Source organism: Alteromonas sp. G5_S2_22_S1 (assembly GCF_054968525.1).
Map to the genome: position 1 here is coordinate 173,015 of NZ_JBQKUJ010000003.1, position 193,706 is coordinate 366,720.

At 45.0% G+C, this 193,706-nt stretch carries 175 protein-coding genes, 4 tRNA genes, 1 other RNA gene and 1 riboswitch (1 of these 181 cut by a window edge); of the genes, 51 read left to right on the top strand and 129 right to left on the bottom strand.

The window, feature by feature from the left end; genetic code table 11:
* A protein-coding gene (locus ACTRWF_RS05090) for an endonuclease III domain-containing protein (protein ID WP_012517810.1) crosses the window boundary here: on the top strand, window positions 1-27 show its 3' end. It extends 687 nt beyond the left edge of the window; only the last 27 of its 714 coding nucleotides appear in the window; its start codon lies beyond the left edge, outside the window; it ends in the stop codon at window positions 25-27.
* 33 nt (window positions 28-60) lie between these two features.
* The gene (locus ACTRWF_RS05095) at window positions 61-1,476 is read left to right on the top strand and encodes a M20/M25/M40 family metallo-hydrolase (protein ID WP_462835203.1); all 1,416 of its coding nucleotides are present in this window, start codon (window positions 61-63) and stop codon (window positions 1,474-1,476) included.
* Window positions 1,477-1,759: 283 nt separating this feature from the next.
* On the opposite strand, the gene ACTRWF_RS05100 is transcribed toward ACTRWF_RS05095, so the two are convergent.
* A complete protein-coding gene (locus tag ACTRWF_RS05100; protein WP_041703099.1) occupies window positions 1,760-1,939 on the bottom strand; it encodes a hypothetical protein in 180 nt (59 codons plus the stop codon).
* A gap of 138 nt (window positions 1,940-2,077) precedes the next feature.
* Entirely contained in the window at window positions 2,078-2,290 is a 213-nt protein-coding gene (cspE, locus tag ACTRWF_RS05105; RefSeq protein WP_012517807.1) for a transcription antiterminator/RNA stability regulator CspE, read from the bottom strand.
* 472 nt (window positions 2,291-2,762) lie between these two features.
* On the opposite strand from cspE, the gene gloA reads away from it, so the two are divergent.
* Together gloA and glpQ are read left to right on the top strand one after the other, a co-directional pair.
* The gene (gene gloA, locus ACTRWF_RS05110) at window positions 2,763-3,170 is read left to right on the top strand and encodes a lactoylglutathione lyase (protein ID WP_012517806.1); all 408 of its coding nucleotides are present in this window, start codon (window positions 2,763-2,765) and stop codon (window positions 3,168-3,170) included.
* A gap of 128 nt (window positions 3,171-3,298) precedes the next feature.
* Window positions 3,299-4,459, top strand: a complete 1,161-nt coding sequence (gene glpQ, locus ACTRWF_RS05115; RefSeq protein ID WP_015066619.1) for a glycerophosphodiester phosphodiesterase — start codon at window positions 3,299-3,301, stop codon at window positions 4,457-4,459.
* 93 nt (window positions 4,460-4,552) lie between these two features.
* On the opposite strand, the gene ACTRWF_RS05120 is transcribed toward glpQ, so the two are convergent.
* Complete coding sequence (locus ACTRWF_RS05120; RefSeq protein ID WP_012517804.1) at window positions 4,553-5,425, bottom strand: flagellar protein MotY; 873 nt, start codon at window positions 5,423-5,425, stop codon at window positions 4,553-4,555.
* A gap of 389 nt (window positions 5,426-5,814) precedes the next feature.
* Here ACTRWF_RS05120 and rnt point away from each other — a divergent pair, with 389 nt between their 5' ends.
* The gene (gene rnt, locus ACTRWF_RS05125) at window positions 5,815-6,447 is read left to right on the top strand and encodes a ribonuclease T (protein WP_071951067.1); all 633 of its coding nucleotides are present in this window, start codon (window positions 5,815-5,817) and stop codon (window positions 6,445-6,447) included.
* Between the two features lie 121 nt (window positions 6,448-6,568).
* On the opposite strand, the gene ACTRWF_RS05130 is transcribed toward rnt, so the two are convergent.
* Complete coding sequence (locus ACTRWF_RS05130) at window positions 6,569-7,174, bottom strand: peroxiredoxin (protein WP_012517802.1); 606 nt, start codon at window positions 7,172-7,174, stop codon at window positions 6,569-6,571.
* 275 nt (window positions 7,175-7,449) lie between these two features.
* On the opposite strand from ACTRWF_RS05130, the gene ACTRWF_RS05135 reads away from it, so the two are divergent.
* Window positions 7,450-7,644, top strand: a complete 195-nt coding sequence (locus ACTRWF_RS05135; protein WP_012517801.1) for a bacterioferritin-associated ferredoxin — start codon at window positions 7,450-7,452, stop codon at window positions 7,642-7,644.
* Window positions 7,645-7,761: 117 nt separating this feature from the next.
* Here ACTRWF_RS05135 and ACTRWF_RS05140 read toward each other — a convergent pair whose 3' ends face one another.
* The 5 genes from ACTRWF_RS05140 to ACTRWF_RS05160 all read right to left on the bottom strand — a co-directional run bounded on the left by ACTRWF_RS05140 (window position 7,762) and on the right by ACTRWF_RS05160 (window position 15,972).
* Window positions 7,762-10,809: a TonB-dependent receptor domain-containing protein gene (locus ACTRWF_RS05140; protein WP_462835204.1), complete on the bottom strand. Its 3,048-nt coding sequence runs from the start codon at window positions 10,807-10,809 to the stop codon at window positions 7,762-7,764.
* Between the two features lie 99 nt (window positions 10,810-10,908).
* A complete protein-coding gene (locus ACTRWF_RS05145; RefSeq protein ID WP_020743144.1) occupies window positions 10,909-11,964 on the bottom strand; it encodes a FecR family protein in 1,056 nt (351 codons plus the stop codon).
* A gap of 1 nt (window position 11,965) precedes the next feature.
* Window positions 11,966-12,526 carry an RNA polymerase sigma factor gene (locus ACTRWF_RS05150; RefSeq protein ID WP_415858915.1) on the bottom strand — a complete coding sequence of 187 codons (561 nt, stop codon included), beginning with the start codon at window positions 12,524-12,526 and terminating at the stop codon, window positions 11,966-11,968.
* Between the two features lie 166 nt (window positions 12,527-12,692).
* Window positions 12,693-15,263, bottom strand: a complete 2,571-nt coding sequence (locus ACTRWF_RS05155) for a TonB-dependent receptor domain-containing protein (RefSeq protein ID WP_462835205.1) — start codon at window positions 15,261-15,263, stop codon at window positions 12,693-12,695.
* Window positions 15,264-15,621: 358 nt separating this feature from the next.
* Window positions 15,622-15,972, bottom strand: coding sequence for a Grx4 family monothiol glutaredoxin (locus tag ACTRWF_RS05160; protein WP_012517796.1), 351 nt, complete (start codon window positions 15,970-15,972; stop codon window positions 15,622-15,624).
* Window positions 15,973-16,320: 348 nt separating this feature from the next.
* Here ACTRWF_RS05160 and sodB point away from each other — a divergent pair, with 348 nt between their 5' ends.
* From sodB to ACTRWF_RS05180, 4 genes are all read left to right on the top strand, one after another.
* On the top strand, window positions 16,321-16,902 hold the full coding sequence (gene sodB, locus ACTRWF_RS05165) for a superoxide dismutase [Fe] (RefSeq protein WP_012517795.1): 582 nt from the start codon (window positions 16,321-16,323) through the stop codon (window positions 16,900-16,902).
* 240 nt (window positions 16,903-17,142) lie between these two features.
* On the top strand, window positions 17,143-19,065 hold the full coding sequence (locus ACTRWF_RS05170) for a PrkA family serine protein kinase (RefSeq protein WP_012517794.1): 1,923 nt from the start codon (window positions 17,143-17,145) through the stop codon (window positions 19,063-19,065).
* A gap of 84 nt (window positions 19,066-19,149) precedes the next feature.
* Entirely contained in the window at window positions 19,150-20,436 is a 1,287-nt protein-coding gene (locus tag ACTRWF_RS05175) for a DUF444 family protein (protein ID WP_462835206.1), read from the top strand.
* 1 nt (window position 20,437) lies between these two features.
* Entirely contained in the window at window positions 20,438-21,985 is a 1,548-nt protein-coding gene (locus ACTRWF_RS05180; RefSeq protein WP_462835207.1) for a SpoVR family protein, read from the top strand.
* A gap of 29 nt (window positions 21,986-22,014) precedes the next feature.
* Here the strand turns inward: ACTRWF_RS05180 and ACTRWF_RS05185 are convergent, their stop codons facing one another.
* The 3 genes from ACTRWF_RS05185 to prmB all read right to left on the bottom strand — a co-directional run bounded on the left by ACTRWF_RS05185 (window position 22,015) and on the right by prmB (window position 25,421).
* A complete protein-coding gene (locus ACTRWF_RS05185) occupies window positions 22,015-23,232 on the bottom strand; it encodes an MFS transporter (RefSeq protein ID WP_462835208.1) in 1,218 nt (405 codons plus the stop codon).
* 146 nt (window positions 23,233-23,378) lie between these two features.
* Entirely contained in the window at window positions 23,379-24,476 is a 1,098-nt protein-coding gene (aroC, locus tag ACTRWF_RS05190) for a chorismate synthase (protein WP_012517790.1), read from the bottom strand.
* 9 nt (window positions 24,477-24,485) lie between these two features.
* Window positions 24,486-25,421, bottom strand: a complete 936-nt coding sequence (prmB, locus tag ACTRWF_RS05195; RefSeq protein WP_043960596.1) for a 50S ribosomal protein L3 N(5)-glutamine methyltransferase — start codon at window positions 25,419-25,421, stop codon at window positions 24,486-24,488.
* Window positions 25,422-25,573: 152 nt separating this feature from the next.
* Between prmB and smrB the strand changes: the two genes are divergently transcribed.
* The gene (gene smrB / locus ACTRWF_RS05200) at window positions 25,574-26,224 is read left to right on the top strand and encodes an endonuclease SmrB (RefSeq protein WP_462835209.1); all 651 of its coding nucleotides are present in this window, start codon (window positions 25,574-25,576) and stop codon (window positions 26,222-26,224) included.
* A gap of 27 nt (window positions 26,225-26,251) precedes the next feature.
* Here the strand turns inward: smrB and ACTRWF_RS05205 are convergent, their stop codons facing one another.
* The 6 genes from ACTRWF_RS05205 to ACTRWF_RS05230 all read right to left on the bottom strand — a co-directional run bounded on the left by ACTRWF_RS05205 (window position 26,252) and on the right by ACTRWF_RS05230 (window position 33,183).
* Window positions 26,252-26,377, bottom strand: coding sequence for a hypothetical protein (locus ACTRWF_RS05205; RefSeq protein WP_268891112.1), 126 nt, complete (start codon window positions 26,375-26,377; stop codon window positions 26,252-26,254).
* Between the two features lie 181 nt (window positions 26,378-26,558).
* Window positions 26,559-26,978 carry a hypothetical protein gene (locus ACTRWF_RS05210; protein WP_020743136.1) on the bottom strand — a complete coding sequence of 140 codons (420 nt, stop codon included), beginning with the start codon at window positions 26,976-26,978 and terminating at the stop codon, window positions 26,559-26,561.
* A gap of 95 nt (window positions 26,979-27,073) precedes the next feature.
* On the bottom strand, window positions 27,074-27,532 hold the full coding sequence (locus ACTRWF_RS05215; protein ID WP_462835210.1) for a hypothetical protein: 459 nt from the start codon (window positions 27,530-27,532) through the stop codon (window positions 27,074-27,076).
* A gap of 402 nt (window positions 27,533-27,934) precedes the next feature.
* On the bottom strand, window positions 27,935-28,573 hold the full coding sequence (locus tag ACTRWF_RS05220; protein ID WP_278385822.1) for a transglycosylase SLT domain-containing protein: 639 nt from the start codon (window positions 28,571-28,573) through the stop codon (window positions 27,935-27,937).
* A gap of 67 nt (window positions 28,574-28,640) precedes the next feature.
* On the bottom strand, window positions 28,641-30,239 hold the full coding sequence (gshA, locus tag ACTRWF_RS05225) for a glutamate--cysteine ligase (RefSeq protein WP_462835211.1): 1,599 nt from the start codon (window positions 30,237-30,239) through the stop codon (window positions 28,641-28,643).
* 73 nt (window positions 30,240-30,312) lie between these two features.
* Entirely contained in the window at window positions 30,313-33,183 is a 2,871-nt protein-coding gene (locus ACTRWF_RS05230) for an insulinase family protein (RefSeq protein ID WP_462835212.1), read from the bottom strand.
* A 302-nt stretch (window positions 33,184-33,485) separates the two neighbouring features.
* On the opposite strand from ACTRWF_RS05230, the gene ACTRWF_RS05235 reads away from it, so the two are divergent.
* From ACTRWF_RS05235 to ACTRWF_RS05245, 3 genes are read left to right on the top strand one after another with little or no spacing between them, the layout of a single operon-like run.
* Complete coding sequence (locus tag ACTRWF_RS05235) at window positions 33,486-34,046, top strand: Hpt domain-containing protein (RefSeq protein ID WP_020743132.1); 561 nt, start codon at window positions 33,486-33,488, stop codon at window positions 34,044-34,046.
* The gene (locus ACTRWF_RS05240; protein ID WP_020743131.1) at window positions 34,046-34,885 is read left to right on the top strand and encodes a pseudouridine synthase; all 840 of its coding nucleotides are present in this window, start codon (window positions 34,046-34,048) and stop codon (window positions 34,883-34,885) included. Before ACTRWF_RS05235 ends, ACTRWF_RS05240 begins: the two co-directional genes overlap by 1 nt.
* A 2-nt stretch (window positions 34,886-34,887) precedes the next feature.
* A complete protein-coding gene (locus ACTRWF_RS05245) occupies window positions 34,888-35,829 on the top strand; it encodes a ketopantoate reductase family protein (protein ID WP_020743130.1) in 942 nt (313 codons plus the stop codon).
* 100 nt (window positions 35,830-35,929) lie between these two features.
* Here the strand turns inward: ACTRWF_RS05245 and lysS are convergent, their stop codons facing one another.
* Together lysS and prfB are read right to left on the bottom strand one after the other, a co-directional pair.
* The gene (gene lysS, locus ACTRWF_RS05250; RefSeq protein WP_012517778.1) at window positions 35,930-37,498 is read right to left on the bottom strand and encodes a lysine--tRNA ligase; all 1,569 of its coding nucleotides are present in this window, start codon (window positions 37,496-37,498) and stop codon (window positions 35,930-35,932) included.
* Window positions 37,499-37,521: 23 nt separating this feature from the next.
* Window positions 37,522-38,620, bottom strand: a protein-coding gene (prfB, locus tag ACTRWF_RS05255) for a peptide chain release factor 2 (protein WP_141153572.1) whose coding sequence is annotated in 2 segments (ribosomal slippage) — window positions 37,522-38,544 and window positions 38,546-38,620 — 1,098 coding nt in all. Because the reading frame shifts where the segments join, the coding sequence is not laid out codon by codon here.
* A gap of 335 nt (window positions 38,621-38,955) precedes the next feature.
* Here prfB and ACTRWF_RS05260 point away from each other — a divergent pair.
* From ACTRWF_RS05260 to ACTRWF_RS05270, 3 genes are all read left to right on the top strand, one after another.
* Window positions 38,956-39,174, top strand: a complete 219-nt coding sequence (locus ACTRWF_RS05260) for a hypothetical protein (RefSeq protein WP_012517776.1) — start codon at window positions 38,956-38,958, stop codon at window positions 39,172-39,174.
* A 406-nt stretch (window positions 39,175-39,580) separates the two neighbouring features.
* Window positions 39,581-40,639, top strand: coding sequence for an FAD-binding oxidoreductase (locus ACTRWF_RS05265; protein WP_462835213.1), 1,059 nt, complete (start codon window positions 39,581-39,583; stop codon window positions 40,637-40,639).
* Window positions 40,636-41,790 carry a fatty acid desaturase gene (locus ACTRWF_RS05270; RefSeq protein WP_462835214.1) on the top strand — a complete coding sequence of 385 codons (1,155 nt, stop codon included), beginning with the start codon at window positions 40,636-40,638 and terminating at the stop codon, window positions 41,788-41,790. Before ACTRWF_RS05265 ends, ACTRWF_RS05270 begins: the two co-directional genes overlap by 4 nt.
* On the opposite strand, the gene ACTRWF_RS05275 is transcribed toward ACTRWF_RS05270, so the two are convergent.
* Window positions 41,768-42,205 (bottom strand): DUF2177 family protein, encoded by a 438-nt coding sequence (locus tag ACTRWF_RS05275; RefSeq protein ID WP_462835215.1) that lies wholly within the window; start codon window positions 42,203-42,205, stop codon window positions 41,768-41,770. The two genes, ACTRWF_RS05270 and ACTRWF_RS05275, sit on opposite strands and share 23 nt — an antisense overlap.
* A 203-nt stretch (window positions 42,206-42,408) precedes the next feature.
* On the opposite strand from ACTRWF_RS05275, the gene ACTRWF_RS05280 reads away from it, so the two are divergent.
* On the top strand, window positions 42,409-42,855 hold the full coding sequence (locus tag ACTRWF_RS05280) for a hypothetical protein (RefSeq protein ID WP_462835216.1): 447 nt from the start codon (window positions 42,409-42,411) through the stop codon (window positions 42,853-42,855).
* A 70-nt stretch (window positions 42,856-42,925) separates the two neighbouring features.
* On the opposite strand, the gene ACTRWF_RS05285 is transcribed toward ACTRWF_RS05280, so the two are convergent.
* The gene (locus ACTRWF_RS05285) at window positions 42,926-43,384 is read right to left on the bottom strand and encodes a hypothetical protein (RefSeq protein ID WP_462835217.1); all 459 of its coding nucleotides are present in this window, start codon (window positions 43,382-43,384) and stop codon (window positions 42,926-42,928) included.
* A 247-nt stretch (window positions 43,385-43,631) separates the two neighbouring features.
* Here ACTRWF_RS05285 and ACTRWF_RS05290 point away from each other — a divergent pair, with 247 nt between their 5' ends.
* A complete protein-coding gene (locus ACTRWF_RS05290; protein WP_015066608.1) occupies window positions 43,632-44,510 on the top strand; it encodes a DUF417 family protein in 879 nt (292 codons plus the stop codon).
* Window positions 44,511-44,571: 61 nt separating this feature from the next.
* Here ACTRWF_RS05290 and ACTRWF_RS05295 read toward each other — a convergent pair whose 3' ends face one another.
* Together ACTRWF_RS05295 and ACTRWF_RS05300 are read right to left on the bottom strand one after the other, a co-directional pair.
* The gene (locus ACTRWF_RS05295; RefSeq protein ID WP_015066607.1) at window positions 44,572-47,430 is read right to left on the bottom strand and encodes a ligand-binding sensor domain-containing diguanylate cyclase; all 2,859 of its coding nucleotides are present in this window, start codon (window positions 47,428-47,430) and stop codon (window positions 44,572-44,574) included.
* A 102-nt stretch (window positions 47,431-47,532) separates the two neighbouring features.
* The gene (locus ACTRWF_RS05300) at window positions 47,533-48,747 is read right to left on the bottom strand and encodes an endonuclease/exonuclease/phosphatase family protein (protein WP_020745573.1); all 1,215 of its coding nucleotides are present in this window, start codon (window positions 48,745-48,747) and stop codon (window positions 47,533-47,535) included.
* 410 nt (window positions 48,748-49,157) lie between these two features.
* On the opposite strand from ACTRWF_RS05300, the gene ACTRWF_RS05305 reads away from it, so the two are divergent.
* Together ACTRWF_RS05305 and ACTRWF_RS05310 are read left to right on the top strand one after the other, a co-directional pair.
* Window positions 49,158-50,201 (top strand): pyridoxal-phosphate dependent enzyme, encoded by a 1,044-nt coding sequence (locus ACTRWF_RS05305; RefSeq protein WP_462835218.1) that lies wholly within the window; start codon window positions 49,158-49,160, stop codon window positions 50,199-50,201.
* 155 nt (window positions 50,202-50,356) lie between these two features.
* On the top strand, window positions 50,357-51,517 hold the full coding sequence (locus ACTRWF_RS05310) for a DUF2891 domain-containing protein (RefSeq protein ID WP_020745003.1): 1,161 nt from the start codon (window positions 50,357-50,359) through the stop codon (window positions 51,515-51,517).
* A gap of 107 nt (window positions 51,518-51,624) precedes the next feature.
* Here the strand turns inward: ACTRWF_RS05310 and ACTRWF_RS05315 are convergent, their stop codons facing one another.
* From ACTRWF_RS05315 to prfC, 4 genes are all read right to left on the bottom strand, one after another.
* Window positions 51,625-51,828, bottom strand: coding sequence for a hypothetical protein (locus tag ACTRWF_RS05315; RefSeq protein WP_012517765.1), 204 nt, complete (start codon window positions 51,826-51,828; stop codon window positions 51,625-51,627).
* Between the two features lie 212 nt (window positions 51,829-52,040).
* Window positions 52,041-52,607 (bottom strand): NADPH-dependent FMN reductase, encoded by a 567-nt coding sequence (locus ACTRWF_RS05320; protein WP_012517764.1) that lies wholly within the window; start codon window positions 52,605-52,607, stop codon window positions 52,041-52,043.
* Between the two features lie 192 nt (window positions 52,608-52,799).
* Window positions 52,800-54,530 (bottom strand): arginine--tRNA ligase, encoded by a 1,731-nt coding sequence (argS, locus tag ACTRWF_RS05325; RefSeq protein WP_012517761.1) that lies wholly within the window; start codon window positions 54,528-54,530, stop codon window positions 52,800-52,802.
* A 13-nt stretch (window positions 54,531-54,543) separates the two neighbouring features.
* Window positions 54,544-56,133 carry a peptide chain release factor 3 gene (gene prfC, locus ACTRWF_RS05330; RefSeq protein ID WP_012517760.1) on the bottom strand — a complete coding sequence of 530 codons (1,590 nt, stop codon included), beginning with the start codon at window positions 56,131-56,133 and terminating at the stop codon, window positions 54,544-54,546.
* 379 nt (window positions 56,134-56,512) lie between these two features.
* Between prfC and ACTRWF_RS05335 the strand changes: the two genes are divergently transcribed.
* The 3 genes from ACTRWF_RS05335 to ACTRWF_RS05345 are packed head-to-tail and all read left to right on the top strand — an operon-like array spanning window position 56,513 to window position 59,078.
* Window positions 56,513-56,968 carry a MarR family winged helix-turn-helix transcriptional regulator gene (locus tag ACTRWF_RS05335; RefSeq protein ID WP_023559559.1) on the top strand — a complete coding sequence of 152 codons (456 nt, stop codon included), beginning with the start codon at window positions 56,513-56,515 and terminating at the stop codon, window positions 56,966-56,968.
* A complete protein-coding gene (locus ACTRWF_RS05340) occupies window positions 56,965-58,038 on the top strand; it encodes an HlyD family secretion protein (RefSeq protein WP_020744891.1) in 1,074 nt (357 codons plus the stop codon). Before ACTRWF_RS05335 ends, ACTRWF_RS05340 begins: the two co-directional genes overlap by 4 nt.
* 8 nt (window positions 58,039-58,046) lie before the next feature.
* On the top strand, window positions 58,047-59,078 hold the full coding sequence (locus ACTRWF_RS05345) for a DUF2955 domain-containing protein (protein ID WP_012517757.1): 1,032 nt from the start codon (window positions 58,047-58,049) through the stop codon (window positions 59,076-59,078).
* A gap of 128 nt (window positions 59,079-59,206) precedes the next feature.
* On the opposite strand, the gene ACTRWF_RS05350 is transcribed toward ACTRWF_RS05345, so the two are convergent.
* Genes ACTRWF_RS05350 through ACTRWF_RS05365 form a run of 4 tightly spaced genes read right to left on the bottom strand, consistent with a single transcriptional unit; the run spans window position 59,207 to window position 63,149 of the window.
* Window positions 59,207-60,142, bottom strand: coding sequence for an alcohol dehydrogenase catalytic domain-containing protein (locus ACTRWF_RS05350; protein ID WP_015066530.1), 936 nt, complete (start codon window positions 60,140-60,142; stop codon window positions 59,207-59,209).
* A gap of 30 nt (window positions 60,143-60,172) precedes the next feature.
* Complete coding sequence (gene dkgB, locus ACTRWF_RS05355; RefSeq protein WP_012517755.1) at window positions 60,173-61,009, bottom strand: 2,5-didehydrogluconate reductase DkgB; 837 nt, start codon at window positions 61,007-61,009, stop codon at window positions 60,173-60,175.
* A 21-nt stretch (window positions 61,010-61,030) separates the two neighbouring features.
* Window positions 61,031-61,939 carry a TIGR03571 family LLM class oxidoreductase gene (locus ACTRWF_RS05360; RefSeq protein ID WP_012517754.1) on the bottom strand — a complete coding sequence of 303 codons (909 nt, stop codon included), beginning with the start codon at window positions 61,937-61,939 and terminating at the stop codon, window positions 61,031-61,033.
* A gap of 10 nt (window positions 61,940-61,949) precedes the next feature.
* Window positions 61,950-63,149, bottom strand: coding sequence for an MFS transporter (locus ACTRWF_RS05365; protein WP_462835219.1), 1,200 nt, complete (start codon window positions 63,147-63,149; stop codon window positions 61,950-61,952).
* 194 nt (window positions 63,150-63,343) lie between these two features.
* On the opposite strand from ACTRWF_RS05365, the gene ACTRWF_RS05370 reads away from it, so the two are divergent.
* A complete protein-coding gene (locus ACTRWF_RS05370) occupies window positions 63,344-64,240 on the top strand; it encodes a LysR substrate-binding domain-containing protein (RefSeq protein WP_015066527.1) in 897 nt (298 codons plus the stop codon).
* 7 nt (window positions 64,241-64,247) lie between these two features.
* Here the strand turns inward: ACTRWF_RS05370 and ACTRWF_RS05375 are convergent, their stop codons facing one another.
* From ACTRWF_RS05375 to ACTRWF_RS05420, 10 genes are all read right to left on the bottom strand, one after another.
* Complete coding sequence (locus tag ACTRWF_RS05375; RefSeq protein ID WP_462835220.1) at window positions 64,248-65,177, bottom strand: EamA family transporter; 930 nt, start codon at window positions 65,175-65,177, stop codon at window positions 64,248-64,250.
* Between the two features lie 342 nt (window positions 65,178-65,519).
* Window positions 65,520-65,816: a hypothetical protein gene (locus tag ACTRWF_RS05380; protein WP_012517749.1), complete on the bottom strand. Its 297-nt coding sequence runs from the start codon at window positions 65,814-65,816 to the stop codon at window positions 65,520-65,522.
* A gap of 262 nt (window positions 65,817-66,078) precedes the next feature.
* Entirely contained in the window at window positions 66,079-66,567 is a 489-nt protein-coding gene (gene rimI, locus ACTRWF_RS05385) for a ribosomal protein S18-alanine N-acetyltransferase (protein ID WP_012517748.1), read from the bottom strand.
* Window positions 66,567-67,187 carry a hypothetical protein gene (locus ACTRWF_RS05390; protein ID WP_015066525.1) on the bottom strand — a complete coding sequence of 207 codons (621 nt, stop codon included), beginning with the start codon at window positions 67,185-67,187 and terminating at the stop codon, window positions 66,567-66,569. The genes rimI and ACTRWF_RS05390 overlap by 1 nt, the downstream gene beginning before the upstream one ends.
* A 331-nt stretch (window positions 67,188-67,518) precedes the next feature.
* Window positions 67,519-67,595: transfer RNA gene (locus ACTRWF_RS05395), tRNA-Trp, on the bottom strand.
* Between the two features lie 112 nt (window positions 67,596-67,707).
* The gene (locus tag ACTRWF_RS05400) at window positions 67,708-68,622 is read right to left on the bottom strand and encodes a phosphotransferase (protein WP_462835221.1); all 915 of its coding nucleotides are present in this window, start codon (window positions 68,620-68,622) and stop codon (window positions 67,708-67,710) included.
* Complete coding sequence (gene pnuC, locus ACTRWF_RS05405; RefSeq protein ID WP_012517745.1) at window positions 68,588-69,232, bottom strand: nicotinamide riboside transporter PnuC; 645 nt, start codon at window positions 69,230-69,232, stop codon at window positions 68,588-68,590. Before pnuC ends, ACTRWF_RS05400 begins: the two co-directional genes overlap by 35 nt.
* The gene (locus ACTRWF_RS05410) at window positions 69,232-69,495 is read right to left on the bottom strand and encodes a hypothetical protein (protein ID WP_012517744.1); all 264 of its coding nucleotides are present in this window, start codon (window positions 69,493-69,495) and stop codon (window positions 69,232-69,234) included. Before ACTRWF_RS05410 ends, pnuC begins: the two co-directional genes overlap by 1 nt.
* A gap of 17 nt (window positions 69,496-69,512) precedes the next feature.
* Window positions 69,513-71,603 (bottom strand): TonB-dependent receptor domain-containing protein, encoded by a 2,091-nt coding sequence (locus ACTRWF_RS05415; protein ID WP_462835222.1) that lies wholly within the window; start codon window positions 71,601-71,603, stop codon window positions 69,513-69,515.
* A 55-nt stretch (window positions 71,604-71,658) separates the two neighbouring features.
* Window positions 71,659-71,762: riboswitch (TPP riboswitch) on the bottom strand.
* 129 nt (window positions 71,763-71,891) lie between these two features.
* Window positions 71,892-72,317 (bottom strand): acyl-CoA thioesterase, encoded by a 426-nt coding sequence (locus ACTRWF_RS05420; RefSeq protein WP_012517742.1) that lies wholly within the window; start codon window positions 72,315-72,317, stop codon window positions 71,892-71,894.
* A 59-nt stretch (window positions 72,318-72,376) separates the two neighbouring features.
* Here ACTRWF_RS05420 and ACTRWF_RS05425 point away from each other — a divergent pair, with 59 nt between their 5' ends.
* Window positions 72,377-74,662, top strand: a complete 2,286-nt coding sequence (locus tag ACTRWF_RS05425; RefSeq protein WP_462835223.1) for a GNAT family N-acetyltransferase — start codon at window positions 72,377-72,379, stop codon at window positions 74,660-74,662.
* A gap of 197 nt (window positions 74,663-74,859) precedes the next feature.
* Here ACTRWF_RS05425 and ACTRWF_RS05430 read toward each other — a convergent pair whose 3' ends face one another.
* The 6 genes from ACTRWF_RS05430 to ACTRWF_RS05455 are packed head-to-tail and all read right to left on the bottom strand — an operon-like array spanning window position 74,860 to window position 79,803.
* The gene (locus ACTRWF_RS05430; protein ID WP_015066520.1) at window positions 74,860-76,125 is read right to left on the bottom strand and encodes a tetratricopeptide repeat protein; all 1,266 of its coding nucleotides are present in this window, start codon (window positions 76,123-76,125) and stop codon (window positions 74,860-74,862) included.
* Window positions 76,126-76,127: 2 nt separating this feature from the next.
* Complete coding sequence (locus ACTRWF_RS05435; protein WP_012517738.1) at window positions 76,128-76,739, bottom strand: energy transducer TonB; 612 nt, start codon at window positions 76,737-76,739, stop codon at window positions 76,128-76,130.
* A gap of 1 nt (window position 76,740) precedes the next feature.
* Window positions 76,741-77,139, bottom strand: a complete 399-nt coding sequence (locus ACTRWF_RS05440; RefSeq protein WP_012517737.1) for an ExbD/TolR family protein — start codon at window positions 77,137-77,139, stop codon at window positions 76,741-76,743.
* An 11-nt stretch (window positions 77,140-77,150) separates the two neighbouring features.
* On the bottom strand, window positions 77,151-77,675 hold the full coding sequence (locus ACTRWF_RS05445; protein ID WP_012517736.1) for a MotA/TolQ/ExbB proton channel family protein: 525 nt from the start codon (window positions 77,673-77,675) through the stop codon (window positions 77,151-77,153).
* A 1-nt stretch (window position 77,676) separates the two neighbouring features.
* Window positions 77,677-79,035 (bottom strand): MotA/TolQ/ExbB proton channel family protein, encoded by a 1,359-nt coding sequence (locus tag ACTRWF_RS05450; protein WP_015066519.1) that lies wholly within the window; start codon window positions 79,033-79,035, stop codon window positions 77,677-77,679.
* Window positions 79,036-79,041: 6 nt separating this feature from the next.
* The gene (locus tag ACTRWF_RS05455) at window positions 79,042-79,803 is read right to left on the bottom strand and encodes a DUF3450 domain-containing protein (RefSeq protein WP_015066518.1); all 762 of its coding nucleotides are present in this window, start codon (window positions 79,801-79,803) and stop codon (window positions 79,042-79,044) included.
* A gap of 550 nt (window positions 79,804-80,353) precedes the next feature.
* On the opposite strand from ACTRWF_RS05455, the gene ACTRWF_RS05460 reads away from it, so the two are divergent.
* The gene (locus ACTRWF_RS05460; RefSeq protein WP_015066517.1) at window positions 80,354-80,908 is read left to right on the top strand and encodes a 2OG-Fe(II) oxygenase; all 555 of its coding nucleotides are present in this window, start codon (window positions 80,354-80,356) and stop codon (window positions 80,906-80,908) included.
* Here ACTRWF_RS05460 and ACTRWF_RS05465 read toward each other — a convergent pair.
* The 7 genes from ACTRWF_RS05465 to ACTRWF_RS05495 form a co-directional block, all read right to left on the bottom strand.
* The gene (locus tag ACTRWF_RS05465; RefSeq protein WP_015066516.1) at window positions 80,905-82,719 is read right to left on the bottom strand and encodes a tetratricopeptide repeat protein; all 1,815 of its coding nucleotides are present in this window, start codon (window positions 82,717-82,719) and stop codon (window positions 80,905-80,907) included. The genes ACTRWF_RS05460 and ACTRWF_RS05465 overlap by 4 nt on opposite strands.
* Window positions 82,719-83,711 (bottom strand): aspartyl/asparaginyl beta-hydroxylase domain-containing protein, encoded by a 993-nt coding sequence (locus ACTRWF_RS05470; protein WP_015066515.1) that lies wholly within the window; start codon window positions 83,709-83,711, stop codon window positions 82,719-82,721. The genes ACTRWF_RS05465 and ACTRWF_RS05470 overlap by 1 nt, the downstream gene beginning before the upstream one ends.
* 51 nt (window positions 83,712-83,762) lie before the next feature.
* Entirely contained in the window at window positions 83,763-84,035 is a 273-nt protein-coding gene (locus ACTRWF_RS05475; protein ID WP_015066514.1) for a hypothetical protein, read from the bottom strand.
* A gap of 5 nt (window positions 84,036-84,040) precedes the next feature.
* Complete coding sequence (locus tag ACTRWF_RS05480; RefSeq protein WP_462835224.1) at window positions 84,041-85,171, bottom strand: 2OG-Fe(II) oxygenase; 1,131 nt, start codon at window positions 85,169-85,171, stop codon at window positions 84,041-84,043.
* Window positions 85,172-85,236: 65 nt separating this feature from the next.
* Entirely contained in the window at window positions 85,237-88,044 is a 2,808-nt protein-coding gene (locus tag ACTRWF_RS05485) for a TonB-dependent receptor (protein WP_012517728.1), read from the bottom strand.
* A 325-nt stretch (window positions 88,045-88,369) separates the two neighbouring features.
* A complete protein-coding gene (locus ACTRWF_RS05490; protein WP_012517727.1) occupies window positions 88,370-89,827 on the bottom strand; it encodes a TonB-dependent receptor domain-containing protein in 1,458 nt (485 codons plus the stop codon).
* A 226-nt stretch (window positions 89,828-90,053) separates the two neighbouring features.
* Window positions 90,054-91,142, bottom strand: coding sequence for a tryptophan 2,3-dioxygenase family protein (locus tag ACTRWF_RS05495; RefSeq protein ID WP_015066512.1), 1,089 nt, complete (start codon window positions 91,140-91,142; stop codon window positions 90,054-90,056).
* A gap of 322 nt (window positions 91,143-91,464) precedes the next feature.
* On the opposite strand from ACTRWF_RS05495, the gene ACTRWF_RS05500 reads away from it, so the two are divergent.
* Window positions 91,465-91,746: a late competence development ComFB family protein gene (locus ACTRWF_RS05500; RefSeq protein ID WP_012517725.1), complete on the top strand. Its 282-nt coding sequence runs from the start codon at window positions 91,465-91,467 to the stop codon at window positions 91,744-91,746.
* A gap of 16 nt (window positions 91,747-91,762) precedes the next feature.
* Here ACTRWF_RS05500 and ffs read toward each other — a convergent pair.
* Window positions 91,763-91,859: signal recognition particle sRNA small type (gene ffs / locus ACTRWF_RS05505), an RNA gene on the bottom strand.
* Between the two features lie 85 nt (window positions 91,860-91,944).
* The gene (locus ACTRWF_RS05510; protein WP_012517724.1) at window positions 91,945-93,003 is read right to left on the bottom strand and encodes a Glu/Leu/Phe/Val dehydrogenase dimerization domain-containing protein; all 1,059 of its coding nucleotides are present in this window, start codon (window positions 93,001-93,003) and stop codon (window positions 91,945-91,947) included.
* A gap of 308 nt (window positions 93,004-93,311) precedes the next feature.
* On the opposite strand from ACTRWF_RS05510, the gene ACTRWF_RS05515 reads away from it, so the two are divergent.
* Window positions 93,312-93,779 carry an Lrp/AsnC family transcriptional regulator gene (locus ACTRWF_RS05515; protein WP_012517723.1) on the top strand — a complete coding sequence of 156 codons (468 nt, stop codon included), beginning with the start codon at window positions 93,312-93,314 and terminating at the stop codon, window positions 93,777-93,779.
* A gap of 41 nt (window positions 93,780-93,820) precedes the next feature.
* Here ACTRWF_RS05515 and maiA read toward each other — a convergent pair whose 3' ends face one another.
* From maiA to pspA, 7 genes are all read right to left on the bottom strand, one after another.
* The gene (gene maiA / locus ACTRWF_RS05520) at window positions 93,821-94,474 is read right to left on the bottom strand and encodes a maleylacetoacetate isomerase (protein WP_462835225.1); all 654 of its coding nucleotides are present in this window, start codon (window positions 94,472-94,474) and stop codon (window positions 93,821-93,823) included.
* Between the two features lie 133 nt (window positions 94,475-94,607).
* Window positions 94,608-95,618 (bottom strand): fumarylacetoacetate hydrolase family protein, encoded by a 1,011-nt coding sequence (locus ACTRWF_RS05525; RefSeq protein ID WP_462835226.1) that lies wholly within the window; start codon window positions 95,616-95,618, stop codon window positions 94,608-94,610.
* A 472-nt stretch (window positions 95,619-96,090) separates the two neighbouring features.
* Complete coding sequence (gene tyrR, locus ACTRWF_RS05530) at window positions 96,091-97,647, bottom strand: transcriptional regulator TyrR (protein ID WP_020745542.1); 1,557 nt, start codon at window positions 97,645-97,647, stop codon at window positions 96,091-96,093.
* Between the two features lie 202 nt (window positions 97,648-97,849).
* Entirely contained in the window at window positions 97,850-98,650 is an 801-nt protein-coding gene (phhA, locus tag ACTRWF_RS05535; protein ID WP_012517719.1) for a phenylalanine 4-monooxygenase, read from the bottom strand.
* Window positions 98,651-98,852: 202 nt separating this feature from the next.
* A complete protein-coding gene (gene pspC / locus ACTRWF_RS05540) occupies window positions 98,853-99,299 on the bottom strand; it encodes an envelope stress response membrane protein PspC (protein ID WP_012517718.1) in 447 nt (148 codons plus the stop codon).
* On the bottom strand, window positions 99,296-99,535 hold the full coding sequence (gene pspB / locus ACTRWF_RS05545) for an envelope stress response membrane protein PspB (protein ID WP_012517717.1): 240 nt from the start codon (window positions 99,533-99,535) through the stop codon (window positions 99,296-99,298). The genes pspC and pspB overlap by 4 nt, the downstream gene beginning before the upstream one ends.
* A gap of 74 nt (window positions 99,536-99,609) precedes the next feature.
* Window positions 99,610-100,293, bottom strand: a complete 684-nt coding sequence (pspA, locus tag ACTRWF_RS05550; RefSeq protein ID WP_012517716.1) for a phage shock protein PspA — start codon at window positions 100,291-100,293, stop codon at window positions 99,610-99,612.
* 221 nt (window positions 100,294-100,514) lie between these two features.
* Between pspA and pspF the strand changes: the two genes are divergently transcribed.
* The 6 genes from pspF to ACTRWF_RS05580 are packed head-to-tail and all read left to right on the top strand — an operon-like array spanning window position 100,515 to window position 107,084.
* Complete coding sequence (pspF, locus tag ACTRWF_RS05555) at window positions 100,515-101,636, top strand: phage shock protein operon transcriptional activator (RefSeq protein ID WP_012517715.1); 1,122 nt, start codon at window positions 100,515-100,517, stop codon at window positions 101,634-101,636.
* Between the two features lie 3 nt (window positions 101,637-101,639).
* Window positions 101,640-103,376 (top strand): ABC transporter substrate-binding protein, encoded by a 1,737-nt coding sequence (locus ACTRWF_RS05560; protein ID WP_462835227.1) that lies wholly within the window; start codon window positions 101,640-101,642, stop codon window positions 103,374-103,376.
* Window positions 103,373-104,404 carry an ABC transporter permease gene (locus ACTRWF_RS05565; RefSeq protein ID WP_020743084.1) on the top strand — a complete coding sequence of 344 codons (1,032 nt, stop codon included), beginning with the start codon at window positions 103,373-103,375 and terminating at the stop codon, window positions 104,402-104,404. The genes ACTRWF_RS05560 and ACTRWF_RS05565 overlap by 4 nt, the downstream gene beginning before the upstream one ends.
* Entirely contained in the window at window positions 104,391-105,284 is an 894-nt protein-coding gene (locus tag ACTRWF_RS05570) for an ABC transporter permease subunit (protein WP_012517712.1), read from the top strand. Before ACTRWF_RS05565 ends, ACTRWF_RS05570 begins: the two co-directional genes overlap by 14 nt.
* Window position 105,285: 1 nt before the next feature.
* Entirely contained in the window at window positions 105,286-106,281 is a 996-nt protein-coding gene (locus ACTRWF_RS05575; RefSeq protein ID WP_020743083.1) for a peptide ABC transporter ATP-binding protein, read from the top strand.
* Window positions 106,281-107,084, top strand: a complete 804-nt coding sequence (locus ACTRWF_RS05580; RefSeq protein ID WP_012517710.1) for an ATP-binding cassette domain-containing protein — start codon at window positions 106,281-106,283, stop codon at window positions 107,082-107,084. The genes ACTRWF_RS05575 and ACTRWF_RS05580 overlap by 1 nt, the downstream gene beginning before the upstream one ends.
* Window positions 107,085-107,201: 117 nt before the next feature.
* Here ACTRWF_RS05580 and ACTRWF_RS05585 read toward each other — a convergent pair whose 3' ends face one another.
* From ACTRWF_RS05585 to ACTRWF_RS05625, 9 genes are all read right to left on the bottom strand, one after another.
* Window positions 107,202-108,332: a sodium ion-translocating decarboxylase subunit beta gene (locus tag ACTRWF_RS05585; protein WP_015066505.1), complete on the bottom strand. Its 1,131-nt coding sequence runs from the start codon at window positions 108,330-108,332 to the stop codon at window positions 107,202-107,204.
* A gap of 3 nt (window positions 108,333-108,335) precedes the next feature.
* The gene (oadA, locus tag ACTRWF_RS05590; RefSeq protein WP_024015899.1) at window positions 108,336-110,150 is read right to left on the bottom strand and encodes a sodium-extruding oxaloacetate decarboxylase subunit alpha; all 1,815 of its coding nucleotides are present in this window, start codon (window positions 110,148-110,150) and stop codon (window positions 108,336-108,338) included.
* A gap of 18 nt (window positions 110,151-110,168) precedes the next feature.
* On the bottom strand, window positions 110,169-110,435 hold the full coding sequence (locus ACTRWF_RS05595) for an OadG family protein (protein ID WP_024015898.1): 267 nt from the start codon (window positions 110,433-110,435) through the stop codon (window positions 110,169-110,171).
* A gap of 270 nt (window positions 110,436-110,705) precedes the next feature.
* Window positions 110,706-110,782, bottom strand: a tRNA-Arg gene (locus ACTRWF_RS05600).
* 53 nt (window positions 110,783-110,835) lie between these two features.
* Window positions 110,836-110,912, bottom strand: a tRNA-Arg gene (locus tag ACTRWF_RS05605).
* Between the two features lie 42 nt (window positions 110,913-110,954).
* Window positions 110,955-111,045 (bottom strand) — tRNA-Ser (locus ACTRWF_RS05610).
* A gap of 565 nt (window positions 111,046-111,610) precedes the next feature.
* A complete protein-coding gene (gene csrA, locus ACTRWF_RS05615; RefSeq protein WP_012517705.1) occupies window positions 111,611-111,802 on the bottom strand; it encodes a carbon storage regulator CsrA in 192 nt (63 codons plus the stop codon).
* 134 nt (window positions 111,803-111,936) lie between these two features.
* A complete protein-coding gene (alaS, locus tag ACTRWF_RS05620; RefSeq protein ID WP_012517704.1) occupies window positions 111,937-114,534 on the bottom strand; it encodes an alanine--tRNA ligase in 2,598 nt (865 codons plus the stop codon).
* Window positions 114,535-114,829: 295 nt separating this feature from the next.
* Window positions 114,830-115,291: a regulatory protein RecX gene (locus ACTRWF_RS05625; protein WP_012517703.1), complete on the bottom strand. Its 462-nt coding sequence runs from the start codon at window positions 115,289-115,291 to the stop codon at window positions 114,830-114,832.
* Between the two features lie 119 nt (window positions 115,292-115,410).
* Between ACTRWF_RS05625 and ACTRWF_RS05630 the strand changes: the two genes are divergently transcribed.
* Both ACTRWF_RS05630 and ACTRWF_RS05635 read left to right on the top strand, forming a co-directional pair.
* Entirely contained in the window at window positions 115,411-116,748 is a 1,338-nt protein-coding gene (locus tag ACTRWF_RS05630; RefSeq protein WP_462835228.1) for a GNAT family N-acetyltransferase, read from the top strand.
* The gene (locus ACTRWF_RS05635; RefSeq protein ID WP_024015895.1) at window positions 116,738-118,825 is read left to right on the top strand and encodes a M13 family metallopeptidase; all 2,088 of its coding nucleotides are present in this window, start codon (window positions 116,738-116,740) and stop codon (window positions 118,823-118,825) included. Before ACTRWF_RS05630 ends, ACTRWF_RS05635 begins: the two co-directional genes overlap by 11 nt.
* A gap of 163 nt (window positions 118,826-118,988) precedes the next feature.
* On the opposite strand, the gene betI is transcribed toward ACTRWF_RS05635, so the two are convergent.
* The 4 genes from betI to ACTRWF_RS05655 form a co-directional block, all read right to left on the bottom strand.
* Complete coding sequence (betI, locus tag ACTRWF_RS05640; RefSeq protein WP_024015894.1) at window positions 118,989-119,564, bottom strand: transcriptional regulator BetI; 576 nt, start codon at window positions 119,562-119,564, stop codon at window positions 118,989-118,991.
* Window positions 119,565-119,637: 73 nt separating this feature from the next.
* Window positions 119,638-122,064 (bottom strand): TonB-dependent receptor domain-containing protein, encoded by a 2,427-nt coding sequence (locus ACTRWF_RS05645; protein WP_278385207.1) that lies wholly within the window; start codon window positions 122,062-122,064, stop codon window positions 119,638-119,640.
* A gap of 218 nt (window positions 122,065-122,282) precedes the next feature.
* Window positions 122,283-123,920 (bottom strand): SulP family inorganic anion transporter, encoded by a 1,638-nt coding sequence (locus tag ACTRWF_RS05650; protein ID WP_024015892.1) that lies wholly within the window; start codon window positions 123,918-123,920, stop codon window positions 122,283-122,285.
* Window positions 123,921-123,931: 11 nt separating this feature from the next.
* Window positions 123,932-124,585 (bottom strand): carbonic anhydrase, encoded by a 654-nt coding sequence (locus ACTRWF_RS05655; RefSeq protein WP_012517697.1) that lies wholly within the window; start codon window positions 124,583-124,585, stop codon window positions 123,932-123,934.
* A gap of 158 nt (window positions 124,586-124,743) precedes the next feature.
* On the opposite strand from ACTRWF_RS05655, the gene ACTRWF_RS05660 reads away from it, so the two are divergent.
* A complete protein-coding gene (locus tag ACTRWF_RS05660) occupies window positions 124,744-125,712 on the top strand; it encodes a hydrogen peroxide-inducible genes activator (protein WP_015066497.1) in 969 nt (322 codons plus the stop codon).
* Window positions 125,713-125,729: 17 nt separating this feature from the next.
* Entirely contained in the window at window positions 125,730-126,617 is an 888-nt protein-coding gene (locus ACTRWF_RS05665; protein WP_462835229.1) for a LysR substrate-binding domain-containing protein, read from the top strand.
* A gap of 62 nt (window positions 126,618-126,679) precedes the next feature.
* Here the strand turns inward: ACTRWF_RS05665 and ppnP are convergent, their stop codons facing one another.
* From ppnP to ACTRWF_RS05845, 36 genes are all read right to left on the bottom strand, one after another.
* Window positions 126,680-126,964: a pyrimidine/purine nucleoside phosphorylase gene (gene ppnP / locus ACTRWF_RS05670; RefSeq protein ID WP_015066495.1), complete on the bottom strand. Its 285-nt coding sequence runs from the start codon at window positions 126,962-126,964 to the stop codon at window positions 126,680-126,682.
* Window positions 126,965-126,988: 24 nt separating this feature from the next.
* On the bottom strand, window positions 126,989-127,579 hold the full coding sequence (locus ACTRWF_RS05675) for a DUF938 domain-containing protein (protein ID WP_071953176.1): 591 nt from the start codon (window positions 127,577-127,579) through the stop codon (window positions 126,989-126,991).
* A 38-nt stretch (window positions 127,580-127,617) separates the two neighbouring features.
* Window positions 127,618-130,242 carry a methionine synthase gene (metH, locus tag ACTRWF_RS05680; RefSeq protein WP_462835230.1) on the bottom strand — a complete coding sequence of 875 codons (2,625 nt, stop codon included), beginning with the start codon at window positions 130,240-130,242 and terminating at the stop codon, window positions 127,618-127,620.
* A 9-nt stretch (window positions 130,243-130,251) separates the two neighbouring features.
* Window positions 130,252-131,319, bottom strand: a complete 1,068-nt coding sequence (locus ACTRWF_RS05685) for a homocysteine S-methyltransferase family protein (RefSeq protein WP_012517691.1) — start codon at window positions 131,317-131,319, stop codon at window positions 130,252-130,254.
* 3 nt (window positions 131,320-131,322) lie between these two features.
* A complete protein-coding gene (gene metA / locus ACTRWF_RS05690) occupies window positions 131,323-132,261 on the bottom strand; it encodes a homoserine O-acetyltransferase MetA (protein ID WP_015066493.1) in 939 nt (312 codons plus the stop codon).
* 167 nt (window positions 132,262-132,428) lie between these two features.
* Complete coding sequence (locus ACTRWF_RS05695; RefSeq protein WP_012517689.1) at window positions 132,429-132,863, bottom strand: DUF2802 domain-containing protein; 435 nt, start codon at window positions 132,861-132,863, stop codon at window positions 132,429-132,431.
* Between the two features lie 59 nt (window positions 132,864-132,922).
* Window positions 132,923-133,414 (bottom strand): chemotaxis protein CheW, encoded by a 492-nt coding sequence (locus ACTRWF_RS05700; RefSeq protein WP_012517688.1) that lies wholly within the window; start codon window positions 133,412-133,414, stop codon window positions 132,923-132,925.
* A gap of 17 nt (window positions 133,415-133,431) precedes the next feature.
* Window positions 133,432-134,247, bottom strand: a complete 816-nt coding sequence (locus ACTRWF_RS05705; RefSeq protein WP_012517687.1) for a chemotaxis protein CheW — start codon at window positions 134,245-134,247, stop codon at window positions 133,432-133,434.
* Window positions 134,248-134,254: 7 nt separating this feature from the next.
* Entirely contained in the window at window positions 134,255-135,019 is a 765-nt protein-coding gene (locus tag ACTRWF_RS05710; RefSeq protein ID WP_015066491.1) for a ParA family protein, read from the bottom strand.
* Window positions 135,020-135,047: 28 nt separating this feature from the next.
* Window positions 135,048-136,178, bottom strand: a complete 1,131-nt coding sequence (locus ACTRWF_RS05715; protein WP_348681049.1) for a protein-glutamate methylesterase/protein-glutamine glutaminase — start codon at window positions 136,176-136,178, stop codon at window positions 135,048-135,050.
* A 28-nt stretch (window positions 136,179-136,206) separates the two neighbouring features.
* The gene (locus tag ACTRWF_RS05720; RefSeq protein WP_015066489.1) at window positions 136,207-138,462 is read right to left on the bottom strand and encodes a chemotaxis protein CheA; all 2,256 of its coding nucleotides are present in this window, start codon (window positions 138,460-138,462) and stop codon (window positions 136,207-136,209) included.
* Window positions 138,463-138,474: 12 nt separating this feature from the next.
* Window positions 138,475-139,230 carry a protein phosphatase CheZ gene (locus ACTRWF_RS05725; RefSeq protein ID WP_015066488.1) on the bottom strand — a complete coding sequence of 252 codons (756 nt, stop codon included), beginning with the start codon at window positions 139,228-139,230 and terminating at the stop codon, window positions 138,475-138,477.
* A 34-nt stretch (window positions 139,231-139,264) separates the two neighbouring features.
* Window positions 139,265-139,648, bottom strand: a complete 384-nt coding sequence (cheY, locus tag ACTRWF_RS05730) for a chemotaxis response regulator CheY (protein WP_012517682.1) — start codon at window positions 139,646-139,648, stop codon at window positions 139,265-139,267.
* Between the two features lie 36 nt (window positions 139,649-139,684).
* Entirely contained in the window at window positions 139,685-140,416 is a 732-nt protein-coding gene (locus ACTRWF_RS05735; protein WP_015066487.1) for an RNA polymerase sigma factor FliA, read from the bottom strand.
* Entirely contained in the window at window positions 140,413-141,279 is an 867-nt protein-coding gene (locus ACTRWF_RS05740) for a MinD/ParA family protein (protein WP_012517680.1), read from the bottom strand. The genes ACTRWF_RS05735 and ACTRWF_RS05740 overlap by 4 nt, the downstream gene beginning before the upstream one ends.
* Before the next feature lie 5 nt (window positions 141,280-141,284).
* Window positions 141,285-142,718 (bottom strand): flagellar biosynthesis protein FlhF, encoded by a 1,434-nt coding sequence (gene flhF, locus ACTRWF_RS05745; protein ID WP_015066485.1) that lies wholly within the window; start codon window positions 142,716-142,718, stop codon window positions 141,285-141,287.
* 29 nt (window positions 142,719-142,747) lie between these two features.
* The gene (gene flhA / locus ACTRWF_RS05750; RefSeq protein WP_015066484.1) at window positions 142,748-144,847 is read right to left on the bottom strand and encodes a flagellar biosynthesis protein FlhA; all 2,100 of its coding nucleotides are present in this window, start codon (window positions 144,845-144,847) and stop codon (window positions 142,748-142,750) included.
* Between the two features lie 189 nt (window positions 144,848-145,036).
* The gene (flhB, locus tag ACTRWF_RS05755) at window positions 145,037-146,161 is read right to left on the bottom strand and encodes a flagellar biosynthesis protein FlhB (protein ID WP_015066483.1); all 1,125 of its coding nucleotides are present in this window, start codon (window positions 146,159-146,161) and stop codon (window positions 145,037-145,039) included.
* Between the two features lie 88 nt (window positions 146,162-146,249).
* Entirely contained in the window at window positions 146,250-147,029 is a 780-nt protein-coding gene (gene fliR, locus ACTRWF_RS05760; protein WP_012517676.1) for a flagellar biosynthetic protein FliR, read from the bottom strand.
* A gap of 12 nt (window positions 147,030-147,041) precedes the next feature.
* Window positions 147,042-147,311: a flagellar biosynthesis protein FliQ gene (gene fliQ, locus ACTRWF_RS05765; protein WP_012517675.1), complete on the bottom strand. Its 270-nt coding sequence runs from the start codon at window positions 147,309-147,311 to the stop codon at window positions 147,042-147,044.
* A gap of 8 nt (window positions 147,312-147,319) precedes the next feature.
* A complete protein-coding gene (gene fliP, locus ACTRWF_RS05770; RefSeq protein ID WP_012517674.1) occupies window positions 147,320-148,075 on the bottom strand; it encodes a flagellar type III secretion system pore protein FliP in 756 nt (251 codons plus the stop codon).
* The gene (fliO, locus tag ACTRWF_RS05775) at window positions 148,068-148,520 is read right to left on the bottom strand and encodes a flagellar biosynthetic protein FliO (protein WP_012517673.1); all 453 of its coding nucleotides are present in this window, start codon (window positions 148,518-148,520) and stop codon (window positions 148,068-148,070) included. Before fliO ends, fliP begins: the two co-directional genes overlap by 8 nt.
* 28 nt (window positions 148,521-148,548) lie before the next feature.
* Window positions 148,549-148,956, bottom strand: a complete 408-nt coding sequence (fliN, locus tag ACTRWF_RS05780; RefSeq protein WP_012517672.1) for a flagellar motor switch protein FliN — start codon at window positions 148,954-148,956, stop codon at window positions 148,549-148,551.
* Window positions 148,957-148,973: 17 nt separating this feature from the next.
* Window positions 148,974-150,032 (bottom strand): flagellar motor switch protein FliM, encoded by a 1,059-nt coding sequence (gene fliM, locus ACTRWF_RS05785; protein ID WP_012517671.1) that lies wholly within the window; start codon window positions 150,030-150,032, stop codon window positions 148,974-148,976.
* 27 nt (window positions 150,033-150,059) lie between these two features.
* Complete coding sequence (gene fliL, locus ACTRWF_RS05790) at window positions 150,060-150,599, bottom strand: flagellar basal body-associated protein FliL (RefSeq protein ID WP_012517670.1); 540 nt, start codon at window positions 150,597-150,599, stop codon at window positions 150,060-150,062.
* 221 nt (window positions 150,600-150,820) lie between these two features.
* On the bottom strand, window positions 150,821-153,127 hold the full coding sequence (locus ACTRWF_RS05795; protein ID WP_462835231.1) for a flagellar hook-length control protein FliK: 2,307 nt from the start codon (window positions 153,125-153,127) through the stop codon (window positions 150,821-150,823).
* 347 nt (window positions 153,128-153,474) lie between these two features.
* A complete protein-coding gene (gene fliJ, locus ACTRWF_RS05800) occupies window positions 153,475-153,921 on the bottom strand; it encodes a flagellar export protein FliJ (protein ID WP_462835232.1) in 447 nt (148 codons plus the stop codon).
* Window positions 153,922-153,993: 72 nt separating this feature from the next.
* Complete coding sequence (gene fliI, locus ACTRWF_RS05805; protein ID WP_462835233.1) at window positions 153,994-155,328, bottom strand: flagellar protein export ATPase FliI; 1,335 nt, start codon at window positions 155,326-155,328, stop codon at window positions 153,994-153,996.
* Window positions 155,321-156,103, bottom strand: a complete 783-nt coding sequence (gene fliH, locus ACTRWF_RS05810) for a flagellar assembly protein FliH (protein WP_015066481.1) — start codon at window positions 156,101-156,103, stop codon at window positions 155,321-155,323. The genes fliI and fliH overlap by 8 nt, the downstream gene beginning before the upstream one ends.
* A gap of 54 nt (window positions 156,104-156,157) precedes the next feature.
* On the bottom strand, window positions 156,158-157,198 hold the full coding sequence (fliG, locus tag ACTRWF_RS05815) for a flagellar motor switch protein FliG (RefSeq protein ID WP_015066480.1): 1,041 nt from the start codon (window positions 157,196-157,198) through the stop codon (window positions 156,158-156,160).
* 12 nt (window positions 157,199-157,210) lie between these two features.
* Window positions 157,211-158,905: a flagellar basal-body MS-ring/collar protein FliF gene (gene fliF, locus ACTRWF_RS05820; protein ID WP_462835234.1), complete on the bottom strand. Its 1,695-nt coding sequence runs from the start codon at window positions 158,903-158,905 to the stop codon at window positions 157,211-157,213.
* A gap of 12 nt (window positions 158,906-158,917) precedes the next feature.
* Complete coding sequence (fliE, locus tag ACTRWF_RS05825) at window positions 158,918-159,253, bottom strand: flagellar hook-basal body complex protein FliE (protein WP_015066478.1); 336 nt, start codon at window positions 159,251-159,253, stop codon at window positions 158,918-158,920.
* Between the two features lie 245 nt (window positions 159,254-159,498).
* Window positions 159,499-160,836 carry a sigma-54-dependent transcriptional regulator gene (locus ACTRWF_RS05830; RefSeq protein ID WP_015066477.1) on the bottom strand — a complete coding sequence of 446 codons (1,338 nt, stop codon included), beginning with the start codon at window positions 160,834-160,836 and terminating at the stop codon, window positions 159,499-159,501.
* A gap of 16 nt (window positions 160,837-160,852) precedes the next feature.
* Complete coding sequence (locus ACTRWF_RS05835; RefSeq protein WP_015066476.1) at window positions 160,853-161,995, bottom strand: sensor histidine kinase; 1,143 nt, start codon at window positions 161,993-161,995, stop codon at window positions 160,853-160,855.
* 135 nt (window positions 161,996-162,130) lie between these two features.
* Complete coding sequence (locus ACTRWF_RS05840) at window positions 162,131-163,591, bottom strand: sigma-54 dependent transcriptional regulator (RefSeq protein ID WP_015066475.1); 1,461 nt, start codon at window positions 163,589-163,591, stop codon at window positions 162,131-162,133.
* A 164-nt stretch (window positions 163,592-163,755) separates the two neighbouring features.
* Window positions 163,756-164,553 carry a flagellin N-terminal helical domain-containing protein gene (locus ACTRWF_RS05845; protein WP_015066474.1) on the bottom strand — a complete coding sequence of 266 codons (798 nt, stop codon included), beginning with the start codon at window positions 164,551-164,553 and terminating at the stop codon, window positions 163,756-163,758.
* A 325-nt stretch (window positions 164,554-164,878) separates the two neighbouring features.
* On the opposite strand from ACTRWF_RS05845, the gene pseF reads away from it, so the two are divergent.
* The 11 genes from pseF to ACTRWF_RS05900 all read left to right on the top strand — a co-directional run bounded on the left by pseF (window position 164,879) and on the right by ACTRWF_RS05900 (window position 174,935).
* Window positions 164,879-165,583, top strand: coding sequence for a pseudaminic acid cytidylyltransferase (gene pseF / locus ACTRWF_RS05850; protein ID WP_041702600.1), 705 nt, complete (start codon window positions 164,879-164,881; stop codon window positions 165,581-165,583).
* A 143-nt stretch (window positions 165,584-165,726) separates the two neighbouring features.
* Complete coding sequence (locus tag ACTRWF_RS05855; RefSeq protein WP_015066472.1) at window positions 165,727-166,668, top strand: glycosyltransferase family 2 protein; 942 nt, start codon at window positions 165,727-165,729, stop codon at window positions 166,666-166,668.
* Between the two features lie 18 nt (window positions 166,669-166,686).
* Window positions 166,687-167,850 (top strand): UDP-galactopyranose mutase, encoded by a 1,164-nt coding sequence (gene glf / locus ACTRWF_RS05860; RefSeq protein WP_015066471.1) that lies wholly within the window; start codon window positions 166,687-166,689, stop codon window positions 167,848-167,850.
* Between the two features lies 1 nt (window position 167,851).
* The gene (locus ACTRWF_RS05865) at window positions 167,852-168,727 is read left to right on the top strand and encodes a glycosyltransferase family 2 protein (RefSeq protein WP_015066470.1); all 876 of its coding nucleotides are present in this window, start codon (window positions 167,852-167,854) and stop codon (window positions 168,725-168,727) included.
* 10 nt (window positions 168,728-168,737) lie between these two features.
* Window positions 168,738-169,115 carry a RapZ C-terminal domain-containing protein gene (locus ACTRWF_RS05870; RefSeq protein WP_080597385.1) on the top strand — a complete coding sequence of 126 codons (378 nt, stop codon included), beginning with the start codon at window positions 168,738-168,740 and terminating at the stop codon, window positions 169,113-169,115.
* Complete coding sequence (locus ACTRWF_RS05875) at window positions 169,112-169,906, top strand: glycosyltransferase family 2 protein (RefSeq protein ID WP_015066468.1); 795 nt, start codon at window positions 169,112-169,114, stop codon at window positions 169,904-169,906. The genes ACTRWF_RS05870 and ACTRWF_RS05875 overlap by 4 nt, the downstream gene beginning before the upstream one ends.
* Entirely contained in the window at window positions 169,906-171,171 is a 1,266-nt protein-coding gene (locus ACTRWF_RS05880) for a glycosyltransferase family 2 protein (RefSeq protein ID WP_015066467.1), read from the top strand. Before ACTRWF_RS05875 ends, ACTRWF_RS05880 begins: the two co-directional genes overlap by 1 nt.
* Window positions 171,168-172,268: a sulfotransferase family protein gene (locus tag ACTRWF_RS05885; protein ID WP_015066466.1), complete on the top strand. Its 1,101-nt coding sequence runs from the start codon at window positions 171,168-171,170 to the stop codon at window positions 172,266-172,268. Before ACTRWF_RS05880 ends, ACTRWF_RS05885 begins: the two co-directional genes overlap by 4 nt.
* Window positions 172,268-173,206: a class I SAM-dependent methyltransferase gene (locus ACTRWF_RS05890; protein ID WP_015066465.1), complete on the top strand. Its 939-nt coding sequence runs from the start codon at window positions 172,268-172,270 to the stop codon at window positions 173,204-173,206. Before ACTRWF_RS05885 ends, ACTRWF_RS05890 begins: the two co-directional genes overlap by 1 nt.
* Window positions 173,182-174,144, top strand: coding sequence for a radical SAM/SPASM domain-containing protein (locus tag ACTRWF_RS05895; protein ID WP_015066464.1), 963 nt, complete (start codon window positions 173,182-173,184; stop codon window positions 174,142-174,144). The genes ACTRWF_RS05890 and ACTRWF_RS05895 overlap by 25 nt, the downstream gene beginning before the upstream one ends.
* Entirely contained in the window at window positions 174,144-174,935 is a 792-nt protein-coding gene (locus ACTRWF_RS05900; protein ID WP_015066463.1) for a sulfotransferase domain-containing protein, read from the top strand. The genes ACTRWF_RS05895 and ACTRWF_RS05900 overlap by 1 nt, the downstream gene beginning before the upstream one ends.
* Window positions 174,936-175,331: 396 nt before the next feature.
* Here the strand turns inward: ACTRWF_RS05900 and ACTRWF_RS05905 are convergent, their stop codons facing one another.
* Genes ACTRWF_RS05905 through pseI form a run of 7 tightly spaced genes read right to left on the bottom strand, consistent with a single transcriptional unit; the run spans window position 175,332 to window position 181,621 of the window.
* Window positions 175,332-176,522, bottom strand: coding sequence for an acyl-CoA reductase (locus tag ACTRWF_RS05905; protein WP_015066462.1), 1,191 nt, complete (start codon window positions 176,520-176,522; stop codon window positions 175,332-175,334).
* 2 nt (window positions 176,523-176,524) lie between these two features.
* Window positions 176,525-177,601, bottom strand: a complete 1,077-nt coding sequence (locus ACTRWF_RS05910) for a LuxE/PaaK family acyltransferase (RefSeq protein ID WP_015066461.1) — start codon at window positions 177,599-177,601, stop codon at window positions 176,525-176,527.
* The gene (locus ACTRWF_RS05915) at window positions 177,595-179,004 is read right to left on the bottom strand and encodes an AMP-binding protein (protein ID WP_015066460.1); all 1,410 of its coding nucleotides are present in this window, start codon (window positions 179,002-179,004) and stop codon (window positions 177,595-177,597) included. The genes ACTRWF_RS05910 and ACTRWF_RS05915 overlap by 7 nt, the downstream gene beginning before the upstream one ends.
* Window positions 179,001-179,747 carry an SDR family NAD(P)-dependent oxidoreductase gene (locus tag ACTRWF_RS05920; RefSeq protein WP_015066459.1) on the bottom strand — a complete coding sequence of 249 codons (747 nt, stop codon included), beginning with the start codon at window positions 179,745-179,747 and terminating at the stop codon, window positions 179,001-179,003. The genes ACTRWF_RS05915 and ACTRWF_RS05920 overlap by 4 nt, the downstream gene beginning before the upstream one ends.
* Window positions 179,744-179,998 carry a hypothetical protein gene (locus ACTRWF_RS05925; RefSeq protein WP_015066458.1) on the bottom strand — a complete coding sequence of 85 codons (255 nt, stop codon included), beginning with the start codon at window positions 179,996-179,998 and terminating at the stop codon, window positions 179,744-179,746. Before ACTRWF_RS05925 ends, ACTRWF_RS05920 begins: the two co-directional genes overlap by 4 nt.
* Window position 179,999: 1 nt before the next feature.
* Window positions 180,000-180,572 carry a GNAT family N-acetyltransferase gene (locus ACTRWF_RS05930; RefSeq protein WP_015066457.1) on the bottom strand — a complete coding sequence of 191 codons (573 nt, stop codon included), beginning with the start codon at window positions 180,570-180,572 and terminating at the stop codon, window positions 180,000-180,002.
* Entirely contained in the window at window positions 180,572-181,621 is a 1,050-nt protein-coding gene (gene pseI, locus ACTRWF_RS05935; RefSeq protein WP_015066456.1) for a pseudaminic acid synthase, read from the bottom strand. The genes ACTRWF_RS05930 and pseI overlap by 1 nt, the downstream gene beginning before the upstream one ends.
* Window positions 181,622-182,004: 383 nt before the next feature.
* On the opposite strand from pseI, the gene pseG reads away from it, so the two are divergent.
* Complete coding sequence (pseG, locus tag ACTRWF_RS05940) at window positions 182,005-183,069, top strand: UDP-2,4-diacetamido-2,4,6-trideoxy-beta-L-altropyranose hydrolase (protein ID WP_462835235.1); 1,065 nt, start codon at window positions 182,005-182,007, stop codon at window positions 183,067-183,069.
* A gap of 42 nt (window positions 183,070-183,111) precedes the next feature.
* On the opposite strand, the gene pseC is transcribed toward pseG, so the two are convergent.
* From pseC to ACTRWF_RS05985, 9 genes are all read right to left on the bottom strand, one after another.
* Complete coding sequence (gene pseC / locus ACTRWF_RS05945; protein ID WP_015066454.1) at window positions 183,112-184,281, bottom strand: UDP-4-amino-4,6-dideoxy-N-acetyl-beta-L-altrosamine transaminase; 1,170 nt, start codon at window positions 184,279-184,281, stop codon at window positions 183,112-183,114.
* Window positions 184,282-185,280 (bottom strand): UDP-N-acetylglucosamine 4,6-dehydratase (inverting), encoded by a 999-nt coding sequence (gene pseB / locus ACTRWF_RS05950; protein WP_015066453.1) that lies wholly within the window; start codon window positions 185,278-185,280, stop codon window positions 184,282-184,284.
* Between the two features lie 118 nt (window positions 185,281-185,398).
* Window positions 185,399-188,731, bottom strand: coding sequence for a motility associated factor glycosyltransferase family protein (locus ACTRWF_RS05955; RefSeq protein WP_015066452.1), 3,333 nt, complete (start codon window positions 188,729-188,731; stop codon window positions 185,399-185,401).
* A 2-nt stretch (window positions 188,732-188,733) separates the two neighbouring features.
* Complete coding sequence (locus ACTRWF_RS05960) at window positions 188,734-189,045, bottom strand: hypothetical protein (RefSeq protein ID WP_015066451.1); 312 nt, start codon at window positions 189,043-189,045, stop codon at window positions 188,734-188,736.
* Window positions 189,046-189,474 (bottom strand): flagellar export chaperone FliS, encoded by a 429-nt coding sequence (gene fliS / locus ACTRWF_RS05965; protein ID WP_015066450.1) that lies wholly within the window; start codon window positions 189,472-189,474, stop codon window positions 189,046-189,048.
* Window positions 189,475-189,496: 22 nt separating this feature from the next.
* Complete coding sequence (fliD, locus tag ACTRWF_RS05970) at window positions 189,497-190,927, bottom strand: flagellar filament capping protein FliD (RefSeq protein ID WP_015066449.1); 1,431 nt, start codon at window positions 190,925-190,927, stop codon at window positions 189,497-189,499.
* Window positions 190,928-190,938: 11 nt separating this feature from the next.
* Entirely contained in the window at window positions 190,939-191,373 is a 435-nt protein-coding gene (locus ACTRWF_RS05975) for a flagellar protein FlaG (protein WP_015066448.1), read from the bottom strand.
* 124 nt (window positions 191,374-191,497) lie between these two features.
* The gene (locus ACTRWF_RS05980; RefSeq protein ID WP_015066447.1) at window positions 191,498-192,322 is read right to left on the bottom strand and encodes a flagellin N-terminal helical domain-containing protein; all 825 of its coding nucleotides are present in this window, start codon (window positions 192,320-192,322) and stop codon (window positions 191,498-191,500) included.
* Window positions 192,323-193,561: 1,239 nt separating this feature from the next.
* A partial coding sequence (locus ACTRWF_RS05985; protein ID WP_462835240.1) for a flagellin occupies window positions 193,562-193,706 on the bottom strand: 145 nt, incomplete at its 5' end.

Consider the following 193,706-nt stretch of genomic DNA (forward strand, 5'->3'; position numbering starts at 1 on the left):
ATAGCGCTTAAGAAAAAGCGAAAATAATTTAGAAATATAAAAATAAACCACGGAGAACACATGTCTCGATTAAATACTATCGCTAAACGTTTAGCGGTTGGTGCCTTAGTAACTGCATGCAGTTTAGGCGTATTTGCTGAAACCTCGCCAATTACGCCGCAGCAAAAGAAAAATGCTGAAACACTTATACAAAAGGCACTTAATAGTGACTTAGGCTATAGCATTGTAGAGTCGCTAACTACTGAGATTGGCCCTCGTTTAGGTGGCTCTGAAGCGGAAAAACGCGCTAGAGAGTTGGGTGTAGAAGTTGGTAAACGTTTAGGTTTTGATAAAGTCAGTATAGAAGAATTCACTATGCCCTTTTGGGATAGAGGTCATTTACACATTGCGCTTACCGCCCCCTATGCACAACCCCTTTATGGCACAGCATTAGGTGGTGCTGCGCCATCTGAAAGTGAAATTAATGCTGATATTGTTTACTTTAGAGACATTCATGCGTTAACTGCGGTTAAAGACGGCGCACTTAACGGTAAGATCGCGTTTATAGATGGCGATGCCATGGTGAAAAGTCAAACTGGCGCGGGCTACGGACAAGCAAATCAGCGTCGACGCATCGGCTGGCAGCATGCCCAGCGCGGTGGTGCTGAGGCGTTAGTGGTACGTTCGGTAGGTTCAGATTCACACCGTTTTCCTCATTCAGGCATGATGAGTTCAGACGGTGATAGCTGGGCCGATATTCCAGTGGTAGCAATTTCAAACCCAGATGCTGATCACCTGCGCCGCCTACACAACTTAGGTAAACCATTGTCTCTGTCACTACATTCTGAATCAAAGTGGAAAGGCGAAGTAAGCAGCGGCAACGTAATTTTAGATCTAGTGGGCAGTGAAAAGCCTGAAGAGATCGTACTTATAGGCGGCCACTTAGACAGCTGGGACTTAGGTACAGGTGCGGTTGATGACGGTGCAGGCATAGCCATAACTACCGCGGCGGCAGCGTTAATCGCTTCTTTACCTGAGCGCCCAAAGCGCACTATTCGCGTGGTTATGTTTGGCGCAGAGGAAGTCGGTTTATTAGGTGCTTTTGCTTATGCAAAGCAGCATGAGAAAAATCTAAGCAATCACGTTTTGGCGACTGAATCTGATTTTGGCGCGCAAACTATTTGGCAACTTGTGTCTAATGTTAACCCTGAAGCTACGGTGTTGGTCGATGAAATCGCCAAAATCTTATCGCCACTGCGCATAATTCGCGGTGGTTCAGACGTCGCTGGTGGCGGCCCTGATATCATTCCACTGGCAGCTAAAGGCGTACCCACTATTAGACTAAATCAAAACGGTAGAGATTACTTCGATTTGCACCACACGCCAGATGATACCCTCGACAAAATTAACCCGGATGAACTTGCACAGAATATTGCGGCTTATGCAGCTAGTATCTATTTACTTGCAGATTCAGACGTAAAGTTAAAAACCAAATAGTGGTTCGTCGCTATACGTTGTTTTAACAAGAGACGCTATTTTTTGGTCAGCATGCTAATCGGTGTGCTGACCTAAGCGTTTTAACCCACTACTTTTTCTTATTTATGTTTGTTGCTTGAACGCACTAAGCTTTTTCCAATGGGCTTTAAAAACGTATTTTTACCGCCACTGCCAACAGCATTAAGCATAATCTGACAATGCGACTAGGAGCGAAGATTATTGCTCTTATATAAGCGCGTGATAATTGATAATTTTTCCACTCAAATACAAGGCTGACGGACGTTTAAGATGCTTGAACTAACTGGTCAACAAATCGCCTAACTTCTTCACGCGATGACAAGACTACGTGTCGATAAGTATTTGCTTGTTTAAAGGCTACGGTGGTTTTATTTGTGGAGATATTTGAAATTAACGCAGGAGGTATTGCGTCAATGGTGGTAGAAATAGAATTTTGAAATTGCATATTAAGTACTTCTTTATTGATATTGTTTGTTTTGAATTCCTCGCAGGTTGTGTTAAGAAATTTTAAAACGAAAATTAGGCCCTTTAACATCGCTTAGCGATAAAAAGAGCCCATCTTTATTAGATAAGCTTTATGGTCTTATCGAACAACTACGTTAGCAGCTTGTGGACCTTTTTGGCCTTGTTCAACTTCAAAGCTAACTTCTTGGCCTTCAGCAAGAGTTTTGAAACCGTCAGAAGCAATTGAACGGAAGTGTACGAATACATCTTTGCCGCCAGCTTCAGGTGTTAGGAAACCAAAACCTTTTTCTTCGTTGAACCATTTAACTGTGCCGTTTACTGAATTAGACATAATAAAAACCTTTTTTAAAAAAATTGATGTTGTGGTGAAAGTCACCGAATAGCAATAGACATAACCAAGCTAGTAAAGCAGTTGTATATCTAAATAGAACTTCAATTTGAAGGAATAAAGAAAGGTACAGCGCAGTATTAGGTAAAGCATAAAACATATCTAGAGCGGGATTGAAGGTACAGGTAAACCAACGCGATGTCCAACCTTTTCTCGATTATTTTTAGTCACGGCGCTTGTTAACGTATTTTATTCATCGATACACGTACTTTTTAACAGGCTAGGAAAAATTGTAATGCTGTCTTAAAGCGTTAACATTCATCTCTTAATATAAGCACGTGGTGTCTTTAGCTAACTCGGTGATTATACTAAAAAGCTGTTTCTAATACGGTTTCTTGACGTAAGCAACATTCAACACGCGCTAATATTGTATTATGTCCTTAGCTTTTACTTTCGTCACAAATAGGAGTTTGTTATGCGAATGCTTCACACCATGCTTCGAGTTGAAAACTTGGAAGCGTCTTTACACTTTTATACCTCACTTATGGGGATGCGCCTATTGCGCCAGTCTGAGAACAAAGAGTACGAATACACGCTGGCGTTTGTAGGCTACGGTGATGAGTCTGATAGCACAGTGTTAGAGCTTACCTACAACTGGGGCGACAATACTTACGAAAAAGGCGACGCTTATGGCCATATCGCCATTGAAGTTGATGATATCTATCGCTTCTGTGAGAACCTCGAAGCAAACGGCGCCGATGTTTATCGAAAACCAGGGCCGGTAAAAGGCGGTTCCACTGTTATAGCCTTTGTGCGCGACCCCGATGGTTACGCCATAGAGCTTATTCAAAACAAATCAATCTCGCTAGAACAGTCGCACTAATTATTCGTGCCTGTGGCTTGCATTGAAAGCATTTTTTCAGGCACGAATTATGGCTTCGGATTTATGGGCACAATGTAAGTTCATAGGTTACACGGCAGAGATAAATGACAACATGGAGCGATATTGTCATGCTACACAAACGCTTAGGCTTTTTTAAGAGCACGACGGCAATTGCCACGTCACACGTAAATTCAACACAGCAAACACATGGTGATTGGCTTGGGCGCTGTATTTATTGTGTTAGCGCTAAAGCGCGTAACATAATGCCCGCAATTGCACTGGCTGTTTCAAGCTACATAGCAGCTCCAACTTTGCATGCCGACACTCACGAACTGACTAGTGCTCAACGCTTCTCAGTCATCGCTCACCGCGGTGCTTCTGGCTACCTACCTGAGCATACTCTTGAAGCCGCTACCCTCGCCTTTTCTTTGAAACCTGACTTTATTGAGCAAGATGTAGTTATTAGCAAAGATAATGTTCCCGTGGTACTTCACGATATTCATTTAGAAACCGTGACGAACGTTGAAGCTGTCTACCCTAAGCGCCACAGAGCCGATGGCAGGTATTACGCGCGAGACTTTACCTTAGAAGAGTTACGAAACCTACGGGTTCACGAGCGAGCAAACAGCGATGGGAAACAAGTATTTGAAAATCGTTATCGCGGCCAACAGGCTCAGTTTACCCTTGCTACATTAGCAGAGCACTTTGAATTAATCAGCGAACTAAATCGCCAATTTGGTACTTCAGTAGGCGTTTACCCCGAAGTCAAATCGCCTGCTTTTCATAGTAACGAAGGGGTCGATGCTAGCAAAATTGTTATCGATATGCTGAATACCTATGGCTTTGGTGGAGAAAGTGGCAACAGCTATCTTCAGTGTTTCGACTTCAAAGAGGTGAAACGCATTCGCGAAACACTAGGCTATAAAGGCAAAGTGGTTATGCTTATTGGCGAAAATGATTGGGGCGAAAGCGACACCGACTATGACTGGCTTCGTACTAAAGAGGGTATGGGCGAGGTAGCTTCTTATGCTGATGGCATTGGCCCATGGCTAGGCCACTTACTGAACAAGAAAGCAATGGCAGAAGGAAAATTAGAAGCGGCAAAATGGCTTGAATACGCCCATGATAATTCGCTGACCATTCATCCTTACACCTATCGCGAAGACGCTTTGCCTGCAGGCATGACAGGGACACAGCTGTTAGAAGCGTTAGAGAATGTAGCTAACGTCGACGGCGTGTTCACCGACCATGTTGTACCGGTTACCAGGTGGCGTGCACAAAAGGACTAAGTATTAAAGGTATGGGCGCTTTATATTCAAATGCAGTGTGTATGCGCATATTGAGTTAAAGCGTCTGGCGGTTAGGCACTGTAACTTAAAAAGCTACGACTTAGAAAGCCTAACCACTACGCGACGGTTTTGGGCACGGCTTTCACGTGTATCGTTAGGCGCGATGTGACGTTTTTCGCCATGTCCGGTCAACTGAATTCTGTCTTCTGGCACACCTAGCGTGGTCAAGTAGCTCTTCACTTCGTTAGCCCGACGTATAGAAAGCTGCTCATTGTTCCATCGGCCACCATAGCTATCGGTATAGCCGTCTAATAGTACAAGTTCTAGCTCACTGTCTTCTTTCAAATACTCACCTATCATGGTTAAGCGTTTTTGCGAGTATTTGGTCAGTTCTGTACTGTTGTTTTGATATGACAGTACGGTATAAGCAATGTCGTCGAAATTGAATGGCAGTAAGTTAGACACACACTTTACAAATTCTTGGTATACCCCAGAAAAGTTACTCGCATTTAATGCAACACTCACCTGATCGTACTTGTTGTACCAATCTTGGTAATAAATAGTGGGCCAGAAACCTTTTTCAAGTTCAGACAGCATTGTCCAAGCGGCGTCCTGCGGTAAGTCACCGTTGTACTGCTTGCGGATAGACATATCGGCTATAGGTTTTGGCGCTACGCCCGGCATCCACTTTGGTGGAACGGAATAAACAGCAGCCATATCGAATTTACTCGGTAGTAAATGCATGTCTAGCTCAAATTCCATATTCAATTGCTTTGACGCCGTGCTGGTAAACATAGCCTCGCCATAACCTGGTAATTCGTGGTTCAGTGTACACTGAAGACGTGTGTCGGAATCGATGCGCCAGTTGGAGCTTTCAATGGTCGCAGAATATTGTCGCATAGCAGCGTGGGAAGATAGCGACCCCACAATCCCCATCAAAGCGATATATTTTAATTTAGACACCATACTTCGACACCATAACGAAAATCAGACTAACACGGGTATGGGTTACGTTAACCGTCAACCACGTTTTCAACAACTTGCGAGAGCGCACACAAGCAAGTGAGCATTCGTCGGCATATCTATTTCAAGACAGGTACTAAAAGAACAAGAAATAGCGACGCACGTTAAGACGCTCTACATAACTATCGTCCAAAGTGTAGAAAAGTTTAGCGTTTAATACCATTCGCGTTTCAGGTTTTTGCTACTATCCTGATTTATAAACAATAGCGTTTCAATTGAAACTGGCAACTCGGTGGCATCCTTGCGATAATTCAGCTATTACATACATTTCGCATGTTGGTGCGCATTAACGCCACCAGCCAGTTTTCTCAATCTAGTCTACAAGAGTGTTTATGTCTGCCAACCCGCCCCTTCTTTCCCAGCGCTTTAGAGGTTATTTCCCCGTAGTTATTGATGTTGAAACTGCGGGCTTTAATGCGGGAACCGACGCCTTGCTGGAGCTCGCGGCAGTTACGGTAAAAATGGATGACGACGGCATTCTCCATCCCGATGAAACCTTTCACTACCATATAGATCCGTTTGAGGGCGCTAATCTAGAACCGGCAGCGTTGGAATTTAATGGCATCGATCCGAATTGCGCCTTGCGCGGGGCAATTGAAGAAAGTGAAGCCATGAAGGACTTATGCAAAGGTATCCGAAAGGCGCAAAAAAACGCTGATTGTCAGCGCTCGGTGATTGTTGCCCACAACGCCACTTTCGACCAGAGCTTTGTAAATGCGGCAATAGAGCGTTGTAACATCAAACGCACGCCGTTTCACCCGTTCGTCTCGTTTGATACCACCAGCCTTGCCGGCCTTGCGTTAGGGCAAACGGTGTTGGTTAAAGCCTGCCGCGCAGCGGGAATCGCTTTTGATCAAAGTGAAGCGCACAGCGCACTATACGATGCCCAAAAAACAACCGAACTATTTTGCTTTATGGTTAACCGGTACAAAGCATTAGGCGGATGGCCGGTAGAAAATGATTAAATGAACAAGGTATTTAAGATACTGGTATTCATACTGGGCTCACTCAACACGTTTTAATTTATAAGCTCAAACAAAAACAGCGCCTAAAAGCGCTGTTTTTTCTACTCTTCAAGTAGCTAGCTTACAGCTTGTCTGCTTCTTCAGATAGGTACTTAGCTACACCTTCAGGCGAGGCGTCCATACCAGATTTACCTTCAGTCCAGCCTGCAGGGCAAACTTCACCGTGCTCTTCGTGGAACGCCAGTGCATCAACCATACGAAGCATTTCATCAACGTTACGGCCAAGAGGAAGATCGTTAACCACTTGGTGACGCACCATACCTGCCTCGTCGATTAAAAATGAACCGCGGAATGCAACACCATCTTCCGGATGCTCAACATCGTAAGCTTGACAGATATCGTGTTTAACATCAGCCACGAGAGTGTACTTAACTGGGCCAATACCACCTTGATTTACTGGGGTATTTCTCCAGGCATTGTGTGAGAATTGAGAGTCGATAGAAACACCGATCACTTCAACACCACGTTTTTTGAACTCGTCAAAACGCTTGTCAAAAGCGATCAGTTCAGAAGGGCAAACGAAAGTGAAGTCTAGCGGATAGAAGAACACAACCGCTTTTTTACCTTTGATTGCTTCGCTTAACGTAAAAGAATCAACAATTTCACCGCTACCTAGTACCGCTGCAGCTGTAAAATCAGGTGCCGGACGGCCAACTAATACACTCATGAGTCTCTCCATTTATATGTGGATTGTAATAATAGAAGTGATTGCGTTGCGCGACCACTTAAAATAGATATTGCTAGCTTGGGAGATAGGTACGATTACTAAAATAACAATATTAAACAATGCGTTTTTTCACTGATCCTACCAATAGGGGTTCATTCGCTAAACTTTAAGCACAGATTTTCATCATTCACCCTTTATTAAATTTGCCAATATCTACTTGCCAAACTAATGAATAGCAATTATTATCATTTACAGATTCATTTGGAGTACGTTTAATGTTTGTTTGCATGTGCTATGGGGTAACAGATAAAAGCATTCGCGCGGCGGTTGAAGAAAACGGCGTGGGAAATATGCGTGAGTTACGTCAACATTTAGAGCTTGGCTCGCAGTGCGGTAAGTGCATTACTATGGCACAACAAATTATTGACCAAACCATCATTGATGAATCATTATTTAAAGACGTAGGTTAAAGTAAGCAACCTAATACTTAACCTTTCCGGTCCCTTCTCCCTCTTGTAACGCGTTTCTTTGCTACGACACATTCAGCATATATATTGACACCAAAAGCAGCGGCCATTACCGCAGTGTTAATTAAAGGTGTATTCGATGCCTGCGTAATAAAAAGCGCCGTTAATGCCGCCTGGAGATGTAGGTGGATAAAGCGCGCCAACCTCGCCTTGAAACGGGTTTTCGTCAGGCAGTGCATCGAACAAGTTTTGCGCGCCTAGCGTAAGCTGAATGTGTGGTTGTACTTTCCAAGCGAGTTGCGCGTCAAACGTCGTTAATGCACTGCCGTATATATCCATTCCCGCCGATGCATCGAGGTGGTCTTCGTAAAACTCACCATAGTAGTTTAATCGCCATGTTAGCGCCCAGTTACCTTTGAGCTGCTCAAGGGTAACGCTTCCCCTGTGAGCCGGGAGGTTATCTTCTAGCATACGAATGCGCGACGGCGTTAAGTTAGGCAAAAGCTGCATTTCATCGTTAACTAGAGCAGGATAAAGCGTAAGGCGTTCCACCTGCGTATCTGTCCAGTTGTAAGCGAGTAATAACGCGTTAGCCCAGTCATTGTATGAAAAACTGTAGTTTACAACTAAATCTACGCCCTGGGTCTTAGTATCAAAATCATTAGTAAAGTATTTTGCTGCATTGTACTTAACTGCATCTGGCCTTCCCTGTGCAACCAGCGCGCTAATATCTTGTTCAGTCAACGGAATCGCTGAGGTGGTACTGATGCGATCTGAGAGGCGAATATTGAAATAGTCGAGCGTTGCGAAAAAGTTGTCGCTTGCCTGCATGACCATGCCCAGACTGAAATTGACCGATTCTTCTGGTGTAAGTGGTGTCGCGCCGAGCTGTAATGAAATGAGGTCCGTTGGCGGCAAGGTGGCTTGGTCTTCAAGCCCATTAACGCCATAAGCAGTTGTTACATTAATCACGTTGCTCTGGCCCACTGTCGGCGCTTTGAAGCCTGTATTAACTGACCCTCGCAATGCAAAGGTGTCGTTAAGTTTATAACGCATGCTCAATTTGCCGTCAAAGGTAGAGCCAAAGTCACTAAAATGCTCAACTCTAGCAGCCAGTCCAACCTGCATCGCTTCAGTTAGGAACAGCTCTACGTCGGCGTACAATGCCCAGTTATTGCGGCTCCAATGCCCAGCTGACTGAGGCTGATACCCTGGAAAACCGTTCGACCCAATCGAAAACCCTTCGCTTAACCCCAACGGAGGCTCAAGGGCAAAAGGCCCAGCAATGTAGGACGCTTCATCACCGGCTTTCTGGAAATAGGTTTCTTTGCGCCATTCAGCACCGAGGCCTATGCTAATTGGGTCTTCAAAAATGGATTGAATAAGCTTGCTAAAATCGAGGTTAAGGGTTCGCTCTATTTGTGATACACCGCCTGGAGAAAAGGAAGTGGGTGTCCGGGGCCCTAACGACGGGTTTACCGTATTCGATATGGTGTACTCGATATCACTGTAACCTAAAGTGGCACTCGCATCCATCGCCCAGCCTTTGGGCAATTCATGTCTTATTCCCATGGCCAGCGAGGCATCGGTAATGGTGCCGCCAAATTTTGGCGTGAAACCGCCTGGAAACCACTCATTAAAAGCAAAACAATTTGCCCCAAGTTCGGTGGTGTTATCAGCTATTCGCTGATAATCAGGGTCTTGCAATACGTTGTTAGTAGAAAGCGTAATAGACGGGCACGCTATGCCGTTTTCCAATCCATCTAAATCCGCCACAATTAAACGGCTTTCCCCCGTGTTGGGGTCAGTTCGACTAAACACGCCTTCTCGAGTTTGCGGGTTTCGAAAATAGAAACCACCGGTTATTTTTCGTCTCGCTGCTGTAGCAAAACTATAAAATTCTGTTAATTGAGAAATAGCAGTGCCGGCATTTAAGGCTAGTTTGATATCTTCGTTAACGTCTAATGCGCCCCAAACTTGAGACGGCGTTTGGATAAATGTATTACCTTGTTCGATAAGCGCCTGTGCATCACTGCGCTGTACAGAACGAGAAGTGCCGTTTTGCTGCCTGTACTCAGCCGTTGCATTTAAAAAGCCTTTATCGCCTATGGCAAACCCATTGTTAAGCTGTATTTGGAAAAGTTCGCCATCACCTTCACTGTACCCACCTAACTTAAGGGCAACGCTCCCCCCTTCTCGTGCATCTTTTAGCACAAAGTTAATAACGCCTGCGATAGCATCGGAACCGTATTGTGCGGATGCACCATCTCGCAGCACCTCAACTTGCTTTAACGCATAAGCAGGTATAACTGATATATCAGGCCCTTGTGCACCGTCAGACAGGCCACCGCCGAGAAAGGTAATAACCGCAGATCGGTGTCTACGCTTCCCGTTAAGTAATAACAACGTGTGATCTGACGACATGCCTCTTAAATTCGCAGGTCTTACAAGGCTACTGGCATCGTTAATCGGCTGGTCATTAACATTTAATGACGGCACCATCACGCTAAGCATAGAAAGCACGTCACTATTCCCTTGCGAACGCAGCGCCTTCGAACCAATAACATCAAGGGGAACCGGAGAGTCTACTGCACTTCGCGGCGCATTTCTGGTGCCAACTACCGCAATTTTTTCCAAGCCATTATTGCCCTCTTCTGACGCTTTTTCTTCCTTGTTCGCCTGGTTAGCCTTCGCTAGTAACGACGAGCGGGAGCGAATACTCAGCATACCCGCTTCATCCACGACAACGGCAAGTTCCGTATCTTTTAAAAGTTGAGACAAGGCTTCGTTAAGCGTAAACGTGCCTTCAAGGGCATTCGTTTTCACTTTTTTAGCTAAATCAAACGGAAATAACAAAGTGGTATTGGCCTGTTTTGCAAGCTCCGTAAGGGCCTCGTTGGCATTTTGCGCAGGAATCGAAAAACTAAACTCGTTAATTGATGTTTGTGGTTGTGTGGCTGTAACTTGAGTGGTTTGTGCGTACACAAGAGGGGCATGTGTAAGAAGCAAAAATAAAGTAGGCGCAATGTGCAGAGGTGCTTTTACTAAGCGAAACACCACTATTTCGCCTCTTTTTTGCGAAAAGCACCAAGCCAGCCATGCAAAAGCATGCAGCTTTTCTATTGCTTTATTAGGTTGCCTGCTTGTTGCAATGTTGCTCTGTTGCACGATTTAAATTCGATGTGCTTATTATTCTGATTATATTGTCACATTAAATAATTTGATGCCAACTAGGAATAGGAGAAAGCCCCTAAGTTTCAGAAGTTTTTAACTCTCCGCTAGTTTAAGCTCAATACTCGTGTCGGTGACTTTCTCGTAGTTGATGTTAAAGCTACTTTTTAACGCCGATAGTAGGCCGTCAATGTCACCCACTTTAAAATAACCCGCTACGCGGCGTTTGCGTAAGCTCTCATCAGAAATATGAAAGCGTACCGGCGTATAGCGGCCTATTTCAGCGAGAACCGCGTCTAAAGGCTCTCCTTTAAATACGATCATGCCTTGTTGCCAAGCTAAATCATCATCGATGTCGTTTTGAGACAAACTTTCACGGGCTTCAACTTTGCCTTGTACCTTAGCCTTTTCACCCGCAAACATAAGTAAACCTTCATCGGCAACAGGGCGCTTTGTGAACAGCGATTCATTAGATGCTGAAGCTTTAAAACGATCTTTAACTAATACTTTTCCGTCGGTCACTACGAGTTCAAAAGCGTTATCATCTACATACTGCATATTAAACGCTGTACCCACCGCAGTAACGGTATTGTTGCCGGCGGTAACAGAAAAAGGCCGCGTTTTATCGTGGGCGACTTCAAAATGCGCCTCGCCCTTAAGCAGCACAATGTTTCTCACCGCTGACGAAAAGTCCACTGTAACCACTGAGTTAGTATTTAGGTGCATTTTTGAACCATCGGCAAGAGTGACATTTTTCTGTTCACCCACACCGGTTTGTACTTTTTGACTTACCGCTGCAAACTCAGGAGTAGCGTCTAACCATGTGCGTTGAACCACAACGCCTACGGCGATTGCCATTACTAAAAACGTCGCCGCTATCCCCCACATTGCGCTCTTAGAAACGCTGTGTTTTTTCGCTGATTGACGGGACGTCGGTTGAGGGAATAGACCACTTAGTTCATTCAGCACCGACATATCATCCCACAAGCTTGCGGCTTCAAGCAGCGCCTGCCGGTGTGCGTTACTTTCGGATAACCACGCGTCTAATTCTGTTTTTTCTTCACTTTTTAAGCCGCGATCGAGACGGCTTATCCAAAGGCAAGCTTGCTCTTGGATATCTTCTTTGCTTGAAAACTGGCGAATATTGTTCATGTTAACTACGGCTTATGTCCTGAGTCGCGGTAGCAGTGGCACGGGGGGATGCACTGTCCTTTGAAAGCTCAGCTAAATATCTAGAGCACATCATTAAACCTTTGGCGACATGCTTCTCTACGGTGCTTTCGCTTAGCCCCACAAGCTCTGCAATCTCTTTTTGTCGCATGCCATATACTTTTTTCAACAAAAATACGCGTTTTACATCAGCTGACAGCGTGTCTGTCGCTCGGCAAAAATGAATAAAGCGCTCTTTGCTTTCTACGTTTTTTTCTAAACTGTGCCCTATAAGCTCATAAGGCAAAATATCCATGTCATCAAGCTGCTGCTTGTTTTTATTTTCAGCTTTAGCAACATGGTTCAGCGCTAGGTTACGCGCTGTTTTAAGCATATATGTCCGTTCGTATTGTATTTCTTGTTTTAATTCTGCTTCGTAGCTTTTTATAAAAGCTTCTTGGACTATATCTTCAATGTCGTCGGCGCCAACAATAGAACCTACCGCGCGCATTAGCTTAGAGCGGTATTTTAAAAAGGTTTCAGCTACTGTCGACTTTCTTGTCATAATAATAAAAGTTGTGTGTTTCGATTTGCTTACATTGGCATCAATAATGCCTGTTTCTTTATCATTTTTCACGCAAATGATACTCGAATAAGAAAATAAAAGGGGAGCTAATGCTCCCCTTCACTTCGAAACATTTGTGAAAGTTGTTTTTCGCTAGTGCTAGCGATTAAAAAGTGTAAACACCTCTTAGATAATAGAAGCCACCGTTGATACCGATTGGTGAGGTTGTTGGATACAACGAACCTGCAATACCGGCGTACTGTGTATTCTCATCTGGGTATTCATCAAAGGCGTTTTTCGCACCTACGGTTACAGTGAGCTCTTCAGTGAAGTTGTAAGCCACTTCTAAGTCCACAGTAAATTCTGAACCTACTTTATCAATAGGAAGCGCAGAATCTAAGTGGTCTTCAAAGATGCTACCGTAATAGTTCAAGCGTGCAAGGAAGCGCCAATCACCATTTGTGTGGTTCGCCGTCGCACTGTAACGCACCGCTGGAAGGTTATCTTCTAGCATGCGAATACGGAAGTCAGAGATATTCTCCGACGCACGGTCTACTTCTGTCGACGTCCAGTTATAAGCAAGTGAGAACTTAGTTTCACCACCCATCATTTCCATCGCATAGTTCGCTACAACGTCAACACCTTCAGTAGTGGTGTCGAAATCGTTAGTAAAGAAGCTAATCTCAGAGAAGCTAGACGCATCGTTGATACCTTGCGCGAGAAGCGTCGCAATATCTTCTTCAGTTAGCGCAATACCCGATGCAGTACTGATACGGTCAGTAAGTTCAATGTTGTAGTAATCTGCAGTAATGAATAAACCATTTTCAAAGTCTGCTACCACACCAAACGTAATGCTTTCTGACTCTTCAGGCGTTAACTGCTCACCACCTTTAAGCTGTGATACTGGATCAGTGGGTGGTAGTGTTGCACGGTCGATTAGCTGTCCATCCGTACCAAACGCTGTGGTTACGTTACGTACGTTACTTTGACCCAGCGTCGGTGCTTTAAAGCCAGTTGAGAACGCACCGCGGAACGCGATGTTCTCAAGCGCTTGCCAACGGAAAGCAATTTTACCTTTCGTGGTATCGCCAAAATCAGAGAAGTCTTCGTAACGTAGCGCACCGGCTAGCATGAAGTTTTCTGTGATATAGGCTTCTACATCAATGTAAAGCGCGATGTTGTTGCGGGACACACGACCTTGGCTATTGGCCGCCAAGCCAGGGAAACCATTTGAGCCAATGCCAAAGCCTTGTGTCGCCAGCGGACCTATTTCATAAGAGGCAGTATCACCTGCAAAACTCTCATAACTTTCGTTGCGGTATTGGAAACCAGTCGCTACGAATAGCGGCTCATACAAACCAACATCGAAAGGTTTGGTAAAATCAATATCAAGGGTTTGCTCAGATTGTGTATAACGACCAGGGCTAAACTCGAACGGTGTTTCTGGGCCTAAAGACGGGTTGATTGTGTTGCTAATCGCGAAATCAACTTCGTTTTGACCAAGGTTTAGACTCACGTCATACGTGATATCGTTCTCTAATTCGCCTTTAGTACCAAAAACAAGAGACATATCGGTAACCGTACCGCCGAAACGAGGGGTGAAACCACCTGGAAGAATTTCGTTAAATGCAAAACAGTCTGGGTTATTTGCAACTTGGTTTATGTACGTAGGATTTTCTAAAACGTTGTCGCCTACTACGATATCGGTTGGACAATTACCTGACATATCGCCAGTTAAATCACCAACTAGAAGTAGCTGCTCTCCATCTTCATTCGTACCGCCGTCGTTTACACCACCACGATTGTGTGGGTTACGATAATAGAAGCCGCCTTCAACTTCACGCTCAGCGAAGTTACCGAAAATATAGGCTTCAGACGTATCAGATAGCTCGACACCCGCGTTAGCAAAAAGCTTAATGTCGTGTTTTATTTCAGGCGAACCCCAAATTTGTGCAGGGTCTGCAACAAAGGTGTTGCCCGCCGCTATAAGCGCAGCTGCATCGTCACGCTGAATGCTACGAGAGGTATCGTCGGCAGTACGGTATTCGGCTGATAGGTTAATAAACCCTTTTTCTGATAGTGGAAGACCCACGTTACCAGAAAGCTGAATCATGTCGCCGTCGCCTTCATAGTATGAGCCATAACGGGCTTCAAAGGAGCCGCCTTCTGACGCGTCATTAAGTACGAAGTTAATTACACCTGCAATGGCATCTGAACCGTACTGCGCTGCTGCGCCATCACGAAGAACTTCTACCTGCTTAAGTGCCGCTGCCGGAATAACAGAGATATCTGGGCCTTGTGCACCGTCAGAAAGACCACCACCTAGGAAAGTGATTACCGCAGAACGGTGACGACGCTTACCGTTAACCAACACTAGGGTGTGATCAGATGCCATACCGCGAAGGTTAGCTGGGCGTACAAGCGTTGATGCATCATTGATTGGCTGGTCGTTCACGTTAAAAGACGGCACAACAGTTTGCATCATAGATACCATATCGGTGGCACCCTGCTGCTTAAACTCTTCGTCCGAAATAATATCAATTGGAACCGCTGAGTCAGCTACAGAGCGAGGCGCTGCGCGTGAGCCAACGACGGCAATTTGTTCGTAATCTTCAGCTTTTGCACTTTCTTCTGCTTCTTGCGCATAAACAGGTGCTGTAGCCATTACTGAAAACGCAGCAGATGCAGCTAGAACGCCGCGCACGTTTTTAGTCAATAAAGACAAGGTTGTATTCATGGTGGTTTCCCGGAGTTTCTCTATGAGTACCTTTTGCGTGTTTCACGCATAAGCCTTTAGCGTGTTTCACAAACAAGAAAAGTACTCAGGGTAGTTGTTATTTTATACCTTCAACACTGACTTACTTGCGGTCAGATGAACCTTTTTATAGAACGCAAGATATTAAAAAACAAACCTTTTTCTACAAAATAAATATATTTTTTCAGGCCGTAGAGGATTTTGATTTCTGACCTGTCTATATAGTTTTACGGGAATGAATGTGGCGGGTTTTACGCGGTTTTCAATGAAAAAAACCGGCACAAGGCCGGCTTTCTAATCGTCATTTACAATCCCCAAAATCGGGCAAGGTCGAGAAGATTTACTCTTCTTCTTTGAACTTCTCAGCGGTCTCTTTAATAAGCGGCTGTAGCTCGTTTTGCTGAAACATTTCAATAATGATATCGCAACCACCAACAAGCTCACCTTCAACCCACAATTGTGGGAACGTTGGCCAATTCGCGTATTTAGGAAGTTCAGCGCGAATATCAGGGTTTTGAAGAATATCTACATACGCAAAGGGTTCGCCACACGACATCAACGCTTGTGATGCTTGTGAAGAAAAACCACAGCTAGGTAGTTTAGGAGAACCTTTCATGTACAACAAAATTGGGTTTTCTTCGATTTGCTGCTTGATTCTATCCAGCGTTGATTGATTTTCAGTATTATCCATTTGATTCCTCTGAGCACAAAAGTGTATTCCCAGTAGATGGGAATGCATGAATGATTTATCAAGGCGAAGGGTATCATAAATTTATATTTAATAACCGAACAGTGAATTGATCTTTTCATTCTCTGCAACGCTATCTACCAATACATTGGATGGCTATTTACCAAGACAAAATAGGTTTTGAAAAAAAATTCACATTTTTGTCATTGAGTTATATAACTTTATCCCCACATTTAAGATACGCTTTAGCGTCTAAAGCGGTATATTCAATCAAGGGTTGATATGCACTTATTGAACAGGCGAAGATAAGTGTGCTTTAGATTACAATACTAAACCAACATGGAGACCGTCATGGCTTTTGAACTACCAGCATTACCATACGAACAAAATGCACTAGAACCACATATTTCTGCTGAAACGCTTGAGTATCACTACGGCAAGCACCACGCTACTTATGTAACTAAGCTAAACGGCCTAGTTGAAGGTACTGACATGGAAAACAAAAGCCTAGAAGAAATCATTAAATCTTCTGAAGGCGGTGTTTTCAACAACGCAGCGCAGGTGTGGAACCACACGTTCTACTGGAATTGCCTAAGTCCGAATGGCGGCGGCGAACCTACGGGTGAACTCGCTGACGCAATTAACGCGAAATGGGGCTCATTTGCAGACTTCCAAGCTGCGTTTAACGACAAAGCAGTTAATAACTTTGGTTCAAGCTGGACATGGCTAGTTAAAACTGCTGACGGCAGCCTAGACATCGTTAATACCAGCAACGCTGAAACGCCTATTTCTGGCGATGACCTAACACCAGTACTTACTGTTGATCTATGGGAACACGCTTACTACATCGATTACCGTAACGCGCGTCCTAAGTACCTAGAAAACTTCTGGGCACTGGTTAATTGGGAATTCGCAAGCAAAAACTTTGCGTAAGCCTGACGCCTCAGTATAGAACTTAATAGGTTCTATAACGCGTTTAAAAATACGAATGAAAGCCCCGCATATCAGCGGGGCTTTTTTTGTTGTGTTCATTCTTTTAAGTGACACTAAATTCTTATTAAAGTTGCAATTTTCATTAGACGAAAAGATTAAAAACTATACACATTAATTACTATCGTTTTCCCAAATAGCGACTAAGCTGAAATTACGGGGTTCCGTATTTAAGGGGTATTCATGGGTATTTTTGAACACTATCAAAGTCGCTATGAAGAGCGAAAACAGGAAGAGTTCACCATTGGGGAGTTCCTTGAAATTTGTAAGGAAGATCAAAGCGCTTATGCCAACGCTGCAGAACGTTTGCTAAAGGCTATCGGTGAGCCAGAACTAGTAGACACTGCCAACGACCCGGCACTAAGCCGCATTTTCTCAAACCGCGTTATTTCTCGTTATCCAGCTTTCTCAGAATTCTATGGTATGGAAGAAGCCATAGAGCAAATCGTTTCTTATCTTAAGCACGCCGCACAGGGACTTGAAGAGAAGAAACAAATTCTTTATTTACTCGGCCCTGTGGGCGGCGGTAAGTCCTCGCTAGCCGAGAGACTAAAAGAACTGATGCAGCATGTACCTATTTACATGCTAAAAGGCTCGCCAGTAAACGACCATCCTTTCTGTTTATTTGATGTCAAAGAAGACGGCGACATTCTAGAAAAAGAATACGGCATTCCTAAGCGCTATTTAAAAACCATCATGTCACCGTGGGCGCGTAAGCGCCTGCATGAATTTAATGGCGATATTACTCAATTTAAAGTTGTTCGGGTTTATCCTTCAGTACTCGACCAAGTGGGCATAGCGAAAACCGAGCCTGGGGACGAGAACAATCAAGATATTTCGGCGCTAGTGGGTAAGGTGGACATTCGCCGCTTAGAGCAGTATGCACAAAATGACCCTGACGCCTATAGCTACTCTGGTTCTTTGTGTAAAGCCAATCAGGGGTTAATGGAATTTGTCGAAATGTTTAAAGCGCCGATTAAGGTGCTGCATCCACTATTAACCGCCACACAAGAAGGTAACTACAACCCAACGGAAGGCTTCTCTGCCCTTCCCTTCGATGGACTAATTCTTGCCCATTCAAATGAGTCGGAGTGGCAAGCGTTTAGGAATAATAAGAATAACGAGGCATTTCTAGACCGGGTTTACATTGTAAAAGTGCCATACTGCCTGCGGGTAAGTGAAGAAATTCATATTTACAAAAAGCTCCTTGATAGCAGTGAGCTTAATGGCGCGCCCTGCGCCCCTGACACGCTAGAGTGCTTAGCACAGTTTACCGTGTTATCTCGCTTGAAAGAGCCAGAGAACTCCAGTTTGTTCTCAAAAATGCGGGTATACGATGGCGAGAGCCTGAAAGACACCGACCCTAAAGCCAAGTCTTATCAAGAATACCGCGATTACGCCGGTGTTGATGAAGGCATGGAAGGGTTATCCACCCGCTTTGCCTTTAAAATTCTATCTCGCGTGTTTAACTTCGATCATCAAGAAGTAGCAGCGAATCCGGTTCACCTGTTCTATGTGTTGGAGCGTCAAATTGAGCGGGAACAGTTCCCTCAAGAAACCGCGGATAAGTATTTAGAGTTCTTGAAAGGCTACCTAATTCCCCGCTACGTGGAATTCATTGGCAAAGAAATTCAAACGGCTTATTTAGAGTCGTATTCTGAATATGGGCAAAATCTGTTTGACCGCTATGTGACGTATGCCGATTTCTGGATCCAGGACCAAGAGTATCGCGACCCGGAAACCGGGCAGCTGTTTGACAGAGCATCGCTAAATGCAGAGTTAGAGAAAACCGAGAAGCCCGCCGGTATTAGCAACCCCAAAGACTTCCGTAACGAAATAGTAAACTTTGTGCTTCGGGCACGTGCGAATAATGCAGGCAAAAACCCTGCGTGGACAAGTTATGAAAAACTGCGCACCGTCATTGAGAAAAAAATGTTCTCAAATACGGAAGACTTATTGCCGGTGATTTCGTTTAACACCAAAGGTTCTGCAGAAGAGCAGAAAAAGCATGACGACTTCGTAAACCGTATGACCGAAAAAGGCTATACGCAAAAGCAAGTTCGACTGCTTTGTGAATGGTACCTTCGCGTACGTAAAGCGTCTTAGCGCTAAACGTACGTGGTGCTGAAACGCGTGTAAACGCGCTTCAGCACTGGTATTTGTAGTTCACAACAAGACAAGCAGGTGTGTATGGCGCATTTTATTGACCGAAGGCTTAATAGCAAAGGCAAGAGCACGGTAAACCGCCAACGTTTTATTAAACGCTATAAACAGCAGATAAAACGCGCGGTATCTGATGCTGTGGGTAAACGTTCTGTAACCGATCTTGATTCTGGCGAAAAAATTAGCATTCCAGCCAGGGATATTTCTGAGCCTATTTTCCATACCGGCCGCGGTGGCAGCAGAGATATTGTACACCCTGGCAATGACCAGTTTATTGCTGGGGATAAAATTGACAGGCCGCCTGGTGGCAAAGGGCAAGGTGGTGGTGAAGGCGATGCCAGTAAGGAAGGAGAAGGTCAGGACGAGTTTGTTTTTTCCATTTCTAAAGATGAATATTTAGATCTTCTTTTTGAAGACTTAGCGCTACCTAATTTGAAGAAAAACCAATTTGATAAAGTCACGCAGTATGAAACCTACCGCGCGGGTTATCAAACTGATGGCGTGCCAAGTAATTTAGATATTGTACGCTCGCTCAAAGGTTCAGTGGCAAGACGCATTGCGCTTAGCGGCAGCGATAGAAGGAAGCTTAGAGAGCTTGAAGAAAAACTGGCGCAACTTATTGATGATAAGCACGACAATACGTTAGCGATAAAAGCGCTAGAAGAAGAAATTGATGTATTAAAAGCAAAAATTGCGCGGGTGCCCTTCATCGACACCTTTGATCTACGCTTCAAAAACTATGACAAACGCCCGCTTCCCTCTAGTAAAGCTGTGATGTTTTGTTTAATGGATGTCTCGGGCTCTATGGACCAAGCCACTAAAGATATGGCAAAGCGGTTCTACATTCTGCTGTATTTATTTTTAACCCGTACTTATGAAAACGTAGATGTGGTCTATATCCGCCACCACACGCAAGCGAAGGAGGTAGATGAACAAGAGTTTTTCTACTCGCAAGAAACCGGCGGCACCATTGTTTCAAGTGCGTTGAAACTGATGGACGAAGTGGTTCGTGAGCGCTACAGCGATGGAAATTGGAATATTTACGCAGCACAGGCGTCTGACGGTGATAACTGGGCTGACGACTCGCCCCAGTGTCGCGATTTACTTACCGCCAAACTATTACCTGCCACTCGCTATTACGCTTATATCGAAATAACCGAAAGGCAGCACCAAAGTTTGTGGCGTGAATACGAAAAAGTTGCCGCTACTCACGACAACTTTGTATGTAAGCACATACAATCGCAGGCTGACATCTACCCTGTGTTCAGAGAGCTATTCAAACGCTCGGAACAAGATGCGCTGCAAGGAGCCTAATATGACCTCAGATGCAATTGCAAAAGAAAATGGCAAACCTGAATCATCACAACGACATTTGTTAAGCGACGGCCCCGACTGGACATTTCCGCTTATCGAAGAGTATGAGCAACACATCGATCGCATCGCTAAAAAGTTCAAGCTTGATACCTACCCCAATCAAATTGAGGTCATTACCGCCGAGCAAATGATGGATGCCTACGCCAGCATAGGCATGCCGCTTAACTATACCCACTGGAGCTTTGGTAAAAAGTTTATTCAAACCGAGCAGCAATACCGTCGCGGGCAGATGGGGCTTGCATACGAAATAGTCATTAACTCTGACCCCTGCATTGCCTATTTAATGGAAGAGAACACCATTACCATGCAAGCCTTAGTCATGGCCCACGCATGCTATGGACACAATTCGTTTTTCAAAGGCAACTATCTATTTGAGACATGGACTGACGCCAGCTCTATTATCGATTACTTAGTATTTGCTAAAAACTATATTGCTAAATGCGAGCAAAAGTACGGCTATGAAGACGTAGAAAATATGCTCGACTCCTGCCATGCACTGATGAATTACGGCGTTGACCGCTACAAACGCCCGCAAAAGATTTCATTGCAAGAAGAGAAGAACAGGCAGGAAGAACGCGAAGCCTACCTTCAATCCCAGGTGAACGAACTATGGCGCACACTGCCTAATAGCCCGCACAGTCAACACAAAGAAAAAATTCGTTTTCCTCAAGAGCCCCAAGAAAACCTGCTTTATTTCATTGAAAAAAACGCGCCACTTCTAGAGCCTTGGCAGCGTGAAATTGTGCGTATTGTGCGCAAAGTTTCACAGTATTTTTATCCGCAGAAACAAACCCAGGTAATGAACGAAGGCTGGGCCTGTTTTTGGCACTATCATATTTTAAACCAGATGTATGATGAAGGTTTAGTAAGCGACCGCTTTATGATGGAGTTTTTACACAGCCATTCCAGTGTGGTTATGCAGCCTGAATACAATAGCCCTTATTATTCAGGCATCAACCCTTACGCCCTTGGTTTCTCGATGTTTATGGATATCAAGCGCGTATGTCAGTCACCCACGGAAGAAGATTATAAATATCTACCGAGTATTGCGGGTAAAGACTGGCTGGAAACCGTGCATTTCGCCATGGAAAACTTTAAAGACGAAAGTTTTATCAGCCAGTTTTTATCGCCAAAAGTGATTCGTGATTTCAAGCTTTTTTCACTGGAAGACGACACCTCCCAACCCTTTATCAGCGTAAGTGCTATTCACGATGAATTAGGCTATCAAACCATTAAAGAAAAACTTTCGGCACAATACAACCTGAGCAATTTAGAGCCAAATATACAGGTACACAATGTGGATGTTAGAGGCGACCGGTCGCTAACTCTTCGCTACATTCCACAGCGCGGTGTTCTGCTAGGCGACTCGAAAGATGAAGTAATGCGTCATTTACACAGGCTTTGGAAGTTCGATGTACGTCTTGAACAAGACAATGGTGATGACGGCGTTGACGTAATATCGGAGTGTAAACGCACACCGCAGGCTTGAGCCTGCGGTTTACTTTTTTTCAATAGCTGTTAAACCGCTTTGGACTCGTCCATGTCCTTTTTGGAACACAGCAACAGAGATAACGCGCCCACTATAGCGAAAACCGCTGCGGTGAAAAAGGTTTCATAGGCGTTTGTTCCTTGCTGCCATTGTTGCCCAGCCATGTAATTGCCAAACGCACCGCCCAGCCCGAACGCTACACTTATATACACGGCTTGCCCTCTGCTATGATACGCCTTCGGCAAGAACTGGTGAATAAAGTGCACCGATACCGCATGGGTTAAGCCAAAGCTTAAAGCGTGAATGAGCTGACTTAGCACAATCACCATAAAGGTATCTGCAAATGCCGCCATCACGTACCAGCGAAGCCCTGTGAGCGCAATGCTCACAAACAAGAGGTTCCATACGCCAAATTGACTAATCAATCTTCTGGCAATAAGAAATATTCCTACTTCGGCGAGTACCCCTAGCGCAATGAAGATACCGGTTTGCTGGCCGCTGTATTCAAGGTCGCGCATGTAAAGCGCAAAAAAGCCGTAGTACGCACCAAAGCTAATTTGCAAACACGCAGAAGCAAAAATAAAAATGGCGAAAGGCTTCTGCTTAGCGTATCTCCAAATGCTGCCCGCGGTAGAGACTTCAGCCGCAGCCTCTTTCGGTGCGCGTATAAACAAAGTACTTATAAATAAGAGTGCGAGTACACCAACACTGGCATGTACGGGGGTATCGGTAGAAAAAATATCGAGGGCCTTCCCTACCCCTACCGTCATACAAATAAAACCAACGCTTCCCCACAGCCTTATTTGGCCGTAGGTAGCCTTGGTTTTCGCCACCGTGTTCATGGTAATGACTTCAAGTTGAGGCAATACCGCGGTCCAAAACATCATCATTAAGCCAAAAGCCAGGGTAAGCCCCCAGAAACTGGTGAAGTAAAATACCGAACTGAAAGTGAGTACTGTAAGAAAGCAGCCTAAACGCATAACACCTATGGCATTGCCGGTTTTGTCGGCAACGCCTGCCCACAAGCCAGGACCTAAGATACGAGCAAGCGTGATAACGGCAAAAAGCTCACCAATTTCGGCAGAAGAAAAGCCCCGCCCATCAAGGAAGATCCCCAAGTAAGGCACTAATACGCCAAGTTGCCCGAAATAAAGCCAGTAGGTAATAGCAAGGATAAAGAGCGCAGTTTTACTGTTTGCTGCGCCTGTCTCAGCGCTTCTTGCTTCGTTTTGACCATTAGGTGACAATTCACATCTCCATATGCAAAAACGCCACTAGCGCAAAACGGGCAGTGGCGAATAGTAAGAATATTTAGCGCAACACGAAGGTAATGCTGCGCGTTTTACCAAATCGCGTAGATGATACGATTAAGCTTAGTGGTAATTAAAAAGCGCTATGCCTGACCCGCAATTGGCTTAGTTGTCGATAGCACACCTGTATTTTGTGCGCGGTGGCGTAACAAGTGGTCCATCAATACCAGCGCAAGCATGGCTTCTGCAATGGGTACAGCGCGAATACCCACACAAGGGTCGTGACGACCTTTGGTGACAATATCAATCTCTTCATTGTCTTTATTGATAGTTTTACCCGGTACCGAAATGCTCGAGGTCGGTTTAAGTGCCATGTGCACTTCAATATCCTGGCCGGTAGAAATGCCGCCTAATACGCCGCCTGCATGGTTTGACGAAAACCCTTCAGGGGTTAGCGTATCGCGGTGTTCACTGCCTTTTTGATTGATAACATCAAAACCATCGCCAATTTCAACGCCTTTCACCGCGTTAATCCCCATCATGGCGTGGGCAATTTCAGCATCTAACCTATCGAACACAGGCTCGCCAAGGCCAACTGGCACGTTCTTCGCCACAACTGAAACTTTTGCGCCAATACTGTCGCCAGACTTTTTCAGGTCGCGCATGTATTCGTCCAGCGCATCTAGCTTAGACTCATCTGGGCAGAAAAACGGGTTGGTATTGGTAACGCTGTGATCGACCTTATCTACCGTAACAGGGCCAAGCTGAGACAAATACCCCAACACCTCGATACCATGCACTTCTTTCAGGTACTTCTTCGCGATACCGCCTGCAGCTACGCGAATAGCTGTTTCGCGGGCTGACGAGCGACCACCACCGCGATAGTCACGGCTACCGTATTTTTGATCGTAGGTGTAATCAGCATGGCCTGGGCGAAAGCGGTCTTTAATATTGCCGTAGTCTTGGCTTCGCTGATCTTTATTTTTAATCAACAAGCCAATACTTGTACCCGTGGTTTTACCTTCAAATACGCCAGATAGAATTTGTACTTCGTCGTCTTCTCTTCGCGCCGTGGTATAGCGAGAAGTGCCTGGCTTGCGTCGGTCTAAATCAACCTGCAAGTCTTCTTCTGTAATTTCGAGTCCTGGAGGGCAACCATCTACCACGCCACCAATGGCGATGCCGTGGCTTTCGCCAAACGTGGTTACAGTGAAAAGTTTTCCGAAGCTGTTACCTGACATAATTAACTATCAATCCTTACTACTAAAATACTGTACGAGTGTGTCTTTGCGCACGGCGAAGATACCTGAACCGCCGTTTTCAAACTCAAGCCAAATGACTTCCAAACCCGAGAACCTTTCACTCATGTGAACTTCGCTGTTGCCTACCTCTACAAATAGCCAGCCGCCGTCGTTAAGATAGGTTGGCGCCTCTTTAAGCATTATATCAACGAGATCTAAACCGTCGTCGCCTGCGGCTAGGGCCAGCTCTGGCTCGTGATGATATTCTTCTGGCAAGTCAGCCATGTCTTCTGCATCTACATAAGGCGGGTTAGACACGATGAGGTCGTACTTTTGCCCAGCTAAGCTTGAAAACAAATCTGATTGAATGGGGTACACGCGGTGACTTAGCCCATGCTCCTGAATATTGATGTCGGCGACTTCTAACGCATCCGTGCTGATATCTACGGCATCCACCTGGGCCTCTGGATAAGCATGAGCAAGCGCGATAGCAATACACGCACCGCCCGTACACATATCTAGAATATTGGCGGGTGTTGATTCAACAAAGGGGGCAAATTCATTTTGAATAAGTTCAGCAAATGGCGAACGGGGTATAAGCACGCGCTCATCTACATAAAATGGCATACCGCAGAACCATGCTTCGTTAGTAATATAAGGTAATGGCATGCGGGTTTGAACACGCTTTAATACAAGCTCGGCAATTTTTTCCCGTTCACTTTTCGTTAAACGGGAGTTTAGAACATTTTCACCCGCCTGCTCAAAAATGGGATGAGGTAAATGCAACGCCTGCATAACGAGGCTCGTCGCTTCATCCCACGCATTGTCAGTACCATGACCAAAATACAAAGCGGCATCGTTAAAACGGCTGGTTGCCCATCGTGTCATATCTAACAGGGTATGCAGATCTTCAATGGCTTCTTCAAGGTAAAACTTATCGGTCATGGCGTTTGGGTACATCAAAAATTTCAAAGCTGGTATCATACCCAAACTTCATACCGATTCACATAATTAACTACGTAGCGAATCTTTCTATTCGTTATAATTTAAGCGTTTTGAATTATTAAACTCGAGTTTATTTACCCAAGCTATTGTTGATGAAAACCTTTAAAAAAGAACTCAAAGCATTAAAAAAGCAGCTTTCTGAACCTAAGCGCCAAACTGGACTAGCTAGGCAAGGGCACGCGAGTAATCGAAACGACTTTATAAGTGCCGAGGAAGAGACCTTCTCATTTGCCGATGCAATGCAGGGAGTCACGCCTTTATCGCAAGATAAAGTTGAGCCTGATAAGCAAGTTGAATTATTTAAGAAGTCGCAGCAAGTAAAAGGTAAACACCTAAAACACAGCAAGCAACTAGCGGCGAGCTTCGACTTTTCCGATATGTATCAAGCCGCACTGCCTCAAGAAGGGCCTATGCGCTTTTGCCAAGAGGGTGAATCGACTCACATCTTAAAACAACTGCGCCGCGGTGATTATTCACCGGAAATGACGTTAGACCTACATGGCCTAACTCGTGAGATGGCAAAAGCAGAGCTTGCAGCGCTTATCCACACTGCCAGAAAAGACTTGATAGATTGCGTTTGCGTCATGCACGGCTTCGGTCAGGGCGTGTTAAAAGCTGCCCTGCCCCATTACTTAGTCCAGCACCCTCACGTACGAGCGTTTCATCAAGCCCCACTGGAGTACGGCGGGCAAGCCGCACTGTTAGTGCTTATCGACATACCGCTTCAAAACAATAAACGTTAGGCCGCTGGCCAACGCACATTGTGCGATTTACTTGTTTTCGTCAGCACTGTTGTGCATAAAGAGATAAGTGTAATACATCATCATCGCGACGATAATACCAATACCTAACAGTGAGCCCCATACCACAGGGTCTTTCATCATAGTCCACAACATAATTTGTCTCCTCTTTAACTAAGTGAATAATAAAAGAGGCTTGGTATAGCGGTTGTGATCTAGATCAATAGTGAAAATTAGCTTATCGGCAACGTTTTGAATGCTTGATCTAGGTCAAATTGAGGTTTTCATTTAAGCTTCATGAAGGCAACCTAAGTGCTGGTATCTGAAATTATTGACGTTATCGCGACCCGAATCGGTTAAAAATATTCAGTTCGTTTTCGCTTCCTAACATCAACTCAGCAGACCTACAGAGTGTTTCCATCGATTCACTAACTTTCATATCAAAGTTGGAAGGCGTGGCTTTTAAACTGTGTTGAAAAATTTTGGCGTTGGTGTGTGTCGCTAGAAGCAAAAAGCCAAGGCAGCCATAAGATTTTAAAAAAGGTAATCGAGTGCAGAGTTGCTTTGCAGCAGTATGGGTGACTGTAAGGTTTTTGTCGGGGATGGAGAAAATGACCCAACGCTCCCGCTTTCTTCCCTCTTTCACAATCTCATCAAACCATTCGTCAACTGTTCTATCGTCATATACATTACTGGGTATATCAAATAGCACATTATTGACGTTGAAAAAACGGTACTGATGCTGACTTCCTACCATGGCTATCTCCTGTCATGCCTTTATAGAATTGATAAGAAGCGTTCTTATACTTAGATCATTTAAAAGGAAAGCAATGAAGTGGCATAAGGTAACTACTACCTAGTAATATTCCTGCTTTGATAGACGTTGTGCCTTTGCATACCACTAGCAATTTTCTCAACTAACCAGTCTGATGCCGCTGAACTATCGCTAAAGAATTGAAAAGGTAGCGTAGATGCGTCGTAAATTTTAGACCAAAACTTCTGCTGTAACGCGAGCCCTTCTGTCTCATGAAGTACTACCGCAGTGGCAACAAGTCCTGAATCAACGGCTTCATCCACAATCAATTGTGCATCTGCTGTAGCTTCCATAGGCGCTAAGGCTAAGCCGTGAACGTTAATTAAGCTGGCCCAACAAGGCACTTGGATCTTTTCTCTCTCAGCACCCACTACGCGTTGATATTTAAGAATAAACTCTAAATTAAAAGGCCCGCTTAGGCTGATGGAAAGAATCCGCTTCTCTTGAAGAAAGTGAGCATGGACATCACCATGCGCGCTAAACTTTTTATTCACCATAAATTCACTATCGCTACGCTTCCTAAATCTGATCAAACATCATCAACAGCAATGCTTAAAGTATAAAGCAGGAATTGAGATTGCGCCTGTTAGTTGTCGTAGAAAACCTTAAATACAATAAGCGGAAAGTAAGAAGGAAAATAAAAACAAAAAGATATTGCAAATCATTCTCATTTGCAATATCTTGTAAATGCCTGTTCGACGTGAGTTAAAAAAACGGTCTTGGCTTAGCGTCGCTGGGGGATAGACGCCCGTCTATCCCCCATTTTTTCTTATTCCTATCAGCGTATTACCTCTTACTTTTTCTTGTTCTAATGTTAATGCTTTTTATCAGTGGCACAAAAAACGCGACTTGGAAGTCGCGCTTTGTGTGCTCTTTATCTTTTCAGCAGCCGATCTGCGTTAACTAAACAGCTTCATAAACCACCCTTTCTGGAGGTCTTCTTCGCAGGTCTTAAGCTGAGTGGCGTATCGCAATGAACGTGCTTTTACTTTTGACGCCACTTTTTTGAGCCAAGGCTTTCTGTCGTAACTTCTTCGCTTATAGCCGCCCCACCCTTCGTGATAATTCAAGTATTGGGCATACGCGTCCCATTTTGAAATGCCGTTCACTTTTTGAGACTTGTAGATAAACCAGCCCATGAAGTCGATAGCGTCTTCGAAGTCATCTCTATCTGCGCCACTGTTATCCGTTTCTCTCATATAGTCTGCCCATGTAGGCGTTTTAGCTTGAGAATACCCATAGGCTGAACTGACTCGTCCCCACGGAATTAACCCAAAGAAAACATAATCACGTGGGGGAAGCGCATCGTGTCGAAACGAACTTTCCTGATACATCATGGCCATAGGAACATGGATAGGCACCCCCCATTTGTCTCTGGCATCAGCCGCTGCATCATACCAATCGTCCTTTTCATAGAAAATTTCGCACAAATTACTGATGTCTTTAGGAGGCGTAGTTGCACACCCAGCGATAAGCAGTGGAAAAAGAACGATGAGCGTTGATAAAAAAACAACCAGTTTTTTGAACTTTTGACTCATAGCTTGTCTTAATTAATGTTCTAGTAAAATGTGTGTTTCCCTGGAACCCTTCGATGCCTGACTTATGTCAGGCATTTTTTTTTGCAGGAGCTTCAGCGAAATAATCACGAATGAATGTATCAAAGTCTTTAGTGTCAGACGCTTCTATCTCTTTTTGCGCGGAGAATGATACTTCAGCTTGTGCGGCAAAACCCGCCGCATCGGTATCGGTATACTCAAAAGACTTCATTTCCGCCTGATATGCCTGCGCCAGTTCAAGACCAAGTATGCCGTTATCTTTGTCGTCTTCCAACAACATAGCAAGCAGTTTGCCTGACGGCGTTATGTCTGGATTTTTCACTTTTTCAAATTCAGCTTTCACCGCCTGCGAATAAGCCGTAGTGTCGTTAGCCAAATCCAATAGCTCGGCAGCTTGCTCAAATACGTGAAACAGCGATGCGCACCAGTGTGGCAGTGTGATATCCACACCATTGTTCTGTAGCACTAAGTCAGGATTTCTCCCTTCTAGCACCACTTTATTCATGTTTTCTTTAGCTTCTTTAAGCTGAGCTTCATCTAGCTCTGCACTTGGCATAAGTAAACACGCCACTAAGAACACATCTAAGAAGTCAAACTGCGTTTGCGAGATACCTATGGGTGAAAACGGGTTAACGTCTAGAGCGCGGACTTCAATGTAACTGATACCGCGACGAACCAAAGCGTCTGTTGGTTTTTCCATTGACTCGGTAGGCTGCTTAGGGCGTATAGGTGAATACAGTTCATTTTCAATTTGAATGATATTGCGACTTAACTGTTGATAATTTCCTTCTTCTCCTGCCGTGAATTCACTAAAGCGTGAAGAAGGCGTTGTCATAGCGTCGCGCAGCAGCTTAACGTAATTATCTAACCGGTTATAACAAATTTTAAGTGAAGATTGCTCTGCACTGGTATAGCCTAAATCACTCATTCGTAGACAGGTTGCATAAGGCATATATACAGTGCCTTTGCCTACCTTCTTAAATGGCAGTGCATGCTTTTTACCTTTTAAGAACGAGCCACACAGTGCCGGAGACGCGCCATAAAGATAAGGGATAAGCCAGCAAAGACGACGGTAATTACGAATTAATCCAAAATAGTCTGCAGAAACTTGTTCTTGCGAATATTCTTTTCCGTTCAGCTCTGCCCACAGCTTCCAAAAGCTTTCAGGTAGTGAGAAATTAAAGTGCACACCAGCAATGGCCTGCATCATGCTGCCGTAACGGTTTTTAAGCCCAATACGATAAACCCGTTTCATTTTCCCAACGTTCGACTCACCAAAATAGGCAATAGGAATGTCGGCTTCATCTTCAATGAAGCAAGGCATACTAAGTGGCCAAATTTGCTCTTCACCAATGTTATTAATGACAAACTTATGGATATCTTTTAACTGAGAAATTGTTTTTGCCGCGCTATTTTCTGGTGGCGTTATAAACTCTAACAGCGACTCTGAAAAGTCTGTAGTTATTGAGTCGTGAGTCAGCGCTGATCCCAGCGGCTTGGGGTGTGGCGTTTGTGCCAAGGTGCCATTTGGGTTTATACGAAGGGCTTCGCGCTCTACTCCACGCTTAATATCTTTTAGCGCAGCTAGGAACTCGGGTGACTTAAGCGCGGCTATGCGCGCTTCAAAACGGGATGAGTCTACAGTCAAAATGGTGGTCCGTTATGTCAATATTTCCCCTGTTATGGGGGGCAATAGTGTAAATTCAACAAAAATTAATCTGTCAGTTTAACGCTTCTCGCGTGTTACCCTCTACTGATAACTCGATAATTGGCATTGATAGCGCGTTCAACTGAGGCAAAATTTTCGCTTTATCGCCCACTACAATAATTTGCATCTTATCAATATTCAAATATTGCTTTGCAAGCGCGTCTATCGATTCTTTATCAATGTTATTGATAATATCTAGCTGCGCTTCTCGATAACCTTTTTCTAAACCGTAGCTCAACAACTGACGCAAGAAGCGCGCTTTGCTTGTAGGCGTCTCAAATTCAAGGGCATCGCTAAGCGTAAAAGCATTGCGCATAAAATCAATTTCCGCTTTTTCCACACCCTCAGACCTGTAACGCTCAATTTCACCTAAAATTTCTTTTATCCCTTCGCCGGTATTAGCGGCGGTAAGGTCGGTACTCACTTCAAACCAGCCCAGCGTTTTGCCGCCTACAAAGCCGCTATTTGCGCCGTAAGTAAAACCTTTATCCTCGCGTAAGTTTAGGTTGATACGGCTGTTAAATGCCCCGCCTAGCGGGAAGTTCATTAAACGTGATTTGAAATGATCGCCCGTCGCATCGAAAGGTAAACTTCTGTCCACAATATAGACAACCGACTGAACTGCTTCAGGGCTATCAATAAGGAAAATTTGATTTTGGTTGTACTGAGGAAAGTCACTATAGTCAGCAAATTCGTAGGCGTTACCTTGCCACTGGCCTATAAAATCTAGCGTTTCAACCATGTTCTTCTTCGATAAGTTTCCAACAGCAACAATGCTTGCTTTATCTGGCGAATAGTAATTTTTATAGAAGGTTTTCACATCGTCCAGCGTGATACTTTGCACAGTCTCAAGGGTGCCTTCGTCTGGCAAACTCACGCGATTGTCTTCGCCAAACAAAATAAGGTCTCGTGCCCGTCGGGCTAAGCTCGATGGTGTTTTCGCCTGCTGCTGCAGACCTTGAACCACCCGCTCCTTCATGCGCTCGAAATCTTCTTCTGTGAAAGCGGGGTTAAAAAGCTTTTCTTTTAAAAGCGCTAAGGTTTCATCTAGGTGCTTGGTTAACGTAGACACATAAACCTGTGAATATCTGCCTGCGGTACTGAAACGAATAGAACTTCCCAATTTGGCAAGTTCACTGGCCAATGCTTCATTGGAGTAATGCTTGGTCGTTTCGTTCATCAATAGTGCCGTAAGGTAGGCCGTTCCAGCTTTGCCTTCTGAATCTAGCAACATGCCGCCGTCCATACCTAACGTTAAGGTAACCGTTGGCGTTTCTGTACTGGTTACCCCCAGTATTTTAATGCCGTTGGCAAGTTCAGCTTCCCAGTAGTCAGGCACTTCCACGACAGGTGCATCACCGGCTTTAGGCATCACGCTTCTATCGAAACTTGAAGGTGCGCTAGTAAACGCTTCCTCACCGGCAACGTCAACGGTTTCAACGTGAATATTTCTTACCGGGCGTTCAAAGGTTTGCTCGGCGGCAGCTAACTGTACTTGCCCTTTTGGTACCACACTTAGTACAACGCTATTGGCATCTTTGATGTACTTGTTGTAAACCCGCATCACGTCGTCTGCCGTTACTGCGTTATAGCGTTCAATGTCTTCTGCTATCAAGTCTGGGGTTTGGTAAAACGTTTCGTTAGCGGCCAATGCTGATACTTTGCCAGATACACTTTGAAGCCCAAACACGGTACGCGCTTCAATTTGACCTTTTGTGCGTGCTAAATCGTCTGCCGTCACGCCGCGCGTTTCAAATTCTTTGAGTGTTTGGTTTAGCACCTCTTGCAAGGTTGATAACGATGTAATTTTTGCCGGGTTCGCTAGGGCAAGTAGCTGAAATTCACAGGCAAGCTCACGACAAGGGTGAGAAACGACTGCTTGAACCGCCATCCCTTCTTTAACCAAGTTTTTGTAGAAAAGTGAGGTTTTCCCTCCCCCTAAGATATCAGCCAGCACGTCAAGCGGGGCCTCATCTTCGTGGCGACCGTAAACGGTGGGATAGGTAATTTGCAGCAATGGCAAATGGACTTTGTCTTCCAATGTCATATAGCGTGTTTCAGTAAGCGTGACAGGTTGCGGCTCAGGCTCTTCTACAGCAGGCCCAGCCGGTATCTCGCCAAAATACTTTTTTATCCACGCTTTGGTTTTTGCTACGTCGATATCGCCACCAATAGTAAGTACGGCATTGTTGGGGCCATACCAACGTTTAAAAAAAGCTTTTAGGTCGTTAACGTTAACCCGGTCTAAGTCTTCTACATAGCCAATAGTCATCCACGAATAAGGGTGACCTTCTGGGTATAAGGCTTCGCCGTTAAGCTCATAACGCAAGCCATATGGTTGATTATCAACGCGCTGTGCACGCTCGTTTTTCACCGTCTCTCTTTGATTTTCAAACTTGGTTTGATCCACTGCTTCTAAAAGATAGCCCATGCGATCTGACTCTAACCACAGCACTTTTTCTAGCTGGTTGGCAGGTACCGTTTCAAAATAATTCGTGCGGTCGGTATTGGTTGTACCGTTTAAGTTACCGCCTGACTCGGTAATCACTTTGAAGTGCTGTTCGTCTGCTACGTGTTTTGAGCCCTGAAACATCATGTGCTCGAAGAAGTGAGCAAAACCGGATTTACCTACATCTTCTCTCGCCGAGCCTACATGGTAAGTAACGTCAACGTGAACAAGCGGGTCTGAATGATCTTCGTGCAGTATTACGGTAAGACCATTTTCTAACGTGTACTTCTCGTAGGGAATAGAGACGGTATTAGATGAATTTTTTGCAGCCTCAGCTTGGCTTTGAGCATGATCTATCGGTGCGTGTTGACACGCTGTTACAACAATGACCCCTAAGGCCATACACAGAGTTCGTAGAGCCAGTTTTCCTGACATGATGATTCCTTTTAAAATAACTACACCTTCATCCTTCGCTAAGTAACAAACTGCTCAAGCCCAATGTTAGGGTCACCGACCTTAATGAACTAGCGAATTTTGAAAGATTACCAGACTTTTTAACGCTTTACTTCTCTGGACTTTGCTATGATTGTATTAATTTATGTATTTCTGAAATACACTTGTACGCAAAAGCTCTTTGCAAATGCGTTTTTTCACCGCTTAATATTCGTAAGTGGTACGAATGAGCGAATAAATGGTTTCCATTTGGAATAGAAAATAGCGGTTAAAAGGAAAGTTGCATGGATCAGTCAACAACAGTACTTGAAATTGATTTTGGAATGTCACAACTCAGTGGAAATAAAAAGCTATTGTTCACGCTGCTGGGTAAGTTTACGGATGAATATCGTTCTCTTGATGCTGACATACAAGCGCATGTTGCAAAAGGTGACTTCAATGAAGCCTATTCACTTACTCACACCTTAAAGGGCGTGACGGGCAATTTGGGCATGTTTGCTCTGCACAATGCCAGTAAGCCAGTGGAGAGTGCCTTTAGAAACGATAAACGAATTGCCGATGAATACCCCGCTTTTGTTACTGTGCTTAATGAGACGATTGCTGCAGTAGACACGCTTATACAAGAACCTGCGCCTAGTGTCGTAGCGCCGGCTAACGGCGCAGTGGCTGAGCAAGCACGTAAACAATTAATGGCTGCACTGAAGGCCAGCGAATTTATTGCCGAAGAAAAGCTAGATGAGTGGTTAGATGCCCTTGCTCTGCCTGAGGACAAGCGAACTGCCATTGTAGATGCCGTTGACGAACTTGACTACGAAGAAGCCATTTCAGAGTTAGAAAATAGCTAGTGCAACCCATACCTATTCTTTTTGAAGACGCAAACTTACTTGTAGTAAATAAGCCTGTTGGCGTTGCGATGCACGACGCCCTAGACAGCAAGCTAGGTGCCCCGAAAGATAACGCGCTAGCTATCGTGCATGAAGACACCGACAAAAATGCTGCACAAAAAGAAAGCTCAGCTTGCAAAGGCGAAGATACGCTGCGTACTGATGGTATTGTCACCCAGCTTAAAAAGCAGCTTAGCCTTAGCGAACTGCATTTATGCCACCGGTTAGATACGGGAACATCGGGCTGCTTGTGTTTGGCGAAGAATGCAAAAACAGCGGCTGAAATTGGCGAGCTGTTTTCTTCACGACGCATCGGTAAATTTTATTTGGCCTTAAGTGAACACAAGCCTAAGAAGAAACAAGGTGCAATCATCGGCGATATGAAAAACCGTCGTGGCGGTCAGCGCATCTTGTTAAAGTCGCAGGAAAACCCCGCTATTACCCAGTTATTCAGCCATGCCGCTAAACCGGGCACACGAGGCTTTATTGTTAAACCCCATTCAGGCAAAACACACCAAATCCGCGTGGCATTAAAAAGTATTGGCGCCCCCATTTTAGGCGACAGTCTATACGGTGGTGCGCCCTCCGACAGACTTTACCTTCACGCATGGCACTTGCGCCTGCCTTTATCTGCCGGAGAGCTTACCATCACTGCGCCTTTCGATACCGGTCGCGTGGTCAATGAATCAGAAGTACAGGCTTGGTATAGCGCTCTTCAACAGCCAGATAGCTACCCTTGGCCATCGCTGCCAGCCCGGTTTTCAACTCCCCCTATTGATAAATTAAACGTGTTAGGTTAACCGTGAAAAAGCTTCATATTGTTGGCGGTGGCGCTATTGGAAGCTTGGTTGCCGCTGGGGCACAGAAAAACGGTATTGGTAATGCCTGCTACCCGCGAAATATAGTCGCGATGCCAACTGAGGCTTTATGGCAAGATGGCGGTAGTACTATGCTTCAGCCGCCTTTTAACACACCAACGGTGCTAGATAACAGCGACGTATTGGTATTTCCTCTTAAGGTATATCAACTGCAACAAGCCATTACGCAGTGGCTTCCCTATCTTGAAAACACTCCAACTATTGTATTGCTTCACAATGGCATGGGCGGGCTTGAAACTGCACGCTCATTATTGCCTGATGACTACCCCATTCTACTTGCCACCACCAGCCACGGTGCGTTAAAAGAAACGACGTCGTCTGGAAAAATACAGGTCAGGCATACGGGGCTTGGCGCTACCCAAATTGGGCTAGCCAAAGCAACACGCAGATTACCAGCCACATTGTCTGCGTTGACCCTGACTTATCCACTACAGGCCAACGCAATAGCCCTATTAGAACGTGCACTGCCGCCTGTGCATTATCAAGCAAATATCCTTACCTCACTTTGGACAAAATTATCGATTAACGCCGTCATCAACCCACTAACGGCGCTAAATAATATGCAAAACAAACGCATTGCCGAGGCGGCGTTTGCCGAGACTCGCCACGCAATTTGCCATGAGTTTACTTCAGTGGCGAACGCCTATGGGTATGATTTCAACGAAGATGATGTGCATGAGAAAGTATTAGCCGTTGCTAAAGCAACCGGCGAAAACTATTCAAGTATGCATCAAGACGTGCTTTACGGCAGGCCGACAGAAATAGACGCCATTAATGGGTATATTGTGGAAATGGCAAAGAAAAAGGGTATCCCCGTTCCCGAGAACACCCTTTTGGTAGAGCGTGTTAAGGCGCTTCGCTTGTAAAAGAGCTAGCGCTTAAAAGCATTTGAGCTTAGAACACTCGTCTTTAAACGAAGAGCTGGCCTACTTATATAAAAGCTGGCCACGCGGCTCCTTTTTTCTATTACGCTTGCTCACCGGCTTCTTGCGCGTCTTTCGGCGCTTGAGGCTTCATATGTGGGAACAAGATAACGTCTTTGATAGTTGAGCTATCGGTAAATAGCATAGCTAGGCGGTCGATACCAATACCCTCACCCGCTGTTGGCGGTAAGCCGTACTCAAGTGCACGAATATAGTCATCGTCAAAGTGCATGGCTTCATCATCGCCCGCGTCTTTTTCTTCAACTTGCTTTGCAAAACGTTCAGCTTGGTCTTCTGGGTCGTTAAGCTCGCTAAAGCCGTTGGCTAATTCACGTCCGCCTACGAAGAACTCGAAACGGTCGGTAATGAACGGGTTGTTGTCATTACGACGTGCTAGCGGCGATACTTCCCAAGGGTATTCAGTGATAAACGTAGGTTGTTCAAGCTTCTCTTCAGCTGTTGCTTCGAAGATTTCGCACAGGTATTTACCCGCGCCCCAAATACCGTCAACTTCAGGCTCTTTGATATGAAGCTGCTTTGCCATCGCTTTAAGCGAATCTAGGTTCGCTTCTGGGTCGCGAATAGCGGCTTCATCAGCTTCAGGCCAGTATTTAAGAATCGCCTCGCCCATGCTCAAACGGTCGAACGGCTTACCAAAGTCATACTCTACTTCAGACGTTACGTTACCTTCAGCGTCTTTCGTTGTGTTCTTGATAATGCTGGTACCAAGAATGTCTTCCGCTAACGTGCGCAGCATATCTTCGGTAAGGTTCATCAGGTCGTTGTAGTCTGCATACGCTTGGTAGAATTCAAGCATAGTAAACTCAGGGTTATGACGGGTTGATAAGCCTTCGTTACGGAAGTTTCGGTTAATTTCGAACACACGCTCAAAGCCACCAACAACCAAACGCTTAAGGTAAAGCTCTGGCGCAATACGCAGATACATGTCGATATCTAGCGCATTGTGGTGAGTGACAAACGGCTTCGCCGTCGCGCCACCTGGAATAACCTGTAGCATTGGCGTTTCTACTTCTAGGTAGTCACGCTCGGTCAGGTAATTGCGAATACCATTCACAATTTTACTGCGGATCATAAAGGTTTTGCGGGTTTGTTCGCTTGTGATCAAGTCAACATAGCGCTGGCGATACTTGGTTTCCTGGTCGCTCAAACCGTGGAATTTTTCTGGCAACGGACGAAGTGCTTTTGTTAGCAGCTCGTATTGCTCCATGTTTACGTAAAGGTCGCCTTTACCTGACTTGTGCAGGTCGCCCGCTACGCCAATGATGTCACCAATATCTAGCGCACCGTATTTTGCTTTAAGTGCTTTTTGCGTGTCTTTGTCTGCGTAAGCTTGAATACGGCCTGTCATGTCTTGAAGCAACATGAAAGGACCACGCTTTGCCATAATACGGCCAGCAATGCTTACCTTGTTGCCCTGCTCTTGCAAGGTTTCTTTGTCGAATTCACCGAACTTAGCTTGCAGCTCATCCGCATAGTTTTCACGACGGAAGCTGTTTGGGAAACCGTTGGCACGGCACTGCTCGCGAATAGCGCTCAATTTGGCACGGCGCTCTGCAATCAATTTGTTATCGTCTGTTTGTTGGTCAGTCATAACCTTTCACTTCGTTGTTCGGTTTACAGCCCAGATTTTAGGCTAGCTTCAATAAATTTGTCCAAGTCGCCATCTAGCACGGCTTGAGTGTTACGCGTTTCCACGCCGGTGCGCAAATCTTTAATGCGAGAGTCATCCAATACATACGAACGTATCTGACTTCCCCAGCCGATATCTGACTTGCTGTCTTCCATCGCTTGTTTTTCGGCGTTTTGTTTTTGCAGTTCAAACTCATAAAGTTTGGCTTTCAACTGCTTCATCGCCTGATCTTTATTTTTGTGCTGCGAGCGATCGTTCTGACACTGCACCACAATGCCCGTTGGCTCGTGGGTAATACGTACCGCAGAGTCCGTTCTGTTTACGTGCTGTCCACCCGCGCCAGATGCGCGATAGGTATCTATACGTAAGTCAGACGGGTTAATGTCAATATCAATATCATCGTCAATTTCTGGGTATACAAACGCCGATGAGAACGACGTATGACGGCGGTTACCCGAGTCAAACGGTGACTTACGAACCAAACGGTGCACGCCCGTTTCTGTGCGTAGCCAACCAAACGCGTACTCACCCTGAATACGCAGGGTCGCACTTTTTATACCGGCCACATCACCGTCTGATACTTCAATAAGTTCAGTTTTAAAACCGTGGGCTTCGCCCCAACGCAAATACATGCGAAGCAGCATATTGGCCCAATCTTGCGCCTCCGTGCCACCAGAGCCCGACTGAATATCAATATAGCAGTCGTTTTCATCATTCGGGCCAGAAAACATACGGCGAAACTCAAGCACCTCTAGTTGTTCAATTAAGCCTTCAAGTTCACTTTGGGCCTCAACGAATGTATCTTCGTCTTCAGCCTCTACCGCCAACTCCACAAGACCTTCAACGTCTTCTGTGCCTTGGTCGAGTTTATGGATCGTTTCAACGATTTGCTCTAGGGCTACTTTCTCTTTGCCAAGTGCCTGCGCTCTGTCTGGCTCGTTCCAAACGTCAGGGCTTTCTAATTCTCGGCTAACTTCTTCTAAACGCTCTGACTTTGCATCAAAGTCAAAGATACCCCCTAAGCGCGTCGGTGCGCTCGCGGATATCTTTTATCGCATTCGTAACGGGGTTTATTTCAAACATAGTCCGCTTATTTCGTTAAAAATTTAAGACCGCGGATAGTACCGAATTTGAAGGAATTTTGATAGGGGTTGGCGCAAATATTGCGACACTGTTTTACGTGAGCCTATGTGCATTTTTCGACCACTTCCGATGAGGTGAACAATTTTACCGTTCAGTGGCGCACAACACGCATTGGTTAAACGGTCAGAGCCCATAAGAATAAACTTATAAAGCATTTAACGCTTCGTTGCATCTTAACGTAGTGCACTGGTTTAGCACATTCTCGCTTTCCTCAAGGGTGCAGTGCAAACTTTACCGTCGTTATGAACGACAAGTGGAAAAATAATAGGAAAAGTATGTCGTTAAATAATTTGTCTTATGCTGTTATCGGAGTACTGCTTGGCCTCTTAGTATTGGCATTAGGCCAACTTGTTGACTGTCAGAATTTAGCCGGCGCAACCATGTCGTTACAATGCCCCAACGGCGCACCTATTTCAAAACTATGGCTGGTCACTTCAATGCTAATAGCGGGAAGTGGTATCGCCGCTTGGCTATTTCGAAACCGCAACTTCTAAGCGCGTTGTGATATTTCAAGCGCATTGCAATCTGCCGAACGTAATTTAACTAAATACACTTACGTTTTTTCAATTACAAACTGCAGCGCGTATAGGTAGGTTACAGAGCGCGTAAAGGAGGCGAGCCCCTTTATGCGCAGCAGTGTTCACCTTGTTACGTTTACGGCTATTTAGCAAACGTATAATCCGTATAGCCTTTCTCACCGCCCACAAATCACTTTTGCATTTTTCGCAAAAGTATTAGCCCATTTCGACGACGTTACACCAAAAATTCACTATCACCTCTTGACGCAGAAAATTTTAAGCTTACACTTGTGCGCTGAATTAGCGTACAACTGTACGCTTAAATATTTCATCCTTTTTTGTATTGAAAATATTCCGACGTTAAATAGGTGTGATTTCTACATTGAGACTATTACTAGATAAATTTACTGATCGCATATTCCACCACGGCTCTTGGAAGGGCTATTGGGAAGTACTGATTCAGCAAATTAAACCCGCATGGCGCGATGGGTATTTCAGAGCCAGAGTTATAACAGTAAGCAGCTTAAGCACGGATACGCTCGAGGTGGTACTTAAGCCAGATAGTTCGTGGCCCACTCATACCGCGGGGCAACATATCGCGTTGACCATAGAGATTAATGGCAGGCTCACCACCCGCGTATTTACCATAGCAAGTGGTGCTAATACCTACCAAAGAGACAAGCAGATCCGCTTGGTGACTAAGGTAAAAGCCCAGGGCGCGCTAACACCTTACCTTCGTGCTTGTGTGCCTAATCAATGGGTTAATATCTCGGCCCCCATGGGAGAGTTTGTATGGCCTAAGACAGAAAAACCTCTACTTATGATTGCGGGCGGTTCGGGCATTACCCCTTTCATTGCCATGCTTGACGATGCCATTAACAATGCACAGGTAAATCAAAAATCGGTGCATTTACTTTATTTTGCCAAGCCCAATGAACACGTACTGCTTAATGAGCTTTCTGCCTTCAGTAAACGCTGTGAACACTTCACCTATGATATTTTAACTAAGCAAAGAGATGGCGATGTAGAAGCCCATTTGTCTTACTTTGCCGATGCACACTGGTTAGTGTGTGGCCCACATGCCATGTTCGAGCAAGTTGAAAATTATGCAAAGACGATTAGCGCGCCTGTTTCAAGCGAGCATTTCGCTGCGCTTCCAGTGGTAAGCAGCACAAGCCTTACCGAAAGCGAAACTTTCTCGTTGGTTCACAATGGCCAGTCTTTGACTATCGATAATCAGCAAACCCTACTTTTGCAGCTTCAACAAGCAGAACAACCTGTGACCTATGGCTGCGGCATGGGAATTTGTCATCAGTGCCAATGTGTTAAGAAAAGGGGCGTAGTAAGGGATACCCGTACTGGCGAACTTTCAGATAGCGCAGAGCAACTTATTCAGTTGTGTGTATCACAAGCCGTTACCGATGTGGAGATTCAACTATGAACACTAACGTTGCAATAGACAATCAGCACCGTGAAGAAGCCATCGAACAAGCGCATTTTCCGATAAGTGAAACCAAAGCAATTCGGTCAACGAGCACTGAAGAGAAACCGAACTACGAGATACTTGCCGCACAGCTTGATGAAATAAAAGCTGACATTAAACGAAAAGTGGGTGCTGAAGATGCGGCCTATATCCGACGTATTATTCTTGTTCAGCGAATTTGCGAGTGGAGCGGACGGATACTTTTAATGTTGGGGTTCATTCAACCGCTGCTCTGGGTTGCCGGCGTATTGAGTTTAGCTACAGCAAAAATTCTCGATAACATGGAAATAGGCCACAACGTAATGCACGGCCAGTACGACTGGATGAACGACAAACACATTAATTCGAAAGGCTATGAGTGGGATATTGCCTGCGATGGTGCGAGCTGGAATCGCGTTCATAATTACGAGCATCACACCTATACCAATATTATTGGGAAAGACAGAGACTTTGGCTACGGCTTGCTTCGTTTATCTAACGATTTTAGATGGCGTGTAAAAAACCTATGGCAGTTTGCGACTTACATCGTACTTAGTGTTTTATTTCAGTGGGGTGTGTCGTATCACGAAATGGCCGCTGAGCGGGTCTTTTTTGGAAAAAAGAAGGACAACCGTAAGAACCAAGTTACCCATAATGAACTTAAGAAACGCTTTTTTAGTAAAGGCGCACGTCAGTTAGTAAAAGATTATGTACTATTTCCTTTGTTAGCCGGGCCGTTATTTTTATGGGTATTTACCGGTAACCTTATCGCCAATTTGTTACGCAATTTATGGACATCTACCATTATCTTTTGCGGCCATTTCACTGGTGATGTGGAAACGTTTAAAGAAGAAGATTGTATTAATGAAACCCGAGGGCAATGGTACTACCGACAAGCGCTGGGCTCGTCGAACATCAAGGGCGGTAACCTGTTTCACGTGCTTACTGGGCATTTAAGCTTTCAAATTGAGCACCACCTGTTTCCAGATATCCCAGCAAGACGCTACCGAGAGATGGCGCCCAAGGTAAAAGCCGTATTCGAAGAACACGGCATGCACTACAACACTGGCGGCTTTTTAAAACAATACGCCAGCGTGTTAAAACGCATTATTCGCTACTCTTTCCCTTAACCAGTTGAAACCCTAACCAGCCGGCCATGGCGCTTGCGCTGGTTAGGCACGTGCCCCACGCCCAATCAATCAACATGATAAACAAAGTAAAACCTTCAATAATGCTGTACGCCGTTAAATTGTAGGCGCCATAACTGGCCAACCCTAGAAGCGCGCCATCGATCCCAGCATAAAGTAACGACTTATCTCTGTTCGCCACTACAGCAAGTACAAACACCACACATCCATACATGAGGTAAAAAACCACCCAAGGCCACGTGATAAATTGACTTCTAAGCAGAGGAGCCATTTCACTTTGATACCAGCCATCCGCAATAACGCCAAGCCACAAGAAGTCGAGCACACCAAAACACACAAAGATTGCAATTAACGACACGGCGATGTTTTTCGCAAAGCGAATGATGTTGGAAAGCATGGAACCTATCCCTGTAAATAAGCAAATTTCGGATGCAAGTGATTTAAAATATGAATACGCAAGTGTTGCACCATAAGCGCACCGCGAGAATGCTAAACCTTAAAAAAACAAATCCACACTTTACTTAAAACTTACACTGGGTGCTGCAACTAAAGAGGCGTTTGAATCTCAAAGTGACGTGGTTCAAATAAGCATTAAATAAAATGAATAAAACACTATTAGCAATAACGACCTCTTTGATTGTCAGTGCGTGCGCTCATAGGCCACCACCTTTAGACATGGATGAAATATTTTTTGAAACGAAGATCAAGCAAGACGGTACCAAGCTCTTCGCCTTTAGCATTCCGTTAATGCAGCATCGTGACGGTGCCAAAGGTGGCGGTAAAGGCAGCCGTGGTCAGGGAGGCGAACGAAGTGGTCGTGGCGGCCGCCAAGGACAGGAAAGTCGCGAAGGCTCGTCACATAGCAGCGATAGAATGACTGAGCAACTTTATACATCTCTAGATGAGAAACTGGATGAGACCGGTTACTGCCAAACGGGCTTTCTAGAAATAGATACACACCAAACCGAAGATAGGCTTCACCTATTAGGTGAGTGCAATGAAACGGCGAGCGAACTGGACAAAATCGAGTTCCCCAACGTTAATTAACACCGCGTTGTTGTGAAGCGCATTGCCGGTGGCGTGCGCTTCATTCAACGTTCGTTTGCTAAACAACCTCTTAGTCAACACACAAGGTATGCTCCACAACGCCGTTAGACACATAGGCCCTACAGCCGAATAAGTCCGTACTTTCTAAACACACGCCGCGCGCCTTTTCTCCCGCTTCCATGTTATTGTTTTCCGTAACACAAGCCACTTCGCACTCGCTGCTGTCATTACACGCATTACCAGCATCGGTTGCTGGTAGCACACAAGCATGCGCCTGCTGTCGGCCTACTTTCTTCCAGTTACCACCGTGTTTATCGCACACTTTTTCAGACTCAATGGAATAGGCCTGCTGCACCAAAGGCAATGAGGTATCAACGACTTGCTCTAATCTTTCGACGTCTTCAACACTCGCGATTGGCTCATCAATAGGTTCTGGGGGCTGAGCGCCACAAGCAGACAAGGCTGCACACACGCCTGCTATCAACCAGATCCTAAAACGCTTCTGTGCTCTACTGCTTGCTTGTTTCATTTTTTCTCTCAATTTATTTTACTTTCTAAACCACTACTATTTAAGCCCTACACTACTTAAGACCTAATTTAATTAAGACCGCTGCTACTTATGACAACCGCTATTAGATAAGTTCTTATTTTGTCGATAAATCCTTATTTGCTTATTGCGCTATGCCTAATAAATTATCAAACCTATGAAATTTTAGTGCTACCTCGACGGGTCTCTACATACACTTCGCAAAACTAGCAGTATTTACGGACGCTTTATGACACTAAACCAAACCGAAAACATGGTCACCGCATTGCTCACTTTTAGCTTTGCAGTTCTTGGCCTAACATTTTTATTGGGTGCAAACCCCAATGCACTTATCGCTACATTTAATTTCTACTCGTTAGACTCTGTGTTGAGCGAGAGTGCCCTTGGTGCTTTTTCTGGTATCGCGTTGCTGTTGCTACCGTTAATGACCATTGCAGCACGTTTTAACCTTGTTTCAGCAAAAGCAGTAACACTATATGCCACTTTTGTAACGGCCATTCCATTGCTGACGTTATTATCACCAACGAGATGGATGGCCGATTTAGGGGGCTTCCCGATTATTGGCAGCGGTCAAGGCATCATTAAGTACTTCGCAGTATTACCGCTTTTCCTATTCTTGTTTTATCGCGAAAAATTTTCACACAAGCAACTGACATACCTTAACTTTGCTCCTGTAGCCATGGTCTTATTATGGATAGGTGGCATGAAGTTTTTCGAGTTTGAAGCTAATGCGATTGTGGGGCTAGTTGAAACATCACCGTTTATGTCGTGGCTATATGCTGTGTTTAGCGTTCAAGGGGCATCGAATGTAATTGGTGGGTTTGATGTCCTCTTTGCACTGCTATTGGGTGCGGGCATCTTTACTAAGAACAAGCTGATGATCATTGCGAGCGGACTGGCTTGTTTATCGGCTTTTCTAATGACACAAACGTTTTTGTTTACTGTACCGGATACCTTTAACAGCACGACTATCGTCAATCGCCTAGGTCAGTTCGTTATTAAAGACCTTTGGTTTGTCGCTAATCTTGCTGTGGTGGCTTACTTTACGCTGTTCGAGGCAGTTTCACGAGAACGCGAAGAAGCGCAGTTGGGTCAATCGCCACAGTAAAGCTTTACGGCAAAGTCAGGTTAAAGATGTTGTAGTAATTAACCACTACCTCACTTATCGTTTATTCGAAAATGGTCACTTGATTGCGGCCATTTTCTTTTGCAGTATAAAGTGCTTGGTCGGCATGGGTTAACATTCTGTCGTGATCTCTCGCGCCATTTGCACTTGCTACACCAATACTGATTGTGACTTTCAGCGTTTGCGCTATAAAACTGAAATCATGTGCTGCCACGATTTTTCGAACATGATCCATAGCTACCCTTGCATTTATCAAGTCATATTCGGGTAACAACACAGTAAACTCTTCGCCGCCCCACCTTGCACATTTAGCATAATGCGGAACTTCGCGATTTAATATACGGGCCACCTCAGTTATGACTTTATCTCCTACTAAGTGAGAGTACTGATCATTTACCTGTTTAAAATGGTCGATATCGATAACGGCAAGACATAGAGGAGTTTGTTTCGCTTTAGCCTCTTCAAAATATTGTACAAGCCAGCGGTCGAATGCTCGTCTATTTGCAATACCCGTTAGATCATCATGAGTTGCTTGGAACTCGAACCGCTTGGTTTGTAATTCTAGTGATCTGGTTTGTTCATCGACCCTTTGTTTTAAAATCATTTCTGATTTTTTCAAGTGATGAAAACGTACTTTATAAAGTGCATAGATAACAAAACAGAAGAAAAGAAAAACCGAGAATTTAAAAGCAAATGTCTGATAAATACTGGGTAGCACGCGAATAGAAAATGGTGACGTAATCTCTTGCCAGGGACCACCAATATAACGAGCACGTACTTTAAACTGATAACGACCAGGTGCTAAATTAGTGTATTCAGTCATTCTAAATTGATGACGGTTAACCCAATCTTGGTCATATCCTACTAACATAGCCTGATACTCTATACGCGAAGGCATAGCGAATCCCAACCCTGCATACTGAAACGCAACTCGCGTGGTTAACGGCGTTACGTCTACTTCCCTTTTATCCGTATCAAATTGCTGGTCAGCACCGTCCAGTAGTACCGCCTCTATACTTACCGGAATAGGGAATTCACTCAACATGGCAAGGTTTGCAGGCGTTACTGTGGCGAGCCCTTTCGCAGTAGGAAGCCAAACATTTCCGTCTACATCGACAAACTGAGATGGCTGTGACCCACCATTGATTTGAATACTCGCCAGGCCATTTTCTTCTTTAAAATGCTCAAATTCCAATAAAGCACTTGGATGTGTCAGACACTCCTTAAGACTTGATAGTGAAGTGAGAATGACCCCTTGGTTTGAACTTAGCCATACACCGCTGTTGTGATCTATACCGATTGAAAACAGTTTATCTACGGGAAGCCCCTGCGACTTTTCGATTACACTAAGTGCCTTTGTAGCATTGTCAAAATACGCAAGGCCTCGATCGGTTGTAATCCAAGTTCCCTTTTCAACGACGCTAAAACTGAACGCGTGCTGCGCATCTGAATGTTCAGGAAACGAAACTGCGTGCACAATACCCTGTTGGATATAGGCGAGCCCTATCCCTGTAGCAATCCAGATTCGTCCTTCACGATCTTCTGCCAAGCCCATCGAAAAATGGGCAGGTAGCCCATTTTGTTCATTGAAATGGCTTAGCTTTCCATCTGGCGTTTGTTGAACTACACCTTGCGCCGTGGCATACCAAACACTGTTATCACTCGCTAAAAGAATGGCCCTTACTTCATTACTCGGTAACCCTAAATGTCTATTGAGGTAAGGAGTAAGTTGGTCATTTTCATATCGCAGCACACCTTTTGTATAGGTGCCAACTAACGTTACCTCTTCAGTTACCGCTGCCAAACTGAGTACAGAAAAAGCTTCACCCGTAGTGAGCGATGCGCTGGAAAACGCATCATTGGAAAATATATCTAATCCAGCACTTCCACCTGCTAAAAGTTTGCCATCAGACGTTTGCAAAACAGTTCGCAAAAAGTCTCCACTCATTCCTTGGCTTTGCGAGAATGTGGTAAATAGCGCACGACGCAGCCTAAACAAACCACCATTAGTGCCAATCCAGATATTTTTTTCCAAATCTTCAAGCAGTGAAAAAACGCGGTTATTGGGAAGACCTGCTGTCGCATCCAGTTTTTCTAGGCCTAAGTCACTTAGACGATAAAGGCCATGATTGATGGTGCCTACCCAAATGCTATTTTGATGATCAAGCAAAATACTACTAATTGATTTGTCGGCAAGTGAGCTGTGAAGTAGCGCGAAGGTTCCGTTTCTTTGCTGCCAAACACCGTGTTCCGTGCCAACTAAAACACGTTTTTTGCTATCAAGAGCGAGAGTAAATGATGGACCAGACAGTATGTTGTGGTCGGGTACAGCTAGCTGAAATTTATCGTTTATGTATTTGAATAAGCCTTGATTTGTTGCAAACCAGATTACTCCAAATCCGTCTTCGATTATGCGGTAAGCACTCGAATTTACAATGTATTCTTTTTGCGTGCCATCAGGCGTTCTCATTGCAATCCCCGTGTCTTCCAGCGCAAACCACAACACGTTATTACTGTCTCTGAACGCATGATTAACCATTGCAGGCAGGGGCGCTTGAGCATGCCACTGCTCTGCGATAAGCGACGTTACACCGCCTCGGTTTCCTGCCACCAGTAGCTCGTCGCGGGGCTTGTTGTAATACAAGCTTCGAATGCCGGAGTCTGGTAATCCTGTTTGCGCGCCGCGGGTAAATACAGTGAACTGCTGACCATTAAACCGAGCTACACCTTCCCAAGTACCCGCCCATAGATACCCATTGGACGTTTGTGCTAATGCGTGAATACTATTGTGAGGAAGCCCGTCTTTCGTTCCCCACGATTGAGGGAAATACCGGTTGAGCGGCATGAGCTGAGAAGACTCTACCGAAAAGCCATCTATGGGTATCACCCACAGCAAACACATCACAAAAGTGAGAGACACAAACTTCAATGGCTTCTCGGTACATTATTAGATAGACGATGTAATAATACCTCTATCTATTAACTAACACAAAAATTGTGGTTTTTAGTTATCTTCGGTCAACGACAAGCTAATCCAGACTAACCTGTGATCTGAGCTGGCAGCACGGTCTCTAACTAATCGATACAGGTCACTGGTTTTTGCAGGCCAGAAAACGCCAGCATCGTTCACATCGAAGCCAAATCGAGATGGCAAAACATAGTCAGCTCTTGCTCCCCAGTAAGCAGTAAAGCGATTACTGAATTTAGCGCCAGATGCGCCCGCACCACCGGCACTTGTAGGAATGATGTCATTATTAACTAACGGGTGTTCGGTCAATTGTTCTATTACGCCCTCGCGGTGTTTGTTACCGATATCGGCAGCATTAAAATCGCCTAAAAGTACAAAGCGCGTATTGGTTTCTAAACTGACTTTCTCACCCCTGTCATCGTAGATATAGGCGCCTTTGTCAGGAGAAAGGTAATCCGCCATCAGCCTTATTTCATCGAAATTGCGCTTTCCGTTTCTGTCTTCGTTTCCATCAAAATTAGGTGGTGTTGGGTGCATGGCTAACACATGTACGGTCTTATCACCCACTTTAATTGGTACGTCCCAGTGAGACTTTGAGCTTAACCTCAATGCCGCCCATTCATTCACATCGTACCAAGGGGTGCCATTGTCCACACTGCCATTTTCATCAGGAATAATAGGTACTTGGGGATGGGGCATATGGTGCCATTTGAATTTCTGAAAGGTACGGATACTATCAACATCAATAGGGTATTTTGACAAAAGCGCCATGCCATATTGCCCGGGATAAAGCCCAAAGCCGTATGCATCGCCACCAAAACCTTCTGCTTTGCCATTATTGTCTAAGTCGAAGGTGGTGGGCTCGCCCGTGTTTACTGGCGCTACGTACGTGTAAGGGTAGTCAACCGGTTCAAGCCCTTGCTGAGAAACGTTCAGGTAGTTTTCCATAAAAGCCTCTATGCCTATACGTTTATCTGCAATGTAATCAAACTCATTCAGCAATAAAATATCAGGGTTAACACGCTGAATAATTTCAGCAATATTTTTAACTTGAGGGTACTCACCTGTAGACAGAACATGCTGAAGTACTTTGTCGCTCGGCTTCATGCCTAAGGCTTTGTAGTTAGTCGCCTCCATGCTTACATTAAATGTAGCAACTTTTAGCATTTGCTCTTCTTTCGAATAAGCCAACGTAGATACCCATAACGCGGGTATAAGAGGTGTGGCAAAGAAAAGCGCCCTAATTTTCATGTTGTTACCTTTTAATAAAGTCGTTTGCTAACGATACCAATATAGATGAGGATTCTGAACTTTTTTGTACTGAAGAATAGCTAGGGTCTGTTTAGCGTTAGGTGCAATGAACCTTACCTAAAGTTACCTTCCTTTCGGCTATTTTTTTGCCCTTGTCTTCACAACCTTGAGTTAGCTTTAATCTCTTAAACTCTCGCGCTAGCATAATTTTAAAAAATTATTTTACCATTAAAACTATTAATGCAATGAAATTGCACAAAAACAACCATACAGTGGATTAATAGATTAAATTGCTCGTATTGTACTGATATTCTTTTTCTAACGTTTAGAGAGTACAGATCCCCTGAACTTTAACTGCAGCGCGTATTTTTAAGGGGTGAGCAAGAATTTAATAGAAAGAGAGATGTGTTATGAACAGCTGGGTTTCAAAAGCGATTAATACCATCAATGCAGATTATCAGCGCTCTGCAGACACCCATTTGATAAAACTTGAGCAAATAGCATTTCAAGGCATCGACATCTATCTTAAAGATGAAAGCACCCACCCTACGGGCAGCTTAAAACACCGCTTGGCCCGCTCCCTTTTTCTGTACGCCCTGTGTAATGGAAAAATTGTAGAGGGAACGACTGTGGTAGAGGCATCTTCAGGCAGCACGGCCGTGTCTGAAGCTTACTTTGCTAAAATGATTGGCGTGCCGTTTGTTGCCGTCATGCCTAAGTCTACCGCCCAGAGTAAAATAGCGCTTATTGAACGCTACGGTGGTCAGTGTCATTTCGTCGACTGCCCTACACAAATGCACTGCGAAGCCACTAAGGTAGCGAAAGAACTTAACGGCTATTTTATGGATCAGTTCCTTTACGCAGAACGCGCTACAGACTGGCGCGGTAATAACAATATTGCTGAAAGTATTTTTGAGCAGATGAAAGCCGAGCCCCACCCGGTACCACACACTGTGGTTATGAGTGCAGGAACAGGCGGAACCTCAGCAACCATAGGCCGCTACATACGATACAAAGGCCTCTCTTCAAAACTCGTTGTAGTAGACCCAGAATTCAGTGTGTTTTTTGATAGCTTCAAAAATAAGGATCATACACTTACCGCTACCCGCGGAAGCCGCATAGAGGGGATTGGACGCCCTAAAGTGGAAGCTTCTTTTCAGCACGACGTTATAGACGACATGATTGCGGTTCCCGATGCGGCCAGTATTGCTACTATGCATTGGTTAAACAGTACCATGGGAATAAAAGCCGGCCCCTCTACCGGTACCAACTTATGGGGCGCGCTAAGTATTGCCGAACGAATGAAGCAACAGGGTGAAACGGGGTCAATAGTTACGCTTATGTGTGACAGCGGGGAAAGGTATGGCGACACTTATTACAATGCACAGTGGGTACTAAACAATATTGGTTGTACAAGTGTATTTACTGACAAACTAGAAAGTATCGAAAGCTGAATTAAAACTAACTCAGCTGGGTTTACACTATAAGCTGCTACTTAAAGTGCTGGCACGCTATATGTCGTGCAGCACTTTATTCAAATTATGTATCACTATACATTAGCGATAGACTTGTAATAGAAAAAGCTTACGAAGCCATGATGAAAATAAAGATGAAAATAAAGAACTTTATTCGCCGCAGTGTGGCGTTAACTGCACTATTGGCTACCCACAACGCCTTTGCTACTAATGCACCGAACGCTGAAGCCGTTAGCACCAGCAGTACTAATACAGTTGCAAGTTCCTTAACAGGCACTTCTAACAACAATTACGAAAGCGTTTTTGCCAATCTTGCACTTCACTGCATTCACCAAGAATTTCCGAATGTAGTAAAACACATGATGAATAGTGCCGACGACGTTAAAGCGCCTAATAAGCTGTACCCTGCATTTTACGGTTGTTTAGACTGGCATTCGTCGGTTCATGGCCATTGGCTTTTAGTAAGAATGTTAAACACAGCGAAAGACGCGGTGAATAGAGATGAGATCATTGAAAAGCTAAATATCAGCTTTACGACAGAAAACATTCGAGGTGAATTGGCAAGTCTTAACCGTGAAAATAATGCGTCGTTCGAGCGCCCCTATGGCCTCGCTTGGTTCCTACAATTAACCGCGGAACTTCGTCAATCATCAATTCCAGAAGCAAAGATCTGGTTGGACACGCTACTACCGCTTGAAGAAGAAATTGTGGCGAGAGTAAGTGCCTGGCTACCCAAACTGGCTTATCCAATCCGAACCGGTGAACACAGTCAAACCGCCTTTGCTTTTGGCCTAATGTTAGACTGGGCGAAAATATCAGGTAATAAAGAGTTTGAAGCACTGCTTACATCTAGAGTAAAAGAATATTACCAAGCTGATAAGCAATGCCCCCTAGCCTACGAGCCTTCAGGACAGGATTTTCTATCACCGTGTTTGGCCGAAGCCGACCTAATGCGCCGAGTAATGGCTAAACATGAATACAGCCAATGGCTTTCAGCATTCTTTCCTAGCCTCACAGCTAGCACATCAAATTGGCTAGCGCCTGCGACTGTGACGGACAAAACGGATGGTAAGCTCGCTCACCTAGACGGGCTGAATATCAGCCGTGCGTGGATGATTGAAGGCATTATAAGCGCTTTACCAGACGATGACGCACGCTTAACGGTACTGAAGAAAACGCTAAAAGCACACCGTGAAGCAGGATTAAACGCTGTGTTTGGCGATATGCACTACATGGGCAGCCACTGGCTTGGCAGCTTTGCCAGCTACCTAGAAACTCAACGTGGTATAAAATAATTCAGACGTAAAAGTGAGAAATCAAACCAAGCAAGCCGCACTCAATTAAGCGGCTTGCTGTCGGCACCGAACACTACATTAATACAGAGAGTTCGGAATATAACACGTTAATTGATGTCGCCTGCATCGGGTACTCTTACACTTGAGAGCTTCACAAGCTTTTGAAGAATTGCGAGTAAAAGTAGGTTCTGAAACTCAGGTTCTGTTAAGAGCGAGAACCCTTCTTTTGAAATGATACTCTCAAAGAGAGAAATAATATTTATTGCCGCAAGAAACCAAAATGCTACGTGGCTGTAATTTTTCTTATCCATGATTATTTGCCTTTGTCCATGCTTAAATAAAACTAAAGAAGCAGGCCTAAGCCTGCTTTAATTACACTAAGGAACTTGAGGTTTTGTGCACGTGCACTGAGCTAGACTATGACATCAAACCAAATTTAACCACTGACCATGGGACGTGTTTTGCGTAGTTTTTTCGAACTAAAGCTTCGACGGGTCGCTCTAGCCATTATACTCATCTGCCATTAGGCCAGTTTACCTGCCAACTCAGCGGTCTCTTTACCCAAATTCTTAAGTTGCTTTATCGTTTTTTCATCGGTAATTACGCCGTCTTCCACGAGCGTATTTACCTTTGCGATAGCTTTTTGATTTGGCAGCACCATAGTACCTAGGTTTTCAAGCAACATTCTAAGTACCACCAGCACGCGCATTCCGCCTAATCCACCGGCCGACGCGGCCATGATGCCCGCCACTTTACCGCGATAGGCTTGCAGGGGCTTTTCGCCTTCGCCCATGCGTGACGCCCAATCAATCGCATTTTTAAGCAGTGCCGGGTAGCTAGAGTTGTATTCTGGAGAAGCAATAAGAAAACCATCATGACTCATAAGTAGTTCTTTAAATGCTTGGGCCTTTTCAGGCATGCCAAACTCTGCTTCGTCGTCCTCATTAAAAATTGGCATCTGATAATCAGCCAAATCAATCACGGTTACTTCTGCGCCAGCGTCACGTGCGCCTTCAGCGGCTACGTTTACTATAGCGTGGTTGAATGAACCTTTACGGGTACTGCCTGCAAAGGCAAGGATCTTAGTCATACGGGTTTCCTGTCGTTTTTATTTGTCTAACTTATAAGAATCTATCGTCTTATCGGTTTTAATAAAAATGTAAGCATTAAAGTTTTCACCGGCAAGCTGTGTGTTTATACGTTCGTGTTAAGCATAAAAAAGGCTGACACTTCATCAATGTCAGCCTTTTTCAATATCAATAAGTACGTTGTACCGTGAGCACTACATTTTTTCTAGTGTTTCAATACCGAGTAAGGTTAATCCTTTCTCTAGCGTTTTGGCAACCAAAGCTGACAGCGCTAGACGGCTATCGCGTACTTGTGGCTCTATACCCTCTTTCAGCATTGGGCACGCTTCATAGAATGTCATGAATGCTGACGCTACATCGTAAAGGTACGTACACAACACGTGAGGCGTCGCTTCGCGCGATACCATACCAATCACTTCTTCAAACTGCATAAGCAATACGGCTAGTGCGTGCTCTTGTTTCTCAACAAGCTTGATATCTACCGGCATAGTAGCCATATCAACACCCGCTTTTCTAAACAAACTCTTCACACGGGTGTAGGCGTATTGAAGGTAAGGCGCGGTGTTACCTTCAAAGCTTAGCATGGAGTCCCAGTTAAACATGTAATCAGTCGTGCGGTTTTTAGAAAGGTCGGCGTATTTCACCGCGCCAATACCTACCTTGCGAGCGACTTCTTTAAGCTCTTCTTCGCTTAAATCGTTGTCGCGCTCAGCAATTAATTTACCTGCACGCTCAACGGCTTCATCAAGCAATTCAACCAGTTTAACCGTGCCGCCAGTACGCGTTTTAAATGGCTTACCGTCACTGCCTAGCATCATGCCAAATGGGCAGTGCTCGTAGGTTTGCTCTTCTTTCATGAAGCCTGCTTTACGGCCTACAATTTCCGTTTGCTTAAAGTGCAGCGCTTGACGCGCGTCAGTGAGAATAAGCGTACGGTCAGCGTTTAACTTGCCGCTGCGATAGCGCATTGCCGCAAGGTCCGTCGTTGCGTATAAATAGCCGCCGCCAGACTTTTGAACGATGTAAACCGCAGGATTACCTTCTTTATCAGCAAGCTCAGGTATAAACACCACCTGCGCACCTTGGTCTTCTACTGCAAGGCCTTTCGTTTTAAGGTCGCTGATTACGTTGGCCAAGTCGTCATTGTAAGCCGACTCACCCATAATATCTTTACGGGTAAGGCTTACGTTTAGCTTGTCGTACACTTCTTCAGAGTGAGTAATAGACACGTCAATGAACTTTTCCCACAGCGCCAGACATTGAGCATCGCCACCTTGTAGCTTAACTACGTATTCACGGGCGCGGTCGGCAAAACCTTCTTCTTCGTCAAAGCGTACTTTGGCTTCGCGGTAAAAGTCTTCAAGATCAGAGAGCGCTGTTTCAGCCACTTCTTCTTGCAACTTATCAGAAAGGTGCGCAAGCAACATGCCGAACTGTGTACCCCAGTCCCCCATGTGGTTTTGACGAATCACATTGTGACCCAAGAACTCGAGTACCTTAACTACTGCGTCGCCAATAATGGTGGTACGCAAGTGACCTACGTGCATTTCTTTCGCTAAGTTAGGCGATGAGTAATCTACTACAATGTTTTGCTCAGGCGACTTTGCGATGCCTAATCGAGGGTCGGTTAACGATAATTCGCACTGGTTAGCCAACCATGCGTCGTTTAAATGAACGTTGATAAAGCCAGGGCCCGCCACTTCTAGCTTGCTGGCAATATCGTCGAGCTTTACTGTCTCAACGATTTTTTCTGCGATATCACGAGGCTTTTGCTTAAGCTGCTTAGCCAGCGCCATGGCGCCATTAAACTGATATTCACCAAACTCTGGTCGAGCACTGCGCGAAACGGGTACTGGCGCATTTTCTACGCCCATCTCTTGTAGAGCTTCAGTGAAACGGTTAACTAATAGTGCATGTATATTCATAATGTATCTTTTCTTAATTTTCGCGCGTGTTCGTAAATTGAATATCTGGGTAGCGCTCTTGCGCTAGCTGTAAATTCACCATGGTAGGTGCGATATACGTTAGGTTGTCGCCACCATCTAGAGCTAGGTTCTGCTCCCCTTTACGGCGGAACTCATCAAGTTTTTTCTCATCACTAGAGTAAACCCAGCGGGCAGTAGCAACGTTAACATGCTCGTAAAGTGCATCTACGTTGTACTCTGCTTTTAAACGCGCCACAACCACATCAAACTGAAGGACACCTACGGCACCCACAATCAAATCGTTATTCGCAAGGGGGCGGAACACTTGAACCGCGCCTTCTTCGGATAGCTGAATAAGTCCCTTAAGCAACTGTTTTTGCTTAAGCGGATCTTTTAAGCGAATTCGCTTAAATAGCTCGGGCGCAAAGTTTGGAATACCGGTAAAGCGGTAGTTATCGCCTGATGTAAAAGTATCGCCAATACGGATAGTACCGTGGTTATGTAAACCAATAATGTCACCGGCATAGGCTTCTTCGAGCAAAGAACGGTCACCTGCTAAAAAGGTTAATGCATCAGAAATACGCACGTCTTTGCCTAAGCGGCTGTTGCGCATTTTCATGCCCTTTTCGTATTTGCCTGACACGATACGACAAAACGCGATGCGGTCACGGTGTTTCGGGTCCATGTTAGCCTGAATCTTAAACACGAAGCCGCTAAACTTACCGTCGGTGCTTTCAATTGTGCCTTCTTCAGTTTCGCGGCCAAGTGGTGCTGGCGCCCACTCAACTAACCCGTCAAGCATATGGTCAACACCAAAGTTGCCCAATGCTGTACCGAAAAATACCGGCGTTAGCTGACCTTCACGGAATAGCTCTTGATCAAACTCGTTAGACGCACCGCGCACCAACTCAAGCTCGTCGCGCAGGGTTTCGGCAAGGTCGCTACCCACTGCAGTATCAAGCTCTGGGTTGTCTAGCCCTTTAATAATGCGCACATCTTGAATGGTGTGACCATGGCCGCTTTGATACAGAATAGTTTCGTCCCTATGAAGGTGATAAACCCCTTTAAAGCTTTTACCACAGCCAATAGGCCAAGTGATTGGCGCACACAAGATATCAAGCTCGGTTTCTACTTCATCAAGCAGCTCCATTGGGTCGCGAATATCGCGGTCAAGCTTGTTCATGAAAGTCACAATTGGCGTATCGCGCAAACGGGTAACTTCCATAAGCTTACGGGTTCTGTCTTCTACCCCTTTCGCAGCATCGATAACCATTAGACACGAGTCAACGGCCGTTAGCGTACGATAAGTGTCTTCTGAAAAGTCTTCGTGCCCCGGGGTATCTAGCAGGTTCACCAAATGGTCGCTGTAGGGAAACTGCATAACCGAGGTGGTTACCGAGATACCACGCTCTTTTTCCATTTCCATCCAGTCTGACTTTGCATGCTGGCCTGACTTTTTACCTTTCACGGTACCGGCGGTCTGCAGCGCGCGTCCAAACAACAATACTTTTTCAGTAATGGTGGTTTTACCCGCATCCGGGTGCGATATGATTGCGAACGTACGTCGCTTTTTAATCTCTTCTAGAAGTTTCTTATCTGACATCAATACTTATCTTCGTTATCTGTTATCCCTGCAAAACAATAACTTACAGGCGCGTTTTATATCGGATAAGCAATGCTTGTCCGCGCAAATTGTATATTGCGGTGAAACGCTTGATACGGCTTGGTAATTAATTGCGCGGATTTTAGCATTTTACTGGGCGTAACAGTAGAGCGAAATTACGTAGCACCTGTCTCATGACGGGTTAAATGAATCGACGGTTTAATTTCAAAGATGTCTTCAAGTTTTTAACATTCAATTCAACGAAAACCTTCACGTAGACGCTCAACGAACTTATTCACCTATTCGCCCCATAACCATTTACTTAGCATGCTAACCAAATAAAATACTTAGCATGCTAAATAAATTTACAAGTATTACGATGATGTTTTCAGAACCTATGCCGCTTCACTTAATCGCACTGTTTGCACGTACTTCAAGAAGATGCAGAAAAACGGTCACCAAATTTGTAGCCCACCTTGACCTCACTGAATCGAGGTGGCGTGTGATGATTCATATGGCTTTGCTTGGCGAAGGATGTACCCAACAAACATTAGCGGAAAGTCTTGAAATAGAGATGCCAAGTCTTACTAGAACGATCAAGCAATTAGAAACCGCGGGCTTGATCAAGCGTATTGTTGATGACAAGGATAAACGAAGCCGTTTGCTTTACTTCACACCAATGGGCAAAGGCCGTATGAACGATATTGAAAGCACGTTGGCGGCGCTGCGGGATGAGGTGTATGCAGGTATACCCGACGAGGAGCTGAATACGGTGGCCCTATGTCTTAAAAAAATTGAGCAAAATGCCGTTAGGCTTCTGGAGGCATCTAAGTGAGTGAAAGAACACCCGACCAAGCTTTTGCAAGGTACGTGAAACTGGCTTTAGTAGCCTTTGCTGTCTGTTTTATATATTTTGTAGTTGCTGATATCCGCATGCCAATGACACCTCAGGCAAGGGTGTACCATCAGGTTACACAAATATCACCTCAGCTTAATGGCCCAATCATTAAGGTCTTAGTTAGCAACAATCAACACGTTGAAAAAGGGCAAGTATTGTTCGAAATTGACGATACTCCCTACAATATTGCACTTGAAAAAGCGCAGATTAAATTGGCGAATGTGGCACAAGAAAATGCCCAAATTGACGCCCAGGTGGACGCAATGAAGGCAAGAATAGCAGCCGCGACTGCCATACTCGTAGAACGCAAAAGTGAATATCAACGATTAAACACCTTAATAGAAAGCAACGTAGTTTCTCAACAAGACGTGGATAAAGCTAACGCCCAACTTCAAAGCGCAGAGGCAGATTTGAGCGCACTTAAAGCTGAGTTAAACCTCCAGATTGTAGCTAGGGGAGAAAGAGGAGAACGTAACCTCAAATATCGGGAAGCTCGCAACGCGCTAAATCGTGCAGAATTAAATCTGGCATACACCAGAATAAAGGCTCCGCACGAAGGCATTATGGCAAACATGCAGGTGACAAAAGGAACCTATGCCAAACAAAGCGTTCCCCTTGCATCTGTTGTAGATAACAAGCTTGACTTGGTTGCTGATTTTAGAGAAAAGTCGCTAACCAGTGTAGAAAAAGGCGTGCGTGCCAAAGTTGTTTTTGATGCGATACCTGGGAAGGTGTTTGCGGCGCAGGTGGAAGATTTCGAGGCTGGCGTTAGTGATGGCCAACTGTCAGCAAATGGCAAGCTGGCCGCTGTTGAAAAATCGAACCGATGGGTGCGTGACGCGCAACGCCAGCGCGTTCATATCAGCTTAGATGAAAGTGAAGCGCCATTAAATCGCCTGACCAGTGGTGCCCGGGCGACGGTTCAAATTGTTCCTAATAACCCCATTGAAAGTTTTGTCGCGAATGTTCAAATTCGCTTTATCAGTTTATTGCACTACGTCTACTAGAACAGGTTATGAAAACACAACTTAGCGATAATGATGTTCAACAGATGCTCAGAATTGCCAGCGGCGCGACTCTCGGGTTTACGATATCTAAAGCAATGGACTGGCCGAACCCGATATTTTTTACCCTTTATCCCATCTTATTGTTAGGGCTGGTAGCCGATTTAAATGGGCACATAATAAGACAGTTTCTTGCAGCGACCGTATTCCCAGCAATGGTTGTGCTAGTAGTGTATGGTTTGTTTGGCACCCACCCGCTGCTTATTACACCATTAATCGCAGCAACCTTTGCTTTTTTATTTTGGCAAATGAGTAAGGGCACATTATTTTTGTTTGGCGCATTTTCTCTGGTTGGGCTGTCGTTACAGCTGCACTTCGCAAGTTACAGTAACGATGGAATAGACATTTACCCGTTGGTGATTTCAAATATTGGCGCAATTTTACTTGCTTTAGGCATCGCTTTTGCGTTGCACCTAATATTCCCAGATAGAGCACCGCGAACACCACCGCCTAAGGTCTCTAAAGATCAAGCGAGCATCCGACACGAAGTCATCTTATGCACTACAGTGGCTACGTTATCTTTTGCTGTATTTCAAACCTTCGATTTAGTTGATTCCATTTCGGCGCAAGCGGCGAGCATACTCATTCTTTTCCCTCTTTGCTGGAAAGGCGCCACCATGAGTGGCTGGCAGCGAGCACTCGGCACACTAATAGGGTGTAACCTTGCCCTGCTCGCTCAGCTGGTTTTGCTGAATTACAGTGACACGTTGTTCTTCGCAAGTTTCAGCTTATGGATATTGGTATTTTTCATCAGCCGCCAACATGTGCTAGGCGGTGGTGTTGCCGGCACGGGCTTTGGCGTACTTACCACATTTGGCATTTTGTACGGCCAGTCACTCTCTCCGCAACAGGATATTATTTATAGTGCGCTGTATCGCTTTTCATCGGTAGTGGTAGCCATTGCGCTTAGCCTGTGTGTTATTTATGTAGTACACAGTCTACTTAACAAATTCCAGCCTACACGACACCACACGTTTACTTAGTAATCCTGTCGTTATAACGCTTACTGGTTACAATTCGTGGACTAATAGTTGATTTGCTATTTCTTCCGCGAGCTGATAAAGCCCTTTACGTTACCAAAGATAAAGGAAGAAACTTAATCGTTCCAGCTTTATGACACCGTAACCACCGCCTTTCGCTTCTCTTCTTTTGAAAATGTCAACGCCTTGTTCAGATTATCAAATTCGAAAAGCGTTGGAATTTCAACAACCAAAGAGTGCTCTGCAACTTGCTCAAGCAGAGCCTCACCGTCTTTCACCAAGCGCTGCCATTGCGGTAAATCGCCATAATCATGCAGCGCGCCTAGGGCTATCTCATGATAAGAAATAGTACGCGTGAAAGGCGCATCTACAGGCACTTCAATACGTCCTAGAATACTCACTACGTGACCATTAGCTTCAAGAAGCGGTACAAGTGACGCCGCATAGTCTGGACCATTCGCGTCGAAAAGCGCGTAAAAGGTTTGCCCTTCAGGTTTACCGCGATGGATGGCTTTTACTCCCATCTCATCGGCTTGCTCTTGCGAAAAGCTTCCTGAGATAACATGTACATTAAAACCAGCCTGAGAAAGTATTTGCGCCAGCAATTTGTTAACGGCGCCCATACCGCTGACTAACACGTCTGCCCCCTCTCTTACCGGCACTTTACTGAACGCTTGCCAAGCAGTAAGCATCGGGCATGGCAAGGCAGCAGCCAATGCAAAATCTACGCTTTCTGGCACTAGCATTACGCGACTTGCGTACACTTCACTATGGTCGGCAAAACTTCCGTTTTCACCTAGGCTATGATGGAAAGCCACACGCTTACCCAATAGACTGTTATCAACGCCCTCACCTACAGCGACAACAACACCCGCACCGTCCACACCGGGAATATGCCCTTTTTCCCAGTCGCGCGGGTTATCATCGATAAACTTCCAGTCTACTGGGTTGATGCCTATGGCGTAGTTGCGCACAACGATACGACCAGCTCCCGGTTCAGAAAACTCGTGAACGTTTTGTACCAGCGCAGCGCCGGCCTGTTCAAATTGCCAAACGTTAGCTTGCATAAAAGCTCCTTAACACAGTGATTTTTCCGATTAGTCCCACGCAGGTGAAAAATCTGGGTTAGCTTGACGGTCGCCACAATCTAGCGCGTCAATTTTTGCGATATCGTCTGCGTCTAAGGTAAGTTCAAGCGCTTTGAAATTGGTTTCCAGGTTTTTGCGCTTAGTCGACGATGGAATGGTCACTAAACCATGAGCCAGCTCCCAGGCTACGACTACCTCAGCTGTGCTTACACCATGCTTATCTGCAATTGCAGTGATAGTCTCGTCTTTTAGCACTTTACCAACAGCAAACGGCATATACCCTGTAACTGTGATGCCATGTTTTTCGCATGCGGCACGTACTTTTTCATTGGTCAGATAAGGGTGAACCTCTACCTGATTCGTGGCGATAACGCCCTCACCTAAGATACTCACCGCTTCTTCAACTTGCGCTACGGTAAAGTTAGAAATACCAATTTCTTTTGTTAGGCCCATTTCCTTAACGCGCACCAATTCACCTAGGTACTCTTCCATGCTTTCGCCATTTTCCGGTGACGGCCAATGAATAAGTAGCAGGTCAACGTACGACAGTTGAAGCTTTTCCAAACTCTCTTTTACGCTATCCACAAAGCTTGCTTTATTCAGTTTGTCATTCCACACCTTGGTGGTGACGTAAAGGTCTTCACGTGCAACAAGGTTGTTTGCAATAGCGTCGTTAATAGCGCGACCTACCGCTTCTTCATTGCCGTATATTTGCGCCGTATCAATATGACGGAAACCCACTTCAAGTGCTATTGTCACGCTGTTATAGGCTTCATCGTCTTTTAAGCGAAACGTGCCTACACCTAGCGAAGGAATTTTAGTTTGTGACTGATTTACATTCGGCATGATGCCTCCTTGTTGGTTCCGTTATTTATGAAAGTGAGGTAATACGTTGTCAGCAATGCGCTGCATCGCGTCTTCTACTGGTTGCGTATTACGTCTGAAGTGCAGGCCAATATGATCAACCCCCGCTTCTTTCATTGCATTGAGTTCTTTGATAAGCCCATTTACACCAGTTTCAACCCCGAATCGGTGGCGTTTTATGGGCGCTTCATCGCCTTCAACCAAATTAAGATGAATAAAGCTAACGTAAGGCTTCTTACCCGCTACATTTCGCCATAGCTTCACGCGCTTTTTATGATCGTTCGGTGTACCTGGATACGCCAGCCAACCGTCCATATTTTTTCCAACCCACTGAGGGCTTTGCTGAGCGAGCCCTGCAACGTACAATGGCGGCGTTGTTGAACGCGGTAACAGCGACATGCCAGGCTTAAGGGAATTCTCACCGTGCTTTACAATTTCCAGTGACTGCTTGAAGTGCTCGCCGCGACTGTCAAAATCGACATCGAACAACGGATACTCAACCGGTCTATCCCCACTGGCTACACCGAGTATAAGGCGGTCGTTACTTAGCTGCTGCACCGTTGCTGCCGCCTTTTTGACAAGCCATGGCTGCCTAAGAGGTAAAACAACGGCGGCTGTGCCTAATAGAATATTGTCTGTGATACCTGCTAAATAGCCCAAGTAAGTGAAGGTTTCGAAAACCTGAGCTGCGTCACCAAAGCTAGGGTCGTAAACTGGTACATCTCGTACCCACGCTGCTTTAAACCCTAGTTTATCGGCTAACTGTATACGGCTGTGATGCTGTGTCATATCAGGTACGCCAAACGGCGTACCTTTTGTGGCGTCGAAATGCGGCCAGTCGTTATCTAGCGGAAGCTCTACACCTACTGAGAACGTGTGTTGTGCAAGCTTATCAAAGGTATTTGTCGTCATTGTGACCTCCCTACGCGCTCGTTGTGTTATTCGCCGTATTCGCAGTACTGAGTGCGCGCTTGTCTAAGTAGCCGCTGTAACGTGTAACAAGTAACGCTGCAACAGAAATAATTGCGCCAATCCATGCGGTATCAGATAACTGCATGCCGCCTACAATTGCACCGCCCAGTATTGAACCCACTGCTATGCCAATGTTAAATGCCGCGATATTTAAACCTGACGCCACATCAACAGCATTAGGGGTAAACTTCTCTGCTAGTTGAACAACGTACACCTGAAGTCCTGGAACATTGCCAAAGGCAAAGGCGCCCCACACTAAAACGGTGATCACTGCGGCAACTTTACTGCCCATGGTAAACGTCAGCGCAAATAAGATGATGGCAAGGGCTGAAAAGATGATAGTTAACGCGCAGATTGGGCCTTTTTTGTCAGCAAGCTTGCCGCCATAAATATTGCCTACCGCGACAGATACACCGTAAACCAGCATAATTAAGCTGATGGCTGAGGGCGCAAACCCCGCCTCTTCCTGCAATATAGGAGCGAGATAGGTGAATGCCGTAAATGTGCCGCCATAGCCCAATATCGTCATTAGATACACTAATACCAGACGAGGCTGAACCAACACCTTCATTTGTTCACTCAAGGTGGCCGGTTTACTTTGTTTAAGATTGTTCGGTACCAGCAACGCACTGCCTATTAGCGCAAGTGTGCCAAGCGCGGAAACCACAAGGAAGGTTGCTCTCCAACCGAAGTTTTGACCAATCCAGGTACCCAAAGGTACGCCAGTAACCAAGGCTACAGTTAAGCCCGTAAACATAATGGCAATAGCACTGGCTTCTTTTTCTTTTGCCACTAGCCCTGTAGCAATAGTTGACCCTATGGAAAAGAACACACCGTGCGCTAGGCCGGTCAATATACGAGCTAAAATTAAGCTCTCGTAGCTAGGCGCTTGCCAGGCAAGCATGTTACCTGCCACAAATAACGCCATTAAGCTCAGCAGAACATGCTTTCTATTCCACTTACCGGTAAGGGCGGTAAGAACAGGTGCGCCAACGGCAACACCAACAGCGTATAAGCTTACCAGTAAGCCAGCACTTGGTAACGTAACGCCAAGATCAGTAGCAATGGTGGGGACAAGCCCCACTATCACGAACTCTGTTGTGCCAATAGCAAACGCACTTAACGTTAACGCAAATAATGCAATAGGCATTTCAATTATCCTCAAAAAGTAATTAACGTGATGGGGTGTCGTTGCCGACGCCACCTACTCCTTTCAAGCGGACAACTAAACCGTCTTTTGGGGAGTCATTTTTAAAGTGCGTACAGTTTGACGATGAATTTATTTGCAAAAAACAGCACTAATGACAAAATACTTTTGCGAAATTTGAAAAGGTAAGGTGTGTGATGCCAGTTTCATCAAAGACTGAAGATTTAGAAGCGTTTCTAACCGTTGTTGATACGGGTAGTTTTTCAAGTGCTGCTAACTTGCTTAATCAGCAAGTAGCGAAAGTGAGTCGAGCAGTAACGCGGCTTGAAGATACCTTAGATGTAACCCTATTGAATCGTACTACCAGACGGTTAGAGTTAACCGAAGAAGGCGAGCTTTTTCTGCAATATGCCAGAGATGGCTTAAACGTGTTGGAGAAAGGCGAAGAAGCGCTGCGGCTTTTAAAGCGCACACCTTCTGGAAAACTTCGGGTAGATGCGGCAAGCCCTTTCGTTTTACACCAACTTGCCCCGTTAGTAGGTGAGTTTCGAGAAGCCTTTCCTGATATCACTCTGGATATCACTAGTCACGATAGCATTATCGACCTATTAGAACACAAGACGGATATCGCAATACGCATTGGCGATTTGAGCGACTCGAATTTGCACGCGAGACGCTTAGGGAAAAGTAAGCTGCATATTGTGGCAAGCCCACAGTACCTTGAAAAATATCCCCTATCTGAAAACGAAGGTGGCATTAGCACGCTAAACAAACACAAACTGATTGGCTTTAGCGACTCGCCGAGTTTGAATAAATGGCCACTTAAACAAGATGTCAATTTGCAGTACAGTCTTCGCGCCTCAAGCGGGGAAACTATTCGCCAGCTATGCTTAGCAGGGCAAGGTATTGCGTTACTGTCTCACTTTATGGTGCACAGAGATCTTAGCGCGGGCGCGCTTGTCGATGTGTTTAGCGACGACATCGTCAGCCCGAACCGACGCGAATCGGTTCAAGCGGTGTACTACAAAAATAGCGCGGTATCTTCTCGTATTTCTGCGTTTTTAGACTTTATCCAGCCGCGACTCACGCTTTAAAGAACGGCTATTTAGCCTGCCCCTTGCCTAGCATTTTTTTAAGCGTACTTTGAGGAAGGCCATTCACAATAAGCGCTGCAATCATCAATATAGCGCCGGCCACCACCATAGGCAGCAGGGTTTCTTTAAGCAGTAGCACTGAGCTTACATACCCAACGATTGGCGTAAGCGTACTGATTAAAACGATTTTATCTGGCGGCAATTTTGGCCCCGCCGCTACCATAAGGCCGAAACCAAGCCCTGTTGCCACCGGCCCTATGTACGCTAGCAACAACCAGTCGCTTATATCGTAAGCGCCAAAATTCGGCGTTGGCTCTACCATAAGAGCAATAGCAAGCATGGCGAAACCTGCAATAGTAAACTGCCAGAACACCGCTTCAATGACGCTTCCTTTCCACTTGTGAAAAGACACTCTTCGAATAGCGACCGCCCACAATGCAGATGCCAGCAACATACCAAAGAGCGGTAGCCATGCGCCCGGTTGTCCCGAAGCAAATAAAATCATTGCACAGCCAATGGTAGATATACCGGTTAGAATTAATCGCTTAGAAGGCGGGCGTTGCCTATACCATAGGGTGTCGATAAGCAGCATCCACAGCGGTGTGGTGTAAATAAGAATACTGGCCGTGCCCGCGGGGATAAACTGCAGAGAGACAGTAATAAGCCCCATTGATAGGATAAACTGGAAAAACGCGACCACAAAGACCACAGACCGGTCTTTACGATTCAATACCGGCAAACGCTTCTTAGTGATAAGCACAAAAAGCGCAAGTACCGGAAGACTGAGTAGAAAACGCAGGCAAACCATCCACACCGGGCCAACAATCTCTAGGCCCAATTTCATGCCCGGCCAATTAAGCCCTAAACACAACACTGCAACTAAAAGCATTTTTATACCTTTAGATTGCGCTTTTTCCGTCACCGATAATGAAGACATGCGTTTTAAAAAATCCAATTACACGAACTGATTTGAGAGAAGCCATCACCGCCACAGGGGTTAAATTTGAGCGGGATATAATATGGGCGCAAATATAAGCCAATTCGCGAGGGAATAAAACCTCCCCATCCTGTTTACACGCCAATTTATCAACCAAATGGTCAAGTTTTTAGTTTACTGTGGAAACTTTGTTATACGGCGGGTTGTCCATTTGAGTTTGCGCCTTCGAATAAAGTTTGAAGCTCTCTTTTTGTTAAGAAAGTCATTTGATAATTCATGTCGATATTCGCTGATAAAAAGCTGAAATGAGGAGAGTTCAAAGACGAGTTACATACATATTCCCTAAATATACACAGCAATAGAAAGTAGCTTTCTTTGGCCTTTTCCTATTTTGCTTACACTGTGCATATATTTATCAGGGCGGAAAAAGTAAACACGATTAAAAAGATTAACAATGACTTTCTCAGCCCAGAATACGCCGCCTTGTTCGGGCTTTTTCAGTACAACGTTAAATTTAAAATAACGCCCGGCCCCCATTGGGTCATTATGCTCTAGCACGCGATGCCCTTCTTGATAAGTAACCACGTTAATGGCAAAACGCCTTGATGAAAAAATAGGATGGTTAAGGACTTTAGCCATGAGGGGTTTCCTTGTAGAGTTTCAATAAAGTCTGCAACACTCTTGCTTCAAACACGCGCTTCGTAAGCGCCTAAATAAGGCACTTATAGATGCAACATGTCGCGTTATTGGGTCGAGCTAGTTATGTTTGCCGTGCAGGAATATTGTCTCAATATAAGGTTGGGCACGCTACCGTTCTAGAATACTTGATGAGGCGGGTTTGTACTTTGTTATTCACTAGCGCTATATGTAAAAGCAGAACGTATCGCTGCTGATAATGAGCTTAATAAACGGCTTTTGACCATTTCATTATTTTGGCGTTTTCCTTCCCCGTCCTTGATGAGTTGGCCTCGTAACTTTTCGTGGTGTAGTAATTTTTGCGGGTTTCTATGTGTTCAAACCCCGAACTTTCATAAAGCTTAATGGCAGCGAGGTTACTTTCTCTCACTTCTAGCCACATTTCTATCATGCCGTTTTGCTCTGAGGCTGTTAGCACATAATCTACTAGGGCACGTCCTACGCCCTGCCCTCGGAAGGCATCATCCACCGCAATATCCATTAATGTTGCTTCATCTGCTACTTCTAAAACAATGGCATACCCAATGACCTGCTCGTTTTCATAAGCAAATACGCCATAATAAGGTTTGGTAAAGCAATCTTCGAAGGTGCTGAGTTTCCACGGTACAACTTGCGCCTGCTGATGGATTGTATGGGCATGCGCAATTTCGGCTTCTGTACCTTTTTCGGGTGTTAGCTTTAGTTTGACCGCCACTACTGCTGTTCGCTATTTGAATTATTTAAGGCAGCGCCAACAGACACTAACTGCGACCAAAGCTCTCGCTTTTGTTGAACGGTAAGCTTAAGAGGAGTCGCAGGTAATATAATGGCAGTATCGCTTATCGATAATGTGCGACCAATCATGATTGTGCTTGCCCAGTTCGAGGGTACCCCTAGCTGTATACAGGCGAGTTGCAAGTCTTTTAACCACTGTTGTGACTTAGCTTTTTGCTCTGCGCTTAACGGAATACCATCAGGAGAAACAGGCAACGGTGAAGACATTGACGCACTTTCCCTTTTATTCGGGGCTTTGGTTTCAGGCAAAGACGCCGTGCTTTTTTCTGTTTTCCCTTTCTCGTTATTATTATCACCCACAGAACCGCTCACACTAGCGCGAAGCTGAGCCAAACGAGATTGCTTTTCTTCCTTTGAAATCGGTGTTGAAGTTACAGGAACCTCGTTTGCACCCACAACCTGTGAAGATGGTGAACTATTCAATTGGTGATTGGTGCGTGCTGTGCCTTCTTTGACCTTCTCATTATAGGCTTCTTTTGTGATCCACGTTGGGATCCCAATTTCCTGGAGTACTGCTTGTTGATAAGAGGTTAAAGACACTTCACCATCCATTTAAATTAAGACGCAGCGTAAATTCACTAGCATTCCATCACAGTTTACTAAAAGTGCTTGTTCTATTGAATAGCCATTATTTATAACGTTGGACAATATCCTTCGCTATAGGCATAAAGCGGGCGTTTTTATTAGGTGCTCTTACAGGCCGCTACCTTACAAGCCGCTATAAAATGCGTTATTAACTATGTTTAAATCCCGCCCTGTTAAAACAAAAGCGCAGATAGAAAGCTAATAAATGAAAAAAGCTTTTAATAAAGGAGACACAAAGCTGAAAATAAAAACAAGGAAAAAAAGAAAAGTACTCAAGAAGAGAAAGTGGCAGGGGTGGAGGGACTCGAACCCCCAACCATCGGTTTTGGAGACCGCTGTTCTACCAATTCGAACTACACCCCTAGCGCGCTGTGCATTATACGGATGACATTAAAAAGGTAAAGCCTTTTTATCACAACTAAAGTTCGCATGCTCAATTAACACCCAATGCGCTGTTTTTTCAATCGAATGCGGGTTAAATCAATGCGTCGTTGGCTTTTAGCGCCGCAAACCAGAGGTCATTCGTTACCGAAACTATCTCTTTATGAAGGTTGAACTCCGCGAGTGCAATCTGTTGATTAATTCTCATTATATCTGCGTAGCGCTTTACGAGTTCGGTACTTGTCATGCTATCTAGCTTATTGATAAGTGCACAGCTAGCTAAGTCAAAATAACGGTTTCCCATCGCAGCATACTCCCAATCAATAACAGTGAGCGTGTTATCTCGCCTAATCAATATGTGATTTACTGCCAAGTCGTTATGACATAACACACTATCGTTTTCGGCCTGCTCGCTTTGCAAAACCTTAGGCCGCAATCGCCTAGCTTTTTGGTACAAAGTGCTATCCGTGTTTAGCTTAGCGATATCAATATAGTGCTGCCATCTTGCGGCAAGTTTTAGCGGGTGGGCCTTTATCGGCAGCTGATGAACGCTGGCAAGGGTTTGAGCTAAACGCTGAGGGGTTAAACTTGGGTTAGTTGTGTCGCTTTCCCATTGCTCTACCCAAATTGTTTCATCATCGCTTAACCAGATAGGTTGTGGTGCTAAACCTAAGCGACATAGTTTTTTCTGCAAAGCGAACTGATAAGTGCGGTCAATACCGCTAAAGCGATCGTCACCTAACCACTTAACAGCAAAATCACCGACACAGCACGATTGTTTTGGGTCTCGGCCTTGGTTTTGCTCTCCTTCAACCACTTGGCCTGTTTGGCGGTGCCTGAATGCTTTCTCAGAATCACTGTGAAACTGCAGTTTTCTTTCAGTGCCTTCATAGTGTAAAGCAACATTTTGAAGTCGATAAACATGGTTTACAGCCCCAGATGGATGCACCGAAAGCTGGGCACTGTCACTAAGTTTAAGCGCCTTTCGCAGCGTGGCGATGATATCCAACGTGCTCACCTTGTTTTTTATATTGCACTAACCACTGATAATAACCAAATACGGCAAAACCCACATAGCCTAGAAACAGACAAGCAGATAATGCATAACCCACTTGCAGATATAAATAGGCAGAAGCCAGATTAATGAAAAACCAGTAAACCCAGTTTTGCAGGATTTTATGGGCCACCATAAATGTGGTGACGACACTCAGTAAATTAATACTCGCATCTAATAGTAGGTACTCACTATTGAATTGCGAACCTGCCACCAAAGATAAGCCCCACGCCATTAAAAGCATACTAGGTACTATTAGTAAATGTATCCATAAAGGCCAATGACGAACGGGCTTAACCCTCCCCTCTTCAGTGCCTTTAGACCACTGATAGTAGCCATAACCTGCCATGATCATATAAAAGAAATTAAGCGCTGACTGAAAAGGTAAGGTAACTTGCCAAAATAACCAGGTATAAATAGCGGTGCTGACAAAAGCACACAGCCAGCACCAGCTATTCTGTTTAGCAGCCAATAGCACATAGGCTATAGCGAGCACTACCGCTACCCACTCCAATAAAGAGGTAGCGGCAATTTGTGAGGTAAACTCAGAAAGAAAATGAGTCATCAAGACGACTTTCTGGCTTGCATAGCATCAAAGTTGAGAAACTTAGCCACAAAAATAGCTTGCCCTACTTCTTCATGGGTTCTTTGCATTTCCTCGCCTAATATCTTCATAACGACCCCGTAGTCACCTGTTACCTGAGTGCTGGTTGAACTTGTCGACACCGAAATATCGCGGTAGTTATTTAGCCTATCGATAAAATCTTGGATGGGCGGAATGTATTCGTTTACCAGAGGGTACAACGAGAGTTCAACCATAACTTGCATAACTGCTTCCTTTTATTTTAAAACGTGTACTTTACGGTAACACCAAATTGACGACCGTTACCTAGCTGATAGTACGGCTCGTCAAACGCATACTCATCGCGAGGGTCGTTACTGAAGCCACCGAATCCTCGGGTGTAATACTCTCTATCAAAGGCATTTTGAACCCACAACGTCGTCTGCCAATTTTCGTGTAATACAACAATTTCAGAATTCACTAATGTGGTGCTTGGCGCAGTTACATCATGTCCGTCTGAGAAGCGGTATTCACTTTTGTAGTCTATGTCTACACGCCAAAGCACCGTTTTAGTAAGTACGTACTCACTATAAAGGTTTGCAGTCCATTTAGGAGACTGCGCTTGCCTTTGCTCTGTTACTTGCGTGCCGTCGGCAAGAGTATAACCTTCAAATGTCGCGCTCAAATACCCCACGCTTGCATCGACCTGCCATGCATCGGTAGCAAACCAGCTAAGCTCTATCTCAGCACCTTTATTTGTTCCTAAATCTGCATTATCGATAATATCAACGAACCCTGCCGTACCGTCATCGCGAGTAATAACGTCAAAATCACTTACCTGTGTGTCTTTCCTATCCATGTAGAAAAGCGCTGCTCTTGCGATAAGTTCTGGCGTCATCAAAGGGCCTTTAAACCCTATTTCATAGTTCCAGTTATATTCCTCATCGAAAAAGCGCTGTTCGTCATTCACACGGCTGTCGGGGTTAAAGCCAGCGCCTTTATAACCGCGAGAAATACTGCCGTAATAGAAGTGCTCGCCCTGTGTATACTGAAGCGCCACTTTCCCACCGACCATGGTAGTATCGAAAGCGCGTGTAAGCAGGTTATTGTCAGCGTAGTCAAAATCGTAGTTTTCTAGCCTTAGTCCCGCAACTAACACTAAATTATTGTTGATACGGCTTTCAGTATTAGCGTAAATTGCCGTCGTTGTTGGCGTGTATTCACTGGCGAAGTCGTTATCGAGGTAGGTGTATTGTCGAAGCAGTTGCTCTTCGGTGTTTTTGTAAAAAACACCTATAGTCCAGTCGGTTATGCCATCGAACAATGCGGCGCTCTCGTTAGACACAAAACGAATTTCTCCTGTTTGTGTATCTACATCGCGATAATACGCATCGAATGAGGTATAACCCCAAGGGTGAAAGCCAGTGAATGTCCAGTCTTCGTCGTAGCCATAAGCGATATTATGCGAGGCGTGAGTAGCAATGAGAATTAGATCGCCTGCCGCCGTTTCTGTTGTCGAACGCGCGCTTACCGCATGGGTTTGATGCTCATCAAAGCCAGGCTCGTCAGATAAGGTTCTATTATCATTATCTAGTGAAAAAGCATCATACCCATTGTCGATATCATACCATCGATAAGTCAGCGCAAGTGTTGTACGCTCATCAACATGCCCTTCTACAGCAAAACGCAATGCGGTTTCATCAATATTGTTGGTGTCACGTCGACCAAGAAATGTGTTTTCAACAAAACCATCACTGCTATTGTGAACCAGCGCCACGCGATAACCCCAGTCACCACCTATGTCGTTCCCTGTAGCGCCTTCAATTCGGTAGGTATCTTTATTGCCCACTCGCGCCTCGACATAATCAGGGGCGTCGCTACCAACGTCATTGCTTGAGAGCTTCACCGCACCGGCTAAAGCGCCTGTACCGTAAAGGGTAGCTTGCGGGCCGCGATACACTTCAAGTTGCTTAGTATCAAAAATTAAGCCTGCAGCAGCTAGACCAGAAAAATCGAACTCATCAACGATAAAGCTAACCGATGGGTTAATAGGCTCGGCAAACTGACTACGCTCGCCAATACCTCGAATTTGAACGAATCGCCCACGAGAAGCACCAGCAGCAAAGTTCACGTTAGGAATACTGTTTAGCACGCTATCAATATGAGTAGGCTGTCTGCTACTAAGTCGCTCCTGATTTAAAATAGTGGCACTCGCACTTAGCTGGTCTAGTGTAGTTTGACGAAAGTCCCCGGTTACCACAATGCGCTCGATATCAGTATTAGAGGCAGTTGTATCGGCATTAGCGCTTTGCTGCTGGCCATACGCGGCAACAGAAGTAGCAATGAGTGTAAGTGTGAAAAGTGTTTTATACATGGGATCTCTTATTCTTACTTAAGAAAAAAGATCCGGGTCTAACGGCAGGTTATTAGGCTATGTTGTGAACCATTCCTACGCCGGTATTATCCGGATCAGGTTTAAGGGTTCCCACTAAAGTGGATCTCAGACCGAAAACGGACACCCCTTGGTATAGCGTTGAGCCCTTATTAATAAAGCCTCAACTTCTGCGACGGAGTCTACCAGTTCGATAGACATCGTCAAGCAGATAACACGTTAAGCTAACTTCATATTTTTTATATGATATATAGCGAAGGACGCTGCGTTTTATTCAGCGTCTATGTTCATATTTAAACGACGAACTTCGTCATCAGTTTGCGCTTTTAAACCTTCCAGCGTTTTACCGTGTGCTGTTGGCTGACGTGTGTCTGGGTCAACTTTTACGAAAACGATATCGTCTGCAAAACAGATGGTTTTCTTTGTAGCTTTATTGCGTACTAAACAGCTAACAGTAATAGACGTGCGGCCCACCGCTTTGGTTTCTAAGCCAAACTCTACGATATCACCTTGCATGGCTGGTGACTCGAAGCTAATTTCGCCGATATGCTTGGTAACCAAACAATTAGTTTCCAACTGACAAATTGCCCAAATTGCGGCTTCTTCGTCAATCCATTCTAACGCGCGGCCACCGAACAGAGAATTGGCATAATTAAGGTCATTTGGCATCACTAAACGCCGAGAAAGAAAGCGCATTCGAATTCCTCATAATAAATCGCTACTATAGCGCTAGATTATACCGAAAAAACTGTTTCATGGCGCTATCTCAATTATGTGAGTGGGTTTTAGCCCCCTTCTTTACCGAACATCAAAACTCAACGTTGCGGTTGCATCGCAGGTTATTGGTGATTTCTGGCCGCGACGAATTTTGTCACAACGCACTAACCACAGTGACTAATGCTATCGATAAATCTAATACCGTTAAATACAACCTCTTTACCGGCGAAATGTTAAAGGGAAAGAAACGCAAGCAAGTATTAGGTAGTGAGTGGGATATCGCATTTTTAGACTGTAGAGACTTTTTCAGACCTGGCGATGTCATGGCTTTAGCAGGCACGGTAAAACAGCATGGGTGTTTAATTCTTATCTGCCCCCCGTTTACAACGTGGCCTGAAAACGCTGCCGTTTCGTTTATTTCTGAAGGCTATAGCCTGAAACGCAGCCTTTATCTTGCGCGCTTTATAGACCGCCTTCAAGGCAATCCATCCATTGCTTTTTACCGTGAAAGCGCGACGTCCTTGCCAGACATAGCCCGCTATGAAGTAAATAAACTTGATGCTGCAAATGTTTATCGTGGCACTTTGTTTAAGTCTTATGAGCAAGAGCACGCATTTAACAAGCTAAGCCAAGGGTTCTACCATAACCAACTTAATGCGCTTATCACCGCGCCAAGAGGTAGGGGAAAGTCGTCTCTTTTGGGGTTATTTATACAAAAGCTGATAAGAGAAGGCCATCGCGTACTGTTAACCAGTGAACGTCAGGAAAACGTCAAAAATGTTTTTGATATTCAAAATCCAAGCGAAGATACTAAAGATAACCACACTAAGGGCATAGAGCAGATACAACCCACTACATTACCATTTAAAGGAAAAGAAATAATAACCAATGGTACTGTAAAGTGGGTAGCGCCAGATAGCGACCTGCTGTGTAATACTGATAAGCAAGATTACGATGTAGTAATTGTAGATGAAGCTGCATCATTGCCACTGCCACTAGTGCATAAGATCATCAAACATAATAAGCAGTGGATATTAAGCACTACCCTTTTAGGTTATGAAGGTTCGGGCAGCGGCTTTATACACAAGCTTCTACCTAACTTGCCACCTTCGGCTATACACCTTACTTTGACAGCCCCTTTAAGATGGTATCAGCACGACCCACTTGAAACCTTTCTTAACGAAACATGTTTGTTCGAAAGCGATAGCTCAGCGCTGATAGACGACAAGCACATCGAAAAAAGCGCAACTGACATCATCGAGCATAGCGCATTTAATTTATCTACCTTTGAAAATGTTAGCGAACAGACGCTACAACAAATTATGTCTTTACTCGCGCTAGCCCATTATCAAACAACACCTGATGATTTCATGCGTTTAATGGATAGCCCAGATGTTCTAATAGCTTCGCTTTCGCTAGATAACATAATAATAGCTGCCTCTATTATCAATATCGAAGGAGGTAAGCGTCTTGAAGAAACCGCAGAGGCTATAGCTTCGGGAAAGCGCAGGCCGAAAGGTCACTTAGGCGCACAGCGACTTTGCTTATTATCTGCAAACGGTACTGCTGCTACCTTTACGTACTGGCGAATCAACCGCATAGCGGTGCACACTAGGCTGCAAGGTAAAGGAATTGGTAGCGAGCTTCTTAGAAAAATTACTAACGAGAGTTATAGGCATGGCATTGATGCGATATGCACATCCTATGGCACTACGGCTAAACTTGATGTTTTTTGGTGTAGAAACGGCTTTGAGGTTGTTGATTACGGCCGAAAGCCCAATAAAGCAAGTGGAGAAACCAGTGCTCTGGCCGTGCTCGCCCATACAAACAAGGTGAAAATGCTCATTAGTGAGCTTATAACGCTACAAAAAAGCTATCAGTCTACGCTTGGGCTTTTTTCATTACCGACTAGCATTATTAATACCTATCAACAAAAACTACACCACTTTATCGACGGCTCACGGACGCTAGATGATGTATGGCCCATACTATGTAAAATTGCGAAGTTTGATGGCGGCATTTTCAATGACAAGCCTGGTGATGCGAGTGGTTCTGATAATGCCAATAGTGCGGATAGTGCGGATAGTGCGGATAGTGCGGATAGTGCGGATAGTGCGGATAGTGCGGATAGTGCGGATAGTGCAAAGTATAGCGACTATAAGCCAATACAAAATATCGCTAAAATAATTAACGAAAATTCGCGGTTGATAGATGTATTTGTTACGTCAAATATCGAACTCAAACAGCTTTGTAGAGCGCTTGATGCAAAAGGCTTGAAAGAAGCGACCAAAAAATTAAGAGAAAAACTAAAGCCAGCATTTTAGCGAAGCGATGAGTGGCCGACGCTACATATGTTCAGAGAGAATTTAGTAAACGAGCGTCGTGTACCTACCAAAAACAGGAAGCTATTTCATACAAGAACTTATCCTGTAGATAACTTTCTATCTCTTCAACAATTCCCCAAAAACAATAAAGCATAAAAAAGCCTCCCGAAGGAGGCTTTTTTGGCTAAGACCGAATATTATATGTTAATACCACGGTTCTTCGCTTTTTCCTTAATATAAGGTTCCCACGCTGCTGCGTTGCGGCGTAGTGAGCGATCTTTCTTAGCTTCTTGCACGTGCTTGTAAGCAGACCTAAAGTTACCCGCATAGAAGTTCGCTTCCATAAGTGTGAAGTGAATTTTCTCTGGGTTTTCAGCACCGCGATCCAAGGCATTTTGTAGTGCTTTGATGGCGCCTTTATAGTCTTCAGCTACAAGTAGAAGCGTACCTTGCTTACGATAATGCTCAGGGTCTGAACTCTTAGCCGCCGCTTGTGCATACAAGTTAGCAGCCGTTTTAAAGTTCTTAGCTTGGTGATATGCATTAGCAACATTAGCAATCATATCAGCATCATTTTTCAACAAGCCTTCTTTCATGTGCTTTTCAAGCAATTTGGCCGCCTTGTAAGGCATACCATTGCTTTGATAAAGCTGCGCAAGCGTTTTAATTTCCGACTCTTTTTCTAGATAACCTTGCATATAAGCAAGTTCTAGCGTTGAAAGACCTTTTTTATAGTCTTCAACTAAGATGTAGAAAAATCCTAAACGCGACCACCACGTTTTCTCTTGCGGGAAAGTTCTAACAAGATCTTCCGCAACAGCAACCGTTTCTGGGTACATCTTACGCTCGTAGTAAGAAGTCAGCTTCAACACATACGGGTTCTTGTTTGGCTCTTCATACAAAGCAATTGCCTTGTCTGCCGGCTCTACCATCTTCGCTAACTGCTTAGATTCGAAATAAGCCTGTGCCAAACGCGTATACACGTCTGCGTCTTCTTTACACGTGAAGTCCATCCACTCGTTATACCATTTAATGGCATTGGTGTACTTCTCTTCCTGCATGCTCAAATCACCTAATAGCTTAAGTGTTTGAGAGTGTTCAAGGTCGTTAAGCACTTTTGGTTCAACAGATTCAACCAAATAGTTTAACGCTTTTCCACCTTGACCTTCTTGCGCAGCAAGCAAGTTACCAATAAAACGCTTAACGTAGGCTCTATCAAAATCGTCCGAAGGGTCGATTTCATAAAGCACGTTTAACGCTTCGTTGACTTGGTCTTCATTGTAGAATTCAAAAGCTTTTTGAACTTTCTTACCGGTACGCTCACCTACTAGCGTTGTTTTACCCTTTTCATAACCAGGACAAACAACAGGTGCAGACTGCGCTAGGGCAGCGGGTGCTGAAAGCACCGCACCTGCGCCTAGCACTAAAGCAACGGCTGACATTTTGAATGTACGTTTCATCATGATCATTGCTCCAGTTTAAAGTCTAGCTGTACGAACATGCCAGGTTGTTTAACCGGCTTGCCATCAACGATCTTAGGCTTGTATTTCCACTTACGTAGAGCACGACGTGCTTCACGGTCGAATACGCGCTTAGGTTCAGCTTCAATAACTTCGATATCTTCAACACCACCAACTTCGTTGATAGTAAAAGATAGTCTTACCCAACCTTCACGGCCATCACGGGCTGCATCAGGTGGATATTTCGGGTCGATACGAACGATAGGTGTTGCTTCACCGTCACGTTGCATAGCACCAACACCACCAATGTTTACACCAACACCACCTGTGTCGATAGCTGGAATAGCTAAACTAAAGCCATCTGCATCAGGTTCCGCTGTTTCCGGCTCAACTTGCTCCATTTTCGGAGGCTGTGGAGGCGGAGGCGGAGGCGGTGGTGGAACACGAGTACGCGTTTGCGTTTGGTCGTCTGGTTCCTGCATTACAATATCGATCACCGGTGCAGGCGGTACTTCGTCTGCTGGTCTAGATGAATTTTCAATCAACTTGGCCATTAGAACGAACAGGGCAAATGCGACCGCAGCACCTAATACAATAGATACAAGTATACGTAACATCTTATCCCCTTGCCGCTACCGAGACTCGGTTAACGCCAGCGGCTTTAACCTGATCCATAATTTCAACTACTAAACCATGCTTCGCTTTAACATCAGCTTGAATGATTACGTAGTCAGTAGGCTGCTCGGTAAGCAGTCTTTCTATATTCGCTCTTACGCTGTCCGGCGCAACTTCACGCTTGTCTAGCCAAACATTTCCGTCTTCCGTTACGGCGATGAAAATGTTTGCATTTTTGTGAAGAATCGCCTGGCTCGCATCTGGCTTGTTGACTTCGATCCCTGCTTCTTTAACGAAAACAGTGGTAACGATAAAGAAGATCAGCATGATAAACACGATATCCAACATGGGCGTCATGTCGATCTGTGCATCTTCTTCCTCGGTTCTGACTTTTCGAGCCATAATCTCTCTCTCTAATGATGTGGCAGGCTATCAACTAGCCCTTCTCTTGCCAGCTTCACCTTCGCTTCAAGACGTGAACTGATGAACAGCCCAGATAGCGCGGCTACCATTCCCGCCATTGTCGGGATAGTTGCCATAGAGATACCAGCGGCCATAAGACGAGCGTTGCTGGTGCCCTGTGTTGCCATTGTCTCGAAAACACTGATCATACCGGTTACTGTTCCAAGTAGACCGATTAGCGGACACATTGCAATAATGGTTCTGATAATCAGCATTCTAGCGTTTAGATCGTCTGACGCTTGAGAAATCCACGCGTCACGGATTCTATGCGCATACCATGATGTGGTATCTGCTCGGGCATCCCAATTCGCGATGATGTTTTTCTTCACCTTTGGGAAGACCGAGGTTAAATACCAGTAACGCTCAATCATTAAAACCCACATGAGAAAGAGCGCGGCAGCAACGAAGTAAAGTACGTCACCGCCGGTAGCGATAAAGTCCCTGACCGATTCGAATAATCCAATCAGGTAATTCATATTACGCTTTCTCCGACTCTGTGTGAGCAGCTACGATACCCGCAGTTTGCTCATCAAGAATGTGGATGATTGATTTGCTACGAGAAGCTACGATGCTGTGAGTAAGGATTAGAGGCAGAGCCGCGATAATACCTTGAGCCGTAGTTACAAGAGCCATTGAGATACTTCCTGCCATCATACGTGGGTCACCAGTACCGAATAGTGTGATGGTTTGGAACGTCTCGATCATACCAAGTACTGTACCTAGTAGACCTAGTAGAGGAGCAATCGCTGCGAAAATCTTGATTACGTTGATACCGCTTTCGATACGTGGAAGTTCACGTAGGATTGCTTCATCAAGTTTAAGCTCAAGGTTCTCTGCGTCAGCAGTCTTGTTCTCTTTATAAACCTTAAGGATACGACCTAGAGGGTTACCTTCAGAAGGATTGCTTACGTTCTTAAGCTGTGAACGCATTTTGCCGCCAACGATAGTTAGCGTGATCATTTTGTAGATACCAATCAATAGGCCAATAGCAAGCATTAGCGTGATTGTATAACCTACTGGACCACCAGCGTGGTAACGCTCAGACATAGTCGCTTTCTGCTTCAGTAGACCAAGGATTGCACCTTGAGAAGGGTCAGCATAGAAAGGAACGATGCCAGAAGTCGCGTCGATTAGATCGTCAGCTGACGCTACGAAGTGACCGTCTGGTTGACGACCTAGAGGCTGAACTACTTCAGCTTCTGAATCGTAAGCTAGATAACCAGCTTCACCAACAAGGTTAAATGTACCAACACGAACAACTTCTTGCTGTGAAGAACCGCCGTCTAGGTTAACAACTTCTGTAGTGAACTTAACAACTTCACCGCCTTCAGTCATTTCTTTTTGAAGTGCGAACCAAAGGTCTTCAAGTTCTTGAATGTTAGGAAGACCTTTAGAGTCTTCTGACATTTCAGCTAAGAACTGACCACGACCTGGGAATTGTGCACTAACGATTGAAGTAGCGATACGGCCGTAAGCTTCAGAAGACGCTTGACGTACCACACCGAACATTTCACCAAGCGTACCAGTCGCTTGGTCTAGCTCAGCAGCTTTTTCGTTAAGAGTAACTTCGTTGTCTGAGAATTGCTTCTGTAGACGGTCACCACGAGCCTGTTCAGCTTTTAGGTCTGATTGAGCTTTGCGAAGAAGCGCTTGCTTATCAGCACGTGCAGACTGGAACTCAGCTTCACGTTTTTTATCTAGACGAGCTTCAGAAACGCGGTTCTGTTGAACCTGATCTAGAAGGTCTTTAAGGCTCTTTGCTTCCTGAGCCTGCGCTCCGGTTGCCGCAACTGCAACTGTCGCAGCGGCTAAAAGAGATTTGAATACTGGTTTCATTAACAATTACTCCGCTGCGCTAATTGGTAGTTTAATCAGATCCGCAGGAATGACGTTGTTAGCCATTTTAACTGCGTCAACAACTGAAGACAGATATTCGTCACCCAGTTTTTCCCATGCGCGGCTTTCGTTGTTCCATACCCATGCGTGAGTTTGGTCCAGAGAAAGTGCAACTAGCGCTGCGCGACCTAGGTTAAAGAAGTCAACAGTAACTTCTGTACCTGCGTCGTCAATCGTACCTTGGTAAGAGTTGATTTTCGTACCGTATTCAACTTCTACTAGGTAGGCTTCTAGCACCTGACGGAACTGCTCAGAAACAGTAACGTTAGAGTTAGCCATTAGATCGCGAAGACGCTCAACGCGCTGTAGACGCTCTTCTAGGTGAATTGGACGATCTAGCTTGATGAACTGCTCTAGGCTGTCAATCATGCGGAACATAAGAGGAACGATGCCCTGCTTAGTTTGCTCGATGCTGTCGATTTGACGCTGTAGAGAGTCGATACCACGTTGCTGGTCTGCAACTAGGCTAGCGATGTAGTCGTTGTAGATTTTAAGGTTTTCTGTCTCATCTACTGTTTGACGATACTCAACAAGTAGTTCTTGAGACTGTTCAAACAACGTGTTGATTTTTTCTTGAGATTTCGCTGCAGCCGCGTGGATTTTCGCTTCTTCTTTATGAAGATCTTCAAGCGTATCTGCAGAGACTGCACTACCTGTTAGTGCGAATGCACCCATAACAGTAGAAGCAATAAGAGTTCTCTTGCTCATTTTGGACATAGTTCCCAACCAAATTTCTTATTTGAATCCTCGCCGATAGGAAAATATTCGGGCAAGGGGCGTATAAAACTTTCACAATTTTGTTTCAGGAATGTAGCGCTGACTTCAATAGCCAGTACTACGAACGTAGTATACTCACATGGAATGTTACGTTTAGTCAAGTAACACACTGTTTACACCTAACAGATTTTCAATTAACTGCTCGTTTAACGTTCAGTTAGATGTAATATGTGTTGTATTTTTTCTAGCATATTTCCGGCCATTTCTTAATCGTTTAATATTCATCCAGAAAATTTGCTTTTTGATAGGATAAATTGCGTATTGGAGCAAAAAGATACTTTCTAAGCTGCACTGTTTTAGGGCAACATTATTATCGTCACTTACTTGTGGTGCGTTGCTTCTCCTTTGCATGCTGCTCATTGCCGTATAAAGGCGCTTATTAATCCCACAGAATAAAAAAACCAGCACAAATTTACATTGGATTGTTACTTACAATTTGTTATTTATACCGCCATCTATGTACAAGCAAAACTAATAAAACATGAACTCACCTACCTACAGTTGCACAGTGAATAACAAACCGATTTGGGTTTTCGATGATTTATGCTCAGTCGAAGAAGCGACTGGGATATTTAAAGGGCTAGAACTTAGCGCGTTTAAACACACTGAAATTGCGCGACCCGATACAGCAAAGTATAAGCATTGGGCGGTCGCGTTAAGCGATACTCAAGTGCGTGGGCTAGCAGTATATCAACATGCCATAAAAACCATATTTGATACCACAGGAAAGCACTATCGCGCCTATCGTGGTTACGTAAATTATGCTTCCTATGGCGATATGTTGTTTACTCACACCGATTGCCTTCCAGAAGCTGACGAACTAACGGTGTTAGTTTATCTGTGTCCCGAATGGGATATTGAATGGGGCGGAGAAACGTTATTTTATAATGATAACGACGATTGCGTTTTTGCAAGCACGCCAAAACCCGGAAGAACGGTTATTTTTCACGGCGCCATCAAGCATGTTGGACGTCCGCCCAATAGAATTTGCTATACACCTAGGTATACCCTAGCTTTCAAATTAGAGCCAGCTTAACCTTGGCTCTCATTAGCAGGCACGATATCAAACGCTACCGTTAGTCGTTGTTCGTCCGTTAAAATAGGGTTTGTTCCATGCCACATATATGAAGGAAAGAGTACTAGGTTGCCTTTCTTTGGTTTAATAGCAAAGTCTTCTACCATGGTCACTCCGGTAATGTCGGGGCGGCCAAAAACCAGCCAACCATTACCGTTTTGTTCTACTTCACTAGGCACATCTACATACAATACACCGCTAAGCCAACCTTCCGAGTGATAATGTGATTTATGAAAACCTTTTTTACGTAGCCTTACAGACCAGCTACCAATAAAGTTAACATCTGGGTGTAGTCGAGATAAAAACGGGTGCTTTTTCTGAGACGACAGCGCAGATAAAAAAGATGTCGCCCTATCTTCTATTGCAATTTTAAGCGCTTTGATCAAATCGTGTTCGGCCTCTAATAGATTCTCGAAGGTTTGAGAGCCATTGCGCAAAGACTGGCCAATAGGATGCCGTTCATTATTATGTAGCGTATTAAGATGCGCTTCCAATGCTTCTATGAAGCTTAGATTACTGCCTTCACTTTCAAAAAGCGGTGTGACCTCAACAAACTTTTGGTAATTACATAACTCGCTATACTTTTGCTCATTTCCGCACGCCTTATACGCTGTAGATAAAAGCGTCCAATAACCTTGGTTGAATGGCGCGATGCGGCAAACAAGTTCAAGTGCCTTAACTGCTTCTTTATATCGCTTGAGGCTTAATAGAGCGTAACTTTTCTCAATAAGTAAAGGGAGCGTTTCAACTGTCGGTTTCGAGGCGTTAACGCTAACCGTAGCCAGCGCCCTATCAAAATCTCCAAGTTCTCTTAACGTATTCGATAAGCTCGCCGCCGCTGCAATTTGATAAGATGGAAGCTTAGCTTCGACCAGTTTTTCTAACCACACTTTCGCTTTGTCAAACTCTTCTACTCTTATCATTAGTTCGGTATAAGCAAGAATTAAATCAGGCTTGTCTAATGACAAGTTTTTTTCTAACAAAGCAAACGGCGCCTCGACGTTTTGTACCCACGCTAGATGTGCATATTCTTTGTGTAAACCGACACTATCAGGAAACGTAGTTAACCCCTCTTTATAGGTGGCGAAAGCCTCGTCCAACAAACCATTAAGTGCAAAGGCTGCCGCCAGGTTTTGAAACAATTCAGCGGTTGATTGACCCGTCGAGAGTGCCTTTTTATATAACAAAATTGCTTCGTTAAACTGATTATTTCTTCGCTTAATATTTCCTAAATTATTGAGCGCTTTAACATTTTTCGGTTCGGTTTCTAACAACTTTTTCAAATAGCGCTCAGCCTCAGCATCGCGTTTATTTTCAATTAAAATGGATGCGATCAGCAGTAGAACTGTGCTTTTAATAGGCTCTCTTTTTAACAAATCGTGACATTGCATTTCCGCATCTTTATAACGCTTGGAAACTAGAAAGGCTCTTGCCAAATTGTACTTGTAATCAAATGCGCCGGGCTTAACTTTTAAAGCTTTAGTAAACCATAAGATAGCTTTGTGAGTCTGCCCTTTATCGAGAAGCAGGTTTCCGTAGCTATTCATCAAGTCAGAAGATTGAGGAAAAAGCTTTAAACCTTTTTCAAAAATTTTTGCGGCATCATCAAGCCTACCAATTTTCCTCATCGCACTGCCGTACAACTGCGGAACAACTGCATCAGCACGTGCTATGGCGGCATTTTGCTTCACCGTGTTGATGACCAAGAGGAAATCACCTTTGTTAAAGGCATTAATAAGGTTTGGAATTATTATATGTGGTTGCAGCTGCATTATGCGTATAACCTCTTATCCAATGTTGCTAACGCTCCGTATTGCGAAGACCATTCGCTGTAGGCTGAAATGAACTGGGTAATGTCTGCTCGCTCGTCAAGCGTTAAATGTGGATTCCAAACATCCATAATTAATACCGCTCTAGCGGTGTCGGCGCCATTTTCCGCGCTATGTTGATAACTGTCATCAAATAAAATTGCCGTCTTCCCCTCACGCCAAAACACTTTTTCATTAGCAACATTTAAATAGGATTTATCATTGATAATCAGGGGGATGTGCAGCGTCCACTTAATATTGGAAATACCGAAGTGAGGAGGTATTTTTGTATTTGGCTGTAACACAGATATCACAACCTCAGGCGCATGAACTGGGCAGTGAGCTAAAATCGGAGAATCGAAGAGCGCTTTGATTTCCTCAGGTAGCTGCCTTCCATGCTTGGTTAACTCACCGCCTTTCATTAGGTGAAGTGAGTTCCACTTTAGCGCCAACTGCGCCCATTCTTTGGTGTTTGGCACGTCTCCAGTGTCGTGAATATATGGCTCGTTTGCTTGTGATAACCGAGATATAAATACACCCTTATATTCAGAAAGCGCAGCTACATAAGCATTTAGCCCTTTTACTGAATTTACATCGGAAAACGGCGCAGATGGGAGATTTGGAACATACAGAAAACTTGGCGATTGCAAAGCTTTATCAAATTGCTTTTGCTCAGCACCACAAAATATTGCGACGGCCCGTTTTATCCTATCACTCGAACCGATAGACTGTGTTTTAACAAATAAATCACGTCGCGCTAAATTCCCCACGTTATGAATATGTGTAGCTTGAGATTTAGTAAGTGGAACACTCGTTGCTGGAGATAAATACTCGGGCCACAGGGAGAAGACTTCACTATAAAGACGAAAAGCATCATTATAATGCCCCGCGTTTATAGCGGCAGTTATTCTAGCGAGTGTTTCTTCGAGGCTATGGTTATTGTTTTTATTAGTCATACAAAAATGGGAAGCGTTTTGCCTCCCATCTTAAACTAACATTCGGTGTATTTACAGGTCACCGCCGCCAGTTTCTGTACCGCGCTGCATACGCAACCAACCATCGCGACCCGCTTCACGCATTTGCTCTCTTTCTTCTACAGAGTAACAGACGCGTTGCATGCGGTTTGAACCTATTTTCTTTTCCATTTTGCAAACCATACCATCGTCTTCTGCATTGGTATCAGCTTTTGCATATTGAGAACTTTGATTGCTAGTTGAACCACATGCACCAAGTGCTAGAGCAAGGCTTGATGCAAGAATTATTTTTGTAACCTTTTTCATCCGTGTTATCCCTTAGTATAAGTACCGTAGATTAAGTTACCATACATTGTTGTACATTCTCTAATCCATTTTGTAACTAACCATTTATTTTCCGAAACTGTTGGCGCACCAGCATGATAGCTATTCAACAGTAGCTTTCCGTTTTCATCGCTGTTGGAAAAAACAACCATAGTTCCACTTTTTGGCGCTATACGAATATCAAGTTTTGGGAAAAGGGTTTCTCCCCCCTCATTGATGGTGTTTAAATAAACAAGTGCAGTTTTAATACGCTGCTTTCCGTCTTTAAACATTAGTGCATCGTTTATTTCATTTAGCCCATCGTAATGCGGCTTATACTGCTGACCAGGTGAATACGTCAGTAAATTTAGCGCTTCGCCATTTTGTCTCAAGGTATGCGTGATCTGCGAAATTATTTTATCGAGCTTACGGGTAATCCAGTCGCAGTGAGTAGGCTCTATAACCGCAACATAACTCGTTCGCACACTATCAATTTTTCCTCTCCCCGTCACAGGGTCTACCACCATTGAAGGTTTTAACAATGCGCTAAATTTAGCTATTAGATAGCGGCATTCATATTCGGATAAAATGCTTTCATATACTTCAATGGGTAACGATTTATCTAAGACCTTTGAAGGTTCATATACTCTAATGAGCGCACTGGATAATTCATCAATGGTTTGTTGGTGGGCGCTCAGAGCAGTAGAAACCGATACTTCTGAAGTTAATTTAAGCTGGCTACTAATATTTGGTGCTAAATGACAAACCTTACCTGCGATATAAGAAAACGCGCTGCTTTCTACCGATAAGTAAGAAAGCGTAACGAGGTAAGCTTCAATAACGCCTTCCTCACCAAGTGAAAGTAACGTCTGTGCGACAAATTTAGGGTTCCATGCTACATCACCAAAATAGCCAATCAGCAACTTATGGAACTGAACAACGGGATTATCGGCACACCCTGCTCCATCTAGAAACGCAACAGACTCGTTAGGGTTTTCACCCGATTTATAATAAGCATAATCCAGCGCCGCATTGATATCCCCTAACTCGCCCGCCTGCTTTAGCCATAGCATTGCCTCATCAGTATTACCTGAAGAATGAGCTTCGTTAGCACTGTTGATACACTGTTCTATATTCATAACCTGTTGTCCACATAACAAAAAAGCCTCCGAAGAGGCTTTTTAAATTCTATCTACAACTTCAATTAGAAGTTAAGGTTTACTCTTGAGTAGAAGAATTGTCCAGGAATTTCATACATAGACGGGTCGAAGCTGTTAGCAAACGTCGAGTAAGAAACTTCAGGGTCAGTGTCGAACAAGTTGTTCACACCAAGCGTGATGCGCAGGTTATCGTTAACTGCGTAACCTAGTGATACATCGTGGTATGCCATATCTTCAAGTTCGTTGAAGCTATCGCCACCAAGCTCGTCGCTTGGATCACTACATAGTTGTTGATCTAGCGTATCGCCATCGATTGAACACTCTTCAGTCGTGTGGCCGATGAAGCGAACTAACCAGTTAGCTGTCCAGTCATCGTACGCCCACGTTACTGCAAGGTTAGTACGTAGACGTGGAACAACGTCACGGTCGCCCGCAAGACCAGCATCGTTAAACTCAGTAGATGTGTTTGTTACTGGGTCAACAACAATCGTTGTGCGTTCATCAACATAAGTACCATCCCAGTTAACGCGGAAATCACCGTACTCAGTTTCAAAGTTATACGCTACGTTGTAGTCGAAACCAGACGTTGTTTGACCACCAAGGTTTACTTGACCGTTAAACAAGTCTACTACGTTACCGCCAGCACCACGTTCAATAAGCGAACATAGGTTTACACCAGTTTGGGCACAGGCATTAAGAATGGTTTGTGCACCAACAGATGACACTGCGTTATCAACTTCAATATCGAAGATATCAAACGTGATTGACAGGCCTTCAACTGCTTCAGGAGAGTATACGAAACCGTATGTGAAGCTTTCTGCTTCTTCTGCTTCTAGGTTTGCATTACCACCTACAGTAGTACGAATCTGCGTGTTAGGTTGCTCGTAGCTTGCTGGAATACCTGCACAACCTGGAAGCTCTGGGTTACCCGCAGCACCGCCATTACATGGGTCAGTTAGCGGCGCAAAGCTATCACTGTTACCTGAGAACAATTCATCAAGAGATGGAGCACGGAATGCTTCAGACCATGTACCACGTACAAGTAGGTCGTCATTAATACGCCACTTCAGACCAATCTTCGAGTTAGTAGTGTCACCAAAGTTGCTGTAGTCAGAGTAACGAGTAGCAAGTTCTAGGTCTAGCTGCTCTACACCAGGCATATCTGAAAGAAGCGGAACTGCAAGTTCTAAGTAAACTTCTTCTACACTAAAGGCACCAGAGGTAGGCTGACGCGCGTTACCTGAAGTAATACCCGCAGCGATGATTGCATCTGGCTGGTCGTAGCCTGACTGCCAGCGTTTCTCATAACCTGATGCGAATGCTAAGTAACCTGCTGGTAATTCTAACAACTCACCAGAGATGTTAGCAGAGTAGCTTTCTAATGAAGAGTTAAGCTCGTCTTGCGCAGTGAACGTAATGTAATCAAGCATTTCTTGCGTAATTGTGCCTTCACCGATTACGTTTGGCGCACCACCGAACAAGTTAAGCGGAGTACATTCGCCTGTACAGTTCGCAGGGTCACCGATAGCTTGCGCTACGCGGTCCATATTAAGAAGACCGTCGGTAGACGTGTTTTGCGTGATATCTGCGTACGTGTAGTTTGCATCCCAGAAGAATTCTCTGTCAGCAAATTCGATAACGCCTTCAAAACCACCGTTGAACTGGAACTGGTCAACATTCTGTTTAAAGCTACGGAAACCCGCTTCCATCATACGGCGACCAAACAAGAACATTTCACGTGCATTTGGATCTGCATCTAGTACGTCTTGGTCGGTCGTAACGTCGAAATCGTAAGGGCTAAATGGATTGTCAGCCGATAAAGTGAAGCCCGTGTCGCCAAACGCGGTACCGATGAATAGTGGAGTAGGCGCCAGAGCCTGCTCTGACTTACGGTTGCCGTAAAAGCCTGTTACGTTTACAGATAAATTGTCTGTAAGTTCATAACGTGCCTGAGTATAAATATTAGTACGTTCTTGTGGTGTAGATAGGTAGTTGAACGGCGCGAAGTTGAAGCGGCTATCTGGTTCAACCCATGGCTCTAAACCACCGTTGCCGTCACCTTGTTCGTTGAAGCCATTATCGGCTTGGTCAAAAGTCCAGAAACGCCCCTGAGGTGGAGCTGATGAACCACCGAAGCCTTCAGGCGTACCAAAAGTAGGTACTGCAGAGATTTCACGGTCGCCCGCTAGTGTTGGCTCTTCTTCTACGTAGCTGATGTTAAAGTAAACATTGCCTTTGTCGTTAGAAGTACCGAAGCCGATATCCCACTGCTCTTTGTTGCCGTCGCCTTCGTCATATTGGCCGATGTAACCAGATGCGTGAACGCCTTCAAAATCTTGACGAGTGATGATGTTTACAACACCAGCAACCGCGTCAGAACCATATACCGCAGATGCACCATCTTTAAGCACTTCAATACGCTCGATGATCGATGCTGGGATGTTGTTAAGGTCAACAGAGCCAGTAAGACCTGGCGCCCAACGCTTACCGTTAACAAGAACTAGCGTACGGTTTGAACCAATACCACGAATGTTAATAGTCGTTGTACCATTACCACCGTTGTTGTTATTGGTGTTAATAGCAGAACCTGCAGAAGGAATTGCTTGAAGAACGTCACCGATTGAAGTAATACCAAATTTTTCGATATCTACACGTGACATAACAGTAACTGGGTTTGCACCTTCAATGTCGGTACGACGGATACGAGAACCTGTTACTTCGATTTTTTCTACTGCGTCCGCTGCTTCTTCGGTTTCCTGTGCGTTAACTGCACCAGTGAAGCCGATAGTTGATGCCGCACCGAATGCGCACGCTAGCTTCACTGACTTAGCCAGCTTAGAGTTTGTAAACATGTATTGTCTCCCTGGACCACTAAAACTCTTAGTGTGTGTTTCTTAAATCGTTTATATAACGAATTATTATTAGTAAGGTCAAAGCCTCACTTTGATAATAACCACATCCTAAGCGAACGGTCAACTGGGATTAGACGGGTGTTCGGTAAAAGTTCAATTTTTTTTCGTCTTTTTACCTTCTTTTGTAAATATTAACTTACATTTAACATTTCAAGCTCATTAAATAACCACGCTGCTCACTTTGCGTACGCTTTGGTAAAAAGGGCGGAATATACACCTAAAGTATACCCACGCCCTAACCTTAAATCTCTGCTCTGCCCTTTAATTAGAACGAGTAATTTACGCTAAAACGAACGTATCTAGGTGTTTGCCACGCAGTCGGTAGACCGTAATTTGGGTTCACATCTGGGTTTGTTGGATCAGCTGAACTTTCATCATCATAAATCTCGTTAACTTCTGTTACGCGATCGTTGTTGAGAAGGTTGAAAATATCCGCGCGCACTACCAATGTTTGGTCTTCGCCAATATCGATATTATAAGATGCAGAAACGTCGATAGAGTAGTAGCTGCTTGTTCGGCCACGAGAACCTCGAGGCGCTGGCTCACCACCGGCAAAGAATGACTCTGAATCATACGCCTGAGCAAAAGTATCTGTCGGGTGATAACCAAACGCATTGATTGGGCGACCGGTCCAAAACTGAAGGTTTGCACCAAGGGTTAAATCTTCAGTCACTGCATAAGCACCGTAAAGTTTAACCTGATGACGTCTGTCGTTTGGCAAGTCACCATAGGCGTTATCAAGTAGTCCTGGTTGGTCAAATAACGTCGTTAAACCTGCATCATCCTGACCGTTATCTGAACGCACGTAACCTTCGTTGTTACCCCAGTTATGTGACCATGTATATGCGGCGTTAAGCATCCACACACCGTCCCATGCTCTCTGCCACATAAAATCAACAGCTGCATACTTACGAATTGAATCTGGGTAACCCAATTCTTCAGCAGACAAGTCCATATAAACTAACTCACCTTCAGCGCCCGGCAACTCAGTAGTACCGATGCGCATATCAGAATTAGGATTTGTTAGTACATATTGGTGGAAACCATCCCAGATGTCAGATACGTCACCGTAGCCATTCGCTGCAGCCCATTCGATAACAGCCGCATCGATTGCCATGTCTTCGATAGTGGTAGACAATTCACGGTATGTACCTTGAATTGACATACTCCACTCATCATTTAATTGGAACTGGTAACCAGCGATAAACTCATCTGAGTACATAGAATCAAGGTTTTGGTCTACGATCTCATCGGGTGATTTTGCCGTGCCGTCTGCAAACACATCATCAGGCTGTGTTTTAGCGCCCGTTAGATTAGGAATACCCAGCGCTTCATCAGCAAAGCCTTCAAACTCGTAATATTCTTGTGTGTACGTTTCCGCACCTGCTAAACGAATATTCGTATTTGCTGCGATAGGTAAATAGTATCTGCCGTAGCTCGCCCATGCTTTGGTCTCTCCATCACCAAATACGTCCCATACCGCACCTAAACGAAGTGCCCACTGGTTGTCGAGTTTGGCAAAAGACTCACCGTCAGCGTTAAAGTTTTCAAACGTATCGTTACGAAGACCTGCGTTGATAACCAAGTTGTCAGTAACTTGCCACTGATCTTGGACATAAAAAGCGAAGTTTTCAGAATCAAATTGACCACCAACGTTATAGTCACGGTGACGAACTTGGTAAATTTCTTCGTTCGCAGGGTCACTGTCGTTAACATAGTACAAATTATCCGAAAAGATAATTGACTAAGCAAAGCAAAGTAATCAACTCATTTATGCGCAGCTTGCGACGAAACAACCCTTTTGAGCGATGACCGGTTGAACCGGCCCTAATTTTCACTAAATATATAATTTAAATGCATTTTTTCGAATGTAGATTTATTGTAGATAAAAGCCCAACTGCTTTCTTACAGGCTCTGGCAAGTCAGGCAATGCATTCGAATATCACAACCTATTGCAAATAAAACCCTAACCGTCGACGAACGGATTCTGGTAAATCCGGTAATGCACTTTTTGGTAATAGAAAGGTCGCCATATTAAAGAAGTCTAAGTAAATACGGTTGGATTCTGTGGTCTTCTTAAGATAATGGTGGCCTGATGAGCCCCCTGTCCCTATTTTGGTCCCTAGCATGCGTTGAACCATCATAGCGTGACGATAACGCCAGATTGTCAACTGCTCGTCTATTTCGGTTAACGCAGTAATAAGTTGGAAAGGTAGATTAAAGATTGGTTCTTCTGAGTACTGCTTTATAAACAGTGCTGATAGTAAGGCCTTATGACTTAAACGAAACTTGCCCTCGCCTCTTAGCTTTTCGAACTGTGTTTCGTTAAACAACGCGTCGAAGTTTTCCATGGTCGCTTGCAAGTCTTTTATCTCTTGTCGCTTTTCTGTATCAGACAACATGTCGCTGGTTGAGACGGTGTGATGATCATCTTTCAACATTTCGTCAGCCGCATCTTTATAATACTGCCAAAAATCAAAATCCTCTGTTTTTAGCAATGGCATTCGAGACAGCCACTTATCAACCAATTCAAACAGGCTAGGTTTATTTTCGAGGTTTTCTAATAAGGCTCTGTCTTTATCAGTTAAACGGTTGTAGAAACTTTGCTTATCAAAATCAATGCGAAACTCTCGCTTTAAGCCAAGGGATATTTCTAACCGTTTAAACTGAATACTTTGGAAACCTGAAGCGGGAACCAGATAGTCCCTGAATGAAAGAAATTGCTGAGGCGTCATGGTCTCCATAATGGCAATCTGGTCATTCATTAACTTTTGAATTTGAATTATGCGCTGCAGTCTGTGTACCACCAGCGTGAGTTGCTGATCTTTTACCGCCTCTTGATTGAATGTATCAATTACCGCGTTAAGTTCGTGAAGGACTTGTTTAAACCACAACTCGTAAACCTGATGCACTATGATAAAGAGCATTTCTTCGTGAGCCCCATCACCGTATTTTTCACTTTGTAAGTCTTGGGCCCCTAATATTTTATCTAATTGCAGATAATCGCCGTAATAGCAGGGCTCTATGTTCTTTTTCATGTCGTTTTTGCCTTATCACTCTATTTATTGAGCGCTATACACTCGATAAACCGTTTTCATTCCTACATCAAGATGAAGAGAAACCAACGCGTGTTTATTGATAACTTTTTCAATGTGCGCGCAATTCTAGCACCGATGTCTCGACATCCACAGAATACAAGCTATACATTATAAGGATATATAGCTAAGGTCAGAGCCGAACATTTTACGTGTATAAAAATGTGTCCGTTCAATACACACACCTAACAATGATGTATATATTGCTCACTAAAAAGACGACAAATAAACATGTGTCGCAGAGAAAATAAGAAAGGTAGGGAACATGAAGCTAGATGACGACATTCATAATTATTACGAGCACTTGGTACTCGAGCGAATCAACAAACTAGGGTTAGATGGAAGTAAAAGTCCAGACTACTTGGCCGATTTATGCTGTTTGGCATTAAACCAAGTGCCGCCCCGCTATATTCGGTATGAAGTTGATATGGCGTTTTACTTACCACAGAGCGAGCGAAATCAAATGGAAATGAACGTTGAGCACGCTATCAGTAAAGCAATAAAGTATTTGGATGAAACAGAAAAAAACAAAGAGATTAGCGAATAAGGAAGTTTGGGTGGCGGGCCTCCAGCCACATCCCGGCACATGAGTCGTCTGCTGCGGCTGCTCCCTTCCGGGCCTGACCGAGTTCACAGAGTATCATTGCGGGAGGACCAAAAGCCCACCATAGAAACTGCATTCAAAGCAAAGTCATTCGCCCCTGCTTGAGTGCGGGGCGCATTATGACTATTTGGCTCTGAGTTTTCAACCCTTTAAATTAAATCTCTCTTCGGCAATAAGGTTTGCTACGCGGTTAGTCGCCGCCCCCTCTTGCTCTGCACGGGTATAAATTTCTTTCAGTGTATCGCCGATTTGCTCAATATGTGCGCGCAACGCTTCGTTTGAACTCGTTTCCATACGTTGGTGGAAGATATCAATAACACCACCTGCGTTAATCACATAGTCTGGCGCGTAAAGAATACCCCTTTGCTGCAATAACTCACCCATGTCCTCGCGAGCCAGCTGATTATTAGCCGCCCCTGCAATAACCTTAGCTTTTATTAAAGGCAAAGTTTGGTCGTTAATAGCTGCACCTAATGCACATGGAGCGAGAACATCTACATCTAAACTTAAGATTTCTTCTGGCGCTACTGCTGTTGCACCAAGTTCAGATACGGCTTTCTCTACCCCTTCAGGATAAATGTCGGCAACGTAGAGTTTTGCGCCATGCTCATGAAGATGCTTAGCAAGGCGATAACCAACGTGCCCCATACCTTGTATAGCCACACTTACGCCTTCTAAGCTGCGCTTAAGGCCGAACTCTACTGTGGCTTTTAAGCCAACAAACACACCGTACGCCGTTGAAGGTGCAGGGTTGCCATCGGGCACCTCACCCGCGTAGTGGTATTTTGCGTGTACCCCTGCGATGTAATCTGACTCAGTTGCCATGGTTTGTAAGTCGGTCACTGAGATACCAGAATCTTCAGCCGTAAAGTATTTACCCCCCAACGACTCTACAAACTTACCCATGGCTTTCATCATTTCTGGCGTTTTGGCTTTTCGAGGGTCGCCAATAATGACAGATTTGCCACCACCAAGTTCAAGGTTCGCCATGGCGGCTTTATAGGTCATGCCCTTTGAAAGTCTCAATACGTCAGTTAGCGCTTCACCACTATTTACGTAAGGCCACATACGACAGCCGCCAAGCGCTGGGCCCAGATTCGTATTGTGTACAGCAATAATGGCATTCAGGCCCGCTTCTTCATCGTGATAAAACGCAACATGTTCATGATTATCGAACTCTGGGTGATCAAAAACTGACATATTTTCCCTATTACAACTGTGGTGAATTAAAACTTTCCCAAGATGGCGCTGTCACGAAAAGTACACACCATCCACTTGGGGTGAAATGAGAGTCTGATGATGTTTTGCGTTACACTCGCGGGCTTCGCAAAGATCACCAACATTTTGCCAAGTGTATCTGATTGTCCTGAGGACAGGCGTTGCAAAGTTTGTTAATGACATTTACAAACTGAAACGCATAAGAATTGAATACAATTTTTCTAGGATAGCTATCCTAGAATTTTTTTTGATATATAATAAACATCATAAAAGCGACGGAAACAGTGTTAATGAAATTGGATAAATTTGACCGTGAGATTTTACGCGTTCTTCAACAAGACGCCACGGTGTCAATGGCCGACCTAAGCCAACGCGTAGGATTATCTCATACTCCTTGTTGGAGACGGGTAAAGCGGATGGAAGCCGATGGCATTATTCTCGGTAAAGTCACCTTGCTCAATAGTAAAAAGCTTAATTTAGGCGTATCGGTTTTTATTTACGTTACGTTGAAAAACCACGACGGTGACTCGCTCACTGATTTTGAAAGTGCGGTACAAAACATTGATGAAATTGTGGAGTGCCACACCACCAGTGGTGAAAAAGATTACTTGCTAAAAGTGATTGTAGAGAGCATTGAAGAATATGAGTTTTTGCTTAAGACTAAATTAACGCACCTGCCTCTCGTTGACCACCTAAGCTCAACCTTTGCATTGAAGCAGGTTAAAAATACCACCGAGCTTCCCATTAAACGTCAGTAGCTCAAGTTTGGGGGTCAGAGTACATATTCCGCCCCTTCCACTCAATTGGCGTCTACTTGATTTTCAGGCATTGCATTTTTGAATGCGTCAATCTCGTTACAGTTTTTTGCTATTTTGCTAATAAGCGGGTAGCGGCTCATGTCTACGTTAAACCGCTGAGCGTTGTAAACTTGCGGCACCAAACAGATATCTGCAAGCGTAACATTAAAGTCAAAGCAAAACTTACCCGCTTGGGTCTGCAGCCTTTTTTCGATACCGTCAAACCCAAGGGTTATCCAATGAGCTGCCCACTTAGCCACATCATCCTGTGATGCTTCAAAATTTCCTTTCAACGCATTTAACACGCGAAGGTTTCCAATAGGCTGTATATCGCAGGCAATATCTTGCGCCAACGCTCGCACCCTTGCCCGTTCTGTCCGATGCTCAGGGATAACACGATACTCACTCTCATATCGCTCATCAAGGTATTCAATGATCGCTAAGGACTGGTTGAGAATGATGTCCTCATCATCGTCGACCAGCGTTGGGACCAAGTGAGCAGGATTCAGCTGTGAATACTCACTACTATGCTGCTCCCCACCATTATTTACCAAGTGTACGGGCACATAGTCATATTCAACACCTTTTAAATTTAGTGCTATTCGCACACGATAAGAGGCGGTTGAACGCCAGTAGCCATAAAGTTTAATACTCATGGTATTACCTCGCCTGTTTTACATTGCGCTGGGTCATCGTAGTGTTTAACGCCTTAAATCAGGCTAATTGCCGCTGCTCGCAACATGCGCGCAATACGGCTCATTAGATCAGCGGCTGTTACCACTACTTATTTTAGCTAAGTGGTTTTACCTGTTGTTCTATAGTGCCAAATATTGAGCTCCCGTTTTCATCAAGCATTTCAATACGAATTCGGTCGCCAAATTGCATGAATGGCGTTGAAGGCTTACCGTCGCGAATGGTTTCAATCGTACGTACTTCGGCAATACACGAATAACCCACACCGCCTTCTGCTATCGCAGAACCATAGTCAGTTCCCTGTTTGTTCGACACAGTACCGGAACCAATGATAGCCCCTGCCCCCAAGTTTCTGCTTTTTGCTGCATGAGCAACAAGCTGCCCAAAATCAAAGGTCATATCTTGTCCGGCTTCAGGCTTACCAAACAGTTCACCGTTATAGGTTGAACGCAGCGGCAAATGCACTTTGTTGTCTTTCCACGCGTCTCCTAATTCATCTGGCGTTACCGCTACTGGTGAAAAGCTTGACGCAGGCTTTGATTGGAAGAAGCCGAACCCTTTCGCTAATTCCCCCGGGATAAGACCTCTAAGGGAAACATCGTTGACCAACATAATAAGGCGAATTCGCTCTGACGCTTTATCCGGTGTGCATGCCATCGGTACATCGTCGGTAACCACTGCAACTTCACCTTCAAAATCAATTCCCCAATCATCGTTAGGAAGGATAATGTCGTCTTTTGGGCCGATAAAATCATCAGACCCGCCTTGATACATCAGTGGGTCTGTCCAAAAGCTTTCAGGCATTTCTGCATTACGTGCTTTTCTTACCAGTTCCACATGATTTACGTACGCACTGCCATCTGCCCATTGGTATGCTCTTGGCAACGGCGATTCGCAGCGAGACTCATCAAAAGTCACGCTTTCGCAGCTTTGCTCATTAAGTGCCTGGTATTTCATCTGAAGCTGTGGCGCAACTTCCTTCCAATTGTCCAACGCATCCTGCATTGTTTTTGCAATGTCTTGTGCACTGCATGCTCGAGAAAGGTCCTTCGACACCACCATTAGGCAGCCATCTCGGGTTTCATCTTTATAGGTTGCTAACTTCATTCTTCTTTCCTCGAAAACGGTTGGCAGGCGTGGCTATTTTCATATTTTTTAACGCTCACTACATACTCAATAACGAGCGCACAAGCACGCCAACACTTTATACAAATGCGTAAGTACAGTTATGCCACTAGTTGGTATAGGTGAGAAGACTTACAGTGACGAAGTTTTATTGGCCTGTAAGAAAGGGTGTACGGCAGTAAGCGTTAATAAGATACGCGCCGCTTTATCCCACTAGCTTTGCGTTGATTGTAAATTTTTCGTAACACGCAAATTAAGGCGTGTAGAGAGGTTAACGTACAGCGAAAAGCCATGTGCCGGTTTTCCGAGCTATTTACCTATTCATTATTTTATTTGTAGCTAAATGGTCGGCAGTTACCGTTTGACGTTGAAATAAGTCGTGCGAGCTTGCGCCCGTAAACCCCGCGTTATTATAACGCAGCGCAATAAACGCTCGCTCGCCACGCCCTTGTCATTACAACTTCACGGTTGCTTTATTAATACCGTATTCACGAAGTTTGTTAGCAATCGCCGTGTGGCTTAAACCAAGCTTTTTCGCTAACTGACGGGTACTTGGATAAGAGGGGTATAAGCGTTTTAGCAAGTCTTTTTCAAACTTTTTAACTTCCTCATCTAAGGTACCTTCAAAGTTCTCGTCAATGTAGGTTACGCTAGGTGCACAGCTGGGAAGCTGAATATCTTCTTTAGTAATTTCTTTACCATCCAGCAGCGACAATGCGCGATAAAGGGCATTTTGTAGCTGTCTTACGTTACCAGGCCACGGATACTGCTGCAGAAAGTCGACACATGACTTACTAAGCTTCGCCGGTCGTCTTCCCAGTTTTGTGCTATGCTGCACAATAAACGATTCGGCAAGGGGCACGATATCTTGCCTGCGGTCTTTTAATGATGGCATGACCAAGCTAAGTACATTGAGGCGATAATAGAGCTCTTTTCTAAATCGCCCCTCCTCAACCAGCTGACCTAAGTCTCGGCAGGTAGTGCAAATAAAGCGTACGTCCACTTTAACCGGCTCAGCATCGCCTACGCGTCTAAATTCACCGTCTTCTAAAACCCGTAGCAATTTAGCCTGAAGCTGTGACGACATGTCAGCAATTTCATCGAGCAACAGGGTGCCGCCTTTCGCCTGCTCTAAAAGTCCAACTTTAGCATTCGGCTGATTAAACGCGCCTGCCGCATAACCAAAAAGCTCGGTCTCCGCCACGCTATCGGGTAATGACGCGCAGTTAAGTGCCAAAAATGCACCTTCACTTCGACGGCTCGATTGATGACACGCACGCGCAATCATTTCCTTTCCTGTTCCTGTTTCACCAAAAATAAGAATAGGGGCATCTAAATCGGCTATGCGTTTAGCTTCATGCACCACGCGTTTCATAAACGGTGACTGCGCAATAAAGCGGTCAAAACTATCCGTAGGCGACTGATGGAAAGCAGTAAATTGCTGGCCCAAACGCATTTCAGATTTCAATATGACCACTGCACCGGCCATAATCATATTTTTATCGCCGTCAGGTACGGTAATAGGCAACATATCGGCAAGATAATCTTGCTGAATAAACTTAACCTTTGACGACTGCGGGCCCGGCGATTTACCGTCCATCCACTTAGTAAAGTTAAACCCTTTTACGACTTCACTAATTTCTGTGCCTTCAATGTCGCTAGACGGCGTTTCTAAGCCCGCGCTTACCGCTTCGTTGCACAGCACGATGTTTCCCTTGGCATCAATGGAAAAAACAGGGTCAGGCAGCGTTCTTAAAATTGCTGAAAGCTGATTCTTTTCACGTTCACCAGGCATAAAAAGCGTGGTCTTCACGTCATCAATACCATCGATACGGCGAATTTGTGGCATGAGATGCTGGAAGTCGGCAAATTCTATATTGGGAAAATTAAGGAAAATTTTTCCCGCGGGATCGATTTCTATACCGCGTAAATCTATTTCTTTGGTTACGAGAATATCTAACACATCTTGAGTAATACCAAGACGATCCTGACAACTGATTTCTAGACGCATAGGGTATTATAGCTATTTTGTAAACATATATGTACAGAGTATCATACTTTTACAAAAAGATAACAAGATAAATGTTACAGAAGGTTAAAATTGGTAGTGGCAAGAACGAGGTAATGACAAGCGATAGGTAAAATCGGGCGTAAAAAAAATGCCACTACAACGAGCGGCATCCTATATAAAACACATTTAATTAACAATAGTGTTAGCTCGCTTTTTTCTCTTTAGGCGGGAAAAGTGGGGAAAATAACCCCAGAGATTTAGCCTCTTCAACCAATGCCATAATATCCATTTCGGCCAATTCAAATAAGTGGTCGAATTCAGGTAGGATATAATAAAGCGGCTGCATAATATCAATGCGATACGGCGTTCGCAGCGCATCAACTGCAGTAAGTGGGTTACGCAACGGTTCATCACTGTCTAACGCGTAAATAGTCTCTCCCGGCGAAGATAAGATACCGCCACCATATATTTTAAGCCCCCCTTTCGCTCTCACTAGGCCAAACTCGACAGTAAACCAATATAACCGCGCCAAATATACCCGGTCTTCTTTGCTCGCCGCCAGCCCTAGTTTTCCATAAGTATGTGTGAAGTGCGCGAACGCCGGGTTGGTTAACAGCGGGCAGTGTCCAAATACTTCGTGAAAAATGTCGGGCTCTTGCAGGTAGTCAAACTCTTCTCTGGAGCGAATAAAGGTGGCAACTGGAAACTGTTTGTTAGCCAGTAACCTAAAAAACTCGCCAAAGTTGATTAAGGCGGGCACTTCAGCCGTTTGCCAACCGGTCTTTTCCATTAGTACCTTGTTGATATCAGGCAGCTGTGGAATTTTCTTTTCGTTAAGCTTTAATAGGTCTAGCCCATCTAAGTACTCTTGGCATGCTCTTTCTTTTACCAGCGGAATTTGTCTTTCGTACAGTTCCGACCAAATTTGGTTCTCTTCATCTGACCAATGAATGACCCCATTTTCATCAGATTGTCGCGACTGGTATTGCGTTGATTTTGGCATAACTTCTGTAACCAATAAGGTTTAAAAAACTTACCTATCAGTCTAATGAAATTAGCCGCTTGTAAAAGACAAATGCGCAATGGGGGTAAAGATTCAACTGTAACAGAAATTTTACATTAACAACAAAAGCAGCTGATTTTATAAGAAAAAGCCGCTATTAAAAAGCGGCTTTCATTGCTTATAGCAGAGAATTTTGAAGGGGTTACAAGCGGCTAATTTCTTTATTAAGTTGATATTCGCGAGATGTGACGTAGGTCTCCATTTTGCGAAGTCTCTCTTCCGCTTTTTCGAAACGATTTCGAATATCGTGAAACGCTTGTTTAGGTGGCTCGCCGGCTTGCCAGACTTTGGTTTTCACCTCCACCTTTGGGCTTTTAACCTGACCGTTGTTTGGGTTAGTCCAGCCTTTTCCCCGTGAAAAAACTGGGGGCGTTGGCGCCTCGTTTAATCCCGCAGGTTTCTTATCTAGAATAAACCAAGCGGCAATGTAAGCGACAAAAATGAACGGCCCGGCTAATAAAAAGAACCCGGTAACGACTAAAATTCTTACTAGCCATGTTTCTAAACCGAAGTATTCTGCAACGCCTGAACACACACCTGCAATACGCGCATTCTCTGGGTTTCGGTAGAGCTGTTTACCATTTCTCATGCTCTATTCCTCCACTCAGGCGCCTCACTATCTAAAATGGCTTCTAGCGTTTCAATGCGCTCGCTCATTTTTTCGGCTTGCTCTGCTAAGTTTTTCAACGACGCATGCTCTTCAGCGCTAAGGCCCTGATTGACTTGCTTTTTGCTGCGATAATGTAGAATTAGCCAAATGGGAGCAACAAATATTGTGAAAACCACAAGGGGCATCACCAGCATTGCTATTATACCTTCATCCATCTCAATCTCTCCTCAAACCCTGATGTATTTACCCTTTGCTGCGTTTGGCATACAAAGGGTACACCCTATTTTTCTTATTCTGATTTTTCGGTGCTTTTATTGGCACCTTTTACTTTTGCTTTAAGTGCAGCCAGTTCGTCTTCAACTTTATCACTGGCTTCTAGCTCAGCAAACTCATCTTGTAAGGTTTTCTTGCCCAAGTCATAGGCTTCAACCTGCGACTCAAGATCATCAATTTTACGCTCGTATTGTTCGAAGCGTCCCATTGCATTATCTACTTTAGTGCTGTCCAACGTCTTTTTCACTTCAAGACGAGAACTAGCCGTTTTCTGGCGCATGATAATGGCTTTTTGACGACTCTTCGCGTCGGCCAGTTTATCTTGTAGCTGACCAATTTCATCTTGAAGCTTGCTGATTTGCTCTTCAACAATTGCAAGCTCTTTACTTAACGTCTCTGCGGCTTCTGCAGACTTTTTCTTTTCCTGCAGTGCTGCTCGCGCTAAATCTTCTCTATCTTTACTTAAAGCAAGTTCTGCTTTTGCTTCCCAATCACTTGCATCGCTTTCGTACTTCGCAATTTGATTGGCTATTTCTTTTTTATTGGCCAAGGTTTTCGCCGACGCTGAGCGCACCTCAACCAATGTGTCTTCCATTTCCTGAATGATTAATCTAACCATTTTTTCAGGATCTTCGGCTTTGTCTAAAATCGCATTAATATTCGAATTCACAATATCTGTAAAACGCGAGAAGATACCCATAATAATTACCTCTTGCTAAAAATGGTAAGTGTTAAAAAACACCACACTTGATAAATAGATTACTCTTGGTATTAATCGTATTCAATATGCTTGCCAACTCTACCTTTACGCTAAGTCTCTATTTTTCATACCGTTTTTATAAGTTCAAATAATGCTCGTTTCTCAATATTTTTTGTTCTACACTACTAATTGGTCGAAATGACTAACTTTTGAGGTTTTTAATGAGTAGGTATCGTCAGCAAGACAATTTGCTAGGTCAAGCGAACAGTTTTCTAGAAGTGCTAGAGCAAATTTCACAAATAGCACCGTTAGATAAACCGGTCCTTGTGATAGGAGAGCGAGGTACAGGTAAAGAACTGATTGCAGCGCGTCTTCACTTCTTATCTAAGCGCTGGGACCAAAACTATATCAAACTGAATTGCGCAGCCCTAAATGAAAGCCTTTTAGAAAGTGAGCTTTTCGGTTACGAAGCTGGGGCATTTACCGGTGCGTCGAAACGACGAGAAGGTCGTTTTGAAGTCGCCCATAACGGCACACTGTTTCTCGATGAACTTGCCAATACTTCGGGTCTAATTCAAGAAAAGCTCCTTCGCGTTGTCGAATATGGGGAGTTTGAACGCGTGGGCGGCAGTAAATCGGTGAAAACCGATGTAAGGCTTATTGCAGCGACAAATGAAGATCTCCCTGCCCTTGCCGATGCAGGCGAGTTTCGCGCCGACTTGCTAGATAGGCTAGCCTTCGATGTGATTACCATCCCCCCGCTTCGAGAGCGACGGGAAGATATCATGATGTTAGCGGAAAATTTTGCCATTAATATGGCCCGTGAGATGGAGATGGAGCTCTTTAGCGGCTTCACTGAAAAAGCCAAGCGTACTCTGCTTGATTACGATTGGCCCGGAAATATTCGAGAACTGAAAAATGTAGTTGAGCGCGCCGTTTACCGCACTAACAACCCTCACCTACCGGTTCACGAAATCATTCTTGACCCCTTTGAATCCGTTTATCGTCCACAGGGTAGAGTTAAGACTAAGGATAGAGTAAGCACTTCTGAGTCAGCAAGTCCTATCGTGTCCTCACAACCCGACCATACAAAAGATGTGATAGAAAGCGCTGACATTACGCCTTTAACGCCAAGCAATCAGCAAGAATCTGTCGAATATCCCATAGATTTGAAAGAACGCTCTCAACAATATGAGATAGATATGATAAAACAGGCACTTGCTGACAGTCAGTTTAATCAAAAGAAAACCGCTGAAAAATTGAGCCTGACATATCATCAGCTGCGTGGCTATCTCAAAAAATATAACTTACTAGATTCTTCCGCTGAAAGCGTCGAGGCGTAAAGCATGTCCCATAGTTTGGTAAAGCGTTTGTCATTATGTTTATGTACAGCGCTTCTTGTTGCATCCTGTGCAAAACAGAATAAACAAGCGTTTTACAATACGGGTATTATTTACTGCTCTGAAAGCAATCCAGTGACGTTTAACCCCCAACTTGATACGTCAAGCACAACGTCAGATGCTTCCTCTCACCAACTTTACGACAGGCTTCTCGATTTCGATCCTGAATCTGGCCGCATTGTGCCAAGCTTAGCCAGTAGCTGGCTTGTAAGTAATGACGGCTTAACCTATGCCTTTCAGCTTCGAAAAGACGTGTCGTTTCACTCTACTCGTTATTTTGAGCCGACAAGAAACTTTAACGCCGACGATGTAATATTTAGCATCGACAGGTGGCGACTAAACTCACACCCTTATCACTATGTGTCCGGCGGTCGCTACCCCTACTTTGAAAGTATTGGCCTTGCTCAAAACATTGAATCTGTCGAACGGATCAACGGCTACCGTGTAGAGATAAAACTCAAACATCGCGATAGCTCGTTTTTAGCAAATTTAGCGACAGATTTCGCGGTAATATTGTCAGAGGAATACGCTACTCAGTTGGCCAACGCCGGCACACCGAGCAAAATAGATGAGCTTCCCATCGGGACCGGACCGTTTAAATTTGATAGCTATCGCAAAGACCATTTCATAAAGTACCTTAGGCACGAAAACTATTGGCGCACCCGGTTATTGACCGAAAATGCAAACATTACCCGCGATATTGAGAATATTGAAACCAACGCAAAAAGTGAAAATAGCAGCGAAGCGATAGCAGATGGTCTTTCTAAAAAGACAGACGGACACGTAGTTGAACAGCTTATTTTTGATATTACGCCACGCAGCTCACTACGACTGGCTAAGTTAATGACTGGCGAGTGCGACGCCACTGCCTTTCCCGCTCAAACAGAGCTTGAGGTAATAAGGGCTAGAGACGATCTTACGCTCGCTGAAAAGCCAGGGCTGAATGTTGGCTTCTGGGCTTTTAATACTCAGCGTCCGCCTTTTGATAACCCCGATGTAAGACGCGCTTTAGCCGTGGCCATTGATAAAAACACGCTGTTAGAAGCCGTTTACTTTGACAGCGCAACGCGAGCTAAGACCCTTCTTCCTGCAGCGAGTTGGGCATTTCAAAACGATGCTGATGATACGGCCTATAACCCAGTTTTAGCGCGAAAGTTACTGGCAGATGCAGGTATAAAACCTGGCTTTTCAATGACAATATGGGCCATGCCTGTAGAGCGCTCTTATAACCCCAATGCCACTAAAATGGCCGAACTTATTCAGCGTTATTTAAATGATGTAGGCGTTGAAGCAACCATTGTTAGCTACGACTGGACAACCTTTAGACGGCATTTGCAAGAAGGCTTACACGATTCTGTGCTTATCGGCTGGTCAGCAGATAATGGCGACCCGGATAACTTTTATCGCCCGCTGCTAAGCTGTGGCGCTATCCCTTCTGGCACAAACCGCGCCATGTGGTGTAACGAAGATTATGATAGATTACTTAACAGCGCCCTTCAAACTGATGATATTGAAGCCCGCACAGCTATTTACCGGCAGGTAAACCGATTACTGTATGAACGCCTTCCGTTAGTTCCAATAGCCCATGCCTATCGCTATCAGGCATACCGAGATGAGTTGGAAGGAATGACAATTAATCCCTATGGCGGCGTACGCTTTGGTGGAGTAGAAAAAACACTGTGATCCAAATTCTCGTAAGATACTGCACGTTATTTGTGTTAACCCTTTTGGTGTTAGCGATTATCTCTTTTTCGCTCGCTTACCTTTTTCCGGGTGACACACTGGAAAACTTAACAGGCTTAGTGCCAGAAAACGACATTCAGCGTGCAGCCTTAGAGCGGCAGTTCAAGCTAGACCAGTCTTATATTTTTCAGTTCTTTTATTATGTAGGCAACCTACTCACCGGTGACTGGGGCTATAGCTTTACGTCCGGACTGCCGCTAAGAGAAGAGGTAGGCATCGCGATGCCAGCCACGATAGAGCTAGCAACCTACGCTATGCTAATGGCCCTATTCGTTGGTGTTCCGCTAGGCTATTACGCTGGAATTCGATGCTATTCAACGTCAGACCACCTTATTAATAGCGTGAGCATTACTACGTATTCCTTTCCTGTTTTTTGGTTTGCCCTTTTACTCATTCTTATTTTCAGTTTGCAGTTAGACGCGGCGCCGATGTCTGGACGTATCAGCCTGCTATATGACATTGAGCCTGTAACTGGTTTTATCCTTATCGATATTTTACTATCTGATATTGAAAACAAGTCTCTGGCGTTTAAAGACGCACTGTCGCACATTGCATTGCCTACCTTCTCAATCGGCGCTATCGCTACCGCATCGATGATAAGAGTAACTCGACGCTCAGTTATTGATGTAAAGCACCGACCTTACATTGCAGCCGCTTTGTCCCGCGGCCTATCAAGCTGGCAAATATTTTTCCGACATATATTGCGCAACGCCCTGCTTCCCATATTGCCCCTAATGGCTATTCAAATTACCACGCTTATTACTAATGCGATGATCGTTGAAACCTTATTTTCATGGCCAGGCATAGGAAATTGGCTTATTCAAGCCATTTACCAACGGGATTATCCCGCCTTACGAATTGGAATGATGGCGGTATCTTCTGTTGTTATAACTTTAACAATCCTCATCGATTTGTTTAACCGCATGATTGACCCAAGCAGAGAGAAATACGAACGTGCCACAGTTTAGTTTGTACGACGAAGAGTTCCATCCGTCGCCGTGGCAGCGGACGTGGGCCTCTTTTAAAGCAAGCCACATTTCTATGTTGGGCCTGATTATGCTCGCGCTGTTTGTCGTGTGCGCCGTTTTTGCGCCTCTGATTACGCCCTACGACGCAGTAGAGCAAAATATAGACGGCTTATTAATTCCACCTAGTTGGGTAACCAATGGATCTATTTCACACCTGTTCGGCACCGACGCGTTAGGTCGCGATCTTTTTACCCGCATTATCTATGGCTGTCGAATAACGCTAGGTTCAGCGTTTATTACCGTCGTACTAGCCATGCTAGTGGGTGTTAGTCTTGGTACCTTCGCAGGCATGTTGCGAGGAGTGCGCTCCAGTATTGCTAACCATTTACTCGATGCGTTAATGGCTATTCCTACTCTGCTTATTGCCATTATTATTGTAGCAATTTTAGGCACAGGTTTGGTCAATAGCATGTGGGCGATTACATTGGCGCTTATCCCCCAGTTCGTGCACCATACTCGCAGCTTTGTGCGGGCAGAGATGAAAAAAGAATACATAGTGGCCTCTAAACTCGATGGCGCGAGCAAGTGGCAACTCTTCGTTCACTCTATATTGCCTAATATGACCGAAATGCTGGTGGTGCAAAGTACCCTTGCGCTTTCCATCGCGGTTATAGATATTTCCGCCTTAGGCTTTTTAAACCTTGGCGCTCAGTCTCCCCTACCGGAATTAGGCGTAATTTTAGCCGACGGCCTAGACGTTGCTTACCTTGCACCTTGGAATGTAGCCGTACCGGGTATGGCAATATTTTTTATGGTGTTATCCATTAATATTGTGGGTGACGGATTGCGTTCGGCCCTGCGAAAAAGAGTGAGTCATTAATATGCCAATGCTTGATATTAAAAATCTCACCTTAGAAATGCAAAGTAGTGAAGGCGCTATCAAAGCACTGGATAAAGTTAACTTATCTGTAAGTAGCGGCGAAATTCGTGCCCTTGTGGGTGAGTCTGGTTCGGGTAAAAGTTTAATTGTTTCTGCTATCTGCGGCGCACTACCCAATCAATGGAATTTGACGGCCGACAGGATGAGTTGGAACGGTGAAAACTTATTAGGTATGTCGGTGCAACAGCGCCGCGAAGTAATGCGTCGAGAAATTGCCGTTGTATTCCAAGATCCTCAGGCGAGCTTAGACCCATCGGCAACCCTTGGCGAACAGCTAGAGGAAAGTATCCCTGATGAGTTTGTTCAAGGAAGCTGGTTTTGGCAGCGTGCACAGCAGCGTAAAAAGATAGCCATTAGTACGGTGCATAAAGTGGGTATAAAGCACCACAAACATTACTTAAGTGCGTTTCCACACCAAATACCTGCCGACATTGGGCAGAAGTTTATGATTGCAATGGCGTTAGTATCACAGCCTAAATTATTGATTGCTGATGATCCAACTCGCGGTATGGAGCCCACCACTAAAACACAAATTCTTAAGCTTTTTACTCGGCTAAACCAAACGCGTTCGTTATCTATTCTTTTCGTGAGCCACGACTTGCTGGCAATTGCGAGTATGTCACACTCGATGACGGTTCTATATGCCGGTCAGACCGTTGAGTCGGGTAAAATGAAGCATATCAAAAAGCGCCCGTTACATCCTTATACCAAAGCACTGCTGGACAGCGCGCCGAGCTTTAGGAAAGACTTGCCCCCTAAGTCACTGCTACCCACGCTCAGCGGCTCTATCCCAACGCTTCAGCATTTACCAATTGGTTGCCGATTAGGCCCTAGATGCCCGCGAGCCCAGCGTGCCTGTGTGCAAACACCTGCCGCACGCAAAATCCATGATCACAGCTACAGCTGCCACTACCCGCTGCACATGGAGAAGCTGTAATGGATATCATGCAGGTAAAAGACCTTACGTTTATTCACAATGAAAAGAAACGCTGGCTAAAAAGGCCAGAAGTATTTCAACTGGGCCCTGTGAATTTAAATGTAAAGCGCGGCGAAACCATTGCCATTATCGGTGAAAACCGTTCAGGTAAATCACTGCTTGCTAAACTGCTGGTTGGTGCCTTGCCGGCTGACGCGGGCGAAATTGAGATTAATACTCACAAATACTTAGCAAAATACCAATCCAAAGATGGCCAGCAAAAACGTACCCACGATATTAGAATGATTTTGCAGCACAGCGCGGAGTCGATGAATCCGTCTGTTCCCGTGGGTAAAATTTTAGATGAGCCCCTACGTTTAAATACCGGCTTACCTCAAGCAGAACGCAAGCCTATTATTGAGGATATGCTGGTAAAAGTAGGGCTGCTGCGCGAGCATTATTACTTTTACCGGCACATGCTTTCTGATGGTCAACAACAGCGCGTGGCGCTAGCACGAGCCATTGTTTTAAAACCTAAAGTACTCGTAGCTGACGAACCTTTCGCGGCATTAGACCCCTCAATTCGCTCTCAAACCGTAAACCTTATACTTCAGCTTCAACAAGAATTGGGTTTGGCATTCGTCTTTATAAGCCATAATTTAGGTATAGTTAGGCACATTGCAGATAGGGTGATTGTTATGGAAGGTGGAGAAATCGTAGAAGAAGGCAAGACAGAAACCATTTTCAGATGGCCGCAACACACCCGAACAAAAAAGCTTATCACTGCTTATCAGTCGTTAGTACCGCAAAACACAATTCGTTAAAGCCCACCGTGGGTTTTAGAGTTGAGTATTAAAAAGGGGCAAACCCTTTGCCCCTTACCTTATTAACTTACCAATCGGTGTATTGGCTCTGAGCGTGGCTAGAGCCTAACTGTGCATCTAGCCGACAAGTGCTAACAAAATGCCTGCGGCTACCGCGCTGCCCAACACTCCGGCGACATTTGGCCCCATAGCATGCATTAATAAGAAGTTATGAGGGTTAGCTTCTAACCCCACTTTGTTTACGACCCTTGCCGCCATAGGTACTGCAGATACCCCTGCTGCACCTATAAGTGGGTTTATGCTTCCGCCCGATAGCCGGCTCATTAGCTTAGCCATCAGTACGCCAGCTGCCGTACCTATGCCAAATGCAATGGCGCCTAGGCCTAAAATCCCTAAAGTCTCGACGGTGAGAAATGCGTCTGCCGATAATTTAGAGCCCACCGCTAATCCTAAGAAAATGGTAACGGTATTAATAAGTTCGTTTTGCACTGTTTTACTGAGGCGATCCACAACCCCGCACTCTTTCATTAAGTTACCGAAGCAGAACATTCCTACCAGTGGTGTGGCTGCCGGTAGAAACAGAATGGTCATAAACAGAACCGCCAATGGAAAAATAATTTTTTCACGTTTGGCCACGGGACGAAGCTGACCCATTTTAATTTCACGCTCGTCTTTTGTGGTTAACGCCTTCATTATTGGGGGCTGAATAATAGGAACTAATGCCATATATGAATAAGCTGCTACAGCGATTGCGCCAAGTAAATCTGGCGCAAGCCGAGAGGCTAGGAAAATTGCCGTGGGGCCGTCAGCGCCCCCTATAATCGCAATCGCACTTGCGTCTTTAAGCGTAAATTCAAAACCAGGGATCAGATTCAATGCGATGGCGCCAAATAGCGTAGCGAAAATACCAAACTGGGCTGCGGCGCCCAGTAGCAGCATTTTCGGATTAGCGATAAGCGCGCTGAAATCTGTCATAGCCCCTACGCCCATAAAAATAAGCAGCGGAAACACGCCTGTATCTATGCCTATTTTATAAATATAGTGAAGCAAACCACCTACCTCAGAAAACCCCGCAATAGGGATATTGGTAAGTAATGCGCCAAACCCTATGGGCAAAAGCAGCAAAGGCTCGAACTTTTTCACAATTGCCAAATACAGAAGACCAAAGCCAACTGCCATCATTATCAGTTGACCCGCTTCAAAATGCGCAAGCGCGGTACTATCCCAAAGTACCATTAACTTATCCATGCCCTACCCCAATAAGATCAATGGTTGGCCACTGGACACGGCATCGCCTTCCCCAACAGTAACTTCCGTTACCGTGCCGGTGAACGCAGCGCGGATCTCCGTTTCCATTTTCATGGCTTCAAGGATCATAACTACATCACCTTCGGCAATACTATCACCGTTTTTAACGAGTATCTTAAATACGTTACCCGCTAACGGTGCATCAATAGACTGGGAAGTGCCTGCAGATGCCTGAGTATTGCTCGCTGACGCTGGCGCCGATGATTGAGCAGCACCTGCTGGTGTTACGCTTGTTAAGGTACCGGATGGTGCGACTTCTACGTGATACACCTTACCATCAACGTTTACATCGTAAGTTTCGCTGCCAGATGTAGACGTGTTTGCTGCAGTTTTTTCTACTTGAGCTACATCTGCTGACTGCGATGACTGTGCACTAGGTGCAGGTTCAAACGCATCAGGATTACCGCGATTTTCGATAAACTTAAGGCCTATCTGCGGGAACAAGGCGTAAGTAAGCACATCATCAATTTTGTCATCTGATAGCGAAAGCTGCTTTTTCTCTGCGAGTTCATCAAGCTCTTTACTTAGTGCATCAAGTTCGGGGGCAATGTTATCAGCCGGTCGGCACGTCACAGGCTCAGCACCATCAAGCACACGCTCTTGCAGCGCTTTATTTACTGGTGCCGCGGTGGCGCCGTATTCGCCTTTAAGTACGCCAGCGGTTTCTTTCGTGATGCTCTTGTAGCGCTCGCCTGTTAGTACGTTAAGTACCGATTGCGTGCCTACAATTTGAGAGGTTGGCGTAACAAGAGGAATAAACCCGAGATCTTCCCGTACCCGTGGAATTTCTTTTAGTACTTCTTCGAATTTATCTTCAGCGCCCTGTTCTTTAAGCTGGCTTTCCATGTTGGTTAGCATGCCGCCTGGCACTTGCGCTAGCAAAATCCGTGCGTCAACGCCCTTTAAGCTTCCTTCAAACTTGCTGTATTTCTTTCTTACATCTCTGAAGTAGCTGGCAATTTCTTCCAGTTCTGGCAATGCGATGCCGGTGTCACGCTCTGTACCCTCTACAATCGATACCATCGTTTCAGTGGCGGTATGGCCATATGTCATACTCATTGACGAGATAGCGGTGTCGAGCATATCAATGCCCGCGTCTACGGCTTTTTGATAGGTGGCAGTACTTAACCCTGTCGTAGCATGACACTGCATGGCAATAGGTACACTTACCGTTTCCTTCAGCCCTGTTATGAGCGCTTCGCATTCGTAAGGCTTTAAAAGCCCTGCCATATCTTTAATACAAATGGAATGAACGCCTAAGTCCTCAAGCTGTTTGGCCATATCAAGCCAAAGCTTTAGATTGTGCACTGGGCTTACGGTATATGAAATGGTGCCTTGCGCGTGCGCACCGCTGTCTATGGTTGCTTTAATTGCCGTTTTTAAATTTCTGATGTCGTTCATTGCATCAAAAATTCTAAATACATCAACGCCGCTTTCATGGGCGCGCTCTACAAAGCGGGTCACAACATCGTCAGCGTAATGTCGATACCCCAGCAAGTTTTGGCCTCGTAGCAACATTTGCTGCTTGGTATTAGGCATGGCGGCTTTTAGCTTTCTGATACGTTCCCATGGATCTTCTCCCAAGTATCGAATGCAAGCGTCAAAGGTAGCGCCGCCCCACGACTCTACTGACCAAAAGCCAGCTTTATCTAATTTTTCCGCAATGGGAAGCATATCTTCAATACGCATTCGCGTAGCTAGTAGTGACTGATGGGCATCACGCAGGACCAGCTCGGTAAGGGCCAGAGGCTTAGACATGGTAACTCCTGATTAGACTTATTTTTTTGAATTTTGGCGATGGGTATGAATTGCAACGGAAATAGCGGCGATAACATTACCGTCTATTCCGGGTTGTACCGTTTGATTGTTTCTTTTTACGTTGACAGCGGGCTCTTCAATATCACCGGGGAAAGCTTCGCAAAAGCGTGCGATTAAGTGTATACCTACGATAAGAAGTCCGAGAAATGAGAAAACAAACACCATTCCTATCAGCATGAGCGAGCCTGCTTCAACGAGCAAGCTAGCGACGGATTCCGAATTCATATTCAATCCTGTTGTTATTTTGTACCTGAATAAGTATCACGAGGGTTTTGAAAACACAACAATGCAGCATAAAAAATCACTTAAAATTGAATAGAAGCCATCAAAATGAAACTTAATGCATTATTTTTTAATAAAATTGCAATAAAAGCGTATCGAACTTAATTTAAATCAATTTTATATCAGCGCGCTTGCACGAAAGTGGGAAAACAAATAGAAGAAATAGGGAAGCAGAAATGAAAAAGCCCACCTAAAAAGGTGGGCTCTTCAATGTGGCGCGTGTGGAAGGATTCGAACCTCCGACCGCCTGGTTCGTAGCCAGGTACTCTATCCAGCTGAGCTACACACGCGTTAACTTGTATACTTTCGAATTTTATTTCGAAAGGTGACGCTTTAAAATAAGTGGCGCGTGTGGAAGGATTCGAACCTCCGACCGCCTGGTTCGTAGCCAGGTACTCTATCCAGCTGAGCTACACACGCGCAAAAAACTTGTTGTCGACCGTCACTATCAACGAATAATAATGGCGGAGAGGGAGGGATTCGAACCCTCGATACGCGTAATGCGTATGGTTCCTTAGCAGGGAACTGGTTTCAGCCACTCACCCACCTCTCCTTGACTGCGGGGTGCATTTTACGGATTCATTGGCCTGAGTCAAACCTTTTTTATAAAGAAATTGTTCACTCGCTGCCATTTTAAACGATTCGTGCAAAAAACCAGTAATTTGTTCGCAATACAAGCAATTAAATAAAAAATCTGTTGCCCTTACCGTACGCTTTTTCAACGCGCAAAATCGATCATTAGGCAACATCGTATATTTTTATAAAATGAAAACGGCGTTTTAGGCCAATTTCCATTTCATTTTGCAAAGTTTCCTCTAGTACCATGCTGCGCGTTATTAATAGGAAGCGTGCACAAAACACGTCCAAACACGGTTATAAGCGGTGGCCCTACTATTTTAAGGTATAGAACAATTAAGCGAATACGCAAAGCCTGTAAACAAACTTTCTAGTGACAGTGGCCGCCTACTCTTTGCCAAACCTTAGTTGGTATTGCAAAAATCCGCGGTTGCAGCCATAAAAGCACGACCGCCATAGCAACGGCGTTCACGTCATAAGTGTTAACACAAACAAAAAAGGCCAGCATAAGCTGACCTTTTCCTGTGAAGCGTATAATGCAATTATTCTGCAGAACCTGGCTGACCGCCTTTTTCTGCCTGAATGCGCATATAAATCTCTTCACGGTGCACAGAAACTTCTTTTGGTGCATTCACACCTATACGTACCTGATTCCCTTTTACACCTAGTACAGTAACGGTTACATCGTCACCTACCATAAGTGTTTCACCAACTCGACGAGTCAAAATAAGCATTCGCTTGCTCCTGTTCCTTAATACTGAACGTAATCCTTTGAATTTTGCTAACCCTTCGGCACGACCCGATGGTAGCGACAGTGGCTCCATGTTTCTGCGTCACTTCAAAAACTCACTGTTATACACAAAAATAATTATAGCTTATCTTGTAACCAAACGTTAACCGAATCTAACGCTTGCCCCAAGTTTTCAGGCTTATCGCCACCCGCTTGAGCCATATCAGGGCGACCGCCGCCTTTACCACCTACTTGTGATGCGACAAAGTTAACTAACTCGCCCGCTTTAACTTTATCAGTGAGATTTTTAGTCACGCCAGCAATGAGGTTCACTTTCGCATTGTTAGCCACACCTAGTACTACGATACCTTCGCCAATTCGGTTTTTAATATCGTCCATCATTGAACGCAATGACTTCGCTTCGACACCTTCCAAATTAGCGATTAGCACTTTAACGCCATTTATCTCTACTGCATTACTAAGCATATCAGCACCTTGCTGACTCGCCAGTTTTTGTTTTGCAGAATTGAGCGCTTTTTCTAGTTCTTTAGTCTGATTTTGTAGAGAAACTACGCGTTCAAGTACATTTTGGCTATCTGTTTTTAATAATGACGACAACGACGACAGCGTCGCTTGTTGCGTTTGCACGACTTCAATTGCTTGCTCGCCAGTGACCGCTTCGATGCGTCGAACACCCGATGCAATGCCCGCTTCACTGGTAATTTTAAACAAACCAATGTCGCCAGTTCGCGCTACGTGAGTACCACCACATAGCTCAACAGAGAATGGCCCCATAGTTACCACGCGAACTTTCTCGTCGTACTTTTCGCCAAACAGCGCCATTGCACCTGAGGCTTTGGCTTCTTCTAGGTCCATTAGTTCAGTAGCCAGTGAATGATTTGCGCGTATTTCTTGATTCACGCGTCGTTCAATCTCTGCAAGCTGTTCTGTAGTAACGGCTTCAAAGTGCGAGAAGTCAAAACGCATACGCGGCGCTTCAACCAATGAACCTTTCTGCGTTACGTGCTCACCTAAAATTTCGCGCAGCGCCGCGTGAAGCAAATGGGTAGCACTGTGATTTTTCTTAATGGCTTCGCGGTTAGCCGAATCTATGGCGGCGGTTGCTGTATCGCCCTTAGAAACAGAGCCTTTCGCTATTCCTTTGTGCGCAAACGCGTTACCCATTTTCTGGGTATCAGTGACAATGAATTCACCGTTGGCAACGCGCAGCACCCCTTTGTCACCTGCCTGACCACCGCTTTCCGCGTAGAACGGCGTGCTGTCTAACACCACTACGCCTTCTTGGCCATCTTCTAATTTTTCAACAAATGCGTTGTCCGCAATTAGCTCAACCACATTCGCCTGGCCTTCCACATCGGTATAGCCCGTAAACGACGTTGTATGGTCGATGGCAAGTTTGCTGTTGTAATCTGCCCCAAAGTTGCTTGCTTGCTGTGCGCGAGCGCGCTGAGCCTGCATTGCCGCTTCAAAACCTTCTTCGTCAATTTTAAGCTCGTGCTCTCGAGCCACGTCGTTAGTAAGGTCTGTTGGAAATCCGTAAGTATCGTACAGTTTAAATACCACATCACCCGGCACAGTATCACCTTCAAGCGAGGCGAGTGTGTCGTTTAGCATTGCCATACCGCGTGCGAGCGTTTTACTAAACTGCTCTTCTTCTACGCGCAGTACTTTTTCAATAACCGGAAGCTGGTCAACTAGCTCTGGATACGCTTCACCCATTTCATTAGCAAGAGAAGCAACCAGTTTATAGAAGAAGATGTCGTTGGCGCCAAGCTGATACCCATGGCGTACCGCGCGACGTATAATACGGCGTAACACATAGCCGCGACCTTCGTTAGAAGGCATAACACCGTCACAAATTAAGAAGCTGCACGAACGAATGTGATCGGCGATAACCCGTAGCGATTTATTTTCAAGATCCTCTGTGCCAACGATTGAGGCTGCAGACTTAATTAAATTCTGAAACAAATCGATTTCGTAGTTGCTGTGAACGTTTTGCAAAATAGCTGAAATACGCTCTAGACCCATACCGGTATCGATTGACGGCTTTGGAAGCGGCTCCATGGTACCGTCAGCTTGCTTATTAAACTGCATGAATACCAGGTTCCAGATTTCGATAAAGCGGTCACCGTCTTCTTCAGGTGTTCCTGGAGGACCACCCCAAATGTGCGCGCCGTGATCGTAAAAGATCTCAGAGCAAGGACCACATGGGCCTGTATCGCCCATTGACCAGAAGTTATCTGACGTACTAATACGGATAATTTTCTCTTTAGGCACACCAATGTGGTTTTCCCAAATATCGAACGCTTCATCATCTTCAGAGTAAACGGTTACTAATAGCTTTTCTTTAGGAAGCCCAACTTCACTTGTTAGAAAGTTCCACGCAAATTCAATCGCTTCTTTCTTGAAATAGTCGCCAAAACTGAAGTTACCCATCATTTCAAAGAAGGTATGGTGGCGGGCTGTATAACCTACATTTTCAAGGTCATTGTGTTTGCCCCCTGCCCGTACACAACGCTGAGACGATACTGCACGGGTATAGCTACGCTTTTCGGTACCTAGAAACGTATCTTTAAACTGGTTCATTCCCGCATTGGTGAAAAGAAGTGTGGGATCATCTGCCGGCACCAGTGACGAGCTTGCCACCGCCTGATGGCCATGACTTTTAAAATAATTGATAAACTTGTTACGTAAGTCAGCAGTTGATAATGTCATTGAAAACCTAACTTCCTTTATTCTATTTACGAGACGTGCGATTTGCCTGTTCTAATGAGTTTTATATCGGGGCGTTTTGCCATTACTCAATGTACAATGCCGCATTACAATTCTCGGGATAATTAAAATGCACACAAATTTGCGCAACAATACCACGGATAGCGCAATTTTGTTAAGTGTAACGGCCAAGAGATAGGGCCAAATTTTGCTTAAATTCAACAAAAACAGTCGATATTCATGCACGTGATTGCAACAGGTGTGTATTTTGCAAAATTGTAAGTTACCACTTTAACTTTTAGTTCTCGCAGCTACTCTCGCTGACCGCGTAATCGATATGATCTTGGTAAAAACCGCGATATTGAAGAAACTGTTTCTGCTTTTGCCTTAACGCAAATTCAGTTTCGTAAAACTCGCCAAACTTCTTTACCTTTACGTTTCTCGCGCTTTCAAACCAGTCGGCTTCAATTTCGTTTAACGCCTGCTCTGCCGTTCCCTCATCAACACCGTATTGCTGCAAGTCTAACTTGATAGCGCGAGGACCTTTACCTTTCATATAAAGGGCGCGGGCTCTACTTTCTGCAAAACGCGTATCGCTTTGAATTCCTGCATCCTTAAACTCGTCTAAAATAGGCGTAAACGCCTCGCTTGCTATTCCCTTTTGTTGCAGCTTTCGTGCTATTTCATTAACGCTATGCTCTCGTCGTGCCAGCATGCGAGTAATCGCGTCGGTAATGATTTTTCGGTCAAAGTCTGACATTTTTATGAACTTACTCTTTTGTTTAAAACGTAGAAACAGGGCTATTTTAGCGCTAAATATTACGTAATAGCGATAATCTCTGCGCCAATAAACGATGATTTCTACACGACTGACAAAGCATGACAGCAACTGACTATCAGATAAAAATAATAAATTCCGTTGCGCTGCTGTCCCAAGCGCGCTGGGATAAGCTAGCACAAGATGCAGGCCCATTTCTTTCCTATCACTTTTTACTCGCGCTTGAACAAAGTGAGTGCTGCAACAATGAATCGGGTTGGCAGCCTTGTCATATCGCGATCACTGGCGCGGGAGAGGATACGGTACATGCAATTATTCCCGGCTATTTGAAAACGCATAGCTACGGCGAGTATGTGTTTGACCATGCGTGGGCCGATGCCTATGCGCAACACGGCCTCGACTACTACCCCAAGTGGATATCTGCCATCCCCTTCACTCCTGTCACTGGCCCTCGAATTTTAACCGACGGTAAAATTGAGTTCGGTACGGCCTTTTTTAATGCACTTGAAAACAAGCTTGTAGACTATGTTGCGTCAGTCTATGGCGAGACACTGTCTTCATTACACTGGCTTTTTACCGATGAAATCACGTCTAAGCTATTGACCCAAGCGGAACACTGTAGCCCGCACGGACACTCAAGCGATAAGACTGAAGATGCAATAAATGAGACGCTTGGCGATGCCTCTGCGCTTGCCCCTTATTACTTGACCCGCTATGCGGTTCAGTTTCAGTGGTATAACTACCAGTATGAAAACTTCGATGATTTTTTAGCAGCGTTAACGTCTCGCAAACGCAAAGACATCAAGAAAAGCCGTCGAAAACTACATGAGCGAGGAATACGCTTTAGCCATCAAAAAGGCCAAGCCATTACGCCAGACACCCTTCAGTTTTTCACAAAATGTTACAAAGCAACCTATTTAAAGCGAAGTGGTCATGTGGGATATTTAAATGATGTCTTTTTCCAACAACTTGTTGAAAATTTAAGTGACAATATGCTTATTGTCACTGCTTTTGAAAATGATGTGCCTGTTGCCAGCGCATTATTCTTTTTTGACGATACGGGTTTATACGGCAGATATTGGGGCGCGTTAAAAGAGATTGACGGGCTTCATTTCGCCTGCTGTTACTTCGAAGGTATTGAATTTGCAATCGCGCACCAGTTAGCGCTATTCAATCCCGGCACACAAGGTGAGCATAAAATTTTACGGGGCTTCGAGCCTACTTATTGTCGCTCACATCACACGTTACGACATACGGCGTTTCACCGTGCTGTAGCAGACTTTTTACACAGAGAAACCCCGCATATCGGCAGCTATTTTAATCAGGCACGGAATGCTTTACCGTTTAACAAGGAATTTGTGCCTACTTTAAAAACGACAAGTGTCACTGCACCTAACGACGACACTTATAATCACAAAGAGAAAAACGATGAAATATAAACTTTTAGCCGTAGCTATTGCGGCTTCGCTAGGGCTTACAGGCTGTGGCCAGCCTGACCAAGCAAAAGAACAAACAAACGATCAGGTAAGCGCAGTTGAAGCGCCTGAAGCAAACGGCGAAGCTGAGCTTGGCTCTTTTGGCGTAGACTTATCTGCACGCAACGAAGCAGTAAAACCGGGTGATGATTTCTTCATGTATGCAAGCGGCACATGGTATGACAACTATGAACTGCCTGCAGACAAAACCCGTTATGGTGCATTCACTGGTCTTGCTGAGCGAAGTGAAGAGCAGGTGAAAAACATCATTGATGGTTTAATGGAGAAGTCTTCGCTTAACGCTGAAGAGCAGCTTGTTCACGACTTTTTCGTTGCATACATGGACACAGATACCATTAACGAAAAAGGTATTAAGCCCATTGAAGACGTACTGACGTCAATTAATAGTATTGAAAACACCACCGACCTTACTAAGGCGTTCGGCAATAGCTGGCTTGTTGGTTCAAGCACGCCAATCTACGGCGGAATGTGGTACAACCGCTTAGACCCCAACGAATATCAACTAAGCGTGGGTGTAGGCGGTTTGGGCCTTCCTGATCGCGACTATTACCTTAGCGACAGCGAGCGCTTTGTTAAAATTCGCGAAGCGTATGTAGCACACATCGAGCAAATGCTTAACTTTGCTGGGGAGGAAAATGCGGCGGAAAAAGCACAAGATATTCTTCAGCTTGAAACACAAATTGCTCAAATACAGTGGCCACGGGAAAAGCGTCGTGATCGCGACCTAACGCTTAACCAAATTGAGCGCAGTAAATTATCTGATGAATACCCGGGTTTTGACTGGGATACTTACTTCGCACAGACAGGTTATAAAGTCCCTGAGCTCAATATCACGCAGCCAGAGCCAGTCAAAGAAGTGATTAAAATTATCAATGAAGCTGACTTAGCGGATTGGAAGTCGTATTTGAAATATCATACGATTTCTAACAACGCAGGCTTCCTTTCAGAAGAAATTTACCTTGCTAACTTTGACTTCTTCGGCCGCACGTTAAGCGGTCAGCAAGAGCCTCGCCCTCGCTGGAAGCGCGCGGTAAGCCAGATGTCTGGTACTGAATCACTCGGTTTTGCTATCGGCAAAATCTACGTGAATGAGTATTTCCCGGAAAGCTCTAAAGAGCAAATGGCGGAACTGGTAGAAAACCTGCGTACTGCACTCGGTGAGCGTATTGAAAACCTTGACTGGATGAGTGAAGAAACCAAGGTTAACGCCAAAGAAAAGTTGATGGCCTTTAACCCGAAAATTGGTTACCCAGATGAATGGCAGCTTTTTGACGGCGTGACTATTAGCGATAAAGACCTAGTGGGTAACGTTCGCAATCTACGCACGTTCTTCCAAGACCAATCGGTTGAGCGCGAGCTTGAGAAAACAGACCGCAATCGCTGGGGCATGACACCTCAGCGCGTTAACGCTTACTACAATAGCTCGTTCAATGAAATTGTATTCCCTGCAGCTATTTTGCAGCCGCCGTTCTTCGATCCTAATGCCGATCCAGCCGTTAACTACGGTGCTATTGGCGCAGTTATTGGTCATGAGATGGGCCATGGCTTCGACGACCAAGGGTCAAAATCTGACGCTAACGGAATTCAGCGCAATTGGTGGACCGACGCAGACCGCGCAGCGTTTGAAGAAAAAGCAGACATGCTGGCTGAACAATACAGTCAATACGAGCCAATTGAAGGTAACTTCGTGAACGGCCGCAACAGTCTAGGTGAGAACATCGGCGATGTGGGTGGTCTGTCTATGGCTTACCACGCTTACAAACTAAGCCTGAACGGTAAAGAAGCACCCGTTATTGATGGTCTAACCGGCGATCAACGCTTTTTCCTGGCATGGGCACAAGTGTGGAAAGAAAAACGCACCGAAGAGAGCATGCTTAACCAGCTACGTGCCGGTACACACGCTCCAGGTCGCTACCGTGCTCAAGCACCGCGCAACCACGATGCTTGGTATGAAGCATTCGACGTAAAACCAGGTGATGCTTTGTATCTTCCACCAGAAGAGCGCGTAAGAATCTGGTAATTAAACAGGTAACCTGGCCCCCCTTCAAGGCGGGTCAGTACGTTGCAAAAAGCGCGGTAGGCTATGAACCTACCGCCTTTTTTAACCTGCCGTCAGCGTTTAATGCGTATTGCTAGTCAAACAGCCTTGCTAAAAACGTCCCCTACCTTAACGAATCCGATTACTACTTCGCGTATTGAGTAATTAGATCTCGCACATATTGCTTACAGCGAGTAACCGCTTCTGTAAAGTCGCCATTACCTACGCTTCCCATTGAATAACGCAACCAATAGCCGTCAATCAACGCAGCTGTCGATGCCGCAGCGTTTTTCACTTGTTCTGGTTTAAGCAATTTGCGATAGCTGAAAGCGAGATTACGCTCTAAGCGCTTGTGGTTTATACATTGCAAGCGGTGCAAGCCTTCGTTGTGAAGTGACAATGCCCAAAAGTTAAACCACGTATTGGTTGCAGAACTCGCGCCCTGCGTTTGAGAAAAATTGTTTTCTATGATGAGGTCAATGCGTTTAAGTGGGTCATCAATGCGCTTGGTGATCTTTAGTGCCTCGAGAAGGTGGCGCATAGTCGCCTCTATCAGCCCCTGTTTATCGCCAAAGTAATGACTAATGATTCCTGAAGAAAGCCCTGCTCTTTTACTTATTAGACTGATTGTCGTACCGTGATAGCCAACCTCTGCCATCACCTCCAACGTTGCTTCAATTAACTGCTTTTTACGAACTGGCTCCATTCCCACCTTGGGCATGCTACAACTCCAAACCTTAAATCAAATAATAAACCTGGGGCAGCGGTGCGCTGCCCAAGGCATGATATCACGATTAAAAGGTTAAGCGTGCGTTCACTGCTACAGCGCGTGGCGCGCCTATCCAAAATGCGCCTGGGGCGATAGTTGAAGCGTAATCTTCGTCGAACAGATTGTTCACCGTTAAGCGTACTTCAAGCTCTTCAACACCGGGGCCAATGTTCTCGATAAAACCGCCGATGTAAAAGTCGCTAACGATATAATCATCTACCTGTGCCGCATTGTTGCTATCGAGGTAGCGGCTGTCTACGTACTTGGTAGAAAGACCGGCGAAGTAGTTATCGCGCGCCCAATCAAGGCTAACCACTGCCATAGTATCTGGTGTGCCTATTACCGTGTTGTCTTCAATGGCCACTAATGACACCTCGGCATTATCTGGGTCGGCAATTGCGGCCTGAGCCTCGGCAAGGGTATCGTACTGGGTGCCCGAGCTTCCCACGGTTGCTACATACTCAGATTCACTAAGCGTTATTGAAGTAAACAGTGAAAGTGTTTCCGTAAGCGTAATGTCAGCAGAGATTTCAAAACCGCTAGACTCAATACCTCCTACGTTCTTATATCCACCCGCGGCGGCTTCTAAAAAGTCGATACCTTCTGACGTTTCGTTACTGGTAAACTGAATGCGGTCGTTAAATTCAATATTGTAATAGGTCACGCTAGCGTTGAAACCTGGTGATGCATAACGAAAGCCAACATCAATATTGTCTGCTGTTTCCGGCTTGATAAAACGAAGGTCAGTATCGTTACGCTCAAGCTGAGCATCTTTAATAGCGGCGAAGTTTTCCCCATACCCTGCGAAAACTTCAAGTCCTTCGTAAGGAAGTGGCGCTACGATACCTGCTGAAAATAATGTATCTGAATCGGTATTTACCGCAAGGTTATTGGAAGCATCAAAGTTATCGCTTTTCTCGATATCAACGTTAAACTTCTTGGCACCTAAGCGAACGCGAGCAAACCCAACATCTAGTTCGTCTTCAACATAATACATTAACGTATCAACAGGGAAGGTTCTGTCGTACTGCACCCAGTAAGGCACATTATCGTAGTCTACGCTGATAGATGAATTGGTAATTTTATGCCAATCACGAGACTCGCCACGCTCGTAATCTTCCCACCAAATACCAAAGCGCACTGTGTTATCAAAATCGCCAATTTTGGTGTACCACACAGCGTCAGCGTTAACCCCGACACGCTCTTTATCGTAGTGGGTGTGGCGATATGAACCAACTGGAATCGCGCCCTGTTCATGACAGCCCGGGTCGTATTGTGCTCCAGCGCCCCCGTAAGGGAACGTAAGCGAACTTTGACACCCTTCAATGGGGCTTAACTGATTGCCCTGTCTATCTACAAAATAGATTTGTCCTAACTCCCGTCCACCGTAAACCGTGTTGCCCACTACAAGTTCAGAATGCGCCGCTGTGCCATCATCGGTAATATTTACGATATAAGGCGGAACCCATTCACCGCGACCTTCGTTATCGTGGTAATACACATTAGTCATAAAGTCGACTTGGCCGATAGTGAACTCTGCCTGAAGATAGGCGAACAGGTTTTCCCGCAGGGTTGACCAACCGCGACGGTAAGCCTGATCTTGATATGGCACACCTGTCCACTCATCAGTCAGCTGGTCCCAATCGGGGTTCTGCTCATATTGCGCTAGGCCGTAAATGCGCTGATAATTGTCTTCATGAGTATCGTCATAAGAAAGGTAACCGGTAAGCGATACATCGTTCACCGTTGAAATAAACTTCATGGCTAAGTGGTCACGGGTATTTTCTGCCGCTTGCTGCATAAAGTCAGAGCTCTCCTGACTAGAGAGGCTTACCCATGCGTAAGTATCTTTAAAAATTTCGCCGGTTTCATAACGGACATAATACTTTGACGCATCAAACTCACCTGCAGTAACGCTGGTTACCAAGCCTTGTTCCATTGAAGGGGCGATAGTCGTAAAGTTAAGTGTCCCGCCTAATGCTTCGTGAGAACGTGAGGCAATGTCGGCGGTACCCTGTGATACTTCAACCGCTTGTACGTTTTCCGTATCGATATAGCGATTCGCTTTTGCGCCACCACCATAGTTAGAGTTACCGTTGGCGATGCCGTCTACCGTCATGCCAATCTGTTGTTCATTTAGATTTACCTGAAACCCACGGATAACAATAGACGTTGACCAGTCATCGGCACCGAATGTATCGCCTTCGTTAATAAGGACACCTGGAAGGTTATCAACCGCAGCTAAAACGCTGCTAAGGTTAGCCTGCTGCTTGAACATATCGTCGCTAGTCGCATTGTTTGCATATGAAACGCTTCGCCCTACAACGGTAATCTCTTCTATGCGTTGTTCATTAGTCGCTTCACTCTCTTCCTCTGCGTGTACGAGGTAAGACGCACTCATTGACGATAAGGCTGCGAGGACGGCTAACGAAATTTTGTTGTGTGTTTTCATGCATTTCCCAGTAGTGTTGTGTAATTGTTATCCACTACCATAGGGGGCATTTGTTACAGTTGCGTTAAGTTTAATTGAACAATCAATTAATAAACCGATTACAACAATGTTTAGGCTTCTACACAGTATCTAAAGTTTTATAAGCGAAAAGACATAAAAAAAAGCCCTCGCGAAGGAGGGCTAAAGAAGGGAAAGGATTATCTTATCTTGTTCTTACTTTATGACTGCGCTGCGGCTTGAAAACTGGTGTGTTCGCTTTCAGTTCCGTCTACTTGCTTTTTTGCATAAAGCAAGGCGTCATGTAACGTGTCGAAGTTAGGAATACCAGGATGCGCTTCATTTACGCCCTCCAGCACTTTGTTAACTTCTGCGTTAGCACCGCAAATAACAAGTTGACGACCCGCGGCTAATGCATCTGAAGTTACCGTATCAACCGCCATTGCAGCCGACACGTCCATTAGCGGTACGCGAGAGAAATCAAGGATAGTAACGGTAGCCCCCGGACGCACGCGCTCACGTACGTGGTGACCTAAATCAGCCGCTGCACCAAAGCTTAACGGGCCGCCGAAACTAAAGATTGATACTTTATCTTTTAGCGATTCAAGTAACTCGTTTTCCTTAGGGTCATTTAAAGACTCAGGGATCTTCTTGAGTTCTTCAATTTGCAGTTGAGCAATTTGCTTAACATAAGCTAATGCCGCAAATACTACACCGACACCTACCGCTGTGATTAAATCTACGAATACGGTTAAGGCAAGCACCATAATCATCAAGCCGAAGTCCCAACGCGGGCCTTTGTGTGCACGCTTTAAGTAGCTCCAATCAATGATATCTAAACCTACTTTCACCAAAATGCCGGCAAGAACAGCATGAGGGATTTGCGCCGCTAGAGGGCTAAGACCTAGTACAATGGCAAGTAATACCAACGCGTGAACCATACCTGAAACGTTGTACTTACCACCGCTGCGGATATTTACCACTGTACGCATGGTTGCACCTGCGCCAGCAATACCGCCAATAAGGCCTGCAAACGTGTTACCAATACCTTGGCCAATAAGCTCTTTGTTACTGTCATGACGAGTTCGGGTCATGTTGTCAGCGACAAGTGAGGTTAATAGGCTATCAATTGCACCAAGTACGGCAAGGATAAAAGCAGCTTCTAAAATAAGTAGCGCTTTGCTTTGATCAAACACCGGAAGGTGAAGGCTCGGTAAGCCCGTGGGAATATCGCCAAGTACAGGGACAGATAGCGCTAGACTTACCAAGGTGCCAATGATTAGCGCAGCAAGTGCACCGGGCACAAACTTTCCTAGTTGTGGAGGCCACTTGTAAGCAATAACTAAAGTACCCAAGCCCAGAGCAAGTGTGGCAAAGTCGATATCAGCAAGCGCTGTAGGCAAATACGATAGCGCACCAATTGTGCCGCCTGGAGGCTCGTGGCCTAGCAGTCTGCCTAACTGCAGAATAATAATGATGGCACCGATGCCTGACATAAAACCAGAAATCACCGGATACGGCACCAAGCGAATATACTGGCCTACCCCAAGTACGCCGAATACGATTTGGAAGACACCTGCCAATATTACCGCGGTAAAGATAAGGCTAGTATCGCCGGATAGACTTGCAAAAAGGCCTGCGAGTACAACAACCATCGGGCCCGTAGGACCTGAAATTTGCGCTGGTGTACCGCCGAAAAGTGCAGCAAAAAAGCCCACGGCTATAGCACCATAAAGGCCAGCCATCGGGCCAAGACCTGACGCTACACCAAGTGCAAGCGCCAGTGGCAAAGCAACGATACCGGCGGTTAAACCACCGGTAAAATCGCCACGTAAATTAGAAAAATTGATTTTCACCATAGTTATGAGCCTTATTCGGAGCGCGCAAGTTGCGCTTCTGCAGTAGACTCGTCCATGACATCAAACTCACCCGACTCGGTGTTATAATAAAGCACCTCACCAGTGCCAATGTTGTACACCCAACCGTGAAGTTTAACCTGACCGGTTGCAATTTTTGCAGCTACCGCAGGATGCGTACGTAGGTGTTGAATCTGCTGTACTACGTTCTCTTTCGTTACCGCTTCTAAATCGTCAATAGAAAGTTCATCGTGACCACAACGCTCTTTAACTACGTCTGTGGCAACACGGCAATGGCCCAACCACTCTTTAACATGAGGTAGCGAGTCTAGACCAGCAGGGTTAATCGCACCTTTCATTGCGCCGCAGTCAGTGTGACCACACACAACAATATGTGAAACACCCAAAGCAGCCACTGCAAATTCAATAGACGCTGTCATTCCACCTGTTTGGTTGCTGTGCGGAGGAACAATATTGCCCGCGTTACGACAAATGAAAAGTTCACCTGGGTCGGTTTGTGTAACTAGGTTCGGGTCAATACGTGAATCTGAACACGTGATGAAAAGCACTTCAGGATTTTGCCCGTTAGCCAGCTTTTGAAACGTCGCTTTCTTATTCGGGTAAACTTCCTTTTGGAATTTAGCAACACCTGAGATAACGTGATCCATATAAAACTCCCAATTTTTTAATAATTGTAATGATTATGTAATTACGCCAGTTTCACCTGATAGATTAATAGTTTAATATACTAACTCGCGATAGCTAAATACTATCACCCTACAAACAGCACTACTACTAAGGTTAGTAAGAGAAGGGTAAATACACCATGCAATTTAACGGAAAAAGCCCGTCAATTAACCAAATCCGCTATTTTGTGGCTGTGGCGAAATATTTAAGCTTTAGGCAGGCTGCGGGAATTCTTGGTATTAGTCAGCCTACGCTGACCAGCCAAATTAATGCGTTAGAAACACACCTTGGACTAACGCTGTTCGAGCGTTCTCGCACGGGAACCTTATTATCGCCGCAGGGTAAAGCGCTGTTAGACGCAGCAGAAGAGGTGCTGCAAGCATCACAGCGATTCAGCGAGATAGCCCGGGACTTGTCGGAAGGTGAAGTGGTGACATACCGGTTGGGGATCCCGCCTACTCTTGGCCCTTATTTGTTACCGTTTGTTTTACCCGATTTACACAAGCGCAAGCCTGGCCTGCGTTTTTATGTTCGTGAAGGGGCACCAAGCGCCCTGCAACACGGCTTATTGCGGGGGGAGTACGATCTTATTCTATCGCCCCTTTCTGGCGAAAATTCACAGCTCATCACGCAACCGCTGTTTAAAGAACCTTTAAAGTTTGTGACGCCTTCTGATCACAAATTAACAGGTAAAGCGTTCGTTAGACCAGAAGAAATAACCGGTGAAAAAGTACTGACTTTGGAAGACAGACACCACTTTCACCATCAAGTACAACGTATTTGCGATGAAATTGGCGCAGATTTGCAGCGCGATTATGAAGGTACCAGCCTTGATACACTACGCCAAATGGTCGTGATGGGAATGGGGGTGGCCTTTCTTCCCGGCTTGTATATTCACTCTGAGTTACATAAACCTGAGGCATTACACGTGTGTGAAATTGCAGATATGCCTATTGAGCGTCAGCATTCATTGGCGTGGAGAAATACAGCACCGGGCAGAAAAACTTTTAGGGAAATCTCAATTATCATTAAAGAAATCATTGAAACTCGTCTTTCCAATGCGGTAACGATTGTGAATGATACACCCAAACATGCCCTCAACCGTTAGTATCGTTGTGACACATTATGATTGATAGACAGCATTTACGAATAGTGAGAGCGATTGATGCCGAAGGCACAATGACCGAAGCGGCGAAATCACTCTTTTTAACGCAGTCTGCGTTAAGCCATGCAATGAAAAAACTGGAAGCCCATTTTGAGGTTCCTCTTTGGAAAAAAGAAGGTCGACGGTTAACGCTTACACAAGCGGGGCAAAGTGTGCTGGGTTTGGCCCATCGTGTTTTGCCCCAGTTTGAACACACAGAGGCGCAGTTGCGTAGGTTTGCCGATGGCAAACAAGGTATTTTGCGAATTGGAATGGAATGCTACCCTTGCTTCGAGTGGCTCTTAAAGGTGGTTGCACCATTTTTAAAAGCGTTCCCCGATGTTGATGTAGACGTTCGCCGCGCTTTTTCATTTGGCGGTCTTCAAGCACTACACGGCTACGACATAGATATTTTGCTAACTCCCGACCCTTTGTCTCTTGATACTATTGCTTATACGCCGGTGTTTGAATACGAGCAGGTACTGGTTATGGACAAACATCACCCGCTCGCTGATAAGCCGTTTATAAAGCCACAAGATCTGTCTAACGAAACGCTTATTACCTATCCGGTAGAACTTAGCAGGCTAGATATATTCACCCACTTTCTTACGCCGGCTAACTGCACAGTTAGGCAACACAAAACGATTGAAACCACAGAAATTATCCTGCAAATGGTGGCGGCCGGGCGTGGAGTAACAGCGCTGCCAAAGTGGCTAATTGATGAATCGAAGGAGCGAGATCTGCTCACTTATCGCTCACTTGGAGAGGTAGGCGTATCAAAAACCCTTTATTTAGGGCATAGAAAAGCCCAAGACGTGTTGGGCTTTGTTGACGATTTTATAGCGTTGTCTCAGGCGAATAAGCCTTGAGAACGTTTCGGCTGAGCCGGCGTAACAGCCAAGCCCAGCGCCACCTTTATTCTTTATTGGTGTTAGCTGTAGAAGCAAAGATAAGCGGTGGGTGTAGAAACTTTCACATCAAACGATACATTGGCAGGCACATTGAAGCTCGTACCGGTTACAAAAGATTGCCACTCGTCGCTTTTTGGTAGCTTGACAACAAGCTCGCCTTCTACCACTTTCATTAGCTCTTTATGTGAGGTTGAGAAAGTGTACTCACCGGGTGACATAACACCTGATGTACAAGGTCCGTTCGCAGACTCAAACCCAATCGAGCTCACTTTGTTGTCGAAATAATGGTTTACTTTAAAGCTCATAGCTACTCCTTTGATTAATGCCATTTAGCGCTTTTGCCAAATGAGCATGTGATTATTAGCGGGCATGTCGATCACTTCTTTTAAGCTCAACTCGCCTGCCCAAGCGGTAAGCTCGTCAATATCTCGGTAACCACCGTAGCCTCTTTCTATCAGCGACAAGTGGAAAGCTTGGTTACTCTGTGAAGTGAATTTACCACTGTGAGTAAAAGGGCCGTATTGACAAAAAACACCGTTTTGCGGCAGGTTCGAGGCAATCAACTCCATCAGAAGTTTTGCCTCTTCTTTTTGCATAATGTGCGCAGTATTCGCAGTAAACACGCCGTCCACGTCAATATGAGGAAAGTCATCGCGTCCCACAGTAAACGCCACGGGCGCGCTTATGTTATCTAAACTAGCCTCAGCAAGCCATGCTTGTACGCCCGAGTGATACTGAGGCTGGTCGCTGGTATGCCATATTAGATGGGGTAAATGTTCGGCAAAAAACACCGCATGTTGACCTGTGCCACTGCCTATTTCCAACACCTGCTTACAATTCGCAAACGTGCGTTCAAGCACGCCTAAAATGGCGCGCTTGTTATTTTCACAGGCTTGGCTAAATGGCTTTTCGCATTGCATCTTTTTTACCTGTTTATTTACCTGTTTATTAGCCAACGCTAGTCACTTAAGTTAGGACCAAGCCACTTCTCGGCCTCTTCTAGCGTCCAACCTTTGCGCTTAGCGTAGTCTTCTACTTGGTCGCCTTGAATTTTAGCAACCGCGAAATACTTAGCGTCAGGATGCGCGAAATACCAACCAGAAACTGACGCCCCGGGCCACATCGCATAGCTTTCGGTGAGCTTCATCCCCGTATGCGCTTCAACAGACAACAAATCCCAAATAAGCTGCTTTTCAGTATGTTCTGGGCAGGCTGCATAACCTGGAGCCGGGCGAATACCTTGATATTTTTCGCGAATGAGCGCTTCGTTACTTAGCGCTTCGTCCTTTGCATAACCCCAGTAATGTTTACGTACCTGCTCATGAAGATATTCAGCAAAAGCTTCGGCTAACCTGTCGGCTACGGCTTTTACCATAATGCCATTGTAGTCGTCACCCGCTTGAATATAACTATCAGCCAGCTCATCTTCACCTATGCCCCCCGTGACCGCAAAAGCGCCTACATAGTCTTCAATACCGCTCGACTTTTCAGCCACAAAGTCGGCTAAGCAGTAGTTAGCGAACTTGTCTTTAAGCGTTTGTTGACGAAGGTGGTGGCCTACTCCGCTTACTTTTGTGCGCGATTCATCGCTATAAATTTCTACATCATCGCCCACGCGATTGGCGGGGAATAGCCCTATAACACCTTTCGCTTGAAGCGTGTTGTCTTCAATGATCTTATCTAGCATGGCGTTGGCATCATTAAACAACGACTGCGCCTGCTCACCGACTACATCATCGTTAAGTATTCGAGGATACTTACCCGCTAAAGACCAGGTCAAAAAGAACGGTGTCCAGTCAATATAATTGCGCAGTGTCGCTAAATCAGCGGTAACAGGGGTTACACCTAATGTCGCAGGTTTTACAGGCAGCGTGTTAAAGTCGGGCTTAAACGCGTTATCTCTAGCCTGCGCTAACGTGACAGGCTTACTGCGAGGCTTCTTACGGGCATGCTGCTCGCGCACTGTTTCGTACTCTTTCGCTAACTCTTTGGCGTAGATGTCACGGGACGCTTTATTAAGTAAGCGCTGACAAACACCCACCGCTCGACTGGCATTAGGTACGTAGGAAACAGGGGCGTGGTAATTTTGCTCAATTTTAACGGCAGTATGCGCTTTAGACGTGGTTGCCCCACCAATAAGCAGCGGAATTTCAAAACCCTGACGCTCCATTTCTTTCGCAACATGCACCATTTCGTCAAGCGATGGGGTAATCAGCCCCGACAGGCCAATCATGTCTACGTTTTCGTCTTTGGCGGTTTGCAAAATAGTGGCGGCTGGTACCATCACGCCTAAATCGATAACTTCAAAGTTATTACACTGTAGTACCACACCTACAATGTTTTTACCGATATCGTGAACGTCGCCTTTTACCGTTGCTAGTAGAATTTTACCGTTGCTCTTAGCATCGTCTGATTTTTCTTCTTCGATGAAGGGCTGTAAGTGCGCTACCGCTTTTTTCATTACGCGGGCAGACTTTACGACCTGAGGTAAGAACATCTTACCTTCGCCGAACAAATCACCTACTACGTTCATGCCGTCCATTAAAGGCCCTTCAATAACGTGTAGCGGACGTTCAGCCTGTTGTCGGGCCTCTTCGGTGTCGTCGATGATATAGTCGGTGATCCCTTTTACAAGGGCGTGCTCTAAACGCTTATTTACGTCTTGTTCGCGCCAGCTTAAATCTTCTTTTACTGCGGCCTTACCGTCGCCTTGATAGTTAGGTGCAATGTCTAGCAAACGCTCAGTGGCATCACTTCTGCGATTTAAAATCACGTCTTCAACGGCTTCGCGAAGTTCAGGTGGAATTTCGTCATATACCTCTAACTGGCCTGCATTAACTATAGCCATATCCATACCTGCACGAATTGCGTGATATAGAAATACCGAATGCATGGCCTCTCGTACTGGGTTATTACCCCTGAACGAGAAAGAGATATTAGATAGGCCGCCGGAGATATGTGAGTACGGACAGGTTTTACGTATTTCGCGGGTAGCTTCAATAAAGTCCACCGCGTAGTTATCATGTTCCTCGATACCTGTAGCTACAGCAAAAATGTTGGGGTCAAAAATAATATCTTCTGGCGGAAAACCGATGTCTTCAGTCAGCAGTTTATAGCTGCGCTGACAAATCTCGACTTTACGGGCCTGGGTGTCGGCCTGACCGGTTTCGTCGAACGCCATAACCACGGTTGCAGCACCATAACGTTTAATGAGCTTAGCTTGATGTAAAAAAAGCGCTTCCCCTTCTTTTAAGCTAATTGAGTTAACAATAGCTTTGCCCTGTACGCATTTAAGGCCCGCCTCTATCACTTCCCATTTTGATGAATCAATCATGATGGGTACGCGGCTAATATCGGGCTCGGAAGCTATGAGGTTTAAGAAGGTGATCATAGCCTGCTTGGAATCAAGCATGGCCTCATCCATATTGATATCGATGATTTGGGCACCGTTTTCTACCTGCTGTCTAGCGACATCAAGTGCGGTTTCATAATCACCTTCAAGAATAAGGCGTTTAAAGCGAGCGGAGCCTGTAACGTTGGTGCGCTCGCCGATATTAATAAATGTGGAAAATTCTGCGCTCATAATGCCCTCCTAGTGTACAAACGGCTCTAGGCCTGACAAACGCATTTTAGGTTCAAATGCAGGTACGTTACGTGGCGCTATACCCGCTACCGCATTAGCGATTTCGCGAATGTGGTCTGGCGTACTACCGCAGCAACCGCCTACGATATTCACAAGCCCTGATTGCGCCCATTCTTTAATGTGCTCGGCCATTTCTGGCCCTTCCATATCGTACTCACCAAACTCGTTAGGTAGGCCAGCATTGGGGTGTGCCGAAATAAAGCATTCACTGATTGCCGCCACTTCATCCACGTATTGACGCAATAAGTCGGGGCCAAGGGCGCAATTTAACCCGAAAGAAAACGGGCTGATGTGACGCATCGAATAATAAAATGCCTCGGCGGTTTGCCCCGATAATGTGCGCCCTGAAGCGTCGGTAATTGTGCCAGACACCATAACAGGTAAAGACTTACCTAGCTTTTCAAACACCGACTCCACCGCATAAGCTGCGGCTTTGGCATTTAATGTGTCGAAAATAGTTTCTAACATGATTAAGTCTACGCCGCCTTCAATGAGTGCCTCGGTAGACTCGCTGTACGCATCGACAAGTTCATCGAACGTTACGTTGCGTTTACCGGGGTCATTTACATCTGGCGAAATCGAGGCTGTGCGATTTGTTGGGCCCAAAACGCCTGCCACGAATCGCGGTTTGTTTGGCGTTTTCGCAGTAAACTCGTCAGCGGCTTTTCTGGCCAACTTGGCCGCCGCCACATTGATGTCCCGCGAATGGGCCTGCATGTCATAGTCGGCCATAGCAATTGTGGTGGCGTTAAAGGTGTTTGTTTCAATGATATCAGCGCCTGCTTCGAAGTAGTCGCAGTGAATTTGATAAATAATATCCGGCTGAGTAATAACCAGCATATCGTTATTACCTTTTACGTCACAGTGCCAATCTGAGAACTGTGTTCCGCGGTAATCATCTTCTTCTAATTTGTGACGCTGAATCATAGTGCCCATAGCGCCATCAAGAATAAGAATGCGCTCTTTAGCGGCTTTTGTAAGCGTTGTCTGCGCGCTAGATATTGTATTTTTGCTCACGTGCTACCTCTTTGGCTGTGACTTTTCAGCAAGCTGACTTAAATCGTAAGGCGTGGTCTGATAAACATAATAATTCAGCCAGTTTGTAAACAATAGGCTGCCGTGCGACCGCCACTGTACAATGGGAGACGTGGCTGGGTCGTCTCCTTCAAAATAATTTTTCGGAATGGGCGGTGTTTGGCCGGCAGCAATGTCGCGTAAATACTCGTCTTTTAGTGTATCAGGGTCGTATTCTGGGTGGCCGGTAACAAATACCATGCGCTTGTCTTCAGAGGCGACAATATAGGCGCCTACCTCATCAGACTCTGCGACCACGTTAAGCCCGTCAACACTGTTGTACAACGAAGTATCGATATGCCCGTAGCGTGAATGGGGGGCATAGAATGACGGATCAAAGCCTCTTAATAACTCATTATTTGGATCGTTAACTTTGTGCTTAAACACCCCTGAAAACTTTTCATCTCGCAGTTCGCGGGTAATGCCGTAAAAATGGTACATGGCTGCATGGGCCGCCCAACACAGATAAAGCGTCGAATTTACGTGGCGCTGCGCCCACTCCAAAATAGTGGTCATGGTTTCCCAGTATTTCACTTCTTCGTAATCGATAAGCGCTAATGGGGCGCCGGTAACAATAAGGCCATCATACTTTTTGTTCGCCACCGACGAAAAGTCATGGTAGAAAGCGTCCATGTGCGACTGAGGCGTATTCTTGGGCGCCTGGTTGTCTATGCGGATCAAATCCACATTTATCTGTAGTGGCGTGTTTGAGAGCAGACGCAGCAGTTGCACTTCTGTCTCAATTTTATTCGGCATTAAATTTAAAATACCCACTTCAAGAGGACGAATATCCTGGTTAGCCGCCCTGTCCATGTCCATGGTAAAAATGTTTTCACCTAGTAGTACATTCTGTGCGGGTAACTGCTCAGGAATACGAATTGGCATAGAGGGCTCCAGTGATAAATTACAATACCCGTATTGTGTCTATAACTGGGAATATGTCAACATCTTTACGTCTAGACGTCTAAACGTTTTTTTTGAGTAACGTAATGGAGGGACTTTCTCGTCGATAGAAGCGAATTGGAATGATTAATCACCTTCTGCCAATGTTTTTAGCTGTGTTGCTTGTGCACCATCACCAACATTTCAGCTTCGGCACGCGGAATGTCACACGCTTCAATGATTTCATCAATACTTGCCCCTTGCTTCACTAGTTCCGCGGCACGTTGATATAGACGCAGTGAAGGGTCTTGAAGCTTCAGCTCACGAACATGGTTTTCAATATCGGTTTGCTTTTCTTCTAGTTCTTTCAGGTGGCGTGTAATAACAAGGGTTCTTGCCTGCGCTTCAGTTTGCTGATTATTGGCGTTATTAGCTATGGCTTCTACGCGTAAAATAGCTTCTGCGTTTTTATTTTCACAATCATTTAGCGCGGCGCGAAGTGTACATACATGCGAGTAAATTACACCTATAGCAACGATAAGTATAAGGATGAAAACGCATAATACAATTTCTAACACGGTAGGTGCAGCGAGCTGCCAATCCATGGATATAACCCTTGGGGAAACGCAGGAGGCATGACTAACCATGCCGCCCGTTCATTTATTTAGATGCTGCTAAGCTCATCCCACTCTTCATCACTTAGCAACTTATTGAGATCAACAAGTATCAGTAGTTCACCGTCTCGGTTGCTCACGCCTTGAATAAACTTAGCGCTTTCTTCCGTGCCCACGTTAGGGGCACTATCAATCTCTGAAGACTTCAGATAAACCACTTCTGCCACGCTATCTACAAGGATACCGACTACCTGTTCGTCAGACTCAATTATAACGATACGCGTATTGTCAGTAATTTCTGTTGGCGGTAAACCAAAACGCGCGCGAGTATCGATTACCGTCACAACGTTACCACGCAGGTTAATAATACCTAATACGTAGTCGGGCGCACCGGGAACTGGGGCTATCTCGGTATAACGCAATACTTCTTGTACTTGCATTACGTTAATACCATATGTTTCATCACCTAGGCGATACGTTACCCATTGAAGGACTTCGTCGTTACTGTCGGTGGCATTGCTATTTATTCTTTCGTCGCTCATGAACCTGGCTCCCGATACTATGGCGTCTGGTCGTTACTGCCTAAGCCTTTGTTAAGCATAGATATTAATTCTTCAACGTCAATTAACGCGCACATTTTCTCTTTAACCATCCCCGCTAACCAGGGACGTTTACCTGTGGACTCGCGCCATTTAACGTCATCGGAGGTCAAATTGACCGTATTTACAAGCTTTTCGCTTGCCAAGCCCCACACACTCTCTCCTAACATTATAAGATATCGGTAGTTGAGCGATTGTGCGAGGTTTTCATCATATTTTTCTGGCATCACCCATTTAGCTGAGTCAACTACATTTAGTTTAGCCTCTCTATGCAACATTACACCCATAAACCAATCGGGTTTGCCAAACAGCGGCCCAATCTTTTCAATTTGATGAATGCCGCCTAATGTAGTTAATGGTACAGCCAAGGTTAAACCAGCGACCTCAAAGAATAGCGCTTGAAAACGAAAACCGAGAGTATCCTTTAGTGGAATTTTTGTTTTGTTTGCGTCACTTAACGCGGTTTCATTTTGACTCTCTACTTGAGGTTCTATTGCCGATGCCGCTTCGTCTTCAGAAACCTCTACTTTTTCTGTCTCGATAAAAGCGGTAACTTTTTCGGCGATTACGGTTTGTGGGTCAGCGCTCGTAGAGTCAGCCTCTGTTTTCAACTCGTCTACATGAGTCAGTGCCGACTCAGTCATCTGTTGAGACGCTTGTTCAAGCAATTTAGCCGTGCGCGCAGTGACATCTTCAGGTGTCTCTGGTTCTTTGAGAAGGCTATCTAAGTAGGCCTCCATCACTTCTTCACGGGCGAAAGGCGATTGCTTGCTCATTTTTGTATTAATTCTCCAGTACGGCTAACAGCTTTGCGTAGGCTGACACACCACGAGTTTTAGGGTACGCCGCCGAAATTGGCAGCTGTACTAAACTGGCGTCTCTAAAGTGAGTATCTACGGGAATAACCCCTTCCCACACACGCTCTCCGTAGTCGTTTATTAATCGTTTGCGCGATGCTAACGCTGCGTTTGTGCGCTTATCAAACATAGTGGGAATGATGACTGTATCAAATGATTTATTCAAAGAGCGCCCCATTATTTCCATGGTGCGGATCATTCTGTCTAAACCTTTTAATGCTAGGTATTCCGTTTGCGTTGGCACAATAACTTTGTCACATGCCGCGAGTGCATTCACCATCAATACGCCTAGCACGGGAGGACAATCGATAATCGCTACGTCAAATTCATCTGCTATCTTGGCGAGCGCTTTTTTTAACACCAAGCCCATGCCTTGTTCACTACCCATGGTTCTGTCTAATGTAGCCAGTGCCATGGTGGCAGGAAGCACATATAAGTTGTCCAACTTAGTGGGACAAAGGCAGTCCATTACATTATCGGCAGAAAGTGCGTTTGATTGAATAAAAATGTCGTAAACTGAATGACTTGTCGCTTCGGCGTCAATGCCGAAATAATAACTCAGTGATGCGTGAGGATCAGTATCGATCATCAGCACTCGCTTGCCCTGTTGCGCAAGCAACCCGCCAAGGCTTACTGTTGTGGTTGTTTTTCCCACGCCGCCTTTTTGATTCGCTACTGTCCACACTTTCATGATTTATATTCCGTTAGTGTCCAAGCCGCTATCGCATTTCGGCTTGAACGCAACTGCTAATATCGTCAATATTAATGCTTTTACTTGATATATTAGCAGCGGCTACGGCTTGGGGCATGCCATACACCACACAGGAGTCTTGGTCTTGTGCCCAAATAGTCGCACCTTTGTCCTTCAGCATGCGGCACCCTTCTTTGCCGTCTGCGCCCATGCCTGTCAAAATGACGCCTAATACATCTCCCCCATAGGCTTTGGCCAGCGAGCTGAACGTTAAATCAACGCTGGGCTTATAATTAACCTTGTCGCTCGCACTTGCATCGACAATAGCTATACGCTTATTCGCGCCTATGGTTTCTAACAACATCTGTTTACCGCCCGGCGCTAAATAAGCGTGGCCCGGCTCCACTATATCGCCATGCTCAGCTTCTTTTACTTTTATATTGCAGTTTGAATCTAAGCGCTGAGCAAATGCCGTGGTAAATGTGCCCGGCATATGTTGGACAAGAAAAATGGGATATGGAAATTCTGCAGGTAGTGGTGACAGCACTTTTTGTAGCGCCACAGGACCACCTGTAGATGCACCTATCGCCAAGCATTTATATTGCTTTCCCGTCGCCCTTACAGATGAGACGGTGGGCTGTTTTGCCGCGTCTTTATGGCCAGAAAGTAACCCCGATGTTTTAAAAAACGCCTGCTTGGGTGCGTTATCCGGTAGCTTTCTTGTTTCTGTGGCTCTAAAAGATGGACGCTTAAGGCCAATACCTCGACGCGCTATTAACCTAACTTTAGTACATAATAAGCGCGATGCATCTTTTCTATCTTGAGCAATATCTTCAAATTTTTTCGGCAAGAAGTCGAGTGCACCGGCTTCTAGTGCATCGAGTGTAGCTTGCGCTCCATGATGAGTAAGCGAAGAGAACATGAGGATCGGCGTAGGCCGTTTTTCCATGATAGCCTTTACCGCCGAAATGCCGTCCATTACGGGCATTTCCACATCCATTGTTATGACATCAGGTTTAAGTGCCTCTGCTTTTTCTAAGGCATCGCGCCCGTTTCTTGCTTCCCCAACAACTTCAAGCTCTCTATCATCGTCGAGTATTTCTTTTACTCGACGACGATAAAATGTCGAGTCGTCCACCACTAGGACTTTAAAGACCATGGATTATTATTCCTATTAATTCATCGCCTTACTTGATGGGTTTACGCGCGTACCGTTTTAGCAGGCTCGGAACATCTAAAATAAGTGCAATCCCGCCATCTGAAGTAATGGTTGCTCCCGCCATACCCGGCGTGCCTTGAAGCAAAGCATCAAGAGGTTTGATTACCACTTCTTCTTGACCTATTAGCGCGTCTACGACGAATCCAACTTGTTGTGTACCAATTTGTACTACAACCACGTGCCCTTTTTCTCTATTAATATCTTTAGGGCCACGAATTAGCCATTCGCCAAGGAAGAACAACGGAATTGCCTTTGAACGAACTATCATTGTTAGTTGGCCATCAACCGTGTTGGTCTTTTTGATGTCCATGTTTATTATTTCGTTCACCGCACCTAATGGTAACGCAAAGGTCTGTTTTCCTACAACAATCATTAACGTAGGCAAAATAGCTAAGGTTAGAGGCACTTTTATTTCTAACCTGGTCCCTTTTCCTAACTGAGAATCAATGTTTACGGTACCGTTTAGCTGGTTAATTTTGGTTTTAACCACGTCCATACCGACACCACGACCAGAAATATCGCTGATCTCTGTCTTCGTTGAGAAGCCCGGTGCAAAGATTAGATTGAACGCCTCAACGTCTGACATACGCGCTGCCGCATCTGCATCGAGAACGCCACGGCTAATGGCAATTTCCTTGAGCTTTTCGGCATCCATCCCTTTACCATCGTCTTCGATGGTAAGTAAAATATGATCGCCCTCTTGGGAAGCAGATAATTTAACCGTTCCCATACGAGGCTTACCTGAAGCGGCGCGATCATCAGGCATTTCAATACCGTGATCGACCGAATTTCGAACCAAGTGAACTAATGGGTCTGCCAGAGCTTCTACTAAATTTTTATCTAAATCAGTGTCTTCACCAACAAGCTCTAAAGTAATCTCTTTCTTCAAGCTTCGCGCTAGGTCACGTACAACACGGGGGAAGCGGCCGAAAACCTTTTTAATAGGCTGCATGCGGGTTTTCATCACCGCACCTTGGAGGTCGCCAGTCACTACATCTAAGTTCGCAATGGCTTTCGACATGCTTTCGTCGTTGCTGTTTATGCCTAAGCTGATTAGCCTATTTCTTACCAATACTAGCTCGCCCACCATGTTCATAATTTGGTCTAGACGCTTAGTGTCGACCCGCACCGTGGTTTCAGCCGGTGGGGCTGCGGCAGCTGCCTTTTTATCATCTTTCTTAGGCGCTGGGCTAGCCGCTTTGGGTTTCGCGGTTGAGCCTGGCTTAGATGGTGCGGCTGAATTTGACGTAGGCGCAGCTTTAACAGGTGCTGCTTGTTTAGCCTTCTGAACAGCTTCAGTCGCCGCTTTATCTACTGGTGGCTCAGGTGAAATAGGCGCTGTGCTTTGTTGCGTAGGGCCTTGACCTGAACCATGCAGCTGATCAAGAAGTGCTTCGAACTCATCGTCAGTAATTTCTTCATCGCTGCTTGAGTTCGATGGTGCGGGCGCTACCGGTGCTTTAGGTTCAGAGGCAGGAGCAGCGCTAGTTGCGAACTGGCCTTTGCCGTGTAAATCGTCGAGAAGCGCTTCAAATTCTTCGTCGGTGATATCGTCGCTATCGCCGCCAGCGGTCGGTGTCGTGGGTGCTGAAAGTGATGCTGGCGCGACTGATGGCTTACTTGCTGAAGAAGATTGACCTGGCGCATTTGAACCATGAAGTTCATCGAGTAACGCTTCGAATTCATCTTCGGTTATTTCGTCAATACCACCGTCGCTTGTGCCGCTAGGCACTTGCGCTGTAGGTTCTTCAATGACAAGTTCAGGCTCCGCAACAACTGACTCAGGTGCAGTGGCTGACTCTTCAGAGGCGCCAAAAATGTTTTCATCTGGCGTTTCCGGGCGACTTAATTTGTGCAATAAGTCGACAAGGTGTGCATCTGCAGGTTCGAGTGGATCGCGAGCTTTAACCCGCTCAAACATCTCTACCACCACGTCAGTGGCCTGCAAAATAATATCCATCAGTTCTGGGGTTAGGGTTCTTTGTCCATTGCGCATTACGTCAAAAACGTTTTCTGCACCGTGACAAATTTCTACTAACTCTGTGAGCGAAAGAAAGCCCGCTCCACCTTTAACTGTGTGATATCCACGGAAAATTGCATTCAGCAAATCCGCATCTTCAGGATTGTTCTCAAGATCAACGAGCTGTTCTTGTAATTGTTCAAGTATCTCTCCAGCCTCAACCAGAAAGTCCTGTAATATATCCTCGTCAACATCAAACGACATGCGCCCGCTCCCCTAAAAACCTAAGCTAGACAGAAGATCATCTACGTCATCTTGGCCAGAAACGACATCATCGCGTTTCTCGGCGTCAATAATTGGGCCTTCTGCCTCTACACCATCAACCTTATCGGCCTTAATGCTAGATGGTTTAGTTTGTTCTTCACCTTCGCGCTCGCCAAACATGGTTAGCATATTAACTAAGCTATCTTCTACCTCTTTTACAAGGTCGATAACGCGACGGATAACTTGACCCGTTAAGTCTTGATAGCCTTGAGCCATCAATACTTCGGTAAGTAACTGTGTAAGTTTAGCTGACTGAAGCGAACCGTCTTCCAATAATTCGTCTAAATCTGCACATAACGCTTTGAACTCGCCCAACTCGATTTGGCGGTTCATGAGCTTTTTCCACTCAGGCATCACTTTTTCGATACGCACCGACAGCATTTCCGCTATCGGCATACTCGCTTCCACAGCGTCCATTGTAGTATTAGCTGCTTTTTCGGTTTCTTCAATTACGTAGGTTAGGCGGGATTGTGCATCGGGAATATCGTCGGTAGCTAAGTTTTTGATGCGGTCGTCAATTTGAAAATTATTTAACGCGTCATGGAGTTGACGCGTTAACTTTCCTACTTCAGCAAATAGCTCAACGTTTTCCTTCATTGAGGCAGCTTCAAGTAGAGCGTTAGCAGACGCGTTGTCACCTTCTTCCAGATAGGTGACAAGCTGTTTGGCCTCTTCTAACGAAATTGGAACGTTTACATTCGTTGTCATCCAGTAAACCTCATTTATCTGGTGAGCGTCTGGATCAACCTAAACGTTCGAAAATTTTATCTAATTTTTCTTTTAAAGTTGCAGCGGTGAATGGTTTAACGACATAGCCGTTAACGCCCGCTTGTGCAGCGGCAACAATTTGCTCTTTTTTCGCTTCTGCAGTTACCATTAGTACAGGTAAATGCTTAAGTTTGTCGTCGGCTCTTATTGCGCGCAGCAAATCGATACCTTGCATTCCTGGCATGTTCCAATCGGTAACAACGAAATCAAAATCACCTTGCTGCAGCATAGGCAATGCAGTGCTTCCGTCATCCGCTTCCTGGATGTTAGAAAAACCTAAATCTTTAAGCAGGTTTTTGATGATACGTCTCATGGTTGAAAAATCGTCAACCACAAGAATTTTCATGCTTTTGTCCAAAATAGCCTCCAATGAGGGGTTAATTGTTATTAATTTCTATTCTTCGTCAGCTTGCCACGACTTCATTCGTGATTTGAGTTTTAACATGGCCTGACTGTGAATTTGGCTGACTCTTGACTCACTAACATCAAGAACTTCGCCAATTTCTCTTAAGTTCAGTTCTTCATCATAGTACAGTGAAAGAACAATTGCTTCTCGTTCAGGTAATGTCGTAATGGCATGGGCAAGCGCTTTTTGAAACGCGCCTTGCATTAAATCTTCAAGCGGCGCATCACTACCTCTACTCTGCTCAGTAGTAATTACATCTTCCGACACACCTAAATCTTCAATACCTACCAGCTTTCCCGCATTAACCTCATTAAGCATTTGGTGATAATCCTGCAAGCTTACATTAAGCTTATCAGCAATATCAGAATCTCTCGCATCGCGGCCTGTTTCGCTCTCTACCTGCGAAATAGCCTCGGTAATAGCACGTCCATTTCTATGCACTGAACGCGGGGTCCAATCGCCTTTACGTATCTCATCTAGCATAGCACCACGAATGCGAATGCCTGCGAAAGTTTCAAAGCTCGCGCCTTTCGACCCGTCGAAGTTACGCGCAGCTTCTAGCAAGCCAATCATACCCGACTGGATCAGGTCATCAACAAGAACACTGGCCGGCAATCGCGCCATCAAGTGATGCGCAATGCGCTTAACCAATGACGCATGTCGTTCGACTAACTGCGATTTATCGGTTTGTTGACGATAAGCGGCTGCCTTGCTGTTCAACGCTGACTTCCTACTGCTTTTTCTGCAACGAGTTGTTCAATAAAAAACTCTAGGTGACCGCCCGGTTGTGCCGGAATGGGCCACGTAAGGGCTCTACTCGCAAGCTGAGTAATAGCAACAGCGGCGGGAGAACCCGGATACGCATCAACAATAGCCGTTTGTTTTCTCACGGCTTTGCGGATATTCTCATCAAAAGGTACGGTTGCCACTAATTCTAGTGCAACATCTAAAAAACGCCCTGTCACTTTGCTTAATTTGCTAAATAATTCCTGACCTTCCCGTACATCGCGAACCATATTCGCCACAACTTTAAAGCGAAATACACCGTGCTCACGATTAAGAATCTTTATTAAGGCATAGGCGTCAGTTAACGAGGTGGGCTCATCGCAAACCACGACCATGATGTCTTGAGAAGCTTTTGAAAAACTCAACACCATGTCTGAAATACCGGCCGCGGTATCTACGATAAGTACATCGATTTGCGAACGCAATTCACTAAAGGCTCTGATAAGACCCGCGTGCTGCGTTGGCGATAATTCTGCCATTGATTGCGTGCCAGAGGTGGCAGGCGCAATTTTAATACCATGGGGGCCGGTGACTAACACTTCATCAAGTGTGCACTCGCCAGATAGCACGTGGGAAAGGTTTTTCTCAACCCGTAAACCTAGCATTACGTCTACGTTCGCCAGCCCGAGGTCGGCGTCGAGAACCATAACTCGCTTACCCTGCTTCGCCATAGCGATAGCGGTGTTTAGCGTAATATTTGTTTTACCTACGCCACCTTTACCTCCGGTGACGGCGATAACTTTGATTAACCGTGATTGCTTCATTTTTCTTAAGCTACTCGCTTGGTCGTCAATCATACTGCTTATGCTGTTTTAATTGCGTTGTTGCCACTAGTATGATTCAAACCGTACTTTTTATAAAGCTTTGCAGCGGCAGAAACTAAAGATTTCGCCTCCGCAATCTTAATGTCTTCAGGTACTTTCTGACCGTCGGTGACATAACTAACCGGCAGTTGATATTCTACTGCAGCGCTCAATACCTCTCCTAAAGAGTAGCATTCATCTAACTTTGTGAAAATACAGCCACTTAGTTCGATATCATCATAAGCCTTAATAATGCGCTGTAGGGCAGGATATTGTGTATTAGCCTGCGCTACCAAATATTTTTTAACTTTAGGCATTTGACCATTATCAAACTGCTTAATCTGTTTAATTAAACGGCTATCCCGTTGGCTAAATCCTGCCGTATCAATCAATACTAGACGCTTATGACGAAGTTGGAATAATAAATCCGCAAGTTCTTCACTAGTCTGCGCTTTTCTCACCGTACAGCCAATAATTTTTCCGTATGTCGCGAGCTGCTCATAGGCCGCAATTCTATACGTATCTATGGTAATCATTGCTACTGACTCTGCACCGTACTTTTGTGCATAGCGAGCAGCTAGTTTTGCAACCGTCGTTGTTTTACCTGTGCCCGTCGGTCCGACTAAGGCAACTGCACCTTGCGCACTAAGTATATCGTTTCCTGTCACATTTATGCGATTAGCCAATAGGTTAAGAAGATAAACCCATGCGTCTCGTTCATTATAGTGTGCTGGTGTATAGCTAATTAACTGACTGGCAAGTGCACTGCTTAACCCCATATCCGTTAGGCGGGTAATCAAGTATTGATGTACCGGTTTTTGACGCTTGTTTTTTGCTTCCATCAAGTCTGCAACCTGATATTGTAAAACATCGCGCAACGACGCTAACTCTTCTTTAATTTGCGCCAATTCTGCAGATTGAGAGACGGGTGCCTCGTCTAAGCTTGACGCTTGGTGGTCAGGAAACGTTGTTGCTCTACCTTCGTCTTGTGCAAGGTGCTGGCTTTCTACGTCATCAATAAAGGCTTCTGAGAAATCAAGGTGTGACGCAATTTCGTTGGCATGTCTCGCATTTGCAGACATAGGCTGATTATGGTTGGCTGAATGCGACTGCGATGCTGAAGCATTACTTGATGAAGGCGCACTACCGCCGTGCTGCTTTTCTAACAGAGCTTTTAAACTGTCGGGGCCATCATCACCGATAATCTCACTTAAGCTAGGCACGGCTTTTTGACCTGATGCTTTAGGGGTTGCTTTAGGCGATGTTTTAGGAGTGAAGAGTTTTGCTTCAGGCTCTTTATCATAGGCAGCAACAAGCTCAATGCCATCGGCAACTTTGCGGTTCGACATGATCACTGCATCACTGCCTAATTCAGCTTTAACTTGGCTTAACGCCTCACGCATATCTTTGCCGAAGAAACGTCTAATTTTCATTGCAACCTCTCCAATCACCCAGTGTCAGATTATTGACCGACCGAACTGACTATTTTTATTTGTTTGTCGTCAGGCACTTCTTGGTAAGAAAGCACATGGAGCCCAACAACCGAATACTTTAAGAAGCGAGACAGAACGGGTCGCAGCATGCCAGAGGTTAGGAGTACTGCAGGCTCTCCTTCTAACTCTTGCTGCTGACTGGCTTGCTGCAATGATTTTTGCAGCTTGTCTGCCAAACCTGGTTCGATACCAGCGCCATCTTCGCCACCTGCTTGAAGTGACTGGTGCAACATCTGTTCCAACTCTGGCGCCAAGGTTATGACAGGTATCTCTTTTGCCCCTTGGGTAATTTCTTGGACAATAAGACGTTTAAGCGCAATACGAACGGCAGAGACCAATACATCCGGGTCTTGGCTGCGAGTGCCGTATTCACTTAAGGTTTGAACAATAGTGCGCATATCGCGAATAGGCACGCCCTCAAATAGTAGGGTTTGAAGCACTTTTACCACCGTGCTTAGCGGCAAGATATCTGGTACTAAACCTTCCACCAATTTAGGGTGCTGCTTAGCCAGCATATCGAGTAACTGCTGCGCTTCTTCGTGACCAAGTAGCTGATAAGCATTGTTAGTTAACAACTGGCTGAGGTGGGTAGCCACAACGGTAGCTGCATCAACAACGGTGTACCCCAAGGTTTGCGCGTGTTCTCGTTTATTCGGCTTGATCCACACCGCATCTAAACCAAACGCAGGGTCTTTGGTGGCGCGACCTTCTAATTTGCCGAAGACCTGCCCGGGGTTGATAGCCAACTCTTCATCATGACTGATAACAGAGTCGCCAATGGTGACGCCAAGCATAGCAATGGTGTAGGTATTAGGCTCTAAATCTAAATTATCGCGAATGTGTACTGGGGGAATAAGAAAACCAAGTTCTTGGGAGAGCTTTTTACGCACCCCTTTTATGCGCGTCAACAATTCGCCACCTTGAGATTTATCAACCAGTGGTATTAATCGATAGCCGACCTCCAACCCGATAGTATCAACCTGCTGAACGTCATCCCACCCCAGCTCTTTAACCTCTGGCGCCACCGTGTCGTCTTTCATCACATTATCAGGGACCGACGGTGCCGCAGCCTTTTTCTTTTGCTGAACTGTCTGCCAATAGGCAACGCCCGCAATTAAAAACGAGAACCCTAAAAATGCAATGTGGGGCATACCTGGAATAATACCCATCACAAATAGCACGCCCGATGCAATATAAAGCGCTTGTGTGTTGCCTAATTGTCCGCGGATCTCTTTACCCATTTCTTGGGTTTCGTTTTCACGAGTAACAATTATCGCGGTCGCTACAGAAAGCAGAAGTGAAGGTATTTGAGCAACCAGCCCATCACCGATAGTAAGGATGGTATAAATTTCAATAGCACTACCAAAATTCAAATCGTGCTGGATCATGCCGATGAATAACCCGCCGACGATATTAATCAACATAATGAAAAGACCGGCGACCGCGTCACCCTTTACGAATTTTGACGCACCGTCCATCGAGCCGTAAAAATCGGCTTCTGCGGTGATTTCTTCTCGGCGCTGACGGGCTTGGTCTTGGTCGATATAGCCGGCGTTCAAGTCGGCATCAATTGCCATCTGCTTACCTGGCATGGCGTCCAAAGTAAAGCGAGCACTTACTTCAGATATACGCCCGGCACCCGCGGTAACCACTTTGAAGTTAATAATTAGAAGAATAGCAAAAACAACAATACCCACCGCATAGTTACCACCGATAACCACTGCTCCAAAGGCCTCGATAACCTTACCTGCAGCATCCCCCCCTTCGTGCCCATAAAGCAGAACAACACGGGTAGACGCTACGTTCAATGCCAGTCTCAGTACTGTAGCGATAAGCAACACAAGCGGGAAAATACCGAAATCGACAGGTTTTTGTGTGAGTACTGCCACCAAAATTATGACCAGAGACAAGGCAATATTAAAACTAAACAGCACATCTAATAAGAACGGCGGCATAGGTAAAATAACCATGCCCATTATGGCTAAGAGGACGATAGGCGCGCCTAAACCACTGGTGAAATTTTGCAGCTGATTTTTATCGAAACGCTGAAGATAACCGGATAACTGCATTGCGTATTGTCTCTCTATCAGAAAATTGACGCTTAATTCTATTCTGATAGGCGGGTTTCAACATACGTGCCAGCTTTAGCAAACACCTTCTGCAGCAGCACTAACTGCCTAAATTAACGGCATTTCTTATTTTAACAACCGTCCATTTTCCCGCATCTTTTTCATGCTAACTTGGCGGGGAAGGCTGTGTTATCGGCGATACTCGGGAGGGATGGGCAGATCCCGTTTCAATGGCTTGGGACGTTTACCTTTACCTGCTCTGTGAGCTTTAAGCTGATACACGTGGGCGAGAACTTGCGCTACCGCCATAAACAAGGCGTTGGGTATTTCATCATCCACTTCTGTGGAATAGAAGATTGCCCGCGCTAACATAGGAGAAGGAATGAGCGGAACATCATTCGCTGTGGCTATTTTTCTGATATGCATGGCCAACTCATCGGCGCCTTTTGCGACAACCACAGGTGCCCTAATTCCTTTTTCATCGTATTTAATGGCCACTGAAAAATGGGTAGGGTTAGTCACCACGACATCAGCTTGAGGGACTTCTTGCATCATTCTTTTCGTTGCAGACTGATACTGCAATCGACGGATACGCCCTTTAACCATGGGGTCGCCTTCAGCATTTTTCCTTTCGTCTTTCACCTCCTGCTTGGTCATCTTCATTTCTTTGTTGTGCTTATACATTTGATAAGGCACATCGATGAGCGCGATGGGGATCATGCCACATACTAGAATGAGAAAAGCCCATTTAAGTATGTCCATAGCGTGAAACAGGTTGCCCGGATAAAGCTCCATATCTAAATGCAGCGCTTCATCTTCAAAGAACAGCAGCGCGCCAATGGCCATGCCGATAATAACCACTACTTTTGCAATAGACTTAAGAAGCTCAACTAAGCCATTGGTGCCAAACATGCGTTTGAAGCCTTGAATCGGGCTCATTTTAGAGCCTTTAGGCTTTGCCCCTTCCCACGTAAAGTTAAAACCGCCAAGGGCAATAGAGCCGTAGATCCCTGCAATCATTGCGACAACCATATATAGCAGTACGGCAGGGCCCACTGCTGAAAATGCCTCGCCCCACGCGCCAAACATGTGGGTGATATCATAGGTTTCATCACGAGATAAAATGAACATTCTGCGGGTAAGTTTAAATACCGACTCCGCTATCCAGCCACCAACAAATAGAAACATGACGGCACTGACTATTAACACCAAGGTGGTAGATAGTTCACGGGAACGGGCTAGCTGCCCTTTTTTTCGGGCATCATCGAGTTTCTTCCCCGTGGGGTCTTCTGTTTTTTCGCTTGAATCTGCCATGCTCGAGTCTGTTCTTCTCTGTTACGAGTTTACTCACCTAACCTGATCGCAGTCATACCATATTCTGCGAACGACGCGTATTGCTTGTCTAAGGACAAATATTCAATAATTCACACATAAACTGTTCAGCCCTAAACCATTGGGTTTCAAAGTGCGCAGTAAAGTTATCTAGCGTTATCCAAATAATCAGCAGCCCCATTAGCTGAGCAATGGAAAAACCAATGCTGAAAATGTTCAGCTGTGGCGCAGCTTTTGTCATTACACCAAAGGCCAAATTAACAATTAACAGCGAGACGATAGGCGCCAATGAAAGCGTAATAGCGGAAACGAACATCCAGCCTCCCCAATGGGCAATATCGCGAAACTGTTCGCCTGTCCACCACGCCTCGCCGATTGGAAAAGCCTCAAAACTCATCACTATCATTTGAATCATCGACAAGTGGCCGTCGAGTGTCCAAAACAACAAGGTCGCTAAAATAAGGTAAAACTGCCCGACCGCCGGCACGTTAATACCATTAACCGGGTCGACAATCGAAGCAAAGCCCAAACCGGTTTGCATGGCGATGATCTGCCCTGCTAACACGAAGGTGTTCAATACCATCATCGAAATAAAACCAATAGCGATGCCTATCAGTAATTGTTGAATAACAATTAAAAAGGTACCGACACTCACTAAGTTTTCAATAGGTGAAGGAGGTACAACCGGCATAATGACAAGGGTTAGCATTATTCCTAAAAGCGCCCTAACCTGCGGAGGGATAGACTTTGCACTTAAGCCAATCATAGCTACAAACAGCCCGCTTATACGCATAAAAGGTAAGAGCATGTCGGCAAGAAACTGATTGATAGTGGCGAGTTCGACTTCCACGAATTAGACCTTCTAGCCTACAACCTGAGGGATCATATCGACCATTCTAAAGGTGAAATCCATCAGTTGTTGTACCAGCCAGTTCCCCCCCCAACTCAATGCCAATAGCGTAACGAGTAAGCGAGGCAGGAAACTCATGGTTTGTTCGTTGATACTGGTAGCGGCCTGAAATACAGCGACGACCAAGCCTACAATCAAGCTTGGAACAATCACCGCCGATACCAGCACGATTACCATAAACATGGCTTCTCGCAGTATCTCTACAAAGACTTCTGGTGACATAAGCCCTCCTAGACGCCCATACCGAAACTCGTCGCGAGTGTGCCGAAAATGAGATTCCAGCCGTCCACCAGTACGAATAACATGAGTTTGAAAGGTAAAGATACAATCATGGGGGATAGCATCATCATACCCATAGCCATCAATATTGAAGCTACAACCAAGTCGATAATAAGAAACGGAATAAACAGCATAAAGCCAATTTGAAAGGCGGTTTTAAGCTCGCTGGTTACAAAGGCTGGAATAAGAATAGTCAGCGGCACTTCATCTGTATCAGCGTATTTTCCCTCGTCTCCCGCTATTCGTACAAAGGTCTCTAAATCTTTAACACGGGTTTGGGAAAGCATAAAAGCGCGCATAGGGCCCTTTGCCTGTTCCAGTGCATCTAAACTTGTAAGCTGTTCATTGAGGTAGGGCTGTAAAGCCCGCTCATTCACTTCTTCAAACACCGGCGCCATGATAAACATAGAGAGAAATAAGCTTACCCCAATGAGTATTTGGTTCGACGGTGACTGCTGTAAACCGATTGCCTGACGCAAAATGGACAACACCACAATAATCCGTGTGAACGACGTCATCATCATGATAAAGGCGGGTATTAAACTGAGCGCCGTCATAATGAACAGCGCTTGTAGTGTCATGGTGTAGTCTTGAGAGCCATCTTGATTTGTCGTAACTGTAACCGCTGAGATGCCCTGTTGCGCATACACTGGCTCTACAAATAAAAGTAATGGCAGGGTTAAAAGTAGCCAGGCAAACTTACGCATCGCTCGATTCTTCCTTCGGTTTATTCTTATCCATATTAGGGTTGAGTTTACCCGCCATCGCCGCTACGAGCTTTTGCTTAAAAGCATCGGCTCCATTTTCTTGTTCACCGGTTGACTTGCTCATCCCTTTAGCAGGTATATCGAGATTTTTTTCAAGCTTACTTAGATGAGAAATGTTGTGACCGGTGATGCCAATTAGGTGCTGCTCATCGCCCACCTGAATGACCATTATTTTTTCTTTGGTCCCCACCACCATACTCGCCGCCACTTTCATTTGGTTGTTTCCCATCGCAGTGACATTAAATCGACGCATAACATAGGCTAACGCAAAAATAACGCCGACAACCAGCAACAAAGATAGGAAAATTGACAGTACGGACGTGGGATTGGTAATTGACTGGGTCGACTGAGCGACAGCTAGCTGGCTAAATAAAAGGGGCAGCAAGGCGCAACCCCTTAGTATATAAGAAGTTTTATCTGAGCTTCTTGATTCTCTCAATTTGACTAATAACATCCGTTAATCGAATACCGAATTTGTCGTTGACCACTACTACTTCACCATGAGCAATCAACGTGCCATTTACTAATACATCTAATGGCTCACCGGCAACACGATCCAGCTCCACCACAGACCCTTGGTTCAACTGTAGCAGATTTCGGATACTTATTTGACTACGACCTACTTCCATTGAAATAGTCACGGGAATATCTAGGATCGTATCAAGCTTTTTCTTTTCTTCTTGGGTGATCGGCGCATCGTCGGTTAACTCGTCAAGTTCGGCAACCTGAACATCTTCGTTGTCACCGGCTTCTTGATCAGCTTCAGATTCGGCTTGCTCGGCCATGGCCGCAGCCCAATCGTCCATACCATCTTCACTCATGGGAACTCCCCTCTACCTTACAGGTCTTCTTCGAGTACTTGCAGTTCTGCGTCATTATCTATAATGCGCCCACCGCGGGTTAATAACTGTAGCTCAGACTTCACTGAAGTCGGTCTTGCAATTTTTTCTACTATTTTAAGCGCCAAGTTATCTCGGCTTCGGCCTAACTTAGCCCTAAACGTAGGTAAATCTTCGATTAGCACTGTGATAGTTTCGGGCATTTCCACCGGAATTATATCGCCTGGCTTAAACTCCATCACATCGCGTAAAGGCACATCGACATCCAACATGTGGGTAGTTAATGCCACTTTCACATCCATAATTTCGTCGCGAAGCGCTTTGCTCCAGCGCAAGTCCGTATCTTCTTTATCGCTTTGAACACCGGCGTCTAGCAGTTCGCGTATCGGTTCTAGCATTGAGTATGGCAACGACACGTGGAAGTCGCCACCACCACCGTCTAACTCTATATGAAACGAGCTGATAACCACTACTTCGGTGGGGCTTACAATGTTTGCCATTGCCGGGTTGACTTCCGAATCTAAGTATTCGAAAGACACGTCCATGACCGGCGCCCATGCTTCTTTATAATCTTCGAAAATGATTTTAAGCAGCATCTGAATAATACGACGTTCCGTAGGCGTGAATTCTCGGCCTTCGATTTTTGCATGATAGCGGCCATCGCCACCAAAGAAGTTGTCTACCAAAATAAAAACAAGACGCGCTTCCATGGTAATGAGCCCAGTTCCCTTAAGGGGACGGAAGCGCACCATATTTAGGCTGGTCGGAACAAATAACGTATGGATGTATTCGCCGAACTTAATCATTTGAATACCGTTAATCGATACTTCAGCAGAGCGGCGCATCATGTTGAATAAACTCACCCGCATATGGCGCGCGAAGCGTTCATTCACAATTTCGAGCGTAGGCATTCGCCCACGCACAATTCTGTCTTGCGAGGAGAAGTCGTACTCGAGCGTAGAAGCATCAGAGTCGCTATCGCCAACCTCTTCCTCTTCTACATCATCTACCCCGTGTAATAGGGCATCGATTTCATCTTGAGATAATAAATCACTCACCGTCTTCTACCTTACCAAATCAATGCATTACTGCATGACAAAACCAGTAAACAATACGCGCTCTACCACGTCGCTACCCGTAATGTCTTTTAATGCTTTTTGGACTTCACTTACCGCTTGCTCGCGAAGTTCTATTTTGCCCGCCTCAGTGACCAAATCGTCTGCATTAGATGTGCTAAATGCCTGTAGCAATGTACCTTCGATAAGCGGTATGTGCGTTTTCGCTAACTCTTCATTGTCAGAACCTCGTACCAATAGCTGAACCTTTATCTGCACGAGGCGGTCTCTTCCCGACCCAGGTACGTTAAAAACGAAGGGGCGAGGCATAGCAACATAAAGTGCGGTGCCCATTTCGGCATTTCCTGGGCCAGCGGCTGGTGCGGTAGCGGCTGCGGCTGCAGCATCAGTTTCAGCAAGCTGCTCAGCCGCGGGCTCATCGCCACCTGCGAACAGTAGGAAATAAGCGGCAGCTCCGCCCCCAACAAGAACGACAGCAATGATAATGATCAACATCATTTTGCCTTTCTTTTTACCGCCGTCTTCTACTTGTAATTCTTCATCAGCCATGTGTAACTCGTCAGTAGTCCTAGAAAAAGCGTATTATCAAGGTTCCTTCAAAAATGGCAATGCCATTGTTTGTATATGCTTATCTTTATCTAAGAAGTTAGAAAGCAATTTACAGGTTTTGCAAGGCACTCATTGATAATTACATCAACCATAGCAGCCTGGGGTTGTTCTCACCATGCTACCTATTGGTAATTGTGGTGCCGCCTTCAAAACTCACAGACCTACGCATAAAAATCGATACCGCCCTTCGCTGCACGCGTAACGGGCTGTTCAATAACACGTGTACCTTCCATTTCGTCTAGGCCGTCATTTTCTCCACGCTCGCCACGGCCTTGATTAGCCTCTCCTGCAAGTTGCTGGCCATTTTCATTGTTCGACGAGTTATCTTTTCGCACTTCGGCATCACCTAACTCAATGCCCTGCTCTGACAGCATATCTCTCAGTTTCGGCATGGCCTCTGCCAGTGCGTCTTTTGCTTGCTGTGACTGCACCACAAAGCTAACGCTTGCGGCGTCTCCCGCAACGTTAACGCGAACCTGCATACTGCCAAGCTCAGGCGGGTCTAAGCGAATTTCTGCCATCGTGTTTCTAGCATTAACCATCCAGCGAATTTTCTCGTTAAGCTGTTGCTGTCCTTCGCTTTTATGAATATTGACCGCTTTATCAAAGCCTTCAAATTGCTGCTGAGTTTTTGACGCTTCAGCGCGAAGCTGACTATTTTCCTGCATAACGGTGTCAGTTTGCGCCACTAGACCTAAAATAGCGTGTTGTGCACTTGCTTGTGTCTGCGACATTAAGTTTAAAAACTGACTCGCCTGACTATCTACTTTGGCAGTCATAGATGCCACCATTTCAGTACTCACCGCCGCGTCTTTTGCCGCGTCAGCCACGATACCACTTAAGTCAATACCCGGCTCTCTGCCCTGCTCAACTTGCTGCTGAAACTCATTAATACCGGCTATGATATTCGCCTTAACGGCCTGTTGCTGTTGACCGCTGGGCATGGTTGTAACCATGCGTTCTGCGAAGGCTTCTGTTGCTTTCTGTGCACTTTGAGGCGAAAGCTCACTGATAGCCGTTAGCAAGTCAGATGGTATTTCTGTCGCTTGCTGAGACTGATCTATCACAGCGCTTTGCACATTTGTACTTGATTGAGCTGATACGCCTGCTGCATTGGCAGCGTTGGCACTGTTAGTTTCACCGCGACTAATGACGCTACCATTAACACCTTGCGTGATGGTAGGATCGCTAGCTAACTCTGTAAGGGTTTCATCAATTAACGCCTCGCTTTCTTCAGCGCCCTCTTCTTGCACGTTATTAAGTTCATCGGCGATCAAACTTAGAATTAACGACTCGTCCGTTGCAAGTTCTTTTAAATCAAGAGCTTCGGCATCTAGCTCGTCCGTTCCAAGTTCTTTTAAATCAAGGGCTTCGGCATCTAGCTCGTTAGATGCAAGTGCGCCTGCATCAACAGGATTACTTGTCTCTTCAGCACTGCTACTTTCCATGAGCTTCGCCAAAAGTGCCGAAAGGCTATCTTCACTTTCTGCTTCACCGTCAGTTGAAAACTGTTGAATTGTTGACGGTTCAAATGACGTGTCACTACCGTTGTGTTCGCCTTCACTACTTTGCTTAGATAACAGGGAAGCTAACGCACTAAGCGTTTGCTTTGCTTCATGTGACAGGGCGCTATCGGAAAATTTTTCTAAGCTAGCTTCACCCTCGCTATTTAGCTGCGTAAGAAAGTGTGCAAGTAAAGAAGGCGCATCGCTAGCGTCTACGTTTTCAGGCAGTTTCCAAAGCTTCCCCGCCTCATTAACCGACAGCACATCAACGTTATCCTCGACTAACTCGGCAACCTGGCTAATGGGTGTATTCCCCTTATTATTGTCACTTTGCTGCTCACCCTTTGCCATACCGTTTACCACGGTTTCAACATAGGCAATCCAATCGGGCTCAGCCTCGTCCTCTTTAATGGGTTTTGCATCCGGCGTTCCAGGAGTGGTAATTACCCCAGCTTCAGCATCTTTTTTACCGCCTTCGCCTAAAACAAACTTAGCCTCGGTAACGCTGCGCTGTTCCACTGCCTCGCCATCGGCGACAAGCTGCTGTGCAAGTTCACTCTCTTGGGTTTCCTGAGTATCTTCAATTTCTGATCGAACGCGACCTTGTTGCGCCTCTGCCTCAGTGGCTTGTGCGCTGCTATCGTATTCGTCTGCCCGGTCTGTCACTCGGTGATTATCGGGGAGGTCCGTATGGCCGGCGTCTTTATCTTTTGCGTTTTTAGCCATTTGTTCAGAAGCAGCTCGGTCTTGAGCTCGGCTGCTCGGAGTCTGACTCGACTTATCATTAAGCACGAAGTCTGAGCGCGAAGCTTTAGCATCTTGATAAAGTCGATTAAATGCCTGATTATTTTCGCTATTAGCATCTTGTTGTGAACCGATTCCAGTCTCTACTGCTTTTGCTGTGCTAGAGGCAGAAAAGGGTAATGCGGCAATGTCTGTTTTTTGTGCGGCAACTTGTTGCATAATGTCCTACCGTCCTACATTTAATTCGACTTCATCATAGAAGGCGTAAACCCGAAGTGGTTTCTTTGCGCCAAACGCTTCAAGCCTTAAGCAAAAATAAAAACCACTAAACGACCAACACCCATATACTTTACATACACTTACGTTTTTTTAATGACTTACTCGACATTTCATAAGGCGTAATATTTCTTAAATAATGTCTTTGCCAATGCTAATCGCCTAGGCCTTTAAATCGCATTAGCCAACGGCAAAGTAGCGTAAATCGTTACGTAAATAAGTTGTGGTGGTACATTCTAAGAAGAGTTTTGCAAGGGTTGCGCCAAACTGGCTATGTGTGCGAAAAAATGTCAAAAAGGTGAGCGCTTGGCACGAAAAAAACGCTGGGTAGCAAATTCATCCATCATTGCTTGCTCTGCTTTTGCTTCTTTTTTCTGCTGAGCTAGCTTTTTTTTATCAAGCAGCAAGGTCACCGCTTTCACTTTTTGCTGTTGTTTAAGCCACATTTGCTTACGCTGGTCTGCCGCCATTTGCGCGCGAGCAATCACCTGCATCTGTTGTTCACACGCTTTATCTAATTTTCCCACAAAGGATAGATGCTGCTGATAGTAGGTAGCCGTCACACCCGATTGCCCGGTTTGCTGAATACCTTTTATATAGTCGATGCGATACTGCTCAAGGCTGGTTAGTTTTTGCTTTTGCTGATTAACATTCTGCTGAGCCTGCTGGTAATACCGCGCTTCTCGCTGTTCTTTTTCTTGCTCAAACTCAGCTAAACGTTCTAGTTGTTTAGACATTTGTCGATACCTTGATAAAGGATTCTGGCTTCATGTTCACAAGTAACCATGCACGCTCTACTAAAAAACACATCACCCCTGCCCTAACCCTTTAGCCAGGGCTGCCATGCCTTCTAAGCTATCATCATAAGGAATGACTTGCTTCATGCCTTGTTGCAATAATGCATTGATCGCAGGCTCTGCACGAATCGCTAAATCTATACGCGGGTCTGAGCCCTTGGCATACGCACCAATAGAAATGAGGTCTTGGTTTTGTTTGTAATTTGAGTAAACCTGGCGAATGCGACGCGCCATAAGCTGGTGCTCTTCACTCACCACCATTGGCATAACACGACTTATTGACGCTTCGATATCTATAGCCGGGTAATGGCCGCTATCGGCTAAAGTGCGCGATAGTACAACGTGGCCATCTAAAATGGCGCGCGCCGCATCAGCAATGGGGTCTTGCAAATCATCACCTTCGGTTAATACGGTATAAAAAGCCGTTATCGAACCCTGTCGCTCGCTGCCGTTACCGGCACGCTCGACTAATGCAGGTAGGCGAGCAAACACCGACGGTGGGTAGCCTTTAGTAGCAGGCGGCTCGCCAACGGCAAGGGCAATTTCACGCTGCGCCATCGCGTAGCGCGTAAGGGAATCTATCAGAAGAAGAACTTTCATCCCCTTGTCGCGAAAATATTCAGCAATGGTAACCGCTGTTTCGCAGCCTTTAAGGCGCATCAACGGGGAGGTGTCTGCAGGGGCAGCGACAACAACGGCGCGCTGACGCTCTTCTTCGGTGAGTATGTCGTGTATAAACTCTTTCACTTCCCGCCCTCGCTCACCGACGAGCCCGACCACCACCACATCGGCTTCGCAACCGCGGGTCATCATGCCAAGCAGTACACTTTTACCCACGCCACTACCGGCAAACAGCCCCATACGCTGGCCTACGCCTACCGTATTGAGTGCGTTAATGGCGCGCACGCCCACATCCATTGGCGCATTGATAGGACGACGAATAAGCGGGTTCATAGGAGGACGCGTGGTGGGGGCTCTCGCTTCAGCATCAATTTCACCAAGTCCATCGAGTGGCTGTCCGTTTCCGTCTACCACGCGGCCTAAAAGGCCCATTCCAACAGGCAAACCACTTTGACGGTTTAATGGCATAACGCGGCTACCGGGCACTATCCCTCGCACCGCTTCTGTCGGCATCAAATAGGTAATATCATCACCGAAGCCAACCACTTCTGCTTCTATCTCGCCTTCCACAGTCTGCACTAAACATTGACTACCCACCGGCAGCTGGCAACCTACCGCTTCAAGGGTAAGGCCGATACCGCGAACGAGTTTCCCTGCTGCGACTACAGGTGGCGTTGTGACCTGCTTAGTCAGTGATTCAAAGTGACTATGCCACGGGCTAGTCATCGGATAGCCCTTGGTTTAGCAAAAATTTTTCAATAACATCACGGCAACGGCGCTCAATCGACACATCAACGGCATTGTGCACCGTGGTAATATCACACCCGCCCCTTTCCATGGCGGGAGCCTCCACCAAATTCCAGCCTTTTTTGGACATTTCTTCGTCACCAAAGTGCGCATTAACCAATGCAATATCGTCAGGGTGCATATGAATTTGGTATTCGGTTTGATTAATAGGAAGGGCTTTTATGCCTTCACTTAGCGCTTGCAGAATAACCTGTTGGTTAGTGCTTACCTCTACCTTAATAACTGACTTTGCAAGCGTAACCGCAAGTTTAACCAGTTGGTCGCGAGTTTCATCATTGGCTTGTGAGAGTGGATCGTGAAGTTTGTCCGCAAGCATTTGCCACACTTCTGCCTGGGTAGCCATTTGCTGACGGCCTTCATCTAAGCCTTGTTCAAGCCCTTGGGCATGGCCCTGTTCTTGGCCTTCACTAAGCCCTGTTTCAAGCCCCTCTGCTTTGCCCTCTTCAAACCCTTTTTCCTTGCCTTCTAGATACCCTTCGTCATAGGCTGCCTGTCGTATAGCTTCAATTTCTTCGGCAGTGGGTGGAAGTATTTCCTCTTCCACTTCAGGAGGCTCGTACTTCCAATCAGAACGTTTATTTAAGGCGTTAGTTGGCTCATCTTTCCTAGGCGCGGTCGCGTCGTCTACGAAGGGTAAATCCCACTTCTTCGCTTCACTTATTTCGTGTTCACTGAAACTTTTATTACCGGTCATATATTTACCTAGGCTTTATTGGTCATAGCGTTGAAAGACATTCCTATGAAAGGCTTACAGGAACTCTTCACCACCACCGCCACCGAGCATGATTTCACCTGAGTCAGAAAGTCGACGAGCAACGGACAGTATTTCTTTTTGCGCGGTTTCCACTTCACTGATACGCACAGGACCAAGGGCTTCAAGATCATCGCCGAGCATTTCAGCAGCGCGTTTTGACATGTTGCGCATAATTTTATCTTTAAGCTCTTCGTCAGCCCCTTTAATGGCCTTAAGTAGCGCATCTTGCTGAACTTCGCGCAATATTGCCTGAATACCTTTGTCGTCCACATCGACCAAGTTGTCGAACACGAACATAAGATCTTGAATTTGCTGACTCATTTCTTCGTCTTGCTCGCGAATAGCGTCCATCAGCTGACCTTCTATTGCGGTATCTAGATAGTTCATGATGTTCGCTGCAGACTTCAGGCCGCCCATTTTGGCTGCTTGCGTACCCGCTTGACCAGCAAACTGTTTCTCCATAATTTCGTTTAGCTCTTGAAGCGCAGCAGGCTGTACTTCTTCTAAATTCGCAATACGCATTAACAAATCAAGTCGAACTTTTTCAGGGAACTGCGCCAAGATTTCGGCACTTTGCTCTGGCTCTAAATACGACATGACAATGGTTTGAATCTGCGGGTGTTCGTTTCGAATAATGCTGGCAACTTGTTTAGAGTCCATCCACTTCAGTGAGTCCAGACCCTTCGCGCCACTGCCCATTAAGATTTGGTCGATGAGATTAGCCGCTTTATCTTCACCTAGCGCAGCAGTAAGCGCCCGTTTAACAAAGTCTTGGCTTTGGAAACCGATAGTACTGTAGTTTTGTATTTCTTCAATGAAATGCTTGTGAACTGACGTAATTTTGGTTTGCGTCATGTCGTCTACTTTCGCCATTTCAGAGCCTAGCTTTTGCACTTGCTTAGGCTCTAGGTGCTTCAATATCTGCGCTGCATCTTCTTCAGACAAGCTAAGTAGCAAGATAGCAGCTTTCTCAACACCTTCTAATTTACTGACGTCGTATGACGGCTCTTCAACGTTGGTAAGTTCTTCAGCCATAATCTTATCTCACTACTCGTCTTGCATTAACCAGCCCTTCACAACTTGGGCTGACAATTCAGGTTCATTGGCGACCAGTGCTCGCACGGCCTTTAATACATCTTCATCTTTATGCAGGTCTGGCAACATTAATGAGCCGTCTGGTGCAAAACCAACCTGACCTTCGTCGAAGTCTGACGTAAGCATGCTAATGGTGTCGTCACCTAAATCAAGGCCTTCATCTGCATCAAACTCATCGGCCTCATTAGTCTCATCTGGGTTGATAAGACGGCGCAGCATAGGTCGAATCACAAAAATGATAAGCACGATTATAACCAAGCCACCAATAACTAACTTAAGAATTGGCAGAAAACCGGGTTGCTCCCACAGTGGTGCGTCTTCAATCTCGCCGGTATCCATTCGCGTGAAGGGTACACTTACCACTTCTAACGAGTCGCCTCGGGTCACGTCAAAACCAATACCGCCTTGTAGAAGTCTTCGAATATTTAAGATTTCTTCTTGTTTACGCGGTGTAGGAGTCATTGCCCCGTCTTCGCCTGCTATCTGAGTATAGTCAACCGCTACAGAGACGCTAAGCCTTCTTATAACGCCCGTTTGCTTTTTAGTATGGCTAATGGTGGTATCAAGTTCGTAGTTGCGCGTTGACTCTTTTGCCGTGCGTCCAGGCATAGTTTGTTGACTACCGCCCACGGCGTTTTCTGGGATATTAGAATCCAGCGGAGGTTGATTTGATAATGCGCCAGGAATACCGCCAACACCGCCTCCTACGCTGTTTTCCTCTACAATCATCTCGCTTCGAACAGCCGGAAGGTCTGGGTTGTAGCTACGCTGGGTTTGTTCAATCGCAGTGAAATCCATCGCAACATCGGCTTGCGCCGTGTAGTTCCCAATACCCAGTACGGGTATTAATATAGCATCAATTTTTTCTAAGTACTCTTGCTCGCGCTGGCGCTCAATTTCGTATTCTTTTCTAGCTCGAGCGCTCATCGAGCCTTGTGAGCCGGAATTTAGCAAGCGGCCGTTGCTGTCGGTCACCGTCACCTTAGACGGCTCCATGTTTTGAACCGCTGATGCCACGATATCAACAACAGCATCAACTTCTTCACCGGCGATTACTGCGCCACGCTTTGCGGTTAGCACCACAGTGGCTGACGCTTTTTTCTCTCTGCGTGCAAACACGTTTTCTTTGGGCATGGCGAGCAATACCCGCGCTTTTTGAATACTCGCGATATCTTCAATTGTCGCGGCGATTTGCTGCTCTCGGGCATGTTTAAGGCGCTCCATCTCTACCCGCTGGCTCACCCCAAAGCCCATGTCCTGCATGATAATGTCTGTGCCCGCATCAGAGCTATTGGTTAATCCCTGACGGGTCATACCTAACCGAATATTTTGGAACTCATCGCTTCTCACATAAACCGTATTGCCTTCAAGCTTATATTCGATTTGATTCGCATCCATGTAATCAAGCGTCTCTATAAGCTCTTGAGTTTCCATTTTCGCGAGTGGACGATAATCAGGCTCTTGTGACCAAATCAGAATAAAAATAGCGATAGCCACACAAATAACGAGGACGACAACGAGCGCCATTTGACGCATCATGTCAGCGCTGCCTAAGGTGTCCATAAAGCCAGATTTATTCTCTGGCTCGTTGTCCACCGCTTGATTTTGGTCAGGAACCGTTAGGTTTGTACCTGTTGCTTCAGCCATAACCTACTCCACCTACACCGGCATGTTCATTATTGTTTTATAGGCTTCAAGTACTTTATTTCGTACCTGAACAGTTGCCTCAAAGGCAATGCCCGATTTTTCTTTAGTTAACATAACCTGCGCCAAACTTAGACTAGGGTCACCCATCTCAAAGCGTTGCTGCACATCTTTTGACTCTAGCTGCATACTATTCACGCCATCAACCGCATTTTTTAGCATGGTCGAGAAGTCACTTGCAGAGGTATTGATCTCATTAAGCGATTGCTGTTGAGGTTCATTAACTTGAAGACGAGTTTGCCCGATCATATTTTGCATTTCTTGATACAAACTGTTGGCTTTAACGTCCATAACCACTCCTAGTGTTTCTTCATTTACCGGCAATGCGGCGGCGAATAGCGAATATATAAGAGTGATTTAGCAAAGGGCTTGCCAACTTTAAAAAGCCATTAATTTCATAAACTTAACAATGACTTTTGGCGTACAGCCAATTTAATGACGTTGTACCACTTAGGAGCAACAAAAAACCGCCGCCTTTTTAGTAGTAAAGGCGACGGGTAAGTTTGAGGGGAAGCAAGGGGTGACGTTGTTTAACGTTATGCAGGTACTTCGATGCCGTCTTCACGCATTCGAGCAAGTTTATAACGCAACGTACGAGGGCTAATACCCAGCTTTTCAGCGACATCTTTACGCTTGCCGTTGCACGACACCAGTGTATCGAGAATAATTTGATGCTCTTGGTAACGCAGCTCTGAGCCTAGTCTGTTTTCGTCAGCCTGCTCTTGTACAGCTTCAACGGGCGCTGAGATATCTTCGTCAATCATGAGGTCACTGGCGTCTATTTCGTTATTTTCACAAAGGATAAGCGCGCGTTGTACCACGTTTTCTAATTCGCGCACATTACCCGGCCAGCCGTACTGCGACAACTTGTTACGGGCAGCAGCACTCAGCCTTATTGAACCTAACCCTTGTGAACTGGCGTGGCGCTGCACAAGGTGTTCAGCAAGAGGAACAATATCGCCGGGGCGTTCACTTAAGGGTCGCCATTCAATTGGAAACACATTTAAGCGGTAATATAAGTCTTCTCTGAACTCACCTGCATCTACCGCTTTCTTCAAATCTCTATTACTTGTAGCGATAACGCGCACGTTTAACTTAACCGTTTTGCGACCGCCAAGCCTTTCCACCTCACGCTCTTGCAGTACGCGAAGTAGTTTCGCCTGTAACGCTAGATCCATCTCGGTAATTTCATCGAGTAAAAGCGTACCGTCTTGGGCTTGTTCAAACTTACCCGGGCAAGCCTGAATAGCGCCGGTAAACGCCCCTTTTTCATAACCAAATAGCGTCGCTTCCAACATATTTTCTGGAATGGCAGCACAGTTGATGGCCACAAAAGGCGCATCGCTGCGCGGTGACTGGTCGTGAATATAGCGGGATAACACTTCTTTACCTGAACCGCTAGGCCCCATCACCATTACCGTCGCTTCAGACTTCGCCACTTTTCGAGAGAGTTCAAGCAGCTTCAAGCTAGAGGGGTCGGCGACGATTGGCGTGCGAGATTCGATTTTTTGTGCTGGTGCGTAGCGCCCTACAAGGTTTAGCAGTACTTCTGGTGCGAATGGCTTAGATAAATAATCAGTCGCACCGTCGCGCATTGCCTGCACCGCATCGTTAATAGTGGCGTAAGCGGTCATTAACAATACTGGCATATTCGGATATTTTGCTTTAATACTCTTAAGAAGCGTAAGGCCGCTCATTTCACCCATTTGGATATCGCTAACAACCAAGTCTATCGCTTGCATTGATAACATCATTAGCGCTTGTTCAGCACAGTCGGCTTCAACCACGTTGTAGTTGCCGAGTAAAAGCGTGTCTAAGAGTGCTTCGCGCAACCCCGCGTCATCTTCAACAATTAAGATAGTAGTTTTAGACATGATCCTCTCCTATGGCTTACGCAACATGGGTCAATGTAGGTGATGATTGAGTACTCGCTTTGCATGGCAAAGTAACGCTAAAGCAAGCGCCGCCTTCAGGTGTATTAAATACACTAAGGGTACCATTGTGCGCATTGACGACCGACTTAACCACCGCCAAACCAAGGCCGGTGCCGTTGTTTTTTGTGGTGAAAAATGGCTCAAATATTTTGTGTTTGAGGCCTTCAGGTACGCCTGGGCCTTTATCAGTTACAGCGATATTTAGACGATTTCCAGAGACCGAAGCGTCAACAGCCACAAGTTCACCATTTGGTGTTACTTGGCTGGCGTTGTGAATAAGGTTTAATAGCGCACCTTGAAGTGCAGTAAGGTTGCCGGTTATCGACACCTCTTGTTCAAAGCCAGAAAACCCCAATGTTTGACGCGCTTGCACTGTCATCGTTTGGGCGCTGCCTTCTACTGAAGTAAGAAGCTCGCTTAAAGTAATATTGCTTACCACCTGCTCTTCACCCGATTTTGCAAAAAGCAGCATATCGTTAACCTGACTCTCTAGCTCTTTTAATCTGTCGGTGAGTTTATTAGCGAACTGCTCCTGCGCCTCTTGCCCTAACCCCTTACGGGTAAGGTTCGATGCGTATAGCATGGCAGCAGAAAGGGGCGTGCGAATTTGATGCGCAAGCGATGCAACCATTTTCCCAAGAGAAGATAGGCGCTGCATATGACTCACTCTGGCCTGTAGCTGCCGTGTTTCCGTCAAATCAGTGATAACGATTAATTGGCCTGGTTCATTTTCCAACGGCGTGATAGATAGCTTTACGCGGCGCCCGTCCACCAATGAAACCTCATGGCCGTCATCAGCGCGAGGCTTGAAAGAGCGCGTAATAATACGTCGCCACACTTCTTCTTCTAAAGGCTCACCGAGCAGGGCTTTAGCCTGTTCATTTGCTTGACGAACAATGCCTTTTCCATCAATAACGATAACGCCTGCTGGCATGACTTGGAGTAAATGCTCTAAGCGACTCGCCTGCAACCGCAATGATTCAACATCGTCGTTGCACGAGGCGCGGTGGTCATCACGAGACATTGCTGTGTCAGCACCATGTAGTGCGTAGGCCGATGCTAAATACTCAGTAGAATGTGGTGTGCTGTCAAAAGCCATATTACCCTCGTCAAATTGCAGACGCTGTTAACTATGACTGTGATAAAGCAGAAGATGTGCCAATTTATCATTGGCTTATTTATCAACCATTTAAGAGTGATTACAAATGAAAAGTGCAACGTCAATTTGCTGACATTACGCCTCTTCAGTGCGCTGAATATCGTACTTTCGCATTTTTTCAACAAGTGTGGTTCTGCGCATACCCAGCTTGTCGGCGGCACGTGCAACCACCCATTCTTGGTTGTCTAGAGCTTGTCGAATTAGATTTACTTCCAGCTCAGAAAGGTATTCTTTTAGGTTTACCCCTTCCTCTGGCAAGGAAGAAGACACCATATTTAAGCTATCACTGCTTGGGTGCTGCGTATCCTCTTCAGGCTCTTGGGCCGCCGCTTCCGCAAACAACTCGTTGAAGGCTTCGCGCTCTAATATTTCTTCAGGATAGTCAGGCTCATAGGCTTGCACATCACCATACTGATACTTTTCAGGTAAGTCTGCGATATCCACAATTTGACCTGGGTAAAGAATAGTCAGTCGTTCAACCAAGTTTGAAAGCTCTCGAACGTTACCTGCCCAATCGTGCTCCATCAAAGATGCAATGGCTTGCTCAGTAAAGCGCACGGCCTCTACGCCATCGCCTTGAATACGACTATTCAACTCTTGCAGCAGCAAAGGTATATCGTCCTTTCGCTGACGAAGCGCTGGGCTATCGATAGGAAAGACATTAAGACGGTAGTACAAGTCTTCGCGAAACTTATCTTCGCTGATCATGGTTTCTAAGTTGCGGTGAGTTGCAGCAATGATGCGTACGTTGCATTGAAGGGGCTTGTTTCCCCCTACTCGCTCATAAGTGCGTTCTTGCAGCACACGCAACAGCTTCACCTGCATTTGAAGCGGCATGTCGCCAATCTCGTCGAGAAACAGCGTGCCGCCTTCTGCTAATTCAAAGCGGCCCTTTCGTGCGCTAATAGCGCCAGTAAACGCTCCCTTTTCATGGCCGAAAAGCTCGCTTTCCAGCAGCTCGCCGGGAATAGCACCGCAGTTTACCGGAATAAAGGGACCATCTTTTCGCTCAGATAAAAAATGAACGTTACGTGCCACGACCTCTTTACCGGTACCCGATTCACCAAGTATTAGTACGGTGGCATCGGTTGGGGCTACTTGCTCTACCAAGCGGCGGACAATTTGAATTTGCTCGCTTTTACCGATAAGGCTTCTAAACAATCGCGTTTTGGTGCCCGCAGTGCGAGATAAACTTGGCTTACGGCGAGAATATTCTTGGCAGCGGTGTATTGCTTGCGTTAACACGGGGTAAGTTAACGGTGTTGCTATCACACTCACTAAATTACAACCTGCCGTTGCTTGGCTGTTATTTTCAACTAGCGCAACAAACGGTATGTGTGGAAACTTTTCAACCAGATTGCTTACAATCGGTGACGACGCATGTTCAATAAGAACGGCGTCAGCCCCACTATCTTGTAAATACCGTTCGCAACTAGCAAAGCCGCGTGATTGACACGACTCTCCCATGAAGGTAACGATAGTTTCCAAGTTTTGAATGAGTTCCTGGTTGTCACTAACCAGCAAAATGTTCTTCATCAATTCCCCGAGAACGCTTTGTTATTATTTACAGTTTAGCGTATTTCTAAATTGTAACGGCAAAAGATCGGAGCGCAACCGCTGTTTTGGGAAATGTACCAATAAAAAAAGCAGGTTACCCTGCTTCTTTCGATTAATATCGCCAAATATTAGCGAGAAATTGGTTAGCTCAGTAAAGACAAAACCTGCCCTTCTTGCTGATTGGCTTGCGCCTGTACGGTGAGCGCGGCTTGACCTAATACATCGTTAGATGCTTGCTGAGAGACAGCTTGTGCAAAATCCAAATCTTGAATACGGCTTCTGGCTTCAGCGGTATTAACGTTAGCTTGCGTAAGAGTACGTGCCGCGCTTTCAAAACGGTTTTGCGTTGCGCCTAAATCACCGCGGGCGCTCCCTATAGTTTCAATTGCGGCGTCTGCTGCTTCAAGCGCCTCATTCACACTTGTACCCGCCGTAATATCAATAGAAAGTAGGCCGCCCAACTGGGATGCGATATCTTGTGTATTGATACTGATTGACTGATTTGCATTTGCGCCTGACTGGAAATCTAGCGAACCATTTTCTGACAGCAATGGTTTACCTGCAAAGTTGGTTTGCTCGATAGTTTGAGAGATATTTTCTTGCAGTTGCGTTATTTCAGATTGGATAGCGCGGCGATCGCCACTACTTAATACGCCATTTCCAGACTGAAGTGTAAGTTCGCGAATGCGATTGACGTCGTCATTGATGCTACCTAATCCACCTTCAGCAACCTGCGCCACTGAAATTCCGTCATATACGTTGTTCAATGACTGGCGGTTACCTTCAACTTCAGACGTTAAACGGTCGATAATTTGTTGGGCTGCAGCGCCATCTAAGGCACTATTTACCTTTTTTCCAGACGCCAGCTTCTCGAACAGGTTGTTCTGTTTTTGCTCGACTAGGCTAATGTTGTTTGAGGTCATATTGTTGTTTATTTGCATGTAAACTACCCTCTGATGTTTATTTTGAGTTTAGCACACTCTTGATAAAAATTGACTGAACCATGGTATGAAAATTTATATACTCAAGTAAAAAATGTTAGACCACATATTAGTTTTTCTATGAACTTACAAGAGAAAGCTAAGTTTCAATTCCATAGCAAAGATTTCAACCCTGTAAGTCTTGTTTGGAGCTAAACTGGTACCCTTTATCTCTAAATCTTTTTCAGCAAGGGTGTGTCTATAATTTTTGATACAAAAACCTTAAACATAAGCTTATTATTTCATAAAAAGTTGGTCATGTGGAAATAGGATAATTGAGAATATAATGAATATAGCTGTTATACCGGCTCGAGGAGGAAGTAGACGTATTCCTCGAAAAAACATAAGAAATTTTTGTGGCAAGCCTATGATAGCTCACGCCATAGACAATGCACTCAGAAGTAAGCATATCCAACGAGTAGTTGTTTCAACCGATGACGAAGAGATTGCTACTATTGCAATTGAGTATGGTGCAGATGTGCCTTTTATGCGTCCTGCAGCGTTGGCAGATGACTATACTGGGACGGCCCCCGTTGTCCGTCATGCCATCTCCATGTTACTACAAGATGGGTGGACACTCGATAAATGCGCCTGTATATACGCAACCTCGCCCCTTTTATCTTCACAACTCATTGATACTTGTATTGAAAAATTGAAAGAATCTGACGATTTGAAATATGTATTCACTGCCGCTCGGTTTTCATTTCCTATACAAAGAGCATTAATGCAGACCGATGGGGGTGGTGTTATTCCCTTTGACAACGACGCAATTTCAAAACGTTCGCAAGACCTCGAAACTACTTATCATGATGCGGGTCAACTCTACTGCAGCCACTACAGCGAATGGCTCAATGAAAAATCACGTGTTTTCAGTGAGAAATCTAGAATGGTGGTACTGCCGCAGCATTTGGTGCAAGATATAGATACAGAAGCTGACTGGCAAAGAGCGGAATTGCTGTATAAAATACTTGAGAAAGAGTCAACGAAGTAACTAAACTTCACACCTTTTTTCATTAATATTTTAAAGGGGCCGTCGATAACATACTTATGTTGCGTTAGAGAAGTCTTACAGTTTTTACCCAACTAAGACGGCTACGAGTTACTTACCCAATTAGCCCGAAAGGTGGTGGTGCTATGAAGTTATCGGTCATTGTCCCGGCGTTTAAACTGGAACAGTGCATTGAGCCTTGTTTGCGCTCTGTATTGGAACAAACCGTTAATTTTGATTATGAAGTTATCGTGTGTGACGACGCGTCTCCCGATAATACCGCGGCGGTTATTCAGCGTTTAGAACACGCGTTTCCTCACTTGCGTGCCATTTACAAAACACAAAATGGTGGGCTGGCGAATAATATGAAGACGCTGTTGAGTTCCGCACAAGGGGAGTACATTGCGTATCTGGACGGTGACGATATTGCCTTACCCGGTAAGTTACAGAAGCAAGTCGACTACCTGGATAGCCACCCGGATTGCCAGATGGTGTATCACGAATCAGATATGTTTGACTCTGACACCAATGCCTCTATTAAGCTCTACTCGCAACAACACTACAATTGGCAATATGTGCCAGCACGCTCGGAAATTGAACACCTTATTCGCTATGGCACGTATTTGCAGGCCAGTGCAGTGATGTTTCGTCGTCATGATCATTTGGTAGATACGGTGTTAGCCGACTGCAAAATTATTCTGGATTACCCGTTCTATATTCTGAATGCCGGGTTCCTTAATGCCAGTATTGATTTTATGCCTGAGGTGTTGGGCCGCTACCGAATTCACAGCCAGAGTTTTGGGGCACAGACCCAGCGCTGCAGCGAACGCCGCGAGCAAAGTCTGAACGATATTATTGCCGCCTGTCAGGCCGCGTCACAGTTTGGTGTTGCAAAGGAAATTATTGATGCCGGAATCGCACACCACCAGTTTGCGGCGGCACTGTATTTTCTGTTCAGGGAGCAGGATGCCTTGTTTACCCGCTATATTTGCGCCTCTGCGGCTAACGGCGACTTTTTCAATGAACGCCATGCACTTGCCTTTGAGCATTATCAGCAACCTCAAAAAGTCCGGGAGTTATTGGCGTAACTGCCAGTAGGCCTATCCATGAAATATGATGCGATTGTGATTGGAGCCGGGTTTTCCGGCGCGGTAATGGCCGAGCGTCTGGCCAATCAGGGCGGTAAACGCGTACTGGTGCTTGAACAGCGAAATCACATTGGCGGCAACTGTTATGACTACCGTAACGAGCACGGCATAATTGTGCATCAGTATGGCCCGCACTTGTTTCATACCAATAAACCTGAGGTGTGGGCGTATTTATCGCAATTTACCCAGTGGCACGAATACGAACACAAAGTGCTAAGCAGGGTAGATGGCAAGCTGGTACCGTTACCATTCAACCTGAATACACTGGATGCTTTGTATCCGAAATCCGAGGCTGAGCATCTGGCCGAAGTGCTCCTGAGCGAATACGGCGAAGGTGCTAAGGTGCCTATTCTGGACCTGCGTAAAAGTCAGAACCCTGCGCTACAGCAATTGGCTGATGTGGTGTATAACAAATTTTTTGTGAACTACACGGCAAAGCAATGGGGATGTCGCCCCGAGGCCATTTCACCCGCTGTAACGTCGCGCGTGCCGGTAGTGGTAAGTCGCGACGACCGCTATTTTCACGACACCTGGCAGGCGATTCCCGCAGAAGGGTACATGGCGTTGTTTAAAAAGTTACTCAGCCATTCCCTTATTACGGTTGAACTGGGTGTGGATGCGACCCAACGTGTAAGGCTTAATAAAAACGATTTTTCGGTAACCGTAGATGCGCAGCCTTTTAGTGGAGATATTATCTTTACGGGGCAACTGGATGCGTTGTTTAACCACGAGCACGGCGAGTTGCCTTATCGCTCACTGCAGTTTGATTATGAAACACTACCAACAAGCGAATTCCAGCCGGCAACCACAGTGAATTACCCCAACGAAGAAGCGTTTACGCGTATCACAGAGTTCAAGCATATTTTGCCCTGTGCTAGCGATCACACCACAATTGTTCGGGAGTATCCGCAGGATTACGATCGCCACGATCCCAAACGCAACGTACCGTATTACCCGGTGTTTACCGACAGCAACGAGCAGGCATACGAGGCCTATCGCAACCGAATCCAGCAATACCAGCAGGTTGTTGTGCTGGGGCGCTTGGCCGACTACAAGTACTACAACATGGATGATGCGGTAGCAAACGCTCTGACTCTGTTTAACCAGCGATACGGTACCTGATATGACGCCCGCCATCTCAGTTCTGCTACCCATGTACAACGCACAGGACTATATTGCCGAAGCGCTGGATTCTGTGCTGGCGCAAACCTTTGAGGATTTTGAATGTCTGGTAATGGACGATGGTTCATCTGACGCAAGCCGTAAGATAGTGCAGGACTACGCCCGCGCCGATACCCGAATCACGCTGCTTTCTCAGCCCAAGAGCGGCATTGTGACTGCGCTGAATCAGCTAATACTGGCCGCACAAGGCCGCTATCTTGTGCGTTTTGACAGCGACGATGTGTGTTACCCGGAACGCTTTGCTACCCAACTTGATTACTTCCGGCGCGATTCGGAACTGGCAATACTGGGTAGCAAGGTCGCCCTCATTGGTGAACAGCAGGGTACCTGGCATTACCGTCAAACCGACGAACAAACCCGGGCGCTGCAGCTGGTGGGGAATACCTGTTTGTGTCATCCCTCTGTGATGGTGCGTCGCGACGTGTACGAGAACTTTTCCTACCGGTCGCAGTTTCCACACATGGAAGACATGGACTTTTATTGTCGATTTTTATTGTCTGGCAAGGGTAAACTCTACGCCACGACAGAAATATTAATGGATTACCGACTTCATACCGATAACGTATCTAAACAGTATTCATCTGTGCAGTTAGCGCAACGCGCGTTGTGTTTGTCAGCCCTTTGGCAACAACTCGGCATAGCGCACGATGTGCAGGATGTGGAATTGTTTACCGGGCCATTGATGGGCGCAGATTATACCGGTGATATGAATACGTTAGCGACGTCTGTACTTGCGATAGGCGAGCAATTGAGCCGCATTAACCCTGCGGTAATGACTGAAATTGAGCGTCGGCTAAGCCGAATGCCCGGTCGGTAATCAGGAGCGAATGATGCAAAATACGCAAAAACCTATGCAAAAGTTAACGCTAATTAGCTTTGGCTTTAAATACGGCAGCCCGAATGCTAACTATTATTTCGATGTGAGCTTTGCCAAAAACCCGGCGCGTGAAAGCCAGTGGAGCTTGTTCGATCAGCCCGACAACGCCATGGTGGACTTTGTACTGAGTCAGCCCAAGGTGAACGACTTTGTTAAAACTTTACTGCCTATGCTGGACGTGATTGTTACTCTGGATGACGACGCGCGTATTGCGTTTGGCTGTAACGCTGGCCGCCACCGTTCTGCCATTATCGTTGAGCATATTGCAGGTGTTATGCGAGCCAAAGGCATGCATGTTGATGTAATTCACCGGGAGTGGAAGCAATGAGCCAGCAACCCAGTATTGCTATCATTATCGTGTCGCGTAACCGCCCCGATTTGGTAGAGCGCAGCGTAAAGCACTTCGAACAGGACAGCTACCCGAATAAAGAGATTCTGGTGGTTGAATGTGGCACCGACGCGCAAAACCTGTCTCCTTACCCTACTGTAAGCTACACGGACGACGATTTTAAAGGTAAGTGTTTTGGTCATAACGTTGGCCTGAACTACCTGAACATGCAGAAAACCTACGATTACTATCTGTTCTGCATGAACGATGTTTACGTAAACGACAAAACCGATTTTCTGGCTGAAATGATTGATGTGATGGAGACGAACCCTCGTTTGGGCTGTATGTCGCCGGCCGAGAAAGACTCTGATTACCCCGGAGCACGCCCGAAGGGCAGTGGACTGAGACCGGTAACCACGTCGGATTACCTGTTTTTATTCATGCGTGGCGAAGTGGTGCAAAAATACGGCTTCTTCAACCATACGTTTAAATATTGTTGGGGTGCCATTCACGAATACAGTTATAAACTGTACCGCGATGATTGGTTTATGGCCTATTACGATGGCCTGGATTATTTGCATCTTGGGGGCACGACTTACGGCGCCAAAAATACCAAGACCATTTCCCGTGAACAATACCAGATCAACGCCAAACGCTTTGCCTACAATTATTTTGTAGAGCAATATGGTGAAAACTGGGATACCGAGTTCTGGGATGTGGCCACTAAACACCATGACATTGAACACAATACCTACTCCAAACACCGGACATATTGGGCCGGAGCGCTGTAATGCCCGCTAGTGTAGCGATTGTTATACCTTGTTTTAATCATAACGAGGTGGTGACAAAGGCCATTCAATCGCTACACGATCTTTCGATCCCCCCATCGCAGGTGGTGGTTATTGACGACGGATCTGATGTACCCGTTGATGTAACGTCTGTCAGTAGCGGCCTGAATCTCACTGTTGTCAGAACCCCGAATCAGGGCCTGGCTGCCGCCCGCAACGAAGGGTTAAAACGGGTTTCCAGCGACTGGGTGATTTTTTTAGACAGCGACGATGTGTTGCACGCCAATGCGCTGGATATGCCTTCAACGCTGGTGTCAGAGGTTCGTGCTGATGTCCTCACTTCTGCATTTGTGTTGCATCAGCAAGGTCGCCAATCCACCGTCTTTCCTCTATTGGGCGATCCTGTCGCCGCGCTCCTTCAGTGCCATATCGGTCCAATTCACAGCTTTGCGTTTCGGACTGAGACGTTAAAAAAACTCGGCGGCTTTAGTACTGAGGAAGTACTGAGGAAAGGCCATGAAGATTACGACATGATGATGCGTATAGCTTTACACGAGGGACGGTTTTTAACTCAGCATATTCCTGTATGTACTTACGAAAAACTGCCGGGTTCCATGTCTACACATCAACACAATATGTGCTTGAGCCGTCTGTATGTCTGGCTGCGCTTTTTTCTGCAGTTGACTCAGCCTTCACCTCAACGTTTGATGCATGCTGTGGTGTTTTTTGCTCGTCATTACCAGGATTTTGAAGTTAGTTATCCGGATAACATCCCATCCGTTCTGCAAAAACTCATGGTCTGGCGGGCAGAGACTGAGGTATCTGCTGCCGAGTGGGCCTACTGTATTTCTTCATTGCCCGGCAAAATAATTGACGTTTTGGGTTCTGCGCCAGGCCCAACCGGTAAAAGTCAGCCGGTTATTCAGGAAATTTTCGATTGGCGAGCGCAGCCGTATACGTCAGCTGTATTGCTACAACGCTTATCCAAATTAGCGCAATATGCAGGCGAACTCGAGTGTAAGCGTGTAGCGATATGGGGAGCCAATGCACTCGCTGAACAAGCCATTGCTGTTTTGCAGCTTTCAATGTCAGTTACGGTCATCGATAGCAATCGCGCCGGAGAGAGGTTAAGCGGCCTGTCTATCGTTTCCCCTGATGATATTAACTTTTCCGAGGATTGGCCGATACTAATAGCAGCACATCAGGCCTTTTCAGACATTGCTGCGCAGCTAGCTGCAATGAACGTAGAGACAAAGAGAATATTTTGACACAACGACAACCCCTTATTTTGGCGACAGGATTACAAAGCGGTGGCACAACGGTCGTGTCTCACGCGTTTTTGAAGCACCCGGAACTCGACGGCATTCTGGATATGGCGTCAGATCGCATCGAGATGAATCTGGCGCGCGTGTCGGCGCCAGTGGTATGGGTAAAAATGACTACCATCGCATTTCGCTGGGAAGAGGTCGCTGCCGTGTACGAACAACAAGGCTACGAGGTTTACCCTTTGTTGATCGTACGTAATCCTTTCGACGCCTGGGCGTCATTGAAGCACAAATGGTATGGGTTAAACGGGGTAACTGCAGAAGATCCGCCGCTTATGTTGCGCTTCAGCCGTTTCCTAAAAGATTGGTTGCAATTCAAACAGCACGGTTGGCCGGTAATGTGCTTTGAGGATTTTGTTGCAAATCCCGAAGCTGCGCTCAATAAAGCCTGTGAAGCGTTACCCATTGAGTTTAATGCCGCCATGCTGGAAGCCAAAAGCAGTGTAGACGATATTGCCTACGTGTCGGAGTCTAATGCCAGTTTTGCGGAAAACCTGAGTCAGGGTGTGGTAGGCAATGTGGCAAAGCGCATTGCGACACTGGCAGAGGATGAAGTGAACTGGCTGCAATCTACTTTCAGTCAAATGAACGACGAGTTTGGTTACAGCAACAGACATGGCGTTGATGCGTCTCGACGCGAGCTTGCGCCGAACCCCTTCGATAGCCGCCGTTATCTGGGATTTGGACCACAGGTTCTGGCGAAAAAAGTATCGGCTAAACTTCCCGCTTTGTTAAAAGTCTGCCGTGAAGTACAGGCTCAGAAATGTCCTGTCGTGGTATATGGACAGGGGGATTTTGGCGAGTATTTGCTTACCATTCTGCAGAACGCGGATGTGAAGGTGACTGTGGTAATGGATACCTATGCTACAGAGCAAGGTGTAATACTGGGGACACCGGTATGCGGTCCCGACCGTATTAATGAATATCAAAGTGGCATGTTTGTTATTGCAAGCTTTCAGCATGCCGCTGAAATTAAACGGACTTTACTTGCAAGCCGGACAATCACGGACGCTCAGATTTTTGATTTTGGAGTACAGTAATGGGTGCACTGACACGCTACTGCCGGGCAGGCTACGACTCAGTCTGGGTTGTTTCTTCTACACATGAAGCCGCTGAATTTGCCGCAAAGATAATGCGGGAAAATGCACTTCATGAAAATCCTGGTATTCGTCAGCTCATGCTCGATGGCATCAACATGGACGAGCAAAAACCGTCTCTGATTATTGTTTTTGAATCTAATTTACAAGCCGCTCTGGCAACCAGTAAAGCGCTGAATGCATTTAAAGACCTGCATATTCCCGTCGTATTCGGTAATGCCCGGGACGTATTTTTCGAACGCCCTAATGTATCGCAGCAAGGAATTTCTTACGCGGGGATGTTTCAGATTTGCGCTGCTTATCTTCAAGGACAGAAAGCACTGGCAGGGTCGAAACTTGGCTACGCTGAGTTTGGCGTGTTTGATGGCAGAACATGCAGCCTAGCGTGGCAATTACTCAACGGAGTAGTTGAAGACTATTATGCTTTCGATTCCTTTCAGGGCATTCTGGAAAAAGCAGAGGGAGAAGAGCTTTATTACCAGACTGGGGATTATTACGCGAATCAGCAAACCTTTGAGCTTAACATGCGGCTTTGTGGCGTGATGCCGGAGCGTTTGCATTCTGTTCCTTGTGATTTTGATAAGGACCTCAGTGGCGGCCGGTTAAATGACGTAATACAAACGTCATTAGCGGTGGTTCACGTTGACTGTGATGTTTATCCTGCCGCGCTGCACGTACTTGAGTACGTAACACCACACCTGGCCGAGGGATGCATTTTGTTGTTCGATGATTACGACTCTATGTGGGGCGATCCCAATAAAGGAGAGAAGCGTGCTTTGGCAGAATGGCAGGCAAATCATCCGGAATTTAGTGTGAGTGAATATCGTGCATATTCAGCAACAGGCAGGGCTTTCTTATGTTACAGATCGTCGAACCGCTAGCACAGTCTCCTTTTTTAACGGCAGACAAGCGCCTTATCGTTGGCTTGGAGTTTACCAATGCCTGCAATTTTCGGTGCCCGATTTGCCCTCAGGCTTACCGCTACAAAAAACTACCGCAACCGGCGGGTGCCAAGTATGACCGTGCTATAGGCAATATATCGAATACCGTATTCCACCGCATAGTGGAAGAGTGCGAACGGGTTGCCAAAACGGTTGAGCTGAATTTCTTTGGTGAGCAAACGCTGCACCCTCGTTATAAACAATTTCTTAAGGTGCTGGCAAAGCGAAAGCACTTTTTGCTGGTGACCAATACCAACATGTCTCTGATGGATGAGAGCATTATGGATGCTTGGATCGAAGCAAAATTCGATCAAATCCGCTTAAGTATCGATGCTATTGATGATGAAGTATTTGACATTGCTCGCCCTGGAAAAGTGAAAGACCTGCAAGGTAATTCGCTAAAAACAAACCGCCTTGGTGCTATTCATGAAAAAATGCATCTGTGGTTTAACAAGCCTGATCACAGGCCAACGCGTTTGGTGTTTGTGGAAAGCCAGTACAACAAAGGCCAGTCAACCCGTTTTATTGATTACTGGAAACCATTCCTGGGTCCTAAGGATGAATTGATTGTTAAGCCTGTGTTGTCCTATGGCGGAAAAATTGAGGACCCAACGATTGGGTCCGGCACTTGCAATGTTTGGGACTTGAAAATGTGTCAGTTGGATTGGCAGGGAAATGTCTCTCCTTGTAATCTGGATGTGAATATGGACCTGTCGATGGGCAATATTATGCAAGACAGTCTGGCCGATATCTATTATTCAGACCGTGCTGAAAAGCTAAGTAAGCGAACGGGTTGTGGTAATGATATTGAGCCATGTAAAACCTGTACAGATAGTAATTTTTGGGATGGTACCATTCGGATTCAGGGCGGAAATTGATGCGATATTCCCCTCAAATGCTTGACCGTAAGCACTTAAAAAGCGGTTGTCCGGAGAAAAGTGGTAAGCCTGACTTTATTGGTTTAGGTACGCCTAAAGCGGGTACCAGTTGGTGGTATCAGTTGCTCGTTGAGCATCCAAAGATCAAAGACAATGATTTTCGGGTTAAAGAGACCTGTTATTTCTGCCATCCGTGGGATAATGATGAGAATAACGCAGCACTTGCCCACTATGAAACCGGTTTTGGAAGCGCTACAGATGCGTTGGTAGGGGAGTGGTCTACGCTTTATTTTAGTCATCCGTTTGCCCTTGAGAGGGTAATCGAGTCCTACCCAAATGCGAAAAAGCTGGTTGCTTTCAGGGAACCTGTCAGTTGTCTTAAATCCTGGGTTTCTCAAATTATGCGCAACCGGGCGAGTAAAATGCTTCACGATGACGAAGAATCCAGACAGATGTATTGGCTGTATGATTTATTACCGTCATTGTACACACAGATAATGAATTACCCTGACAAGCTGCGCTGGTTAATGGAAAAAGAAGGCGATAATTTGCTGGTGTTGCAGTACGAAGCTAACCAGACAGCAACGCAGCGCCAGTTGGATAAAACACTGACATTTCTGGAGCAGGATAGCTTTGAGCCCCCTTCACTCTCTAAGCGTATAAACGCTGCCGGTAACAACGATTTTTCAGAGCTTACCCTTCCCGCGCACGTCGAAAGAGATTTACGCCGATGTGGTAGAGCTTTGTTGAGTTTGTGCAACGATTTTGATCCTGCGCTTTGGGAGGGATAATTTCTATTGCAGACTCTACGTTTATTTACTAATTGACTACCTTTATGACACTAGCACCGTTCCGCTTGACAGTAGTTGCATTAAGCTCAGTAGTTAATCTAGAGCATATTTCCCTCTTCACTGAATGTTAAAGTATGTAAACGCAACAAAGAACTTTGGTATTATGATAGTAAAACTAATCGCGTCATTTTCACAAGTATCTTTTGCTTCACATGAATTTTTGAACTTTTTTAACTTGAAAAGTTGCTTGCTAACACAAGCTCAACGGCATTTCTAAATACTGATAATTATTTTATCTACTCGGTGCGTGTGGCCTCAAGAGCCGCATACGAATTTATAAAGTTTACTCCTAGACAACCACTAATCGATTGTTTTCGCAACTTCTTTAGCGCAGCGTTATTCCGCAGAGAAACTCTTGTGTAAGTTGACTTTTCTACTGAATTGATCGATGAGATCAACGCCATCCCAATTTGTACTAAAGGTCAAAGCTTCACCAACAGGCACGACTCTATCAACCCCTGTTTGAACTGTGGTTAACCATTCGTGTAATAACTTAGGGTCCACTCCCCATACAGAGAGTGTCTGATTGGCGGGTTTTAGCATCGGATTCAGTTGCGCTAACGAGGCTAAACTCAGTTCTAGAAATAAGCCGCTCCCCTTGTGGGCATCAGTACAAAAATGGCTTATAGATGACACACCCAAACGAGTTATGCCTCGTTCTTGGATAAGCTCGAACGCATTTCCTACACTTGCTGCAATTTGCTGTGCAGCCAAAAGCGCTTGATAGTGCTCACTATCAGAAAATGGCTGCTTTCGCCGAACTAACTCTATAAGTGCAGGCCAAAAACGCTTTTTAGCATCGCCTATTTGCTCTTTACTTCCCAGCCACACAATGGCCTTTGCTGACGAGCATCCTTGTTGCGAAAAGGTCGTTTGATCCTTGTAAAACAATTGAACGAACTCTTCAAATTCAGCTTCAGACTCAGCCATTATCGTTTTCGCATCGAGCAGGCACAGCGAAAATTTATTACCGAAACACATCTCTCTTGCGTGGGCGGGCATGGGAATTTCTCTTTGCGCAATAATCGCCTCATCTGAACCCCATAACACCCTACCTTCGACACTATTTATTAATGCAATTAGCTCACTGCTGTCATAGTCACACTGAATTAATTGAAACCGCGCATTTTGCTCTGGAAAATCAGCGGCAAGCTGACAAATTTTTTCAATCAGAATATCTGAACTTTTGCCGCCACGGCGAGACAAGCGAATTACATTTTTATTTCCGCACAATAGGCTAAGGATCCCCGAATAGACAAACAGGCTGTCTACGTTTGCAGGGGCACTGTGGTAAAGCATGCCGAGGGGCTGTCTAAGCGAGCCTGTGTGTTGATAGGGTTTGAGTATATTATATAGATTAGATTTTCTTAGCCAGAAACCTAAGGCAATTAAATCTGGAAGTTCTCTTACTTTGGGTTCTTTAAGAATAAGATCTGATAGCGTATCGCAGTACGCTATGTCCTGTTCTGAAAAGCTTGAAAATAACTTTGCTTCTACGCTCGGTGGATTTAATCGGGTCCATGCCATCGTCAGCTTTGCCCCCTAACTGTTGGCCTGAAAGTATCGCTACAACCTCTCATCTCAACCTTAGGTAGCCGCCCTTTAATTTCGAAATACTTCCCTTTTCTACCACAAGGGCAATCGTCTTCCCCCAAAATAACCGCTCTATCCTCTGTTAGTAGGCTGTGTCCTGGGTAACTCTTAGGCAAAACTGACATCAGCTGCAAAATACCTTCTCTACCTAGTGGCAATGGGCGCCAGGTTTCAGCATCTCTCACTAATACATCCGAATAACTCGAACAATGTAGATGCCCTTGTTCACACTCCACAAAAATTGACCCAACTTGCTCTACCAATCCGTAAAAATTATGGACCTTTGGAATATCTGTGTATTCCAACACGGTTTGTTTGAACGTCGCATTACTAACAGCGCGATCTTCAAGTTTTTTCCATCCCCCGCTATGGAGTAAAATAGCGTTGGGTAGCGATATTCGCTGTTTAGATTGTTTCAGCTGCTCGACGAAATATTGCCAAACCATAAAAGTGAAACCAAACACAAGTACTGGTTTAGCCGCAAACTCGGAACAAAACTGCTGCACTGCATCAATATTTACACTCATGTCTTCATTTAGCGCGTTGCAATGATTTCGCCCCATAAATGACAGACCTTTAATCCCGGCTGCGCGGGCCGAAAAACTATTGCGTGCATCTAATATTGAGGGCTTATCTATAATTAACATCGGTCTGCGCTCTTTTCCCAACCAATGCTGCATAATTTTTACTAGCGTCTTAGATTGGAGTCCGGCCGTCTCCCTGTCTAAGGTAATTTTTGACGGATTCCCTGTCGTACCGCTGGAGTAAAGAGTTTTAAACACTTCACTGTCTGGAATCGACTTTAACGAGAGATGCTTAAAAAGACTAACCGCGAGATAAGGTACTGCTGCTAGTTGGTTCGCCACCGCATAGTTAGGCCATTGAGCAGCCACAACAGATTCATATTCGCTACAGAATTTACGGTGATGGGCAGTTGAACTATTTAGTTCAGCTAATAGCAAAGGCGCTTTCTTCGCTACCGTTAACTCATATGGGGCTTGGTCGATCAACATGATAATGACTCTTTAACAGCTAGAAACAGGCTTTGATAATTTACTTTGCCATTTGCCAGTAGCGGGATTGAGTCAAGTTTGACAACTTTAATAAATGAAGGATGAATAGCTAAAGACTCCCTAAGATAACTCGTTATCTGCTCTGGGGTATTATCGTCCCCACCCACGTAACTAACTATCAGTAAATCATCACTTCCACAACAGCATGATGACACGTTAAATTTGCATAAAATTTCTTCAATGTCATCTAGTTGTAACCGTTGGCCTTGAATCTTTATCATTCTACTCAACCGACCGACAATACGGAATAAACCATTCGGCAATTGCTCTGCAATATCCCCCGTTCTGAGTTCACTCACGCGCTCATTCAGGGTTAAATCTCTCACACAACTTGCATACCCTAGCATCACATTTGGTCCGCGATAGCACAGTTCACCTGCTACATAAGGGTCGGTAATTTTATTCTTAGTGTCTAAATCACGGAGAAGCAATTCACCCTCTGGGATGGCACGCCCAATACAATCAGAGAAGGTATTAAGTAGGTGCGGCGGTAAATAAGCAATACGTGCCGTTGCTTCGGTTTGCCCATACATGAGAAATGCAGGTATATTGAACTGGTTTGACAGAGTGTTCACATAATCAGCCTGTTCTGGTGTTAGCTTTCCGCCCGCCTGGGTTAAATAACGAAGGTGCGGGTATGCCTGCCGTTCTAAACGCAACTTACGAAAAAGTTGATAGTGAAAAGGGACACCAGATAAACTACTTATTGCAAACTTACTAAACTGATTCCAAAACAGTTTACTTAGAATCGGCGCTTCGGTGAGTAAAACTGACGCTCCCTTATACAAGTGGCTATTTAATATAGACAAGCCATATGAATAAAAAAGTGGTAGTGAGGTAATGGCTCTATCTTCATTTACAATAGGTAAATACTGAGAGATAGCGTGGGCATTTGCGTGTAAATTATCTAATGTTAGCATAACTGACTTAGGTGAACCTGAGCTGCCAGAAGTGCTTAACATTAACGCGCAATCCCTGCGTACATTTTGGGTATAGCCTGTTTCTACCACAGTGCCATCTGCGTTTATCAAGGTCGCAATCTTCAGTTTTTCTATGAGCCTAGTCGTGCCTTCGTCAGATAGCCCAGGAGACATCAATAGCAGTGTTCTTCCTAAACGTAACGCTGCGATATATGTGACGACATTATCTAGTGTAGTACTAAACGACAATGCACCTAATGAGCCCGCGGGAATAGTTTCAACAAGCCGCTTTTCTTTTTTCTCAACAAGTTTTTCTAAATAAGCGTAATTTATAACCTCACCGCTCGGTAAGTAATAGGCTGGGTGTTCACCAAATCGATCTAGTCGATGTACAAAGGTGTAAGGCCGAGCTGCATCAGTCACAAGCTTAATCCACCGTCGACCGACATTATATGTCCCGTTACATAAGCAGCCTCTTTTGAACATAAGAATTTAGCGACAGAAGCTACATCTTCCGCCTGCCCCAAACGTCGTAAGCTAATGCTTTCTTTCAATTGCTGTTTTTGTTCTTGCGTATAGTGAGCCGTAAGATCAGTTTCGATAAACCCTGGAGAAATCGCATTAACCCTAATACCGAGTGGCCCAAGTTCTTTTGACAGCGATTTTACAAACGAGGGGATAGCGCCCTTGGTGGCCGCATATACGGACTGGCCGGCGGAGCCATATTCGGCGACTTTAGATGAAACTAACAAAAGATGACCTGTTTTATGGCGCATCATCAATCGACTCGCGAGTTGGCAAACTTGTATAGATGAGACTACGTTGACGGCCAATAGGCTCTCTATATCATCTACACGTGTCATGCTTAGCATTGCGTCCCGCATTTGCCCGGCACAGTGAATAAGGTTTGACAGGGGCCTGTTGTCGAGTACCCTTTGTATGTGTTTGAAAAGCTCAACAACCGCATGACTGTCGCTGAGATCGGCAACAAAGTAGTGCGCTTTCGCCCCCACTCTTTTACAATCCTCGTTAAGCTCACGTAATCTATTGTCATCTCTTGCTACGAGTATTAATTCATGGCCTTGCTCAGCAAGCATTAGTGCACATGCGCGGCCAATCCCCCTACTCGCGCCTGTGATAAGAGTGATGGGTGTATCGGTATTCATTCAAACGTTATTCCATGCTTAGCTAATATCTCTTTCGCTTTAGCCACCGAACTTAAGTCAATAATATCATCAGTATCCAACATCACATTGAATGTATTCTCAAGCTCTGCAATCAATAACATATGTGCCGTTGAATCCCATTCTTTAATCGTATTGTACGCGAGGCCTTCACCTACTCGCGATTCGGGGATCGCTAATGAAACAGCGAATGATGAAATCAGTTTCTCGTTATTTGTGGGTTCAATACTCATCTTAATTCCTAATAAATCTTGCAAAGTTTTTAACTGCTCGCTGATGCGCATCAGCGTTTAACGTCAAACAGACCACATTTTCACTCGACTGGTGACTATCAGTGACATAACCTAGTTGCTCATTAAAACGCAATGCGCCTACATTGCTGCTCTTCACCTTTGCAACAATGGCGCGTAAAGAAAGGCTTAAGAAGGCAAACTCATTTAATGCGAGGGCCGCGAAAAAAGCGAGTATGGTACCGCGATACTTGTTATCTGCTATATACATTCCTGACTCAGCGCTTATACATGCGTCAATCGCAACCGAATTCGAGCTTTTTAGGTTGCAAGCACCAATTCGTTTTTCTTTGTAGCAGATTACGAATTGCAATTGTGTTTTATCGACACTGACTTTTGAAAACCAGTGTCGCTGCTGTACTGAAGAAATTTCATTTTGTTCAAACATATACTGACGTATATCAGGTCTATTTCTCCATTCCCTTAATAATTCAAGGTCGTCAATCGTCACCGGTTTTAACACAACGTTAAACGCATTGATTGTTTCCTGGTGCCACATTGTCTGCAACTTTTTCACTATACCAGTTCCCAACACATTGCCGTGCCCGCTTTAACATCTTTCAATATTTTTCTGCCGAGTAACAACGGTAGATATTTGGTAGGTAACCCTAGCCCAGGTCTTACCGACCTCAAATTTTCTTTTGTTAAGATTTCTCCGGCTTTAATATCTTTCGAAATGTACAGCGACCGTCTATCCTTTCTTGACACTATTTCTTTATCTGTGCAGCCATAAAAAACCTCCCCTAAAGCGTCGTATGCACGCCGGGCCTCATCCACTAACATTTTCAATTCGAATGGCTCAAGCGAGAATTCTGCGTCAACGCCGCCTTCGCTCCTATTTGAAACAAAGTGTTTCTCGATAACACTTGCCCCCAAGGCTACCGATGCCACTGCTACTCCTATACCTTCGGTATGATCAGAAAGTCCAGCTGGGCAATTAAACAACTCAGCCAAATGAGGGATGGTGCGTATATTGGCATCTAACGGACGGGCCGGGTAATTGCTAGTACATTTTAATAATACCAACTCGGAGCAGCCATTCTTTCGTAGTACTTCCACCGACTCGGCGAGCTCAGATTGACTAGCCATACCCGTAGATAAAATCACAGGCTTGCCCGTTTTTGCCACGGCTTCCAGCAACCCATGATCTGTATTTTCAAACGAAGCTATTTTGTAACAAGGTACATCTAACGACTCTAAAAACTCTACGGCTGTAAGATCAAAAGGAGAACTAAACGCAATTAAACCTTTGCTTTTTGCGTGTTCAAAAATGTCTTTATGCCATTCCCATGGAGTCATTGCTTTAGCATATAAACTATACAAAGAAATCCCTTTCCATAGACTATTGGGATCACTAATAAAAAACTCGCCTTCATGAATATTGAGGGTGATCGTATCTGGTGTATAAGTTTGGAGCTTTATTGCATGGGCACCCGAATCAGCGGCCAAATCAACGAGTTCGATAGCCTTATCATATGACTGCCCATGATTGCCTGATAACTCAGCGATAACAAAAGGAGGGTGAGAGGCGCCTACTAACCGATGTCCGAGTTTTACTTCTTTCATAAAACGAATACCATTTAATTGCGCAATGCCGTATTAACGATTCGCCACTGCTTTGTTATAGTTTTGCCGGTATCTTACTTTTAAAGACTTACCGTATGCAAAAAAACTCTTCATTTGTTTGCAGAGTGCGTCTTTTATCTGCTAATTCACATTATCTTTATCGGTATATTAGTGTGGAAACTTTAGCTCCCAGTAAGCCATATCAGCCAAACTATCCGTATATTGCCACCGAATACTATCAATTACCTTAATAGTGTAAATTCACCCATTTGTTGTTCAATTTTTTCATTGCTGCGTTTTTTGAATATTGCTAAGTGGGTATGCTCGCTATCCGCTGTGTTACACTTTCTATAGAACATAGGAATATAAGGACGATTACGTCAATGGTATCAAGGTCATTGCACATCGCATTTCGTGTTGATGCTTCAGAGACAATAGGCGCAGGGCATGGAATGCGATGCGTAACTTTGGCCCTAGGGCTTAAACAACGGCTGAAACAACTAGGAATGAAAGCCGATTTTCACTTCGTCAGTACAAAATCCGCTCAGCTGCTGGTTAACTTGTATCGCCAGAATGGCTTCTTACACAGTGTTGTTGATACTGTCGATAGCTCTGTTGACCATATCAAGGCTGATGTCTGGATCGTTGACCACTATCAATTGGACAGGGTATTCGAGCAAACACTTACCAATCGTAACCTCAAAGTTATGGTTATTGATGATTTAGCGAATCGTATGCATGACTGCCATTTATTGCTTGATACTAACTTTCTAGAAAACTATAAAAATCGCTACAACGAGTTAGTAAACGAGAGTTGTCGCTTGCTATTAGGGCCAAGCTACGCACTTCTTAGAGAGGAGTTTTACGCTTTATCACAAGTACAATGTAAAGCTCTTCGTCAAATACTAATCTGCTTTGGTGGAAGCGATCCCCACAATATGACAATGTTTGCCCTTAATGCATTACGATTGCTGGACGATAATTGTATTGAAGCAAATGTGGTGATAAACGATAACCATAAAGCTCGGAACGAAATTAGCGAACAAATACAGCGTATCAATAGTAAGACCATTCATAAGGTTCAACTTCATATCAATAGCAGAAATATGTCTCACTTAATGCAAACAGCTACGCTAATGATAGGTGCTGGAGGAAGTATGCACTGGGAACGGTGCGTAATAGGGCTCCCCGCCATAATCATCAGTGTTGCAGACAACCAAAGAGAAACTTCTCAATATTTAGCAGATAAAAACGTGTGTGATTATATAGGGCACTTCGATGAGGTGGGGATTGAACAACTCGCTGGGCGGATGGCGGATTTATTACGCTTACCCCACCGTCTATCTAAAATGAGTAATAGTGCCAAAACGATTATTCCTTTGGATAAAGGCACACCAAAGGTGTGTGATGAAATAATAAGCACATTTCAATTAACGAGTACACGTTAAAAATTTAGTTATATACTTTTATTTATACTTTACGTAGGACGGTTATACGCCTAGTCTGCTCATGGTGCGTAACAATGTTGTCACCACATGCTCCACTTCGTAATTAGTCATCGAGGGGAAAATAGGTAGCGTGAGTGCGTGGTGATAGTAACATTCGGCATTTGGAAAGTCGCCATGACTGAACCCCAGACGACGGTAATATGGCTGCGTATGAATGGGTATATAATGCACGTGAACATAAACACCTTGCGCCCTCATTTCCTCAACGAGTTTTGATTTTAGCGCCAACGTCAACCCCGGTATACGTACTACGTATAAATGATAGCTGCTGTAACACCCCTCTGCCACAACTAAAGGTTTAACACTGCAGACCCCTTTAAAATGAGCATCGTAAAGACATGCGACTGTGTTGCGCCCTCGAATAAAACGCGGAAGTTTACCAAGCTGACTAAGCCCTATCGCTGCTTCAACATCGTTCATTCTGTAATTGAAACCCAACGATAATTGTTGGTAATACCAGGCCCCATCGGCTTCACGGTCCATTGATTCCTTTTGACTCGTCACCCCATGGCTCCTAGCCAAGCGCATACTCCTAGCCAAGTCTACGCTATTGGTCATTGCCATACCGCCTTCCAATGAGGTGATAATTTTAACTGGATGAAAACTAAATACACAGATATCAGAATACTGACAACTACCAATCATTTTATCATTGTATCTCGCCCCTACGGCATGGGACGCATCTTCTATGATACTAAATCCGTATTTTTCAGCCAAGTTATGCAGTCGTTTCATGTTGCATGGCTGCCCCGAAAAATGAACAGGGATAACGACTTTAGGTAACTGTTTGGCAGCGCAAGCGGTTTCTAACTTATCATGCAGAGCATCCATACACATATTGCCGGTATCCTGTTCGATATCAACAAAATCAATATCTGCTCCACAAAACCGAGCACAATTTGCCGAGGCCACAAAGGAATTGGGGGACGTCCACACCAAATCTTTGTCACCAACTCCCAATGCAAGACATGCTATATGCAATGCTGACGTTGCGCTATTAACCGCAACACCATATTGAACGTGACAAAAGCTAGCTAGGGCATCCTCGAAACGTGGCACCCATGGCCCCTGCGTCAGCCAATCCGATTTGAGGACAGAGACAACGGAAGCAATATCATCGTCGTCAATACTGTGCTTTCCGTATGGGATCACTTAGCGCAAATCCTCATTGAAGGAAATAATTTCCTCTACATTTAAAAAGTGCGTGTTGTTATTCGATACATATTCAAAATTATCTGCTACACGTTTTCCTTTTTCATCAAGCGCATTACTGGTGAAATCATTGCTGCGTTGGAAAAACTTTATAGCAGGCGCAATAACATAGTGATCGTCAAACTCATAAGTGTGGAAAGCCATATCCCCGGGACACATCATCTCGTGAAGTTTTTCGCCGGGTCTAACACCGATAACTTTGGTGGGTAAATGCGGAGCTATCGCTTTTGCTAAATCGACTATACGAACAGAGGGTATTTTGGGAACAAAAATCTCCCCTCCTTGCATACGCTCAAAATTTTTCAAAACGAAATCTACCCCTTGTTGCAAGGTAATCCAAAATCGCGTCATTTCTGGGTGGGTAATAGGTATCGCATCGGTACCTTCATTTAGCAGCTTTTGGAAGAATGGAACAACGGACCCTCTTGATCCGGCGACATTACCGTATCGCACTACCGAAAACCTGGGATACTTGCTTCCCACCATATTATTGGCGGCGATAAAAAGTTTATCAGACGCGAGTTTCGTCGCGCCATAAAGGTTAACGGGATTGGCCGCTTTGTCTGTGGATAAGGCGATGACTTTCCCCACATTATTATCAATCGCAGCATTTATCACATTTTCAGCACCGTCTATATTTGTTCGAATACACTCAGTTGGATTATATTCTGCAGCTGGAACCTGTTTCATTGCTGCAGCATGGATCACATAGTCAACATGCTTCATTGCACGAGTTAGACGATCTATGTCCCTTACGTCACCAATGAAATAACGCATACAGGGCGCATTGAATTTCTGCTGCATTTCAAACTGTTTTAATTCGTCACGAGAATATATTATTAGGCGTTTAGGCTTGTATTTCTCCAGCAGTATCTGTGTATACTTGTGTCCAAATGACCCAGTACCCCCCGTGATTAGTATTGATTTCCCGTTAAACATAAGTGACCTGTTATTTGGTATTCATTTTTAGTTTGACGCCCTAATTCCAATAAAACAAAAACTTCATGAAATAACAAGAATGTTTTTTCTCACAACACATTATAAGTTAGCTAATCAACTATGCGTTTCGAGTGAATTCTGGTGCAAACCTAAAACGATCCCCTGCTCCATTAGTAAGTTCATGCTCTTGTAAGTCTGAAGTACAAAATGCAATCATACTTCGGGTTTCGAACGCTACATACATTGAGTTTTTTAAATTAAGAATTAAGTCACAGCTTCTGCGTAACCAGTCTTTATTTATACTTTTCGGAACGACAACACTTATCTTATCAGTACTTACTAGCGACAAAACAGCGGTATAAAAAACTACCTCATTAATATGCTCGTCATTACTTTTATTTGGATGCAACACTAAAACACCATTGATATCATTAATTTTCTGATATTCAAGCTTATCTATCAGCGATAAGTCAGATAAAATAAACGCTACTTTTTCTGATTTTTTATTACGTAAGTCAATGTCCCGGATGGTACTTAGGAACTCTAATTGATATTGGCTACTCGGTAAGTTCTTATTCTCATAGACGCACATTGAGTCATTAAACAATGTAGCCTGAGTATGTAGCGTGGTACTAACTAGCTCGACACCATTGTCAATAAAGTAGTCTCGTAGAATGATATTTTGTCTATCTCTCGGCGCGCTTGATATTATGTCTAACTCATCGGGGTATGAAGATAGGCTGCAGTGTGCTTGATCCAAAAAATCTCGCCAAAGACTCAATACCTGCTCAAGGACAGATTCCAAAACGGTGCCATCTTTGATACAAGTTATCTTGATTAGGACACTATTTATATAGTTAATAGAGCCATTAAAGTAATAAAAAAAGATAGACTTCTCTTCCAGGTATTTTTCAATAAGAAACGCCCTTTGTTGGCCTATGAGAATTCTAATATCCTTTTTCGTCGATACCTTTCGATCGAGTAATTTTATAAACTCACCCACATCTTGAATAAGAAGAGCCTGGTCAAATTTAAGCTTGAACTTTGAGCCGAAATTGTCACTGTCGATAGAGGAATGCACAGACTCTAGAATCCATTGCAATAAATCCTTTTTACTCTCCGTCGAACTCAAAAGCAGAACAGACTCAGGCTTTAAAGGTAAACATCCTTCTATGGCCGCACCGTCATTTAAATTATAGACATATGCTTTGGGATAAGCGGCAACCGCTTTTTCAATCATCTGTCTCGCCATATTGAATTCAAACTTAGTTAGAACTGAATGCCTGAAGTTTCCTTTTACTACCAAGGATGATTTGCTTTGTATAAGGTAATCGTACAGTTGTGTTCCGTCGCTTTTATAATAACCAGAGTCTTTTGAGTGATGGTGGTTTCCATCTACGAAACCTAGGTCTACACCGAATAGATAAAGCTGTTTAAACCCTACTTCTAAAGAGAAATTTAACACAAAGTTGGATACAGTAGGGTACGCAAATTTTAGTTCTGGAAACTTTTTTTCCGTGGCCAGGCCATTGATGGTAACTGTAGACGCTTCGCCTTCTTTGAAACTAAGAAAAGCGTCGTTAAAAAGTTTTATTGTGTCAGGATGAACACCGTTACAGCTTAACAAGTTAATTTTTTTTAGAAAGTCAAAGCTTCCTACCCTTACTGCCCAATCAAACGTATCCCGATTACTCTCAATTTCAGCGTGAAAATCAGGAGAAATACCATGTTTGTATAGTACCTGCAATGCTGTTCCACATGAAATTACTACCGCACGCCCTCTCTCTTCTTTGAGCACAGGTAGTAACTTATCTAATGATGGTCCATTTCCTACAATAAATACCGGCACTTCAGACAATTCGACATGTTCAGATAAATCACTCAACTTACTGTAAAATTTTAACTTATTTTCTATTGCCCATTTAGTATGTGCGACACCGTATCGCGAATAATCGAAATATTCGCCTAATGCGACAATACCTCGTAGTTCTTCTCTTAGTTTCTTTGCAGCAGGTACTAATTGTTGATTATCATACCCTATAGAAAAATACATCGCTTCGATAACATGGGTACCGATAGCATTGAATTGGCCTGTTAAGTCCTTTGCTAGATTCGAACCATCATCTCCTATATTTAGATAAATACGTCTGTCCTCAATATTAGCTTTAGTGAGAATTTCTTTCCAATCAATTGCATAGAGTGATGCAAAAAAATAATCTCTATTAGGCTCGCATACAAAGAAACAGTCCACGTTAAAACAATTATAAAGCTTCTCTAACTTATAACCTGCTCCTATTCCAAATAGGAGCAAGGCTCCGATTTCCTCAGGTAACACCTCGTCTGATGCCTTAATACCTTTGAAAATACCTTCGATTCGTCTTGCCATTTTTTGATGCGAAAACTGGCTAGTTTTACCCTGAATGGAGCCTAAGGCTAGCCGTTCTTTCGTTGGCGTTTTAACAAATGCATTGTATGCAGCCATTTCATCAGCTAACGGTGATTCTCCGTATAACGCAGAGCCGCTAGCAATATGAAATATATTTACTTCACCCTTAACATTCGCTAAAGGCTTCCATTTGGAAGGCACGTAGTGTTCAAATTCTTTGGCAATATCGGGGAAAAAACGGAGGAGTGTGTCAATATTTTGTTTGAATACGTGTTGATTCAAATTATTAGATGACCACTGCTCGGGGTCTGTGACAGGGGGCCATGGGGGTAAAAAATCTTCGTGAGAGCGAAGAGGAAAAGACTCCCGAACCATCATACCCAAATTATTTAATGTGTTTTTGGAGAAAACACTGACAGCATCGTCAAATTCTGGGGTATGGTAGTGTTGATAAACGTAAACTCTGTCAAATGGGTAAGCTTGATATAGCTCTCCAAGTTCCTTCATAACCATTTTTGCATTAATGTCTGTTTGCAAATATATTGCAGTATTTTGCTGAGTAGCGAGGTTGAATACTTTTCCCCAAATACCAAAGGACAAAGAGCAGTTGAGATAACCTAGATTGGGCTCGTAAATAACGAGGTGTCGTATTTTGTAATTTTGCAAAAGTGATAATAGATGCGGGCCAAGGCCAATACCAAATACAACTAATACCTCGATATCTTTGGGTAAAAAGTCAGTGTGACCCGATGAATTAAATGAAACAGTAAGAGGGTTTGCTTCAAATTTCTTTAAATGCTCAGATATGTTTCTATTGACGTCATAACCGTAAAGCGCCTTGCCGTTGCTAGTATCCACAATATCTAATTCGCCATCTTTATTCACAAACACACTTTCTGGACAATTGTTTGCGCTTTTTAACGTGTGATAGATGGTCGGCATAGTTTGCTTGAACGCGTTTAAGCTAGCCTGCCTATTTTCTTCGATTGTATTAGCCCATGAACACTCTAACTGTTCTTGGCGCTCCACATTTTCATCAATAAAATATCTTATATCTTTGAGCATTATTATTTATAACTCTTCGCCGCTTTTTGTGCTCGAGAAAAACCAACAATTTCCTTTTTCACTTGGGATTGAAAGTCTCGCACAACTTCTTCTAGGTATTTATTTACGTTTAATTCATTTTTAGCAAAGGAGGGTAACGTTGAGGCAGTTAATCGTTTCAATTCACGAACAACGAGTCTATGCCTTAACGCCATGAGTCGAACCAGTTTGTCTTCTGATTCGTTGCGTTCTTCAACGGCTAAATAAGTTGCTAAATCAGCGTTTAGCTTGCGTAAAAAAGGCGGTGTAAAGGCATGATTGAGACGGTCTAGCATCTACAAAGCTTGCTTCTTCTCACGCTGCATTCTGTAGGCTTCTTCTTTTGCTTCTGCTGGAATTTCTAGCCATGCATCGCGAATAGGCGTGAGTAAAGAAGACACCTCATCTAACGCATCCTGGTTGTTTTGCACATGTGCTTCAGTGAGTAGGTTTATCATGTAGTTGTAAAGCGCGAATAAGTTTTCGCTTATCTCTCCACCAATGCCGAGATCAAGAGTGTCTCTTAAATGAATAAGAATTGAACTTGCTCTTGTTATATGCTCAGACTTCTGTACGTGATCATTTCGGGCCATCGCGCCCTTAGCATAGGCAACTCTATCCAATGCTCCCTGATATAGCATAAGTGTTAATTTGTGCGGGTCTGCATTGGCAACATCTTGCTTTAAGCTGCCTTTTTTATAAGCGTTAATACCTTTCAGTGCCACTTTTATCTCCAAGAATCTGATGTTATAGAACTGCTAACAGTGCAGAGCTGGTTTGGTTCAATTGCGCCACTGTCTGATCTAAGTTTAAGTACCGGTCTCGTAATGTTTGTTCAAAACTAACCATTCTTAGCTCAAGCGTTTCACGATCATCATACACTTCTTCCCGGTCGTCTTTCGCAGTTTTTTCACGTAAGCTTATTAAACCACTTGAAGATGTATATTGTTCTAGATAGTCTGACAAACGCGCTGCTATACCTTCATTTTCATCGGTAAATAAGGTTGCGATATCATCGAAACTATCTTCCAGCGCGCTTTCTAAGCGGTCTTCACCTGAACCTAACCCAAAATCGGTACTACTTATTTCCAATTCACCACCTTCATTTAATTCTACGCCTAAACTAAAGAGGCCGCCTAATGCAGAGGTAGAGACATTATCACCAATGATTGTTGCCAATCCTGCTTTGATACTTCTTATTAATGAGTCACCAGCAAGGGCACCATCCTCTTCCAAATCAGACTCACCATACTTAGTTTGCGCGTCTAACTCTTTAATCAAGTTATTATAATTATCTACGAAGTTTTCAATTTTTTCCTTTAACCCCTCTTTGTCATAACCAATGGTTAGTGTTGAAGGGATAAAATTCTCACCCGCTTCTTTCGGTGAGACTTCTTTTGCCGTAAAACTTACGTTTTGAATGGTATTATCGAATTTATTACTGTCACTTTGAACTTCAATACCATCAACGAAAGCAATGGCATTTTTAGCAACTTCAATATTGCTAGCGCTAATATTGGTTGCTCCGCCTGTAGTAGAAAGACGGTCAAGCTCTGTGTTTCCAGAATCATTGGTTATCACTAGGTCGTTTCCTTCACCTGTAGTCTCGGATTGAATTACAAGTTTTGGCCCTGCGCCAGTGCCCGTTTCGATGATATTAGCTGTTACGCCAAAGTTCTCTTCACTATCATTTATCATTTCCCTCAAATCAGCAAGAGTTGTTGTACTATCAATATTTACTGTAAAAGAATCATCCGCGCCTACGCTAAACGTAAGTGAACCGGTACCTGTAGAAAGTAACGCATCAGAACTTGATGTAAATGCGCCATCCTCGGTTGTTATCCTGCTCCCAGAGGCTAACTGTGAAACCGTAATAGCGTAAGAACCACGCAAAGCAGAATTGGCTGCCTCAGCAGATAATACATCATTATCATCGGTGGGGTTTTTTATAGTGGGTTCACGTCCATTAATTTCCTTGTCACTTTTAAGCTCATCAACGATATCCTGAAAACCAGACAATTTTGACTTTACTTTAGCAAGACCTGAGATTTCTGCCTCAACTCTTTCTTCTTTTTCGTTGAGACGAGACTCCTTTGGCTGCCTTTCAGCGGCTATCAACTGTTGTACTAAGCCGTCTAAATCGAGCCCAGAACCAACGCCTAAAGACTGAATTGTCATGATGCACCTCGTTAAATTTCGCTGTTAATAAAAACTCCAACACTGTTAACAACGTCTTCCTGAAGCTCTTGAATTCGACTGGCAAGTTTTAATACCTCTTCGGAAGGAATCTGCCGAATCACCTCGCCTGAACTTGACTCTTTGACTGTAACAATTGTTCGTTTCGTCTCATTATCAAAAGTGAAAGAAAGGTCACGATTTTGAGAATTTAAAAATGACTCGACTTTTTTCACCGCTTCATCTAACTCAAACCCACTTCCAACACTCTTATTATCGGCAGTATCGACTGCCTCTTTAACAAAATTATCTCCTTTATTTGGAAAGGATTCGACCCGAGCGTTTGCAAACTTTGATTCTTTCTCAACTACCCCCTCAGTTTCAACTGGAGAAAGCTTACGTTCTTGTTCAGTAAGCGTTGGAACAACTAGTGAGTTTTGAATTTCCACATTATTACTCCTTACAAACAAAAAAGCGAAGTAACTTATCCAGTACACCTCGCATTTTCTTACTAAAATTATAGCACTTATTCTGATTTAACGAATAGAGTAAAGGCTAAAACAGAGTAAACTCCTAACCGAGTAGCGAAAGTGCTGCTTGAGGTCTTTGGTTAGCTTGGCTTAACACTGAAATAGATGCCTGCTGCATTATCTGATTTCGCGTTAAATTTGCGGTCTCAGAAGCAAAATCAGTATCCATGATTTGTGAACGCGCTGACGATAAGTTCTCTGAAATATTGGTTAAATTACGTATTGTAGACTGGAAGCGACTTTGCAAGGCCCCCAAATCAGAGCGTACTGTACCAATTTTCGACAACGCGTCGTCTACTTGACCTAACAGTGTGTCAGCATTGCCATCAGTATCAACTGTACCCGCCACGCCAAGTCCAGTTGCGCCAAAAGAATTAGCAGCATCCCCAATTTCAACGGTTACCGTTTGCCCCTGGTTGGCGCCAACCAAAAAATCTGCCGAAAAGTTCCCCTTCAAAATACTCAAGCCAGCGAACTGAGTTTCAGATGCAATTCTAGATATTTCATTTTTTAAAGCTGTTATTTCAGACGAAAGAGCTGACCGGTCTTCAGTGCTGTTTATTCCGTTTTGAGCCTGTACCGCTAAGGTACGAATACGTTGCAATGCTGTTGTAGTCTCATCCAACGCTCCTTCTGCCGTCTGAGTTAGTGATATTGCATCATTGGCATTTCTAACCGCTTGATTAAGACCTTGCACTTGTGAAGTCATTCGCTCGCTGATTTGTAAACCTGCTGCATCATCAGATGCACTATTTATGCGAAACCCTGATGAAAGGCGCTCAAAAGACGTATTTAACGAGTTGCTGACGTCGAATAACTGACGCTGTGCATTTAACGACGAAACATTGGTATTTACAAATAAAGACATTTTTATCTCCTGCCATCTGTAGATTTTTAAAATTTACAGCTCTATAAAAGTAACACTCGTAAGCTCACTCAACCTACATAATTACTAGTTACATTACCCCTCAACTAACTTATCGGCAGAAACCTAAGTATCTTTAGATTTTTTTTAAAATTCGTACTTTTAATTTTAAAGCACTGAAAGTACGTAGTTTTAATAGTGCAATTTTTTAACTGAATCTACTGGACACAAGATAAGAAAATGCCAACAAACGCTATCTTACGTTGGCTGCTATGGTCGCTTTAGGGTTTAGTGACAGATTTTAGGTGGCGCGGCAATGAAAGTTAGCCTTTAGCAACACCATAAATTGGAGCATCTGAGCGCGACAAGGGTGAGCAACGCTAAATGGACTACAACTTTAATAAGAGCTATATTTTGTTGACTTAAACTGGTTATAACTGAATAACGCATTGGTAAAAAAACACTGAACAATCAAGAAACGTCAAAAATGCGTGAAAAAGACCTGCCGCTGGAAGCAAGCCTAGAAACTACAATAAGTATTCATCGTGATTAAAAGGATATCTGTTTTTAAAGTAAGTCCACTTGGGCAATCCGGGTACGACGCCTTACGGAAAAATAATTACTTACGCCCACTCTCAATACAGCAATAATAATTTAAGTACGCCACCCCCTTAGGTGCGATACGTTTATCTGCTGTTGAACTTGCGGCGCTTCCAGGATAACTCCTTCGAAAAACTTTCATTCGCGGATACCTTTTACAAATTTATCGAGAAACCGAGAGCTGTATTTACGCTATTGTTGTTATTGGTGAAGCCCTTTAGCACGCTAACAATGTTACTGATAACATCTCAAATATAACATCGGTAAAGAGCCAGTCTTATTCGCAAGAATCGAATACCATAGAGCAGATACTAGGCTAGCTGAATCAAATCTAGTTCTCTAATTGCCGCTTTTGGGAATATGGGGATATAGTCAACACGTATACTCAGTTTAAAGCGATTTCTTCAATTGTGAAAAGCGCGTCATGAACGTGCGTAGTAGATAATGAGCTGTAGTAAGCAGCCTTCAATGTGGATTTGTGCTACCCCATTTGTCTAAGCTTTGCAACGACTAAAAAGACAGCAAGCAATTGAGCTATAGATACAAAAAAGCCGAGACATTTCATCTCGGCAATATTCAGCCCAAGTTAGGAGAGCTAAATTTTCAAATAGTGAGATTGTATAGCCAAATCTAATTACCGAGTTAACCTAACAATGATAGCGCAGCCTGTGGTCGCTGGTTCGCCTGCGCCAACACCGTTGTGCTTGCCTGCTGCATGATCTGGTTACGCGTTAGACTCGCTGTCTCTGTCGCAAAATCTGTATCTCGTATTTGTGAACGCGCCGCT

Excerpts from the sequence above, each read along its gene's own strand:
- ACTRWF_RS05095 (WP_462835203.1), top strand. The coding sequence starts at position 61 with ATGTCTCGATTAAATACTATCGCTAAACGTTTAGCGGTTGGTGCCTTA.
- ACTRWF_RS05100 (WP_041703099.1), bottom strand. The coding sequence starts at position 1,939 with ATGCAATTTCAAAATTCTATTTCTACCACCATTGACGCAATACCTCCT.
- cspE (WP_012517807.1), bottom strand. The coding sequence starts at position 2,290 with ATGTCTAATTCAGTAAACGGCACAGTTAAATGGTTCAACGAAGAAAAA.
- gloA (WP_012517806.1), top strand. The coding sequence starts at position 2,763 with ATGCGAATGCTTCACACCATGCTTCGAGTTGAAAACTTGGAAGCGTCT.
- glpQ (WP_015066619.1), top strand. The coding sequence starts at position 3,299 with ATGCTACACAAACGCTTAGGCTTTTTTAAGAGCACGACGGCAATTGCC.
- ACTRWF_RS05120 (WP_012517804.1), bottom strand. The coding sequence starts at position 5,425 with ATGGTGTCTAAATTAAAATATATCGCTTTGATGGGGATTGTGGGGTCG.
- rnt (WP_071951067.1), top strand. The coding sequence starts at position 5,815 with ATGTCTGCCAACCCGCCCCTTCTTTCCCAGCGCTTTAGAGGTTATTTC.
- ACTRWF_RS05130 (WP_012517802.1), bottom strand. The coding sequence starts at position 7,174 with ATGAGTGTATTAGTTGGCCGTCCGGCACCTGATTTTACAGCTGCAGCG.
- ACTRWF_RS05135 (WP_012517801.1), top strand. The coding sequence starts at position 7,450 with ATGTTTGTTTGCATGTGCTATGGGGTAACAGATAAAAGCATTCGCGCG.
- ACTRWF_RS05145 (WP_020743144.1), bottom strand. The coding sequence starts at position 11,964 with ATGAACAATATTCGCCAGTTTTCAAGCAAAGAAGATATCCAAGAGCAA.
- ACTRWF_RS05150 (WP_415858915.1), bottom strand. The coding sequence starts at position 12,526 with ATGACAAGAAAGTCGACAGTAGCTGAAACCTTTTTAAAATACCGCTCT.
- ACTRWF_RS05155 (WP_462835205.1), bottom strand. The coding sequence starts at position 15,263 with ATGAATACAACCTTGTCTTTATTGACTAAAAACGTGCGCGGCGTTCTA.
- ACTRWF_RS05160 (WP_012517796.1), bottom strand. The coding sequence starts at position 15,972 with ATGGATAATACTGAAAATCAATCAACGCTGGATAGAATCAAGCAGCAA.
- sodB (WP_012517795.1), top strand. The coding sequence starts at position 16,321 with ATGGCTTTTGAACTACCAGCATTACCATACGAACAAAATGCACTAGAA.
- ACTRWF_RS05170 (WP_012517794.1), top strand. The coding sequence starts at position 17,143 with ATGGGTATTTTTGAACACTATCAAAGTCGCTATGAAGAGCGAAAACAG.
- ACTRWF_RS05175 (WP_462835206.1), top strand. The coding sequence starts at position 19,150 with ATGGCGCATTTTATTGACCGAAGGCTTAATAGCAAAGGCAAGAGCACG.
- ACTRWF_RS05180 (WP_462835207.1), top strand. The coding sequence starts at position 20,438 with ATGACCTCAGATGCAATTGCAAAAGAAAATGGCAAACCTGAATCATCA.
- aroC (WP_012517790.1), bottom strand. The coding sequence starts at position 24,476 with ATGTCAGGTAACAGCTTCGGAAAACTTTTCACTGTAACCACGTTTGGC.
- prmB (WP_043960596.1), bottom strand. The coding sequence starts at position 25,421 with ATGACCGATAAGTTTTACCTTGAAGAAGCCATTGAAGATCTGCATACC.
- smrB (WP_462835209.1), top strand. The coding sequence starts at position 25,574 with ATGAAAACCTTTAAAAAAGAACTCAAAGCATTAAAAAAGCAGCTTTCT.
- ACTRWF_RS05205 (WP_268891112.1), bottom strand. The coding sequence starts at position 26,377 with ATGTTGTGGACTATGATGAAAGACCCTGTGGTATGGGGCTCACTGTTA.
- ACTRWF_RS05210 (WP_020743136.1), bottom strand. The coding sequence starts at position 26,978 with ATGGTAGGAAGTCAGCATCAGTACCGTTTTTTCAACGTCAATAATGTG.
- ACTRWF_RS05215 (WP_462835210.1), bottom strand. The coding sequence starts at position 27,532 with ATGGTGAATAAAAAGTTTAGCGCGCATGGTGATGTCCATGCTCACTTT.
- ACTRWF_RS05220 (WP_278385822.1), bottom strand. The coding sequence starts at position 28,573 with ATGAGTCAAAAGTTCAAAAAACTGGTTGTTTTTTTATCAACGCTCATC.
- ACTRWF_RS05230 (WP_462835212.1), bottom strand. The coding sequence starts at position 33,183 with ATGTCAGGAAAACTGGCTCTACGAACTCTGTGTATGGCCTTAGGGGTC.
- ACTRWF_RS05235 (WP_020743132.1), top strand. The coding sequence starts at position 33,486 with ATGGATCAGTCAACAACAGTACTTGAAATTGATTTTGGAATGTCACAA.
- lysS (WP_012517778.1), bottom strand. The coding sequence starts at position 37,498 with ATGACTGACCAACAAACAGACGATAACAAATTGATTGCAGAGCGCCGT.
- ACTRWF_RS05260 (WP_012517776.1), top strand. The coding sequence starts at position 38,956 with ATGTCGTTAAATAATTTGTCTTATGCTGTTATCGGAGTACTGCTTGGC.
- ACTRWF_RS05270 (WP_462835214.1), top strand. The coding sequence starts at position 40,636 with ATGAACACTAACGTTGCAATAGACAATCAGCACCGTGAAGAAGCCATC.
- ACTRWF_RS05275 (WP_462835215.1), bottom strand. The coding sequence starts at position 42,205 with ATGCTTTCCAACATCATTCGCTTTGCGAAAAACATCGCCGTGTCGTTA.
- ACTRWF_RS05280 (WP_462835216.1), top strand. The coding sequence starts at position 42,409 with ATGAATAAAACACTATTAGCAATAACGACCTCTTTGATTGTCAGTGCG.
- ACTRWF_RS05285 (WP_462835217.1), bottom strand. The coding sequence starts at position 43,384 with ATGAAACAAGCAAGCAGTAGAGCACAGAAGCGTTTTAGGATCTGGTTG.
- ACTRWF_RS05290 (WP_015066608.1), top strand. The coding sequence starts at position 43,632 with ATGACACTAAACCAAACCGAAAACATGGTCACCGCATTGCTCACTTTT.
- ACTRWF_RS05295 (WP_015066607.1), bottom strand. The coding sequence starts at position 47,430 with ATGTGTTTGCTGTGGGTGATACCCATAGATGGCTTTTCGGTAGAGTCT.
- ACTRWF_RS05300 (WP_020745573.1), bottom strand. The coding sequence starts at position 48,747 with ATGAAAATTAGGGCGCTTTTCTTTGCCACACCTCTTATACCCGCGTTA.
- ACTRWF_RS05305 (WP_462835218.1), top strand. The coding sequence starts at position 49,158 with ATGAACAGCTGGGTTTCAAAAGCGATTAATACCATCAATGCAGATTAT.
- ACTRWF_RS05310 (WP_020745003.1), top strand. The coding sequence starts at position 50,357 with ATGAAAATAAAGAACTTTATTCGCCGCAGTGTGGCGTTAACTGCACTA.
- ACTRWF_RS05315 (WP_012517765.1), bottom strand. The coding sequence starts at position 51,828 with ATGGATAAGAAAAATTACAGCCACGTAGCATTTTGGTTTCTTGCGGCA.
- ACTRWF_RS05320 (WP_012517764.1), bottom strand. The coding sequence starts at position 52,607 with ATGACTAAGATCCTTGCCTTTGCAGGCAGTACCCGTAAAGGTTCATTC.
- argS (WP_012517761.1), bottom strand. The coding sequence starts at position 54,530 with ATGAATATACATGCACTATTAGTTAACCGTTTCACTGAAGCTCTACAA.
- prfC (WP_012517760.1), bottom strand. The coding sequence starts at position 56,133 with ATGTCAGATAAGAAACTTCTAGAAGAGATTAAAAAGCGACGTACGTTC.
- ACTRWF_RS05335 (WP_023559559.1), top strand. The coding sequence starts at position 56,513 with ATGATGTTTTCAGAACCTATGCCGCTTCACTTAATCGCACTGTTTGCA.
- ACTRWF_RS05345 (WP_012517757.1), top strand. The coding sequence starts at position 58,047 with ATGAAAACACAACTTAGCGATAATGATGTTCAACAGATGCTCAGAATT.
- ACTRWF_RS05350 (WP_015066530.1), bottom strand. The coding sequence starts at position 60,142 with ATGCAAGCTAACGTTTGGCAATTTGAACAGGCCGGCGCTGCGCTGGTA.
- dkgB (WP_012517755.1), bottom strand. The coding sequence starts at position 61,009 with ATGCCGAATGTAAATCAGTCACAAACTAAAATTCCTTCGCTAGGTGTA.
- ACTRWF_RS05360 (WP_012517754.1), bottom strand. The coding sequence starts at position 61,939 with ATGACGACAAATACCTTTGATAAGCTTGCACAACACACGTTCTCAGTA.
- ACTRWF_RS05365 (WP_462835219.1), bottom strand. The coding sequence starts at position 63,149 with ATGCCTATTGCATTATTTGCGTTAACGTTAAGTGCGTTTGCTATTGGC.
- ACTRWF_RS05370 (WP_015066527.1), top strand. The coding sequence starts at position 63,344 with ATGCCAGTTTCATCAAAGACTGAAGATTTAGAAGCGTTTCTAACCGTT.
- ACTRWF_RS05375 (WP_462835220.1), bottom strand. The coding sequence starts at position 65,177 with ATGTCTTCATTATCGGTGACGGAAAAAGCGCAATCTAAAGGTATAAAA.
- ACTRWF_RS05380 (WP_012517749.1), bottom strand. The coding sequence starts at position 65,816 with ATGGCTAAAGTCCTTAACCATCCTATTTTTTCATCAAGGCGTTTTGCC.
- pnuC (WP_012517745.1), bottom strand. The coding sequence starts at position 69,232 with ATGACTCATTTTCTTTCTGAGTTTACCTCACAAATTGCCGCTACCTCT.
- ACTRWF_RS05410 (WP_012517744.1), bottom strand. The coding sequence starts at position 69,495 with ATGCAAGTTATGGTTGAACTCTCGTTGTACCCTCTGGTAAACGAATAC.
- ACTRWF_RS05415 (WP_462835222.1), bottom strand. The coding sequence starts at position 71,603 with ATGTATAAAACACTTTTCACACTTACACTCATTGCTACTTCTGTTGCC.
- ACTRWF_RS05420 (WP_012517742.1), bottom strand. The coding sequence starts at position 72,317 with ATGCGCTTTCTTTCTCGGCGTTTAGTGATGCCAAATGACCTTAATTAT.
- ACTRWF_RS05425 (WP_462835223.1), top strand. The coding sequence starts at position 72,377 with ATGGCGCTATCTCAATTATGTGAGTGGGTTTTAGCCCCCTTCTTTACC.
- ACTRWF_RS05430 (WP_015066520.1), bottom strand. The coding sequence starts at position 76,125 with ATGATGAAACGTACATTCAAAATGTCAGCCGTTGCTTTAGTGCTAGGC.
- ACTRWF_RS05435 (WP_012517738.1), bottom strand. The coding sequence starts at position 76,739 with ATGTTACGTATACTTGTATCTATTGTATTAGGTGCTGCGGTCGCATTT.
- ACTRWF_RS05440 (WP_012517737.1), bottom strand. The coding sequence starts at position 77,139 with ATGGCTCGAAAAGTCAGAACCGAGGAAGAAGATGCACAGATCGACATG.
- ACTRWF_RS05445 (WP_012517736.1), bottom strand. The coding sequence starts at position 77,675 with ATGAATTACCTGATTGGATTATTCGAATCGGTCAGGGACTTTATCGCT.
- ACTRWF_RS05450 (WP_015066519.1), bottom strand. The coding sequence starts at position 79,035 with ATGAAACCAGTATTCAAATCTCTTTTAGCCGCTGCGACAGTTGCAGTT.
- ACTRWF_RS05455 (WP_015066518.1), bottom strand. The coding sequence starts at position 79,803 with ATGAGCAAGAGAACTCTTATTGCTTCTACTGTTATGGGTGCATTCGCA.
- ACTRWF_RS05460 (WP_015066517.1), top strand. The coding sequence starts at position 80,354 with ATGAACTCACCTACCTACAGTTGCACAGTGAATAACAAACCGATTTGG.
- ACTRWF_RS05465 (WP_015066516.1), bottom strand. The coding sequence starts at position 82,719 with ATGCAGCTGCAACCACATATAATAATTCCAAACCTTATTAATGCCTTT.
- ACTRWF_RS05470 (WP_015066515.1), bottom strand. The coding sequence starts at position 83,711 with ATGACTAATAAAAACAATAACCATAGCCTCGAAGAAACACTCGCTAGA.
- ACTRWF_RS05475 (WP_015066514.1), bottom strand. The coding sequence starts at position 84,035 with ATGAAAAAGGTTACAAAAATAATTCTTGCATCAAGCCTTGCTCTAGCA.
- ACTRWF_RS05480 (WP_462835224.1), bottom strand. The coding sequence starts at position 85,171 with ATGAATATAGAACAGTGTATCAACAGTGCTAACGAAGCTCATTCTTCA.
- ACTRWF_RS05485 (WP_012517728.1), bottom strand. The coding sequence starts at position 88,044 with ATGTTTACAAACTCTAAGCTGGCTAAGTCAGTGAAGCTAGCGTGCGCA.
- ACTRWF_RS05495 (WP_015066512.1), bottom strand. The coding sequence starts at position 91,142 with ATGAAAAAGAACATAGAGCCCTGCTATTACGGCGATTATCTGCAATTA.
- ACTRWF_RS05500 (WP_012517725.1), top strand. The coding sequence starts at position 91,465 with ATGAAGCTAGATGACGACATTCATAATTATTACGAGCACTTGGTACTC.
- ACTRWF_RS05510 (WP_012517724.1), bottom strand. The coding sequence starts at position 93,003 with ATGTCAGTTTTTGATCACCCAGAGTTCGATAATCATGAACATGTTGCG.
- ACTRWF_RS05515 (WP_012517723.1), top strand. The coding sequence starts at position 93,312 with ATGAAATTGGATAAATTTGACCGTGAGATTTTACGCGTTCTTCAACAA.
- maiA (WP_462835225.1), bottom strand. The coding sequence starts at position 94,474 with ATGAGTATTAAACTTTATGGCTACTGGCGTTCAACCGCCTCTTATCGT.
- ACTRWF_RS05525 (WP_462835226.1), bottom strand. The coding sequence starts at position 95,618 with ATGAAGTTAGCAACCTATAAAGATGAAACCCGAGATGGCTGCCTAATG.
- tyrR (WP_020745542.1), bottom strand. The coding sequence starts at position 97,647 with ATGCGTCTAGAAATCAGTTGTCAGGATCGTCTTGGTATTACTCAAGAT.
- phhA (WP_012517719.1), bottom strand. The coding sequence starts at position 98,650 with ATGCCAAAATCAACGCAATACCAGTCGCGACAATCTGATGAAAATGGG.
- pspC (WP_012517718.1), bottom strand. The coding sequence starts at position 99,299 with ATGAGAAATGGTAAACAGCTCTACCGAAACCCAGAGAATGCGCGTATT.
- pspB (WP_012517717.1), bottom strand. The coding sequence starts at position 99,535 with ATGGATGAAGGTATAATAGCAATGCTGGTGATGCCCCTTGTGGTTTTC.
- pspA (WP_012517716.1), bottom strand. The coding sequence starts at position 100,293 with ATGGGTATCTTCTCGCGTTTTACAGATATTGTGAATTCGAATATTAAT.
- pspF (WP_012517715.1), top strand. The coding sequence starts at position 100,515 with ATGAGTAGGTATCGTCAGCAAGACAATTTGCTAGGTCAAGCGAACAGT.
- ACTRWF_RS05560 (WP_462835227.1), top strand. The coding sequence starts at position 101,640 with ATGTCCCATAGTTTGGTAAAGCGTTTGTCATTATGTTTATGTACAGCG.
- ACTRWF_RS05575 (WP_020743083.1), top strand. The coding sequence starts at position 105,286 with ATGCCAATGCTTGATATTAAAAATCTCACCTTAGAAATGCAAAGTAGT.
- ACTRWF_RS05580 (WP_012517710.1), top strand. The coding sequence starts at position 106,281 with ATGGATATCATGCAGGTAAAAGACCTTACGTTTATTCACAATGAAAAG.
- ACTRWF_RS05585 (WP_015066505.1), bottom strand. The coding sequence starts at position 108,332 with ATGGATAAGTTAATGGTACTTTGGGATAGTACCGCGCTTGCGCATTTT.
- oadA (WP_024015899.1), bottom strand. The coding sequence starts at position 110,150 with ATGTCTAAGCCTCTGGCCCTTACCGAGCTGGTCCTGCGTGATGCCCAT.
- ACTRWF_RS05595 (WP_024015898.1), bottom strand. The coding sequence starts at position 110,435 with ATGAATTCGGAATCCGTCGCTAGCTTGCTCGTTGAAGCAGGCTCGCTC.
- csrA (WP_012517705.1), bottom strand. The coding sequence starts at position 111,802 with ATGCTTATTTTGACTCGTCGAGTTGGTGAAACACTTATGGTAGGTGAC.
- alaS (WP_012517704.1), bottom strand. The coding sequence starts at position 114,534 with ATGACATTATCAACTGCTGACTTACGTAACAAGTTTATCAATTATTTT.
- ACTRWF_RS05625 (WP_012517703.1), bottom strand. The coding sequence starts at position 115,291 with ATGTCAGACTTTGACCGAAAAATCATTACCGACGCGATTACTCGCATG.
- ACTRWF_RS05630 (WP_462835228.1), top strand. The coding sequence starts at position 115,411 with ATGACAGCAACTGACTATCAGATAAAAATAATAAATTCCGTTGCGCTG.
- ACTRWF_RS05635 (WP_024015895.1), top strand. The coding sequence starts at position 116,738 with ATGAAATATAAACTTTTAGCCGTAGCTATTGCGGCTTCGCTAGGGCTT.
- betI (WP_024015894.1), bottom strand. The coding sequence starts at position 119,564 with ATGCCCAAGGTGGGAATGGAGCCAGTTCGTAAAAAGCAGTTAATTGAA.
- ACTRWF_RS05645 (WP_278385207.1), bottom strand. The coding sequence starts at position 122,064 with ATGAAAACACACAACAAAATTTCGTTAGCCGTCCTCGCAGCCTTATCG.
- ACTRWF_RS05650 (WP_024015892.1), bottom strand. The coding sequence starts at position 123,920 with ATGGTGAAAATCAATTTTTCTAATTTACGTGGCGATTTTACCGGTGGT.
- ACTRWF_RS05655 (WP_012517697.1), bottom strand. The coding sequence starts at position 124,585 with ATGGATCACGTTATCTCAGGTGTTGCTAAATTCCAAAAGGAAGTTTAC.
- ACTRWF_RS05660 (WP_015066497.1), top strand. The coding sequence starts at position 124,744 with ATGCAATTTAACGGAAAAAGCCCGTCAATTAACCAAATCCGCTATTTT.
- ACTRWF_RS05665 (WP_462835229.1), top strand. The coding sequence starts at position 125,730 with ATGATTGATAGACAGCATTTACGAATAGTGAGAGCGATTGATGCCGAA.
- ppnP (WP_015066495.1), bottom strand. The coding sequence starts at position 126,964 with ATGAGCTTTAAAGTAAACCATTATTTCGACAACAAAGTGAGCTCGATT.
- ACTRWF_RS05675 (WP_071953176.1), bottom strand. The coding sequence starts at position 127,579 with ATGCAATGCGAAAAGCCATTTAGCCAAGCCTGTGAAAATAACAAGCGC.
- metH (WP_462835230.1), bottom strand. The coding sequence starts at position 130,242 with ATGAGCGCAGAATTTTCCACATTTATTAATATCGGCGAGCGCACCAAC.
- metA (WP_015066493.1), bottom strand. The coding sequence starts at position 132,261 with ATGCCAATTCGTATTCCTGAGCAGTTACCCGCACAGAATGTACTACTA.
- ACTRWF_RS05695 (WP_012517689.1), bottom strand. The coding sequence starts at position 132,863 with ATGGATTGGCAGCTCGCTGCACCTACCGTGTTAGAAATTGTATTATGC.
- ACTRWF_RS05700 (WP_012517688.1), bottom strand. The coding sequence starts at position 133,414 with ATGAGCGACGAAAGAATAAATAGCAATGCCACCGACAGTAACGACGAA.
- ACTRWF_RS05705 (WP_012517687.1), bottom strand. The coding sequence starts at position 134,247 with ATGAGCAAGCAATCGCCTTTCGCCCGTGAAGAAGTGATGGAGGCCTAC.
- ACTRWF_RS05710 (WP_015066491.1), bottom strand. The coding sequence starts at position 135,019 with ATGAAAGTGTGGACAGTAGCGAATCAAAAAGGCGGCGTGGGAAAAACA.
- ACTRWF_RS05715 (WP_348681049.1), bottom strand. The coding sequence starts at position 136,178 with ATGGTCTTTAAAGTCCTAGTGGTGGACGACTCGACATTTTATCGTCGT.
- ACTRWF_RS05720 (WP_015066489.1), bottom strand. The coding sequence starts at position 138,462 with ATGTCGTTTGATGTTGACGAGGATATATTACAGGACTTTCTGGTTGAG.
- ACTRWF_RS05725 (WP_015066488.1), bottom strand. The coding sequence starts at position 139,230 with ATGACAACGAATGTAAACGTTCCAATTTCGTTAGAAGAGGCCAAACAG.
- ACTRWF_RS05740 (WP_012517680.1), bottom strand. The coding sequence starts at position 141,279 with ATGATTGACGACCAAGCGAGTAGCTTAAGAAAAATGAAGCAATCACGG.
- flhF (WP_015066485.1), bottom strand. The coding sequence starts at position 142,718 with ATGAAAATTAGACGTTTCTTCGGCAAAGATATGCGTGAGGCGTTAAGC.
- flhA (WP_015066484.1), bottom strand. The coding sequence starts at position 144,847 with ATGCAGTTATCCGGTTATCTTCAGCGTTTCGATAAAAATCAGCTGCAA.
- flhB (WP_015066483.1), bottom strand. The coding sequence starts at position 146,161 with ATGGCAGATTCAAGCGAAAAAACAGAAGACCCCACGGGGAAGAAACTC.
- fliQ (WP_012517675.1), bottom strand. The coding sequence starts at position 147,311 with ATGTCACCAGAAGTCTTTGTAGAGATACTGCGAGAAGCCATGTTTATG.
- fliP (WP_012517674.1), bottom strand. The coding sequence starts at position 148,075 with ATGCGTAAGTTTGCCTGGCTACTTTTAACCCTGCCATTACTTTTATTT.
- fliN (WP_012517672.1), bottom strand. The coding sequence starts at position 148,956 with ATGAGTGAAGATGGTATGGACGATTGGGCTGCGGCCATGGCCGAGCAA.
- fliL (WP_012517670.1), bottom strand. The coding sequence starts at position 150,599 with ATGGCTGATGAAGAATTACAAGTAGAAGACGGCGGTAAAAAGAAAGGC.
- ACTRWF_RS05795 (WP_462835231.1), bottom strand. The coding sequence starts at position 153,127 with ATGCAACAAGTTGCCGCACAAAAAACAGACATTGCCGCATTACCCTTT.
- fliJ (WP_462835232.1), bottom strand. The coding sequence starts at position 153,921 with ATGTCTAAACAACTAGAACGTTTAGCTGAGTTTGAGCAAGAAAAAGAA.
- fliI (WP_462835233.1), bottom strand. The coding sequence starts at position 155,328 with ATGACTAGCCCGTGGCATAGTCACTTTGAATCACTGACTAAGCAGGTC.
- fliH (WP_015066481.1), bottom strand. The coding sequence starts at position 156,103 with ATGACCGGTAATAAAAGTTTCAGTGAACACGAAATAAGTGAAGCGAAG.
- fliG (WP_015066480.1), bottom strand. The coding sequence starts at position 157,198 with ATGGCTGAAGAACTTACCAACGTTGAAGAGCCGTCATACGACGTCAGT.
- fliF (WP_462835234.1), bottom strand. The coding sequence starts at position 158,905 with ATGGCTGAAGCAACAGGTACAAACCTAACGGTTCCTGACCAAAATCAA.
- fliE (WP_015066478.1), bottom strand. The coding sequence starts at position 159,253 with ATGGACGTTAAAGCCAACAGTTTGTATCAAGAAATGCAAAATATGATC.
- ACTRWF_RS05830 (WP_015066477.1), bottom strand. The coding sequence starts at position 160,836 with ATGTCTAAAACTACTATCTTAATTGTTGAAGATGACGCGGGGTTGCGC.
- ACTRWF_RS05835 (WP_015066476.1), bottom strand. The coding sequence starts at position 161,995 with ATGGCTTTTGACAGCACACCACATTCTACTGAGTATTTAGCATCGGCC.
- ACTRWF_RS05840 (WP_015066475.1), bottom strand. The coding sequence starts at position 163,591 with ATGAAGAACATTTTGCTGGTTAGTGACAACCAGGAACTCATTCAAAAC.
- ACTRWF_RS05845 (WP_015066474.1), bottom strand. The coding sequence starts at position 164,553 with ATGCAAATAAACAACAATATGACCTCAAACAACATTAGCCTAGTCGAG.
- pseF (WP_041702600.1), top strand. The coding sequence starts at position 164,879 with ATGAATATAGCTGTTATACCGGCTCGAGGAGGAAGTAGACGTATTCCT.
- ACTRWF_RS05855 (WP_015066472.1), top strand. The coding sequence starts at position 165,727 with ATGAAGTTATCGGTCATTGTCCCGGCGTTTAAACTGGAACAGTGCATT.
- glf (WP_015066471.1), top strand. The coding sequence starts at position 166,687 with ATGAAATATGATGCGATTGTGATTGGAGCCGGGTTTTCCGGCGCGGTA.
- ACTRWF_RS05865 (WP_015066470.1), top strand. The coding sequence starts at position 167,852 with ATGACGCCCGCCATCTCAGTTCTGCTACCCATGTACAACGCACAGGAC.
- ACTRWF_RS05870 (WP_080597385.1), top strand. The coding sequence starts at position 168,738 with ATGATGCAAAATACGCAAAAACCTATGCAAAAGTTAACGCTAATTAGC.
- ACTRWF_RS05875 (WP_015066468.1), top strand. The coding sequence starts at position 169,112 with ATGAGCCAGCAACCCAGTATTGCTATCATTATCGTGTCGCGTAACCGC.
- ACTRWF_RS05880 (WP_015066467.1), top strand. The coding sequence starts at position 169,906 with ATGCCCGCTAGTGTAGCGATTGTTATACCTTGTTTTAATCATAACGAG.
- ACTRWF_RS05890 (WP_015066465.1), top strand. The coding sequence starts at position 172,268 with ATGGGTGCACTGACACGCTACTGCCGGGCAGGCTACGACTCAGTCTGG.
- ACTRWF_RS05895 (WP_015066464.1), top strand. The coding sequence starts at position 173,182 with ATGTTACAGATCGTCGAACCGCTAGCACAGTCTCCTTTTTTAACGGCA.
- ACTRWF_RS05900 (WP_015066463.1), top strand. The coding sequence starts at position 174,144 with ATGCGATATTCCCCTCAAATGCTTGACCGTAAGCACTTAAAAAGCGGT.
- ACTRWF_RS05905 (WP_015066462.1), bottom strand. The coding sequence starts at position 176,522 with ATGGCATGGACCCGATTAAATCCACCGAGCGTAGAAGCAAAGTTATTT.
- ACTRWF_RS05910 (WP_015066461.1), bottom strand. The coding sequence starts at position 177,601 with ATGTTGATCGACCAAGCCCCATATGAGTTAACGGTAGCGAAGAAAGCG.
- ACTRWF_RS05920 (WP_015066459.1), bottom strand. The coding sequence starts at position 179,747 with ATGAATACCGATACACCCATCACTCTTATCACAGGCGCGAGTAGGGGG.
- ACTRWF_RS05925 (WP_015066458.1), bottom strand. The coding sequence starts at position 179,998 with ATGAGTATTGAACCCACAAATAACGAGAAACTGATTTCATCATTCGCT.
- pseI (WP_015066456.1), bottom strand. The coding sequence starts at position 181,621 with ATGAAAGAAGTAAAACTCGGACATCGGTTAGTAGGCGCCTCTCACCCT.
- pseG (WP_462835235.1), top strand. The coding sequence starts at position 182,005 with ATGGTATCAAGGTCATTGCACATCGCATTTCGTGTTGATGCTTCAGAG.
- pseB (WP_015066453.1), bottom strand. The coding sequence starts at position 185,280 with ATGTTTAACGGGAAATCAATACTAATCACGGGGGGTACTGGGTCATTT.
- ACTRWF_RS05955 (WP_015066452.1), bottom strand. The coding sequence starts at position 188,731 with ATGCTCAAAGATATAAGATATTTTATTGATGAAAATGTGGAGCGCCAA.
- ACTRWF_RS05960 (WP_015066451.1), bottom strand. The coding sequence starts at position 189,045 with ATGCTAGACCGTCTCAATCATGCCTTTACACCGCCTTTTTTACGCAAG.
- fliD (WP_015066449.1), bottom strand. The coding sequence starts at position 190,927 with ATGACAATTCAGTCTTTAGGCGTTGGTTCTGGGCTCGATTTAGACGGC.
- ACTRWF_RS05980 (WP_015066447.1), bottom strand. The coding sequence starts at position 192,322 with ATGTCTTTATTTGTAAATACCAATGTTTCGTCGTTAAATGCACAGCGT.